General features: G+C 66.0%; 213 protein-coding genes, 7 tRNA genes, 1 other RNA gene and 1 pseudogene (2 of these 222 only partly in view). 140 read left to right on the top strand and 82 right to left on the bottom strand.

Features of this window, described 5'->3' with window-relative positions; translation table 11 throughout:
* Both ACFWCF_RS11055 and ACFWCF_RS11050 read right to left on the bottom strand, forming a co-directional pair.
* Positions 1–319 carry the 5' end (the start) of an alpha/beta hydrolase gene (locus ACFWCF_RS11055; protein WP_378560853.1) on the bottom strand. Its footprint begins 491 nt before the window's first position, so only the first 319 of its 810 coding nucleotides appear in the window; it begins with the start codon at positions 317–319; the stop codon falls past the left edge of the window.
* Between the two features lie 292 nt (positions 320–611).
* Positions 612–1,496: an alpha/beta fold hydrolase gene (locus ACFWCF_RS11050; RefSeq protein ID WP_378560850.1), complete on the bottom strand. Its 885-nt coding sequence runs from the start codon at positions 1,494–1,496 to the stop codon at positions 612–614.
* A gap of 92 nt (positions 1,497–1,588) precedes the next feature.
* Here ACFWCF_RS11050 and ACFWCF_RS11045 point away from each other — a divergent pair, with 92 nt between their 5' ends.
* Positions 1,589–2,068 carry a MarR family winged helix-turn-helix transcriptional regulator gene (locus tag ACFWCF_RS11045; protein ID WP_378560847.1) on the top strand — a complete coding sequence of 160 codons (480 nt, stop codon included), beginning with the start codon at positions 1,589–1,591 and terminating at the stop codon, positions 2,066–2,068.
* Positions 2,069–2,077: 9 nt separating this feature from the next.
* Here the strand turns inward: ACFWCF_RS11045 and ACFWCF_RS11040 are convergent, their stop codons facing one another.
* On the bottom strand, positions 2,078–2,437 hold the full coding sequence (locus tag ACFWCF_RS11040) for a VOC family protein (protein WP_378560844.1): 360 nt from the start codon (positions 2,435–2,437) through the stop codon (positions 2,078–2,080).
* 154 nt (positions 2,438–2,591) lie between these two features.
* Between ACFWCF_RS11040 and ACFWCF_RS11035 the strand changes: the two genes are divergently transcribed.
* Positions 2,592–2,732, top strand: coding sequence for a hypothetical protein (locus tag ACFWCF_RS11035; RefSeq protein ID WP_378493086.1), 141 nt, complete (start codon positions 2,592–2,594; stop codon positions 2,730–2,732).
* Positions 2,733–2,853: 121 nt separating this feature from the next.
* Positions 2,854–3,165, top strand: coding sequence for a WhiB family transcriptional regulator (locus tag ACFWCF_RS11030; protein ID WP_378493092.1), 312 nt, complete (start codon positions 2,854–2,856; stop codon positions 3,163–3,165).
* 51 nt (positions 3,166–3,216) lie between these two features.
* On the opposite strand, the gene ACFWCF_RS11025 is transcribed toward ACFWCF_RS11030, so the two are convergent.
* The 3 genes from ACFWCF_RS11025 to ACFWCF_RS11015 all read right to left on the bottom strand — a co-directional run bounded on the left by ACFWCF_RS11025 (position 3,217) and on the right by ACFWCF_RS11015 (position 6,986).
* Positions 3,217–4,542, bottom strand: coding sequence for an ABC1 kinase family protein (locus ACFWCF_RS11025; RefSeq protein ID WP_378560841.1), 1,326 nt, complete (start codon positions 4,540–4,542; stop codon positions 3,217–3,219).
* 40 nt (positions 4,543–4,582) lie between these two features.
* On the bottom strand, positions 4,583–5,464 hold the full coding sequence (locus ACFWCF_RS11020; protein ID WP_378560838.1) for a TOMM precursor leader peptide-binding protein: 882 nt from the start codon (positions 5,462–5,464) through the stop codon (positions 4,583–4,585).
* A 94-nt stretch (positions 5,465–5,558) separates the two neighbouring features.
* Entirely contained in the window at positions 5,559–6,986 is a 1,428-nt protein-coding gene (locus tag ACFWCF_RS11015; RefSeq protein ID WP_378560835.1) for a zinc-dependent metalloprotease, read from the bottom strand.
* Positions 6,987–7,073: 87 nt separating this feature from the next.
* Between ACFWCF_RS11015 and ACFWCF_RS11010 the strand changes: the two genes are divergently transcribed.
* Positions 7,074–8,099, top strand: a complete 1,026-nt coding sequence (locus ACFWCF_RS11010; RefSeq protein ID WP_378560832.1) for a PDZ domain-containing protein — start codon at positions 7,074–7,076, stop codon at positions 8,097–8,099.
* 74 nt (positions 8,100–8,173) lie between these two features.
* Here the strand turns inward: ACFWCF_RS11010 and ACFWCF_RS11005 are convergent, their stop codons facing one another.
* A complete protein-coding gene (locus ACFWCF_RS11005; RefSeq protein ID WP_378493082.1) occupies positions 8,174–8,773 on the bottom strand; it encodes a PPA1309 family protein in 600 nt (199 codons plus the stop codon).
* A 164-nt stretch (positions 8,774–8,937) separates the two neighbouring features.
* On the opposite strand from ACFWCF_RS11005, the gene ACFWCF_RS11000 reads away from it, so the two are divergent.
* Complete coding sequence (locus ACFWCF_RS11000) at positions 8,938–11,949, top strand: UPF0182 family protein (RefSeq protein WP_378560829.1); 3,012 nt, start codon at positions 8,938–8,940, stop codon at positions 11,947–11,949.
* Positions 11,950–12,024: 75 nt separating this feature from the next.
* Here the strand turns inward: ACFWCF_RS11000 and ACFWCF_RS10995 are convergent, their stop codons facing one another.
* On the bottom strand, positions 12,025–12,543 hold the full coding sequence (locus ACFWCF_RS10995) for a transglycosylase family protein (protein ID WP_378560826.1): 519 nt from the start codon (positions 12,541–12,543) through the stop codon (positions 12,025–12,027).
* 421 nt (positions 12,544–12,964) lie between these two features.
* On the opposite strand from ACFWCF_RS10995, the gene ACFWCF_RS10990 reads away from it, so the two are divergent.
* A tRNA-Met gene (locus ACFWCF_RS10990) sits at positions 12,965–13,041 on the top strand.
* Between the two features lie 143 nt (positions 13,042–13,184).
* Here the strand turns inward: ACFWCF_RS10990 and ACFWCF_RS10985 are convergent.
* The 3 genes from ACFWCF_RS10985 to ACFWCF_RS10975 form a co-directional block, all read right to left on the bottom strand.
* Entirely contained in the window at positions 13,185–14,396 is a 1,212-nt protein-coding gene (locus ACFWCF_RS10985) for an acyl-CoA dehydrogenase family protein (RefSeq protein WP_378493038.1), read from the bottom strand.
* Between the two features lie 29 nt (positions 14,397–14,425).
* Positions 14,426–15,817 (bottom strand): acyl-CoA dehydrogenase family protein, encoded by a 1,392-nt coding sequence (locus ACFWCF_RS10980; RefSeq protein WP_378560823.1) that lies wholly within the window; start codon positions 15,815–15,817, stop codon positions 14,426–14,428.
* A 148-nt stretch (positions 15,818–15,965) separates the two neighbouring features.
* Entirely contained in the window at positions 15,966–16,754 is a 789-nt protein-coding gene (locus ACFWCF_RS10975) for an inositol monophosphatase family protein (protein ID WP_378560820.1), read from the bottom strand.
* A gap of 39 nt (positions 16,755–16,793) precedes the next feature.
* Between ACFWCF_RS10975 and prfB the strand changes: the two genes are divergently transcribed.
* From prfB to ssrA, 8 genes are all read left to right on the top strand, one after another.
* Positions 16,794–17,912: a peptide chain release factor 2 gene (gene prfB / locus ACFWCF_RS10970; protein ID WP_378560817.1), complete on the top strand. Its 1,119-nt coding sequence runs from the start codon at positions 16,794–16,796 to the stop codon at positions 17,910–17,912.
* A gap of 72 nt (positions 17,913–17,984) precedes the next feature.
* A complete protein-coding gene (locus ACFWCF_RS10965) occupies positions 17,985–18,851 on the top strand; it encodes a mechanosensitive ion channel family protein (protein WP_378560814.1) in 867 nt (288 codons plus the stop codon).
* The gene (locus tag ACFWCF_RS10960) at positions 18,848–19,312 is read left to right on the top strand and encodes a hypothetical protein (RefSeq protein ID WP_378560811.1); all 465 of its coding nucleotides are present in this window, start codon (positions 18,848–18,850) and stop codon (positions 19,310–19,312) included. The genes ACFWCF_RS10965 and ACFWCF_RS10960 overlap by 4 nt, the downstream gene beginning before the upstream one ends.
* Positions 19,313–19,343: 31 nt before the next feature.
* Entirely contained in the window at positions 19,344–20,033 is a 690-nt protein-coding gene (ftsE, locus tag ACFWCF_RS10955; protein WP_378493032.1) for a cell division ATP-binding protein FtsE, read from the top strand.
* A 57-nt stretch (positions 20,034–20,090) separates the two neighbouring features.
* Positions 20,091–20,996 carry a permease-like cell division protein FtsX gene (ftsX, locus tag ACFWCF_RS10950; RefSeq protein ID WP_378493031.1) on the top strand — a complete coding sequence of 302 codons (906 nt, stop codon included), beginning with the start codon at positions 20,091–20,093 and terminating at the stop codon, positions 20,994–20,996.
* A gap of 70 nt (positions 20,997–21,066) precedes the next feature.
* Entirely contained in the window at positions 21,067–21,540 is a 474-nt protein-coding gene (smpB, locus tag ACFWCF_RS10945; protein WP_378493030.1) for an SsrA-binding protein SmpB, read from the top strand.
* Positions 21,537–22,391: an EamA family transporter gene (locus ACFWCF_RS10940; protein WP_378560887.1), complete on the top strand. Its 855-nt coding sequence runs from the start codon at positions 21,537–21,539 to the stop codon at positions 22,389–22,391. The genes smpB and ACFWCF_RS10940 overlap by 4 nt, the downstream gene beginning before the upstream one ends.
* Positions 22,392–22,510: 119 nt before the next feature.
* Positions 22,511–22,881, top strand: a transfer-messenger RNA (tmRNA) gene (gene ssrA / locus ACFWCF_RS10935).
* Positions 22,882–23,009: 128 nt separating this feature from the next.
* On the opposite strand, the gene ACFWCF_RS10930 is transcribed toward ssrA, so the two are convergent.
* Positions 23,010–23,717 carry an excalibur calcium-binding domain-containing protein gene (locus ACFWCF_RS10930; RefSeq protein ID WP_378493029.1) on the bottom strand — a complete coding sequence of 236 codons (708 nt, stop codon included), beginning with the start codon at positions 23,715–23,717 and terminating at the stop codon, positions 23,010–23,012.
* Between the two features lie 238 nt (positions 23,718–23,955).
* Here ACFWCF_RS10930 and pgm point away from each other — a divergent pair, with 238 nt between their 5' ends.
* From pgm to ACFWCF_RS10890, 8 genes are all read left to right on the top strand, one after another.
* Positions 23,956–25,584: a phosphoglucomutase (alpha-D-glucose-1,6-bisphosphate-dependent) gene (gene pgm, locus ACFWCF_RS10925; protein ID WP_378560809.1), complete on the top strand. Its 1,629-nt coding sequence runs from the start codon at positions 23,956–23,958 to the stop codon at positions 25,582–25,584.
* A gap of 62 nt (positions 25,585–25,646) precedes the next feature.
* Positions 25,647–26,882 carry an MFS transporter gene (locus ACFWCF_RS10920; RefSeq protein WP_378493027.1) on the top strand — a complete coding sequence of 412 codons (1,236 nt, stop codon included), beginning with the start codon at positions 25,647–25,649 and terminating at the stop codon, positions 26,880–26,882.
* Between the two features lie 24 nt (positions 26,883–26,906).
* A complete protein-coding gene (locus ACFWCF_RS10915) occupies positions 26,907–27,437 on the top strand; it encodes a MauE/DoxX family redox-associated membrane protein (RefSeq protein ID WP_378560807.1) in 531 nt (176 codons plus the stop codon).
* Complete coding sequence (locus ACFWCF_RS10910) at positions 27,434–28,183, top strand: DsbA family protein (RefSeq protein WP_378560805.1); 750 nt, start codon at positions 27,434–27,436, stop codon at positions 28,181–28,183. Before ACFWCF_RS10915 ends, ACFWCF_RS10910 begins: the two co-directional genes overlap by 4 nt.
* Before the next feature lie 129 nt (positions 28,184–28,312).
* Positions 28,313–28,385 (top strand) — tRNA-Ala (locus tag ACFWCF_RS10905).
* Positions 28,386–28,531: 146 nt separating this feature from the next.
* The gene (locus tag ACFWCF_RS10900) at positions 28,532–29,485 is read left to right on the top strand and encodes a LysR family transcriptional regulator (protein ID WP_378560803.1); all 954 of its coding nucleotides are present in this window, start codon (positions 28,532–28,534) and stop codon (positions 29,483–29,485) included.
* Between the two features lie 232 nt (positions 29,486–29,717).
* On the top strand, positions 29,718–30,689 hold the full coding sequence (locus ACFWCF_RS10895; RefSeq protein WP_378560800.1) for a putative oxygenase MesX: 972 nt from the start codon (positions 29,718–29,720) through the stop codon (positions 30,687–30,689).
* A gap of 26 nt (positions 30,690–30,715) precedes the next feature.
* On the top strand, positions 30,716–31,741 hold the full coding sequence (locus ACFWCF_RS10890; RefSeq protein ID WP_378560797.1) for a methionine synthase: 1,026 nt from the start codon (positions 30,716–30,718) through the stop codon (positions 31,739–31,741).
* A 574-nt stretch (positions 31,742–32,315) separates the two neighbouring features.
* Here ACFWCF_RS10890 and ACFWCF_RS10885 read toward each other — a convergent pair.
* A pseudogene (locus ACFWCF_RS10885) lies at positions 32,316–32,654 on the bottom strand (SDR family NAD(P)-dependent oxidoreductase); the annotation flags it as partial.
* A 105-nt stretch (positions 32,655–32,759) separates the two neighbouring features.
* Between ACFWCF_RS10885 and ACFWCF_RS10880 the strand changes: the two are divergent.
* Positions 32,760–33,767, top strand: coding sequence for an AraC family transcriptional regulator (locus ACFWCF_RS10880; protein ID WP_378560794.1), 1,008 nt, complete (start codon positions 32,760–32,762; stop codon positions 33,765–33,767).
* Here the strand turns inward: ACFWCF_RS10880 and ACFWCF_RS10875 are convergent.
* Positions 33,762–34,637, bottom strand: a complete 876-nt coding sequence (locus ACFWCF_RS10875; protein WP_378560791.1) for a LysR family transcriptional regulator — start codon at positions 34,635–34,637, stop codon at positions 33,762–33,764. The genes ACFWCF_RS10880 and ACFWCF_RS10875 overlap by 6 nt on opposite strands.
* 70 nt (positions 34,638–34,707) lie before the next feature.
* On the opposite strand from ACFWCF_RS10875, the gene ACFWCF_RS10870 reads away from it, so the two are divergent.
* Positions 34,708–35,073 (top strand): YybH family protein, encoded by a 366-nt coding sequence (locus tag ACFWCF_RS10870; protein WP_378560788.1) that lies wholly within the window; start codon positions 34,708–34,710, stop codon positions 35,071–35,073.
* Here the strand turns inward: ACFWCF_RS10870 and ACFWCF_RS10865 are convergent.
* Positions 35,052–36,581, bottom strand: a complete 1,530-nt coding sequence (locus ACFWCF_RS10865) for an AMP-dependent synthetase/ligase (RefSeq protein ID WP_378560785.1) — start codon at positions 36,579–36,581, stop codon at positions 35,052–35,054. The two genes, ACFWCF_RS10870 and ACFWCF_RS10865, sit on opposite strands and share 22 nt — an antisense overlap.
* A gap of 62 nt (positions 36,582–36,643) precedes the next feature.
* Here ACFWCF_RS10865 and ACFWCF_RS10860 point away from each other — a divergent pair, with 62 nt between their 5' ends.
* Positions 36,644–37,921 carry a LuxR C-terminal-related transcriptional regulator gene (locus ACFWCF_RS10860; RefSeq protein ID WP_378560782.1) on the top strand — a complete coding sequence of 426 codons (1,278 nt, stop codon included), beginning with the start codon at positions 36,644–36,646 and terminating at the stop codon, positions 37,919–37,921.
* 17 nt (positions 37,922–37,938) lie between these two features.
* Here the strand turns inward: ACFWCF_RS10860 and ACFWCF_RS10855 are convergent, their stop codons facing one another.
* A complete protein-coding gene (locus tag ACFWCF_RS10855; protein ID WP_378560779.1) occupies positions 37,939–39,720 on the bottom strand; it encodes a cutinase family protein in 1,782 nt (593 codons plus the stop codon).
* A 259-nt stretch (positions 39,721–39,979) separates the two neighbouring features.
* On the opposite strand from ACFWCF_RS10855, the gene ACFWCF_RS10850 reads away from it, so the two are divergent.
* The 3 genes from ACFWCF_RS10850 to ACFWCF_RS10840 all read left to right on the top strand — a co-directional run bounded on the left by ACFWCF_RS10850 (position 39,980) and on the right by ACFWCF_RS10840 (position 42,857).
* Positions 39,980–41,065, top strand: a complete 1,086-nt coding sequence (locus ACFWCF_RS10850; protein WP_378560776.1) for an S-(hydroxymethyl)mycothiol dehydrogenase — start codon at positions 39,980–39,982, stop codon at positions 41,063–41,065.
* Positions 41,062–41,700, top strand: coding sequence for an MBL fold metallo-hydrolase (locus tag ACFWCF_RS10845; RefSeq protein WP_378560773.1), 639 nt, complete (start codon positions 41,062–41,064; stop codon positions 41,698–41,700). Before ACFWCF_RS10850 ends, ACFWCF_RS10845 begins: the two co-directional genes overlap by 4 nt.
* A gap of 134 nt (positions 41,701–41,834) precedes the next feature.
* A complete protein-coding gene (locus tag ACFWCF_RS10840; RefSeq protein ID WP_378490948.1) occupies positions 41,835–42,857 on the top strand; it encodes a CobW family GTP-binding protein in 1,023 nt (340 codons plus the stop codon).
* Positions 42,858–42,909: 52 nt separating this feature from the next.
* Here ACFWCF_RS10840 and ACFWCF_RS10835 read toward each other — a convergent pair whose 3' ends face one another.
* The 4 genes from ACFWCF_RS10835 to glp all read right to left on the bottom strand — a co-directional run bounded on the left by ACFWCF_RS10835 (position 42,910) and on the right by glp (position 47,237).
* Positions 42,910–44,349: a DEAD/DEAH box helicase gene (locus tag ACFWCF_RS10835; protein ID WP_378490949.1), complete on the bottom strand. Its 1,440-nt coding sequence runs from the start codon at positions 44,347–44,349 to the stop codon at positions 42,910–42,912.
* 284 nt (positions 44,350–44,633) lie between these two features.
* Entirely contained in the window at positions 44,634–45,050 is a 417-nt protein-coding gene (locus ACFWCF_RS10830) for a molybdenum cofactor biosynthesis protein MoaE (RefSeq protein WP_378560770.1), read from the bottom strand.
* The gene (moaCB, locus tag ACFWCF_RS10825; protein WP_378560767.1) at positions 45,043–46,047 is read right to left on the bottom strand and encodes a bifunctional molybdenum cofactor biosynthesis protein MoaC/MoaB; all 1,005 of its coding nucleotides are present in this window, start codon (positions 46,045–46,047) and stop codon (positions 45,043–45,045) included. The genes ACFWCF_RS10830 and moaCB overlap by 8 nt, the downstream gene beginning before the upstream one ends.
* Positions 46,044–47,237 (bottom strand): gephyrin-like molybdotransferase Glp, encoded by a 1,194-nt coding sequence (gene glp, locus ACFWCF_RS10820; protein ID WP_378560764.1) that lies wholly within the window; start codon positions 47,235–47,237, stop codon positions 46,044–46,046. The genes moaCB and glp overlap by 4 nt, the downstream gene beginning before the upstream one ends.
* Positions 47,238–47,325: 88 nt before the next feature.
* On the opposite strand from glp, the gene moaA reads away from it, so the two are divergent.
* Both moaA and ACFWCF_RS10810 read left to right on the top strand, forming a co-directional pair.
* Positions 47,326–48,384 (top strand): GTP 3',8-cyclase MoaA, encoded by a 1,059-nt coding sequence (gene moaA, locus ACFWCF_RS10815; RefSeq protein ID WP_378560761.1) that lies wholly within the window; start codon positions 47,326–47,328, stop codon positions 48,382–48,384.
* A gap of 4 nt (positions 48,385–48,388) precedes the next feature.
* Positions 48,389–48,652, top strand: coding sequence for a MoaD/ThiS family protein (locus ACFWCF_RS10810; RefSeq protein ID WP_378560758.1), 264 nt, complete (start codon positions 48,389–48,391; stop codon positions 48,650–48,652).
* 3 nt (positions 48,653–48,655) lie between these two features.
* On the opposite strand, the gene nadE is transcribed toward ACFWCF_RS10810, so the two are convergent.
* Positions 48,656–49,495, bottom strand: a complete 840-nt coding sequence (gene nadE / locus ACFWCF_RS10805) for an ammonia-dependent NAD(+) synthetase (RefSeq protein WP_378560755.1) — start codon at positions 49,493–49,495, stop codon at positions 48,656–48,658.
* A 114-nt stretch (positions 49,496–49,609) separates the two neighbouring features.
* On the opposite strand from nadE, the gene ACFWCF_RS10800 reads away from it, so the two are divergent.
* Positions 49,610–50,164 (top strand): nucleosidase, encoded by a 555-nt coding sequence (locus ACFWCF_RS10800; protein WP_378560752.1) that lies wholly within the window; start codon positions 49,610–49,612, stop codon positions 50,162–50,164.
* 45 nt (positions 50,165–50,209) lie between these two features.
* Here ACFWCF_RS10800 and ACFWCF_RS10795 read toward each other — a convergent pair whose 3' ends face one another.
* Together ACFWCF_RS10795 and ACFWCF_RS10790 are read right to left on the bottom strand one after the other, a co-directional pair.
* The gene (locus tag ACFWCF_RS10795) at positions 50,210–51,004 is read right to left on the bottom strand and encodes an META domain-containing protein (protein WP_378560749.1); all 795 of its coding nucleotides are present in this window, start codon (positions 51,002–51,004) and stop codon (positions 50,210–50,212) included.
* A 9-nt stretch (positions 51,005–51,013) separates the two neighbouring features.
* Positions 51,014–51,637, bottom strand: coding sequence for a TetR/AcrR family transcriptional regulator (locus ACFWCF_RS10790; RefSeq protein WP_378490958.1), 624 nt, complete (start codon positions 51,635–51,637; stop codon positions 51,014–51,016).
* Between the two features lie 107 nt (positions 51,638–51,744).
* Between ACFWCF_RS10790 and ACFWCF_RS10785 the strand changes: the two genes are divergently transcribed.
* On the top strand, positions 51,745–52,308 hold the full coding sequence (locus ACFWCF_RS10785) for an NAD(P)H-dependent oxidoreductase (RefSeq protein WP_378560746.1): 564 nt from the start codon (positions 51,745–51,747) through the stop codon (positions 52,306–52,308).
* A 99-nt stretch (positions 52,309–52,407) separates the two neighbouring features.
* Here the strand turns inward: ACFWCF_RS10785 and fepB are convergent, their stop codons facing one another.
* Both fepB and ACFWCF_RS10775 read right to left on the bottom strand, forming a co-directional pair.
* Positions 52,408–53,094: a Fe2+-enterobactin ABC transporter substrate-binding protein gene (gene fepB / locus ACFWCF_RS10780; RefSeq protein ID WP_378560743.1), complete on the bottom strand. Its 687-nt coding sequence runs from the start codon at positions 53,092–53,094 to the stop codon at positions 52,408–52,410.
* A gap of 6 nt (positions 53,095–53,100) precedes the next feature.
* On the bottom strand, positions 53,101–53,442 hold the full coding sequence (locus ACFWCF_RS10775; RefSeq protein ID WP_378560740.1) for a hypothetical protein: 342 nt from the start codon (positions 53,440–53,442) through the stop codon (positions 53,101–53,103).
* Positions 53,443–53,624: 182 nt separating this feature from the next.
* Between ACFWCF_RS10775 and ACFWCF_RS10770 the strand changes: the two genes are divergently transcribed.
* From ACFWCF_RS10770 to nrdF, 7 genes are all read left to right on the top strand, one after another.
* On the top strand, positions 53,625–54,203 hold the full coding sequence (locus ACFWCF_RS10770) for a 2Fe-2S iron-sulfur cluster-binding protein (RefSeq protein WP_378560737.1): 579 nt from the start codon (positions 53,625–53,627) through the stop codon (positions 54,201–54,203).
* Positions 54,200–55,201: an FAD binding domain-containing protein gene (locus ACFWCF_RS10765; RefSeq protein ID WP_378560734.1), complete on the top strand. Its 1,002-nt coding sequence runs from the start codon at positions 54,200–54,202 to the stop codon at positions 55,199–55,201. Before ACFWCF_RS10770 ends, ACFWCF_RS10765 begins: the two co-directional genes overlap by 4 nt.
* Entirely contained in the window at positions 55,198–57,288 is a 2,091-nt protein-coding gene (locus tag ACFWCF_RS10760) for a xanthine dehydrogenase family protein molybdopterin-binding subunit (RefSeq protein WP_378560732.1), read from the top strand. Before ACFWCF_RS10765 ends, ACFWCF_RS10760 begins: the two co-directional genes overlap by 4 nt.
* 327 nt (positions 57,289–57,615) lie before the next feature.
* Positions 57,616–57,846, top strand: coding sequence for a redoxin NrdH (locus ACFWCF_RS10755; RefSeq protein WP_378490964.1), 231 nt, complete (start codon positions 57,616–57,618; stop codon positions 57,844–57,846).
* Positions 57,847–57,926: 80 nt separating this feature from the next.
* Positions 57,927–58,379, top strand: a complete 453-nt coding sequence (gene nrdI, locus ACFWCF_RS10750) for a class Ib ribonucleoside-diphosphate reductase assembly flavoprotein NrdI (protein ID WP_378560729.1) — start codon at positions 57,927–57,929, stop codon at positions 58,377–58,379.
* 169 nt (positions 58,380–58,548) lie between these two features.
* Positions 58,549–60,630 (top strand): class 1b ribonucleoside-diphosphate reductase subunit alpha, encoded by a 2,082-nt coding sequence (gene nrdE / locus ACFWCF_RS10745; protein ID WP_378560883.1) that lies wholly within the window; start codon positions 58,549–58,551, stop codon positions 60,628–60,630.
* A gap of 54 nt (positions 60,631–60,684) precedes the next feature.
* Positions 60,685–61,686, top strand: a complete 1,002-nt coding sequence (gene nrdF / locus ACFWCF_RS10740; protein WP_378560726.1) for a class 1b ribonucleoside-diphosphate reductase subunit beta — start codon at positions 60,685–60,687, stop codon at positions 61,684–61,686.
* A 90-nt stretch (positions 61,687–61,776) separates the two neighbouring features.
* Here the strand turns inward: nrdF and ACFWCF_RS10735 are convergent, their stop codons facing one another.
* From ACFWCF_RS10735 to ACFWCF_RS10725, 3 genes are read right to left on the bottom strand one after another with little or no spacing between them, the layout of a single operon-like run.
* Positions 61,777–62,253 (bottom strand): NUDIX domain-containing protein, encoded by a 477-nt coding sequence (locus ACFWCF_RS10735; protein WP_378560723.1) that lies wholly within the window; start codon positions 62,251–62,253, stop codon positions 61,777–61,779.
* A gap of 20 nt (positions 62,254–62,273) precedes the next feature.
* On the bottom strand, positions 62,274–63,353 hold the full coding sequence (locus ACFWCF_RS10730; RefSeq protein ID WP_378560720.1) for an HtaA domain-containing protein: 1,080 nt from the start codon (positions 63,351–63,353) through the stop codon (positions 62,274–62,276).
* A 1-nt stretch (position 63,354) separates the two neighbouring features.
* Complete coding sequence (locus ACFWCF_RS10725; protein WP_378560717.1) at positions 63,355–64,413, bottom strand: iron-siderophore ABC transporter substrate-binding protein; 1,059 nt, start codon at positions 64,411–64,413, stop codon at positions 63,355–63,357.
* Positions 64,414–64,736: 323 nt separating this feature from the next.
* Here ACFWCF_RS10725 and ctaD point away from each other — a divergent pair, with 323 nt between their 5' ends.
* From ctaD to ACFWCF_RS10710, 3 genes are all read left to right on the top strand, one after another.
* A complete protein-coding gene (ctaD, locus tag ACFWCF_RS10720; protein ID WP_378490970.1) occupies positions 64,737–66,506 on the top strand; it encodes a cytochrome c oxidase subunit I in 1,770 nt (589 codons plus the stop codon).
* A gap of 127 nt (positions 66,507–66,633) precedes the next feature.
* A complete protein-coding gene (gene serB, locus ACFWCF_RS10715) occupies positions 66,634–67,923 on the top strand; it encodes a phosphoserine phosphatase SerB (protein WP_378560714.1) in 1,290 nt (429 codons plus the stop codon).
* Complete coding sequence (locus ACFWCF_RS10710) at positions 67,916–68,680, top strand: peptidyl-tRNA hydrolase (protein WP_378560711.1); 765 nt, start codon at positions 67,916–67,918, stop codon at positions 68,678–68,680. Before serB ends, ACFWCF_RS10710 begins: the two co-directional genes overlap by 8 nt.
* A gap of 25 nt (positions 68,681–68,705) precedes the next feature.
* Here the strand turns inward: ACFWCF_RS10710 and glgX are convergent, their stop codons facing one another.
* Positions 68,706–70,865: a glycogen debranching protein GlgX gene (gene glgX / locus ACFWCF_RS10705; protein ID WP_378560708.1), complete on the bottom strand. Its 2,160-nt coding sequence runs from the start codon at positions 70,863–70,865 to the stop codon at positions 68,706–68,708.
* 42 nt (positions 70,866–70,907) lie between these two features.
* Between glgX and ACFWCF_RS10700 the strand changes: the two genes are divergently transcribed.
* From ACFWCF_RS10700 to ACFWCF_RS10680, 5 genes are all read left to right on the top strand, one after another.
* Entirely contained in the window at positions 70,908–71,741 is an 834-nt protein-coding gene (locus ACFWCF_RS10700; RefSeq protein ID WP_378490974.1) for an ABC transporter ATP-binding protein, read from the top strand.
* 43 nt (positions 71,742–71,784) lie between these two features.
* Positions 71,785–72,621 carry an NUDIX hydrolase gene (locus ACFWCF_RS10695; RefSeq protein WP_378560705.1) on the top strand — a complete coding sequence of 279 codons (837 nt, stop codon included), beginning with the start codon at positions 71,785–71,787 and terminating at the stop codon, positions 72,619–72,621.
* 66 nt (positions 72,622–72,687) lie between these two features.
* Positions 72,688–73,467: an enoyl-CoA hydratase-related protein gene (locus tag ACFWCF_RS10690; protein ID WP_378490976.1), complete on the top strand. Its 780-nt coding sequence runs from the start codon at positions 72,688–72,690 to the stop codon at positions 73,465–73,467.
* Positions 73,468–73,519: 52 nt separating this feature from the next.
* Positions 73,520–74,497 (top strand): class I SAM-dependent methyltransferase, encoded by a 978-nt coding sequence (locus ACFWCF_RS10685; RefSeq protein WP_378490977.1) that lies wholly within the window; start codon positions 73,520–73,522, stop codon positions 74,495–74,497.
* A complete protein-coding gene (locus ACFWCF_RS10680; protein WP_378560702.1) occupies positions 74,498–75,655 on the top strand; it encodes a class I SAM-dependent methyltransferase in 1,158 nt (385 codons plus the stop codon). It abuts the gene before it with no gap.
* A 9-nt stretch (positions 75,656–75,664) separates the two neighbouring features.
* On the opposite strand, the gene ACFWCF_RS10675 is transcribed toward ACFWCF_RS10680, so the two are convergent.
* Positions 75,665–76,981, bottom strand: a complete 1,317-nt coding sequence (locus ACFWCF_RS10675; RefSeq protein ID WP_378560699.1) for a PQQ-binding-like beta-propeller repeat protein — start codon at positions 76,979–76,981, stop codon at positions 75,665–75,667.
* Positions 76,982–77,098: 117 nt separating this feature from the next.
* On the opposite strand from ACFWCF_RS10675, the gene ACFWCF_RS10670 reads away from it, so the two are divergent.
* Genes ACFWCF_RS10670 through ACFWCF_RS10660 form a run of 3 tightly spaced genes read left to right on the top strand, consistent with a single transcriptional unit; the run spans position 77,099 to position 79,983 of the window.
* Positions 77,099–77,863 (top strand): acyltransferase, encoded by a 765-nt coding sequence (locus ACFWCF_RS10670; protein WP_378490980.1) that lies wholly within the window; start codon positions 77,099–77,101, stop codon positions 77,861–77,863.
* 23 nt (positions 77,864–77,886) lie between these two features.
* Entirely contained in the window at positions 77,887–79,392 is a 1,506-nt protein-coding gene (locus tag ACFWCF_RS10665) for an amidase (protein WP_378560696.1), read from the top strand.
* A 36-nt stretch (positions 79,393–79,428) separates the two neighbouring features.
* Positions 79,429–79,983 (top strand): GNAT family N-acetyltransferase, encoded by a 555-nt coding sequence (locus ACFWCF_RS10660; protein WP_378560693.1) that lies wholly within the window; start codon positions 79,429–79,431, stop codon positions 79,981–79,983.
* 1 nt (position 79,984) lies between these two features.
* On the opposite strand, the gene ACFWCF_RS10655 is transcribed toward ACFWCF_RS10660, so the two are convergent.
* From ACFWCF_RS10655 to ACFWCF_RS10645, 3 genes are read right to left on the bottom strand one after another with little or no spacing between them, the layout of a single operon-like run.
* Positions 79,985–81,232 carry a glycosyltransferase family 4 protein gene (locus ACFWCF_RS10655; RefSeq protein ID WP_378560879.1) on the bottom strand — a complete coding sequence of 416 codons (1,248 nt, stop codon included), beginning with the start codon at positions 81,230–81,232 and terminating at the stop codon, positions 79,985–79,987.
* A gap of 20 nt (positions 81,233–81,252) precedes the next feature.
* Positions 81,253–82,776, bottom strand: a complete 1,524-nt coding sequence (locus ACFWCF_RS10650; protein ID WP_378491014.1) for a 1,4-alpha-glucan branching protein domain-containing protein — start codon at positions 82,774–82,776, stop codon at positions 81,253–81,255.
* 26 nt (positions 82,777–82,802) lie between these two features.
* Complete coding sequence (locus tag ACFWCF_RS10645) at positions 82,803–83,636, bottom strand: class I SAM-dependent methyltransferase (protein WP_378560876.1); 834 nt, start codon at positions 83,634–83,636, stop codon at positions 82,803–82,805.
* A 175-nt stretch (positions 83,637–83,811) separates the two neighbouring features.
* On the opposite strand from ACFWCF_RS10645, the gene ACFWCF_RS10640 reads away from it, so the two are divergent.
* The 8 genes from ACFWCF_RS10640 (at position 83,812) to ligA (ending at position 93,030) form a co-directional block, all read left to right on the top strand.
* A complete protein-coding gene (locus ACFWCF_RS10640; RefSeq protein WP_378560690.1) occupies positions 83,812–84,597 on the top strand; it encodes an electron transfer flavoprotein subunit beta/FixA family protein in 786 nt (261 codons plus the stop codon).
* A 48-nt stretch (positions 84,598–84,645) separates the two neighbouring features.
* Positions 84,646–85,602, top strand: coding sequence for an electron transfer flavoprotein subunit alpha/FixB family protein (locus ACFWCF_RS10635; protein ID WP_378490984.1), 957 nt, complete (start codon positions 84,646–84,648; stop codon positions 85,600–85,602).
* A 132-nt stretch (positions 85,603–85,734) separates the two neighbouring features.
* Positions 85,735–86,598, top strand: coding sequence for a GNAT family N-acetyltransferase (locus ACFWCF_RS10630; protein ID WP_378560687.1), 864 nt, complete (start codon positions 85,735–85,737; stop codon positions 86,596–86,598).
* Entirely contained in the window at positions 86,595–87,473 is an 879-nt protein-coding gene (locus ACFWCF_RS10625; RefSeq protein ID WP_378560684.1) for a lysophospholipid acyltransferase family protein, read from the top strand. The genes ACFWCF_RS10630 and ACFWCF_RS10625 overlap by 4 nt, the downstream gene beginning before the upstream one ends.
* A 42-nt stretch (positions 87,474–87,515) precedes the next feature.
* The gene (locus ACFWCF_RS10620; RefSeq protein ID WP_378560681.1) at positions 87,516–88,751 is read left to right on the top strand and encodes a cysteine desulfurase family protein; all 1,236 of its coding nucleotides are present in this window, start codon (positions 87,516–87,518) and stop codon (positions 88,749–88,751) included.
* Complete coding sequence (mnmA, locus tag ACFWCF_RS10615; RefSeq protein ID WP_378560678.1) at positions 88,748–89,866, top strand: tRNA 2-thiouridine(34) synthase MnmA; 1,119 nt, start codon at positions 88,748–88,750, stop codon at positions 89,864–89,866. Before ACFWCF_RS10620 ends, mnmA begins: the two co-directional genes overlap by 4 nt.
* Before the next feature lie 47 nt (positions 89,867–89,913).
* Entirely contained in the window at positions 89,914–90,891 is a 978-nt protein-coding gene (locus ACFWCF_RS10610; protein WP_378560873.1) for a methionine synthase, read from the top strand.
* Between the two features lie 36 nt (positions 90,892–90,927).
* Positions 90,928–93,030 carry an NAD-dependent DNA ligase LigA gene (gene ligA / locus ACFWCF_RS10605; protein ID WP_378560675.1) on the top strand — a complete coding sequence of 701 codons (2,103 nt, stop codon included), beginning with the start codon at positions 90,928–90,930 and terminating at the stop codon, positions 93,028–93,030.
* 20 nt (positions 93,031–93,050) lie between these two features.
* Here ligA and ACFWCF_RS10600 read toward each other — a convergent pair whose 3' ends face one another.
* Positions 93,051–93,692: a hypothetical protein gene (locus ACFWCF_RS10600; RefSeq protein WP_378560672.1), complete on the bottom strand. Its 642-nt coding sequence runs from the start codon at positions 93,690–93,692 to the stop codon at positions 93,051–93,053.
* Between the two features lie 187 nt (positions 93,693–93,879).
* Here ACFWCF_RS10600 and ACFWCF_RS10595 point away from each other — a divergent pair, with 187 nt between their 5' ends.
* The 5 genes from ACFWCF_RS10595 to ACFWCF_RS10575 all read left to right on the top strand — a co-directional run bounded on the left by ACFWCF_RS10595 (position 93,880) and on the right by ACFWCF_RS10575 (position 101,614).
* Positions 93,880–95,160 (top strand): amidohydrolase family protein, encoded by a 1,281-nt coding sequence (locus ACFWCF_RS10595; RefSeq protein ID WP_378490991.1) that lies wholly within the window; start codon positions 93,880–93,882, stop codon positions 95,158–95,160.
* A gap of 94 nt (positions 95,161–95,254) precedes the next feature.
* On the top strand, positions 95,255–96,073 hold the full coding sequence (locus tag ACFWCF_RS10590) for an ATP-binding cassette domain-containing protein (RefSeq protein ID WP_378560669.1): 819 nt from the start codon (positions 95,255–95,257) through the stop codon (positions 96,071–96,073).
* 3 nt (positions 96,074–96,076) lie between these two features.
* On the top strand, positions 96,077–98,062 hold the full coding sequence (locus ACFWCF_RS10585) for a YhgE/Pip family protein (RefSeq protein WP_378560666.1): 1,986 nt from the start codon (positions 96,077–96,079) through the stop codon (positions 98,060–98,062).
* Between the two features lie 88 nt (positions 98,063–98,150).
* A complete protein-coding gene (locus ACFWCF_RS10580; RefSeq protein ID WP_378560664.1) occupies positions 98,151–99,533 on the top strand; it encodes a glutamate decarboxylase in 1,383 nt (460 codons plus the stop codon).
* A 272-nt stretch (positions 99,534–99,805) separates the two neighbouring features.
* Positions 99,806–101,614: a LuxR C-terminal-related transcriptional regulator gene (locus ACFWCF_RS10575; protein WP_378560661.1), complete on the top strand. Its 1,809-nt coding sequence runs from the start codon at positions 99,806–99,808 to the stop codon at positions 101,612–101,614.
* 50 nt (positions 101,615–101,664) lie between these two features.
* Here the strand turns inward: ACFWCF_RS10575 and ACFWCF_RS10570 are convergent, their stop codons facing one another.
* On the bottom strand, positions 101,665–102,315 hold the full coding sequence (locus ACFWCF_RS10570; protein ID WP_378560658.1) for an amino acid-binding protein: 651 nt from the start codon (positions 102,313–102,315) through the stop codon (positions 101,665–101,667).
* Positions 102,316–102,662: 347 nt separating this feature from the next.
* Here ACFWCF_RS10570 and gatC point away from each other — a divergent pair, with 347 nt between their 5' ends.
* Positions 102,663–102,962, top strand: coding sequence for an Asp-tRNA(Asn)/Glu-tRNA(Gln) amidotransferase subunit GatC (gatC, locus tag ACFWCF_RS10565; RefSeq protein WP_054805483.1), 300 nt, complete (start codon positions 102,663–102,665; stop codon positions 102,960–102,962).
* Positions 102,959–104,434 carry an Asp-tRNA(Asn)/Glu-tRNA(Gln) amidotransferase subunit GatA gene (gene gatA / locus ACFWCF_RS10560; RefSeq protein WP_378490997.1) on the top strand — a complete coding sequence of 492 codons (1,476 nt, stop codon included), beginning with the start codon at positions 102,959–102,961 and terminating at the stop codon, positions 104,432–104,434. The genes gatC and gatA overlap by 4 nt, the downstream gene beginning before the upstream one ends.
* A 37-nt stretch (positions 104,435–104,471) precedes the next feature.
* On the opposite strand, the gene ACFWCF_RS10555 is transcribed toward gatA, so the two are convergent.
* Positions 104,472–105,752, bottom strand: a complete 1,281-nt coding sequence (locus ACFWCF_RS10555) for an alpha/beta-hydrolase family protein (protein WP_378560655.1) — start codon at positions 105,750–105,752, stop codon at positions 104,472–104,474.
* A 116-nt stretch (positions 105,753–105,868) separates the two neighbouring features.
* Entirely contained in the window at positions 105,869–106,483 is a 615-nt protein-coding gene (locus tag ACFWCF_RS10550) for a hypothetical protein (protein WP_378560652.1), read from the bottom strand.
* Positions 106,484–106,634: 151 nt separating this feature from the next.
* Here ACFWCF_RS10550 and ACFWCF_RS10545 point away from each other — a divergent pair, with 151 nt between their 5' ends.
* From ACFWCF_RS10545 to ACFWCF_RS10515, 7 genes are all read left to right on the top strand, one after another.
* Complete coding sequence (locus ACFWCF_RS10545; RefSeq protein WP_378560649.1) at positions 106,635–107,822, top strand: histidine kinase; 1,188 nt, start codon at positions 106,635–106,637, stop codon at positions 107,820–107,822.
* Positions 107,823–108,009: 187 nt separating this feature from the next.
* Positions 108,010–109,155, top strand: coding sequence for a glutamate--cysteine ligase (locus ACFWCF_RS10540; protein ID WP_378560646.1), 1,146 nt, complete (start codon positions 108,010–108,012; stop codon positions 109,153–109,155).
* Between the two features lie 80 nt (positions 109,156–109,235).
* Positions 109,236–111,620, top strand: coding sequence for an amidohydrolase (locus ACFWCF_RS10535; RefSeq protein WP_378560643.1), 2,385 nt, complete (start codon positions 109,236–109,238; stop codon positions 111,618–111,620).
* A gap of 45 nt (positions 111,621–111,665) precedes the next feature.
* The gene (locus tag ACFWCF_RS10530) at positions 111,666–112,361 is read left to right on the top strand and encodes a response regulator (protein WP_378560640.1); all 696 of its coding nucleotides are present in this window, start codon (positions 111,666–111,668) and stop codon (positions 112,359–112,361) included.
* A gap of 159 nt (positions 112,362–112,520) precedes the next feature.
* The gene (locus tag ACFWCF_RS10525) at positions 112,521–113,552 is read left to right on the top strand and encodes a 6-phosphofructokinase (RefSeq protein ID WP_378560638.1); all 1,032 of its coding nucleotides are present in this window, start codon (positions 112,521–112,523) and stop codon (positions 113,550–113,552) included.
* Positions 113,553–113,611: 59 nt separating this feature from the next.
* Positions 113,612–115,123, top strand: coding sequence for an Asp-tRNA(Asn)/Glu-tRNA(Gln) amidotransferase subunit GatB (gene gatB, locus ACFWCF_RS10520; RefSeq protein WP_378560635.1), 1,512 nt, complete (start codon positions 113,612–113,614; stop codon positions 115,121–115,123).
* Between the two features lie 25 nt (positions 115,124–115,148).
* On the top strand, positions 115,149–116,378 hold the full coding sequence (locus ACFWCF_RS10515) for a cation:proton antiporter (protein WP_378560632.1): 1,230 nt from the start codon (positions 115,149–115,151) through the stop codon (positions 116,376–116,378).
* Positions 116,379–116,429: 51 nt separating this feature from the next.
* Here ACFWCF_RS10515 and ACFWCF_RS10510 read toward each other — a convergent pair whose 3' ends face one another.
* From ACFWCF_RS10510 to ACFWCF_RS10500, 3 genes are all read right to left on the bottom strand, one after another.
* The gene (locus tag ACFWCF_RS10510) at positions 116,430–116,759 is read right to left on the bottom strand and encodes a type II toxin-antitoxin system PemK/MazF family toxin (protein ID WP_378560629.1); all 330 of its coding nucleotides are present in this window, start codon (positions 116,757–116,759) and stop codon (positions 116,430–116,432) included.
* Positions 116,756–116,980, bottom strand: coding sequence for an antitoxin MazE family protein (locus ACFWCF_RS10505; protein ID WP_378560626.1), 225 nt, complete (start codon positions 116,978–116,980; stop codon positions 116,756–116,758). Before ACFWCF_RS10505 ends, ACFWCF_RS10510 begins: the two co-directional genes overlap by 4 nt.
* A 140-nt stretch (positions 116,981–117,120) precedes the next feature.
* Positions 117,121–118,266, bottom strand: a complete 1,146-nt coding sequence (locus tag ACFWCF_RS10500; RefSeq protein ID WP_378560623.1) for a PQQ-dependent sugar dehydrogenase — start codon at positions 118,264–118,266, stop codon at positions 117,121–117,123.
* Positions 118,267–118,343: 77 nt separating this feature from the next.
* On the opposite strand from ACFWCF_RS10500, the gene ACFWCF_RS10495 reads away from it, so the two are divergent.
* Positions 118,344–119,108 carry a DoxX family protein gene (locus ACFWCF_RS10495; protein ID WP_378560620.1) on the top strand — a complete coding sequence of 255 codons (765 nt, stop codon included), beginning with the start codon at positions 118,344–118,346 and terminating at the stop codon, positions 119,106–119,108.
* A gap of 68 nt (positions 119,109–119,176) precedes the next feature.
* Here the strand turns inward: ACFWCF_RS10495 and ilvD are convergent, their stop codons facing one another.
* Together ilvD and ACFWCF_RS10485 are read right to left on the bottom strand one after the other, a co-directional pair.
* Positions 119,177–121,018 carry a dihydroxy-acid dehydratase gene (gene ilvD, locus ACFWCF_RS10490; protein WP_378560617.1) on the bottom strand — a complete coding sequence of 614 codons (1,842 nt, stop codon included), beginning with the start codon at positions 121,016–121,018 and terminating at the stop codon, positions 119,177–119,179.
* 122 nt (positions 121,019–121,140) lie between these two features.
* A complete protein-coding gene (locus ACFWCF_RS10485; RefSeq protein WP_378489733.1) occupies positions 121,141–121,647 on the bottom strand; it encodes a PH domain-containing protein in 507 nt (168 codons plus the stop codon).
* Between the two features lie 264 nt (positions 121,648–121,911).
* Between ACFWCF_RS10485 and ACFWCF_RS10480 the strand changes: the two genes are divergently transcribed.
* From ACFWCF_RS10480 to ACFWCF_RS10450, 7 genes are all read left to right on the top strand, one after another.
* Positions 121,912–123,849 carry an acetolactate synthase large subunit gene (locus ACFWCF_RS10480; protein ID WP_378560614.1) on the top strand — a complete coding sequence of 646 codons (1,938 nt, stop codon included), beginning with the start codon at positions 121,912–121,914 and terminating at the stop codon, positions 123,847–123,849.
* Positions 123,846–124,349: an acetolactate synthase small subunit gene (gene ilvN, locus ACFWCF_RS10475; RefSeq protein ID WP_378489735.1), complete on the top strand. Its 504-nt coding sequence runs from the start codon at positions 123,846–123,848 to the stop codon at positions 124,347–124,349. The genes ACFWCF_RS10480 and ilvN overlap by 4 nt, the downstream gene beginning before the upstream one ends.
* A gap of 50 nt (positions 124,350–124,399) precedes the next feature.
* The gene (gene ilvC, locus ACFWCF_RS10470; protein WP_378489862.1) at positions 124,400–125,401 is read left to right on the top strand and encodes a ketol-acid reductoisomerase; all 1,002 of its coding nucleotides are present in this window, start codon (positions 124,400–124,402) and stop codon (positions 125,399–125,401) included.
* Between the two features lie 105 nt (positions 125,402–125,506).
* Positions 125,507–127,270 carry a SulP family inorganic anion transporter gene (locus ACFWCF_RS10465; protein WP_378560610.1) on the top strand — a complete coding sequence of 588 codons (1,764 nt, stop codon included), beginning with the start codon at positions 125,507–125,509 and terminating at the stop codon, positions 127,268–127,270.
* Positions 127,271–127,357: 87 nt separating this feature from the next.
* Entirely contained in the window at positions 127,358–128,311 is a 954-nt protein-coding gene (locus ACFWCF_RS10460) for a hypothetical protein (RefSeq protein ID WP_378560607.1), read from the top strand.
* A 146-nt stretch (positions 128,312–128,457) separates the two neighbouring features.
* Entirely contained in the window at positions 128,458–130,050 is a 1,593-nt protein-coding gene (gene serA, locus ACFWCF_RS10455) for a phosphoglycerate dehydrogenase (protein WP_378560604.1), read from the top strand.
* 78 nt (positions 130,051–130,128) lie between these two features.
* Positions 130,129–131,139, top strand: coding sequence for a 3-isopropylmalate dehydrogenase (locus ACFWCF_RS10450; protein WP_378560601.1), 1,011 nt, complete (start codon positions 130,129–130,131; stop codon positions 131,137–131,139).
* 50 nt (positions 131,140–131,189) lie between these two features.
* On the opposite strand, the gene ACFWCF_RS10445 is transcribed toward ACFWCF_RS10450, so the two are convergent.
* Entirely contained in the window at positions 131,190–132,365 is a 1,176-nt protein-coding gene (locus ACFWCF_RS10445) for an MFS transporter (protein WP_378560598.1), read from the bottom strand.
* A gap of 112 nt (positions 132,366–132,477) precedes the next feature.
* Between ACFWCF_RS10445 and ACFWCF_RS10440 the strand changes: the two genes are divergently transcribed.
* The 5 genes from ACFWCF_RS10440 to ACFWCF_RS10420 all read left to right on the top strand — a co-directional run bounded on the left by ACFWCF_RS10440 (position 132,478) and on the right by ACFWCF_RS10420 (position 135,426).
* Positions 132,478–133,254, top strand: coding sequence for a fumarylacetoacetate hydrolase family protein (locus ACFWCF_RS10440; protein WP_378489741.1), 777 nt, complete (start codon positions 132,478–132,480; stop codon positions 133,252–133,254).
* Positions 133,255–133,338: 84 nt separating this feature from the next.
* Positions 133,339–134,811 (top strand): glutamate--tRNA ligase, encoded by a 1,473-nt coding sequence (gltX, locus tag ACFWCF_RS10435; RefSeq protein ID WP_378560595.1) that lies wholly within the window; start codon positions 133,339–133,341, stop codon positions 134,809–134,811.
* A 219-nt stretch (positions 134,812–135,030) separates the two neighbouring features.
* Positions 135,031–135,102: transfer RNA gene (locus ACFWCF_RS10430), tRNA-Gln, on the top strand.
* Positions 135,103–135,187: 85 nt separating this feature from the next.
* A tRNA-Glu gene (locus ACFWCF_RS10425) sits at positions 135,188–135,263 on the top strand.
* A gap of 90 nt (positions 135,264–135,353) precedes the next feature.
* Positions 135,354–135,426, top strand: a tRNA-Glu gene (locus tag ACFWCF_RS10420).
* A 51-nt stretch (positions 135,427–135,477) separates the two neighbouring features.
* On the opposite strand, the gene ACFWCF_RS10415 is transcribed toward ACFWCF_RS10420, so the two are convergent.
* The 4 genes from ACFWCF_RS10415 to ACFWCF_RS10400 all read right to left on the bottom strand — a co-directional run bounded on the left by ACFWCF_RS10415 (position 135,478) and on the right by ACFWCF_RS10400 (position 137,824).
* On the bottom strand, positions 135,478–135,645 hold the full coding sequence (locus ACFWCF_RS10415; protein ID WP_378489743.1) for a DUF5302 domain-containing protein: 168 nt from the start codon (positions 135,643–135,645) through the stop codon (positions 135,478–135,480).
* Positions 135,646–135,712: 67 nt separating this feature from the next.
* Complete coding sequence (locus ACFWCF_RS10410) at positions 135,713–136,225, bottom strand: pyridoxamine 5'-phosphate oxidase family protein (protein WP_378560592.1); 513 nt, start codon at positions 136,223–136,225, stop codon at positions 135,713–135,715.
* A gap of 30 nt (positions 136,226–136,255) precedes the next feature.
* Positions 136,256–137,071, bottom strand: coding sequence for an SDR family oxidoreductase (locus ACFWCF_RS10405; RefSeq protein WP_378560589.1), 816 nt, complete (start codon positions 137,069–137,071; stop codon positions 136,256–136,258).
* Positions 137,072–137,122: 51 nt separating this feature from the next.
* Positions 137,123–137,824 (bottom strand): IclR family transcriptional regulator, encoded by a 702-nt coding sequence (locus tag ACFWCF_RS10400; RefSeq protein ID WP_378560586.1) that lies wholly within the window; start codon positions 137,822–137,824, stop codon positions 137,123–137,125.
* Between the two features lie 129 nt (positions 137,825–137,953).
* On the opposite strand from ACFWCF_RS10400, the gene leuC reads away from it, so the two are divergent.
* The 3 genes from leuC to ACFWCF_RS10385 all read left to right on the top strand — a co-directional run bounded on the left by leuC (position 137,954) and on the right by ACFWCF_RS10385 (position 140,923).
* The gene (gene leuC, locus ACFWCF_RS10395; RefSeq protein WP_378560583.1) at positions 137,954–139,372 is read left to right on the top strand and encodes a 3-isopropylmalate dehydratase large subunit; all 1,419 of its coding nucleotides are present in this window, start codon (positions 137,954–137,956) and stop codon (positions 139,370–139,372) included.
* A gap of 24 nt (positions 139,373–139,396) precedes the next feature.
* Complete coding sequence (gene leuD / locus ACFWCF_RS10390) at positions 139,397–139,993, top strand: 3-isopropylmalate dehydratase small subunit (protein WP_378489748.1); 597 nt, start codon at positions 139,397–139,399, stop codon at positions 139,991–139,993.
* Between the two features lie 168 nt (positions 139,994–140,161).
* On the top strand, positions 140,162–140,923 hold the full coding sequence (locus ACFWCF_RS10385; protein ID WP_378560580.1) for an HU family DNA-binding protein: 762 nt from the start codon (positions 140,162–140,164) through the stop codon (positions 140,921–140,923).
* Between the two features lie 184 nt (positions 140,924–141,107).
* Here ACFWCF_RS10385 and ACFWCF_RS10380 read toward each other — a convergent pair whose 3' ends face one another.
* Genes ACFWCF_RS10380 through cofC form a run of 3 tightly spaced genes read right to left on the bottom strand, consistent with a single transcriptional unit; the run spans position 141,108 to position 145,036 of the window.
* Entirely contained in the window at positions 141,108–142,121 is a 1,014-nt protein-coding gene (locus ACFWCF_RS10380) for an NUDIX domain-containing protein (protein ID WP_378560577.1), read from the bottom strand.
* An 11-nt stretch (positions 142,122–142,132) separates the two neighbouring features.
* On the bottom strand, positions 142,133–144,325 hold the full coding sequence (locus ACFWCF_RS10375) for an RNA degradosome polyphosphate kinase (protein WP_378560574.1): 2,193 nt from the start codon (positions 144,323–144,325) through the stop codon (positions 142,133–142,135).
* Between the two features lie 36 nt (positions 144,326–144,361).
* On the bottom strand, positions 144,362–145,036 hold the full coding sequence (gene cofC / locus ACFWCF_RS10370; RefSeq protein WP_378560571.1) for a 2-phospho-L-lactate guanylyltransferase: 675 nt from the start codon (positions 145,034–145,036) through the stop codon (positions 144,362–144,364).
* Positions 145,037–145,201: 165 nt separating this feature from the next.
* Between cofC and ACFWCF_RS10365 the strand changes: the two genes are divergently transcribed.
* The 14 genes from ACFWCF_RS10365 (at position 145,202) to holA (ending at position 159,889) form a co-directional block, all read left to right on the top strand.
* Positions 145,202–146,200 (top strand): NAD(P)H-dependent glycerol-3-phosphate dehydrogenase, encoded by a 999-nt coding sequence (locus tag ACFWCF_RS10365; protein ID WP_378560568.1) that lies wholly within the window; start codon positions 145,202–145,204, stop codon positions 146,198–146,200.
* A 5-nt stretch (positions 146,201–146,205) separates the two neighbouring features.
* Positions 146,206–147,330, top strand: coding sequence for a cystathionine gamma-lyase (locus ACFWCF_RS10360; RefSeq protein ID WP_378560565.1), 1,125 nt, complete (start codon positions 146,206–146,208; stop codon positions 147,328–147,330).
* A 53-nt stretch (positions 147,331–147,383) separates the two neighbouring features.
* Positions 147,384–148,490, top strand: a complete 1,107-nt coding sequence (locus tag ACFWCF_RS10355; RefSeq protein ID WP_378560562.1) for a D-alanine--D-alanine ligase family protein — start codon at positions 147,384–147,386, stop codon at positions 148,488–148,490.
* 58 nt (positions 148,491–148,548) lie between these two features.
* Positions 148,549–149,844, top strand: coding sequence for a glutamate-5-semialdehyde dehydrogenase (locus ACFWCF_RS10350; RefSeq protein ID WP_378560559.1), 1,296 nt, complete (start codon positions 148,549–148,551; stop codon positions 149,842–149,844).
* Between the two features lie 35 nt (positions 149,845–149,879).
* Positions 149,880–150,776, top strand: coding sequence for an AAA family ATPase (locus ACFWCF_RS10345; RefSeq protein ID WP_378560556.1), 897 nt, complete (start codon positions 149,880–149,882; stop codon positions 150,774–150,776).
* Between the two features lies 1 nt (position 150,777).
* A complete protein-coding gene (locus tag ACFWCF_RS10340; RefSeq protein ID WP_378560553.1) occupies positions 150,778–152,226 on the top strand; it encodes a VWA domain-containing protein in 1,449 nt (482 codons plus the stop codon).
* Between the two features lie 19 nt (positions 152,227–152,245).
* Positions 152,246–152,926 (top strand): nicotinate-nucleotide adenylyltransferase, encoded by a 681-nt coding sequence (gene nadD, locus ACFWCF_RS10335; RefSeq protein WP_378560550.1) that lies wholly within the window; start codon positions 152,246–152,248, stop codon positions 152,924–152,926.
* On the top strand, positions 152,923–153,321 hold the full coding sequence (gene rsfS / locus ACFWCF_RS10330) for a ribosome silencing factor (RefSeq protein ID WP_378560547.1): 399 nt from the start codon (positions 152,923–152,925) through the stop codon (positions 153,319–153,321). Before nadD ends, rsfS begins: the two co-directional genes overlap by 4 nt.
* Before the next feature lie 71 nt (positions 153,322–153,392).
* Positions 153,393–153,971, top strand: coding sequence for a histidine phosphatase family protein (locus ACFWCF_RS10325; protein ID WP_378489863.1), 579 nt, complete (start codon positions 153,393–153,395; stop codon positions 153,969–153,971).
* On the top strand, positions 153,958–154,725 hold the full coding sequence (octT, locus tag ACFWCF_RS10320; protein WP_378560544.1) for a diglucosylglycerate octanoyltransferase: 768 nt from the start codon (positions 153,958–153,960) through the stop codon (positions 154,723–154,725). The genes ACFWCF_RS10325 and octT overlap by 14 nt, the downstream gene beginning before the upstream one ends.
* Before the next feature lie 5 nt (positions 154,726–154,730).
* The gene (locus ACFWCF_RS10315; protein WP_378560541.1) at positions 154,731–155,549 is read left to right on the top strand and encodes a DegV family protein; all 819 of its coding nucleotides are present in this window, start codon (positions 154,731–154,733) and stop codon (positions 155,547–155,549) included.
* A gap of 97 nt (positions 155,550–155,646) precedes the next feature.
* Positions 155,647–156,522, top strand: coding sequence for a helix-hairpin-helix domain-containing protein (locus ACFWCF_RS10310; RefSeq protein ID WP_378560538.1), 876 nt, complete (start codon positions 155,647–155,649; stop codon positions 156,520–156,522).
* Positions 156,519–158,921 carry a DNA internalization-related competence protein ComEC/Rec2 gene (locus ACFWCF_RS10305; RefSeq protein WP_378560535.1) on the top strand — a complete coding sequence of 801 codons (2,403 nt, stop codon included), beginning with the start codon at positions 156,519–156,521 and terminating at the stop codon, positions 158,919–158,921. Before ACFWCF_RS10310 ends, ACFWCF_RS10305 begins: the two co-directional genes overlap by 4 nt.
* Entirely contained in the window at positions 158,918–159,889 is a 972-nt protein-coding gene (gene holA / locus ACFWCF_RS10300; RefSeq protein WP_378560532.1) for a DNA polymerase III subunit delta, read from the top strand. The genes ACFWCF_RS10305 and holA overlap by 4 nt, the downstream gene beginning before the upstream one ends.
* A gap of 153 nt (positions 159,890–160,042) precedes the next feature.
* On the opposite strand, the gene rpsT is transcribed toward holA, so the two are convergent.
* A complete protein-coding gene (gene rpsT / locus ACFWCF_RS10295) occupies positions 160,043–160,303 on the bottom strand; it encodes a 30S ribosomal protein S20 (protein ID WP_378560529.1) in 261 nt (86 codons plus the stop codon).
* Positions 160,304–160,519: 216 nt separating this feature from the next.
* Here rpsT and ACFWCF_RS10290 point away from each other — a divergent pair, with 216 nt between their 5' ends.
* Positions 160,520–161,329 carry an aquaporin gene (locus ACFWCF_RS10290; protein ID WP_378489767.1) on the top strand — a complete coding sequence of 270 codons (810 nt, stop codon included), beginning with the start codon at positions 160,520–160,522 and terminating at the stop codon, positions 161,327–161,329.
* Between the two features lie 24 nt (positions 161,330–161,353).
* Here ACFWCF_RS10290 and ACFWCF_RS10285 read toward each other — a convergent pair whose 3' ends face one another.
* Complete coding sequence (locus ACFWCF_RS10285; RefSeq protein WP_378560525.1) at positions 161,354–161,920, bottom strand: type II toxin-antitoxin system PemK/MazF family toxin; 567 nt, start codon at positions 161,918–161,920, stop codon at positions 161,354–161,356.
* A gap of 117 nt (positions 161,921–162,037) precedes the next feature.
* On the opposite strand from ACFWCF_RS10285, the gene lepA reads away from it, so the two are divergent.
* Complete coding sequence (lepA, locus tag ACFWCF_RS10280; RefSeq protein ID WP_378489864.1) at positions 162,038–163,879, top strand: translation elongation factor 4; 1,842 nt, start codon at positions 162,038–162,040, stop codon at positions 163,877–163,879.
* Positions 163,880–163,901: 22 nt separating this feature from the next.
* The gene (locus ACFWCF_RS10275) at positions 163,902–164,834 is read left to right on the top strand and encodes an NAD(P)H-dependent flavin oxidoreductase (RefSeq protein ID WP_378560522.1); all 933 of its coding nucleotides are present in this window, start codon (positions 163,902–163,904) and stop codon (positions 164,832–164,834) included.
* A 39-nt stretch (positions 164,835–164,873) separates the two neighbouring features.
* On the opposite strand, the gene ACFWCF_RS10270 is transcribed toward ACFWCF_RS10275, so the two are convergent.
* A complete protein-coding gene (locus ACFWCF_RS10270) occupies positions 164,874–166,811 on the bottom strand; it encodes a glycoside hydrolase family 15 protein (protein WP_378560519.1) in 1,938 nt (645 codons plus the stop codon).
* A gap of 67 nt (positions 166,812–166,878) precedes the next feature.
* Here ACFWCF_RS10270 and ACFWCF_RS10265 point away from each other — a divergent pair, with 67 nt between their 5' ends.
* The 6 genes from ACFWCF_RS10265 (at position 166,879) to ACFWCF_RS10240 (ending at position 171,289) form a co-directional block, all read left to right on the top strand.
* Positions 166,879–167,112 (top strand): hypothetical protein, encoded by a 234-nt coding sequence (locus tag ACFWCF_RS10265; protein WP_378560516.1) that lies wholly within the window; start codon positions 166,879–166,881, stop codon positions 167,110–167,112.
* A gap of 136 nt (positions 167,113–167,248) precedes the next feature.
* Entirely contained in the window at positions 167,249–167,344 is a 96-nt protein-coding gene (locus ACFWCF_RS10260; RefSeq protein ID WP_378489772.1) for an Ms4533A family Cys-rich leader peptide, read from the top strand.
* A 230-nt stretch (positions 167,345–167,574) separates the two neighbouring features.
* Positions 167,575–168,609 (top strand): sulfate ABC transporter substrate-binding protein, encoded by a 1,035-nt coding sequence (locus ACFWCF_RS10255; protein WP_378560513.1) that lies wholly within the window; start codon positions 167,575–167,577, stop codon positions 168,607–168,609.
* A gap of 21 nt (positions 168,610–168,630) precedes the next feature.
* Positions 168,631–169,482 carry a sulfate ABC transporter permease subunit CysT gene (cysT, locus tag ACFWCF_RS10250; protein ID WP_378560510.1) on the top strand — a complete coding sequence of 284 codons (852 nt, stop codon included), beginning with the start codon at positions 168,631–168,633 and terminating at the stop codon, positions 169,480–169,482.
* Positions 169,479–170,288 carry a sulfate ABC transporter permease subunit CysW gene (gene cysW, locus ACFWCF_RS10245; protein ID WP_378560507.1) on the top strand — a complete coding sequence of 270 codons (810 nt, stop codon included), beginning with the start codon at positions 169,479–169,481 and terminating at the stop codon, positions 170,286–170,288. Before cysT ends, cysW begins: the two co-directional genes overlap by 4 nt.
* Complete coding sequence (locus ACFWCF_RS10240) at positions 170,285–171,289, top strand: sulfate/molybdate ABC transporter ATP-binding protein (protein WP_378560504.1); 1,005 nt, start codon at positions 170,285–170,287, stop codon at positions 171,287–171,289. Before cysW ends, ACFWCF_RS10240 begins: the two co-directional genes overlap by 4 nt.
* A 9-nt stretch (positions 171,290–171,298) precedes the next feature.
* On the opposite strand, the gene ACFWCF_RS10235 is transcribed toward ACFWCF_RS10240, so the two are convergent.
* From ACFWCF_RS10235 to ACFWCF_RS10205, 7 genes are all read right to left on the bottom strand, one after another.
* The gene (locus ACFWCF_RS10235; protein ID WP_378560501.1) at positions 171,299–172,150 is read right to left on the bottom strand and encodes a universal stress protein; all 852 of its coding nucleotides are present in this window, start codon (positions 172,148–172,150) and stop codon (positions 171,299–171,301) included.
* 99 nt (positions 172,151–172,249) lie between these two features.
* Positions 172,250–173,140, bottom strand: a complete 891-nt coding sequence (gene ppk2 / locus ACFWCF_RS10230) for a polyphosphate kinase 2 (protein WP_378560498.1) — start codon at positions 173,138–173,140, stop codon at positions 172,250–172,252.
* Between the two features lie 126 nt (positions 173,141–173,266).
* Positions 173,267–174,013: a sirohydrochlorin chelatase gene (locus tag ACFWCF_RS10225; protein ID WP_378560495.1), complete on the bottom strand. Its 747-nt coding sequence runs from the start codon at positions 174,011–174,013 to the stop codon at positions 173,267–173,269.
* Complete coding sequence (locus tag ACFWCF_RS10220) at positions 174,010–175,323, bottom strand: sulfate adenylyltransferase subunit 1 (protein ID WP_378489780.1); 1,314 nt, start codon at positions 175,321–175,323, stop codon at positions 174,010–174,012. Before ACFWCF_RS10220 ends, ACFWCF_RS10225 begins: the two co-directional genes overlap by 4 nt.
* 2 nt (positions 175,324–175,325) lie before the next feature.
* The gene (cysD, locus tag ACFWCF_RS10215) at positions 175,326–176,270 is read right to left on the bottom strand and encodes a sulfate adenylyltransferase subunit CysD (protein WP_378560492.1); all 945 of its coding nucleotides are present in this window, start codon (positions 176,268–176,270) and stop codon (positions 175,326–175,328) included.
* Positions 176,267–176,974 (bottom strand): phosphoadenylyl-sulfate reductase, encoded by a 708-nt coding sequence (locus ACFWCF_RS10210; protein ID WP_378560489.1) that lies wholly within the window; start codon positions 176,972–176,974, stop codon positions 176,267–176,269. The genes cysD and ACFWCF_RS10210 overlap by 4 nt, the downstream gene beginning before the upstream one ends.
* On the bottom strand, positions 176,971–178,692 hold the full coding sequence (locus ACFWCF_RS10205) for a nitrite/sulfite reductase (protein ID WP_378489783.1): 1,722 nt from the start codon (positions 178,690–178,692) through the stop codon (positions 176,971–176,973). Before ACFWCF_RS10205 ends, ACFWCF_RS10210 begins: the two co-directional genes overlap by 4 nt.
* Positions 178,693–178,996: 304 nt before the next feature.
* Between ACFWCF_RS10205 and hemW the strand changes: the two genes are divergently transcribed.
* Entirely contained in the window at positions 178,997–180,316 is a 1,320-nt protein-coding gene (hemW, locus tag ACFWCF_RS10200; RefSeq protein ID WP_378560868.1) for a radical SAM family heme chaperone HemW, read from the top strand.
* A 3-nt stretch (positions 180,317–180,319) separates the two neighbouring features.
* On the opposite strand, the gene ACFWCF_RS10195 is transcribed toward hemW, so the two are convergent.
* Positions 180,320–180,697, bottom strand: coding sequence for a type II toxin-antitoxin system VapB family antitoxin (locus ACFWCF_RS10195; RefSeq protein ID WP_378489785.1), 378 nt, complete (start codon positions 180,695–180,697; stop codon positions 180,320–180,322).
* Between the two features lie 145 nt (positions 180,698–180,842).
* On the opposite strand from ACFWCF_RS10195, the gene hrcA reads away from it, so the two are divergent.
* The 4 genes from hrcA to ACFWCF_RS10175 are packed head-to-tail and all read left to right on the top strand — an operon-like array spanning position 180,843 to position 184,638.
* Positions 180,843–181,886 (top strand): heat-inducible transcriptional repressor HrcA, encoded by a 1,044-nt coding sequence (hrcA, locus tag ACFWCF_RS10190; protein ID WP_378489786.1) that lies wholly within the window; start codon positions 180,843–180,845, stop codon positions 181,884–181,886.
* Positions 181,887–181,944: 58 nt separating this feature from the next.
* Positions 181,945–183,090 carry a molecular chaperone DnaJ gene (gene dnaJ, locus ACFWCF_RS10185; RefSeq protein ID WP_378560486.1) on the top strand — a complete coding sequence of 382 codons (1,146 nt, stop codon included), beginning with the start codon at positions 181,945–181,947 and terminating at the stop codon, positions 183,088–183,090.
* A gap of 9 nt (positions 183,091–183,099) precedes the next feature.
* On the top strand, positions 183,100–183,858 hold the full coding sequence (locus tag ACFWCF_RS10180) for a 16S rRNA (uracil(1498)-N(3))-methyltransferase (RefSeq protein ID WP_378560483.1): 759 nt from the start codon (positions 183,100–183,102) through the stop codon (positions 183,856–183,858).
* Between the two features lie 15 nt (positions 183,859–183,873).
* A complete protein-coding gene (locus ACFWCF_RS10175) occupies positions 183,874–184,638 on the top strand; it encodes an alpha/beta hydrolase family protein (protein ID WP_378560480.1) in 765 nt (254 codons plus the stop codon).
* Here ACFWCF_RS10175 and ACFWCF_RS10170 read toward each other — a convergent pair.
* Positions 184,635–186,239, bottom strand: a complete 1,605-nt coding sequence (locus tag ACFWCF_RS10170) for an MFS transporter (RefSeq protein ID WP_378560477.1) — start codon at positions 186,237–186,239, stop codon at positions 184,635–184,637. The genes ACFWCF_RS10175 and ACFWCF_RS10170 overlap by 4 nt on opposite strands.
* A gap of 145 nt (positions 186,240–186,384) precedes the next feature.
* Between ACFWCF_RS10170 and ACFWCF_RS10165 the strand changes: the two genes are divergently transcribed.
* The 6 genes from ACFWCF_RS10165 (at position 186,385) to ACFWCF_RS10140 (ending at position 191,713) form a co-directional block, all read left to right on the top strand.
* The gene (locus ACFWCF_RS10165; RefSeq protein ID WP_378489791.1) at positions 186,385–186,993 is read left to right on the top strand and encodes a TetR/AcrR family transcriptional regulator; all 609 of its coding nucleotides are present in this window, start codon (positions 186,385–186,387) and stop codon (positions 186,991–186,993) included.
* A gap of 138 nt (positions 186,994–187,131) precedes the next feature.
* Positions 187,132–188,196 (top strand): PhoH family protein, encoded by a 1,065-nt coding sequence (locus ACFWCF_RS10160; protein ID WP_378489792.1) that lies wholly within the window; start codon positions 187,132–187,134, stop codon positions 188,194–188,196.
* 49 nt (positions 188,197–188,245) lie between these two features.
* Entirely contained in the window at positions 188,246–188,788 is a 543-nt protein-coding gene (gene ybeY / locus ACFWCF_RS10155) for an rRNA maturation RNase YbeY (RefSeq protein WP_378489793.1), read from the top strand.
* A 154-nt stretch (positions 188,789–188,942) separates the two neighbouring features.
* Positions 188,943–190,265, top strand: a complete 1,323-nt coding sequence (locus ACFWCF_RS10150) for a hemolysin family protein (protein ID WP_378560473.1) — start codon at positions 188,943–188,945, stop codon at positions 190,263–190,265.
* A 28-nt stretch (positions 190,266–190,293) separates the two neighbouring features.
* Complete coding sequence (gene era / locus ACFWCF_RS10145) at positions 190,294–191,226, top strand: GTPase Era (protein ID WP_378560470.1); 933 nt, start codon at positions 190,294–190,296, stop codon at positions 191,224–191,226.
* A 103-nt stretch (positions 191,227–191,329) separates the two neighbouring features.
* On the top strand, positions 191,330–191,713 hold the full coding sequence (locus ACFWCF_RS10140) for a hypothetical protein (RefSeq protein ID WP_378560467.1): 384 nt from the start codon (positions 191,330–191,332) through the stop codon (positions 191,711–191,713).
* A 45-nt stretch (positions 191,714–191,758) separates the two neighbouring features.
* Here ACFWCF_RS10140 and ACFWCF_RS10135 read toward each other — a convergent pair whose 3' ends face one another.
* Positions 191,759–192,319, bottom strand: coding sequence for a TetR/AcrR family transcriptional regulator (locus ACFWCF_RS10135; RefSeq protein WP_378560464.1), 561 nt, complete (start codon positions 192,317–192,319; stop codon positions 191,759–191,761).
* A gap of 2 nt (positions 192,320–192,321) precedes the next feature.
* On the bottom strand, positions 192,322–193,740 hold the full coding sequence (locus ACFWCF_RS10130; RefSeq protein ID WP_378560461.1) for an amidase: 1,419 nt from the start codon (positions 193,738–193,740) through the stop codon (positions 192,322–192,324).
* 126 nt (positions 193,741–193,866) lie between these two features.
* Between ACFWCF_RS10130 and recO the strand changes: the two genes are divergently transcribed.
* The 5 genes from recO to ACFWCF_RS10105 all read left to right on the top strand — a co-directional run bounded on the left by recO (position 193,867) and on the right by ACFWCF_RS10105 (position 197,316).
* Complete coding sequence (recO, locus tag ACFWCF_RS10125; RefSeq protein ID WP_378560458.1) at positions 193,867–194,682, top strand: DNA repair protein RecO; 816 nt, start codon at positions 193,867–193,869, stop codon at positions 194,680–194,682.
* On the top strand, positions 194,639–195,445 hold the full coding sequence (locus ACFWCF_RS10120; RefSeq protein WP_378560455.1) for an isoprenyl transferase: 807 nt from the start codon (positions 194,639–194,641) through the stop codon (positions 195,443–195,445). Before recO ends, ACFWCF_RS10120 begins: the two co-directional genes overlap by 44 nt.
* The gene (locus ACFWCF_RS10115) at positions 195,442–195,861 is read left to right on the top strand and encodes a hypothetical protein (RefSeq protein WP_378489801.1); all 420 of its coding nucleotides are present in this window, start codon (positions 195,442–195,444) and stop codon (positions 195,859–195,861) included. Before ACFWCF_RS10120 ends, ACFWCF_RS10115 begins: the two co-directional genes overlap by 4 nt.
* A gap of 112 nt (positions 195,862–195,973) precedes the next feature.
* Positions 195,974–196,588 carry a transposase domain-containing protein gene (locus ACFWCF_RS10110; RefSeq protein ID WP_378560452.1) on the top strand — a complete coding sequence of 205 codons (615 nt, stop codon included), beginning with the start codon at positions 195,974–195,976 and terminating at the stop codon, positions 196,586–196,588.
* Positions 196,504–197,316 (top strand): transposase, encoded by an 813-nt coding sequence (locus ACFWCF_RS10105; protein WP_378560865.1) that lies wholly within the window; start codon positions 196,504–196,506, stop codon positions 197,314–197,316. The genes ACFWCF_RS10110 and ACFWCF_RS10105 overlap by 85 nt, the downstream gene beginning before the upstream one ends.
* A gap of 63 nt (positions 197,317–197,379) precedes the next feature.
* On the opposite strand, the gene ACFWCF_RS10100 is transcribed toward ACFWCF_RS10105, so the two are convergent.
* Positions 197,380–197,796, bottom strand: coding sequence for a Fur family transcriptional regulator (locus tag ACFWCF_RS10100; protein ID WP_378489865.1), 417 nt, complete (start codon positions 197,794–197,796; stop codon positions 197,380–197,382).
* A gap of 8 nt (positions 197,797–197,804) precedes the next feature.
* Positions 197,805–198,260: an ArsR/SmtB family transcription factor gene (locus ACFWCF_RS10095; RefSeq protein ID WP_378560449.1), complete on the bottom strand. Its 456-nt coding sequence runs from the start codon at positions 198,258–198,260 to the stop codon at positions 197,805–197,807.
* A 116-nt stretch (positions 198,261–198,376) separates the two neighbouring features.
* Between ACFWCF_RS10095 and ACFWCF_RS10090 the strand changes: the two genes are divergently transcribed.
* Positions 198,377–199,768 (top strand): glycine--tRNA ligase, encoded by a 1,392-nt coding sequence (locus ACFWCF_RS10090; RefSeq protein ID WP_378560446.1) that lies wholly within the window; start codon positions 198,377–198,379, stop codon positions 199,766–199,768.
* 94 nt (positions 199,769–199,862) lie between these two features.
* Here the strand turns inward: ACFWCF_RS10090 and ACFWCF_RS10085 are convergent, their stop codons facing one another.
* Together ACFWCF_RS10085 and ACFWCF_RS10080 are read right to left on the bottom strand one after the other, a co-directional pair.
* Positions 199,863–201,203, bottom strand: a complete 1,341-nt coding sequence (locus ACFWCF_RS10085) for a cytochrome P450 (RefSeq protein WP_378560444.1) — start codon at positions 201,201–201,203, stop codon at positions 199,863–199,865.
* Positions 201,204–201,366: 163 nt separating this feature from the next.
* Positions 201,367–203,373: a TPM domain-containing protein gene (locus ACFWCF_RS10080; protein WP_378560441.1), complete on the bottom strand. Its 2,007-nt coding sequence runs from the start codon at positions 203,371–203,373 to the stop codon at positions 201,367–201,369.
* Between the two features lie 88 nt (positions 203,374–203,461).
* Between ACFWCF_RS10080 and ACFWCF_RS10075 the strand changes: the two genes are divergently transcribed.
* Genes ACFWCF_RS10075 through dnaG form a run of 3 tightly spaced genes read left to right on the top strand, consistent with a single transcriptional unit; the run spans position 203,462 to position 207,424 of the window.
* Positions 203,462–204,154: a YdcF family protein gene (locus ACFWCF_RS10075; RefSeq protein ID WP_378560438.1), complete on the top strand. Its 693-nt coding sequence runs from the start codon at positions 203,462–203,464 to the stop codon at positions 204,152–204,154.
* 30 nt (positions 204,155–204,184) lie between these two features.
* Positions 204,185–205,456 (top strand): deoxyguanosinetriphosphate triphosphohydrolase, encoded by a 1,272-nt coding sequence (locus tag ACFWCF_RS10070; protein ID WP_378560434.1) that lies wholly within the window; start codon positions 204,185–204,187, stop codon positions 205,454–205,456.
* 48 nt (positions 205,457–205,504) lie between these two features.
* Positions 205,505–207,424, top strand: coding sequence for a DNA primase (gene dnaG, locus ACFWCF_RS10065; RefSeq protein WP_378560431.1), 1,920 nt, complete (start codon positions 205,505–205,507; stop codon positions 207,422–207,424).
* A gap of 2 nt (positions 207,425–207,426) precedes the next feature.
* On the opposite strand, the gene ACFWCF_RS10060 is transcribed toward dnaG, so the two are convergent.
* Positions 207,427–207,672 carry a hypothetical protein gene (locus tag ACFWCF_RS10060; protein WP_054807162.1) on the bottom strand — a complete coding sequence of 82 codons (246 nt, stop codon included), beginning with the start codon at positions 207,670–207,672 and terminating at the stop codon, positions 207,427–207,429.
* A 148-nt stretch (positions 207,673–207,820) separates the two neighbouring features.
* On the opposite strand from ACFWCF_RS10060, the gene ACFWCF_RS10055 reads away from it, so the two are divergent.
* Positions 207,821–207,893: transfer RNA gene (locus ACFWCF_RS10055), tRNA-Asn, on the top strand.
* A 266-nt stretch (positions 207,894–208,159) separates the two neighbouring features.
* A tRNA-Ile gene (locus tag ACFWCF_RS10050) sits at positions 208,160–208,233 on the top strand.
* A gap of 9 nt (positions 208,234–208,242) precedes the next feature.
* Here the strand turns inward: ACFWCF_RS10050 and ACFWCF_RS10045 are convergent.
* From ACFWCF_RS10045 to ACFWCF_RS10025, 5 genes are all read right to left on the bottom strand, one after another.
* Entirely contained in the window at positions 208,243–209,253 is a 1,011-nt protein-coding gene (locus ACFWCF_RS10045; protein ID WP_378560428.1) for a phytoene/squalene synthase family protein, read from the bottom strand.
* Positions 209,246–210,859: a phytoene desaturase family protein gene (crtI, locus tag ACFWCF_RS10040; RefSeq protein ID WP_378560425.1), complete on the bottom strand. Its 1,614-nt coding sequence runs from the start codon at positions 210,857–210,859 to the stop codon at positions 209,246–209,248. The genes ACFWCF_RS10045 and crtI overlap by 8 nt, the downstream gene beginning before the upstream one ends.
* Before the next feature lie 76 nt (positions 210,860–210,935).
* A complete protein-coding gene (locus ACFWCF_RS10035) occupies positions 210,936–212,150 on the bottom strand; it encodes a glycosyltransferase (protein WP_378560422.1) in 1,215 nt (404 codons plus the stop codon).
* Positions 212,147–212,965 carry a carotenoid biosynthesis protein gene (locus tag ACFWCF_RS10030; protein ID WP_378560419.1) on the bottom strand — a complete coding sequence of 273 codons (819 nt, stop codon included), beginning with the start codon at positions 212,963–212,965 and terminating at the stop codon, positions 212,147–212,149. The genes ACFWCF_RS10035 and ACFWCF_RS10030 overlap by 4 nt, the downstream gene beginning before the upstream one ends.
* A gap of 73 nt (positions 212,966–213,038) precedes the next feature.
* Entirely contained in the window at positions 213,039–213,218 is a 180-nt protein-coding gene (locus ACFWCF_RS10025) for a hypothetical protein (protein ID WP_378560416.1), read from the bottom strand.
* A 224-nt stretch (positions 213,219–213,442) separates the two neighbouring features.
* Between ACFWCF_RS10025 and ACFWCF_RS10020 the strand changes: the two genes are divergently transcribed.
* The gene (locus tag ACFWCF_RS10020) at positions 213,443–214,414 is read left to right on the top strand and encodes an endonuclease/exonuclease/phosphatase family protein (protein WP_378560862.1); all 972 of its coding nucleotides are present in this window, start codon (positions 213,443–213,445) and stop codon (positions 214,412–214,414) included.
* A 135-nt stretch (positions 214,415–214,549) separates the two neighbouring features.
* On the opposite strand, the gene ACFWCF_RS10015 is transcribed toward ACFWCF_RS10020, so the two are convergent.
* Genes ACFWCF_RS10015 through ACFWCF_RS10000 form a run of 4 tightly spaced genes read right to left on the bottom strand, consistent with a single transcriptional unit; the run spans position 214,550 to position 219,008 of the window.
* Positions 214,550–215,320: an SDR family NAD(P)-dependent oxidoreductase gene (locus ACFWCF_RS10015; RefSeq protein WP_378489813.1), complete on the bottom strand. Its 771-nt coding sequence runs from the start codon at positions 215,318–215,320 to the stop codon at positions 214,550–214,552.
* A 52-nt stretch (positions 215,321–215,372) separates the two neighbouring features.
* Positions 215,373–216,167, bottom strand: coding sequence for an SDR family NAD(P)-dependent oxidoreductase (locus ACFWCF_RS10010; RefSeq protein ID WP_378560413.1), 795 nt, complete (start codon positions 216,165–216,167; stop codon positions 215,373–215,375).
* 7 nt (positions 216,168–216,174) lie between these two features.
* Positions 216,175–217,002 (bottom strand): SDR family NAD(P)-dependent oxidoreductase, encoded by an 828-nt coding sequence (locus ACFWCF_RS10005; protein ID WP_378560410.1) that lies wholly within the window; start codon positions 217,000–217,002, stop codon positions 216,175–216,177.
* A gap of 35 nt (positions 217,003–217,037) precedes the next feature.
* Positions 217,038–219,008, bottom strand: a complete 1,971-nt coding sequence (locus ACFWCF_RS10000; RefSeq protein ID WP_378560407.1) for a flavin-containing monooxygenase — start codon at positions 219,006–219,008, stop codon at positions 217,038–217,040.
* A gap of 101 nt (positions 219,009–219,109) precedes the next feature.
* Here ACFWCF_RS10000 and ACFWCF_RS09995 point away from each other — a divergent pair, with 101 nt between their 5' ends.
* The 3 genes from ACFWCF_RS09995 to ACFWCF_RS09985 all read left to right on the top strand — a co-directional run bounded on the left by ACFWCF_RS09995 (position 219,110) and on the right by ACFWCF_RS09985 (position 221,857).
* Entirely contained in the window at positions 219,110–220,006 is an 897-nt protein-coding gene (locus ACFWCF_RS09995) for an IclR family transcriptional regulator (protein ID WP_378560404.1), read from the top strand.
* Between the two features lie 23 nt (positions 220,007–220,029).
* Positions 220,030–220,839 (top strand): alpha/beta hydrolase fold domain-containing protein, encoded by an 810-nt coding sequence (locus tag ACFWCF_RS09990; RefSeq protein ID WP_378560401.1) that lies wholly within the window; start codon positions 220,030–220,032, stop codon positions 220,837–220,839.
* A gap of 79 nt (positions 220,840–220,918) precedes the next feature.
* On the top strand, positions 220,919–221,857 hold the full coding sequence (locus ACFWCF_RS09985) for a cyclase family protein (RefSeq protein WP_378489819.1): 939 nt from the start codon (positions 220,919–220,921) through the stop codon (positions 221,855–221,857).
* Positions 221,858–221,890: 33 nt separating this feature from the next.
* Here ACFWCF_RS09985 and ACFWCF_RS09980 read toward each other — a convergent pair whose 3' ends face one another.
* The 3 genes from ACFWCF_RS09980 to ACFWCF_RS09970 form a co-directional block, all read right to left on the bottom strand.
* Positions 221,891–222,919 carry an alpha/beta hydrolase gene (locus tag ACFWCF_RS09980; RefSeq protein ID WP_378489820.1) on the bottom strand — a complete coding sequence of 343 codons (1,029 nt, stop codon included), beginning with the start codon at positions 222,917–222,919 and terminating at the stop codon, positions 221,891–221,893.
* Between the two features lie 171 nt (positions 222,920–223,090).
* A complete protein-coding gene (locus tag ACFWCF_RS09975) occupies positions 223,091–224,239 on the bottom strand; it encodes a thiolase family protein (protein ID WP_378489821.1) in 1,149 nt (382 codons plus the stop codon).
* Positions 224,240–224,272: 33 nt separating this feature from the next.
* Positions 224,273–224,692: a Zn-ribbon domain-containing OB-fold protein gene (locus ACFWCF_RS09970; RefSeq protein ID WP_378489822.1), complete on the bottom strand. Its 420-nt coding sequence runs from the start codon at positions 224,690–224,692 to the stop codon at positions 224,273–224,275.
* Positions 224,693–225,107: 415 nt separating this feature from the next.
* Between ACFWCF_RS09970 and ACFWCF_RS09965 the strand changes: the two genes are divergently transcribed.
* From ACFWCF_RS09965 to ACFWCF_RS09955, 3 genes are all read left to right on the top strand, one after another.
* A complete protein-coding gene (locus ACFWCF_RS09965) occupies positions 225,108–226,235 on the top strand; it encodes an NDMA-dependent alcohol dehydrogenase (protein ID WP_378489823.1) in 1,128 nt (375 codons plus the stop codon).
* 57 nt (positions 226,236–226,292) lie between these two features.
* Positions 226,293–227,123 carry a serine hydrolase domain-containing protein gene (locus ACFWCF_RS09960; RefSeq protein WP_378489824.1) on the top strand — a complete coding sequence of 277 codons (831 nt, stop codon included), beginning with the start codon at positions 226,293–226,295 and terminating at the stop codon, positions 227,121–227,123.
* 103 nt (positions 227,124–227,226) lie between these two features.
* A complete protein-coding gene (locus ACFWCF_RS09955; RefSeq protein ID WP_378489825.1) occupies positions 227,227–227,733 on the top strand; it encodes a DUF3145 domain-containing protein in 507 nt (168 codons plus the stop codon).
* A 19-nt stretch (positions 227,734–227,752) separates the two neighbouring features.
* Here the strand turns inward: ACFWCF_RS09955 and ACFWCF_RS09950 are convergent, their stop codons facing one another.
* A protein-coding gene (locus ACFWCF_RS09950) for an acyl-CoA carboxylase subunit beta (RefSeq protein WP_378560398.1) crosses the window boundary here: on the bottom strand, positions 227,753–227,977 show its 3' portion. Its footprint extends 1,209 nt past the window's final position; only the last 225 of its 1,434 coding nucleotides appear in the window; its start codon lies off the right edge, out of view — the gene reads right to left on this strand; the stop codon is at positions 227,753–227,755.

The raw sequence follows: 227,977 nt of genomic DNA, 5'->3' as shown, positions 1-227,977 counted from the left end.
ACAACCCCGCGACGGCGTTGAGTCCGGTCCCGCCGAACTCACGGTCGATGACACCCGGCAGTTCCCGGGTCAGATAGGTCTCCCACATGTTCACGCCCAGGATCGGGTCGGCGGCCCCCCAATCCGTGTAGAAGCTGAGGCGTCCGCCGACCGGCAGTACGACCGTCACATTCTTGTCGGCGAAGAATTCGGGTGCCTGTGAATTGTTCATCCAGCCGACGCCGTCCTCGCCGCCGAGTGCACCGTTGAGGAGATAGAGCGTGGGCAGCGAGCCGCCGTGTGCGGGGCGGAGAACGTCGTTGGAGATCACTCGATCCATCGCGGGCGAATAGACATCGACGACGGTATGGGTGGGGGAGAGTATCCGTGTCTCCACCACATGCGGTGCCCGGTTCGAAACCGCACTACTCTCCGACGGTTGAGGCTCCGCCGCGGCCGGCGTGCTTGCTCCGATCCCGAGGGCCACGGCCGCAGCCGAAATCGACAACACACGCAACATTGAGCCCACACACAACTTCTGCACCACCAGATAGTTGCACGCCATAAGGCGGAGGGGGTTGCGGGGCGATGTTGGGTCGGTTGCGATCCGGTCTCGGCCTGGAAACCCTCACTCACCTCTGTGGGTGGAGAGCGCGGACCAGTTCCGTGTCGAGTGCGGCCGCGGGTGTCATCGGCATCGTGTGGTGTGTGGCTTCGTCGAGGGTCACCACCCGGATCTGTCGGTGTGTCTTCGCGATGTCGGCGGCAACGCGGCGACTGTCGTGGGCCTTGCTGTCGGCCGCGAGGATGACGGTCGTGTCGGGTTTCATGGAACGAAGGTGGGCCGGCTCAGGACGAGGTGGAACGACGGTCTTCGTCGCCGGGAAGTATGCGGCGCCCTGCGCCGACAAGTCCAGCCAGTGCTCGTCGATCGCGTGGCCGTTCGTCTCCCACGCGATGAAGCTGCGTTGACGCTTCGCGCTCGGGCGGAGCAATATCGGCAGCGCGCGGGCCAGATACCGAGGGTGCATCCCGGCGAAGCACGAAGTGGGGTCGAGCAGGATCAGCTTCTCGACGCGATCGGGTGCGCGCAGCGCATAGGCGAGGGCGATCATCGCCCCGTACGAATGGCCGATCAGTCCGAAGGATTCGGCGCCCATTCCGTCGACGACGGTGGTGAGCCACGAGAGCAACGTGCTCGTGGACTTGATCGGTGTGCCGTCGGCGACGCTCCGGCCGGCGTCTCCTATCAGGTCGATCGCGTGCACCCGATGCCTCGTCGCGAGAGCCGCGACGTTGCGGAACCACACCGTGGACGTCGCTCCGCCGCCAGGCAGTAGCACGACGGGTGGCGCGCCGTCAGGACCGCAGGAGTTCACACGGGTCGTCCCGTACTCCGAATCCAGATCCGTGCTGGTGATGTCGGCCGGCCACTTCTCGAGCACTCGATCGTAGGCGCGGTAGAACGCGGCGCCCTCGGCGGTGGTGGCGAAGTCGGTGATCGATACAGCGGGCATCCGAACCTCCTGAATAGCTCTATGCATCGAGATACTTGTTAGGTCGAGATAGTAGAGTGCCGTGCCAATGCTGTCGAGGCCGGGAGAACATCATGGCTGCAGAATCCACACCCGCCGGGAATTCGCTCGGCACAGTGCATCAGCTGCGTGCCCTCGTGGTCGAGCTGCACCTGCTCGGAGCAGAATTCGCCCGGGTGAACGGCATGCATGCCACCGACGTCCGAGCATTGATCTGCTTGCTCGATGCTGATCGCGCCACCCGCCCTGCGACACCGACCTGGTTGCGTGAGCAGCTCCATCTCGAATCGGCGTCCGTGACAGCGCTGATCGACCGAATGGAGAAAGCGGGGCACGTGCGTCGGCGACGCGACGACCGTGACCGTCGACGAGTTCTGCTCGAGGTCACAGCGGCGGCGAAGGAGCGAGGGTGGGCGTTCTTCGGCCCATTGCTTGCGAGCGCGACCACCGCGCTCGACACCTACAGCGCGGAAGAACTGATCACGATCGACAAATTCCTGGCGGACATGCGCGGCGGAGTCGACTCTGTTCGTGCAGGTGAAGCGACCGGATAGTAGGGCGTGTCAGCCTTTGCACAGGCAGAAATGGTGTCCTGCCGGATCGCGGAACACCCGGAAGGACGTCGCCGGCGAGAGGCCGTCGATGCGGGTGGCACCGAGGTCGAGTGCCACTCGCTCGGCATCATCGAGGTCGGGGACGTGGAAGTCGAGGTGGGCGAAGACGCCTTCTCCCGGCCACATGCGAGGAACGAAGTCCGGTGCGCGCTGGAATGCCATCGCAGTGGCATCGTCCCGGGCGAGTTCCACCCACTCGTCCCGGTCATCCGAGATACGCCAGCCGAGCAGTTCGCCGTAGAAGCCGGCGAGGGCCCGTGGATCGGGGCAATCGAGTACCGGAAGGAATCTCGTCGTCGCGAGTGCCATGCGTCCACCGTAACCGCGATCGGGCGCGGGAAGGCATAGATCGCGACAAAACCGCAGGTAGAAAATAACTTGTGCCATCCGCGGAGGCATCACTACTCTGGATGACGATGTCACGGGAGAGCCCGTGCACGAATCACGGTAGGAGGTAGCACCGATGCTCGGCTTCACAGCGCTCGCGCTCATCGCTGCCCCCGCCGCCGGGGCAGCCGACGTGGCTGCTCCGCGCGCCCGTCGTGAGCGTGCAGCAGCCGTCTCGTCCGTGGTCAGGACTCTGCCCGAGGTTCGCCTCCGGTAGACGCATCCGATTCCAGGCCACGGACCCCGCCCAGCGGACCGTGGCCTTTCTGATTTTCGGCTCGGTTCGCACCGCATTCCATCCGAACCACCGAAAAGGAGTTCTCGTGCCGAGCGACACTCTGTCGACCGCCCCGCACGATTCCGACGGAGATACCGGTGTGCGTGCCGGAATCCTGCCGTGCCACAACTACGACCCGGACCTGTGGTTCGCGGAGACACCCGACGGTCTCGAACGCGCCAAGGAACTGTGTTCCGCATGTCCAGTGCGCTCTCGCTGCCTGGCAGCAGCCCTCGACCGCGAAGAGCCCTGGGGCGTGTGGGGCGGCGAAATCCTCGACCGCGGAGCGATCGTCGCACGCAAGCGCCCCCGCGGGCGGCCACGCAAGAATCCCGTGGTCACCGATCCCGACAAGGAATTGGTATGTGCATGAGCCGCTCCGGCGGCCGTGGGGGGACATGCTCCCCACGGCCGCGCGGGGCGGTCACTCGTCGACGAACGCGGGCAGCCACTCGGTGAGGATCCGCATGTACGGCGCATACGCGTCGAGCTGGGCGCAGATCCCCACCGAACCCAGCAGGACCCGGAAGACGCTCAGATATTCGGGCGGGAGATTCAACGTCCGGGCGGTCCGGAACTGAGGACTGGAGAAGTCGGTGGCAACACCGGCCACCTGCTGTAGCCATGAGCGAGTGAAATGGAACGACTCGGTCCGGATCGGGTCGGTGAACGGGCGGAGGTAATCGGCGATCTCCCGGTCCGTCACCGTCCGGCCGGGCAGCACGAACTTGTTGTCGTACAACAGCTGTGTCAGCTCGTCGAACCGTTCGTCGAGTGCCAGTCGGACCATCCGGCCCAGCACCGGTGGAAAGCCGTCCGGCATCGCTGCCGTGGCGCCGAAATCGATGACGCCGAGACGTCCGTCGTCGAGCAGCATGAAATTGCCCGGGTGCGGATCGCTGTGCAGCAAGCCCACTCGTGCCGGCGAGGAGAAATGGAACTCGGCGAGCAGGGCACCCGCGCGGTTACGTTGCTCACGTGTGCCGCCGGTGATGATCGATGACAAGGGCGTAGCGGAAAGCCATTCGGTCACAGTGACTTTGGGGGCGCTCGCGACGACGCGGGGCACTACGAACTGTGGGTCGTGCTCGAAGACCTTCGCGAACGCACGCTGATTGTCGGCCTCGGTGCGATAGTCGAGTTCTTCCTCGGTGCGATCCGAGAGTTCATCGAGGATTGCCCGGACATCGGTGCCCGGCATCACGGTCGAGAACAGGCTCGCGAACCTCGACAGCGTCTTCAGATCTGCGCGCAGTGCCTCGTCGGCGCCCGGATATTGAACCTTGACCGCAACGTCGCGGCCATCGGACCACACTGCTCGATGCACCTGGCCGATACTGGCCGACGCGGTCGGTACGTCGTCGAACGATGCGAAACGCTCGCGCCACTTGGTGCCGAGCTGTTGGTCGAGCATATGGTGCACGGCCTTGGCAGGCAGTGGCGGGGCCTCCGCCTGGAGCTTGGTCAGTGCTTCTCGATACGGCTCGGCGAACTCCTCGGGAACCGCAGCCTCCATCACGCTGAGCGCTTGTCCGAGCTTCATTGCGCCGCCCTTGAGCTCGCCCAGCACGGTGAACAGCTGCTCGGCAGCCTTCGCAGCCATCTCGGCGTCGATCTCGTTGCGATCGCCTCCGGCAAGACGCCTGCCGAAGCCCACTGCGGCGCGTCCCGCGATGCCCAACGGAATGGTCGCGAGTTTGGCCGTGCGGGAAGAACTTCTGCGAGGGATGTCTGCCACGCACACCATCATGCCTGACCGCACCTACATGATGGCCGCCCCGGGGTCCGGGTCACCCGGTGCACTCGCAGTCCGGATGGCGAAACCAGCGGCGCCTCGAAAGTCGGTATGACGACAGATCCACTTCCACGGTGTGATCGGCCACAGCGGGCGACGTGGCTCCGGCAAGAATTGCGTCGAGCTCTCCCAAGGCGAGGGCAGCAGTGGCGAGAACCACCGCGCGTTCGGCGTGCCCCGGCCTGTCCCACAGCTGGGCGGCGAGTACGGGCCACGACGGATCGAGGTCGGTGCGGGTCAGATCCGCACACCGCAGACAGCTCGTGCTGCCGGGGACGACGAACGGACCCACGATTCCGCGCCCGTCCCTCGTACGGACCGTCAGATGCGGTACGCGGTGACGCATGAGGTCGCGCACCACGAGTGGATCGGGCACCTGGACGTCCGCCAGGACCACGCACGCGAGGTCTTCGCGGAGCCGTTCGTCGCCGGTGTACCGACTCGCCCGAAACCATTTGGTGTCCCGCAACGACAGCTGCGTGCACAGTGCATCGGCGAGCGGGCCGTCACCGTAGATCCGGATCCGCTGCGCGGGCTCGGGGGCTACACGTGTACGGGGTGGTGCCGAGCCCCGGACGATCCCGGTTGCCACGAGGTCGTCGAGGAGCAATCGAACCCCGGCCGCATCCGCGCCGCGCTCGACGGCGGTGGCGACCAGTTCGTCATCGGAATGCGTACCGTCCAGCAACTGCAGCACGGTACGCACATCGAATTCGTCGAGACCTTCGGGAGGAACGATGATGCGCCCGGTCTCGGGTCCCCACCCGAGCTGCACGCGACCATCGGAACGTCTCAACACGAGCAGCGAGGGATCGAACGAGAGGCCGGGGTGCGTCTCAGTATCGACCGAAGCTTCGGTGCGCAGGGAACTGGTCATACCGGGAAGCTTCTCAGCCGCGTTGCTTCGTCCGGGGTTGTCCGGCCCGGGTTATCCACAGGGCTGAATCCCTGTGACCAGCGTAAAGACGGTCTCAGTGCGATTCGTCGGGATTCTCGTCGTCCGAGTTCTTCTCGCGTTCGTTCTCTTCGCGTTCCATCATCGCCTTCAGCTGCGCGATGGGGTCGTCGAACGAGTCGGTTTCGTCCCCGATGACTCGGTCGACGAATGCGGTGGGGTTGTCGAGATCGGACGAATCCGGGAGCAGGTCGGGGTGTGCCCAGACCTTGTCGCGCGCGTCCGCGCCCGCATCGGTGGTGAGGCGACGCCACAGCGTCGCGGCCTCCCGCAGTTTCCGGGGCCGGAGTTCGAGGCCCACCAGCGACGCGAAGGTCTGCTCTGCGGGACCGCCCGTGGCGCGTCGACGGCGGAGCGTCTCGCTCAGCGCCGACACACCGGGGAGACGATCGCTGAGAGCGTCCGACACCACGATCTCGACCCAGCCCTCGATCAGTGCCAGCATCGTCTCGAGCCGTTCGAGCGCGGCCTTCTGTTCCGGTGTGGTCTGAGGTTCGAACGCGCCCTGGCCGAGGAGCTCCTGAATCTTCGCGGGGTCGGTCAGCGACGCCGGATCGATGCCCTGCGCGAGATCTTCGATGGCCGAGAAGTCCATCTTGATTCCGCGGGCGTACTCCTCGACCGCGCCGAGCAGCCGCTGACGCAGCCACGGCACATGGCTGTAGAGCCGCTGGTGGGCGGATTCGCGTGCCGCCAGGAACACCAGCACTTCCTGCGCCGGCTGCTCGAGTCCCTCACCGAACGATTCGATGGCCGCGGGCATCAACCCCGCGGTACCTTCCGGTCCGAGTGGGATCCCGATGTCGGTCGAGGTGAGTACTTCCTTCGAGAGCTGGCCGAGTGCCTGACCGAGCTGCGAACCGAACGCGAGGCCGCCCATCTGGGAGAACATGCCCATCATCGGCCCGACCATGGTTCGGGCTTCCTCGGGAAGTCCCTGCACCATCATGCCGTTGACCTGCTCGGCGATCGGGTCGGCGAGACGCTTCCAGGTGTCGAGCGTGTTGTCGAGCCAGTCGACGGGTGTCCATGCCACGGCCTTGGTGGCGCCCGCAGGCAGTGTCGTCGCAGCGTCGAGCCACAACTCGGCCAGGCGTGCCGCGTCGCGCACGGCATCGGTGGTGCCCGTGGATACCGGGGTGACCGACCCGATCTGCTGACGCGCCAGCTTGGTGGCGACATCGTAGTTGACCGGGCCGGACCCACCTGTTCCCATCGCGCTGCCCATTCCGCTGAGCATCTGACCGAATTGGCTCAGCATCTGGCCGAACTGGGACGGGTCGAAGCCCTGCGCGCCGAACGGGTTGTCGCCGCCGCTGCCGGGCAGTCCGAAACCGAACGGGCTACCGCCCTCCGAGCCGCTTGCACCGCTGTCGGACCCCCCGTCCTTCTTGCGATCGGGATCGTCGTCGGGGTTCGAGAATCCGAAGGGGGTGTCGCTCATACCGTCAACGGTACAAGGGGACGGAGCTTGAAACGGTCGGTGTGGTCACGCTGAACGCGAACATCGCCCGCCCGCTACCCTGGCCGGGTGAATCGACGCCTCGTGATGCCCCTTGCCGTCCTGCTCCCGGTAGTGGTCCTCGCGGTGCTGGCATTCAATGTGCGCGTGCCCTACGTCGCACTCGGTCCGGGGCCGACCTTCAATACTCTCGGCGACGTCGATGGAACACCGGTCATCGAACTCGAGGGCACCGAACCCGACCCCACGACCGGTGAACTGGTGATGACCACGGTCGGTGTCACCGACAATCTGACCCTGGCCCAGACGTTCCTGGCCTGGTTCAGCGGACGCTACGGTCTGGCGCCGCGTGAGCAGGTGTATCCGCCGACCCGCAGTAAGGACGAGGTCAAGGCGGCAGATCACGCGCAGTTCGCGCAGTCCGAGCGCAGTGCCGAACTTGCAGCACTCCACTATCTGGACATGCCCGTCACCCTCCGTGTCGCACAGGTGGCCGACGACGCCCCGGCGACGGATCTGCTGCAGCAAGGCGACCGGATCCTCGCCGTGGGCGGTAATACGGTCAGCACCGCCGGTCAGGTCCAGCGCGCGGTCGGCGACACCGAGCCGGGCAGCGACCTCGAGATCACGGTCGAACGTGACGGCTCCGAGGAAGTCGTTCCCGTCACTGTCGGGGAGCGCCCGGGCGACCCGGACAAGGGTTTCCTCGGTATCGGCACCGAAGAGACTCCAGAGGTGCCGTTCACCGTCTCGTTCAACCTGGCCGATGTCGGTGGCCCGTCGGCGGGCCTGATGTTCAGCCTCGCTGTCGTGGACAAGCTGAGCCCGGGTGCACTCAACGGCGGTGCGCATGTCGCGGGCACCGGCACGATCGACTCCGACGGCGTCGTTGGCCCGATCGGCGGCATCACCCACAAGCTGACTGCGGCCGAGGAGGGCGGCGCCGAGTTCTTCCTGGTTCCGGCCGACAACTGCGCCGAGGCGTTGTCGGGAGCCCCCGACGGGGTCCGGTTGATCGAGGTGGAGACCCTCGAAGGCGCGATCGACGCACTCGCGTCGGTCACCTCGGGCGGCGACGCCCCGACCTGCGATTGAACCGACCTGCGGTTGAATCGACCGCGATTCAACCGATCGGTGACCGACCGAGCGCGATGGGACGGAGGCCCGGCTCAGTCGTCGTTCTCGGCCTCGAGCGTCGCGTACAGCGCCTCGACGACCTGGGGCGCGAGATCATCGGCGACGCGCAGTTCGGCGCCCGCGAAGGGATCGTCGTCGGTGGGGCGAAGTTCGAGCAGGCTCATCGACGGGCCGTCGCGCAGCACCGCGGTGATCAGGCGAGCCTCCCGACGGTCGGGATGAGCATGCGCAGCGCCGAGCGCCGCGTCGTCGGCTGCGTGCCGGTCGGCGAGCCGGGGGACGAGGGCCTCGTCCAGGTCGGTTTCCGCGCTCGGGGGAAGCACCACGATCTCCTGCACGAGCGCACACCCGGATACCGACTCCGGCCAGCTGGTGGTCGCGAGGAACTCGTCCAGTGCAGGACTGCCACCTTCGACGTCGTCGGGCAGCAGATGCTGGACGATCGGCGTGTACTCGTGGCCGTCGTCGAGTTGGTCGCTGAGGGTCGGTTCCGCTGCCGCGAGCAGCGCGGTGGGGACCAGCGCGAACATCACCGGAGGCCGGTCCCAGCCCTCCGCATCGACGAAGTCGATGATCTCGTGGACGGCATGCGAGAGCGCATCGGGAGAAGGAACAGGAAGGTGATCGTTCACATGCCTATCCTGACATCCGAGAGAACTGAATGTGTCCACCGGAGCGGTGGGTGCACCCTCGGCACACGGTTTCCGTAGAGTAGGGCGAAACGGTCACCGGGTTGTGACACGAGGTGGAGACGGCGCGGATCCCCGCGTCGCCGTACGAGTTGGGAGCGTGGCACGTGGGCATGAGGCCCCCGACCGGAGTACCGAGCCTGTCGAAACGAAGCAAGGCTCTGCTGATACTTGCCCTGGTGGTGGCCGTGTTGCTGCTCCTCGGCCCGAGAATTCTGGATACCTATACCAACTGGCTGTGGTTCGGCTCTGTCGACTTCCGCGCCGTCTACGTCAAAGTTCTCCTGACACGAGTCGCGTTGTTCCTCGTCGTCGGCATCCTGGTGGCGGCGGTGCTGTGGCTTGCCCTGTTCCTCGCCTACCGATCGCGCCCGGTATTCGTGCCCACTGCCGGGCCCGGCGACCCGATCGCGCGATACCGGACGACGGTCATGACGCGGATGCGCGCCTTCGGTCTCGGCATTCCGATCGGCATCGGTGTGTTGTCCGGCCTGATCGCCCAGTCGAGCTGGGTGACGGTCCAGATGTTCTTCAATGGGGGATCGTTCGGCACCACCGACCCGCAGTTCGGGTTGGATGTCGGGTTCTATGCCTTCGACCTGCCGTTCTTCCGGTTCGTCCTCAATTGGTTGTTCGTGGCGATCATCCTGGCATTCTTCGCAAGCCTGGTCACGCACTACGTCTTCGGTGGAATCCGGCTCGCAGGTCGCGGCGGCAGCGGTGGCAGCATTTCCAAGGCCGCGCGTATCCAGCTGGCCGTGCTCGCGGGGTTGTTCGTCGCCTTCAAGGCCGTGGCCTACTGGCTCGACCGCTACGAACTGCTGTGGAGCGGCCGGAAAGAGCCCACGTTCAGCGGTGCCGGCTTCACCGACATCAATGCGGTGCTGCCCGGCAAGTTGATCCTCATGGCGATCGCGATCATCTGTGCGATCGCGTTCTTCGCGGCGATCGTGTTCCGCGATCTGCGGATTCCTGCACTTGCCACAGCGCTGCTGGTGCTCTCGTCGATTCTCGTGGGCGCGATCTACCCGCTCATGGTCGAGCAGTTCTCGGTCCGACCGAACGCAGCCGTCAAGGAACGCGAGTACATCGAGCGGAACATCGCGGCCACGCGCGAGGCCTACGGCATCACCGACGACAAGGTCACGTACGAGGACTATCCGGGTGTGGGCACGGTTTCGCCCGAGGAGGTCCCGGCCGACCTCACGACGATCGCGAACACCCGCCTTCTCGATCCGAACGTGCTGCCTCGTACCTTCACACAGCAGACTCAGCTCAAGAACTTCTACGGATATCCCGAGTCTCTGGATATCGACCGCTACGAGGTCGACGGCCGCGTCGAGGACTACATCGTCGCAGCTCGTGAGTTGTCTCCCACGAGTCTCACCGGGAACCAGACCGACTGGATCAACCGCCACACCGTGTACACCCACGGCAACGGACTCGTCGCGGCTCCCGCAAACCGGGTGAACGCTGCCGCGAGCACCTCGGCCGAAGAAGCCGCGAACAGCAACAGCGGCTACCCGGTCTACATGATCAGCGACCTCGCGTCGCAGGCGGCAGGCAACCAGGTCATCCCCGTCGAGCAGCCGCGCATCTACTTCGGCGAGGTGATCGCCGAGGCCAACCCCGATTACGCGATCGTCGGTGGAGGGGACGGGGCTGCCCCCCGGGAGTACGACACCGATACCGAGACCTACACCTACACGGGTGAGGGCGGCGTCGACATCGGCAACTGGATCAACAGGTTCGCATTCGCTGCGACGTATGCCGAGCGCAACATTCTCTTCTCCAGCGCAATCGGTGGCGACTCGAAGATCCTGTACAACCGCGACCCGCGCGACCGTGTCACCAAGGTGGCTCCGTGGCTCACCGCCGACGGCGATGCCTACCCGGCAGCCGTGGACGGCCGCATCGTGTGGATCGTCGACGCGTACACCACGCTCGACAACTATCCCTACGCGCAGCGCAGCTCACTCGAAGGTCTCCTCGAGGACAGCGTCGACCAGAACACCGGGCGTCTGCTTCCTCGCAAGGAAGTCTCGTACATCCGTAACTCGGTGAAGGCCACTGTCGACGCGTACGACGGCTCGGTCACGCTCTACCAGGTCGACGAGCAGGATCCCGTTCTCAACGCATGGATGGGTGTCTTCCCCGACGCCGTGACGTCGGAGGATCAGATCTCCGACGAACTCCGCTCGCACTTCCGCTACCCCGAGGATCTGTTCAAGGTTCAGCGGGAAATGCTCGCGAAGTACCACGTCGACGAGCCGCTCGAGTTCTTCACCAACAACGCGTTCTGGTCGGTGCCGGCGGACCCGACGGTGGACACCACCGCCAATCAGCCGCCGTACTACCTGTTGATGGGCGACGAGGAGACTGCCGACCCCAGATTCAGGTTGACCTCCGCGATGGTGGGTTACAACCGGCAGTTCCTGTCCGCTTACATCTCGGTGGAGGCAGACCCGGAGAACTACGGGCAGTTCACGATTCTGCAATTACCGACCGATACCCAGACCTTCGGCCCGGAGCAGACGCAGAACGCGATGATCTCCGACACCCGTGTCGCATCGGAACGGACGCTGCTCGAGAGATCCAACAGGATCCAGTACGGCAACCTGTTGACATTGCCGATCGCCGAGGGCGGCATTCTGTACGTCCAGCCGATGTACACCGAACGTAACCCGACGGCGGGGAGTACATCCACGTTCCCGCAGCTCTCGCGCGTACTGGTCAGCTACCGCGAGCCGGGCTCGGGCGGTGGAGTGCGGATCGGTTACGCACCGACCCTGGCGGCAGCGCTGGACCAGGTGTTCGGTCAGGGTGTGGGCGATGCCGCGACGGCTCCGGGCGGTTCGGCTGTGTCGAGCGCGGAGGTCGAGGACGATACCCGCTCCGAGACGGCCGAAGGTGCGGTGCCCGACGACGGACAGCAGCCGGAGCCCGGAGCACCCTCTGCGACAGTTCCACCCGCGAGCCGTGAGTCGGCGGTCGCCGAACTCGATTCAGCGCTCGACGAGCTGGCCAATGCACAGAGCAGTGGCGACTTCGATGCGTACGGCAATGCGCTCGCGAGAGTGCAGCGTGCAGTCGAGAGTTACCAGTCGAGTGGCGGCTGACGGCCACTGACGAGAGAAAAGGACCCGCCGACGGCGGGTCCTTTTCGTTGTTCGGTACTCGTTGTCGAGTCCGGATCAGAGTCCGGCGACGCTGACGAGCTGCGAGAACTGCGCATCGAAACCATGCTGCGCGGCGAGATCGGCCGCAGCGTCGATGGCCTGCTGGACCTCGGCCGGGAGTGCGGCCACCTCGGCGATCGGTGCATCGGGTACGGCCGGGGCGGCAGGTGCCTCGGGTGCGGGTGCTGCCGGTGCGCTCTCGGTGGTCAGGTACTGGCCGCAGGTGGGCCACGCGCCGGGGCCCTGGGTCTGCAGCGTGTTCTCGGCGACCCGGATCTGCTCCGCCTTCGACGCGTGGGCGGCGTTCCCTGCACCGCCGTTGGCCTCCCAGGTGCTCTGCGAGAACTGCAGGCCACCGTAGTAGCCGTTGCCGGTGTTGATCGCCCAGTTGCCACCGCTTTCGCACTGCGCAACGCCGTCCCAGTTGTGGGAAGCAGCGGACGCGGTGCCGGCGGCGAGGCCGAGCGGAATGGCGGCGAGCGCGCCGGTCACGACGACGGTACGAAGGGCGCGCTTGGTGAACGGTGTGGTCATGCTGTGGGTCCTCTCGCGCTCGCGGCAACGGCACTCCCTCGCCACGTTTGGCCTGGCGGGTTGTGCAGTGCTTCTGCCCCTCCGAAGATCTTCGTAGGCACCGGTTCCCGCGGGGCAGACTCAGCGGCGGCGGTCCGGTGGTGGTTCGGTTGATTCGAACCGGAACCGACCGTACAAGGGGATCGAGGGAGGCGTCATCCGGCAGATTTCCCCGATTCATATCCAAAATGTGAGATGAGCCAGCGCGTTTCTGCAGGTCATAAGAGAAAATCACGCTCTCGTCACAAAGATGTTATTCATCCGTTATGTGTCGGGGATCATGGGTGAATGGTGACTCGGGTCACCCAATCGAGCGTCAAAACCTCGCTGACTCAGGCGATTTGCCTTTCGTTCCCCCGTACGTGTAACTTTGTTCTTGCAACGCGGGGTGGAGCAGCTCGGTAGCTCGCTGGGCTCATAACCCAGAGGTCGCAGGTTCAAATCCTGTCCCCGCTACCAACGCGAAGGCCGGTCTTCCGAATTCGGAAGACCGGCCTTCGCTTTTTGTCGTTCAACCCTCCTGCTCATCCCACGTCGAAGCCCTCGCCACATATGAGTGTGGCGAGGGCTTTCCTGCCCCGGGTAGGGCCCGAATTGCTCTGCTACTTGAGTTCGGAGGACGACTTGCCGAGCACGCGACGTGCCACGATCAGCTGCTGGATCTGCTGCGTACCTTCGAAAATGTCGAGGATCTTGCTGTCGCGCGCCCACTTCTCGAGCAGCGGTCGCTCCGAATAGCCGTAGGTGCCCGCGAGCTCGACGGCCTTGAGCGAGACCGCGGTGCCGGTGCGGCCGGCCTTCGCCTTGGAGATCGAGGCCTCGAGCGAATTGGGCTTCTTGTTGTCGGCCATCCACGTCGCCCGCAGCGCGAGCAGGTAGGCGGCCTCCCAATCTGCTTCGAGAGCAAGGAATTCGGCGGCGGCTGCGTGCTGGTTGTTCGCCGGAACGTCGTAGCTGACCTCGACGCCTGCCTCGGACAGGATGCTGCGCAGTTCTTCGAGCGCGGCACGGCCGAGGCCGATCGCCATGCCCGCAACGATCGGGCGGGTGTTGTCGAAGGTCTGCATGACCCCGGCGAACCCCTGCTCGACGTTGACCTCGGGTGATCCGAGGATGTTGTCCTTGGGGATGCGGCAGTCCTGCAGCAGCAGCACCGCAGTGTCGGACGCCTTGATGCCGAGCTTGTGCTCGAGCCGGGCGACGCTCAGTCCGGGAGCGTCGCGTGGCACGACGAACGACTTGATCGCGGCACGGCCCTTCGACTTGTCGACCGATGCCCAGACGACGACATGCGAAGAACGCTCACCGGAGGTGACGAAGATCTTCTCGCCGTTGAGGACCCACTCGTCGCCGTCGAGGACGGCGGTGGTGGTCACGGCGGCGGAATCGGATCCGAAGCTGGGCTCGGTGATGGCCATCGAGGCCCACACCTTGCCGAAGCGTTCGAGCTGTTCATCGGTCGCGACCGCGGCGATGGCGGAGTTGCCGAGGCCCTGATACGGGATGGACAGCGTCAATCCGACGTCGCCCCAGCATGTTTCGATGACATTGAGGAGGCCGGCCATGTTTCCGCCGTTGGCATTGCTGCCGCTCGACTCCTTGGCTTTACCCTCGCGGCCGAGCGTTGCGCCTGCGGCGCCCTGGCCGGAATCGTTGAGCGCCTCGACCATTGCCGCCATCGTGTCCAGCTCGACCGGGTACTCGTGTTCCGCGAGGTCGTACCTGCGGGAGACGGGCCGGAAGATCTGAGCGGCGACCTGGTGGGCCTGATTCGCAGAAGCCTTGAGCTTCTTGGGAAGTTCGAGATTGATCATCACAGGTTCCTTGTGTGTGTCCGGGCCGCTCAGACGAGGACAACGCCCTCGGCGACGCCGATGGCGCGCAGGTCGCGGTACCAACGCTCGACGGGATGTTCCTTGGTGAAGCCGTGGCCACCGAGCAGCTGGACGCCGTCGAGGCCGATCTGCATCCCCTTGTCCGTCGCAAGCTTGCGGGCGAGCGCGGCTTCGCGGGCGAACGAGAGGCCCTGCTCGGCCCGCGCGGCACCGCGGAGGGTGACGAGGCGGAGCCCATCGAGCTCGATCTTGATGTTCGCCACCATGAATGCGACCGCCTGGCGGTGGCTGATCGGCTCACCGAATGCCTCGCGGTCGTTCACGTACGGCACGACGTAGTCGAGGACGGCCTGGCCGGTGCCGACGGCGAGCGACGCCCAGCCGAGGCGCGACAACCGCACCGCGTCGGCGTACTGCTCCGCGCGAATGTCCGGGTTCTCGTCGCCGAGGAGGGCCGACTGCGGTACTGCGACATCCTCGAGAAGGAGGCGGCCGAGGCCGGCGGCACGCAGACCCATGCTGGGGTCGGCTTCCACGACGACGCCCTTGCTCTTCGCTTCGACGATGAAGAACGACGGTTTGCCGTCGAGTTCCGCTGCCACGATGAACAGTTCGGCGCTACCGGCCGCTGGGACGAGGGCCTTGACCCCGTTGAGTCGGTACCCACTCGGGGACCGCACCGCCTTCGTGCGGAGCGCGAACGGATCGAACAGGGCGCGGGGTTCAGCGATGACGACGGAGGCCTGCGGCACGTCCTCGCCGGCGAACGCGGGCAGGTAGGTCTTCTGCTGTTCGTCGGTGCCCCACTCGGTCAGCGCCACCGCGACGCCGCTCGGCGCGAGGATCGGCAGCGCGAGGCCCATGTCGCCGTGTGCGAGGGCCTCGGCAACGAGACTGTTGGTGACGACCCCGCGTTCGGCTGCGGCACCGTCGAATGCTTCGGGGACGTTGACGAGCGTGATGCCGAGTTCCGCGGCGCGTGCAAGCAGATCGGCGGGTGCTGCTGCGGCAGCGTCGGCGTCGTGTGCGGCCGGACGGAGGATCTCGGCGGCGAACTCGCGCACCGTCTCCGCGATCATCTGCTGATCGTCGGTGGGGGTGAGGTCGAAATAGTCGGCGTTCTTCGTCGTAGCGAGACGCTCGGGGCCGTTTCCGCCGGACACCTTCTTGAACGTGCGGGTCGCAGCACCGAGGGTCTTGAAGCCGGTCTTGGTGGACTCGTACGTCACCCGGTCGATCGCCTGCCGGAAGTTGTAACGGTCGGCAAGTTCCGAGCCGGTGATTCGCGAGAGGACGCGCATCGCTGCTCCCATCGCGTCCCGCTTGATCGGGTTGAGGCCGACGGCGGACGTGTCGCGTGGGGTGTTCCGGGACACACTGTCTTGCTTGCTCATGATCACCAGAAGTTTCTTGTATCGGAGCGGACGAGAGCCGACCTTACTCTGGAGTAAGGTCGGCGTCTACTCTCTAGTAAGATCCGGGCGGGTCGGCATGGCGATACTGCCCGCGCAGCACGTGAATTGCGGCACGGGCGGTGGGGAATGGGCGTCAGGAATTCAGCCGCGAGAGCACTTCGTCCTGGAGCGGGCCGTTCGTCGCGACAGCGCTACCGCCATGCGGTCCCGCAGTGCCGTCGAGATTCGTGAACGCACCACCGGCCTCGCGGACGAGCACGTCGAGCGCTGCCAGATCCCACAGTGACACCTCGGGCTCGAGCGCGATCTCGAGTGCGCCCTCCGCAAGGAGGCAGTAGGAGAAGAAGTCGCCGTACGCGCGCACGCGCCACACATCGTCCGTCAGGTCGACGAACCGATCGCGGATATTGCGGTCATTCCATCCCGACAGGCTCGAGAAGCTCAGCGACGCAGACCCCAGCGAACGCACATCGGACACCGTGATGAGGCGTGGGTCGCCACCGTCGTGCGACGTCCACGCGCCGAAGCCTGCGCAGGCCCACCACCGGCGGCTCAGCGCCGGCGCGCTGACCACGCCCACGACCGGCACCCCGTCGACGAGAAGCGAGATCAGGCTCGCCCACACGGGCACACCCCGCACGAAGTTCTTGGTGCCGTCGATGGGATCGACCACCCACTGCCGGCCTTCGAAGACCGGTTCGCCCCCGAATTCCTCGCCCAGAATCGCGTCGCCGGGTCGTTCAGCGGCAAGTGTGCCCCGGATCAGACGCTCCACCGCGAGATCGGCATCGGACACCGGTGTCAGGTCGGGTTTGTCGTCGACCCTCAGATCCAGCGCTCCGAAACGGTCGCGGGTGAGTGCGTCGGCGGCGTCGGCAAGACGCAGTGCGAGGTCGAGATCGGCGGTGTAGTCGGTGGCCATGCGTCAGACGCTAGCCGCTAGCCGGTAGCCTAGAGAATCGTGCATCCCGATGTTTCCGCAGACCTGGCCGAGCTCGCGACGACCCTCCGGACGGTGGAGTCGGTTCTCGATGTGGAGGAACTGCGCCGCCGTATCGACGAGCTCGAACATCAGGCGGCGGATCCAGACCTGTGGAACGACCAGGAACACGCCCAGCAGGTCACGAGCCAGCTCTCGCATGCCCAGAGTGAGCTGCGCCGCGTCGAGGAATTGCGGCAGCGCCTAGAGGATCTGCCCGTGCTCTACGAGCTCGCCGAAGGCGAAGAGGGCGATGCCATGGCATCCGCGCTGGCCGACGCCGATTCCGAGCGTGAGACCTTGCGCGTCGATATCGAGGCCATGGAAGTGCGCACGCTGCTGTCGGGCGAGTACGACCAGCGCGACGCGCTCGTCAACATTCGCGCCGGTGCCGGTGGTATCGACGCCGCGGACTGGGCCGAGATGCTCATGCGTATGTACATCCGCTGGGCAGACAAGCACGGCTACGGCGTCGAGGTCTACGACACCTCCTACGCCGAGGAGGCCGGTATCAAGTCGGCGACCTTCGCGATCAAGGCGCCGTACACGTACGGCACGTTGTCGGTCGAGATGGGCACCCACCGGCTCGTCCGCATCAGCCCCTTCGACAACCAGGGCCGACGTCAGACCTCGTTCGCCGAGGTCGAGGTCCTGCCGGTGGTCGAGACCACCGACCACATCGACATCGACGAGAACGACGTCCGCGTCGATGTCTACCGGTCGTCCGGGCCGGGCGGACAGTCGGTCAACACCACCGACTCGGCGGTGCGCCTCACCCACGTCCCCACAGGCATCGTCGTCACCTGCCAGAACGAGAAGTCGCAGCTGCAGAACAAGGTGTCCGCGATGCGCGTCCTCCAGGCGAAGCTTCTCGAGCGCAAGCGTCAGGAAGAGCGCGCCGAGATGGATGCGCTCAAGGGCGACGGCGGCAGCTCCTGGGGCAACCAGATGCGCTCCTACGTGCTGCACCCGTACCAGATGGTCAAGGACCTGCGCACCGAGTTCGAGGTCAACAACCCGTCCGGCGTCCTCGACGGCGACATCGACGGCTTCCTCGAAGCCGGCATCCGCTGGCGCATGGGTGAAGATCAGAACCAGTAGTTTTGCGCTTCGCGGAGATGTTGTGATCGACGTCGTTCTTCTCAGGGAGGAAGAGCACTGTTTCCCTCGGGCATGATGTGGGACTGGCTGTCGTCGAGCGGTCTGCTGATCGCGCTGACAGTGTTGGGCGCGGTGCTGATCGCGCGGTTCGTGGCGTGGGTCGGCGGCCGGATCACCCGCAAGATCGACGACCGCTACACCCGATCCGACGATCTCGTGCGATCGGAAGCGACGAAGCATCGGCACTCTGTGGCACAGGTCGTGACATGGATCGCGATCTCGTTCGTGTACATCATCGCCACGCTCAAGGTCTTCGACTATCTCGCGCTGCCCATCGGCAGTCTCGTGGCGCCCGCGACGGTGGTGGGCGCCGCCGTGGGTTTCGGGGCCCAGCGCGTCGTGCAGGACATCCTCGCCGGCTTCTTCATCATCACCGAACGTCAGTACGGTTTCGGCGACACGGTGCAGATTTCGGTCACAGGATCATCCGAGGACGCTGTCGGCACCGTCGAGGACGTGACGCTGCGCGTCACCCGGGTACGCAGCGCCGCGGGTGAGGTGATCACCGTGCCCAACGGGCAGATCAACAAGGCCATCAACCTGTCGAAGGACTGGGCACGCGCCGTTGTCGACGTGCCGGTCCCGGTCAGTGCCGACATCTCCGCGGTCAACGAGATCCTGCGGGAGGTCGGGGTTGCCGCCTACAAGGAGGAGCGCGTGCGAGAGTTGCTTCTCGACGAGCCGAGCGTCATGGGTGTCGAGAGCCTCGAAGTCGATCAGGTCAGTGTGCGCATCGTCGCGCGGACCCTGCCGGGCAAACAGTTCCAGGTCGGCCGGCTGCTGCGCGCCCGCATCGCCGGGGCGCTCCGCGCGCAGGGCATCACCGTGACGCCGCAACTGGATACCGCCAGTGTCGTCGAACGATCGGAGACGTCGTGACCGACGAGCGGCAACGCCGCCCTGTCCGCATTCCGTCACGGTTGTTCGGCGGACGGGTTCGTACCGCGACCCTCGCAATGTGTCTTCTGTGGGCCGGGCTGTGGGTGTTGTACCTGACCCTCAACCAGCCGGTCGATCAGGCAGACCAGGTCGACGTACCGCAGCAGGCCGTCATCATCTCCGAGACGCCCTACGTGCCGTTCACACCACCCGCGCAGACGACCGAGCAGTGGTATCCGACCACCACGACCGAGATGCCATCGACAGAATCGCCCACCGTCACGACGACACCGGGCGAGACACCTGAGGCACCGGGCGACACGCCCGCTCCGGCGACCCGTACGCAGCCACCCACCGCGACCACGACCGACGCGAATCCCTTCCGATTGCCGCTGATCCCGGGACTCCCGGGATTCGACGGCGAATCGGGCACCGAACCGACCGGTGAACCGGGACAGTAGGTCACTTTCGGATAACGGCTAGCATGGCGTCGTGATCCGCCTGGAAAATGTGTCCAAGTCCTACAAGACGTCGACCCGGCCCGCCCTGGACGGTGTGTCCGTCGATGTGGGCAAAGGCGAGTTCGTCTTCCTCATCGGACCGTCGGGTTCCGGCAAATCGACGTTCATGCGGCTCCTGTTGCGGGAGGAGGCACCCACCAGCGGTGAGATCCACGTCGCAGATTTTCACGTCAACAAGCTGTCGGCGCGACGCGTGCCGAAACTGCGCCAGAACCTAGGCTGCGTCTTCCAGGACTTCCGGCTGCTGCAACGCAAGACCGTGGCCGAGAACATCTCCTTCGCGCTCGAGGTCATCGGTAAGCCCCGCTCCGTGATCGAACGGACGGTTCCCGAGGTTCTCGAACTCGTCGGATTGTCCGGCAAGGCAGGACGCCTACCCACCGAATTGTCGGGTGGCGAGCAGCAGCGTGTCGCGATCGCGCGGGCGTTCGTGAACCGGCCGCTGGTGCTGCTGGCGGACGAGCCCACCGGCAACCTCGACCCCGAGACCAGCCAGGACATCATGCTGCTTCTCGAACGCATCAACCGCACCGGCACCACCGTGCTCATGGCCACCCACGATCACCACATCGTCGACGCGATGCGACGTCGGGTCGTCGAGCTCGATCTGGGCCGCGTGGTCCGCGACGAAGCCCGCGGTGTGTACGGCGTGGGTCGGTAACCCAGTCGACCGTTCCGAGACCCGTCCATCCGGCAAACCGAAGGACCTACACACCCCATGCGCGCCAGCTTCCTGTTCAGCGAGGTCACCACCGGCCTGCGCCGCAACCTCACCATGACCGTCGCGATGATCCTCACCACCGCGATCTCGCTTGCCCTGTTCGGTGCGGGCCTGCTGGTCGTCCAGATGGCAGGCAAGACGCAGAAGATCTTCCTCGACCGTGTGGAGATACAGGTGTTCCTCACCGAGGACATCTCGTCGCTCGACCCGGAATGTGAGCAGGACATCTGCAGCACCCTGCGCACAGACCTGGAGAACACCGACGATGTGGTGTCGGTCCAGTACCTCAGCCGCGACGACGCCGTGGCCGACGCGACCGACCGCGTCTTCGCCGATCAGCCGGAACTGGCCGCGTTGGTCAGCCCCGAGAGCTTCCCCGCGTCGTTCAAGGTGAAGATGTCGGATCCGTCGAGTTTCGAGATCATCCAGACCGATTTTGCAGAGCGGCCCGGTGTGGACAGCGTCCTCAACCAGCAGGATCTCGTCGAGCGTCTGTTCGGCGTTCTCGGCGGTATCCGCAACGCCGCGTTCGCGATCGCGACCATCCAGGCCATCGCAGCGATCCTGCTGATCGCCAACACCGTGCAGATCGCTGCGTTCACCCGCCGCACCGAGGTCGGCATCATGCGTCTCGTCGGCGCAACCCGCTGGTACACCCAGCTGCCGTTCCTCGTCGAAGCCGTCGTTGCCGCGATCATCGGTGCTGCGCTCGCGATCGGCGGGCTGTTCGCCGCCAAGTCGCTGTTCATCGACGACATGCTCTCCGAGGTCTACGGCGCGAACATCGTGGCGAGAATCACCGACAGCGACATCCTGCTCGTGTCGCCGTTCCTCGTCCTCGTCGGCGTGGGTATGGCTGCGATCACCGCGTACGCGACGTTGCGCATGTACGTGCGTGAATAACGAGTTGTGCGGGTTCCTATGCTGGACTGTGTTCTTCTTCGACCGATCGTGAAACCTGAAAGGCCTGCACGTGAAGGAAAAGGGCCGGAAGGTCATCGCCACGAACCGTAAGGCGCGGCACAACTACGCCATCATCGACACGTACGAGGCGGGTATCGCGCTCGTCGGCACCGAGGTGAAGGCTCTACGGGAAGGTAAGGCGTCACTCGTCGACGCGTTCGCGACGGTCGACGACGGCGAGGTGTGGCTGCGCGGATTGCACATCCCGGAGTACGGGCACGGCACCTGGACCAACCATGCGCCGCGCCGGACCCGCAAGTTGCTGATGCACCGACGCGAGATCGACGCGCTCGTCGGCAAGACCCGTGAGGGAAACCAGACGTTGGTCCCGCTGTCGATGTACTTCTCCGACGGCAAGGTCAAGGTCGAGTTGGCGCTCGCGCGGGGTAAACAGGACTACGACAAGCGACAGGACCTCGCTCGCCGTACTGCAGAACGCGAGGTGACCCGCGAGCTCGGCAGGCGCGTGAAGGGAATGCGCTGACCGCGGTCCTCTTGGCTCTCGTGGCCGCAGTCGGCTACGGGATCAGCGACTTTCTCGGTGGTGTCGCCTCGCGGCGTGCCACGGCGCTGGCGTTCGTCGTGGCGTCGTATCCGCTGTCGCTGGTGATGGCTCTGGCGATCGCACCCTTCGCGGGCGGCGACGTCACAGCGAAATCCCTCGTCTGGGGTGCCGCTTCCGGCCTGTTCGGGGGCTTCGCGGTCTGGTGGTTCTACCGCGCCCTCGCGTCCGGCCCGATGTCTGTGGTGTCCCCGGTGACCGCGCTGCTGGTGGCAGGCATCCCGGCGCTCGCGGGCCTCGCCGCGGGGGAGCGGCCGGGGCCGCTCGCGGTCGTCGGAATCGTCGTCGCCCTCGTCGCGGTCGTGTTCGTCAGCCGTGAGTCGCAGGAGACCGTCGGTGGTGACGATCATCCGATCTTCACTCTTCGTGTCGCGGGGCTCACCGTGGCAGGTGGTGTCGCGTTCGCCCTCACGTTCATCTCGCTCGACCAGGTGCCCGACGGCACCGGTCTCTGGCCGCTGGTGATCCAGCGTCTGGCAGCGAGTGCGGTCGTGTGGGGTGCGGCGGTGGCGATGCGGCAGTTCTCGGGTCCGCCGCGGATGCTGTATCCGCATGTCGTGGCCGTTGCGCTGCTCGATGTCGTGGCCAATGCCGCCATGCTCTTCGCATTCCAGGGTGGGATGCTCTCGCTGGTCAGCGTTGTCGGTGCGCTCTATCCCGCGGCCACGGTGTTGCTGGCGCTGGTTGTGCTGGGGGAGCGGCTCGGTCGCGGCCAGTACGCCGGCATGGCGCTTGCGCTCACTGCCGTCGTGATGATCACCCTTGCGACCTGAGTTACTCCCGACAAGGCAGCGCTGTGATCGGCGTCATCGGCGCGGCGCCGAAAATGGGAATGACATCGGATGCGCGTGACGTTAGTATGGGTAGTCCTGCGAACGTCGCAGGCGCGTACGGGGCTGAACGGTTTCGACTACGTACGTTGAGTCAAGGGAAGCGTGTCGGTGCAGGCAAGAGACCACCGTAAGCGTCGCTGCAACCAATTAAGCGCCGATTCCAATCAGCGCGACTACGCTCTCGCTGCCTAAGTAGCGAAGCGTGTCTGTCAGTCCGATCTCGCCCTCGGGTCGGGTACTGGCATCAGCTAGAGGGCTTTACCTACCGGCTCGGTCGCGGAGTCGGATGGGACATCAAACAGTGACTGGGATCGTCATCACGGCTTGTTCGCGAGACCGGGAGATCCAAGCAGAGACATAGCGGACTGCACACGGAGAAGCCTTGGCAAGGCGGCGGAGGACCCGGGTTCGATTCCCGGCAGCTCCACCGAAACCCCGGGTGGGAGACCAGTTCAGGTCTCCCACCCGGGGTATTTTCATGGGTTCGCGAGCCCACCGGGCGCCGAGGTGCCGGACCGCCGATGCTCACGCGATCGGCAGTTGCGCTTGTCGACCGCGTCACTCGCAGCCGACACCATCGCCGTCGCGATCGAGATGAGTGCCGTAACCCGGTTGGCCGATCCGTACCGGAGCGGCTCCCGCATTCCGTGCCGCAGTGCAGTTCTTGTAGTACACGCTGGAGGGAGTGTCGGCCACCGGTGGTGGCGTGTACGCGGGCGGCGCTGTGTAGGCGGGCGGCGCTGTGTAGGCGGGTTCGGGTGGCGGCGTGTATGCGGGTGTCGGCTCGGTTGTCGCGGGAGCCGTGTAGGTCGGGTCCGGGGCCACATACGGCGTCGCGGTGGTCGTTGTCCGCGGTGCTGCCGGTGCGAGCGCCGGAACCGTCGTGGTCGAGTCGGGCACGAGCGATGTGGTGGTTGTGGTGGTGCGGGAGGTGGTGGTCGTGCGAGGGGTGGTCGTGGTGGGCGCTACTTCGGACGTCGTTGCCACGGCGGTGGTTGCGGGGGCCTGTTCGTCGGGGGTTCCGCCGGTCAGGGCTGCGACACCGAAGACTCCGACGGCAGCGGCCCCTGCGATCCACGGCCACCGACGACGCTTGGTTGCGGACGAGGTCTCCGGGTCGCCGGGGCGAGTGACGGCGCCGAACATCGTGGTCGGGTCGTTGCTACCGACGGGACGGGTGTGGTCGGTCCACTGCTGCCCGTCCCAGTATCGTTCGATATTCGGGTCGAAATAGGGGTCGGGATGCCAGCCGGCGGGTGGGTTCACAGTTGTTTCCGATCTCGAAGTTCACTTGGCGAGCTTGTCGTCACCCCCAAACGAACCGTTACAACTGTGGCCAGCGGTTACATGCACGTTCACGGACGGATTCGTCGTGCGACTACCTTCACCGCGGTGCATACGGCGAGCCCGCCTACGCGTTCCGACGCGGGCGGCCCAGGATGCCGCGCGTACGCACCCTGCCGCGGGCAAGATGGTCACCACACGCGTTCGACGAGGAGGACCCATGGCGCACGAACGAGCGGGACTGCAGGCAGCACCCGAGGACCTGGTGGATCTGGCGCACCTGGTGACCGCCTACTACACGATCCGACCCGACCCCGAGGACCCATTTCAGCAGGTCGCGTTCGGAACCTCCGGGCACCGCGGATCCAGTCTCGACGGCGCTTTCAACGAGCAGCACATCCTCGCCACCACCCAGGCCATCGTCGAATATCGCGCATCGCAGGGCACGACCGGTCCGCTGTTTCTCGGCCGCGACACACACGCGCTGTCCGAGCCCGCGTGGACGACCGCGCTCGAGGTGCTGATCGCCAACGACGTCTCAGTGGTGATCGATTCCCGCGATCGATACACACCGACCCCTGCGGTCAGCCATGCGATCCTGCGCCACAATTCCGGCGCCGGTGCGGCGGCGGACGGCATCGTCGTGACCCCGTCGCACAACCCGCCCCGCGACGGAGGGTTCAAATACAACCCGCCGCACGGCGGACCCGCTGACACCGACGCCACCTCCGTCATCGCCGCCCGCGCCAATGAACTCCTCGCCGTGGGCCTCGCGGCAGTCAAGCGTGTTCCGGCAGCGGACGCACTGGCCGCGGCCGGTCGCTACGACTTCCTCGGCACCTACGTCGACGACCTACCGAACATCGTGGACCTCGAAGCGATTCGGGCCGCAGGCCTGCGGATCGGGGCCGATCCGCTCGGCGGCGCCTCCGTCGATTATTGGGGCGAGATCGCCGACCGGCACCGTCTCGACCTCACTGTCGTCAACCCGCTCGTCGACGCCACCTGGCGATTCATGACACTCGACACCGACGGCAAGATCCGGATGGACTGCTCGTCGCCGAACGCAATGGCCTCGCTCATCGGTGCTCGCGACAAGTACGACCTCGCGACCGGAAACGACGCGGACTCGGACCGTCACGGCATTGTCACGCCCGACGGCGGTCTGCTCAACCCCAACCACTACCTCGCGGTGGCCATCGACTACCTCTTCCAGAACAGGCCGGGCTGGTCCGAGAGCAGCAAGGTCGGCAAGACACTCGTGAGTTCGTCGATGATCGATCGGGTCGCAGCGGGGCTGGGACGCGACCTGCTCGAGGTACCGGTGGGGTTCAAGTGGTTCGTGCCGGGCCTGCTCGACGGCAGTCTCGGATTCGGGGGCGAGGAGAGCGCGGGGGCTTCGTTCCTGCGTCATGACGGGTCGGTGTGGTCCACCGACAAGGACGGCATCGTGCTCGCGTTACTGGCCGCCGAGATCACCGCGGTGACCGGTGCGACACCCTCTCAGCGGTACGCCGAACTCGCCGGCCGATACGGAAATCCGGCCTACGCGCGAGTCGATGCGCCTGCGACACGAGAGCAGAAGGCGATCCTGGCGAAACTGTCGCCCGAGCAGGTGAGCGCAACCGACCTCGCCGGGGAGAAGATCACCGCGACACTCACTGCCGCACCCGGCAACGGCGCAGCGATCGGTGGCCTGAAGGTGACGACCGAGAACGCGTGGTTCGCGGCGCGGCCCTCCGGCACCGAAGATGTGTACAAGATCTATGCCGAGTCGTTCAACGGCCCCGAGCACCTCGCGCAGGTGCAGGCCGCGGCGCGTGAACTGGTGTCGTCGGTCTTGGGCTGAGGAAGCTGCGCCAGCCGGGCTCGAACCGGGCCTGGTCGTGCGCGTCGCTAACATTGCCCCATATGCGTACACGTGACGTGGCTCTGCCACGGGAAATCTGGGTGCTCGTTGCGGCGAGTTTCGTCATCGCCCTCGGCTTCGGTCTCGTCGCTCCCGCATTGCCGCAGTTCGCGCGGAGCTTCGATGTGGGTATCACCGCTGCCACAGTCGTCATCTCCGCGTTCGCCTTCATGCGCCTCGCGTTTGCTCCCGCCAGCGGAATGCTCGTCCAGAAATTGGGCGAGCGGCCCATCTACATCACCGGTGTTCTCATCGTCGCCCTGTCGACGGGGGCGTGTGCCTTCGCACAGACCTACTGGCAGCTCCTGGTCTTCCGAGGGCTCGGCGGCATCGGCTCGACGATGTTCACCGTGGCTGCGCTGGGGCTGCTCGTGCGCATCGCGCCGCCCGACGCGCGCGGCCGCGTGTCCGCGCTGTATGCCACGAGTTTCCTGCTAGGCAACATCGGTGGACCGCTCCTCGGTGGCGCTCTCGTCGGACTCGGGTTGCGGGTCCCGTTCCTCATCTACGCCGTTGCGCTCCTCGTCGCCGCGGCCGTGGTCGGTATCAGCCTGCGCAAGTCGCACTTGGCGCAACCGGCATCGGGCGACGGTACCCCAGCGATGCGGCTACGCACCGCGCTCGGATCGTCGACCTACCGTGCGGCGCTCGCCTCCAACTTCGCCAACGGCTGGGCGGTGTTCGGCGTCCGCGTCGCGATGGTCCCGCTGTTCGTCGTCGAAGCACTGAATCAGAGCGAAGGGATTGCCGGCGTCGCTCTCACCGCATTCGCAGTGGGCAACGCATTGGTGCTCGTCAAGTCAGGAGCGTGGTCCGACAGATACGGGCGTCGCCCGTTCGTACTCGGCGGACTCGTCGTCTGCGGAGTCAGCACGATCGCGTTGGGGTTGTCCGACAACCTGTCAGTGTTCCTGATCACGTCGTTCATCGCAGGCGTCGGGTCCGGGCTGATCAACCCCTCCCAGCAGGCCGCGATCGCCGATGTGGTCGGAAGCAAGGCCCGCGGTGGTCCGGTGCTCGCCACGTTCCAGATGACCGCAGATATCGGAGCCGTCATCGGCCCGATCGTCGCGGGCATGATCGCAGAACGCTGGTCCTATTCGGTGGCATTCGCTGTGACCGGGGCGATCATGCTTGCGGCGGTGATTCCGTGGGCCTTGGCACGGGCTCCGCGTCAGGGCGTGCCGGTCACCGAACCGGTCCCCGAGAAACCGGTGACCGGGGGCACGGACCGCTGACCGGTTCGTCTGTACTGTCTACCCGTGTGGATTCGCATCGTCTCCGCAGCGGCGCGGCTCGGTCTCGCTGCGGTCTGGCTGATCTCCGGGTGGATCAAATTCGCCGATCCGACGCAGACCGTCGTCGCGGTCCGCGCCTATCAACTCCTGCCCGCCGACATGGTGAGACCCGTCGCTGCGGCGCTCCCGATGGTCGAACTCGTCCTCGGTCTGTTGTTGCTGGCCGGCCTCGCCGTGCGACCCGCGGCGGTGGCGTCCGGGGTGGCGTTGGTCGTGCTCATCGGCGCGATCGTGTCGGCCTGGACTCGAGGGTTGTCCATCGACTGCGGCTGCTTCGGGGGTGGTGGCGTAGCGGAAGGGATCGACGGTGGTGACTATGCCCGTGAGATCGCCCGCGACGTCGGGTTCCTCGCGCTCTCGGTGTGGTTGACGGTGTTCCCGCGCACACCCCTTGCGCTCGGTCCGCGTTCCCGGGCCGCTCTCAGGACGAACTCAGACCCCGGTGGCAGAGTGAAGCCGGACAATTCACCGATCAACGAAGGACAGCATTCGTGAATGCCAAGAAGGTCAAGCCGGTCAAATACACGCCGGAGCCGACGTCGAACAAGTCCACCTACATCCTCGGTGGTGTCGCGGTCGTCATCATCGCGGTGCTCGTCATCGGCGGAGTGCTGTGGCAGTCGGATAGCTCCGGTCCCCGTAACGACGGGTACGGCAGTGTGAGCAACGCTGCCGTGGAGGTGAACCTCGACGATGACGGCACGATTCTGCTCGGTCTGCCGGACGCTGCCACGACCATCGACGTCTTCGAAGATCCGATGTGCCCCTACTGCGCCGAACTCGAGCACAAGCACGGCCAGGAACTCGCACAGGCCATCGACGAGGGCACAATCGCGGTTCGCTACCACATCCTGGCGTTCCTCGACCGATTGTCGAGCAGCGGTGACTACTCGACGCGAGCCGTCGCGGCGAACCAGTGTGTCGCTGACACCGGCGACGCGAGTGCGTTCTCTGCCTTCCATGCTGCAGTCTTCTCACCTGACAACCAGCCGGCAGAGGGTGGCGACGGTGATCACAGCAACGAGCAGCTCGCGCAGATGGCCCGGGACGCCGGAGCATCCGACGCCGCGGTGTCGTGCATCGCCGACGGGGCTCGCGTCGAGCAGGCTGCGGAGTCCGCGGAGGCGGGTCGGCAGCTGCTCGCCACGACGGGTGCAGCAGGCACTCCGGCTGTCATCCAGAACGGAACCGTCATCGATGCGCTCGGCAACGACAACTGGGTGTCCGAGCTCGCGGGCTGACCGGCCGGGCGGTGACGGGCGCTGCCGCTCGTCACCGCCCTGACCAGTCGATTTGTTGGCTCAGAGATCGATGGTGTAGTTTTTCTTTCAGCGCGAGGGGTTCCCCCGGACGCAGAGAGAATGAAATATGGGGCTATGGCGCAGCTGGTAGCGCACCACACTGGCAGTGTGGGGGTCAGGGGTTCGAGTCCCCTTAGCTCCACAATCACGAAACCCGCTCCGACTGAGTCGGAGCGGGTTTGTCATCGTCCGGGGCCGTCTCGAGCCGGTCGTCGCCGACGCGCCCATGGAAGGCGCACCGGTCATCCGCAGCGTCGGCGAGGTATGCAGGTGCGATAGGTTTTTGCTATGGCACGGGACATCGCGGGAACGGTGCGGGGAATCACCCTTCAGCAGTTGCGGTACTTCGTGGAGGTGGCCGCCGAAGGATCCATCAGTGCGGCGGCGGACCTGCTTTATATCGCTCAACCGACCATGTCGGCCGCGCTGAAGGACCTCGAAAGTCGCGTGGGACGTACGCTCTTCGTTCGCTCGACCCGTGGGGTGCGGCTCACAGAAGACGGGGCGGAATTTCTCGGCTACGCGCGCCAGGTGGTCGAGCAATCGGAACTCCTGGAACAGCGGTATCTTGGCCGCGGGCCCTCGCGCCGGCTCCTGGCCGTATCAACTCAGCACTACTCATTCGTCGTCGACGCCTTCGCCCGCATGGTGAAGGCGTCTGAGGCTGCGGAGTACGCGTTCAGTCTTCGAGAGACCCGCACGTGGGACATCATCGAGGATGTTCGCACGCTGCGAAGTGAGCTAGGTGTGCTCTATCGCAACGGGTTCAACGCAAACGTGATCAACAAGCTGATTCGCGAAGCAGGGCTGGTCTTCACGCCGCTGTTTCTGGCGTCGCCGCATATCTTCATCGCCCGCACGAACCCTCTTGCAGGGCGAAAGAGTGTGACGCTGAGTGATCTTGACGATTTGCCCCGCCTCACGTTCGACCAGGGCGTGAACAACTCCTTCTACCTCGCTGAAGAGATCCTCTCCACCCGTTCATCGAAGCAAGACATTCGGGTGAGCGATCGAGCGACCATCTTCAACCTCATGATTGGTCTGGGTGGGTACACCATCTCCACCGGTATCGTCTCGGACGATCTCGATCCGTCTATCGTCGCTGTTCCTCTCGACGTGGACGATCGCATCGAGATCGGTTGGATCGGTCATGCCTCGGTGTCTCTGACCGGCCAGGCTCAGCGATTCGTGGCGGAGATGCGCGACGTCGTTTCGGGGTTCGGAGTTGATCTGCTGGCATAGGGATGGGCTATATCCAGCTATCGCAAAAAGTAATTAGGCTATGCCGTCGGGTCTACTTACACTGACTTCCACGCCACTTCGGACAGTCGGCTCCCGGGTGTTCTCGGCCCGAAAGATCGGCCCTGGATGATCGGGAGATTCGGTTGAAGTGCTGCGAAAACTCAGGCAGTGAACTCGTGCGGTGACGCGCTCGTCGCTGCATTCACCGCAAGTATTGGGGCAACTGATCAGCATGACGACCGAGTGTGTTTTCAGTATTGGCACGACGCGCTTCAATGAGGACTACACCCCGTCGACCAACTCGCGCGGCACGACAAACTTCGCGAATCTCGCACGCGGCGAGCATCGTCGGCAGAATCTGTGCAACGCGGTGACGATGATGAACACCCGTGTCAACGAGTTGGTGCACTGGGACAATCCGCGTGGTGACCGCTACGCACTCGAACTCGACATCGTTTCGGTGGACCTGCATCTCGCGTCGACCGGGGATGACGCTGCGTTTCCGGTGATCGAAGTGCTCGACGTCGACATCGTCGATACCACCACGGGCGCCCGCACGGAGGGCATCGTCGGAAACAACTTCTCCTCGTACATTCGCGACTACGATTTCAGCGTTCGGCTCCCGGGGCACCAAGCGACGGGAATCCCCAGCGACTTCGGTTATCTGCACGGACAGGTCTTTCAGCGTTTTGTTGAATCGGACGAGTATCGCGAACGGTTCTCGCAGCCTCCAGTCATCTGCATCAGCGTTTCGACGTCCAGGACGTACCGTCGGCTCACGAATTGCCACCCGATCCTTGGGGCGGAGTATGTGGCAGATGAGAAGTCGCTCACCGATCAGTACTTCGGGAAGATGGGGCTCAGGGCTCGCTACTTCATGCCTCAGGGGTCCGTCGCTCCATTGGCCTTCTACCACCGTGGTGACTTGCTCAACGACTATTCGTTGCTCGCACTCGCGGGAACGATCGCGACGATGGAGACGTTTCAGAAGATTTATCGTCCCGAGATCTACAACGCGAACACTGCGGCGTCGGAGGTGTACCAGCCGAGTCTCGACAACGGCAACTATTCACTTCCGCAGGTGAGCTACGACCGTGTTGAGCGCACTCGGCTCGCGACCACACAGGGAAAGTTCACCGAGGTGAATCTCATGAAACCGTATGGCGCTGTTCTTGAACGGTGGGCTACCAAGCAATCCGCCTGACCGTCCGAGACCGAAAGGTACCAAAGATGAACACGCTCCTGCCCACCTCGATCGTCGGTAGCCTGCCCAAGCCCTCGTGGCTTTCGGAGCCGGAGAAGCTCTGGTCGCCGTGGAAGTTGCGAGACGACGAACTGCGCGAAGGGAAACTCGACGCCCAGACGCTCGCAGCACATGAGCAGCGTCATGCCGGGCTCGACATCATCAGCGATGGTGAACAGACGCGTCAGCATTTCGTGACCACGTTCATCGAGCACCTCAGTGGCGTTGACTTCGACCGGCGCGAGACCGTGCGAATTCGTGAACGCTACGACGCGAGCGTCCCGACGGTTGTCGGCGCGGTGAGTCGCGAAAAGTCAGTGTTCGTAGCGGATGCGACACGTCTTCGAGCAGCGACCGACCAGCCCATCAAATGGGCCTTGCCTGGTCCTATGACAATGATCGACACGCTTTACGACGACCACTACAAGAGTCGCGAAATGCTCGCATGGGAGTTCGCAACTATCCTGAACCAAGAAGCAAAGGACTTGGAAGCCGCCGGCGTCGACATCATCCAGATCGATGAGCCCGCGTTCAACGTGTTCTTCGACGAACTGAAAGACTGGGGCGTAGCGGCGCTCGAGCGTGTGACCGAAGGGCTGAGTTGCGAAACTGCCGTTCACATCTGTTACGGCTACGGCATCGAAGCCAACACCGCCTGGAAGGCAACGCTCGGGGCCGAGTGGCGCCAGTACGAAGAGTCGTTTCCACTGCTGCGACAGTCATCGATCGACATCGTGTCGCTGGAGAGTCACAATTCGCGAGTACCTGTTGACCTGATCGAACTGCTTCGGGGCAAGAAGGTCATGCTGGGAGCGATCGACGTGGCGAGCGACACCATTGAGACGCCCGAAGAGGTCGCCGCAACCCTTCGTCGCGCACTCCCGTTTGTTGACGCAGACAAGCTCCACCCGAGTACCAATTGCGGTATGGCGCCACTGGGCCGACGCGTCGCACGAGACAAGATGGTCGCGCTCGCCGCTGGGGCTGAACTCCTGCGACGTGAATTGTCCTAGCGACTCCGCCGACTAGCGTCCCGACGCTCTGATCGACCGTCAGCCCGACCATCCGCGCACTGTCGTTCCACAACGCGCGCGCCACGTCGTCCCTGCGTGCGAGCGTCGACGGATCCGGGAAGATCAATCGTCCGCTGCGCAGCGCCGCGTAACAGCGGCCGGGTGGAAGAATCGTCCTGCCGGAGACGAGAGATGCCAGGGCTGTTCCCGCAGCGACGTGCGTGTTCATCGTGCGGTCGAACCGCCGCAGCGGAGCGCCGAGGACCGTCCCGAATATCGACCATGCGATACGTCGCGGACGAGGCAGGCTTCGAGCCAACCCGGTGCCGAAGACCTGCCCGGGGTCATATGCCAGCGCCGTGATGTGCCGGGCACGGATGTCGGGATGTACGCGCAGCGCTCGGACGGTCAGTACGTTGCACAGCTTCGACGCGGTGTAGGCATGCTGTCCGGCCCGCTTCGGTGCCGGGTGTCGCTCGGGGTCGCGGTCAGGGTGCGCGAGCAGGTCGGCGTCGGCGTGCCGCGGCGCCTCCAACCCGGTGCGGAGGGCAGGGTCGTGTGTTCCACTCGTGGTGATCACGATGCGGGATCCCTCTGCCAATGAAGGCAGCAACAGGCGCACCAGCAGATAGTGCGCGAGATGGTTGACGGCGAAGGTCGTCTCGAACCCGTCGTGGGTACGTTCGGCATCGTTGGGGAGAATCAACCCGGCGTTGAGTACCAGTGCGTCGAGGGGCGTGTCGCCGAGACGTTCCCGGACCGTCTCAGCGAACGCGCGGACCGAGTCGAGGCACGCCAGATCCACCGGAATGAAATTCGTCGACACCGTGCGCGCACCGACGAGCATATCTGCGCCCTTCTCACGGGCCAGCCGTGCGGCGATCTCTCCGAATCCTGAACTGCTGCCGGTCATCACGATGGTCGTCATGACGGTACCTCCGGTTCGGTCGGTTGCGGTGATGTGTCCAGTCAACCTCGCCTGCCGAGGGTGATCCATCTCTGCGACTCTCGTACGTATGTGTGCGCGTCCACCGAGTCGACGGACCAGCCGTTCTACGATGGCCACATCGACCTTCTGACCGATCTTCTCGATGGGGTCCGAGCCCGCCGTGCGGTGCTCTACCGGGCCGGGATGGCCCGTGGCTGGTCGATCCGCATCGCGGACGGCGCACCGCTGATGCTCGTCGCGGTGATCGAAGGTCACATGTGGGTGCTCATCGACGACGCCGAGCCAGTTCGAGTCGGGCCGGGCGACGTCGCGATCGTCAGCCTTCGGTCGCCGTACACGGTGGCCGATGAGCCGGGAATCGCGCCGCAACTCGTCGCGCTGCCCGGCGATCGCTACACGACACCCGGCGGGGTCGACGTCACCGAAAAGCTGCAGACCGGTCGGCGAACTGCCTCGGCGACACCGGGCGCGGACACGACGATCGTCGTGTACGGCACCTACCAAGTTGCAGGGGACGTCGACGACAGATTGCTCGCGGCTCTGCCGGACGTGCTGGTGGTGCCCGCCGGTGAGGTTCCGGACTGGGTGGTATGTCGACTCGCGGACGAGGTCGTTCGGGACGCGCCGGGCCAGCAGCTCGTGCTCGACCGGTTGCTCGACCTGACGCTCATCGTCGCGTTGCGAGCCTGGTTCGCGCGGCCTGGCGCCCCGGTCCCCGGGTGGTACCGCGCGCAGACAGATCCGGCCGTCGGACAGGCGTTGACGCTGATCCACGAGCATCCTGGCCACCTGTGGAATGTCACGGACCTCGCTGCCGAAGCGGGGGTGTCACGCGCGTGGTTCGCTCGGCGCTTCACCGAACTGCTCGGCGAATCCCCGATTCGGTATCTGACCGGGCGTCGCATGGCCATCGCCGCAGATCGGCTTCGTGGCACCGACTCCACGATCGCCGGCATCGCCCGCGAGGTCGGCTACGCAGACGCGTTCTCCTTCAGTGCGGCCTTCACGCGGACCGTGGGCATCCGGCCCTCGGACTACAGGAACGCGTACCGCACGGGTCATAGCGTGGAGTCATGAGCCGAAGGCGTGCCGCAGATGGGTGAGCAGTACTCCCAGCGCGGGACTTGCCGGGACCGACCAGATCAGCGACAACGTCGCAGGGACGTCGACGTCGTCGATGACAGCGATCGAGAGCCCTGTTCGAGGTGCCACCATCGATTCGCTCAGGATCGCAACGCCGAGACCCCGTGCGGCGAGATCGACGACCGCATCGGGTGCACTCGCCTGCATCGCCATGGCCGGTTCGATACCGCGAGCACGGCATGCAATGTCGAGGACCGATCGGATACCGGTACCGATGGGCAGGCACACCAGCGGGTGGGACGTGGCCTCGGCGAGCCCGATGCCCGGCCGCCGCGCCAGCGGATGCTCGTCGGGTACTACCGCGACGAGCCGGTCCTGGATCAGGAGGATCGACTCGAGGTCGTCGGGAGGGCCGTACGCCGTGCCGACGAGCGCAACATCCATCTCGCGTGACCGCACCCGCTCGACGAGGCGATCGGACGAGTCCTCCAGCAGTGTGACCGCGACGCCGGGATGGGCGCGGTGGAACAGCGACAACGCGTCGAACAGGGGTGTCACCGTGCACGCGGTGACCATGCCGACCGCCAGCTCGCCGCGGATCACCGCCGAGACCTCGTCGACGGCGATCCGCACCGAGTTCGCGGAATCCAGTGTTGCCCTGGCATGTTCGAGGGCGACCTTGCCCGCGGTGGTGAGGGTGGCGAGGCGCGCAGAACGTTCGAACAGTGCGGCGCCCAGTTCACGTTCGAGTTGCCGGATCTGGGCGCTCACGCCGGACTGACTGATGTGTACCCGGTCGGCGGCGCGGGTGAAATTGCGTTCCTCGGCGACCGCGACGAAGTACTCGAGCTGCCTCAGTTCCATAACCAACAATTCTAGATCTGATAAGAACAATCTGTTGGACTTCTCGATCGGAGTGCCCAAAGCTGGAGAGATGACACACGAGATGCACCACGAGAAGGCCTACCGCCCAGAGGACCTCACCAGGTTCTTCGTCGAACGGTCCAATGCGGGCGACGCGGACGGCGTGGCAGCACTCTACGAAGAGAACGCAGTGATGGCATATCCGCCGGGGCAGACGACCGTCGGACGGGCTGCGATCCGGGACTTGTGGGCTGCGGTCCTCGCGAACCGGCCACGATTCGAACCGGAAGAGTCGCTTCCGACGCTGGTCAGCGACGATATTGCGCTCACGAGCACGCCTCCCGGCGACGGTGCCGGGGCGCGAGCCCAGGTGGTGCGTCGACAGCCGGACGGCAGCTGGCTACGCCTGCTCGATCAACCGGAATTCCGGAACTGACCGCGCTCGTACAGCCCGGAGACGACCGCGGCGTACCGTGCGAGCACCCGATCGCGGATCGGCCTCCCTGCCTCGTCCCGGTCGTGCGTATCCAACGGCGTGCGGATCACCGCGAACCGCCGGAGCTGCTCCCAGTGGTTCAAGGTCGAATTCAAGTGGCCGAGGGCGGCATCGACGACCGGGTCGGGGAGCGCAGTGAACACGAGCCCTACACAGTACGGGCGCAATTCGCCGTCGACGACGAGTTCGGCACCCGGCCGTAGTGTGCGAAATCGTTCGGATATCGCACCCGGGCACACGTACTTTCCGGTGCTGGTCTTGAACACTTCCTTTTTGCGTCCGGTGACCGTGACGAACCCGTCCGCATCGACGCGTGCAAGATCGCCGGTGTGAAACCAGCCTTCGGCGTCGAGTGCCGCGGCCGTCTCCGCCGGGTCGTTGTCGTACCCGGTCATGACACCGGGGCTTCGAATGAGCAGTTCTCCGGCTTCACTGATGCCGATCCGTGTTCCGGGTAAAGGAACACCGACGGTACCCAACCGCCGGGTGTCTGGAAGGTTCGCGCATGAAGGTCCGGCGGTCTCGGTGATCCCGTAACACTCGAGGACGGGAACGCCTCGGCGGTCGAAGCGGTCGATCACCTCGCTGCTCAACCGCGCTGAACCCGAGATGACGAATCGCAGTCGACCTCCGAGATCCTCCTCGTCGAGGGCGCAGACCTTGCTGAGCACGTGTGGAACCGATCCGAGAAACGTCGGCCGGGTGGCCCGCAGATTGTCCGCGACCCGGTCTGCGCGACCATCCACTGCGGTGGGGAAACCGACATGTATACCCAACAGCAGCAATGCGCGACCGAACACATGCGCGAGGGGGAGCCACAGTAGCTGGCGATCGGTAGGGGAGACGATGCCGGTCTGCGCCACCGCGGCCGCGCCGTAGCTCGCGGCGCGATGAGTCAGACGCGCGGCCTTCGTCCGACCGTCGTCGCACGATGTATAGATCAGCCACGCCGGATCGTCCGCGGACAGTGCATCGATCCGGCGTGACACCGCTTCCGGGTCGGACGACAGCAGGACTCTGCCTTCCGTCGCGAGGTCGTCGAGCCGATCGAGTCGTTGAACGGGACTGCTGAGAACCGGCCGGTCGGCGAACGTGAGCACAGCCCCGGCTCGGTGGATCTGTGTGCGGACCTCGTCGTCCCGCGTCGCCGGATAGATCGGGACCGTGACGGCGCCGGCGCACGTGATGGCGAGATCGGCCAGGATGGCGTGGTAGCTCGTGGCAGCGCACATCGCGACCCGTGCGCCGGGAACGACACCGCGGGCGATCAATCCTGCTGCCAGAGGTACGACCGCGGCGTACACACCGGACCACGTGACACGACGCCAGCCGCCACCAGCCGGGTACGCGTACGCCTCCCCGGAGGGAGAGCGACGCACCCGGTCGAGGAACAGGTGTGGGACGGTGCCGGGCCCGCGGTCGGTGTTCGCCGCGACGCCGGTGCCCATACCGAACACCTCCTACTGCGACCGGGGCTGAATCGGATGATACCGGCCGATATCGTGAGTCCGTGAGTACTGCGCCGCCTCGTCCCGACATTCTGATCACCGACCTGAGGGACGTGCTGGTAGGCCCGCTCACCGAGATGGGTCAGCGCTTCTCGGTGCTGATCGATGCTTTCGTTCCGCACAGCGCACTCGTCGTGTTCACGCGGGAATGCACCGGACGGCCACGCAAGGTGGCGGGCGATCCCACGATCGTCGATCGGGTCACCATTGCGGAGCTCGACCGTATCCGCACCGACCTGACGGCAGGAGAGATCCGAAGGGGCCCGGCTCGGGTTGCGGGACGAGATCGGGACGTGTGCGTGATGCTGGACCGCACCGACACCCTTCTCGTGGTGGTACCGCGAGGGGCACGGGCATCCGCTGCGTCCCTCGAGCTGGTGCGGTCGCTGTTCACGGTTGTCGCGACCGGCATTCAGCTGCAGGTGCACAGCGCGAGCCCCGCATACCTTGCGGAATCGAGGGCAGCATCCGCGGAGCGGGCGCGTACCGTCGCCGAGCTCACGGAAGCACACGCCGTCACACTCGAAACGATCCTGGCGACCCTGCGTTCGAAGGACCTCGACGACAGCCGTGCCCGCACCACCGCACGCGACACCGCGACGAGTGCGCTGATCGCCCTGCGCTCGGCCGTCGACGCGCACCGAGAGCTGGCGGAGGAGGCGGTGACGACGGCGTTCGCCCGGATGCACGGTGAATTGCGGTCGCTCGTTCGTCATCGCGGCCTCGAGTTGGAGATGGTGGCCCCGTCCGTCCACGGACGCGCACTGCCGGGCGAGGTCGCGCATGCCGCCCGCGCGCTGGCCCGCGGAGCGGTCCTCGCCATGTCGGCGCAGAGTGAGGTCACGCGCATCCGGGTGGCGTGGCGCTGCGACGGGGCGCAACTCGGTGTCGATATTCGAGACGACGGCCGCGGTGAGATAGACGCGGTCGAACTCGAACGTCAGCTACGCGACCGGGTCGAAACCATGGGAGGCACCATCGAATCCGAGTCGACGGACGGATGGGGGTGCCGCGTGAGCGCGACACTGCCCCTGGATCTGCCGATCCCGGCAACCGGCGGGGCCGCGGCCGATGCGCTGGCCGGGCTCGGTGCTCGCGAGATCGAGGTACTCGAGCACCTCGTCGCGGGGCGACGCAATCGGGTGATTGCAGAACGCCTGGGAGTCAGTGAATCCACCGTCAAGTTCCACGTTGCGAGCCTCATGAGAAAACTCGACGTCAGTACCCGCGGCGAGGCAGCGGCACTCGGTGCTGAGGCCGGTGTCAAAGCCGCGGGCTGACGTCGAGTTCTCGGTTCTCAGGAGACCGGCTGCGCCTGCGGGGTCGTCGTAGTGGTGGTGGTCGGCGAGGTGATGCCCGGCTGTTCGCCGGTGGTGGGCTCGCCGGTCGGGGTCCCGGTCGTCGACTCTGCGGCCGGTGTCCCCGGTGTCCCCGGTGTCACTGCACCTTCGGTGCCGGCGACAGGTCCCGGAGCTGCCGGGACGATCGGTGCCTGCGTGGCCGCCGGAGCGGTGAGGGCCGGATCGACGACCGGTGCGGGAGCGCCCGGTGCGAGCTCCGAGGGTGCCGGTGCGATGCCCGCCTCGATGGGCGCCTGTGCGTCCGTTCCCGCCGGGGTCTCCGACGTCGGCGTGGTCTCGGATGTCTCCGTGGTCGCAGATGTCTCTGCGCTCTCGGCGGCCTCCGCAGCGGCCATCATGCGCACGGCCTTCGCTTCGGCGTCCTTGGAGACAGGCTTGCCCTGCTTGGCCTGTTCGGCAAGGTGGTTGAGCCAGGCGGCCGCATATTCGACGGTGGTCGTGCCCTTGCCGTCGACGTCGTCGTCCCAGTAGTCGAAGTGGTGACCGTAGTGATCCCGGGTTTCCTCGTTGTAGCCGAAGGTCTGGTCGTACGGGTCGCTCAGAATCACCGCGAGGGTGTTCTGGTTGCTCGTGACGAATCCGACGACTTCCTTGAGCAGCTTCTCCGGGAGATACGCGAGGTTGGCCAGGCGGTCCGCGGGGATAGGCTCGGTACCGTCGGCTGCGACGGGAGTGACTGTGACGGCAGCCGGGTCGTAGGCGGGGTCGGACACCTTGATCAGGACGTCGAGGAAGGTCTCGTCCGAGCGCATCCAGTTCTCGTTGGCGTCGATGTCGGCGAGCGCCAGCAGCGCGACGCGACCGACGACCTGGGCGAGGTCCGCGCCGGTGGCGGGCGTCAGTCCCTCACGTTCGAATGCATCACCGTTGACCTGACGGCCGACGTTGACGAGAAGCTCGATCAGCGCGATGTTCTCCGGTGTCGAGCATGCGAAGTCGCCTTCGGAGCAGAAGGAGGCAACCTTGCCGTTGAGATGGCCGAAACCACCACCGGTTCCGGGGAGCACTCCGCCGCCGGGGGCTGCTCCCGCTTCGGGATCGTACGGACGGTCGAAGCCGTCAGGGGTGCCGTTCTCGGCGCCCGGGAAGAATCCTCCGCCTGCATCGCGGCCGGCATCGGAGAGGATCACGACACCACTGACCGAATCGGGATCGAGGATGGCCCAGGAGCCGTCTTCGCCTTTCTCCTGGCTACCGATCTGCATCGCTGCGCGCCTTGCGACGTCGGCGCCTTCGCTGAAGCCCACGATGGCGAACTGGGTGTCGGGGCACGAGGCCTGAATCGCCTGCATGACCTTGATGGTATTGGCGGCACCGGTGTTCACGGCGTCGTCATAGCTCGCAAGGTCGGCGGGATACTCGACATAGATCGCCGCATATCCGTTGTCTTTCTCATGGTCTTTCAGCGGTGCGTTGATCACCGGGTTCACCCAGTGGCTGTTGTACGCACCCTGCTGCGCGGCAGGAAGCTTGTTTCCGTTGGCGTCGACGAGCATCTTCGTCTGGTCGCGGGGGGTGTCTCCGCGACCACCGATGCCGATGCTGACCATGTCGTGGCAGTCGGCTGTCGATGCCATACCCGCGAGGGCGGGGTCTGCGACGGTGGGTACGTCAGGTTGAGGCCACGCGATCGCGACTGCCGCCGCAACTCCGAGAGCAGTGGGCGCAAGCACACCGGCAAGAATTCTGCGGCGTGAGGACGACTTTCCAAATGCCATGGGCTTTTCCAATCCGTTCTCACCTGTCGAACATCCCTGTGTCGACGCAGGCGGGTCACCACACACGTCGCATAAACAGACCTGTGCGTTACACGTGTATGGCACGGACAACTGGAAACGCAGCCGGGGCGCCTGGCCGTTCGGATGGGTGCATCCCCTCGTTCGACCAGGTACACCGACGGTGTGCGGGCGATAGGGTCGGTACCACCGGCCGCGCTTGGTACCTCACGAGCCGGCCACGTCACGAAGGAGAGACCACATGTCGCAGACAGTCCGCGGAGTCGTCGCACGCACAAAGGGTGCTCCGGTCGAGGTCGTGCCCATCGTCATTCCGGATCCGGGACGGGGCGAGGTCGTCGTCGCGATCGCGGCGTGCGGCGTGTGCCACACCGATCTGCACTACCGCGAGGGCGGTATCAACGACGAGTTCCCGTTCCTGCTCGGCCACGAAGCGGCCGGGGTCGTCGAGTCCGTCGGTGACGGCGTCGATTCGGTGGAGGTGGGCGACTTCGTCGTCCTGAATTGGCGTGCCGTGTGCGGCCAGTGTCGCGCGTGCAAACGCGGACAGCCGCAGTACTGCTTCTCGACGTTCAATGCGACCCAGAAGATGACCCTCGAGGACGGCACGGAGCTGTCGCCCGCACTGGGTATCGGCGCGTTCGCCGACAAGACGCTGGTCCACGCAGGGCAGTGCACCAAGGTCGACCCGACAGCCGATCCCGCGGTCGTGGGGCTGCTCGGCTGCGGCGTGATGGCCGGTCTGGGCGCCGCCGTCAACACCGGCGGAGTCACCCGCGGGCAGTCCGTCGCCGTCATCGGCTGCGGAGGTGTCGGCGACGCCGCCATCATGGGCGCGCGGCTCGCAGGTGCAGGCACGATCATCGCCGTCGACCGCGAAGACAAGAAGCTCGCGTGGGCCACCGACCTCGGTGCCACCCACGTGATCAACGCGACGAGCGTCGACCCGGTAGAGCGCATCCGGGAGATCACCGGCGGATTCGGCGCCGATGTCGTCATCGACGCCGTCGGTCGTCCCGAGACCTACAAGCAGGCGTTCTACGCTCGCGACCTCGCGGGCACCGTAGTTCTCGTCGGTGTTCCCACCCCCGACATGACCCTCGAACTGCCGCTCATCGACTTCTTCTCACACGGCGGCTCCCTCAAGAGCTCCTGGTACGGCGACTGCCTGCCCGAACGCGACTTCCCGACCTACGTCGACCTGTACCAGCAGGGACGTCTTCCGCTCGAGAAGTTCGTCACCGAACGCATCGGCATCGACGACCTCGAGAAGGCATTCGAGACGATGCACCGCGGTGAAGTTCTGCGTTCGGTGGTGGTGTTGTGAGCGCCACGAGCCCCATCAGGATCGACCGGGTCGTCACCTCGGGCGTGTTCGCGCTCGACGGTGGCGAGTGGGAGGTCGACAACAACATCTGGCTGGTCGGCAACGACGACGAGGTGGTGGTGATCGACGCGGCGCACACCGCGCAGCCGATCATCGACGCCGTCGGCAACCGCAGGGTCTTGGCGATCGTGTGCACGCATGCGCACAACGACCACATCACGGTGGCACCGGAATTGTCCGAGAAATTCGACGCGCCGATCTTGCTCAACCCGGCCGACAACATGCTGTGGGAAGCCACCCATCCGGGGGTCGCGCACGGCACGCTCGAGGACGGGCAGCGAATCTCGGTTGCGGGCACCGACATCCAGGCGATCTCGACGCCGGGTCATTCGCCGGGGTCGACCTGCCTGTACGTGCCGGAGGCGGGAGAACTGTTCACCGGCGACACCCTGTTCTCGGGTGGACCGGGCGCGACCGGACGTTCGTTCTCGGATTTCCCGACGATCATCGGGTCCATCCGCGACAAGCTGTTCAGCTTGCCCGCGGAGACGACGGTGCACACCGGACACGGCGACGGCACCACCATCGGTACCGAATCACCTCACCTCGAGGAGTGGATCAAGCGAGGCAACTGACATCAGCGGTGCGCGGTTCCGGTAGTACTCGAGACCGGAACCGCGCACCGGTGTCGAGGGTGAGTGCCTCGGCCGAGGTAAGCACGTCCTAGCATGGGTTGCCCGGGCGAACGACGGTCGACGAAGGAGAGCGCGTGGCGAAACGGAAGATTCCGGTCGTCGTTGTTGCAGGCTTCCTCGGGTCGGGAAAGACCACGCTACTGAACCATCTGTTGCGCAACACCCGTGGCGCTCGGATCGGAGTGATAGTCAACGACTTCGGTTCCGTCAACATCGACTCCATGATGGTCGCGGGTCAGGTCGACTCGATGGTGTCGCTCAGCAACGGATGCCTGTGCTGCGTGGTCGACGTCAGCGACATGGACGCGATGCTCGACAAGCTTGCGCACCCACGATCCGACCTCGACGTCATCGTCGTCGAAGCGAGTGGGCTGGCAGAACCGCGCAACATGATCCGGCTCGTCGTGAGCTCCGAGAACGAACACATCACCTACGGGGGACTGGTGCTCGTCGTCGACGCATACGAGTTCGACGCCACCCGGGAGCGGCATCCCGAACTCGACCAGCACGTTGCGATGGCCGACCTGATTCTGCTCAACAAGACCGATCGCGTCGACACCGACACACACGACGACCTGCTCGGTCGCCTGTGCGGACTCAATGCCCGCGCGGCGGTGGTCTCGACCGATCACGGACGGGTAGACCCCGGCCTACTGTTCGACTTCTCCGAGCGTGCCGAGCCGCGGCCCGGCCAACAGCTCACCCTCGACGATCTGCTGCGTGAACACGACGAGCACGACCATCGGCACCTGCACGACGGATACGACTCGATCACGTTCGAAAGCGACGCACCACTGCATCCGCGCGCACTCGTCGATCTGCTCGAGAATCAGCCCGCGGGAGTTTTCCGGATCAAAGGCTATGTGACGGTCACCGCGGGACTGCGCTCGACGACCTATCTGCTGCAGACGGTCGGCGACCACATCCGATTCGAAACACCCGGTCGCGGCGACGACGTTCCGGGCACAACCCAGCTCGTCGTCATCGGTGCTGATCTGGAATCCGACTCGGTGCGCGAGCAGCTGAGTCGGTGCGTGGCCGGTGAACCGGTGTCGGCGGACGCAATGTACGCCGTCCACCGGTTCACGCCACGCTGAAAATCCTCCTACGGAGGGCTGCTGTGCTTAACGAGCAGCTGCGCTGCTGTGCCTAACGAGCAGCTGCGCTGCTGCGCGGCGCCCGACGCTGGGCGCCACCTGTGGCGCCCTGACCGGCCGCGGTGCGGCGGCCACCCGTGCCGCCCTGACGAGCGGCGGAACCGCTGCGCGCACCCGATCCCTGCCGAGCCGAACCGCCCTGGCGTGCGCCGCCATCGCTGCGCGCACCGGAGCCCTGTCGGGACCCGCCACTGCGACGTGCGCCACCGCTACGCGCCGGCCTGTTCGAACCCGACGCCGCAGCCTGGGCCGGAGCCGGCGGTACGTGCGCTGCGATCTCACCGACGAGCGCGAGGACGTGCTCGGAGTTGGCGGTGGACTTCACCGGTGTGACGTTGATCGACGCCTTACGCATGATCATCGCGAGGTCCTTGCGCTGATCCGGGAGTACGAGGGTCACCACGTCGCCGGCGCTGCCCGCGCGTGCGGTACGGCCGGACCGGTGCAGGTAAGCCTTGTGCTCGGCCGGCGGATCCACGTGTACGACCAGCTGTACGTCGTCGACGTGCACACCACGTGCCGCGACATCCGTTGCGACCAGTACGCGTGCCTCGCCCGACGAGAACGCCGCCAGATTGCGGTCGCGTGCGTTCTGCGAAAGGTTGCCGTGCAGATCCACCGCGGGAATACCCGAGTCGGTGAGTTGCTTGGCGAGCTTGCGCGCCTGATGCTTGGTGCGCATGAACAGGATTCGGCGACCCGTACCCGAAGCGAGAGTGCGGATGAGGTCCTTCTTTGCGTCGACACCGGCGACATCGAACACGTGGTGGGTCATCGCGGCAACGGGGGAGTTGGCCTCGTCGACCGAGTGGAGGATCGGGTTGTGCAGGAACTTCTTGACGAGCTTGTCGACACCGTTGTCCAGGGTCGCGGAGAACAGCAGACGCTGTCCGCCCTTGGCGGTGGCGTTGAGGATGCGGGTGACACCGGGGAGGAAGCCGAGGTCGGCCATGTGGTCGGCCTCGTCCAGCACGGTGAGTTCGACGGAATCGAGGCTGACGAAGCCCTGACGCATCAGGTCCTCGAGGCGGCCCGGGCATGCGATGACGATGTCGACTCCGCGTCGCAGTGCCTCGACCTGACGGTTCTGGGACACGCCACCGAAGATGGTGGTGACCCGCAGACCCGCAGTGTGAGCGAGGGGCTCGACGACCGCGGCGATCTGGGTGGCGAGTTCACGGGTCGGCGCGAGCACGAGACCGCGGGGACGTCCTGCAGCGCGCGTCGAACCTCCGGAGAGGCGAGCGGTGAGGGGAATCGAGAACGCGAGGGTCTTACCGCTACCGGTCTTGCCGCGGCCGAGCACGTCACGACCGGCGAGGGAATCGGGAAGGGTATCCGCCTGGATGGGGAACGGGCTGGTGATGCCCGAGTCGCTCAATGCGGCGACGAGAGGACGGGGAACCCCGAGATCGGAAAAGGATGTAGTCATAGAACAGCGCTGCCTTTCACTGCGGCGTGTGTGCACGCATACGGAAGTGATCCCGAGATGGTGCGGTGTGATCGCCGCGAGGAAAGCCGATGCTTGTTCTTGCTTGCGGGCCGGGCACGATCCCGGGCCGCCGGTATCCCACGACGGTGAGTGTCTTCGTGACACCCGAACCGGATCAGCCTACCTCACCCATCGCCGAACTGCGCTCCCGCTACCGAGCGAATGTATCGTTCATTCGATCTATCGAGACGAACGATACATTCGCTCGGGTGGGGGTGGGGTGGTCAGCAGGCGCCGACCCACTCGGAGATCCCGTCGGCGAATTGCTGCCGTTTCCAAATGGGCACTTCATGTTTGATGCGTTCGACGAGTTCGGCACATGTGGCGAAAGCCTCCGCGCGGTGCGGTGCGGCAACTGCGGCGACGATCGCGAGATCACCGATCGTGAGTTCGCCCACCCGATGGATCGCGGCAACCGGAAGACCGGAGTCCGCGGCCACCCCCTCGCAGACCCGCCGCAGGAAGGCCTCGGCGTCCGGATGCGACTTGTACTCGAGTGCCGTCACCGCCTGGCCACCGTCGTGGTTGCGCACCGCACCGGTGAACACCACCACGGCGCCGTGCTCGGGGCCTGCCACTGCGGCGTCCACCGCGGCGGGATCCAACGGCTCCGACGAAATTCTTGCCAACAGGTCACTCATGGGCTCCGCCTCCGGACACTTGCGCCAACAGATGATCGAGGATCGGGTCGAGCGCAGCGAGCCCGTCCTTGACGCCTCTCGGTGATCCGGGGAGGTTCACCACGACGGTGGTCCCGGCCAGGCCGGCGACACCGCGGGAGAGCACCGCGTGCGGAGTGACATCGAGCCCGTGCCTGCGAATCGAATCGGCGACGCCGGGCAACTCGCGGTCGAGGACCGCAAGGGTGGCTTCGGGCGTGCCGTCGGTCGGAGACGCGCCGGTGCCGCCGGTGGTGATGACCAGTGCGGGGCTACCGGTGAGGGCGTCGGCCAGGCCCGAAGAGATTCGCGCGTCGGCGTAGATCAGCGGCCCCCGTACCGAGAACCCGCGCTCGGTGAGCCACCGCTCGATGGTCGGACCGGTCTTGTCGTCGCGGGTGCCCGCGGCGACACCGGTGGAGGAGACCACGACGACAGCGGAACGTGCGGCGGGCGGTTCCGGTATCGATGTGGGTTCCGGTATCGACGTGTCGGCCTGCTCGGGCGCATCCGCACGGAACCACCGCCCGCGCTTGCCGCCTTCCTTCGACACCAGGCGCACTCCGTTGAGTACCGCTGCGGGATCGACGGCCTTGACCATGTCGTGCAGGGTGAGTCCCGCGACGGCCACGGCGGTGAGCGCCTCCATCTCGACCCCGGTGGGGCCGGTGGTCTTCGCAACGGCCTCGATCGTGATCGTCGTGTCGGTGAAACCGAACGTCACCTTCACCGTCGACAGGGCCAGCTGGTGGCAGAGGGGGATGAGCTCCCACGTGCGCTTGGCAGCACCGATGCCCGCGATGCGGGCAGTGGCCAGCACGTCGGCCTTCGGCATGTCGTCGGCGCGGACGAGCGCGATCACCTCGGCGGTGGTCGCCAGCTCACCTGCGGCGACGGCAATCCGATGGGTATCGCTCTTCGTCGAGACGTCGACCATGCGCGCGCGGCCCTGATCGTCGAGGTGGCTCAATTCGCTCACAGTGGAAGCACTTTCACGAGATCTCCGGATTCGAGGGTGGTGATGTCGGGGTCGATGTCGAGGAGCGCATCGGCCGTGGCCAGGCCCGCGACGAGATGAGAGCCGTGTCCGGCGAGGGGTACCACGCGGTCACCGTCGAGACGGGCCCGCAGGAACTGACGTCGGCCGGGGATCGACTCGAGCCCGGCCGTCAGCGGTCGTGTACCGGAGGCGATCGTCGGCAGGCCCGCGATGTCGCGCAGCAGCGGACGGGCGAACACCTCGAACGAGACGAGTGCGCTCACCGGATTGCCCGGGAACGTCAGGATCGGCACGCCGTCGACGACCGCGGTTCCCTGCGGTCCGCCCGGTTGCATCGCCACCGACACGAAGGTGCCGCCGCGGGGTTCGAGGGAATCCTTGACGACCTCGAAATCGCCCTTGGAGACTCCGCCGGACGTGAAGACGACGTCGGCAACCGCCACCGCGTGGGCGATCATGTCCGCGAACTCCTCGGGATCGTCCTCGCAGTGCGCGATGGAGGAGACCTCGGCGCCGTTCGCCGCGGCGCTCGCCGCAAGAGCAGGGCCGTTCGAGTTGTAGATCTTTCCGGGCCCCAGTTCGTGGCCGGGGGTGACGAGCTCACTTCCGGTGGAGATCACCGCGACACGGGGACGGCTCCGAACCAGGACGTCGGTCAGGCCCACTGCGGCCAGGACCGAGATGTGCCGGGCCGCCACGAAGGTGCCCGCAGGGAGCAGGAGCTCACCGGCGCGCACATCGCTGCCCGCTTCGCGCACATACGTGCCGGGTGTGGTCGTGCGATGCACGGTGACAGTGCCTGAAGCCTCGTCCATCTCGGTGTCCTCGACCGGAACGACAGCGTCGGCACCGTCGGGAATCGGGGCGCCCGTCATGATCTTGAGAGCGGTACCCGCGGTCAGGGTCGAGACGGCATCGCCGGCGGCGATGACGGCCTTCACCGGCAGAGTCGCCGGCACGGTGGTCACCGACGCGGCATCGACGGCGTAGCCATCCATCTGAGAGTTACGAAACGGAGGGAGAGAGATCGGTGCGTGCACCGGCTCTGCAAGCGTCCGGTCCAGCGCGCGTGCGAGCGGGACCTGCACCGGAGGTATCGACCGTAGCGGCTCGAGAAGCTTCGCTACGTGCTGTGCATGTTCCTCCACCGACCGTCTTCCGCCTGCCATGGCGCCTACCGTACCGGTGCCGGTGGAGGCTATACGTGTCGCCGGGCACGATCGATAGGCATACTGGCGATATGAGGCCGGTGATCATGTGACAGCAGTGGATGTGGGAATGCCGTCCGTGCGGGTAGAAACGGACGACGTATCGGACCGTCCCGAGACGCCCGACCTGCTCGACCGGTTCGGTCGCGTCGCGCGGGACCTGCGCGTCTCCATCACCGAGAAATGCTCACTGCGCTGCACCTACTGCATGCCAGAAGAAGGCCTGCCCGCCATCCCCCGCGAGCAACTGCTCACCACCGCCGAAATCGTCCGACTCGTCGGCGTGGCCACCGATCTCCTCGGCGTCCGCGAGGTGCGCTTCACCGGTGGCGAACCCCTGATGCGCCGTGACCTCGAAGACATCATCGCCGGCTGCCGCCGAGCCGCACCCGATGTGCCGCTGGCCTTGACCAGCAACGCCGTCGGACTCGCCCACCGCGCACAGGGCCTGCGCGACGCAGGCCTGTCGCGGATCAACATCTCCCTCGACACCGTCGACCGCGACCATTTCGCACGGTTGACCCGCCGCGACCGCCTCGACTCTGTCCTCGCTGGTATCCGCGCCGCCAAGACCGTGGGCTTGACCCGGGTCAAGGTCAACGCGGTGCTCATGCCGGAAACCCTCGACGGGGCCACTGATCTGCTGCAGTGGTGCCTCGACGAAGGCGTCGAACTGAGGTTCATCGAAGAGATGCCCCTCGACGCCGACGGTGAGTGGGCCCGCGCGAACATGGTCACCGCACAGCGTCTGCTCGAGGTGCTCGGTGCCCGGTTCACGCTCACCGAAGCACCGCGGGAGGATCCGTCGGCGCCGGCGGAGCGGTGGTCCGTCGACGGTGGTCCGGCGACCGTGGGGATCATCGCGTCGGTGACCCGTTCGTTCTGTTCGGACTGCGACCGCACCCGCCTGACCGCGGAGGGCACCGTTCGGTCGTGCCTGTTCAGCGATCGGGAGACCGATCTGCGGGCGGCGGTGCGCGGTGGTGCGACCGATGAGGAGCTTGCCGCGTTGTGGCGCGGTGCGATGTGGAACAAGTGGGCCGGACACGGCATCGATGCGGCGGATTTCGTGCCGCCGGAACGCAGTATGGGAGCTATCGGTGGTTGATCAGATGACCGGGATCGAGGTGCGGTATTTCGCGGCAGCAGTCGACGCCGCGGGACGTGAGAAGGAGACCGTCGACCTCGCGGTCGGCTCCGACCTGGCCGCGTTGCGCGCGGCCTTGATCGAGCGACACGGCGCCGACATGGAACGGGTCCTGTCGGTTGCCGCGTATCTCGTCGAACCGGGTTCGGGCGGTGGCGAGCTCACCCGCGATCTGACCTACCCCGCGGGGGCGAAGGTGGACGTGTTGCCACCTTTCGCCGGCGGGTAGCGCTCAGCGCCACCAGGTGTCGAATGGAGTGACCGGCACGGTCCTCTTGTGCCTCGTGGTCAGAAAAACGCGCTCGACCTTCTCTGCAACCTCCGGTGTGACGGTCTTCCCCTCGAGATAGTCGTCGATCTCGGAGTAGGTCATGCCGAGTGCGACTTCGTCGGGCAGGGCGGGCCGGTCGTCTTCGAGATCCGCCGTCGGGACCTTCTTCCAGGTGCTCTCCGGTGCCCCGAGCTCACGGAGGAGCGCCGCGCCCTGCCGCTTCGTCAGGCCGGTGAGCGGGGTGATGTCGACACCGCCGTCCCCGAATTTGGTGAAGAAGCCGGTGACGGCCTCCGCCGCGTGGTCGGTGCCGACCACCAGGTGACCGAGCTGGCCGGCGATGGCGTACTGCAGAACCATCCGTTCGCGGGCTTTGATGTTGCCGCGCACGAAATCGCGGAGCGTGGCGTCGCCGCCGAGGAGTTCGCCGATGCCCTGGGCGGCTTCGGCGGCGGTTGCGTCGGCACCGGGCTTGACGTTGACGCGGAACTCGCGGTCGGGCGCGATGAAGTCGAGCGCGATCCGCGCATCGTGTTCGTCGGCCTGCTCACCGTAGGGGAGGCGGACGGCGACGAACTCGGCCTCGTACCCGTCGACGCGCAGCGCCTCCACCGCGAGCTGCACGAGGCGGCCCGCCAGGGTGCTGTCCTGGCCCCCGCTGATTCCGAGCACGAAGCCCTTTGCGGGTGTACTGCGCAGGTAGTCGGTGAGAAACCGGACGCGCGTGTCGATTTCGGCGCGCGGATCGATAGTGGGCCGGACTCCGAGTTCATCGATGATGCGATCGCGAAGATTTTCCATGCGGGAACTCTACCGGGCACGTCGCGGGTATGCGGCGTGCCGCGATACGGTGCGGGAGGCGGGTCGTGCACTGCACCGGGTGGTGTGACGGTGACCCAACCGGATCGAGAAAGGATGCATGTGAACGGGATTCTCGTCGTATCCGCAACGAAGGCCGAAGCGGCGCATGTGCCCGATCGGTACGACGTCCTCATCACCGGCATCGGGAAGGTCACGGCCGCGGTGGCGGTCACTGCGGCGCTCGCACGTCACCCGGAGGACGCGCGGCCGCTCGTCGTCAACATCGGTACCGCGGGTGCATTGCACGATCATCACGGTGGGTTGTACGTGCCGTCGACGGTGATCAATCACGACATCAGCAGCAACGTGCTGCGCAGCTTGGGGCATCCGGTGCAGGACACGCTCGCGATCGGTGACGGCGACGGCACCGTTCTCGCGACCGGCGACACGTTCGTCTCCGAGGCCGAGGTCCGTGACGCGTTGGCCGCGCGCGCCGACCTCGTCGACATGGAAGGCTTCGCGATCGCCCACGCCGCCGCCTACATGGGGGCGGGGATCCGGCTGGTCAAGTATGTGAGCGACCACGCCGATGACACCGCGATGGACTGGCCGAAGCAGATCGACGCTGCGGCACGAGCACTCGCTCAGTGGCTCGAGGAGCGGTACTGACGGGTGGCGGTACTGACGGGCTCCACTGCCTGACGTGCCAGGTGGCTAACGTGCCGTGTAGCCCAGACCGTCGACCCCGTTCGACGCCGTGAGCGTCATCTCCGTCCCGTCGACGACATAGGTGGTCTCACCTGAGAGGACCGCGAGGACGTGGTTCTCGATCTCGGTGAGTTCGGGGTCGGTGCACGCGGCGCGGGTGGTCGCCAGCGGACCGAACGTCAGGGTGCCGTCGCCCACCTCGGCGGTTCCGGTGAAACGGTTGCATCCGGTGCTGCCCGAGACCTGCCCGCCCTCGGCGACCGTCAGGGTCGGAGCGGCGTTCTCGAGCGCGACCGACGACATGACCGCGTCGGCGGTGCGCACGGTTGTGACGGCCCATTCGGTTCCGGTGATCGGCCGATCGGGGTCGACGACCTTCTTGTCGGTCAGAAAGACTGTGGTCTCACCGCCGGTGAGCGTGAGATCGTCGCCGTCGAGGCTCCACTCGGGAGACCCGGAGAAGAGGGAACTCAACCATCCGTCGACGGCGTCGAGAGGGGGCGGGCACGCCATCATCGTGCTGGCGAGATTCGGCGCGCTCAGGGTGCCGTCGGTGAGGTCGACCGACCCGACGAAGCGGTTGCAGCCCGCGGTTGCGGCGATGTGTCCGGGCTCCGGGAACTCCATGATGAGGGGCCCGCCGCCGGGAATCGCCTGACCGATCACCTCCGTCGACACGAACGTGCGGCCGGTGAGATCGTCTGCCGATCCGGAGTCGGATACCTCGGAAGCATCGGTGCTGCATGCAGAGACGGCAACCGCTACGGAGAACAGGGCCAGGACGCCGAGGATACGAGTCATCCGCTCACGTTACGTGGAGTAACCCGTATTCGGGGCGCTGTGGCCGGTGACGACACGATGGGCGAGGTCGGCCCAGTTGTCGGCGAGTTGTTTCAGTGGATAGCCGAGCTCGTGCCACTGGTACAGGATCAGGCCGGGGTCGAGCGATGCCAGCAGTGAGTGGGCGAGCAGTCGGGAGTGGTTGCCCATCCCGGTCGCGCGCAGCAGTATCTCGAGATGGATGAGCGAGACCTGCCGGGGAGCGTTGCCGTGGCGAGTCTCGGCGGAGCTCTCCGCTGCGCGGAGCAGTTCGCCCTGGACTTCGACGAGTTCGATGCGTGCCCGGCCGAATGCGATCAACCGCGCGATCGGCTCGGCGTCGGGCCCGAGCGGGGGAGGGCCGTACATGCAGGCATGCTGGAACGCGGACTCGCTGTGATCGAGGAGAGCGGCCATGAGCCCCGCGCGTGAGCCGAACCGGCGGAACACCGTGCCCTTACCGACGCCGGCGCGGGCTGCGACGGCGTCCATGGTCACTGCGTCGGGTCCGCGCTCGGCGACGAGGAGCGCCGCGGCGTCGAGGAGCCGTTGCCGGTTGCGCGCGGCATCACCTCGTTCCACGCTCTCGCCGACGATAGGGATGGGAGTGTTCACAAGGTCACACTTTAACGGACGGGCAATTGAAGTGGACTGCGGTCCGTTTATGCTCGTGTAGTTGCTTCGACCCGGACTTCCCGTCCCCAGACCTCAAGGATTCGAACATGGCCCAGACCCGAGTTCTCGCCCTCGTCGGCAGCCTGCGCTCCGCCGCCATCACTCGTCAGCTCGCGGAGACCGCAGTGGAGGTGTCGCCCAGCGAAGTGGAGGTCATCGTGTACGAGGGGCTCGCAGACATCCCGTTTTACAACGAAGATCTCGACAGCGAGACCGTTCCGGCCGCCGCTGCGGCACTGCGGGACGCAGCCGCAGACTCCGACGCGTTCCTGCTCGTCACGCCGGAGTACAACGGCACCATCTCCGCTGTCCTCAAGAACGCCATCGACTGGCTCTCCCGCCCGTACGGCGTGGGCGCGATGACGGGCAAGCCGGTTGCCGTCGTCAGCCAGTCGCCGAGCCGGAACGCAGGCAAGTGGGCTCTCGAAGACACGGCCAAGGCCGCCGGTATCGCCGGCGGCAAGGTCATCGAGGGTGGTTCGCTCACCGTCGGAGAGACCTTCGGCAAGTTCGGCGAGGCCCACGCCAAGGATCACGCCGAGACCGCAGCGCAGATCTCTGCTGTCGTGACCGCTCTCGCCGATGCGAAGGCAGCTCTCGCCAGCGCCTGATCGCGACTGCCACGTGCGAACGGGGCCGGAAACCGCCGAGGTTTCCGGCCCCGTCGCGTGCGCGATGTCGGAGACGTTCACGCACGGATATGTGCGGGATCAGCCGAGCGCGTCGAGGATGCGATCGACGACGTTGTTCGCGCTGTAGAAGTCGAGGCGGAAGCTGTCGTAGCCCAGCGCGTAGGCCGAGTCGTCCTGGACGGACTTCGTGTTTGCCAGTGTCGGGTCGGCCTTCAATCGGTCGGCGTCCTCCGGCACGGCGTTGATGATGAAAGTGGTTCCCCCGGTGAGCGCCAGCGACAGGTTCTCGGTTGCCACGGCGATGATGTCCGAGCGTCCGGCAGCGGCCGCTCCTGCATTCTCGGGAACGGCCGCGACCGTGAAGCCCAGCCGGGTGGCGAGGCGCCCCTGAGCGGACTCGTCGGTGAAGATCCGGGAATCCTCGGGCGAATTGTAGGTGAGGATGCTCATTGTGTTGTCCTCCGCGAGAACAGGGGAAATCGCGTTCTTCGCATCGTCGACCTTGTTGTCGAATTCCTCGAGCAGTTCGGTCGCCCGTTCCTCTGCACCGACCGCCTCGGCCATCTGTGTGGTCAGGTCCTGCCACGACTTGTCCGAGTAGTCGTAGACGAGGGTCGGTGCGATCTGGGAGAGGAGTTCGACCTGATCGAGCGTGGAATCGGCACCACTGGACGAGACGACGATGAGATCCGGCGTCGCGGCGGTGATCGCCTCGAGATTCGGCTCGCCCTGGTAGAGGACTTCGACATCACGCTCGGCTGCCACGTCGGCCTACTGTGTGAACAGGCCGCCCTCGTCGGTCACGGTGCTCGGCGGCTGCGCCGCGGTGCCGTACAGCGGCGCATCGAGGGCGAGCAGGGTGCCGGTGAGAGTCACACTCGTCGACACGATCCGTTCGGGCTGAGAGTCGAGGGTCACCGGGCCGTCGGCCGTCTCCACGGTGCGCGGCCATTCCCCGCTCGAGGCGTCGGATTCGGAGGCAGTCGTCGGCGCGTCGTCACTCGACCCGGTGTCGGACGAGCACGCGGTCATGGTGACTCCGAGGGCCAGGGCGCCGACGGCTGCCATCAGGCGCGCGCCCCGGGGGCGACGACGAAGCAATGTAGTGGACAAGATCTTCCTCCTGCATAGTGCTGCCGAAACGGCATCATCGAGCGATCCTACGTTTAGGGAAGCATGCCCTAAGTTCGAGGGTGGATGTCGTGGCTCGGCTTCGGCGATTCCGCCGGAGGACGATTGGATCGACCCGCCAACGGGAATGCCCAGGGCACAGCCCACCGTTCGGAGGTCCACCCATGGCAACGGAAAACGCGTCGACCTCTGTCGTGAACGAATACGAGCGCGACATAGTGCTCCACGTCGATGGTGCTCGACGCCGGGTCACGGTCGATGTACGCACCACTGTTCTCGACGCCCTACGCGACCGCCTCGACATCACTGTCCCGAAGAAAGGATGTGATCACGGCCAGTGCGGGTCGTGCACCGTATTGCTCGATGGCCGTCGTGTCGTGACATGTCTCGCGCTTGCAGTCTCGTACGACGGGGCGCATATCGTCACCGCCGACGGACTGTCGTCGGACGGCGAGTTGCATCCACTCCAGCAGCAGTTCATCGATGAAGATGCGTTCCAGTGCGGATACTGCACACCGGGGCAGATCTGTTCCGCGGTGGGCATGCTCGACGAGGTTGCGCAGGGAGACCCCAGCTACGTCACCGACGATCTCGATTCGGCCGTTGCTCTCGACGGTGACGAGATCCGCGAACGCATGAGCGGCAATCTGTGCCGCTGCGCCGCATACCCGAACATCGTGGCGGCGATCTCCGCCGTCGCAAACGGCGGCAGCTCTGCTCCGACCGGAGGGGTCGGCCGATGAAACCGTTGCGATACGAGAGGGCGCCGGATCCGGCAACTGCGGTCGCGCTCGTCCACGACAATCCCGACGCGGCATTTCTTGCCGGCGGCACCAATCTCGTCGACAATCTGAAGCTCGGTGTCGAGACACCGGGCCTGCTGGTCGACATCTCGCACTTGCCGCTCGACGACATCGTCGACGCCGCGGACGGCGGTGTCAGGATCGGCGCCAACGTGCGCAACAGTGACCTTGCCGCACACCCGGTTGTGCGCCGGCGCTATCCGATGCTGTCCCGTGCGTTGCTGTCGGGCGCATCCGCGCAACTGCGGAATTCGGCAACCACCGGCGGGAACCTCTTGCAGCGCACCCGTTGTGTGTACTTCCGCGACGTATCGACCCCGTGCAACAAGCGGGAGCCCGGCAGTGGGTGCTCAGCGCTCGAGGGCTATACCAGGTATCACGCACTGTTCGGTGCGTCCGAGGGATGCGTCGCGACCCACCCCTCCGATATGGCGGTCGCCATGCTCGCTCTCGACGCAGAAGCGGTGGTTCTCGGTCCGGAAGGCGAACGAACAGTCCCGCTCGAGGAGTTGTACCGTTTGCCCGGGGACGCTCCCGAACTCGACACCACTCTCGCGCGCGACGACCTGGTCGTCGGTGTACACATTCCTGCTCCGCAGGGGAGTATCTCGACCTATCGCAAGGTTCGAGATCGCGCCGCGTTCGCGTTCGCCCTGGTGTCGGTGGCGGCGGAACTGACTGTGACCGACGGTGCGATCAGCGGTTGCCGACTCGCATTCGGCGGGGTCGCCCACCGGCCGTGGCGTGCGCACCGGGCGGAGGAGGCGCTGCTCGGGCAACCTCCGAGCGAGTCTGTGTTCGCCGCGGCAGCGGACGCCGAACTTGCCGCCGCACAACCGCTCGACGGCAACGCATTCAAGGTGGCGCTGTTGCGGCGCACCGTCGTCGCGGTCCTGCGGGATCTCGCCGAACGCATTCCTCGAGAGGAGTCCGTATGAGTCGCCACGAAAGCCGCGTGATCGGTACGTCCACCGCACGGGTGGACGGGTCGAGAAAGGTGACCGGTACCGCGCCGTATGCGTATGAGCATCGCGCCGCGGATCCCGCGTATCTCGTTCCCGCGACCGCAACGATCGCACGCGGCCGGGTTCGGAACATCGACACGGCAGCGGCGCTGGCCGTCCCCGGTGTGCTCGAGGTACTCACCCCCTTCGATGCTCCGCGTCTGACAGCGGAAGCGGAGGGAGAGTATGTGGTCCTCCAGAGCCCGGATGTCGCGTATCGAGGGCAGATGGTCGCCGCGGTGATCGCGGAGACGCCCGAGGTGGCCCGGCAGGCGTGCGATCTGCTGACCATCGACTACGACTCGAAGCCGCACGACGTCGGTTTCCGGCACGATCACCCCGCGATGTATGCACCGGAGAAGGCGAATGGCGGCTACCCGGCCGACAGCGAGCGTGGCGCGGTCGACGCCGCCATCAGCGCTGCTGATGTGCTCGTGGACGAGTGGTATTCGACTCCCGAGGAGCACAACAACCCACTCGAGCCGCACACCGTGGTGGCACTGTGGGAACACGACGAGTTGACGCTCTACGACTCGACTCAACATCCGCACGGCGTGGTCGAGGCGCTCGCGCCGGTCCTCGGGCTCGACCCCTCGAAGATCCGCGTGATCTGCCCGTACATCGGTGGGGGCTTCGGATCCAAGGGTGCGCCTCACGCGCACGACGTCCTCGCCGCCATGGCTGCCCGGGCGATACCGGGACGCGCGGTGAAATTTGCGGTCTCGCGTCAGGACATGTTCGGTTACGTCGGCTATCGCGCGCCGACGGCGTCGCACGTACGCATCGCCGCCGACCGCGACGGGACCATCACGGGCCTGATCCACGAGGCGTACACGCAGTCGTCGCACGTCTCGGAGTTCGTCGAGCAGGCCGCGGTGTCGTCCCGGAACCTGTATCGGGTACCGAACCTGAGGTCTACCCACCGAGCGGTGGCCTTGGACGTGCCGGCGCCGTTCTGGATGCGCGCGCCCGGAGAAGCTCCCGGTATGTATGCCGGAGAAGTTGCGATGGACGAACTCGCGGAGGCGTGCGGAGTCGATCCGATCGAGTTGCGGATTCGCAACGAACCCGACGTGGACCCGGAGTCGGGGAAGCCGTGGTCGTCCCGGAATCTGGTCGAATGCCTCCGTGAGGGTGCACGACGGTTCGGCTGGGATGCGCACGATCGCACGCCGGGGCTCCGACGTCACGGTCGGTGGCTGATCGGGACCGGCGTCGCGGCCGCCACATATCCGCACATGGTGAACCCCGGTTCGGAAGCGACGATCCGGCACGACGGAGCCGGCCGGTTCACTGTGCAGATCGGTGCCGCAGACCTCGGGACAGGTGCATGGACTGCACTGCCCCTCATCGCCGCGGATGCTCTCGGGTGCGGCGTCGACGACGTGCGCGTCGAGATCGGTGACAGCGCGCTGCCCAACGCGACGGTCGCCGGCGGTTCGTCGGGTACCTCGTCGTGGGGTACCGCGATCGTCGCTGCGGCGGAGGAATTCCGGAAGCGATTCGGCGATGGCCCCGAGGCAGGCGCCGAAGTGTCTGCGGCTGCCGGGGAGAATCGAGAGCTCGAGCATTTCCGCGCGCAGTCGTACGGCGCACATTTCGCGGAGGTCCGGGTCGATTCCGATACCGGTGAGATCAGGGTGCCCAGAATGCTGGGAATCTTTTCCGTGGGGCGGGTGATCAATCCACGCACCGCCCGTTCGCAGTTCATCGGGGGGATGTGCTTCGGGATCTCCATGGCGCTGTTCGAGGAGAGCATTCGAGACGGCCGCTTCGGGCATGTCGTGAATCACGATCTGGCGGAATACCACGTGCCCACGCACGCGGACATCGGCCATGTCGATGCCGGGTGGCTCGACGAGGAGGATCTGCGGGCCACGCCCACGGGATCGCGGGGTGTAGGTGAAATCGGCATCGTCGGCAGCGCGGCGGCCGTCGTCAACGCGCTGTGGCATGCGACGGGGGTGCGGGTGAGGGATCTGCCGGCGCGGCTGGAGGACGTGTCCGGCGCGCTGCCCTGACTGCGATGGTGACGCGACCCACCGGACTTGTCGGTGGGTCGCGTCACACTGTGTGGAACCGCGCCCGGAACGCGGCCCCCGACACGCCGCAGAAGAGCCCGATCTGCAGCGCGAAAGTGAGGCGACCTGGGAATATCAAGAATGTAAGTCACAACATCCTGGGTTCTATGTATCCGTCGGGCACAAGGTGTAGTGTCTAGACCGTTGGAAGCCCATACGGCAGGGATCTCTCGGGGAAGTGAGATCGGGTCGGGTTCGATGGGCATTCGAGCATCGCGCAGCAGTCAGTCGTCCGGCCTCACGGGCCGTGTTGAAGAGGGGAACCCCATGAACATCACCGTCTACACCAAGCCTGCCTGCGTCCAGTGCAACGCCACCTATCGGGCCCTCGACAAGGCCGGAATCGAGTACTCGATCGTCGACATCTCCGAGGATCCCGAAGCCCGCGACTACGTCATGGCTCTGGGCTACCTCCAGGCGCCCGTCGTCGTGGCAGGCGAGGATCACTGGTCGGGTTTCCGTCCCGATCGCATCAAGGCTCTCGCGGTCGCAGCCTGATCCCACTCGGATCGCTGTAGCAGTACGGCATCGTACGACGGGCCGGCCTTCGTAATCGACCGAAAAGTTGGTGAATACCGATGACCTCGCAGGGGTCTACCCGGGGGACGTCTCTGGTGTACTTCTCGAGCGCATCCGAGAACACCCACAGGTTCGTGCAGAAACTCGGGATTCCGGCCGTCCGGATCCCGCTGCACGACCGTGAGGGCGCGTTCGAGGTCCGAGATCCGTACGTGCTGATCCTGCCCACCTATGGAGGCGGGACCACCGTCACCGGCCGCGACACGAATTTCGTGCCCAAGCAGGTGATCCGCTTCTTGAACAACGAGCACAACCGTAGCCTGATCCGCGGTGTGATCGCAGCGGGGAACACCAACTTCGGTGAATCGTTCTGTTTCGCGGGCGACATTGTTTCACGAAAGTGCAAGGTGCCGTATCTGTATCGGTTCGAACTGATGGGCACGGCCGACGACGTCGAGCGTGTCCGGGATGGTCTCGCGCAATTCTGGGGGCAGAGCCTCCAGACGGCATAACGCACAGGCGGGTCTCGACCCGCAGTTCTCCAGGACCGCGCGCCCGCCGGCAGCGCGGCTGATTTCATACCTTCCGATATGTAGGGGCAGCACTGTGACCATTACCGATCCCGCTCGGACCACGAGCGCAGCGGCAGACGAGTCGCTCGACTACCACGCACTCAACGCGATGTTGAACCTGTACGGCCCGAACGGCGAGATCCAGTTCGACAAGGACGTGGCCGCCGCGCGCCAGTACTTCCTGCAGCATGTCAATCAGAACACCGTGTTCTTCCACAACATCGACGAGAAGCTCGACTACCTCGTCGAAGAGAAGTACTACGAGCCGGAGGTTCTGGACAAGTACTCTCGCGAGTTCGTCAAATCGCTGTTCCAGCAGGCATATTCGAAGAAGTTCCGATTCCCGACGTTCCTCGGTGCGTTCAAGTACTACACCTCGTACACCCTCAAGACGTTCGACGGCAAGCGCTACCTCGAACGATTCGAGGACCGCGTCTGCATGGTCGCGCTGACCCTGGCCGACGGCGACGAGATCCTTGCCCGGCACCTCGTCGACGAGATCATCTCCGGTCGATTCCAGCCCGCGACCCCCACGTTTCTCAACTCCGGCAAGAAGCAGCGCGGCGAGCCCGTGTCGTGCTTCCTGCTGCGCATCGAGGACAACATGGAGTCGATCGGTCGCTCGATCAACTCGGCACTGCAGCTGTCGAAGCGCGGTGGTGGAGTTGCACTGCTGCTCACCAATATTCGTGAGCACGGTGCCCCGATCAAGAAGATCGAGAACCAGTCCTCGGGCGTCATCCCGATCATGAAGCTGCTCGAGGATTCGTTCTCGTACGCCAATCAGCTCGGCGCACGTCAGGGTGCCGGTGCGGTGTATCTGCACGCCCATCACCCCGACATCTACCGCTTCCTCGACACCAAGCGTGAGAACGCCGACGAGAAGATCCGCATCAAGACGCTTTCCCTCGGCGTCGTGATCCCCGATATCACCTTCGAGTTGGCGAAGAAGAACGAGGACATGTACCTCTTCTCTCCGTACGACGTCGAGCGTGTCTACGGGAAGCCGTTCGCCGATATCGACGTGACCGAGAAGTACTACGAGATGGTCGACGACAAGCGCATCCACAAGTCGAAGATCAAGGCCCGCGAGTTCTTCCAGACGGTCGCAGAACTGCAGTTCGAATCCGGCTACCCGTATGTGATGTTCGAGGACACCGTCAACCGGGCGAATCCCATCGCGGGCAAGATCACCCACTCGAACCTGTGCTCCGAGATCCTTCAGGTCTCCACGCCGTCGGAGTTCAACGACGACCTGTCCTACAGCCATGTGGGCAAGGACATCTCGTGCAACCTGGGCTCGCTCAACATCGCGAAGGCCATGGATTCGCCGGACTTCGCCCAGACCATCGAGGTCGCGATCCGCGGCCTGACCGCGGTCTCCGATCAGACGAGCATCGCGTCGGTGCCATCGATCGAGAAGGGCAACAACGAGTCTCACGCCATCGGCCTCGGGCAGATGAACCTGCACGGGTACCTGGCCCGCGAGCACATCTACTACGGCTCGGCCGAAGGCATCGACTTCACGAACATCTACTTCTATACGGTGCTGTTCCACGCGCTGCGCGCGTCGAACCGGATCGCCATCGAGCGCGGCACCCACTTCAAGGGGTTCCCGGAGTCGAAGTACGCGTCGGGTGAGTTCTTCGACAAGTACACCGAGCAGGCGTGGGAGCCGGAAACGGACCGTGTGCGCGCCTTGTTCTCCGACGCCGGCGTTGCCATCCCCACTCAGAGCGATTGGCGCGACCTGAAGGACTCGGTGCGCGAGCACGGCATTTACAACCAGAACTTGCAGGCCGTCCCGCCGACCGGGTCGATCTCGTACATCAACAACTCCACCAGTTCCATCCACCCGGTGGCGTCGAAGGTCGAGATCCGCAAGGAAGGCAAGATCGGCCGTGTCTACTACCCCGCGCCGTACCTGACCAACGACAACCTGGACTACTACCAGGACGCGTACGAGATCGGGTACGAGAAGATCATCGACACTTACGCGGCGGCCACGCAGCACGTCGATCAAGGACTGTCGCTGACGTTGTTCTTCAAGGACACCGTCAGTACTCGCGATGTCAACAAGGCGCAGATCTACGCGTGGCGCAAGGGAATCAAGACGCTGTACTACATCCGGCTGCGGCAGATGGCCCTCGAAGGCACCGAGGTGGAGAATTGCGTCTCCTGCATGCTCTGACCCACCACGTCCCCGGCAGCTCTCGTCCCACGAAGACATTCAGGTAGGTAACCGATGACCTCTGTATCGCACTCGCCCGCAGACGGGGCGCGGATCAAACTGATCGACCGCGTGTCGGCGATCAACTGGAACCGCGTCCCCGACGACAAGGACGCCGAGGTGTGGGATCGCCTCACCGGTAACTTCTGGCTGCCCGAGAAGGTGCCGGTCTCCAACGACATCCCGTCGTGGGGCACGCTCACCGAATACGAGCAGCAGCTCACCATGCGGGTGTTCACCGGTCTGACCCTGCTCGACACGATCCAGGGCACCGTCGGTGCCGTCTCGCTGATCCCCGACGCGGTCACGCCGCACGAGGAAGCGGTGCTGACGAACATTGCGTTCATGGAGTCGGTGCACGCCAAGAGCTACTCGCAGATCTTCTCGACTCTCTGCTCCACCCGGCAGATCGACGATGCGTTCCGGTGGTCGGAGGAGAACGAGAACCTGCAGCGCAAGGCGCAGATCATTCTGGACTACTACCAGGGCGACGATCCGCTCAAGCGCAAGGCCGCCTCGACGCTGCTCGAGTCGTTCCTGTTCTACTCGGGCTTCTACCTGCCGATGTACTGGTCGTCGCGGGCGAAGCTCACCAACACCGCCGACGTCATCCGCTTGATCATCCGCGACGAGGCCGTGCACGGCTACTACATCGGCTACAAATACCAGAAGGGCCTCGAGAAGGTTTCCCAGGCAAAGCGGGACGAACTCAAGGAATGGGTTTTCGACCTACTGCTCGAGTTGTACGACAACGAGGCCCATTACACCTCGGATCTGTACGACGAAGCGGGGCTGACCGAGGACGTCAAGAAGTTCCTCCGCTACAACGCCAACAAAGCGCTGATGAACCTCGGCTACGAGGCGTTGTTCCCGAAGGACGAAACCGACGTCAATCCGGCGATCCTGTCGGCACTGTCACCCAACGCCGACGAGAACCACGACTTCTTCTCGGGATCGGGAAGCTCGTACGTGATCGGCAAGGCTGTCGTCACCGAAGACGACGACTGGGATTTCTGATTCCCGTGTAGAAGCTCCACATACGGACATGCACCCCCTTCCTGGAAGCGCGGGGTGCATGTCCGTATCGGTTGCAGTCGTCCCGACCGGTCAGGGGTAGCGGAACCACGCTTCCGTGCGGGCCGCGAGCGCCTTATCCAGCCGCAGGGCCGACGTGGCAGTGAGAGGGATCGGTAGGTCGTCGGGTGCGAACCACGCCACCTCGAGATTTTCGTCGTCGGCGACCCGGGCCGCACCCCCGGTCGCGCGCATCACGAAGGACACGTCCAGGTACTGCGCGACATCACCGTTGGGATAGGTGATCGGTTGGGTGACATCGACGCTCGTGAGCCGCAGCACCTCGGCGTCGACGCCGGTCTCCTCGGCCACCTCGCGTACCGCGGCGACCGCCGGTTCCTCACCTGGCTCGAGAATGCCCGACACCACCGCCCACTTGCCGCTGTCGGCGCGGCGGGTGAGCAGGACCCGACCGTCGTCGTCGAGGACGATCGCGCTCACCCCCGACAACCACAGCGGGTCGTGTCCGACGTGAGCGCGGAGTTTGGAGACGAAATCCGGTATGGGCATGAGTCCATCCCTACCCGAGGTCAGTACCGGAACGACACCGGATCGGCGGTCTGCCCCGAATAGGGCAGCAGGATCGTCGGTTGCAGTGGGACGGAGAACCGGGCAGGCACGTCGCTCCACTCGGTGCGTCCACCGTCGGCGGGGGTGTCGAGTCGGGCGAGCGTGATACGGCGCATCGAGTCGGTGCCCACCTGGTCACCGGTCGAGAACTCCGCGGTGAGATAGGTGCCGTCGGCGGTGAACTCGACCCACGGGTTCGCGAGTGCGATCTCGAGCAGATGGAAGCGCGTGAACGACACGACCGTGCCGTGGTATTCGATGCGACCGAGGCCGGTGTCCGGATCGATCCGTGCGTCGGAGAGCTCGAAGGTCATCGTCCCGTCGTCGCGGACCGAGGCGCCGTCGCTGCCGACGACCGAGCCCTGCGCGGTTCCCGTGACCAGGTCGCTGTATCCGGGCGCGAAGCCCCACACGAGGTCCTGAGGTGGTGCCACCGGGGCGTTCCGGCCGGGGGAGGGGTCGAAGTTCACCGGCACCGACAGTTCCTGCTCGGCGTTGACCGCATCGGCCGCCCCGAATGTGTAGATGCCGTACCGGGCGTCGTCGGGAACGGTCTCCGGTGCGTCGATGGTGACTGCTGCAGTGAAGGAGCCGTCGTCGGCAAGCGGAACCCACTGCTGCCGCACCGTGCGCCGCAGGTCGAACGGCCGATCCGGAACCTGGTTCAGTGCACGTTCCGACAACACCCACGCATTGGTGGAACGCACCGTGGCGCGACTCTCGGTGGGCGCACCCTCGGACGGTCGCCAATGCTCGGAGAAACCGCCGAACGAGACGAACGTGCCGTGCGGAACACCGGGCGGCACCGGCAGCGGCAGTCCGCCGGTGCGGTTGGCCTCGGGGTCGAACCCGGTACCGCGAACGACCACCGTGTCACCCTCGTGGACGGGAGTGTCGCCGAGCGGGGTCACACCGTCGGCGGCGAACACCTCGATGTTCGCGTGCTCCACGGGCTGGGCAGTTGCCGGCGCGACGGCCAGGGTACCCAACGTGAGTGCGCCCGCAAGAGCGATCCCGACCCGCCGGGTAGCTGCAGTCATGTCAGTTCGAATAGCCATTGAGTGAGTGCCTCAGATCTGTCAGTGCTGCGTGGGCCGCGACCGGGCCGGGTGTGGACCACACCTCGTCCGAGACCGAGAACAACCGGTTGTCGGTGACGGCGCCGAGGTCGAGCCACTCGTCCCGTTTCATGTACTCGGTACCCCGATCGAGGCCGCTCTGTCCCGCGAACCGGACGAAGATCACATCTCCGTCGGCGGCGGCAGGATCCTCGATGTCGAGCGGCCGGTACGAACGGCCGTCCTCGACTCCGAACCTCTGCGGGGCAGGACGTTCGGCCCCGACGTCGGCGAGGACTTGACCGGCGAACGAGGCGGTACCGTCGATCGTGGGTCCGTCACCGGTGAACCGTACGAGTGACGCCTGTGTCTGGGACGAGGAGAGCTCGCGTCCGAGTTCACTCGCCGCGACGGAGTACTCCTCGAGCACCCGGCGCGCCGCCTCGGACCGACCCAGGGACTCACCGACACGTTCGAACTGCTGCCGCCAGAACACCTGGTCGTCCCCGACCACCACGGTCGGCGCGACGGACGACAACGACTCGTAGAGGTCGGCGTCCGCCGACGCGCCGACGATGAGGTCCGGTCGGCCCTGCTCGACCGCAGCGAGGTCGGGGGAACCGGGGGGTCCGATCGCGGGGATCTCCGTGACACCGGTGCCGAGGTATTCGGGGCGTTCGTCCGGGGCGATGCCGACGCCGACGACACGTTCCCACAGTCCCAGTGCGCACACGGCGTCGAGCGAGGCGATGTCGAGGACGACGATCCGCTGCGGATCGTTCGGGACCTCGGACACGCCGGCCGTATGGATGACACCGTGCGTGCCGCCGGCGGGCAGACCGGGGTCGGTGGCACTCGGCAGGGCGCACGCCGTTGTCGTGTCGCGTTCGATGCCGACCACCGCTGCTCCGGCGATGCGGGTGGTGGTGCGCACGATCTCGGAGGCAGGGTCGTCGGTAGGCGCAGAGCAGCCGGCGAGAGTGAGGGCGGCCGTGGCGGCAGCGAGAGCGGCAATGCGGACACGGTGCGCGGGCAATTCCACCACTTCCTGTAGAGGGGACGAATCATGCTATCGCCTGTGCAGATCGGCTCCGGCGATCCTGCCACAGCGGGCCGAGTGGAAACGGGGCCGCTGCGCGGTGGATCCGGTGCGCAGTGATGTGTGTCACTCGTGGTTCGGTGACGTGCGGAGGGGGTGATGCGCTCATGCGCGGATTGCCGGTTCGGCGGTAGTGTGACGCCCGAGTACGACAGCGAGTAGGACCCGGTTAACGAGTGGTGGGCGCACGGTCTACGATTCGATGAGCGCAAGCCAGAGAGACCGTTCGCCTCCAGCCCGAGTCGAGCGCGCATTCAGGAGGATTAGTGACTGCCGTAGCGCCCCAGCCAGTCCCAGAGATAGCTGCAGCAAGGCCATACCCGCCGCGGCAGGGACCCAAGGGTTCGTTCATCTACAAGATGATCACGACCACAGATCCGAAGGATCTGGGGATCATGTACTTGATCACCTCGGTCTCGTTCTTCCTCATCGGTGGCCTGATGGCCCTGCTGATGCGCACCGAACTCGCAGTCCCGGGCCTGCAGTTCCTGTCGAACGAGCAGTTCAACCAGCTGTTCACCATGCACGGCACCATCATGCTGCTGATGTACGCGACCCCGGTCGTGTTCGCATTCGCGAACTACATCCTGCCGCTGCAGATCGGCGCACCCGACGTGGCGTTCCCGCGACTGAACGCGTTCAGCTACTGGCTGTACCTGTTCGGCGCGACGATCGTGATGCTCGGTTTCGTCACCCCCGGCGGTGCTGCCGACTTCGGCTGGACGGCATACACGCCGCTCACCAGTGAGCTGCACTCCCCGGGCGTCGGCGCAGACTTCTGGATCCTGGGCCTCGGCGTCATGGGTCTGGGCACCATCCTCGGTGGCGTCAACTTCATCACCACCGTCGTCTGCCTGCGTGCCCCCGGCATGACGATGTTCCGGATGCCGATCTTCACCTGGAACATCCTGATCACCAGCATCCTGATCCTGCTGGTCTTCCCGCTGCTGACCGCCGCGTTCTTCGGTCTGTTCGTCGATCGCCACCTCGGTGGACACATCTACGACCCGGCCACCGGTGGTGTGCTCTTGTGGCAGCACTTGTTCTGGTTCTTCGGCCACCCTGAGGTCTACGTCATCGCATTGCCGTTCTTCGGCATCGTGTCGGAGATCTTCCCGGTCTTCAGCCGTAAGCCGATTTTCGGCTACACCGGCCTCGTCTACGCGACGATCGCCATCGCGGCCCTGTCGATTGCGGTGTGGGCGCACCACATGTACGCCACCGGCGCTGTGCTGCTTCCGTACTTCTCGTTCATGACGTTCCTGATCGCGGTGCCGACGGGCGTGAAGTTCTTCAACTGGATCGGCACCATGTGGCGAGGCCAGATCACGTTCGAGACGCCGATGCTGTTCTCGGTCGGCTTCCTGATCACCTTCCTCTTCGGCGGTCTGTCCGGCGTCATCCTCGCGAGCCCGCCGCTGGACTTCCACCTTCACGACACCTACTTCGTCGTCGCGCACTTCCACTACGTCGTGTTCGGCACCGTCGTGTTCGCCACTTACGCCGGCATCTACTTCTGGTTCCCGAAGATGACGGGCCGGATGATGGACGAGCGTCTCGGCAAATGGCACTTCTGGCTGACGTTCGTCGGCTTCCACCTGACGTTCTTGGTGCAGCACTGGCTCGGTAACGAGGGCATGCCGCGTCGCTACGCGGACTACCTTCCGACCGACGGGTTCACCTACCTGAACATCGTGTCGACGATCGGTGCCTTCATCCTCGGCGCCTCGACACTGCCGTTCATGTGGAACGTCTTCAAGAGCTACCGCTACGGTCAGGTCGTCACGGTGGACGATCCGTGGGGTTACGGCAACTCGCTCGAGTGGGCCACCACGTGCCCGCCGCCGCGTCACAACTTCACGGAGCTGCCGCGAATCCGGTCGGAGCGGCCCGCATTCGAGCTGCACTACCCGCACATGGTGGAGCGGATGCGCGCCGAGGCGCATGTCGGACCGGGCAGCCACAAGCACAACGTGAACGTGCTCGAGGGTGCAGACCGTACTCCCGGCGACCACCCGCGCGCCGGTGAAGGCTAGACGCCCGCGCCACTGAAGCACTGACGAAGGCCCCACTCGTGACCACGGGTGGGGCCTTCGTCGGTCGGGTTCCGAACCCGGTTCCCGGCGCGACCCCCGCACGTCAGGGGCACGCGCGACTGCAACAATGGATACGCACGTGCCTCGACCGTGCACGATTCGACTGACGAAGATCGGAGACGTAGTGGCGTCTGAGACCACGGTGCTTGTGACGGTGACCGGCCCGGATCACCCCGGTGTGACCTCGGTGCTGTTCGCCGCGTTGAGCCGCCACGACGTCGACCTGCTCGACGTCGAACAGGTCGTCATCAAGAACAGGCTCACCCTCGGCGTCGTGGTGGTGTGCCCCGGCGACCCGGAAGCCATGCAGGACGAAGTCGAGGCCGCGATGGCAACCATCGGCATGTACGCCGACGTCGAGGTCGGTGCCCGCCCCGAGAACGGCCGCGCGGTCTCCACCCACGCAGTCGTTGTGCTCGGCAGCCCCGTCAGCGCCCGCGCCATGCGCTCCGTCGGCCGCACCCTCGCGTCGCTCGGTGCCAACATCGACTCGATCCGCGGCATCGCCGACTACCCCCTCACCGGACTCGAGTTGATGGTCACCGCCACCGACCAGAGCACCGAGGCCGACGCGGCACTACGCAAGGCCCTCGCTGAACTTGCGTCGGGACTCGACATCGACATCGCCGTGGAACGCGGTGGCCTCGCGCGCCGCTCGAAGCGCCTGATCGTGTTCGACGTCGACTCGACCCTCGTTCAGGGCGAGGTCATCGAGATGCTCGCCGCACATGCCGGTGTCGAAGACAAGGTCCGCGCCGTCACTGAAGCAGCGATGCGCGGGGAACTCGATTTCACCGAATCGCTCGAGCAGCGGGTGGCGACCCTCGAAGGTTTGCCCGCCAGCGTGATCGACGAGGTCGCCGACCAGATCGAACTGACACCGGGCGCCCGCACCACGATCCGGACGTTGCGTCGTCTCGGATTCCGCTGCGGCGTCGTCTCGGGCGGATTCCGTCAGGTCATCGAGGGTCTTGCGCACGATCTCGAACTCGACTTCGTGCGCGCCAACACCCTCGAGATCATCGACGGCAAGCTCACCGGCAAGGTCATCGGAGATGTCGTGGACCGCGCCGCGAAGGCACGCGCTCTCCGCGAATTCGCCGACGACGCAGGCGTGCCCATCGAGCAGACGGTGGCGGTGGGCGACGGAGCCAACGACATCGACATGCTCAGCGCAGCCGGCCTCGGCATCGCTTTCAACGCGAAGCCCGCATTGCGCGAGGTCGCCGACACCGCGCTGTCGTATCCCTACCTCGATGCCGTGCTGTTCGTACTCGGTGTGACGCGCGAGGAAATCGAAGCCGCCGACCGCGGAGACGGAACACTCCGGCGTGTGCCGCTCGAGCACGGTGCCTGAGTCGCATCCGGTCTTCGCCGATCCGGGATTCGAATCCCGGCACGGCGTGCTCGCCCGTGGATACGGACACCGCGAAGACCCGGAGGATCCGTCCGCGGTGCTCGCGATGCCCCTCGTCCTGCACATCCCCAAGGGTGAGCCTCCCGCCCGCAGTGCGTTGCTCGAGGCGGCAGCCGTCGCGACGGTGGCACTGTGCCTGGACCCCCGGGTCGGCAAGGGGGAGGACGGCCAACCCGGAGTGTGGCGGGACGCGTTCCTCTCGTGGAACGACGCCCGGATCCGCAAGGTGAGCCGTCGTGCCCGCGGGGCACACTGGCGTGCCGCGCAGGACATCGACGGCGTGACGGTCGACCGTGGTGGCGCGCAGGCCCGTGCGTTCGTCCCGGGCCCTGTCGGCGGACTCGATCCGCGTATCGCGCGGCTGCAGATCGGCGGCACGGACCTTCCGGACGACGACCCGCGCGAGATTCCGGACGGTGTGCCGGTCCTGTGGGTGAATGCGGCACTCGGGATGACCGTCGGAAAGGCCGCCGCGCAGGTCGGCCACGCCTCGATGCTGCTGGCGGGCGCGCTCGACGCCGACTCGGCGCGGGCGTGGGCGGCGACAGGTTTTCGGTGTGCGGTCCGGGACGCAGGCCGGGACCGGTGGAGCGGACTCCTCGCGCGAGTCGGAGACGGCACCGCAGTTCCGGTGCGCGACGCCGGATTCACCGAGGTCGAGCCCGGCTCGGTGACCGTGATCGCAACAGCGTCCTGACACCGTGGTCTCGCAACCGCGGTTCTCAGTTCGCGGTCCGGAAAACCAACACGGTCGGGCCGGTCAGCGAGAACGACGAGCCCACGCGGTAGACCGCGGAATCGACCGGCCGACCGCCCCGAGCGGAAGAATCGAACACGCACCGGATGTCGCCGTGATACCACTCGGGGCTCGCCAATGTCACAGCCGTCGCGTCACCGGCGTGCAGGACGAACAGTCCACTGCTGTCGAGTAACGGAATTCCCGCCTGCGTCACCGTGCCCAGTTCCGATCCGTCCAGCCACGCCTGCAGTGTGTGGCGGTCGTCGTCGTGCCAGTCCGCATCCTGCAGTTCGATGCCGTCGCTTCCGAACCACACCAGATCGGGATAGCCGACGGTGCGGGCCCTGCCTTCGAAGAATCGGCGTTGCCGGAGTACCGGTACCCTCCGCCGCAGTTCCAAGAGGGAACGGACGAACTCGATGTGCTGCTGGTCGGCATGCTCCCAGTCGAGGGGCCACGCCTCGGACACCGGCGTCCCGGCGGGAACGCAATACGCGTTGTTGTTGCCGCCCTGGGAATGTCCGAACTCGTCGCCGGCGAGCAGCATCGGAGTGCCGGTCGAGAGCAATAGCGTGGCAAGCAGGGCGCGGACGTGGCGGGCGCGCGCAGCGATGATGGCGGGGTCGTCGGTCGCCCCCTCGACGCCATGGTTCACCGACTCGTTGTGGTCGGACCCGTCCCGGCCCTCCTCACCGTTCGCCTCGTTGTGTTTGTGTGAGAACGAGACGGCGTCGACGACGGTGAACCCATCGTGCGCGGTGACGTAGTTGATGGACATCCACGGTTGGCGTTCGTGGCGCCGATACAGGTCCTCCGACCCGGTCAGGCGCGACGCGATCTCACGCACCCCGGAGTTGCGCGCCCAGAAGCGTCGCGTGGCGTCACGGTAGCGGTCGTTCCATTCCGACCACTGCACGCCGAACCTGCCGAGTTGGTAGCCCTGTGCCGTCGCGTCCCACGGTTCGGCGATGAGTTTGCAGTCGGTGAGCACAGGGTCGGTGGTGATGGCGGTGAACAGCGCGGCGCGCGCATCGAAGGCGCCGCCGCCGGGGCGACCGAGGGCGCTGGCGAGGTCGAACCGGAACCCGTCGACACCCATCTGTGTCGTCCAGTAACGCAAGCTGTCGCACACCATCCGTACCGCGATCGGTGAGGTGCTGTCGACGGTGTTGCCGCACCCGGTCAGGTCGATGTCGTGGCCGTTGTCGTCCAGAAGGTAGTAACCGGGAGCGTCGAGCCCTCGCCACGACAGGCTCGGTCCCGCGACCGACCACTCACACGTGTGGTTGAACACGACGTCGAGGATCACCTCGATCCCCGCGTCGTGGAGTGCCGCGACCATCGTGCGGAACTCTGCGATCTCGTTGCCGGGTGTCGCGGCATAGCCGGGGTGCGGCGCGAAGAACGACGCGGTCGAGTACCCCCAGTGGTTGCGCATTCCCCGCGATAGCACCGGAGGTTCGGTCACGAACGCATGTACCGGAAGGAGTTCCACCGCGGTGACACCGAGGTGCACGAGGTGGCCGACCACCGCCGGGTGGGCCAGTCCGAGATAGGTACCCCGAAGCACAGTCGGCACGCCGGGGTGTGCGGCCGTGAACGAACCGACATGCAGTTCGTAGATGACGGTGTTCTCCCAGGGCGTGCGCGGTTTCCGATGCTGTGCCGCGTCGAACGGGAGTCCGGGAGTGACGACGGACAGAGGCGTGTACCCGAGCGAATCCACCGTGGATATGGAACCGAAGGGATCATCGTCGTACGCGAGGAGCCGGACGGCGTCGGCAGGGTCGTTGTGAAGATCGGTTCCCGTCACCTGACGTCCCCATGGATCGAGCAGGATCTTGTGCGGATTGGTGCGCAGACCGTCGCGGGGACGCCACGGGCCGTGCGCGCGATATCCGTATCGCCGACCGGGACCGATCTCGGGGACGGTGCCGTGCCAGATACCGAATGTGCGGTCGGGCAGGTCGACGCGGTGTTCATGACCGTCCTCGTCGATCAGGCACACCTGCAGGCGATCGCACTGCGGAGCGTGGACAGCGAACCGGGTACCGGACGAAGTAGGCGTGGCACCGAGAGGGAACGGCGACCGATCGGGCTCGGCCGCGTGGTCGGTGGTGTGTACACGAGTGGATGACGACACGAAAGAGATCCTGCCGTGTCCCGAGTCCGGGCGTGAGCGAAGATGGACGGCGTGGCACAACCTGATCCCGATCTGCTCATCGAATTCGAAGACGTTGTGGTGCGGCGAGGCGGAAATGTCCTCGTCGGGCCCGTGACCTGGAAGGTGGAACTCGACGAGCGTTGGGTGGTGCTCGGTCCGAACGGCGCGGGTAAGACATCGTTGCTGCGTGTCGCGGCTGCCGAGGACTTCCCGACGTCCGGCACCGCGCATGTGCTGGCCGAGACTTTCGGCCGCACAGACCTGTCCGAGCTACGACCTCGCATCGGACTGTCATCGTCCGCGCTCGCCAACCGCGTCCCCCGAGACGAGAAGGTCGTCGATCTGGTGATCTCCGCCGGGTACGGCGTGCTCGGCCGGTGGCGGGAGCAATACGACGCCGTCGACAACGCCCGCGCGGTGGAGATGCTCGAAGGTCTCGGCGCCGAGCACCTGGCCGAGCGCACCTACGGAACGCTCTCCGAAGGGGAGCGCAAGCGGGTGCTGATCGCCCGCGCCCTCATGACCGACCCCGAGTTGCTGCTCCTCGACGAACCGGCCGCGGGCCTGGACCTCGGTGGGCGTGAAGAGCTGGTGGCACGACTCGCGACACTCGCCGCCGACCCTGATGCTCCGGCGACGGTCCTGATCACCCACCACGTCGAAGAGATCCCGCCGGGATTCACCCACGCGATGCTCCTCAAAGAGGGCGGGGTCGTCGCGCAGGGACTGATCGAGGATGTGATCACGGCGGAGAACCTCAGCGCGGCATTCAGTCAGTCGATCACTCTGGACAAGGTCGACGACCGCTTCTTCGCCCGCCGCACGAGTGAGCCGGGGCGGCACCGCCGCGGGTGAGACCCGGACGGTTCGGGCCGGCCTGGTCAACTACGCTCGGAGCATGGTTGACGAACGCTCGGCAAGTGCCTTCGATCCCGCGTCCGTGCCGGTCAAGGATGCCTCCACTGTCATGCTCGTCCGGGACTCGGTGCGGGGGATCGAAGTCTTCCTCCTCCGACGTGTCGTGGGGATGGACTTCGCGGGTGGCATGACCGTGTTCCCGGGCGGCGGGGTCGACCGCAGCGACAGCGAAGCATCGCTGCGGTGGACCGGGCGGGACGTCGAGTGGTGGGCGAAGCGCTTCGATGTCACGCCGGCGCGGGCGCAGGCACTTGTGCTGGCCGCGGTGCGCGAGACATTCGAAGAGTGCGGTGTCCTGCTCGCGGGCCGAGACCCCGATTCGGTGCTCGCCGACACCGCACCGCACGCGCAGGCGCGTCGGCAACTCGAGGGCCGTGAGCTGTCGTTCAGCGATTTCCTCACCCGTGAAGGACTCGTTCTGCGCGCTGACCTGTTGCGCCCGTGGGCGCGGTGGATCACTCCGCTCGGGGAGCGGCGACGCTACGACACGCACTTCTTCGTGGCTGCCGCCCCGGAAGGGCAGAACGCGGACGGCGCGACCAGCGAGGCCGAACAGGTGCTCTGGCAGACCCCGGCGGAAGCCCTCGCGCACTGGAAGTCCGGTCGGTCGGTGCTGCTTCCTCCCACGTGGGCTCAGCTCACCGATCTGTCGAAATACGCGACGGTCGCCGAGATCCTGGCGGGCGAACCGGAGATCCCCACCATCGCGCCCATCATGAGCAGGACCGACACCGGGATCCATATCGCGTTCGACGGCGACGAGGGCTACTACGAGGGCGGCGGCCCGCACCCCTGGGCGAATCGCGACGACATCTGACCCGGCTCGCCGAGACTGCCTCGGCCTTGTCGAGACGGCGCACCCGGGGACCTCTAGGCTGAGGCCATGGCTGAATTCGTGACACTCGAGGTTTCCGACGGCATCGGCACGATCCGGCTGGACCGTCCTCCGATGAATGCCCTCAACCGGCAGGTCCAGGAGGAGATCCGGGACGCCGCGCGTGAAGCCACCGTGCGCGACGACGTCAAGGCTGTGATCGTGTACGGCGGTGAGAAGGTCTTCGCCGCCGGCGCCGACATCAAGGAGATGGCCGACCTGAACTTCGTGCAGATGAGCAAGATCGTCGATGACCTGCAGTCTGCCCTCGGTTCGGTTGCCGATATCCCGAAGCCGACGGTCGCAGCGCTCACCGGGTATGCACTCGGTGGTGGCCTCGAGCTTGCACTCGGCGCCGATCGCCGTATCGCAGGCGACAACGTCAAGGTCGGTACCCCCGAAGTGCTGCTCGGAATCATCCCTGGCGGCGGCGGAACCCAGCGTCTGGCACGTCTCGTCGGGCCTTCGAAGGCCAAGGACATCGTCTTCACCGGTCGCTTCGTCGGCGCCGACGAAGCCCTTGCGATCGGGCTCGTCGACGAGGTGGTCGCCCCCGACGCCGTGTACGACGCCGCACGCACGTGGGCCTCGCAGTTCGCCACGGGCGCGAGCCGTGCGCTCGCAGCAGCGAAGGCCGCGATCGACCAGGGACTCGATACCGATCTCGACACCGGCCTGAAGATCGAGCAACATGTGTTCGCCGGGTTGTTCGCCACCGAGGACCGTACGATCGGCATGCAGTCGTTCATCGAGAACGGGCCGGGCAAGGCCGAATTCCTGGGAAAATAGTCGTCGGGACGGGACACTTGTCGAGTGCTTACTGCCGGGTAGGATCTGCGTCATGACTGCAAGCAGGACCGACGGGACCGACCCCGCGCCGAACCCGCACGCCACCGCCGAACAGGTTGCGGCTGCTCTCGAGGACTCCAAGCTCGCCCAGGTGCTCTACCACGACTGGGAAGCCGAGACCTACGACGAGAAGTGGTCGATCTCCTACGACGAACGCTGTATCGACTACGCGCGCGGTCGCTTCGACCTCGCCGCCGGTGAGCAGCAGCTGCCGTACGAGCGCGCCCTCGAACTCGGGTGTGGCACGGGATTTTTCCTGCTGAACCTGATGCAGGGTGGGGTCGCGTCGAGTGGGTCGGTCACCGATCTGTCGCCCGGCATGGTCAAGGTTGCACTGCGCAACGCGGAGCACCTCGGCCTCGATGTCGACGGCCGGGTGGCCGACGCCGAAACCATCCCGTACGAGGACGACACCTTCGACCTCGTCGTCGGGCACGCGGTGCTGCACCACATTCCCGACGTCGAGCAGTCGCTGCGGGAGGTGCTGCGCGTGCTCAAGCCGGGCGGGCGTTTCGTCTTCGCGGGTGAGCCGAGCACCGTCGGCAACTTCTACGCGCGCTGGCTCGGTCGCGCCACGTGGGAGGCGACCACCACCGTCACCAAGCTGCCGTTCCTGAGCGACTGGCGTCGCCCGCAGACCGAACTCGACGAGTCCTCACGCGCTGCGGCGCTCGAAGCGGTCGTCGACCTGCACACCTTCGATCCCGCAGACCTCGAGAAGCTCGCCGCGTCGGCGGGCGCAGTCGAGGTCAAGGCGTCGAGCGAAGAGTTCGCCGCTGCGTTGCTCGGGTGGCCGGTCCGTACGTTCGAGGCCGCGGTGCCCGAGGAGAAGCTGGGCTGGAACTGGGCGAGGTTCGCGTTCGGTGGCTGGAAGACGCTGAGCTGGGTCGACGAGAACGTGCTCAAGCACGTCGTGCCGCGCAGCTTCTTCTACAACGTGATGATCACCGGCGTGAAGCCCGGCAAGTAGTTGGGCTACGAGTTCACGCTCGCCGACGTGGGGTATCTTGCGTCGGATCCGGGCGTCGCGGCCTTGTCCGCTGTCGACGGCCGCGAACTGTCGACGCGTACGCACCTCTCCGATATCGGTTGGGCGCGTACGCGTTTCGGTGACCGTGCGGCATCGCTCGTCGAGACTGTGCGGGCGCGTCGCAAGGCCGCAGCCAAGCTCGAGGGCGCCGGAGGATGGTTGCTGACCGACGACGCGGTGCAGCAGGCGACTCCCTCCCCCGTCGCCGCTCATCGGGCGCACCGGCTCGCGGGTCGGCAGGTCCACGACGTGACCTGTTCGGTGGGCGCCGAACTGGCCGCATTGGTCGGTGTGGCCACCACCGTGGTGGGAAGCGACCTCGACGAGGTGCGCCTCGCGATGGCGGTCCACAACGTTCCCGCCGCCCACGTGGTGCGAGCCGACGCATTGCGGCCGGTGACACGCGGAACCACCGTGATCGCCGATCCGGCGCGACGCTCCGGCGGCCGGCGCACTCACGATCCGGCCGCACTGCAGCCGCCGCTGCCCGACCTCCTCGCCGTCTACTCCGGCCGCGATCTGGCTGTGAAGTGCGCTCCGGGCCTCGACTTCGACAAGCTCGGCTGGGACGGCGAGGTCGAGATCGTCTCGCTCGACTCGGGTGTACGGGAGGCCTGTCTCTATTCACCCGGCCTGAGCGAACCAGGGATCCGCCGTCGCGCCACAGTCCTGAGGTCGGGTGGGACGGCCGTCGAGGTCACCGACGCGATGGACGACGACATCCCGGAGCAGGCGCCGGGGGAGTGGATCATCGACCCGGACGGCGCGATCGTACGCGCGGGCCTTGTCCGGCACTATGCGGCCGCACACGGACTGTGGCAACTCGACCCGCGCATCGCCTATCTCACCGGCGACGCACTTCCCGACGGCGTGCGCGGCTTCCGGATCCTCGAACAGCTGAAGTACTCGGAGAAGAATCTGCGGCAGATTCTGACCCGCCTCGAGTGCGGTTCGGCGGAGATCCTCGTGCGCGGGGTCGACGTCGACCCCGCGCAGCTACGTCCCCGATTGAAGCTGCGCGGCAACCGCGCGCTGAGCGTGGTGCTCACCCGCGTCGGCCGCACACCTGTGGCGTTCGTGTGTGAAGCGAGCCGCTGACAGGCGTGCTCAGTCCTCGGGTCCGTCCAGCACGTGGATCTCTCCCCGGACGGTGGTGGCGATCAGCTGGCCGTCGGGCCCGACCGCCGTTCCCACCGAGAATCCGGTCGTCTCGGGAAGTGTCTCTTCGTCGAGGGTCCGTCCGTCGGCTACATCGAACACCAGCGCTGTGAGGCCGCTGTCGTCCTGGACAACCGTGTAGCCGCGACCGTTCGCCGTCAGCGCCGGGACACCGGCCTGCCGGACATCATCGCGCTCCCATGCGGACTCGACGCCGTCGCCCGTGTCGCGCAGTGCGAACAGCGCGCCCGATGGGCCACCGGCCGACACGACGAGCAGCCCGTCCTCGGTGACGGCAGGGCCGGTCGCGGGGGTGTATCCGAGGTCGTGACTCCAGCGGGGCCGTCCGGTCTCGGCGTCGACGGCCCACAACGCGCCCTCGCCGTCGTGGATGTACACGGTCGTGGCGTCGGACGAGAGCACGGGACTTGTGGTCGCGCCGCCCGGAAGATCGACGTTCGACCACTCCTCGGTGACCACGGGGTTGTCGCCGCCCGGGTACCGCAAGGCGACCAGTGCCGCGCGGTCGGCGCCGGAACGCCACACCGTCGTGAAGATCCGGCCGGTGTCCTGGTCGATGGCGGGGGTGGTGGCGACGGGGCAGTCGGGGGAGCCGCCGAAACAACCGACCAGTCCGTGGTCGGGGTCCAGGCGGGGGATGTCGGTGCCGTCGGCGATCGTGGGGATCGGAACCAGATCGAACAGGGGCGCACGGAGCATCCCGGTCTGCGGATCGACGATGTTGACCTGGCCGAAATGTGTGACCACGACGAGGCTTCCGTCGCCGGCGAACTGTGCCGTGCGGGGAGTGCCGCTCACCGGGATCCGCCAGCGGCGCTGACCGTGCTCGTTGAACGAGAACAGACCACCGGCCTCGCCGACGTAGACGTTGGCGACGTTGTCGGCCACCGGGCTGATGTCCGCAACCCCGGGACCGAGACGAGTGCACCAGCGCTTGCGCCCGTTGTCCATCTGGTACGAGAAGATGTTGCAGCCGGCGTCCGTGGCCGAGGTGATGGTGATCTGGCCGTTCGGTGCCACCGTTGGCGGTGACCCGACAGCGCTGCCGGTCGCCCGCGTCCACGACGACGTGACATCGTCGAGACCCTCGCTGACGGTCGTGTTGCTGTTGCGCGCATCCGAATGGCGTCCGGGCCATGCGCCCGCCGAGTACGGTCCATCGGTATCGCCGCTACCGCCACCGCACCCGCTCAACGCAAGTGCTGCCGTTGCCGTCAGCACCGCAGCCCGCCGGGCACCCCGCATCGCTCAACTCCTTCACGACTTTCGGATTCGAGTCGCCAGCGTATCGGGCCGGGTGTTTCACGCTCCGGGCGAGGCAGACCGTAGGCTGTGTGTTCTGACACCGTAGGCTTGCGTGCCATGACGAGCATGTGGGGTGCACCGTTGAGCACCAGGTGGCGTGGTTCGCGGCGTCGCGATCCGGACCAGGCCCGATTTCTGACACCGTCCTCGCTGCGGTGGGTGATGTCGAACAAGGCGTACACCCCGTGGTACCTCGTACGGTACTACCGGCTGGCGAAGTTCAAGCTTGCGAATCCACACGTCGTGCTGCGCGGGATGGTGTTCCTGGGCAAGAATGTGGAGATCCACGCGACACCGGAACTGGCGCGACTCGAGATCGGTAAATGGGTCCACATCGGCGACGGCAACGCCATCCGGTGCCACGAAGGATCCCTGCGCATCGGCGACAAGGTCGTATTCGGCAAGGACAATGTGGTGAACACCTACCTCGATATCGAGATCGGCGCGTCGACTCTGGTCGCCGACTGGTGTTACATCTGCGACTTCGACCATCGCACCGAGGACATCACCTACCCGATCAAGGACCAGGGCATCGTGAAGAGCCCCGTCCGGATCGGCCCCGACACCTGGATCGCGGCGAAGGTCTCTGTGCTGCGCGGTACCCGGGTCGGTCGAGGGTGCGTGCTCGGTGCCCACGCTGTCGTCAAGGGCGATGTCCCCGACTACGGCATCGCCGTCGGGTCCCCTGCCCGGGTCGTGAAGAATCGCAAGGACGCCTGGGAGGCAGGCGCGGCCGACCGCGCGGCCTATGTCGCGGCACTCGAGGACATCGCACGCAAGAAGGCGGGCGACCCGCCCGTCGACGCGAACACTGCACCCTGACGGGCCTCTGGAAGGACACGACGGTGGAGTATGCCGAGTATCGCCGCTACGACGCGGTGGGGCTCGCGGGACTCGTGGCCCGGGGCGAAGTATCGCCGGTCGAGTTGCTCGACACGGCGCTCGCGCGCCTGGACGCCGTCGACCCGATCTTGAACACGGTCGTGCAGCGACTCGACGATCGGGCCCGGGTACGCGCGGACGGCCCGCTGACGGGGCCGTTCGCGGGCGTGCCCTTCCTGGTCAAGGACCTCCTGCAGGATGTGATCGGAACGCCCACCGGGAGCGGCTCCCGAGCCCTCGCCGATCTTCCGGTTGCGCAGAACGCTGTGGTGGTGGACCGCTGGGTCGACGCAGGTCTCGTCATCTTCGGCAAGACCAACACGCCCGAGTTCGGTGCGAAGGGTATCACCGAGCCGGAATCGGGTGGCATAACCCGTAATCCGTGGAATCGTGCGCTCACCCCCGGCGGTTCTTCGGGTGGTTCCGCGGCGGCCGTGGCCGCCGGTGTCGTTCCGGTGGCGGGTGCGAACGACGGAGGTGGCTCCATCCGTATCCCGGCGGCATGCTGCGGTCTGGTCGGTCTCAAACCCGGTCGAGGTGTGGTGCCCACGGGGCCGGTCGGTGGGGAGCCGTTGCATGGCGCGGTCTCCAACGGTGTGATCAGCCGGACGGTACGCGACTCGGCCGCGATGCTCGACGTGATGGCGGGTCCGTACCCGGCGGCACCGTATTCGGTAGATCGTGTCTCGAGTTCCTATGCCGCGGAGGCAAATACGCCACCGCGTCGACTGCGGATCGGCTACGCAACCGCCTCTCCGATCGGTACCGGCGTCGACCCCGAAGCCGTCGCGGCGGTCGAGCGTGCGGTGGTCTTGCTCGACGAGCTCGGCCACCGGGTCGAACCGGCCGACACCGGAATCGACGAGCGTCGTCTCGCTGCCGACTTTCTGACGATGTGGTTCGCATCGCTTGCCCTCGAAGTCGACGATACTCGCCGGCGTACCGGGTGTGGATCGGACGGCTTCGAGTTCGACACCCGGATCATGGCCGCGCTCGGCCGGTCGGTATCGGCCCCGGACTACCTTGCTGCACATGCTCGATGGGCCGACTACGTCCGCGACCTGTCCGCGTTCCACGAGCGCTACGATTTGTTGCTCACCCCTACGCTGGCGTATCCGCCGGCGCGGGTCGGTGAGCTGACCACACCCACGTGGATGCGGACACTCGGATCGGTACTCATGACGGCGCGGTTGGGGCGACTCGCGCGCTGGGGCGGGTTGATCGACAAGGTGATCGACGACAACCTCGGCCGCACCCCCTACACGCAACTCGCGAATATCACGGGACGCCCGGCGATCTCGGTTCCCCTGCACTGGACCGCTGAGGGGGTGCCGCTGGGAGTGCAGTTCGTTGCACCGCTCGGCGGTGAGGCGCTGCTGCTCTCGCTCGCCGGTGAACTCGAACAGGCCAGGCCGTGGTTCGACAAGCAGCCGCCGTTGTTGCCTGCGCCGGATGTGTCGTCGAAGTAGGCCCGGACGACGAGCAGGGGTGTGATGACAGGGACGATGAGCGATGCGGTGCGCATCACCGAATTGGCCGCCGGTGACGGGCCCGAAGTGTGCGCTGCGGTCGCCGACATCGTGAACTCCGTCTACGCCGTCGCGGAGGACGGCATGTGGGTGAGCGGAACGATGCGCACGAGTGTCTCCGAGATCGACGGGATGATCCGCGCCGGTGAGATCGTCGCGGCATGGCTCGGCGACACACTCGTCGGGTGTATCCGGGTGGTCCGACTCGACGAGCACACGGCGGAGTTCGGGATGCTCGCCACCCCGCCTCGCTTCCGCGGTCTCGGCATCGGCCGCAGACTGGTGCGTTTCGCCGAGCAGCGGTGTGCAGCGGCGGGCTGCGGCGTGATGCAACTCGAGGTCATCCGCCCCCGCGACGTCGAGTTGCCGCCGAAGCAGTTCCTCGCGCAGTGGTACGCCGCGGTCGGCTATCGGCCGGTTGGCACCGCCCCCATAGATGCGGCGCACCCGGAGCTCGTGGAGATGCTCGCCGTGCCGTGCGAGGTCGACAGGTACCGCAAGGATCTGTGCATCGACGAGGACGTCCGGTAGTTCAGCCGCGGTCCGGCAGGGGACGCTGCGGGATCGCCGGCCGGGCCATCGGGTGCCGGACCCGGCGTTTCGCAGCGGCATAGACCTGGACGGTCTCCTCGGCGACCACGCCCCAGTCGAAGTCGTCGGTGAGTCGTTCGCGGGCCGCACGCGCCCGATCCTGGGCTGCGGCAGGATCGTCGAGGGTCTCGCGTACCGCAGACACCAGCCCTGCGACATCGCCTGGCTGGAACGACAGTCCTGTCGCTCCGTCGACCACGGCTTCACCGAGACCACCCGCGGTCGATGTGACGAGCGGGATTCCCGCTGCCGCCGCTTCGAGGGCGATGATCCCGAACGGTTCGTAGCGGCTCGGCAGGACGATGGCGTCGGCGCCGTGCAGCCATCCGAGCAGTTCGGTGTGGTCGAGGTTGCCCACGAAGGTCACCGATCTTGCGACCCTGTGCAGGCGGGCCTGTTCGCGAAGCCACTCGAACTGGGTACCCTCACCCGCGACGACGAGCGTGGTGCCCGGATGCGAGCGCCGGATCTTCGGCAACGCCGCGATCGCGTCCTGCACACCCTTCTCGTACTCGAGTCGGCCGACGTACAGCAGTTGTGCGGACACGGCCCGGGGTTGCCGTTCTCGGTACGACCAGGTGGTGATGTCGATGCCGTTGCGGATGACCGAGATCTTGGGCAGCGTGGGGCCGTACAGCTCGGTGACTTCGTCGCGCATGGATGCCGAACACGTGATGAGCGCATCCGATTCGTTCGCCAGCCACCACTCGACCGAGTGCACCTGCCGGTTGATGCGACCCGACAGCCATCCGCTGTGGCGGCCCGCTTCGGTGGCGTGGAGAGTGGAAACAAGTGGGACATCGAAGAATTCGGCGAGTGCGATCGCCGGATGCGCAACGAGCCAATCATGTGCGTGCACGACGTCGGGGTACCAGCCGTCGCCGATTCCGCCGCGGCTGAGCCCGACGCCGGCGCGAACCATCGCATGTCCCATCGCGAGGGTCCAGGCGAGCATATCCGTGCCGAACTCGAAGTGCGGCACGTCTTCGGCGACCGCGACGACGAGAACACCCTCGGTGATGTGGGTGCTGGTCGGGTGGGTCGATGCGTCGGTACCGGTGGGGCGCCGCGACAGCACCACCACCTCGTGCCCAGCGGCGGAGAGCTCGGTGGCCAGATGATGGACGTGCCTGCCGAGCCCACCCACCACGACCGGGGGGTACTCCCAGGACACCAGAAGGATCTTCAGACGCGGGGCAATCGTCGATGTCACAGGGGGCCTCCGTGTCGTCCGGGAAGACGCCGTGCGTCGAGCCCGGGAAACAGATTGTCGGCTCGGTTCCACGCGTCGGCGAGTTGTGTCGCTGCTGCGTCTCGGCCGGCGGCGACCGCGGCAGCGATCTCGCGTGTCGCGTGGGCGTGCTTGTGGGCGCGGTCGCGTGCATAGCCCGCCGCGGTGTCCTTGCTGACCATGAATGCCCAGTCGCTCGAGACGGTCATCAGTGCTTCGCGCAGAATCTGGTCGTGCACCCGGTTGCGCAGGATCGGTGCACTCGATCCGAGTGCCTCGCGGGACTTGTCGATGGTGTCGAGTGCGGTGGCGACGACCTCGTCGTCGAGCTGGACGAGATCGGCGACCTGATCGCCGGCCCACACGCGCCAGTCCTTGCCCGAACCCCACGACGAGTCCTCGAGCTCCACCGGTCCGCCGACGAATCCGCGGTCGCGTGCGTCCGAGAGCGTGCCGACCTCGATTCCCGCCTCGGGTAGCGCCCGCAGCAGGCGTTCGAGGAAGATCGGCCCCTCGTACCACCAGTGCCCGAACAGTTCGGTGTCGAACGCGGCGACGACGAGAGCGTCGCGCCCGATGCGGGTCGATTCGCTACGTAGGCGCCCGCGTACGGTGTCGACGAAATCGGCGACGTGCCGATCGAGCGCCGCCGACGCGAGGTCGGGGTCGTACGGGGCCTTGTCCTCCGATGCGACGGTGCGTCCGGTGACCCGCGCGGGCTTGAGCCCCGTGTCGTGGCAATAGGTGTGGAAGTCGCGGTATGCGGAATGACCCGGGTATCCGGACTTCGGGGACCACACTCGGTACGAGACCTTCAGGTCGCGGCCGAAACACACCACGTCCGACTCGTGGACGGTGCGCCCGAGTGCGGTGTCGCCGTGCAGGGCCGGGCCGTCGACCATGAAATGCTCGACACCCGCCGCGGCGTAACCTTTCTCCATGCCCGGGGTGAATCCGCATTCGGGTCCCCAGATTCCACGCGGAGTGTGATGCCATCGCTGGTGAGCGTCCGCGAGTCCTTCGGACAGCGAGAACGCGCGCAGTCGGGGATCGAGCAACGGTTGGAACGGATGCGCGAGCGGTCCGCCGAGCAGTTCGATGGTGTCGGCATCGATGAGGGTGCGGATGACGGGCGATCCGCCGTGCCGCCACTGGGTTTCGAAGGTTTCGAGTGCCCGGTCGGCGGCCCGATGCTCACGGGCACCGAGTGCGCGATAGGACGGTTCTGTCATTCCGGCGGCCTCGTGTGCACGCAGCTTCCAGTTGCCGAGCCAGTGGTGCATACCGGTGAGGCTGTGAGGATCGTCGAGCTGCGCGGCGAGCACGGGCGTGATGCCGAGGGTCAGCAGCCGCGTGCGCCCCTCGTCGGCGAGGCGGTTCAGGACGTCGACGACGGGCAGGTAGGTCGCGGCCCAGGACTGATACAACCATTCTTCGCCGACCGGCCACCTCCCGTGGTTCGCGAGCCACGGGAGGTGGGAGTGCAGGACCAGTGCGAACATCCCCGGTTCGCGTGTCGATTCGGAGGTCACGGCGCGGGATCTTTCACCGCGATCGCGACCAGGTCGAGGCTGTCGTCGATGTTCTCGGGGAAGAGAGCGAAGTCGTCGGAGGTGATGGCCGCGACGTCGGAAGTCAGCGCATCGGGCCACGGTTCGCCCGCGAGGGCACGCTCGATCTGTGCGTCGATGAACGAACCGCCGTACTTGGCGTCGAGTGCACGCAGCGTGGAGCCGTGGTGGACGCCGGTGACGAGCTCGACCCGGAATCCCGCATCGACGAGGAGTTCGGTGAGTTCGGAAGCGTTCAGTTCGCGGGTGTGGAACGGGTTGAGCGGGGTGTCGCGTCCGGGGGAGAAGGTGATGCGATTGGGGGTGCTGATGAGCAGTTCGCCCCCGGGGGCAAGGACGCGGTGGCACTCCCGGAGGAATTGTGCTTGGTCCCAGAGATGTTCGATGACTTGGAAATTCACCACCGTGTCGACGGACGCGTCATCCAAGGGAAGTTCTGCGAGATTGCCCTGGCGGATGTCGACTCGCGGGTATCGGGCGCGGATGTGGGCGACCGCGCTCTCGTCGTAGTCGAGTCCGATGACTCGCGTGGCGACGTTGGCGATCATGTCGGCTCCGTAGCCCTCGCCCGCGCCTGCCTCGAGGACGGTGCGGTCGGTGCATCGATGCAGCAGGTCGCGGTAGACCACCTCGTGGCGGCGGAACCAGTAGTTCTCCTCGGCGATGCCGGGGACGGTCCGTTCGCCGGTCAGTGGCAGCTGTTGCGCGCCGTCGGCGCGGACGGTGGAGTCGCTCACCGCCCCGAGAGTAGACCCACTGCCTGTGGCGTCGGCCTCGGTGGTCCAGATCACAGCCATCTCGCTCCTCGTCTGCGGTTATGGTGAACCGGGAAATTCGCTAAGTTACCACTGGGTAACTTAGCGTTTGGTAATCTATCGCACACGCCGTGCGACAGGCACGAGTAGTCGGTTCAGGCATCGCCGCTCCGATCCGAAGCAGCTACACACAGGAGGTCGACGTAGACCCATGACGAACATCGTCGTTTTGATCAAGCAGGTCCCCGACACGTGGTCCGAGCGCAAGCTCACCGACGGCGACTTCACCCTCGACCGTGAAGCAGCCGATGCCGTGCTCGACGAGATCAACGAGCGGGCCGTCGAAGAAGCCCTGCTCGTCAAGGAGCGCGACGGCGGCGAGGTGACTGTCCTCACGGCAGGTCCCGACCGCGCTACCGATGCGATCCGCAAGGCGCTGTCGATGGGTGCAGACAAGGCCATCCACCTCAACGATCCCGCTCTCCACGGATCGGACGCCATCCAGACCTCGTACGCGCTTGCTGCCGCGCTCGGTCAGATCGAGGGCGTCGAGCTGGTCATCGCAGGTAACGAGGCCACCGACGGCCGCGTAGGCGCCGTGCCGGCGATCATTGCCGAGTACCTGGGCCTGCCCCATCTGACCCACCTGCGCAAGCTGACCATCGCCGACGGCAAGGCTTCCGGCGAGCGTGAGACCGACGAGGGCCTTTTCGGCATCGAGGCGCCACTGCCTGCCATCATCTCGGTCACCGAGAAGATCAACGAGCCGCGCTTCCCGTCCTTCAAGGGCATCATGGCCGCGAAGAAGAAGGAAGTACAGACCCTCACGCTTGCCGACATCGGTCTCGACCCCGAGATCTTCGGTGTCGCCAACGCCGCCAGCACCGTGACCGGTGTCACACCGAAGCCCCCGCGTACCGCGGGTGAGCGCGTCGCGGACGAGGGCGAGGGCGGCAATCAGATCGCCACCTACCTGGTCGGCCACAAGATCATCTGATCGCGCCCCACGGCACACAGCAGACATATCTAGGGAGAGAAGCAAGCAATGGCAGAAGTACTTGTGCTCGTCGAGCACGCCGAGGGTGCACTGAAGAAGGTCAGCGTCGAGCTCATCACCGCTGCACGCGCACTCGGTGAGCCGTCCGCCGTCGTCGCAGGCCCCGCCGGTACCGCAGACAAGCTGCAGGACGCGCTCGCCGCGGCCGGTGCCGCCAAGGTCTACGCAGCGGAGTCCGACGTCATCGACGGCTACCTGGTGACCCCGAAGGTCGACGTCCTCGCCGCCCTCGTCGAGTCCACCAGCCCCGCAGCGGTTCTCACCGCAGCATCGGTCGAGGGCAAGGAGGTGTCGGGCCGTCTCGCCGCGCGTATCGGTTCGGGCCTGCTCGTCGATGTCGTCGACGTCAAGAGCGACGGCTCGGCCGTCCACTCGATCTTCGGTGGCGCGTTCACCGTCGACGCCAAGGCCAACGGTGAGGTTCCGGTCGTCTCGGTTCGCCCGGGTGCCATCGAGGCCGCACCGCAGGCCGGTGCCGCGGAACGCGTCGACGTCGAGGTTCCGGCGCAGGAAGAGAACGCCGTCAAGGTCACCTCGCGTGAGCCCGTCGCCGGTGGCGACCGCCCGGAGCTCACCGAGGCGTCGATCGTCGTTTCCGGTGGCCGCGGTGTCGGCAGCGCCGACAAGTTCTCGGTCGTCGAGGAGCTCGCAGACTCGCTCGGTGCAGCAGTCGGCGCATCCCGCGCCGCCGTGGACTCCGGCTACTACCCGGGCCAGTTCCAGGTCGGTCAGACGGGCAAGACCGTCTCGCCGCAGCTGTACGTCGCGCTCGGCATCTCCGGTGCCATCCAGCACCGCGCAGGCATGCAGACCTCGAAGACCATCATCGCGGTCAACAAGGACGAAGAGGCCCCGATCTTCGAGATCGCGGACTACGGCGTCGTGGGCGACCTGTTCAACGTCGCACCGCAGCTCACCGAGGCAGTCAAGAAGCACAAGGGCTGATCGGCCCTTCGCGTACTCCGCGCGGCCCCATTCCGGACTTCCGGGGTGGGGCCGCGCGGTTGTTCCACCCTGTTCACGAACGAGACACCGCATCGCTGCCGTGGTGCCGCACCGCCGCGCTACACCTGCAGCATGACCACATCAGCGGTGCTGTCACACACACGAGAATTCACGGTTCCGGTGCTGTCCGGCCCGCGATACTCCCTGAGCATCTCCACCGAGGCACACCACAGGGAAGCAGCGCAGCGGCTGCGCCGCCGGGTGTTCGCCACCGAGCCCGGCTTCACACTCCCCGCGGACGGAAGCGACCTCGACGCCGACCCGTTCGACGAATTCTGCGACCATCTGCTCGCACACGAGATCGGTACCGGCGAACTCGTCGGCTGCTACCGGATGTTGTCGCCGAGCGCGGCGCTCGCGGCCGGTGGCTATTACACGGACACCGAGTTCGACCTCTCGGCACTCGACCCCCACGGTCTGCGTGCTGTGGAGATGGGTCGCGCGTGCGTCGATTCGGCGCACCGCTCCGGCTCCGTCCTGACCCTCATGTGGGCCGGAATCTTGCGCTACCTGGAACTGACCGGCCACGATCGGGTCATCGGCTGTGTATCGGTGCCGATGCGGATGCAGCCCGGCGATACTGCGGGAGTCGACGTCCGCGGCGTCCGCGACATGGTGCTCGCGCGCCACGGTATCGAGCAGGAACGGCAGGTCCGCCCGCTGAACCCGGTGGTGGTCGACGGCAGATGCCTCGACGAAATCGCGCGGCCCGCGCGGCTCGTCGTTCCGCCTCTCATGCGCGGATACCTGCGGCTCGGTGCTCGGATCTGTGGTGAACCTGCCCACGACCCCGAATTCGGGGTCGCGGACTTCGTCGCGATGCTGAGCCTGCACGACGCGAACACGCGCTACCTGGAGCGCCTGCGCGGCGCTGCCGAGAGTAGCGAAGCGGTGAGCGGCGAGACGGCTCCGAGCGGAACCGCGGTTCCGGCATGACCACGCGCTCGCACGCATGGATGCCCGCGAGCCCGTGTGGCGACGGCTGCCTCCCCTCGACGTCGCCCCGGGTCGCGTGGCCGACGGTCGCCATGCGCGTCCTCACCGTCGTGGCCATCCTCGCCTGCGCGCCGATCCTCGTCGCGGCCCGGCGCGTTCCCGTCCCGGCGCGGGAGGCCCTGCTGCGCGCGGGTGCCCGGGGTCTGCTCCGGTGCGTGGGGATGAGGATCGCCGTCACCGACCTACGCGACCGTCGCGGATACGACGGAGGGCTCCTCGTTGTGGCTCCCCACGTGTCATGGATCGATGTGCTGGTGATCATGGCCGTGGCCCCTGCGGGATTCGTGGCGCGCGCCGATCTGCTCGACCGGGGCACGCTCGGATCGCTGGCGCGGCGGATGCGAGTGATCCCGATCGAACGTGAACGCCTGCGTGCTCTGCCCGGAGTGGTCGATACCGTCCGGACACGGTTGAAGGAAGGCGAGCGCGTCGCAGTCTTTCCCGAAGGGACGACCTGGTGTGGCCGTGCCTACGGTGGCTTCCGCTCAGCACTGTTCGAGGCAGCGATAGATGCGGAATGCCCGGTGCAGCCCATCGGGTTCGCCTACCTCGATCACACCGGTGTTCGGACTACCGGTCCGGCATTCGTCGGTGAGGAAGCGATCGGGGCGTCGATAGCCAGGCTCGTGCGTTCGCGAGGGTTGGTCGCGTCGGTGACTCTCGCCCCGCTCGAGTGGCCGGGTACCGATCGTCGCGACCTCGCTGCACGGTGTGAGCGGGCGGCGAGGTCGACCGAAGGAGTAGCCGTCCGGCATGTGGGTCCGGCGGCGGCGCCGACCCGGCTTCCGGAGGTGAGCGCACCGTCACCCGGGTGACCCCGACGCTCACCCCAGCGGACCCGCTATCCTGGATCGGTCATGACCTTGCCCGCCGCCGGTCCGTCCGGCATTTCGAAGACCGTCTACCTCGACCACGCCGCGACCACGCCCATGTTGCCTGCGGCGATCGAGGCGATGACGCAGGTGTTCGCGACCGTCGGTAATGCGTCTTCACTGCACGGTTCCGGTCGTGCCGCCAGGCGCCGAATCGAGGAGGCCCGCGAGTCGATCGCGGCCGATCTCGGTGCACGGCCCTCCGAGGTGATCTTCGTCTCGGGCGGCACTGAGGGCGACAACCTCGCCGTCAAGGGAATCTTCTGGGGGAGACGCGCGCAGGATCCACGTCGTCGCCGCATCATCGCGAGCGCAGTGGAACACCACGCTGTGCTCGATGCCGTCGAATGGCTCGTCGAGCACGAGGACGCAGACGTGACGTGGCTGCCCGTCGACGAAACCGGGTGTGTCGATCCGCGCGCGTTGCGCGAGGAGCTCGCGGCACACGCAGACGAGGTTGCGCTCGTGACCGTCATGTGGGCGAACAACGAGGTCGGCACCGTGATGCCGATCGTCGAGCTCGCTGCTGTGGCCGCAGAGTTCGACGTCCCCTTCCACAGCGACGCGGTCCAGGCAGTGGCACACCTGCCCGTCGATTTCACGGCGAGCGGCCTGTCTGCCCTCACTTCGGCCGCACACAAGTTCGGCGGGCCCCAGGGCGTGGGTGCCCTGCTGCTGGGCAGGCAAGTGCCGTGCGTTCCGCTCGCCCACGGCGGCGGTCACGAACGCGATGTGCGGTCCGGAACCCAGGACGCCGCGTCGATCGTGGGTATGGCGGCGGCTCTCCGCCAGGCGACCACCGAACTGCGGGCACGAGCCGCGGAACTCGAGACCTTGCGCGATACCTTGATCTCCGGTGTCGAACGTGTCGTGCCCGATGCGGTGCTCAACGGGCCGCGCGGCGCGAACCGGTTGCCGGGCAATGCACATTTCACTTTCCCCGGGTGCGAAGGCGATTCATTGCTGATGCTGCTGGACGCCGCCGGGATCGAATGCTCGACTGGTTCGGCGTGCACCGCGGGAGTGGCACGAGCAAGTCATGTGCTGGTGGCAATGGGATGCGATCCCGCTGCCTCGCGGGGGTCCCTGCGATTCTCGTTGGGGCACACTACGACCCGAGAAGATATCGAAGCTCTGCTCGCGGCGTTGCCGCAGGTGGTGGAGCGAGCACGCGCCGCCGGAATGGCGAGCGTCGGCGGACGAGGAGGTGACCGGGGATGAGGATTCTTGCGGCGATGAGCGGCGGTGTGGACTCGGCGGTTGCCGCGGCCCGTGCCGTCGAAGCCGGCCACGAGGTGGTCGGTGTGCATCTGGCGTTGTCGACGGCGCCGGGTACGTTACGCACAGGATCGCGCGGATGTTGTTCCAAGGAAGACGCCGGCGATGCGCGCCGTGCTGCCGATGTGCTCGGGATTCCTTTCTATGTATGGGATTTCGCTGATCGATTCAAGGAAGACGTGATCGACGACTTCGTTGCGTCCTACGCCGCCGGGCAGACCCCCAATCCGTGCCTGCGGTGCAACGAGAAGATCAAGTTCTCGGCGCTGGCGGATCGCGCCGTCGCCCTCGGATTCGACGCCGTCGCGACCGGCCATTACGCGCAGCTCGACGCCGGGGTCCTGCGTCGCGCGGTCGACGCGGACAAGGATCAGTCCTATGTTCTGGCAGTGCTGACCGCGGAACAACTTTCGCGTGCGATGTTCCCTGTGGGCGACACCCCGAAGGATCGGATTCGTGAAGAGGCCGCCGAGCGTGGCCTGGCAGTGGCGAACAAACCGGACAGCCACGACATCTGTTTCATTCCGTCGGGCGATACCCGAGCATTCCTCGGAGCTCGGATCGGTGTCCGGCCGGGCGCTGTCGTCGACGCCGACTCGGGTGAGGTTCTTGCCGAACATGAAGGCGTGCACGGCTTCACGATCGGGCAGCGCAAGGGCCTCGGGATCGCAGGACCGGGCGCCGACGGACGTCCTCGTTACGTCACGGAAATCGAACCCGAGACCGGCACCGTGAAGGTGGGTAGCGCCGAACGACTGCAGGTGTCGTCGATCAGAGCCGAACGTGCTGTGTGGACGTCGGGTTCTGCTCCGGTCGGACCGATCGAATGCGTCGTGCAGGTCCGCGCACACGGGGGGCTCGCCGAGGCGGTCGCCGAAGCGGTCGGCAGCGGTGACGGCGTCCCGAACCTCGAGGGAGGCATCGAGATATCTCTTCGCGAACCCCTCACCGGTGTTGCCGCAGGTCAGGCAGCGGTCCTCTATCGCCCCGATCCTGCAGGCGACATCGTTCTGGGTAGCGGCACGATCGCCGCAACCGCCACGACGGGAGAACAGTGACGTCAGAGCCGTCCGGTGTGAACCCCTGGGCGGGTCTGGCCACCGGAATGGGATCATGGCCGGGCGTCGATACCCGCGAGGCCGCCGCTGTGATCGTCGGAGAACTTCCGGCGCTGCCGCACCTGGTGGAGCTCCCCGCACGAGGGCTCGGAGCCGACATGATCGGGCGGGCGAGTGCGCTGCTCGTCGACATGAATCTCGACGCCACGACCACCGGCTACCGTCTGCGCGCCGGACGTGGTGCGGTGGCACGTGTCGCAGAAGACCTACTGAAGCAGGACCTCGACGCATTCGAGGAGGCATGGGAACTCGCCGGAGCCGGGCCCGATCGCACCGTCAAGGTTCAGTCGATCGGACCGTGGACGCTCGCTGCGCATGCCGAGTTGGCGACGGGGAGACGCGCGCTCGTCGACCGGGGTGCCGTGCGCGACCTGTCGGAGTCGCTCGCGGAAGGTGTCTCTCGGCACGCGGCCGAACTTCGGCGGCGCCTCGGCGTCTCGACGGTAGTCCAACTCGACGAGCCTGCACTTCCTGCCGTACTCGCCGGGTCGTTGCAAGGGCGCACCATGCTCGAAAGCGTGCCTGCCGTACCGGAGCCCGAGGCTCTGCATGTCCTCGACGTGACTCTCACCGGTCTCGGATTGTCGACCGCGGTGCACTGCTGCTCGGGTGGTCTGCCCGCAGGGCTGCTGCGTCGCAGTGCGGCCGACGCCGTCTCGTTCGACCTCGGCCGGCTGAACCGGGCGAATCTCGACGCGGTGGGCGAACTTCTCGATTCGGGCACGACCCTGCTTCTGGGCCTGATCCCGACGACCGCGCCGGAGAAGCCTCCGACCTGGCGGGAGCTGGCAGAGCCGGCCGTGGCGTTGATCGACCGGCTCGGATTCGCACGCACCGTCCTGCGTTCGGTGTCGGTCACCCCCGCGTGCGGGCTGGCGGACGCCGACCCCACCTGGGCACGGACCGCGCTCCGATTGGCGAACGACATTTCCGCAGCATTCGCTGAAGACCCCGAATCACTCTGACGGGTTCGTCGGTCCCCTCGACTAGGCTTGCAAGCTGTGAGTGAACCGACGGACGTGGCCCACACAGCTCCATCAGAAGTGCGCGAGCGTTGGCAGCAGCTCGCGGAGGAAGTGCGCGGACATCAGTTCCGCTACTACGTACGCGACGCTCCGATCATCTCCGACGGCGAGTTCGATCAGCTGCTCGGGCAACTCGATGCGCTCGAAGAACAGTATTCGGACCTTCGTACCCCTGATTCGCCCACCCAGCTCGTCGGCGGCGGCTTCGCCACCGATTTCACTGCTGTGGACCACCTCCAGCGCATGCTCAGCCTCGACAACGTCTTCGACGAGGACGAACTTCGTGCCTGGCTCTCCCGCGTCGAATCCGAGGTCGGATCGGATCTGCACTACCTGTGCGAGGTCAAGATCGACGGCGTCGCGCTGAATCTCGTCTACGAGAACGGACGGCTCGTGCGTGCGGCGACGCGCGGCGACGGACGTACCGGTGAGCTGGTCACGCTCAACGCCAGGACCATCAATTCTATTCCGGAAAAGCTCACTGCCACTGACGAATACCCGATTCCGGACGTCCTCGAGGTTCGCGGTGAAGTGTTCTTCAGACTCGAAGATTTCCAGGCACTCAACGCGAGTCTCGTTGCCGAAGGCAAACCTCCGTTCGCCAATCCTCGGAACTCGGCCGCGGGGTCGCTGCGTCAGAAGAATCCCGCGGTGACGGCGAAACGCCGCCTCGGAATGATCTGCCACGGTCTCGGCCGGATCGAAGGTTTCCGACCCGAATCGCAATCCGATGCCTACGATGCGCTCGCGGCCTGGGGGCTACCCGTATCGCGGCACACCCTCCGAGTCACCGGCGCCGACGCGGTGATCGAACGGGTGAAGTACTGGGGCGAGCATCGCCACGACGTCGAACACGAGATCGACGGGCTCGTCGTGAAGATCGACGAGATGGCCCTGCACCGCCGCTTCGGGTCCACCTCGCGCGCCCCGCGCTGGGCGATCGCCTACAAGTATCCGCCCGAGGAAGTCACCACCAAGCTGATCGACATCCGGGTCAGCGTAGGGCGCACGGGCCGCGTGACGCCGTTCGCCTACATGGAACCTGTTGCTGTCGCCGGTTCCACCGTGTCGCTCGCGACCCTGCACAACGGGTCCGAAGTGGAGCGCAAGGGTGTTCTCATCGGCGACACCGTTGTGCTGCGTAAGGCGGGCGATGTGATACCCGAGGTACTCGGGCCGGTGGTCGATCTGCGCGACGGCAGCGAACGCGCCTTCGTGATGCCCACCGAGTGCCCCGAATGCGCGACCCCGCTCGCACCGGCGAAGGAGGGCGACGTCGACCTGCGTTGCCCGAACCAGCAGTACTGCCCCGCACAGTTGCGTGAGCGGGTGTTCCACGTTGCGGGGCGCGGCGCTTTCGATATCGAAGCTCTCGGCTACGAGGCGGCAACGGCTCTGCTCGAATCCGAGGCGATCGGCGACGAAGGCGATCTGTTCTCGCTCACCGCCGACGATCTGATGCGCACGTCGATCTTCAAGACCGCGAAAGGCGTGTTGTCCAAGAACGGTGAGCGCCTGCTGCAGAACCTCGACAGGGCGAAGGACAAACCGCTCTGGCGGGTTCTCGTGGCCCTGTCGATCCGGCACGTGGGTCCTACTGCGGCCCGGGCGCTGGCCACCGAATTCGGCAGTCTCGAGCGGATCCGGACCGCGTCCCTCGACGAACTCGCCGCCGTCGAAGGTGTCGGTGGCACCATCGCCGCTGCTGTCGTGGAATGGTTCACCGTCGGCTGGCATGTGGCGATCGTCGACAAATGGGCTGCCGCCGGTGTCCGGATGGAGGATGAACGCGACGAATCCATCGCGCGCACCCTCGAGGGGATGTCGATCGTGGTGACCGGCACGCTCGCCGGGCTCTCCCGCGACGAGGCGAAGGAAGCGATCCTCGCGCGAGGAGGGAAGGCGGCGGGCTCGGTGTCGAAGAAGACGGCCTTCGTCGTGGTCGGCGACAATCCGGGGTCCAAGGCGGACAAAGCATCGGATCTGGGCATCCCGATTCTCGAGGAGGATGCATTCCGCGTCCTTCTCGAACAGGGACCCGACGCGGTTCTCGGTTCACCCGACGAATCCGAGTCCTGAAGCCGAGCATCGACGAAGGTTCACGAGGCCACTGAGCGTGCCGGCTCGGGTGCGTTCTGCTTGCCGAGGAAGACGGCAGAGGCGAGAAGAAAGCACAGAGCACCGACGAACGTTCCGATGTTGGCGAGATTCGGGTCGAGTGTGTTGCCGGTGTCGAGGACGAACGACCCGACGGCGGACACGCCGAAGGCGATGGACCCGAGCGTATTGAGCCACACGCTCTGCCAGTCCTTGGAACGCGGCGCCCAGTACGCCTTCGCTCGCCACAGAAGCAGCACTGCGAGCGCACTGGAGACGAGGAAGCACAGCGACCCCTCGAGATTCGGGTTCCACACCAGGTGCATTTCTCCCTTGACGGTGTGCGCGTGCAGGGCTGCTCCGGTGCTCACGTTGAACAAGAGCGTGCCGAGGAACTGGATCAGCGCCGACAGCCATTCGGCACGAATGCCGACGCCCTGTTTGTCCGAAACCGTCGCTGCGCCGCTCAGCATCAACTGTATGAACGCTGCGCCCGTGAAGAACCACGATCCGACGAAGAACGAAGTATTGGCGCCGGCGGTTCCCAAGGCACTGGAAATACCCGGCGCTGATCCGAGCGCGAAGAGGAAAGCCCCCACGACGAATCCCCAGGACTGAATACGCAAGGTCGGGCGGATCAACATGGCGGCAGTGTAGAACACCCCGCAGCACGACACGCGAAGTATGAGTATGGCGAATGGCGCCGAAAGTCCCTGTTCGAGAGGGAAACTCCGTGGGCAATGCGGCAAGGGTGAAGTGGGAGGGTGAATTCTGCCTGCGGGCGATTGGATCGGGAGCGCGCCGGGAACCATCCCGATTAACGTCCCGCTCATGGCCGCAACCCCGGATTCCAGTAAGCGTTTGTTGTTTCGCAATGTTCGCGTGTTCGACGGGCAGTCCGGTGATCTGCTCGGCGGAGACGTCTTGATCGATGGCGACAGAATCGCGGCGGTATCGGAGTCGCCGATCGGCGACGAGCCCGGCCGCGAGACGGTCGTCGTCGACGGAGCCGATCGAGTACTGATGCCCGGGATGAGCGATGCTCATGTCCACCTGGTGGGCAATGCCAACTCGTACATCGACATGGTGATGGGCTCCGAATCCCATATCGCGTTGAACGGTCTGGCCGAGGCGAAGAACATGTTGCATCGAGGCTTCACAGCCGTGCGTGACATGGCCGGCGACACCGCCAGTATCAAGTCGGTGATCGACCGGGGCCTGTTCGAGGGGCCGCGGATCTACCCTTCCCAGGCCGCGCTCTCCCAGACCAGCGGGCACGGTGACTTCGGATTCGTCTACCAGTGTCCGACCGTGTTCGGTGGTGACCAGAGCCGTGCCGAACAGATCGGGTTCATGCGGGTCGCGGACGGGGAGGATCAAGTTCTTGCGGGTGTACGAGAGCAGCTGAAGAAGGGCGCCTCGCAGATCAAATTGATGGTCGGCGGCGGAGCGGCGTCGATGTACGACCCGCTGTACACCGTGCAGTTCATCGACAAGGAACTGCGGGCGGCGGTGAACGCGGCGACCGATTACGGTACCTACGTTGCGACGCACGTCTACAACGTCACAGGGATCCGGCGGGCGATCGCGGCCGGTGTGCGGTCTATCGAACACGGTCATCTCGCCGACGAGGAGACCATCGCGCTCATCGCGGAGAAGGAAGTGTGGCTGTCGATGCAGCCCTTCGCGCTCGGCGACCACCACTATCCCGACCCGGATCGCGCGGAGAAGGACCGAGAGATCTGCACGGGCGTGGACCACGTCTACGAGTGGGCGAAGAAGCACGGTGTCAAGACCGCATGGGGCACCGACCTGCTGCTCGAGCCCCAGATCGCACCGCGGCAGAGTGAGATGGCCGCTCGCCTCGGCGATCACTACACCAATCTCGAGTCGTTGACGATGCTCACGTCGGGTAACGCCGAGCTCTTCAGGCTCGCAGGTGAGCGGGATCCGTACCGCCAAGCAGAGTTCGGGGTGATCCGACAAGGTGCCTGGGCCGATGTCCTCCTCGTCGACGGCAATCCTCTCGAGGACCTGAACCTGCTGGCAGACCCCGCCAAGAATCTGTCGGTGATCGTCAAGAACGGTCAGGTTGTGAAGAACCAACTCTGAACGCATCGTTCCGGCAGTGACCTCGTACGCGATGTCACTGCCGAGATGTACCCGGATGTCGTTGGTGAAATGACGCGGAAGTGTGGGGTGTGGAGTGGCCGAAACGAATCTCGACGAATACGACTCCGAAGAATACGAATACTACTACCGGCAATACGACTCCCCGGGTGATGACAGCCCCGAAGCTTCCGATTCGGACGGCTCGGCATGGGGGCAGATTCCGGGAAGCCTGGTCTCCGCGCGAGCGATCGAACTTCACGGCCCGTGGGGTCATGTGTTCGGTCCGCTCGACCTGGATATCGACGAGGGTGGCGTGACGGTGGTGTCGGGGCAGGCCGGCGCCGCACGTACGGCGCTGCTCATGGCGTTGTGCGGGAGAATGCGGCTGACGCGGGGGTCGCTCACCATCCTCGGTTTCGAGAACAAGCCGGCCAAGGTTCTCGCCCGGTCTGCGATCGCCTGCATGAACGAGCTCGACGATGTACAGCCGTCGGTCACTGTGCGCGACATCGTGACCGAGCAGAAGCGCTGGGATTCGCCATGGTACAAATTCGTTCCGCGCGTCGACGCGGCTGGTGTCGCCGACACGTGCGCGGAGGTCTTCGGCGATGTGCCGCTGCCATCGCTCAACGCCTTCGTCGACGATCTGCCCGAGATCCAGCAACTACTGCTGCGGATCGCGGTCGCAAACACTCGCCGACCTCCACTGCTGGTGGTGGGTCGGATCGATAAGATCGCCGACGATATGGAGCGTGCCATCCTGCTGGAAAGACTTGTTGCACTGGGGGAACGGCAATCGGTGATCACTGCCGATGTGAACCCACTGGAGCCTGGCACCGGAGTGCGCGCCGTGGTGGACATGCGCGGGCTTCTCGGCCCCGGCGACATCGGCGTCATGACTCAGGGGAGGTGACCCGTGCTGGCAGGAATCTCCCTCGGTAGCGATTCGAAACGCTACTTCCGCGGCACCATGCCGCGCATTGCGATCGCCACGATCATCCTCATGCCGCTCCTGTACGGCGCGATGTACCTGTGGGCGTTCTGGAACCCGTTCGGTGCGGTCGACAAGATCCCCGCGGCGATCGTCAACAACGACACAGGTCGGTCGTCGACGGGAGAGCAGATCGATGCGGGTGATCAGGTCGTCAAGTCACTCATCGCCTCCGGTCAGCTGGATCTGGCCGAGGTGTCCGAGGCAGAGGCGGTCGAGGGGCTGGCGAGCGGGAAGTACTACTACACGGTCACCATTCCCGAGAACTTCACCGAAGCGGTGGAGTCGCCCAACGGTGACAACCCCGAGAAGGCGAATCTGACCTTCACCTTCAACGACGCGAACAACTACCTCGCCACGATCATCGGCCAGGATGCGTCGGAGCAGGTGATTTCACAGGTCAACTCCACAATCGGTGCACAGGGCGTCGGTCAGGTGCTCACAGGGCTGGAGACGGCAGGCTCGGGACTGAAGCAGGCTGCCGACGGCGCCGGAACTCTTGCCGCCGGCATCGACACCGCGAAGGGTGGGGCCGACCAGCTCGATTCGGGGGCCACCGAGCTGGCGGACAACATGGTCACGGCGCGTGATGGGTCTGCTCAGCTCGCAGCAGGCGCGAGCCGGCTCGCGACTGCGATCGACGGTGTGACAGGTCCGCTCCTGGGTGCCCTCGACAGTGGTGCTCTGTCGAACGTCGGTAACCAGGCATCCCAGCTCAGGGAATCGATCGTTGCTCTCGAGAACCGGATTCCGCAGCCGGCGCAGGCCGCCGCCGGTCCTGCGGTTCAGCAGATCATCGACATCCTGGGGCAGAGCTCGGATCCGATCGTGCAACAGGCCATCACAGCATTGACTCCGCTGACTGCGCAGCAGGTGATGTCCGATACCGACGCGTTGCGTGCCGAGATCGTGCGGTTGCAAGGGGATGCGCGCGACCTCGAATATCAGCTGAACGACCCGAACAGTCCACTGCAGAGCGGTCTGGCGCTTCTCCAGAGTGGAGGACTGGCATCCGACGTGCGCGAGTTGCAGAGTGGCGTGAACGAGTTGAATTCGGGCGCAGGCACGCTGTACTCGGGTTTGATCCAACTCACCGACGGCAGTTTCCAGCTGTCCGACGGCGCCGGCCAACTTGCGTCCGGCATGGTGGAACTGCAATCCGGTTCGAAGGAGCTGGCGGATGCGCTTTCGCAGGGGGCGCAACAGGTTCCCAGCTGGACCGATCAACAGCGCACCGCGACAGCGGACACGCTATCGACGCCGGTGGCGCTGCAGCAGAACACCACCAACGAGGCATCCACATTCGGTACCGGATTTGCCCCGTTCTTTCTCTCGTTGGCCCTGTTCGTCGGCGGTATCATCACGTGGATGCTGCTCACTCCGCTGCAGTCCAGGCCGACGGTCGGCGGCGTCGGACTGTATCGGACGGTCCTGGCATCGTACTGGCCGGCTTTGCTCGTCGGCGTTCTCCAGGTGATCGTCATGTACACGGTCGTGCACTTCGGCGTCGGCCTCGATGTCAAGCATGTGGCCGGAACGATCCTGTTCCTGATGCTCGTGTCGGCGACGTATCTCGCGATGATCCAGGCATTCAACGCAGTGTTCGGGGTAGCGGTCGGGCGCGTCGTCACACTGGCATTCCTGATGCTGCAGTTGGTGTCGGCCGGCGGCATCTACCCGGTGCCCACGACTGCGAAACCGTTCCAGTACATCCATCCGTTCGATCCGATGACATATACCGTCAACGGCCTCCGCCAGCTCACCGTGGCCGACCAGATCGATTCGCGTTTGTGGATCGCGGTCGCGGTCCTCATGGGAATTCTGCTCGCGTCGTTGACCGCCAGTGCCCTCTCGGTCCGCAGAAATCGCCGATACACGATGGAGAGGCTCTACCCGCCGATCGAAGTCTGATCGGGCCTAACCGATTCAGTCGAATTCCAGTTCACAGTCGTCACCGGATCGGACGAGCGTTCGATTCACCGAAGTATCGGAGGAACAGATGTCAGACCAGATTGCCGCTCCTACAGAGACACTGGCGCCCGCATATACCGGTCGGCTCGGAACCGATCCGATTCCCGCCCTGCGGCTACCCAAATCGGAAACCGAACCCGAAGCGGCATACCGGTTCATCCATGACGAATTGATGCTCGACGGCAGTTCGCGTCTGAACCTGGCGACATTCGTCACCACCTGGATGGATCCGCAGGCAGACCGTCTCATGGCGGAAACCTTCGACAAGAACATGATCGACAAGGACGAGTATCCGGCCACGGCCGAGATCGAGACCCGTTGCGTCAACATGGTGGCAGCCCTCTTCCATGCCGAGGATCTGTCCCCGACGGATCCGACCTCTGCGACCGGAGTATCGACCGTGGGCTCGTCCGAGGCCGTGATGCTGGCGGGTCTCGCGCTCAAGTGGCGGTGGCGGCAGGCTCGCGACGCCGCGGGGAAGGACTCCACCAAACCCAATCTGATCATGGGTAGCAATGTGCAGGTGGTCTGGGAGAAGTTCTGCCGCTACTTCGACGTCGAGCCCAAGTACCTGCCCATGGAACCGGGTCGCTACGTGATCACTCCGGAACAGGTCCGCGATGCCGTGGACGAGAACACCATCGGTGTGGTGGCGATTCTCGGGACGACGTTCACCGGAGAACTCGAACCGGTCGCCGAGATCTCCCGCACTCTGGACGAGATCGCTGCCGGCGGGGGACCGGATGTCCCGGTGCACGTCGACGCGGCGAGTGGAGGGTTCGTCGTGCCCTTCCTGCACCCGGAGCTGGAATGGGACTTCCGGATTCCGCGCGTGGTATCCATCAACGTCAGTGGTCACAAATACGGCATGACCTACCCGGGTATCGGCTTCGTGGTCTGGCGTTCGAAGGAGCATCTGCCGGAAGACCTGGTGTTCCGAGTCAACTATCTCGGCGGCGACATGCCGACATTCACACTCAATTTCTCCCGTTCCGGAAATCAGGTGGTAGGCCAGTACTACAACTTCATCCGGCTTGGAGTCGCCGGCTACACCCAGATCATGGAGTCCCTGCGCGACACCGCGCTGATGTTGTCGCAAGAAATTTCCGGGATCGACAACATGGAGATCATCACGGACGGATCAGCGATCCCCGTTCTCTCGTTCCAGGTAGTGGGTGACCCGGGATTCACGGTCTTCGACATTTCTCACGAGCTTCGTGCCCGGGGTTTCCAGGTCCCGGCATACACGATGCCTGCCGACGCCGAAGAAATCGCAGTTCTGCGGGTGGTCCTTCGCGAGGGATTCAGCCGCGACCTTGCGTACAGGCTTGCCACGGCCATCAAAGATGTGGTCGAACACTTGCGTGAGGGTGTAGGCACGGGACACACCGCACGAGGATTCGCGCACTGACCGGGCGCCGGATCGCCGACCCGGATTTTCTGTAGCTCTGCGGCATTCCCCGAGCGCTGCTAACGTCAGCATAAGTGAGTTTATAAGTCTTTCCGGGGAATGAATCCGTGGCGATGTCGGGCGCCTTGTTGCGGAGAGGACTGCGATCGGTGCCGAGAACGCTGCCATTGTTTCGTAACCGCTTGTTTTCGATGTTGTCGAGTCCGGCATGTGCGGTTGTCGTGCACGGCGAGCGGTTCTCGGGAAAAACCACTCTGGTCCGGACCTGGCTCATGACCGACCCGGTTCCGGACCACCTCCCGGTATTCGTCGCATCGTCGCCGGCCGGTGTCACGAGCGACGAGTACTGGGGTTGCGTGCTGTCTTGCCTGTACGCCTACAAGGGTCTTCCGCCTCCGGACGGCGACCGCGACAATTTGGAAATATTGGTGGCGGAACTTGCATCGACCACGGGTCCGGTCGTTCTCGTGCTGGACGACATCGATGTGGTCGACAAGGCGGAGGAATATGTCGGCAGACTCCTCGAGTGCGGCGGGTCGACACGGATCATCGTGACCACCCGGATCGCAGGCGGATGGCGGGACTTCGTCGATGCGTGTCCGGACCGGGTGATGGTGACTCCCGACGTCCTTGCGTTCACCGAGGAGGAGGTGAGGACCTTCCTGCGAGTTTCCGGGGTTCCGCAGGGGCACCGGGTGTCTCGCTGGATCATGCGACGGACCAACGGGCAGCCGACGCTGGTTTCGGACGTATGCCGGGCGCTGACACTGGGTGGTGTGCACGCGTCGAGTGACCCCATCGGTTTCGTGGACACCGTGGAATCCATGGGGATGATGGAGCCCGCAGCTGCTGCCGCGATCACGAACATGATGCGTCTGCGCAGCGGAGGGAATTTCGCCGAGGCCGCCCAGGTGTGCGACGTGCTCGCCTCGGAGACCGTATCGATACCCGCCGGTGCGGACGACACCGGGATGCACACCCGCGCCTTCTGCTACTTGCAGATGGGAACCAGTCTTCTGCTCGACGCCCGACTGGATGATGCGGCAGACATGCTCGGACGAGCGCGGATCGCGGGGGCAGGCACCGTCGTCGGACGCGCCGCGGCAGACAGTTTGGCACTCACCCACGCGGTGCGTGGCACGATGATCGATCCCCATCTCTGGGCCGACGTGGAGCAGCAGCAACATCTCCCGGTATCGGAGATTCCGGGAATACCGGCGAAGACGGCCGGCCTCGTCACGTCCGTGATCGTTGCGTTGAATCGACTAGACCCCGACGATGCGTTGGATAAGCTCATCGAGCTCGGTGAAGTACACGAAGCCGAGGAGCTGTGGGCTTTCGTGCTGTATGCGCACGGGGAGTATGCGCTTCTTGCGGGTCTGCACGCCGATGGTCTCCGTCACGTGGAATCCGAAATGCGATCGTTCGCTCGGTTGTCGAGCGGCATAGCCGGACATCTTCTGGATGCCGTCCGTGCTGATCTCAATCTGGCGCTCGGCCGGACCGACGAGGCCGTCCGGTTGGTGGGCGGGTCCAGTGAGCCACTCACCGCCGCCGTGCGTGCGCGGATCTGTTTGCTCACGGGAGACTTCGGCGGAGCCGAAATGATCGTCCATCGATACGGAGCGGACCCGCGTTGTCCACCTCGGGTATCGATGGAGTTGTTCGTCATCGGCACGGCGGCCGCGTGCTCCCAGGGACGGCGAAGCGACGCTCGGCGCCACCTCTCCCGTGCGGCCACATTGTCCCGACAGACCGGGATGCTGCGGCCGTTCACCAGTCTGTTTCCTTCGATGACGCGCGAAGTCGCTGAGCTCGGTGTCGAATTGCCGGTCGACCTCGTCCGGATTGCATCCGAGTTCGCCACGTTCCGACCGTCCCACCGGATGGTGCGACTGACGCCGCGCGAGCGGGAGGTGCTCGAGGCGCTGCTGTCCGGCAGCAGTGTCGGAATGATCGCCAAGGCCCAGTTCGTCAGCCTCAATACTGTGAAAACACAGTTGCGTTCGCTGTACCGCAAGTTGGGTGTGCACTCGAGAAGCGATGCCATCGAGGCCGCACAGCAGGTGGTTCTCGTCTGAGATCCTCCGGCCCGATCCCGTTTCGGGCCGGGTCGGAGGGACTCGAGAGGTCAGCCGAGAACCGTGCCGATGATTCCTGCGAGATATCCCATCCGGGCGACCTCCGACGGCCGGAACTCGGGGCCGCCGGGTCTGCCCAACATCAGGACTCGATCAGGTTTGCCCAAGGGCGCCGCCGCGAGCATCGTGTCCATGTCCCGCCACAGGCGGGGTACCCAGTCTGCTTCGTGATCGAGCAGCATCGGCTTTTCGAGCGGCATCCACGGAGTGTCCGCCGGCCGTGTTTCCGGAGCTCCGGGGCTGCCGGCGATTCGATAGGCGCCCTGCGGACCGATCCCGATGACGGTTGCCCAGCTCACGCGAAGGACCCGGGGAGCTCCGTCCACGAGGACCTGTAGGCGGTCGTCGCGCGCTGCCGAAACCTGATCGATGAGTTCGAGTTCCCGATGGGTATCGAGAATGCCCGCGTAGGGACGGATCGAGTCGACCATGACGCCGTCGAGAGCTTCGGCAGCCGTGATCAGGGTGTCGGGGAGTTTTCCCGGTTCGACGTCGACCACGAGATCGTCGATGGCGAAGCCGGCTCCTCGATCGACGACATCGAGCGACAGGATGTCCGCGCCGACCGAGCCCAGAGCCAACGCGAGCGCGCCGAGGCTACCGGGACGGTCGGGAAGCCGGACACGCAGCAGGTACGACACGTGCGTCCTTTCCCACATTCGTTGCCGACGCGTGAACACCCGTCGACCCAGGGGTGCAGCAGCATCGCCTACAGTGGCGAGCACGTACCCCCGGCATCGTCCATCCTTTCACTCCCGAAGGGGTCGTTGCGACGCCCCGAGCGCGAATCGTGATGCAGCGGTGGAAAATGCCCGGTCGCCGGTAGCAGATTCACACGAACGCAACAGCGGTGTCGCACACATGCAACGCCTCGAGCCGCCACAGCCGGTGGCCGAACCGAGTACACAGCCGTTGCAGCGGGGCATTACCCTGGACAGGACGTTCTATCGCCAGATGATCCATCACCACTGGAAAGGGGCCACCTACGGTGCCTGCCATTTCCCGTGACGAGGTTGCGCACCTCGCCCGGTTGTCCCGCCTCGCGCTGACCGATGCGGAACTCGACGAGTTCTCAGGCCAGCTCGATTCCATCCTCAGCCACGTCAAGGCGGTGTCCGAGGTGGCCGCGGACGACGTGGCACCCATGGCGAATCCGAACGCCGTCACGAACGTCACCCGCCCTGACGTCGTGCTGCCCGGGCTCACGCCCGACGAAGCGCTTTCCGGTGCGCCCGCCGTCGAAGAAGGACGCTTCGCCGTTCCACAGATCCTCGGGGAGGGCGAATGAGCACCGATCTCACCAAGCTCGACGCTGCGACGCTCGCGTCCCGCATCCACGCCGGCGAGGTCTCCTCGGTGGAGGTCACGAAGGCGCACCTCGACCGGATCGCCGAGGTCGACGGTGAATACAACGCGTTCCTGCACGTCGGAGCCGAGCAGGCGCTCGCCGCTGCGGCCGACGTCGATCGTGCGGTAGCCGCGGGCGAGCAGCCGGTGTCGCCGCTCGCAGGCGTTCCGATCGCGCTCAAGGACGTCTTCACCACCACCGACATGCCCACCACGTGTGGATCGAAGATCCTCGAGAACTGGGTCTCGCCGTACGACGCGACGCTCACCACCAAGCTCCGCCAGGCCGGTATTCCGATCCTCGGCAAGACCAACATGGACGAATTCGCGATGGGATCGTCCACCGAGAACTCCGCCTACGGACCGACCCGCAACCCGTGGGATACCACTCGCATCCCCGGTGGATCGGGAGGCGGTTCCGCTGCGGCTCTCGCGTCGTACCAAGCGCCGCTCGCGATCGGCACCGACACCGGTGGTTCGATCCGTCAGCCTGCGGCCGTGACCGCGACTGTCGGCACGAAACCCACCTACGGCACGGTGTCCCGGTTCGGTCTCGTCGCGTGCGCATCGTCGCTCGATCAGGGCGGCCCGTGTGGACGCACCGTGCTCGACACCGCGCTGCTGCACGAGGTGATCGCCGGACACGATCCCCGCGACAGCACCTCCGTCAAGGCTGCGGTCCGTCCCGTGGTCGAAGCCGCACGGCAGGGAGCGGCAGGCGATCTGAAGGGTGTGAAGGTCGGCGTCGTCAAGGAATTGCACTCCGACAGCTACCAGACCGGCGTGATCTCGTCGTTCGACGCGGCCGTGGAGATCCTTACGAAGCTCGGTGCCGAGGTCGTCGAGGTCTCGTGCCCGAACTTCGAGTATGCGCTCGCCTCCTACTACCTGATCCTGCCGTCGGAGGTGTCGTCCAACCTCGCTCGCTTCGACGCGATGCGGTACGGCATGCGCGTCGACGACGGTTCGATGAGCGCCGAGCAGGTCATGGCGGCGACCCGGGCCGCCGGGTTCGGCAAGGAAGTCAAGCGCCGCATCATGATCGGCACTTACGCCCTGTCGTCCGGCTACTACGACGCTTACTACGGTCAGGCGCTCAAGGTACGTTCGCTCATCGCGCAGGACTTCGACAAGGCCTACGAGCAGGTCGACGTCCTGGTCTCGCCGACGAGCCCGTTCACACCGTGGAAGCTCGGCGAGAAGGTCGACGATCCGCTCGCGATGTACCTGTCCGACCTGTGCACGCTTCCCACCAACCTGGCGGGGCACTGCGCGATGTCGGTGCCGTCGGGTCTGTCTGCGGACGACGGTCTCCCTGTCGGCCTGCAGATCATGGCTCCCGCACTGGCCGATGAACGGCTCTACCGCGTCGGCGCTGCATTCGAAGCTGCGCGCGGACCGATCGTCGCCTGAGAGCGAAAAGCCGACCGGCGGTGTCGTGGGCGAACGCCTACGACACCGCCGGTTCGCATTTCGCCTGTTCGGGGCCGTACCGATGTCCGTGCCCCGCAGCGGAGTCGAGCGAGGTGAACAGGTCGACGGTGGTCTGCAGGAACCCGGCAACCGGCAGCCACGTCGGTACCGGCGCATCCTGCGTCGCACGAGACAGATCCGGCGGCGACCACAACAGCGACGGCTGCCACCACACCACGGGATCCGAGGTGTTCGCCAGCACCGCGGCCCCGTCGGTGCGCACCGCTCCGGCAGGCGGTCCCGCCCACAGCGCGTCGCACGGACCCGGGTCGATATCGTCGAATGCGGCGCTGCCACCGACCGCTCCGAGGCTCTGCCCGTACACGTGCAGGTCGGGTCGCCGGCCGGGCGGCAGCGTGGCGATGTGCTCGCGCACCGCCGAGACGAGGGCCCGAGCAGACCGGGTGGCTGCGTCCCGGTCGAAGACGAACGTGATCCAACTCGGTGTGTCCGAATATTGCTGTGCCGCAATCGCTACGTCATCGCCCCACCGGCTCTCGAACCCCTGCACCGCGTTCGCGTCGACCCACCCCGACCCGGTGGGAACCGCGATCACGAGGTGATTCCGCTCGAAACCCCCGGTGCGCTCGAGTTCGCGGACCGCGAGTTTCGCGCGCGATCGATCATCCGGGGCTGCAGCGAGCCCGATGTAGACCCGCACGGGCGATCCCGACGACTCGATCGACACGAATCGCCGACCGTGCATGCCGAGGCTGTTCCAGTTCACCAGAGAAATGGGGGAGCCGGACACCCTGGGATCGAGTGTGGCCACCGGAGCAGACGCCGATGCCGCACCCGGTGACGGGGAGGCGATCGAGGTTACTCCCCACGCGAGAAGAATCACCGTCGCTGCCAGCGCCGCGATCGAGCGCACACGACCGGCCGCCCGGATCAGAGCGCGGATTCCCATGGCGCAGCCAACGAGAACGGTTGCCGTCACGGTGGTTCCGGCAAGTACCTCGAGCCAGTGCCGAAGTCCGATCGTAGGCACTTCCATCGCGATGCGAAGTGTGTTCTGCCAGTGGTGCGCCCACGTCGCGCTCACCGCGATCGTCGCCGTCGCGACGGCGACGACGAGCCGGCGTGTCTCCGCGTCGCGCGCACCCTGCTGTGCCCGAATCCTATTCGGCGCAACGAGTCGACCCAGGGCCATCAGTGCCAGCGCGACTGCGACCAGGAGTCCTGAGAGGATCCCTTGGGTCAGGGAGGTGCGGGGCAGCAGTGACGGTGTGAGTGAGAGGACAGCCGCGATCGTCACGGCTGCAGTCGAGCTGAGTCGGGGCCCGAAGACTCTGTGGGGGAGCAGAATACGGGAGTGTCGGAAAACGGACTCCGGGGTGCCCGTCGCCGGCGCGGGGTCGATCAGGTCGATCGTCATCGGTGTGCTCTCCTCAGGAAAGTGCCGCCCGCGACGACGGCGCCCGCCGCAGCCAGATAGGGCATCGGCGATTCGGATTCGGGAAGGCGGTAACCCTGACGCCACGAATTGATCTGCACCGCCGCGGAGGCGATTCCCGCCATCACGTCGCACCGGGGCTCCACCCACGCCTCGGTCGTGCAGGCAGCAGTGAAGTTGCGCTGCAGTTGCGCGTCGAGTTCGCGCCTGGCCTGCGGCCCGAGTTCACCGCCGGTGTCCCGTGCGTACCGGAGCAGGTCGTATCCGAGATCGTGAATACGGCACGCGGGTTCGAACTGCGGAGGGAGCGAGATCGGCGATGAGCAGTCGCCGTCAGGGTCGGTGAGTGCTTCACCGGATGCGAAGCCCGGTTCGAGCATCGGGTGGTAGCCCATCACTGTGACGAAGTCGTCCGGAAACGCAGCGAGCGCCCCCGCGGTATCGTCGGCGACCAGTGCGGTGATCGTTGTTGCGGCCGCCGAATTCTCCGTCGTTGCGGTGCTCGCGGGAGACGCGGCGCCGATGCAGAGGGCGGCGCCTGCACCGAGAAGCACGGCGGCCGCCACACGGCGGGTCGCGGGTCTGTTGATCATGGATTCGACGCTATGAACTGCAGGTGCACCGCCGGATCACGCGACGGAGTGGTTCCGCGGACGCGGCCTCGTACCGGGGTGCTGCCGCGATCTCACTCTCAGGTATGAGGACAGTCGAGAACCGGACTCCTAGCGTGGAGGTGTGAAAACGATGATGCGCACCGGAGCGGTCTCCGCAGTGAAGACCTCTGCGAAACTGGGGCGCGGCCGGTGGCCGGCCGTTATCGCCGCGCTGGTGATGCTGATCCTGTACGCGGTGGCCTGGCCGACGCTGCAACTCACGCACGACGTGCCGGCTCCGCTGATGCCGCTGGTCGCCGGTTTCGCGGTGTTCCCGTTCGTTCTCGTGCTCAGTCGCCCGGCATTGGGCTGGGCCGTCACCGCGCTCGCTGCACTGGTGATCCCACTGGTCTTCGATCGGATCGGGTACTACACCTATCCCTGGCAGGTCGTGCACATCCTCGTGATCCTCTCGCTCGTCCTCGCGGTGGCCGTTCTCGAAGAGATCCGCGTCGTACTGGTCGTGTGGATCGCGACGGTGCTGCTGTTCTTCCTGTACATGCCGGGGGACGACGGGTGGGGCTGGACAGTGGGCCTCACAGCGCTCATCGTGTTCGGTCTACTCGTGCGCTGGCTGGTGATCTCGCGGCGGCAACTGGCCAAGGAAGAGGAGGTCAGCGAACTCGAGCGTGCCCGGCGCGCGGTGCTCGAAGAGAAGGCGCGCATCGCTCGGGACCTGCACGACATCGTCGCCCACCACATGTCGATGGTCGTTGTGCAGGCGCAGAGTGCCCCCTACCGGCTGACGGATGTCTCCGACGACGTGCGCGCCGAATTCGACTCCCTCGGCGCGACGGCCCGCGACGCCCTCAACGAGGTGCGCAGCCTGCTGGGTGTGCTGCGCAGCGACGGATACACCCCCGAGAACGAACCACAACCCGGTATCGAGCGGATCGGTGAGTTGATTGCGGCCTCGCAGCGTGCGGGTGTGCGAGTGACTGCGAACATCACCGGTGATCCGGTGGGCGTCAGCGACGGCGTCGGTCTGGCGGTCTACCGGATCCTGCAGGAATCGCTCACGAACAGCGCCCGGCACGCGCCCGGTGCGGCGGTCGACGTCCGCATCGAATTCGGACTCGGCACAATCGAGATGGACGTGAACAACGGCCGGGGAACGGAGAGTGCGCCCGCGATCGTGCCGTCGGATAGGGGCGGCGGGAGCGGCATCAGGGGAATGGGAGAGCGCGCGACAGCGGTCGGTGGCCGGCTCGTCGCACATCCGCGGCCCGACGGCGGATTCGAAGTACATGCGGTTCTGCCGACGGTCGTCGCCGTATGACCTGTCCGCCGTCCTACCTGAACCGCGGTTGACCTCGACCACTGTCGTTCCCGCTACGAGACGATGGCTCCGACACCCACGCGTGCGACACGAGGTGTAGGACACCTCCGAGTTGGGTACCTGCACCAGGTGCGACGTCGTCGGGTTTCGCGGCGGCGCGGGCCAGGCGCAGGGAGTGGGAGGCGAGATGTCCACCACGGACGAGCTGTGCACGGTGGGAGTCGAAGAGGAGTTCCTGCTCGTCGACGCCGAGACAGGGGCACCGACCGTCAACAGTGCCGTCGTGGTCGCGGAAGCTGCGAAGCACGGCCTGGAGCTGCAGTACGAGCTCGACCGCTGCCAGGTCGAAACGGCCTCGGCGGTCTGTTCGGACAGCGAACAGCTCCGCGTCGATCTTGCTACCACCCGATCGATCGCTGCCGACGCTGCACGCCGGCACGGATCACGGTTGCTCGCCGTCGGAGTCCCGGTCCTCGGATGGCGGGAACTGCCGGTCACTGCAAAACCTCGCTACCTGCGGATGGAGCGCGAATTCGGGCTCATCGCACGCGAGCAGGGCATATGTGGATGCCATGTCCATGTGGGTGTGCCCGATCGGGAGACTGCGATCCAGGTGAGCAACCACCTGCGTCCATGGCTACCCACACTGCTTGCGTTGTCGGCCAACTCGCCGATCCATCGCGATATCGACACCGGATATGCGAGCTGGCGAACACTGCTCTGGGCCCGGTGGCCCAGTGCCGGACCGCCGCCCTATTTCGAATCGGTCCAGCACTTCGACCGAACGGTCGAGGCCATGCAGGAGACCGGAAGCATGCTGGACGACGGCATGGTCTATTGGGACGTACGTCCCTCGGCGACGTTCCCCACAGTGGAGGTGCGCGTCTGCGACGTCCCTGCCACCGTGGCCGAATCGGTGCTGCTCGCGAGCCTCATACGGGCCCTTGTTCTCACCGCGCTGCGCGATCTCGACCGCGGACACACAGCGTTCCCGGTGTCACCCGAACTACTGCGCGCGGCGTACTGGCGGGGCGCACATGACGGTCTCGACGGAGACGGGATCGCGTTACCGAGGTCTGAGCGTCAGCCCATCGCGCACCGGCTCGAATCATTGGTGGAGCATGTCTGCCCGGCGCTCGAGGACCTCGGATCCCGACTACTCGTCACCGAGGGGATCCGTTCGGTGATGTGTTCCGGGAACGGGGCGATGCGTCAGCGCCGCGTCCTCGCTGCCGGGGGTGACGTACAGGATGTGGTCGCCGAACTCACCGCCTCGACCGTGTCCGGATGTGCCGCCGTGAAAGAACCGGGCGACCCATGCTCGACGGGATAGTCGACACGACTCGGCGCGGCACGTACTGAACGCGAACTGATCTCGCCCCCGCCTGCCCATCTGCGGTCTACGCTCAAAGGGTGCCAGGTCACAGCCCTCGGAAGGTGGGGGTCGAGGAGGAGTTCCACCTCGTCGACCTGAAAACCCGACGCCTGGCCCCTCGCGCGCCGGAACTGTTGCTGCGGTTACCGGACGAGGTCCACGTCGGCGAGTTGCAGCGGTGCGTGGTCGAGGTGAACAGCGGTGTATATACCGACCTTGCCGAACTGCGGTCGGACCTGGATCGGCATCGGAAACTGCTCGCTGCTGCAGGCAGTGCCCTCGGGGTAGGGGTGGTGGCCGCGGGCGCAGTACCCCTTGCTCTGCCCACCGAGGTGGAGGTGGCCGGCCCGCCGCGCTCTCAGCGCATGCTCGCCGATTACCAACAGCTCGCACGAGAACAGTCGACCTGCGGTACACAGGTGCACGTCGACCTCGAGAATCGGGACGACGCCGTCCGGGTCGCGACACGTATCGCGCCGTACCTACCGGTCCTGCTGGCCCTGAGCGCCAGTTCGCCGTTCAGCGCCGACGGTGCGGACAGCGGCTACGCAAGCGTCAGGTCGTTGTTGTGGCGACGCCGGCCCAGCAGCGGTCCGGCAGCCCCTGCTTCCTCGTCGGCCGAGTACGACTCGATGGTCGACGATCTGGTATCGAGTGGCGTGATCGGCGATCCCGGGATGGCGTATTTCGACGTGCGCCCGGCAGTGAAGTTGCCGACCCTGGAATTGCGCGTGTGCGACAGCTGCCCACAACTCGACACAGTGCTTCTCGTCGCGGCACTCTTCCGGGCCCTCGTCGAACGAGAGATGACCGGTCTGTATGCCGGTACGGAGGGAGTCGAGATCGCGCAGACACTCACCCGTGCTGCGCTCTGGAGGGCCGCTCGGTCGGGGCTCGAAGCGGATCTGGTCGACGTGACGGTCCCCGAACCCCGCCCGGCCGCAGACATCGTCGATCACCTCGTGCGCTCACTGCGCCCCCAGCTCGAGGAGGCAGGTGACTGGGCGCTCGTATCGGAACTCGCCGCAGACGCGCTCGCGCGCGGCACCTCGGCGGCGCGGCAGCGCCGTGCACTGGACCGACGAGGACGCTTACCCGATGTGGTCGATCTGCTGCTTGCCGAGACCGTCGGCCACGAAACGACTCTGCCGGAAACCGAGAAGATGATTCGGACGGGTGGCCGGCGCGTCACCGGGCCGCAGCATCGAATTCGCCACGGACGGCCACCACATCCGATCGGCCCGACCTCGATCGACGAGCAGCTACTGATCGCCTGGCGCCGGGATTTCCACGCGAACCCGGAACTGTCCTTCGAAGAACACCGCACCACCGACGTGGTGCGTCGACATCTGCTCGGCCTCGGGCTGGCACCCGTCGTACTGGCAGGTGGCACCGGCCTGTGGTGCGATGTCGGGCCGCCGACGGACGATGCGGTGGCGTTGCGCGCCGACCTCGACGCGCTTCCGGTCTCCGAGGCCACCGGCCTGCCCTACGCGTCCACCATCCCCGGGGTTTCCCACGCCTGCGGCCACGATGCGCACACCACGATGCTCATGGGCGCGGCGACGGTACTCGCGGCGACGCCGCCCCCGCACCGGGTGCGGCTGATCTTCCAACCCGGGGAGGAAACCAGCCCGGGCGGTTCGCTCAACGCCATCGAGTCCGGAGCACTCGAAGGGGTGTCGAGGATCTTCGCTCTGCACTGCGATCCGCAGCTCGAGGTGGGCTCACTCGCTACGCGCACCGGACCGATCACGTCCTCCAACGCGTCCGTGACCGTGCGTCTGTGGTCGGCGGGCGGCCACACCGCGCGGCCGCACCTGACCGGTGATCTCATTCACGCGACCGCGGTGCTGGTCACTGGGTTGGCCTCGGTGCTGGACCGCCGCATCGATGCCCGTACCGCGACAGTCTTGACCTGGGGCAAAGTGGACGCGGGGAAGGTCGGCAACTCCGTTCCTGAGGCCGGTGAACTGGTGGGCACTCTGCGTAGTGCATCCCGTGAGACGTGGGCGACCCTCGAACCGATCGTGGAGCGCACGATCGGTGAACTGCTCGCCCCGTACGACGTACGGTATGAACTCGCCTACCAGCAGGGCGTTCCGCCCGTCGTCAATGATCGGGACTGCTCGGCAGAGTTGCGGGAGGCCATTGCGTCGGCCGTCGGGCCCGAGAATCTCGCCGAGGCCCAGCAATCCAGCGGTGGCGAGGACTTCGCGTGGTACCTCGAACACGTACCGGGGGCGCTGGGCCGGCTCGGCGTGTGGGACGGCACGAACGACCCACATGAGTTGCACCAACCGGATTTCGATCTGGACGAGCGCGCACTTCTGCACGGCGTTCGCACTTTCCTTGCGCTCGCCCGCGGGAACAGGCAGATGCGAGAGCTGGGCGTTCCACGTCCCACCTCTCACTCGCACTGAAACCTCGACAAGATCAACTCGCGGCCGTGGTACTAGGCTGTGACCGTGCCCGAGTCGACCACTCTCACCACAGCATCCGCACCCACCACGGTGTTCATCGCCGACGACCAGGCCATGGTGCGGCAGGGCTTCGGCGCACTCCTCGCGGCGCAGCACGACATCAGTGTCGTCGGCGATGCGCCCGACGGGCGCATCGCGGTCGCGGAGGTCGCGCGCCTGCGTCCCGACGTCGTGTTGATGGACGTGCGGATGCCCGAGATGAACGGTCTCGACGCGGCACGTCAGATCCTCGCCGACACCCGCGAGCCGAAGACCCGCGTGCTCATGCTCACGACGTTCGACCTCGACGAATACGTCTACGACGCGTTGGGCATGGGTGCGAGCGGGTTCATGCTCAAGGACGCACCGGCCGACGAGCTCGTCCGCGCCGTCCGTGTGGTGGCCGAGGGGCAGGCACTGCTCGCACCGACGGTCACTCGCAGATTGATCGCCGACGTCACCAGTCGCCGCTCACCTTCCCGCGGTCGCAACCGTGCCCTCGACGTCCTGACCCCGCGCGAACTCGAGGTGCTCGAACTCATCGCCCACGGCCTGTCCAACCAGGAGATCGCCGCAAAACTCTTCGTCGCCGAGCAGACCGTGAAAACTCATGTCGGGAAGGTTCTGGGGAAGCTGCATCTCCGCGACCGGGCACAGGCCGTGGTCCTCGCGTACGAATCCGGCGTCGTCACCCCCGGCTGAGACCATCCGCGCGGTCGTCAGCTTCCCACATCACCAACTGCAGTCGCGGGAAGCTGGGCAGCGCGCGGTTGGTGTCGCGCTCGATCGGCATGCCGTCTGCGCCTGATGCGGGCAGGATGGCGATACGGCACGAAGGCACACTCCAGCGGAAGGTTGCGGATGACGCGGATCGGCATTCTCACCAGCGGCGGCGACTGCCCCGGCCTCAACGCGGTGATCCGGGGCGCGGTCCTCAAAGGCACCGAGGTGCATGCACAGGAGTTCGTCGGATTCCTGGACGGCTGGCGAGGACTCGTCGACGGTGACGTGATTCCCTTGGACCGCAGCCGGGTTCGGGGGCTCGCCCAGCAGGGCGGCACCATTTTGGGTACGAGCCGTTTCGGTCCGTACCAGGGGCCGCGCGGGGGAGCACAGAACATCCAGGCCACACTCGACGAGCTCGGGATCGACGCGGTCGTCGCCATCGGCGGGGAAGGCACCGCATCCGCGTCGAAGCGGCTGTTCGAGGAAGGCATCAGGATCGTCGGCGTCCCCAAAACCATCGACAACGATCTCAGCCGGACCGACTACACATTCGGCTTCGACACCGCCGTCGAGATCGCCACCGTCGCAATCGACCGCCTCCGCACCACCGGCAACTCACACAAGCGCTGCATGGTCCTCGAGGTGATGGGCAGGCACGCCGGATGGATCGCCCTGCACTCGGGGACTGCCGGCGGCGCGCACGCCATCCTCATCCCCGAGCAACCGGAGAGCTTCGAACAGATCTGTGCATGGGTCACCAGTGTGCGCGACCGGGGACGCGCACCGATGGTCGTCGTTGCCGAAGGTTTCACCCTGCCCGAGATGACGGAAGCGCACTCGACGAAGGGCCTCGACGGATTCGACCGGCCCCGCCTCGGTGGTATCGCCGAGGTACTCGCGCCGCTCATCGAAGAACACACCGGGATCGAGACACGCGCGACCGTGCTCGGGCACATCCAGCGCGGCGGTGTCCCGACCGGGTTCGATCGCGTTCTCGCGACCCGCCTCGGCATGGCGGTCACCGACCTCGTGGCCGACCAAGAGTGGGGGCACATGGTTGCGTTGCACGGAACCGACATCGCGCGCGTCGGATTCGACGAGGCGCTCGCCGACCCCAAGTACGTGCCGGACGAGCGCTACCAGGAGATGCGCGTCATCTTCGGCTGATTCGGCGCCGACCGACGGTGGGGGTCGCACGGTGGCGGTCGCCGTCTAAAATCGTGAGCATGACTGCCTCCGTGTCTGCTGACCTGCTCGCCTACGACGACGTGCTCGCGAAGTTCGAGCCTGTGATGGGCATGGAGGTGCACGTCGAGCTGCACACCGCCACCAAGATGTTCTGCCCGTGCCCCACGGAATTCGGCGCCGAACCGAACACTCAGGTGTGCCCCGTGTGCCTGGGCATGCCCGGTGCCCTGCCGGTGGTCAACCAGCAGGCGGTCGAATCCGCGATCCGCATCGGTCTGGCGCTGAATTGCTCGATCACCCCGTGGGGCCGGTTCGCGCGGAAGAACTACTTCTACCCGGATCAGCCGAAGAACTACCAGATCTCGCAGTACGACGAGCCGATTGCGACCGAGGGCTACCTCGACGTCGTGCTCGACGACGGCACCACCTGGCGCGTCGAGATCGAGCGCGCCCACATGGAGGAAGACACCGGAAAGTCGCTGCACGTCGGCGGCGCGACCGGCCGGATCCACGGTGCCAGCCACTCGCTGCTCGACTACAACCGCGCCGGGGTCCCGCTGGTGGAGATCGTCACCAAGACGATCTCCGGCGCAGGGGAGCGTGCTCCCGAGGTGGCCCGCGCGTATGTCACGGCCTTGCGCGATCTGCTGAAGGCACTCGATGTGTCCGACGTCCGGATGGATCAGGGCTCGATGCGCTGCGACGCGAACATCTCCCTCATGCCGATCGGCGCGAAGGAACTCGGCACCCGCACCGAGACCAAGAACGTCAACTCCCTCAAGTCGGTCGAGGTCGCGGTGCGCTACGAGATGCGCAGGCAGGCGGCTGTTCTCGTCGGTGGCGGTGAAGTGATCCAGGAGACCCGCCACTTCCAGGAAGCGGACGGCAGCACCTCGCCCGGTCGCCGCAAGGAGACCGCGGAGGACTACCGCTACTTCCCCGAACCCGATCTCGAGCCCGTCGCCCCCGATGCCGCGTGGATCGAGGACTTGCGCGCGACGCTGCCCGAACTGCCGTGGCTGCGCCGCGCCCGCATCCAGGCCGACTGGGGGGTGTCCGACGAAGAGATGCGCGACCTCGTCAACGCCGGTGCTCTCGATCTGGTGATCGCGACGGTCGATGCAGGTGCTCCGGCGTCGGAGGCACGCTCGTGGTGGGTCGCCTATCTCTCGCAGAAGGCCAACACTCGCGGCGTCGAACTCATCGAACTGCCCATCACGCCGGAGCAGCTCGCGCAGGTCATCGCACTCGTCGCCGAGGGCAAGCTGACGAACAAGCTCGCTCGCAAGGTCGTCGACTACGTGCTCGAAGGCGAGGGCGAGCCCGCCCAGATCCTCGAAGCACACCCCGAGCTCGTCGTCGTGCGCGACGACAGCAAGCTGCAGGCCGCCGTCGACGAGGCGCTCGCCGCGAACCCCGATATCGCCGACAAGATCCGCTCCGGCAAGGTTGCGGCCGCAGGCAAGATCGTCGGCGACGTCATGAAGGCGACTCGCGGCCAGGCCGATCCCGCTCGCGTCAAGGAACTCGTGATCGCCGCATGCAGCTGATCTTGCGTCGCTAATGTAGCGATTCATGGACGCAGCCGTCGCCACCTCGCTCTTCTGGATCACCGTGGCGGCGGTCCTCGCGCCGCTCATCGCCGGTTCGCTACCGCGCAGGCTCGTACCGGAGGTCGTGCTGCTGCTCGTCGCCGGTGTCGTGATCGGGCCGTACGCGCTCGGGATCGCCTCGGTCGACACCGAGATCGACATGCTGCGGGAACTCGGGTTGGGACTGCTGTTCCTGCTCGCGGGCTACGAGATAGACCCGAAGGAACTCACCGGCCGGGGTGGGCGCCGCGCGCTGGTCACCTGGGTCGTGTGTTTCGGACTCGCTGTCGGCGCGGTGGCTGTGCTGTCGGCGCTGGACGTAGTGCATGCCGGGGTCGCCGTGGCGATTGCGCTCACGTCGACGGCGATCGGCACCCTGCTGCCGATCCTCGCCGACCGCGGCCTTGTCACGACTCGGCTCGGCCGGTCGGTGCTCAACCACGGCGCTGTCGGCGAACTCCTGCCGGTGATCGCGATGGCAGTCCTGTTGGGAACCCGTGGCGCTGCCGGATCCTTGATCGTCCTGGGGCTGTTCGCGGTCGTCGCAGTGCTCGTCGCGCTGCTCCCTCGGTGGTTCATGCGAGAAGGATCACAGTTCCTGCAATTCGTCCGCAGCACGTCCGACACCACTGCGCAGACTCCGATCCGGTTGGTGATGCTCCTACTTGTCGGACTCATCGCCGTGGCGGCCGTGTTCGATCTGGATGTGATCCTCGGGGCGTTCGCTGCCGGGTTCATCCTGCGACGGGCAGTGCCGAAGGGTGACGAACAACTCGAATCGAAACTGGACGGGCTCGCGTACGGGTTCATGATCCCGATCTTCTTCGTCACGTCGGGAATGGCGATCGATGTGCACGCCGTGGCGGAGGCACCCGGGGTGTTGGCCGCGTTCCTCGCCCTGTTGGTTGTCGTGCGCGGAGTGCCGGTCTTCGTTGCAGCCCGGTTCGACCGCGACGCGGAAGGGGCCCGGTTCGGTACGTCCGAGCAGGTGCAGATTGCGTTGTACTCCACGACAGGTCTGCCGCTGATCGTCGCGGTCACGGGTGTCGCCGTGTCGGCGGGGCACATGTCCAACGCCAGCGCGTCGATCCTGGTCGCAGCCGGAGCGATCACCGTGCTGATCATGCCGACGCTCGCCGGTCTGCTGCCGCGTCCAAGTCTTCAGCCATTGGCCGATCCAGCGGATCCGAACCGTATCGGTCCCGACCGGTAGATCGTGGCTGCACGGCGACGATGGGTTCATGTCGGAACGGACGGTGTCCGATCAGTCTGCGAGGCCCAGGAACACGATCAGCGCGCGGTCGAGCCGGACCAGGTCGTCGTCGGAGAGGCGGCCGAGACGATCACGTAGAGCATGGCGAGGCATCGTTGTCAGCTTGTCGACCATGAGGTGACTCGGTTGGTCGAGGCCGGAAGTGGGTGTCGCGTCGATGGCCACGCGCAGCAGTGGCGCATCGACGAGATGGGTCGTCATCGGGCAGATCGTGACGGATGCGGTGGCGTCGAACCGATCATCCTGAACGATGACGACGGGTCGAGGTTTTCCACTGTAGGTGCCGCGTGCGGCGGCAGTGTAGACATCGCCGCGTCTCACTCGGCGGACTCCGGCTCGTCATCCCAGTCTGCGGAGATGGCGTCGACGAACGCTTGGTCGTCGATTTCGTGTTCGCCGGTTGCCACGGCGGCCGATTGCCTGTGCGCCTCAGCGACGAACTCTTCGGCCCGTACGTCGGGCACCCAGATCTGCACCGGCCGCAGGCCCTGGGCTCGCAATCGTCGACGGTGTTCGGCCACCCGATCGCGTGTACTCGCCATGGCACGATGTTACATGTAACACGGCAGGTTCAGGCGTCGGAACGAGAGCTTCCTCCCGTCGCAAGGGTTTCCTCAGGTTGTCCGGTAGTTGTCTACCTGCGGAAAGCCGCAGAACTGGAGGAAACTGTTCGAGCTCGGGATCAGTCGAATCCTCCACCACCGGCAGGGAACTGAATTCGGATGACTCGGTCGTCGTTGGGGCCGGGCTCGTCGCTCGACTTGTTCACCGTCGAAACCCACAGCAGGCCTTCGGGTCCGGCGGACGCACCACGAAGCATGCCGTAGCGATCCTCGAGCGTCACCGTCGGCGCTGCCGTCACCGCGCCGGTTCCGGGATCGATCGACAGCACCGCGACCGCCTTGCCACCGGTGAGCGACACCGCGAGACCGTCGGGAGCAGCCGCGCAGCCTGCCACCCCGGGCTTCTCCGGCCATGTCCACGCGGGCCCTGCCGCTACCGTGCCGTCCATGCTCACCCGCTGCAACCGGTCTTCGAGCACCGTGCGGTCGGTGACCCACAGGCCGCCGTTCGGATCAAGACACACGTCTCCCGCTTCACCGAGACCGGAGAGCGTCACGGTCGGTGCCGCCGTTGCACCGGGCGCGGGCAGTGGAAGCGAGAGGAGCTTGCCTCCCAGAGACGACGGATTGTCCGCAGCGGCCGGGTCGCCGGCGTTACCGGTGAGAACAGCGAGTTCGGTCGGTGAGGTGAACTCGAGCGCACCCGCATTCCCGGTGGCGCCGCGTGGGATCCCGGTCAGAACGTCCTTGGGGACATCGCCGGCGGCGATCCGCACCACCCGGTTGTCGGAGGGGGTGGTGATGTATGCGTAGAGGAGGCGGTCCTCGTTGTAGGTGGGGGACAGGACGACGTCGTGCAGTCCGCCGTCGCCCGAGCCGTCGACCGGAACCGTCGCGACCTCGACGGGTTCTTCACCGACCGCAACCCGCAGGATGCGCCCCGTCCGGCGCTCGGTCACGAGCGCGGAGTTGCCGTCGGGAAGCGCGATCAGGCCGCCGGTGGTGTCGAGACACGTCGCGATCACCGCGGGATCGGGGTCGACGCACGGGCCCGGGGGGACGGGTGGGGTGCTCGGCGTGGTGGTCGTGCTCGGCGATTCTTCCGGCCCGACGCCGCCGGCGTCGAACGACGGTGCGGGTGTGAACGGTGTGGTGGCCGCATCGTCGAATCGTGCGCAGGACGGAACGAGAAGCACCCCGATCGCCAGGGCCGCCGCGCTCGTACGCATCCTCCACGAAACCGTCGACCGCGCGCCCCTCGTCATGCAGCAGACGTTACCGGGACGACGCGCGGCGGCGCGTATGCCGGGTACGGGGAGGTACGGAGACCTACTCTGGAAGGGTGACCGAGAAGGAGACCGGCCGCGGGCCGGACACGGGGTCGAGTCCCTACGACGAACCGACGCTGTCGATGCGCCGGGATCGACCTTCGATGCTCGAATCCGACGACGACCTAGGCTTCGACAATTCCGCCCTGGATGGTTCCGGCTCTGTGTACGACGGTGGGGCGTATGACGGTGCGACCTACGCGGCACCCACTGAGCAGATCCACCGACCCGATCGATCGGGTACGGCCGTGGAGCCCGCAGCGGTCGTCAAGGCCCGCCGCGGAACTCTCGACCTGGGGCTTCTGGTGCTCCGGCTCGCGGTCGGCGGAATTCTGATCGCCCACGGACTGCAGAAGTTGGTGGGACTGTGGGGTGGCCCGGGGCTGGACGGGTTCGAGGAACTGCTTCGCGAGGCGGGCTACCAGCAACCGGGCATCCTGGCGATCGTCGGTGCAGTCGGTGAGCTCGCTGCCGGAGCATTTCTCGTGCTCGGTCTCCTCACACCGCTCGCCGCGGCCGCGATCGTGGCGATCATGATCAATGCGGTGCTGTTCAAACACGAGCTCGCCCCCGGTGTTCAGTTCTTCGCAGCCGAGCAGACGGGCTTCGAATTCGAAGCACTCCTCGTCGCCGCCGCGGTAGCGCTCACGCTCACCGGACCGGGACGGATCGCTGTGGACGGCCCGCGCAAGTGGGCGACACGGCCGTTCGTCGGGTCGTTCGTGGCACTGCTGATCGGTGTCGCAGCGGGTGTGTGCCTGTGGATCTTCGGTCGCTGAGACCTGCCGGACGAGAACAGGCCGCCGTGATCGGATGATCGCGGCGGCCCGTTCTCTCGCGGAACGGTTTACGGCACCTTCCGGACCGCACCCTTGTCGGCCGACGTGGCCAGCGCTGCGTAGGCGCGCAATGCCTTGGAGACCGTGCGCTCACGGTTGAGGGGCTGCCACGGACGCTCGGAGGCCTCCATCTTCGCGCGACGCTCGGCGAGAACGTCGTCGTCGACGAGCACTTCGAGTGCGCGGGTGGCGACGTCGATGCGGATCCGGTCGCCGTTCTCGATCAGGCCGATGACACCCCCCGAGGCTGCCTCGGGGGAGACGTGGCCGATGGACAGACCCGACGTGCCACCCGAGAAGCGTCCGTCGGTGATCAGTGCGCACACCTTGCCGAGACCGACGCCCTTGAGGAACGACGTGGGATGCAGCATCTCCTGCATACCCGGGCCTCCGGCCGGCCCCTCGTATCGCACGACGACGACGTCGCCGGGCTTGACCTTCTTACCGAGGATGACCGAGACGGCCTCCTCCTGGGATTCGACGACGAGCGCGGGGCCTTCGAAGTGGAAGAGGTCCTCATCGATGCCCGCGGTCTTGAGGATTGCGCCGTCCGGAGCGATGTTGCCGCGCAGCACGACGAGTCCGCCTTCGACGGTGTAGGCGTGCTCGACGTCGCGAATGCAGCCGCCCGCAGCGTCGGTGTCGAGCGACGACCACCGGTTGTCCGTCGAGAACGGTTCGGTGGTGCGCACTCCGCCGGGAGCGGCATGGAAGAGTTCGAGTGCCTGGTCCGTGGTCTTGCCGGAGCGGATGTCCCAGTCGTCGAGCCACTGGTCGAAGCTCTCGGTGTGGACGGTGTGCACGTCGGTTTCGAGCAGGCCACCGCGACGGAGTTCACCGAGGATCGCGGGGATGCCGCCGGCCCGGTGCACATCCTCCATGTGGTAATCGGAGTTCGGCGAGACCTTCGACAGGCACGGCACCTTGCGGCTGATCGCGTCGATCGTCGTGAGATCGAAGTCGACCTCACCTTCCTGCGCGGCGGCCAGGACGTGCAGCACCGTGTTGGTCGAACCGCCCATGGCGACGTCGAGTGCCATCGCGTTGCGGAACGCTGCCGGGGTGGCGACGTTGCGGGGCAGGACCGACTCGTCCTCGTCGCGGTAGTAGCGAAGAGCCGCCTCGACGACGGTGGTGCCCGCTCGCTCGAACAGGGCGCGGCGCGCCTCGTGGGTCGCCAGTGTCGATCCGTTGCCCGGCATCGCGAGCCCGAGTGCTTCCGTGAGGCAGTTCATCGAGTTCGCGGTGAACATGCCCGAGCACGAACCGCACGTCGGGCACGCGCTGCGCTCGACCTCGTCGAGACCGGCGTCGTCGACTTCTTCGCTCGCGGACGCGGAGATCGCGGTGATCAGGTCGGTGGGTGCCTGTGCCACACCGTTGACGACCACGGCCTTGCCTGCCTCCATCGGGCCACCGGAGACGAACACCGTCGGGATGTTCAGGCGCATGGCCGCATTGAGCATTCCGGGTGTGATCTTGTCGCAGTTGGAGATGCACACGAGTGCGTCGGCGGTGTGCGCGTTGGCCATGTATTCGACGGAGTCGGCGATGATCTCGCGGCTGGGCAACGAGTACAACATTCCGCCGTGGCCCATGGCGATGCCGTCGTCGACGGCGATCGTGTGGAATTCACGCGCGACGCCGCCGGCGGCCCGTACCGCTTCGGCGACGATGTCGCCGACGTCCTTGAGGTGTACGTGCCCGGGGACGAACTGGGTGTACGAGTTCGCGATGGCGACGATCGGCTTGCCGAAATCGGAATCGGTCAGGCCGGTGGCGCGCCACAGAGAGCGCGCGCCGGCTGCATTACGTCCGACGGTGGTGGTGCGTGACCTCAACGGGGGCATGGGCTGACTTCCTTGACGGGGCTGGTGGTGCGGCGCGGTGACCTGACGCGCCCGACTGCCGGGCTCTGGCGGTACAGGGCGCGGTGGTACAGGGGCGCCGCAGGATCGAATCTACCCGCGTGCTACTTCGTGTCGGGATCCGACTCGGTGTCGGCAGGTGTATCGGATATCACGTCGGCGTCGTTCGATTCCTTGTCCGCTTCGGCCAGTTGCGCTTCGCGAGCGGCCGCGTACGGGTCGGTGATCCGGCCGCCGCTGGCTTCGGCCAGTTGCGGTAGGCGCCCGAAGGTGACGACGGGAAGCGCAACCTCGGTGTCGTCCGTGAGGGTCGCGCGCGCCCAGCCGCGCTTGGGGAATCGGATGCCCTTCAGTGAATCCCAGCCGACCGTCGTCGTGGTGAACGTCGCGCGAGCGACGATGCCGTCGGGGCCGACGACGGTGCGTACCCGCAGTACCCAGGCGACGACCAGCAGTGGGATCACCAACATCCACGAGAATGCGGCGGGCCATGCCATCGCGGGGGAAAGCACCGCGAGGAACAGAAGCCCGCATGCGAGGAAGGAGAGCCGCGAGATCTGGATGATCTGCGTCGTCGGTTCGGGAGTGTGGGAGGATGGGGCCGGTGGCACGGGCTGCTGTGGAGATGACACCTCACCATCTTCTCACCGCAGCCATGGCATCTCACATTCTGGGACAGTGACCGTACCAAGTTGACTGTTCGTACTCCACGCGCCTACCGTCGAGCGCGTGAATCAGAATGGGTTGCTCGTAATCGGCCGGCGCGTCGTCGCCTGAGCCGCTTATAGCAACTCGCCCACGACGCGCCACCCTCGTACAGCACAATGCTGACGAGGGTTTTTTGTTGCCCGGAGTCAGAATCAGAGGAATTCGTAGTGAGCGCACCAACCGCACGACCTCAACCCTCGCCGCGGAAGCCGGGGTCTGCCACCCCGACTACCGCAGCTGCCGCGACGCAGCCCGCCGGCCGACGCTCGGTAGCCCCTGAACGGGTCACCGGAGCCCAGGCGGTAGTCCGGGCTCTCGAAGAGCTCGAGGTCGACACGGTCTTCGGTATTCCCGGCGGTGCGATCCTTCCCGTGTACGACCCGCTGTTCGATTCGAAGGGCGTGCGCCACGTGCTCGTCCGTCACGAGCAGGGTGCCGGCCACGCCGCGACCGGATACGCCCAGGCCACCGGCAAGGTCGGTGTGTGCATGGCCACGTCCGGCCCGGGCGCGACCAACCTGGTCACCCCGCTCGCCGACGCCCAGATGGATTCGGTCCCGATCGTGGCGATCACCGGCCAGGTCGGACGCCCGCTCATCGGAACGGACGCCTTCCAGGAAGCCGATATCTCGGGCATCACCATGCCCATCACCAAGCACAACTTCCTCGTCACCGACGGCGCCGACATCGCGCGCATCCTCGCCGAGGCGTTCTACCTGGCGTCCTCGGGCCGCCCGGGCGCCGTCCTCGTCGACATCCCCAAGGACATCCTGCAGGCACAGACCACGTTCAGCTGGCCGCCGGAGATGCACCTGCCCGGGTACCGTCCGGTCACCAAGCCGCACGGCAAGCAGGTCCGTGAAGCCGCGCGACTCATCGCCGACGCCAAGAACCCCGTCCTGTACGTCGGCGGCGGTGTGATCAAGGCCGACGCGTCCGCCGAGCTGCTCGAACTCGCCGAACTGACCCGCATCCCCGTGGTCACCACGCTCATGGCGCGCGGCGCGTTCCCCGACAGCCACGAACTGCACTGCGGAATGCCCGGTATGCACGGCAACGTCGCTGCTGTGGGAGCGCTGCAGAAGAGCGACCTGCTCATCACCCTCGGTGCCCGGTTCGACGACCGCGTCACCGGCCAGCTCGACACCTTCGCACCCGACGCGAAGGTCATCCACGCCGACATCGATCCGGCGGAGATCGGCAAGAACCGGCACGCCGACGTGCCGATCGTCGGCGACTGCAAGGAGGTCATCGTCGACCTGCTCGAAGCAGTTCGCGCCGACCTCGCGACGGGCACCACGCTCGACTACACCAAGTGGTGGGTCTACCTCGACGATCTTCGCAGCACATACCCGCTGTCCTACGACCGGCACACCGACGGCACCCTGTCGCCGCAGTACGTGATCCAGGCCGTGGGCAAGCTCGCCGGACCCGACGCGATCTACTGCGCCGGCGTCGGCCAGCACCAGATGTGGGCCGCACAGTTCGTCGACTACGAGAAGCCGCGTACGTGGCTGAACTCCGGTGGTCTCGGCACGATGGGCTACGCCGTGCCTGCCGCGATGGGCGCCAAGATGGGTAGGCCCGAGGCCGAGGTCTGGGCGATCGACGGCGACGGCTGCTTCCAGATGACCAACCAGGAACTCGCGACCTGCGCGGTCGAAGGTGTGCCGATCAAGGTCGCGTTGATCAACAACGGCAATCTCGGCATGGTGCGCCAGTGGCAGACACTGTTCTACGAACAGCGGTACTCGAACACCGATCTGTCCACGCACAGCCTGCGTATCCCCGATTTCGTGAAGCTGGCCGAGGCTCTCGGCTGCGTCGGCATCCGCGTCGAGCGCGAGGAAGACGTCGAGGACGCGATCCGTCAGGCGCAGGCCATCAATGACCGGCCCGTCGTCATCGACTTCATCGTCGGCAAGGACGCCCAGGTGTGGCCCATGGTCGCGGCGGGCACAGGCAACGACGAGATCATGGCGGCCCGCGACATCCGTCCGTTGTTCGACGAGGATGCCGCCGACGACCCCACCGTGGTCCACGAGACCATCGAGCGTGACCATGCGCGCAGCGAGCAGGCTGCGGCCGAGGAGGAAAACAAGTGAGCACGAGCCACACCCTCAGCGTCCTCGTCGAGGACAAGCCGGGCGTGCTGGCCCGAGTCGCATCGTTGTTCTCGCGGCGTGGCTTCAACATCGAATCGCTCGCTGTCGGTGGCACCGAGGTTCCGGAGATCTCCAGGATGACGATCGTCGTGACGGTCGACGAGTTCCCGCTCGAGCAGGTCACCAAGCAGCTCAACAAGCTCGTCAACGTCATCAAGATCGTCGAGCAGGAGGACGAGGCCTCCGTTGCCCGCGAACTTCTGCTGATCAAGGTGCGGGCCGATGCCAGTGTGCGCTCACAGGTCATCGAGACAGTGAACCTGTTCCGCGCCAAGGTGATCGACGTGTCTCCCGAATCGTTGACCATCGAGGCCACCGGCACCCGGTCGAAGCTCGACGCGCTGCTGCGCATGCTCGAACCGCATGGTATCCGCGAGATCGTGCAGTCCGGAGTCGTGGCGGTCGGACGCGGTCCGAAGTCCATCACGGCTACCCGTTAGCCTGAACACACCCATATTTCCTGAAAGAGGTAACCACTGTGGCAGTCGAGATGTTCTACGACGACGACGCCGACCTGTCGATCATCCAGGGCCGTAAGGTCGCGGTCATCGGATACGGCAGCCAGGGACACGCGCACTCGCTGAGCCTGCGCGACTCCGGCGTCGAGGTTCGCATCGGCCTGAAGGACGGCTCCAAGTCGCGGGCCAAGGCCGAAGAAGCGGGCCTGACCGTCGGCACCCCGGCCGAGGTGTCGGAGTGGGCCGACGTCATCATGGTGCTCGCTCCCGACACCGCTCAGGCGTCGATCTTCACCAACGACATCGAGCCCAACCTGAAGGACGGCGACGCGCTGTTCTTCGGACACGGCCTGAACATCCACTTCGACCTGATCAAGGCTCCGGAGAATGTCACCGTCGGCATGGTCGCGCCGAAGGGCCCCGGCCACCTCGTGCGTCGCCAGTTCGTCGACGGCAAGGGCGTCCCGGCTCTGATCGCCATCGATCAGGACCCGAAGGGTGAAGGCCAGGCGCTTGCGCTGTCCTACGCCAAGGGCATCGGCGGCACCCGCGCCGGCGTCATCAAGACCACCTTCAAGGAAGAGACCGAGACCGACCTCTTCGGCGAGCAGGCTGTGCTCTGCGGTGGTACCGAGGAGCTCGTCAAGATCGGCTTCGAGGTCATGGTCGAGGCGGGCTACGCCCCCGAGATGGCCTACTTCGAGGTTCTCCACGAGCTGAAGCTCATCGTCGACCTCATGTACGAGGGTGGCATCGCCCGCATGAACTACTCGGTGTCCGACACCGCGGAGTTCGGTGGCTACCTCTCCGGCCCGCGCGTGATCGACGCCGACACCAAGGAGCGCATGAAGGCGATCCTGGCGGACATCCAGTCCGGCGAGTTCACCCGTCGCCTCGTTGCCAACGTCGAGAACGGCAACACCGAGCTCGAAGGCCTGCGCAAGGCCAACGCCGAGCACCCGATCGAGGTCACCGGCAAGAAGCTGCGCGACCTGATGAGCTGGGTCGATCGCCCGATCACCGAAACCGCATAGTCGGTTCGGACTTCTTCCGGAGGCCCGGTACACCTCACGGTGCACCGGGCCTCCGGCGTTTGTGGACCACTCTCCTCCCGGCCTGCCGGGAGCGATACTGAGTGAATGTCGCTCTGGACCGGGCTCGGTCGACTCCCGGGGATCGCTACCGCACGCACGTACCAGCGCGGTTGGTTGCGGAGCGACATCGGCGCCGGACTCGCCCTCAGTGCGCTGCTCGTGCCGGCAGGAATGGGGTACGCCCAGGCGGCGGGCCTGCCGCCGTACACCGGTCTGTACGCGACGATCGTGCCGATGCTCGTGTACGCGTTGGTGGGCCCCTCCCGGATCCTCGTGCTCGGACCGGATTCCGCGCTCGCCCCGCTCATCGCGGCAGCGGTGATCCCGCTCGCCGCAGAAGGTGACCCGCAGCGTGCGATCGCCCTCGCGGGGGTGCTGTCCGTACTGGTCGGCGTGATCCTCATGCTAGGGGGGATCCTGCGTCTCGGGTTCATCACCGAACTGCTCTCCAACCCGATTCGCCTCGGCTTCCTCAATGCGATCGCGGTCATCGTCATCGTGGGTCAGCTGCCGTTGCTGGTGGGGACCGAGGACGACGAATCCGGTGTGCTCGCCGAGATCGCGGATGTCGTCGACGACGTGTTCGAAGACGGCGTGCACCTGTCCGCGTTCCTGATGGGTGCCGGGTCCATTGCTGTCATCGTCGCCGCTCGGAGATTCGTTCCCGTTATCCCGGGTGTCCTGATCGCGGTCGTCGGCGCGGTCGCGGCGACGGCAGTGTTCTCCCTGACGGACGAGATGGCGATGGTCGGTGAACTACCTCAGGGTTTTCCGGCGCCCGCGCTGGGCGGTGTCGGGTGGGGAGATGTCGTCGAACTATTCGGCGCTGCAGTCGCGATCGCTGTGATCGCGTTCGCCGACACCGCGGTCCTGTCCCGCGCCTTCGCGATGCGGCACGGCGAGCACGTCGACGGCAGTTCGGAGATGCGCGCGCTGGGTGTGGTGAATGTCGCGGCAGGGGTCACGGGTGGATTTCCGGTGTGCGGTAGCGGCAGTCGCACCCCCGTCGTCGAAGAGTCAGGGGGTCGTACGCAACTCGTGGGCGTGGTTGGCGCCCTGACTGTGCTGCTGTTCCTGTTGGTTGTGCCGGGGCTGACCGCCTACCTCCCGCAAGCGGCGCTCGGTGCTGTCGTGATCGTTGCGGCGAGTTCTCTGATCGACCTGAGTGCACTGCGGCATCTGTGGAAGGTGAGCAAGGTCGAATTCGGGCTTTCCGTCGCTGCATTCGCCGGTGTCGCATTTGCCGGAGTGCTGCAAGGCGTACTTGTCGCCGTCGGGCTGTCTTTGATCGCGGTGGTCGTGCGCGCGTGGCAGCCGCACCGCACCGAACTCGTCGAATTGCCCGACGTCGCCGGCTACCACGACGTGGAGCGGCATCCCGAGGGGCATCGGGTCGATGGATTGGTGCTGGTGCGGTTCGACGCACCGTTGTTCTTCGCGAACGGAGCGATCCTCACCCGGTACATCCGAAAACTTGTGCGCGACGCCGAAAAGCCGGTGGAGTGGGTTGTTCTCGCCGCGGAACCGATCACCGATCTCGATACCACTGCGGTGGAGGACATCGAGGAACTCGACGAATATCTGAAGCGCAAGGGTATCCGGCTCGGTTTCGCGGCCATGAAGGGGCCCGTCAAGGATCGGTTGAATCGAATGTCCACCGAGGGCCGCTTCGAAGCGGAACGATTTCATCCGACCGTTCGCACCGCGGTCATCGCGTTCCGGCACCGCAACCACGACGTCGACCGCCGCGACGTGGATGCGCCGCCGCGCGATGTGGTCGACGGAACCGCGTTCTCGGGGGAGGAGTGAACAACACGGTGTGAAGTGTCCGAATTGTGACCGGTGGGGTTGGTGTGGCAGCACGCTCCTGTGGGGTACGCCCCCTACGGTATCGCCATGGGATGGAATCCGAGGGTAGCGGCAGTAGCGGCGATTCTGGCGACAGTGTGTATGGGTGGCGCAACGGTCACCGCCCACGCGCAACCCACGGTCCCAGGTATCGCGCTTCCCGGTGTCGAGGTCCCCGCGATCGGCGATCTGCTTCCTCCTGCACGATCGGAATTGTTCGGAGGAGGACGAAACCTGTTTCCCGACAGGAGATTCGTTGCGTTGTACGGCCATCCCAGTGGGCCCGCGCTCGGTGCCTTCGGTGAGCAGGACACCGCTGGCGCGATCGCAAGGGTGCGCGACCTCGCGGCACAGTACCAACCGTTCTCTGCGGAACCGGTGCTGCCCGCATTCGAGATCATCGCGAGCATCGCATCCGCCGATTCCGGTACCGACGGGCGTTTTTCGCGTGTCACATCGCCGGAGCAGTTGCGGCCCGTGATCGATGAGGCCGAGGCCGCAGGTGTATACGTCGTCCTGGATCTGCAACCCGGTCACACTCATTTTCTCGAGCAGGCCCGGATCTACGAGGAATTCCTCGCGCGACCGAATGTCGGTCTCGCACTGGACCCGGAATGGCGACTGGCGCCGGGGCAGCAGCACATGGTGCAGATCGGTTCCGTCGATTCGGCCGAAATCAACGAAGTGGTGGCATACCTGGCCGACCTCGTGCAGCGGCACGATCTGCCACAGAAGATGCTCGTTCTCCATCAGTTCCGCAGTTCGATGATCACCGGTCGTGAGTTCGTCGACGCCGGTCGACCGGAGGTCTCGGTGGTCCTTCACGCGGACGGGCACGGCACCCCGGCGCAGAAATTCGACACGTGGGGCGCACTGCAGAGTGGCCTGCCACCGCAGATTCACATGGCATGGAAGAACTTCTACGACGAGGATCTGCCCACCTTCACGCCGGAACAGACCATGGCCATCGAGCCGAAACCGGTGTTCGTGTCATTCCAGTGAGTACCGGTGGGTAGCTGCTGCATCCCCGTAGGCCCGCGAAGACCGCCGGGGCACTAAACTATGTGCGGTCGCGGCTTGAACACGCCTACCGTCAGGTGCCCGCGCCGTCGACTACTCGCCACATACACGACACAGGGAGTTTGCACGTGAGCCAGAATGGCCGTCCAGTAGTCCTGATCGCCGACAAGCTTGCGCAATCGACCGTCGATGCTCTCGGCGACGGAGTCGAGGTGCGCTGGGTGGACGGCCCGGACCGCCCGGCGCTGTTGGCCGCGGTGCCCGACGCGGACGCATTGCTGGTGCGGTCGGCCACGACCGTCGATGCCGAGGTCCTCGCCGCCGCTCCGAAGCTGAAGATCGTCGGCCGCGCAGGTGTGGGTCTCGACAACGTCGACATCGCTGCCGCCACCGAGCGCGGTGTGATGGTCGTGAACGCTCCCACCTCGAACATCCACTCTGCCGCCGAGCACGCCGTCGCGCTACTGATGTCGGCCGCCCGCCAGGTGCCCGCCGCCGACCGCACGCTGCGCGAGCGCACCTGGAAGCGCTCGAGCTTCAATGGCACCGAGATCCTCGGCAAGACGGTCGGTGTCGTCGGCCTCGGCCGGATCGGTCAGCTCTTCGCCCAGCGCCTCGCCGCATTCGAGACCCATGTCATCGCCTACGACCCCTACCTGCCCGCTGCCCGCGCCGCGCAGCTGGGCATCGAACTGGTCGACATCGACGAGCTCGTCTCGCGCGCCGACTTCATCTCGGTGCACCTGCCGAAGACGAAGGAAACCGCAGGCCTGATCAACGCCGAGCGTCTGGCAACGGCCAAGGACGGTGTCATCATCGTCAATGCTGCCCGTGGCGGTCTCATCGACGAGGACGCGCTGTACGACGCGCTCACCTCAGGCAAGGTCCGCGCCGCCGGACTCGACGTGTTCAACACCGAGCCCTGCACCGATTCGAAGCTGTTCGACCTCGACAACGTGGTCGTCACCCCGCACCTGGGCGCCTCGACCGCCGAAGCGCAGGATCGCGCCGGCACCGATGTCGCCAAGAGCGTCCTCCTGGCTCTCGCCGGCGAATTCGTCCCCGACGCCGTCAACGTCTCCGGTGGCCCGGTCGGCGAGGAGGTCGCGCCGTGGCTCGAACTCGTCCGCAAGCTCGGCCTGCTCGCAGGCACCCTCTCGCCCGAGGCCGTGCAGAACGTGCAGGTCGTGGCGAGCGGTGAGCTGTCCGTCGAGAATGTCGAGATCCTCGGTCTTGCTGCGCTCCGCGGCCTGTTCTCGGCCAGCAGTGACGAGCCGGTCACCTTCGTCAACGCCCCGCAGCTCGCCGAGCAGCGCGGCGTGAGCATCGAGGTCGAGAGCATCAGCGAGGCGCAGACCCACCGCAGCGCCGTCGAGGTGCGCGCTGTGGCGGCCGACGGTGGCATCACCACCGTTGCGGGCGCTCTGACCGGCCTGCAGCAGGTCGAGAAGATCGTCAACATCAACGGACGCAGCTTCGACCTGCGTGCCGAAGGACACAACTTCATCGTGCACTACCAGGATCGTCCCGGCGTCCTCGGCACGCTGGGCACCGTCCTCGGCAACGCGGGCATCGACATCCAGGCCGCAGCGCTCAGCCAGGACGCCGAAGGCCCCGGCGCGACGGTGATCCTGCGCGTCGAGCGCGTCGTCGCCGACGCGGAGGTCGCGCAGATCGTCGACCAGCTCGAGGCACGTGTCGAGCAGGTCGACCTGTCCTGATCATCGCTTTGCACCGTTCGGTGGCCGCGACCGTCTGCACGGTCGCGGCCACTGTCGCACAGGAAGAGAGCACAGAAAATGAAACTTGCGGTCATCCCCGGTGACGGCATCGGTGTCGAGGTCACGGCCGAGGCGCTGAAAGTCCTGAACAAGCTGGTTGCGGATCTCGAGACCACGGAATACGACCTCGGCGCGCGCCGATACAACGAGACCGGTGAGCTGCTCCCCGAAGCCGACCTCGCCGCGATCCGCGAGCACGACGCGATCCTGCTCGGCGCGATCGGCGACCCGTCGGTCACTCCCGGGATCCTCGAACGTGGTCTCCTGCTGAACATGCGCTTCGCGCTCGATCACCACGTCAACCTGCGTCCCTCGCAGCTGTACCCGGGGTCGAAGTCTCCGCTTGCTGCGAACCCCGACATCGACTTCGTCGTGGTGCGCGAGGGCACCGAGGGCCCGTACACGGGCAACGGCGGTGCAATCCGCGTCGGTACACCGCACGAGATCGCAACCGAGGTATCGGTCAACACCTGGTTCGGTGCAGAGCGTGTCGTGCGCTACGCGTTCGAGCTCGCGCAGACCCGCCGCAAGCACCTCACGCTGATCCACAAGACCAACGTGCTGTCCAATGCCGGCGCGATCTGGACCCGAGCCGTCGAGACCGTCGGCAAGGATTTCCCTGAGGTCGAGACGGCGTACTGCCACATCGATGCGGCGACCATCTACATGGTCGACAACCCGTCCCGGTTCGACGTCATCGTCACCGACAACCTGTTCGGCGACATCATCACCGACCTCGCAGGCGCAGTCACCGGAGGTATCGGCCTGGCCGCCAGCGGCAACATCGATGCCTCGGGAACGAATCCGTCGATGTTCGAACCGGTTCACGGTTCCGCACCGGACATTGCAGGCAAGGGTATCGCCGACCCGACGGCCGCGATCCTGTCCACCGCGCTGCTGCTGCGCCACCTGGGCCGCGACGAGGACGCAGCGCGCGTCGAGGCTGCCGTCGAGGCGGATCTCGCCTCGCGCGGTGATTCGCCGATCGTGACCACCGAGATCGGCGACCGTATCACCGCCGCACTCTGATCACCGGTGCGCGGTTCCGGTAGCACGCACTACCGGAACCGCGCACGACGTCAGTCCTGTCCGGGCACCACCGGTACCGCTGCCGCAGGGGCGATCGCGGAGAGCGCGAACGCTGCGGGAAAGCCGACCGCGGCGATGAGAGCACCGAACACTGGGCCCACAGCGGCGGCGAAGACGAACTGGCCGGTGTTCTGGACGCCGAGCGCCCGCCCACCCCAGTACGGTCCGGCGATCTCGGCGACGGCGGTGAACGCAAGGCCGTTGGGACTCGACGAGGCGACCGACGCGACGAGCAGCACGGCAACGGCGACGGGGGAGTCCGTGAGCGAGGTCGCCGCGAGCGCCACCATCGACGCCGCAGTGATCATCGACACGATCCGCAGCGGACCCAACCTGCTCCCGACGCGATCCGACCACGCTCCCACGGCGACCCGGCCGAGCGCGCCGAGGACTTGTGCCGCGGTGATCACAAGTCCGGCACCGGTCTCGTCCCAGCCGCGGTCGACGATCAACCACACCAATGCGTATGTCCACACGACGTATTGAGGAATCACCAACAGGATCGATGCGACGTGGATGCGGGTCAGCGCAGAGCCGGCCCGGTACGGATTCGCCAACGCTCCGGTGCGCGCGGCCTCGGCCCTGTCAGGACGTGGCGGGTCGACGATCCCGACCGCGCACGCAACAGCGGCGACGCCGCACACGATCGCCGGAAACGCCAGGGCCCAAGCGATTCCGTGGTCACGCGCCAGCTGCGGCATGACCAGCGCGGAGGCTGCAACCCCGAGTGGCACCGACATCTGGCGAATGCCCATCGCGAGCCCGCGCTGATGCACCGGAAACCAGCCGACGACCACGCGTCCGCTGGCGGCGTTGGCACTCACCGCGCCGGCGCCGCCGCACGCGAGCAGCACCGCGAGGGCGGCCGGTGACGTGGTGAAGGTCGCGCCTGTGACCGCGGCGGCGGTGATCGCCATGCCGGCGGACAGGGCGAGGCGTTCGCCGAAGCGATCGGCAACGGCGCCCCATGCGACGAGGGTGAACATTCCGCCGAACAGCGGTGCAGCGGCGAGGGTTCCCGCTTGCGTCAGGGTGAATCCGGCCTCGTTGTGCCAGGTCGGGATGAGGAATGCGGCACCGTTGACCACTGTTGCCTGCGCGGTCTGGGCGAAGACACCCAGCGCGAGGATCAGCCATCGTCGGTTCCCGATGGTGAGCGTATCCATGCAATCTCACTATCTGAGAATGTGATCCCGTAGTTTGAAACTTGGGGGGAACTCTATACCGAGAGGGCCTGCGCGTCGATCGGGGAGAGTCGGCGCCCGATAGACTCGCCGCATGCGCCTTGGTCGAATCGCAAGTCCGGACGGTGTCGCTTTCGTCAGCATCGAAGGGGAGGGGGACTCCGTGATCGCCAAGGAGATCGCCGAGCACCCGTTCGGCACTCCCACCTTCACCGGCCGGAGCTGGCCACTCGCGGATGTGCGGCTGCTCGCACCGATCCTTGCGAGCAAGGTGATCGCGGTCGGGCGCAACTACGCGGCCCACGCGGCGGAGTCGGGCAACGAGGTGCCCGACGAGCCTGTGATCTTCCTCAAGCCCAACACATCCATCATCGGTCCCGGCGTGCCCATCGTGATTCCGCGGAACTCCTCGGTGGTGCACCATGAAGCAGAGCTCGCGGTGGTCATCGGACGACCGTGCAAGGACGTCACCGCGGCGAAGGCACGCGAAGCGATCCTCGGGTACACGGTCGCCAACGATGTGTCCGCCCGCGACCATCAGGCGAAGGACGGTCAGTGGGCCCGCGCCAAGGGGCACGACACGTTCTGCCCTCTCGGCCCCTGGATCGAAACCGACCTCGACGCCTCCGACCTCGAGATCTCTGCGGAGGTCAACGGGCAATCTCGTCAGCGCAGCCGCACTTCGATGATGGTGCACGACATTCCGGCACTCGTGGAATGGGTCTCGGCGGTCATGACATTGCTGCCGGGCGACGTGATCCTCACGGGCACGCCGGAGGGCGTCGGTCCGATCGAAGCCGGCGACACCGTCTCGGTCACGGTCGAGAAGATCGGCACGCTCACCAACCCCGTGGTGACGAAGGGCGCCTGAGCTGTCGGTCCGCCGTTCCTGCGGTGTGGTCGGAGACTAACCTGAGAGGGTCTTGATATCCCGTCCCTCGACCCGAGTGAGCCGATGACCACCAGCGAAGTTCGCGTCCGTTTCTGTCCGTCCCCGACCGGTACCCCGCACGTCGGCCTCGTGCGTACCGCCCTGTTCAACTGGGCATTCGCACGACACCACGGCGGGGCGTTCGTCTTCCGTATCGAGGACACCGATGCGGCCCGGGACAGTGAGGAGTCGTACCAGGCGATACTCGACGCGTTGCGCTGGCTCGGGCTCGAATGGGATGAAGGGCCGGAGGTGGGCGGCCCGTACGAGCCATATCGTCAGTCGCAGCGACGGGATCTGCACCTCGACGTCGTCGCGAATCTCCTCGCGGCCGGTGAGGCGTACGAGTCGTTCTCCACCCCGGAAGAGGTCGAGGAGCGGCACAAAGCAGCCGGTCGCGACCCCAAGCTGGGATACGACAACTTCGACCGCGACCTCACCGCCGAGCAGCGGCAGGCCTACCTCGACGAAGGCCGCAAGCCGGTCGTGCGACTCCGGATGCCTGCCGACGATCTGCGCTGGAACGACCTCGTGCGCGGTGAGACGACATTCAAGGCGGGCACCGTGCCCGACTTCGCGCTCACCCGAGGCAACGGCATCCCGCTGTATACGCTCGTCAACCCCGTCGACGACGCCCTGATGAAGATCACCCATGTATTGCGCGGTGAGGATCTGCTCTCCTCGACGCCCCGTCAGCTCGCGTTGTATTCCGCACTGCAGCGCATCGGCGTGGCCGACTTCACTCCCGAGTTCGGGCACCTGCCGTTCGTGATGGGCCAGGGCAACAAGAAGTTGTCCAAGCGCGACCCGGAATCGAACCTCTTCCTCCATCGAGACCGCGGGTTCATTCCGGAAGGGCTGCTCAACTATCTCGCGCTCCTCGGCTGGGGGCTCGCCGACGACCGCGACGTGTTCTCACTCGACGAGATGGTCGCAGCATTCGATATCTCCAAGGTCAACTCGAACCCGGCCCGGTTCGACCAGAAGAAGGCCGACGCGATCAATGCCGAGCACATCCGGTTGCTCGAGCCCGCAGACTTCGCGGCGCGCCTGAAGGCCTTCCTCGTCGAACACCAGCACATCACCGCGGATGTGGACGATCAGCTCTTCGCTGTGGCAGCCGATCTCGTCCAGACCCGCATCGTCGTCCTCAGTGACGCATGGGGTCTGCTGAAGTTCCTGTTCGTCGACGAGGCGGACTTCGAACTCGACGAGGCGTCCGCGGCGAAGAACCTGAAGGAAGATGCCGCTGCGGTCCTCGACGCGACGATCGCGGCGGTCGAGGGCCTCGACGCGTGGACCACCCCGGAGCTCGAGGGGGCGCTCAAGGCGAAGCTGATCGACGAGTTGGGTCTCAAGCCACGGAAGGCGTTCGCGCCCGTTCGCGTCGCCGTGACGGGCTCGCATGTGAGCCCGCCGCTCTACGAGTCGATGGAACTGCTCGGTCGCGAGCGGTCACTCGCGCGCCTGCGGGACGCTCGCGCCACCATCGCCTGATTGGACCTGTCCTGATCGGGTCACGCTACGAGGAGGGCGCTCGCCATCACGGCGGGTGCCCCCCTCGCTTCCGCGCCGGGTGACCGGCCGGGTCGGAGCTGCACGAACTTATAGCGCTGACCAGGCGATTTGTAGTTCTGCACCCCCATGGTGTTAATCTTCTTCTCGGTTCGGAACGGAGGCCGAGCGCGAACAGCGCAGGCCGAAGTAACAGACCATTGGGGTATGGTGTAATTGGCAACACAGCTGATTCTGGTTCAGCCATTCTAGGTTCGAGTCCTGGTACCCCAGCTGCGGTGCGGTGGCTTGCTATCGCATCCCGGTCAGTTTAGGCTGGCTGAGCTTCCTTCGGGAGGTGCAAACAGAAGAAGATCCTGGCCCCGTCGTCTAGCGGCCTAGGACGCCGCCCTCTCACGGCGGTAGCGTGGGTTCGAATCCCATCGGGGCTACCATGGATCTCCTCCGACTTTCGGGTCGGAGGGATTCTTCTTCTGTAGGGTTCGATCTCCGGAAACGGGCCGATCGAGTCCGGACAAGTTCCTGGCCCCGTCGTCTAGCGGCCTAGGACGCCGCCCTCTCACGGCGGTAGCGTGGGTTCGAATCCCATCGGGGCTACATCGAAAGAAGACCCTCCGGAAATCCGGAGGGTCTTCTTCGTTCTCATGATCAGCCACTCTTGCGCCGGAATTGACGATGGTGGTCTGTGTTGGCGTGCGGCCCGTTGGCCTTCGACGTCGCGTCGAGATGCGCGGTTCCGCTGCCCTTGCTCTGCTTCTTGCGTTCGAGTGCCGCGAGGAACTCTTCTTTGATGCGTTCTTTTGCCGGGTCGGTCATGTTCGTACCTCCCTCCTGTTGGTGAATGTAGCGCGACGGGTGCCGGCCTGTCGCGTGAATTTCGACGTCAACGATCGGCGCGCGGTAGATGCGCGGCGGTCGTGCCACCGAGCGCGATGGCGGGTATGCCGAGCTTGCGATGGTCCCAGGACCGAACGCGTTGTGGCATCACGCGTACCGCCACCCTCTTGTGCATCATCTGTTCCACGGCGGGGCGCATCTCGTCCGTGTACGGGCCGGTGTAGCGCTCCCAGACGTCTCGGCAGACGTCGAACAGCACGTCATGATCTTCGACGATCTGGGCGCGACCTTCGAGCGAGACGCCGCGCAATTGATCGTAGGTGTCGCCGGCTTCGACAAGTGCGGTGATGCGATCGTCGCGACGGAGATTCACGACCTTCTGCGACTTCGCCTTCGTCTCGAACCAGATCTCGCCGCCGAGCACGGCGTACCACATGGCCACCAGATGCGGTGTACCCTGCGGTCCCAGCGAGGCGAGTGTGGCCACGCGGCTGTGGTGGAGGAAGTCGCTGACTTCTGGCTCGGTCATTGCGATTTCTGCTCGGCGGTTCGTTCCCATGGGCAGAACTGTGACACACCTCGCAACAGGTCACCAACGCGACCGTCGGAAGCCGCCCTCCGAATCGATGACCTGACCCACGACCCATCTGCCCTCGTCCGAGACGAGCCACGCGATCAGTCTCGCAGGGTCGTCGGGTTCGCCGAATCGTTTCTGAGGAAACGCCTCCAGCACTGCCCGGAGTGTCTCTTCGTCACAGTCGCGCGTGTCGGGGGACAGATATCCCGTGTTCACCGGACCCGGATTGACAGCATTGAGCAGAATCTTCCGGTCGAGCAATTCGTCGGCGACGGTCGGTAGTGCCCCGGCGAGAGCCGCTTTGGCCGTCGCGTAGGCGACTTCGCGACGCATCGGTCCGAGCTGCTGTCCGGATGTGAGCCACACGACGCGACCGCCCGTTCGCCCGTCGTGGCGACGTGCGAATGCGGCAGTGAGAAGTAGGACCGACCGTGCGTCCACCTGCCAGTGGACGTCCAACGTTGTGGTGTCGAGTTCGAGCAGTGCGCCGTCGCTGCCGCTGTGGGCGTGGTTGCACACCAGGATGTCCACGTGTCCGAACGCGTCGGTGGCCCTGTCGAGAAGCGGTTCGATGACGCCGGGATCGGAAAGATCGGCGGCGGTGTGGTGGATGCGGACGCCCGGTGCTGCGCTCGCCCGGATCTCGGACACCACCGCGTCGAGATCGTCTGCTCCCCACGGCTGGTCGAGATCGTGATCGCGGAAATGGGTGAGGAAGACGTGCGCGCCTGCCGCCACGAGCTTACGGGCGATCGCACAACCGATACCGCGGTGACGGCTCACGCCGGTCACGACAGCCACGCGGCCTTCGAGCCCAGGGGGATACATGGCGCTGATGGAACGGTATGGATGTGCAGAACGCAAACGAATTTCGGCGGACTACAAACGTTTGTGCAATGCCTCGGCGGCGGCGAGCAGGTCGGCGGCCCAGCGGGAGCCCGGTCGGCGGCCCATACGGTCGATGGGGCCGGAGACCGAGATCGCTGCCACCACCGCGCCATTGCCGTCGCGCACGGGCGCGGCCACGGAGGCGACGCCGGGTTCGCGTTCGGCTGCGCTCTGCGCCCAGCCGCGTCGGCGGACCTCGGAGAGCACGCGCTCCCCGAATGCGGCGTCAGGGAGGAGGGTGCGCTGAGTGGCCGTATCGGCCCACGCGAGCAGAACTTTGGCTCCGGATCCGGCGGTCATGGGCAGGCGTGCGCCGACGAGTACGCTGTCGCGCAGGCCGGTCGGAGGTTCGAGAGCGGCGATGCAGACGCGTTGGGTGCCGTCCCGGCGGTACAGCTGCACGCTCTCCCCGGTGATCTCGCGCAGCCGGGGGAGGACGAGAGAGGCTGCCTCGACGAGCGCATCGCCTGCGCCTGCGGACAGTTCGGCAAGGCCGGGGCCCGGCCGCCATTGGCCGTCGCCGTCGCGCATCAGCAGGCGGTGGACCTCGAGTCCGACTGCGAGGCGGTGTGCTGTCGCGCGCGGTAACCCGGTACGCGCACACAACTCGTTGAGGTTGCACGGTTGTTCGGCCACCGCATGGAGGACCGTCATCGCTTTGTCCAGCACCCCGATCCCGCTATGCTGTCTCATAGGTCGATACCTCCGTCTCGCATATTGGGAAGCATAGCGCATCCCGTTCGCGGCGGAAACGGCACCAGACGCGACTCGGACGGCCCCGAGATCCGGGTTCGCGTACGGCACGTACGACAGGTGGAGAGAATGGCTGGAAAGACTCTGGCAGAAAAGGTGTGGGACCAGCACGTGGTTGTGCGCGGTGAGGGAGAGGGAGCGGCGCGTGAGCCCGACCTGATCTACATCGACCTGCATCTCGTACACGAGGTCACCAGCCCGCAGGCGTTCGACGGTCTGCGGCTGGCAGGGCGAGGAGTGCGGCGTCTCGATCTCACGATAGCGACCGAGGACCACAACGTCCCGACGATCGATATCGACAAGCCTATCGCTGACCCGGTGTCGCGCACGCAGGTCGAGACGTTGCGCCGCAACTGTGAAGAATTCGGCGTGCGGTTGCATCCGATGGGAGACCTCGAGCAGGGCATCGTGCACGTGGTCGGGCCGCAACTCGGATTGACCCAGCCCGGCATGACGGTGGTGTGCGGCGACAGCCACACCGCCACTCACGGTGCGTTCGGCTCGATCGCGATGGGAATCGGCACCAGCGAAGTCGAGCACGTACTGGCGACCCAGACGTTGTCGCTGCGGCCGTTCAAGACGATGGCGATCAACGTCGACGGCGAACTGCCGCCAGGAGTCACGAGCAAGGATCTGATTCTCGCGATCATCGCGCAGATCGGGACCGGAGGCGGGCAAGGCTACGTGCTCGAGTACCGCGGCGAGGCTATTCGCGGGCTGTCCATGGAATCTCGGATGACCATCTGCAACATGTCGATCGAGGCCGGCGCACGAGCCGGGTTGATTGCACCCGACGAGATCACCTACGAGTTCCTCGAGGGGCGTCCGCATGCACCGCAGGGCGCCGACTGGGATGCCGCGGTGGCCGCGTGGGAGCAGCTGAAGACCGACGAGGACGCAGTTTTCGACGCCGAGGTGCACATCGATGCCAGTGTGCTGACGCCCTTCGTCACGTGGGGAACCAACCCGGGTCAGGGTCTTCCGCTGGGCGCGTCGGTGCCGGTGCCGGACGAGATCGCCGACGAGACGGAGCGTCACGCAGCCGAGAAGGCCGTGCGCTACATGGACCTCGAGCCCGGTATGCCCTTGCGAGAGATCAAGATCGACACCGTGTTCGTCGGGTCGTGCACCAACGGCCGCATCGAAGACATGCGTGCGGTCGCCGACATTCTGAAGGGCCGCAAGGTCGCTGAGGGCGTTCGGATGCTCGTCGTTCCCGGATCGATGCGTGTTCGTGCTCAGGCCGAGTCCGAAGGTCTCGGCGAGATCTTCGTTGCGGCAGGTGCAGAGTGGCGTCAGGCCGGCTGTTCGATGTGCCTGGGCATGAACCCCGATCAGCTTGCGCCGGGCGAGCGTTCCGCATCGACGTCGAATCGCAATTTCGAAGGCCGCCAGGGCAAAGGTGGGCGAACGCACCTCGTGTCCCCGCCTGTGGCCGCCGCCACTGCCGTTCGCGGCACGCTGTCCGCCCCGGCGGATCTGGACTAGAGCACGGGACGAGGAGAGAATTCGATGGAAGCCTTCACCACTCACAAGGGCATCGGCGTTCCGCTGCGCCGATCCAATGTCGATACCGATCAGATAATCCCCTCGGTGTACCTGAAGCGAGTTACCCGCACGGGATTCGAGGACGGACTGTTCGCCGGGTGGCGCACCGACCCGGCATTCGTCCTCAACACCCCGCCGTTCGATCGCGGCAGCGTCCTCGTTGCCGGCCCGGATTTCGGAACGGGGTCCTCTCGAGAGCATGCCGTCTGGGCTCTGTCCGATTACGGTTTCCGGGTAGTGATCTCGTCACGCTTCGCCGATATCTTCCGCGGCAACGCCGGAAAAGCCGGAATGCTCGCCGCTCAGGTAGGCCAGGACGACGTCGAATTGCTCTGGAAACTCATCGAACAGCAGCCGGGACTCGAACTCGAAGTGAGTTTGGAGAACCGAACTGTGACCGCCGGAACAACCGTGGTGCCGTTCACCATTGACGACTACACGCGGTGGCGTCTGATCGAGGGCCTCGACGACATCGGGCTGACATTGCGCCAGGTAGAAGCGGTTTCCGAGTACGAGAAGGCAAGGCCTTCTTGGAAACCACGCACCCTTCCGGCGCCCTGACAAAGGCCTCCGGGGGGCTATTCGGGCCCGAGCCGAAGCGCTTTTCGGCTCGGGCCCGCCCACGTATTTGCATGAGAATTGGCGTGGCACATAGACTCTTGACCGTTTGCGGGGCTACCGTGGACTCGAGTCGGTCTGACGGTGGACCGTGATATGCGGAGGAAATCAATGAACAAGGCAGAATTGATCGACGTTCTGACCGAGAAGCTCGGTTCGGACAGGCGCACCGCAACGGAGGCTGTCGAGCACATCGTCGACGCGATCGTTCGCGCCGTGCATGCCGGCAACAGTGTCACCATCACCGGATTCGGTGTGTTCGAGCAGCGTCGTCGCGCGGCTCGTGTTGCTCGAAACCCGCGAACTGGCGAGACCGTCAAGGTCAAGCCGACGTCGGTTCCGGCATTCCGCCCGGGTGCTCAGTTCAAGGCAGTCATCGCTGGAACGCAGAAGCTTCCCGCGAGTGGCCCGGCCGTCAAGCGCGGTGCCGCTGCAGCAGTGAAGAAGTCCGCTGCCGCGAAGAAGGCTGCGAAGAAGACTGCTGCGAAGAAGACCACCGCGGCCAAGAAGACCACCGCGGCCAAGAAGACCACCGCGGCAAAGACCACGGCGGCCAAGAAGACCACCGCGGCGAAGACCACGGCGGCCAAGAAGACCACGGCGGCAAAGAAGGCTCCGGCCAAGACCACCGCCACCGCGGCCAAGAAGACCACCGCGGCAAAGACCACGGCGGCCAAGAAGACCACGGCGGCAAAGAAGGCTCCGGCCAAGACCACCGCCACCGCGGCCAAGAAGACCACCGCGGCGAAGAAGGCTCCGGCCAAGACCACCGCCACCGCGGCCAAGAAGACCACCGCGGCAAAGAAGACCACGGCGGCCAAGAAGGCTCCGGCCAAGAAGACCACGGCTCGCAAGACCGCGGCCAAGAAGTAGGTCTGCTCGATATCTGATCGACCCGTGTACTACGGGCCGAGTACTTCGGCGGCTACCGGAATCTCCGGTAGCCGCCGAAAGTGTGTCTTATGTAGGCAAGGATCGGTTTCGCTGTGCTCGATCCTGGCAGTGCTCGAAACCCGACAGTGCTCGAAACCCGACAGTGCTCGAAGCCCGACAGTGCTCAGGTTTGATCGGCAGCCAAGGGACTGTCGATGTACTCGGCCGCCACCAGTCGCCCATCGTCGAACGACAGAACCCACGTGCTTGCCTTGCGAGTACGCCCCTCAGGCAGATCGAATCCCCACTGTTCCGACCACCACTGCAGTAGATCCGGAATCACACCGCCCTGGCTGCACAAGACCGGGACCTCCCCGTTCTCGATGATGTCCGCGATCCGTTTGTGGGCGAGCGCGGGGTCGGCTGTGTAGTCTTCTTCGGACAGCGAAGGTTCCAGCGCGATGTCGAGGTCGAGGAGATCGGCGAGCGGTTCGATTGTCTGGACGCACCGGGCGCGGTCCGGGGAAAAAAGGGCATCGGCACCGAAAGCAGACAGCTGGGGCACCAGCGCCGCGGCCTGGGCAACTCCCTTGTCATCGAGTGGGCGGTCCCGGTCCTCACCCTTGTAGGCCTTGCGACTACCGGCTTTCGCATGCCGCACCACGAGCACCGTCCGGGTATCAGCCGGCAACTCCATGAATCGGCGCAACACCGTGTGGTCCATCGAATACGACAACTCGCCGAAAGCAGCGTCGGGCGAAACCCATCGGAGGACATCCACTTCGTCGTTCGCGACGAATTCGCCGGACTCACACCGCGCCGCCCAGTAATCGACCAACTTGCGTTGGGAGGTGGCCTTTCCGGTCGCTTCGCTCGCCGCGGTGGCCTTTCCCGTCGCTTCGCTCGCCGCGGTGGCCTTTCCCGTCGCTTCGCTCGCCCCGGTACCCGGCACGGGATATACCACCCTCCCGAGGCCTCGCCCGAGCACCGCTCGGAAACCGGTCTCCTCCTCGGTCTCCCGGAGCGCCGCAACGATCGCCGTCTCCCCAGGATCGAGCTTGCCCTTCGGCAGGGTCCAATCGTCGTATCTCGGTCGGTGCACCAGGGCGATCTCGATGCCACTCCGACCAGGCCTCCACAGCACCGTTCCCGCCGCGAAAATGTCCTCGGGCGATGATGTACTCGACGTTTCGGTCACCTGTTCTCCATTCACGAGGTGCGCATCCGCATGAGCTCGACCTGATGATCCCGTGCGGCGGACCCCGGCGCAGGGCTCGCGGACCAGGCACCGTCGGATTCCAAGGTCCAGCATCGGGTTGCGGGATCCAGCGCGGAGTCGAAGATCTGGCCCAGCTGCAAGCAGAGTTGGGGATCCTTCACCTGAGCCATCACTTCGACGCGGCGGTCGAGATTGCGATGCATCATGTCGGCACTGCCGATCCAGAACTCGTTGCTACCGCGGAGATGGAGGAGTCGGGAATGTTCCAGGAAGCGTCCCAGAATCGATCGCACGGTGATGTTCTCGCTCAGTCCCGGAACACCCGGTTTGAGTGCACAGATACCGCGAACGACGATCTCTACGGAGACACCCGCACAGGACGCACGGTACAACGCGTCGATGACCTGTTCGTCGACGAGCGCGTTGGCCTTGAGGCGGATCCCGGTGGGCTTGCCCATCGCATGATGCTCGACCTCGCGTTCGATGCGCTCGATGATGCCCTTGCGTACTCCGTGGGGAGCGACGAGGAGATTGCGGTACTGCGCCTTTCGGGAGTAGCCCGTGAGAGTGTTGAACAGATCGGTCAGGTCGGCACCGATCTCGGGCGAACACGTGAGCAGCCCCACATCCTCGTACAGCCGAGCAGTTTTCGGATTGTAGTTGCCGGTGCCGATGTGGCAGTAACGCCGAATCGTGGAACCCTCACGGCGGACCACGAGTGAGGTCTTGCAGTGGGTCTTGAGGCCCACCAGTCCGTACACCACGTGCACGCCCGCCTGTTCGAGCTTGCGTGCCCACTGAATATTCGCCTGCTCGTCGAACCGCGCCTTGATCTCGACGAGTGCGACGACCTGTTTGCCGGCCTCTGCGGCGGCGATGAGCGCGTTGACGATGGGGGAGTCGCCGGAGGTGCGATACAGCGTCTGCTTGATCGCCAGCACCTGACTGTCGGCGGCGGCCTGCTCGATGAATCGCTGCACGCTCGTCGAGAACGACTCGTACGGGTGATGGACGAGCACGTCACCTTCGCGCAGCGTCGAGAACACGCTCTTCGGGGTTTCACGTTCGCCGAATGCAGGGTGCGTCGCGGGCACAAACGGGGCGTCTTTGAGATCCGGACGGTCCACGGCATGCACCTGCCAGAGACTGGACAGATCGAGCAGACCCGGCAGCTGCACCACATCGGACGGATCGACATCCAGCTCACGCAACAGTAATTCGAGCATGTGCTCGGTCATGTCGTCGGACACCTCGAGGCGTACCGGGGACCCGAAACGGCGACGCGCGAGTTCGCGTTCGAGGGCCTGAAGCAGATCTTCGTCGCGATCCTCCTCGACGTCGAAATCCGCGTTACGCGTGACCCGGAAGGCGTGGTGCTCGACGACTTCCATTCCGGGGAACAGGACGTCGAGGTGCGCCGCGATCAGTTCCTCGAGGGGAAGGAAGGCCGGGATCGCGGTGGAAGCGTCGACCTGGTCGACCCGGACATACCGGCCGACGTTGTCGGGAACCTTCACACGCGCGAAATGCTCTCCCGCGGAATTGAGGTCCTTCACGGTGACAGCGAGATTCAGGCTCAACCCGCTGATGTACGGGAACGGATGAGCGGGATCGACGGCGAGGGGCGTGAGGACGGGAAAGATCTGCTCGGCGAAATATCGGGTCAACCGTATCTTCTGGTGCTCGTCCAGATCGGACCAACGGATGATCGAGATACCTTCGGCGGCAAGGGCCGGGAGCACCGACTCCAGAAAGACCTGGGCCTGACGGCCGGCGAGTTCCTGTGTGCTCGAGGCGATGAGTGCGAGCTGTGCCCTCGGTGACAGGCCGTCGGCGGATCGTACCGACAGTCCTGTTTCCGCGCGGCGTTTGAGGCCTGCGACGCGCACCATGTAGAACTCGTCGAGATTGGATGCGAAGATCGCAAGGAACTTTGCTCGCTCGAGCAGAGGTATCGACTTGTCCTCTGCGAGGGCGAGCACACGCGCATTGAAATCGAGCCAGCTCAGTTCCCGGTTGAGATAACGGTCCGCGGGGAGCCCATCCGTGCTGAGTGCGCGATGCTCGGCCGCGGCGGGCGGTGCAGCGGGTGTGGCGGTGCCTCGCACAGGTCGGGTAACGGCGCGGGCCGGGACTGCATCTTCGGGTCCGACGTTCGAGTCGGTGGTATGGCCGTGGGTCACTACTTCATTGTTGCAGGAACATCGTGGCACCGTGACTCAGCGGCGGACACCAGGTGCTCGTTCCGGAAGCAGGAATCCGATCCGGTCGAGGACCCGACTCGTGGCGTCTCCGGTGCCGAGTCGGACGGCGGCCTCGAGGTCGTCGAGGGTGTCGACATCCAGGCGCAAGCCGTCCAAGGGGTCCGTCAGTGCCCGTGCTCCGGATCGGATGTGCCGTCGTGCGGATTCGATGCCGAACATCGGCTCGAGTGGACGATCCGGTCTGCACTGGAACAACGCCGACGTTCCGTCGCCGGTGTGATCAACGACGATCGCCGTGCCGAACGACCGCGCTTCGGTGAGTGCGGTCGTGAGTTCCGGCGAGCGCAGCGCCGGAAGGTCCGCCTGGAGGGCGACGAGATCGATTCCCGGCGATTGCGCGCGAATGCGTCTCGCGGCCAAGTCGAGCGCTGTATTGAGAGGGTCCGACTCGCCACGATGTGCCGGATCGGGCAGAACCTGGGCGCCGTGCGCGAACGCGACCTCGGTGGCGACCGGATCCGACGTCACGACGGTGGCAACCGTTTCGGGCACGCCCAGGACCGCGCTGACGGTGTCGATGAGCATCGCGATCACCAGGTCGGAGCGTGTGGACGGTTCGAGGGCGTGCGCGAGCCGCGTCTTCGCCAGGCCCAAGGCCTTGACGGGGACGAGCACGTGCACAGCGGTCATGCCCCGGATTCTGCCAGTTCCGCGGCCGGATGCATTCCGGAGTCCCGTCGCGCGGTGCGGGCACCCCGGCTTGGGCGATACTGGACGCACCCGTGGTGGAGACGCACGCGGCGGGGACTGTGATGCGACGTGACGACAGCACAACGAGACGATGAGGGGAACCGTGTGACCAAAGCGGCGATTCTGGGGGCGGGTTCATGGGGGACGGCGTTCGCGAAGGTTCTCGCCGAGGCGGGTACCGATGTGACCGTCTGGGCTCGCCGGGAGGAGGTGGCGCGATCCATCCACGACCGGCACGAGAATCCGGACTATCTTCCCGGTATCGAGTTGCCTCCGACCTTGTCGGCCACCGCCGATCACCGGGTGGCGCTCGACGGCGCCGATTTCGTCGTACTCGCGGTCCCGTCCCAGACGCTGCGGGTCAACCTCGCGCAGTGGCGGGACGACATCGCGTCCGACGTGACGCTGCTCAGTCTCGCGAAGGGGATCGAGAGCGGCACCCTGATGCGGATGAGTCAGGTGGTCGGTCAGGTCACCGGAGCAGACAGGAATCGGATCGCGGTGCTGTCCGGACCGAACCTCGCACGCGAGATCGCCGTGGGTCAACCCGCTGCCACCGTGATTGCGTGCCCCGAGTCGACCCGCGCCATGCAGATCCAGAAGGCATGCGCCACAGGATATTTCCGTCCGTATACGAATACGGATGTGATCGGGTGTGAGATCGGCGGCGCGTGCAAGAACGTCATCGCGCTTGCCTGCGGCATGGCGGTCGGTGTGGGTCTCGGGGAGAACACGGTTGCGAGCATCATCACCCGAGGTCTGGCCGAGATCATCCGTCTCGGAACCGCACTGGGGGCCAAGCCGGCGACCTTGGCCGGCCTGGCTGGGGTCGGAGACCTTGTCGCCACATGCGCGTCGCCGCTCTCGCGCAACCGGACCTTCGGTGAGCGCCTCGGTCGGGGCGGGACACTCGAGAGCGCACAGGAAGCCACGCACGGTCAGGTTGCCGAAGGTGTCAAATCCTGCACCTCGGTGCGGGAACTCGCCGCCAATTACGACGTCGAGATGCCCCTCGCGGACGCGGTGCATCGCGTGTGCCACGAGGGGATGTCGGTTCAGGATGCGATCGGTCTGCTTCTCGGTCGCCGTGTGAAGCCCGAGTGATCCCGATGCCCGGTGATTCGACTCGTTGCGTGAAAGCTGTTGCTGTAGAGGGTGTTCCAGGTGAACCTCTGCAGCCGGGTCCGGTATTCGCGGCACCGTATCGTCTCGGTGAGGACGAACTCGCCGACGTGGACACCTACGCGCGGGCGTCGAATCCCGGGTGGCGTGACCTGGAACGGGCACTCGCGGCCCTCGAGGGTGCGTCCGCGGCCCGTGTCGTCGGCTCCGGAATGTCCGCGATCACCGTCGCGCTCCGGGCGCTCGCGCGCCCCGGCGGGGTGGTCGTGGTCCCGTCGGACGGGTACTACCAAGTGCGCATGTATGCGCGCGACTGCCTCGCGCCGTTCGGTGTGAACGTGCACGAACTGTCGGTGCGCGAGTTCGGCGACGGCACCCTCGGCGCCGTGCTTGCGGACGCGCCCGCGGGGGCGGTGGTCCTCGTCGAGACTCCGTCGAATCCGGGACTCGACACCGTGGATCTCGCGGCGACCGCGGCGACGTGTCGTGCGGCCGGTGCGCTCCTGCTCGTCGACAACACCACGGCCACCCCACTCGGTCAGCAACCACTCGACCTCGGGGCCGACGTCGTGGTGGCCAGTGGCACCAAATCGCTCAGCGGACACAGTGATCTACTGTTCGGGTACATCGCCGTGCGCGAGGACACATTTCTCCCGCCGCTCGATCGTGAGCGGCTGCTGTCGGGGACCGTGCTGGGCCCGTTCGAGACCTGGCTCGCCCATCGCAGCCTGGGGACGGCGGGTCTGCGCTTCGAGCGGCAGTGCGCGAATGCACTGGCGATCGCGCGGATGCTGGCAGAACATCCTGCGGCCGCATACGTGCGTTATCCGGGTCTGCCGACCGACCCCGCGTACCCGGTCGCGTCCGCGCAGATGCGCAGGTTCGGCCCCCTCGTCACCTTCCGGCTCGACGGCGCCGACGACGTCCATCGCTTCGTGCGGTCGTCGGAGCTGATCGTCTCCGCAACCAGCTTCGGAGGAATCCACACCACGGCAGACCGGCGCGCCCGCTGGGGCGACGCGGTCGCTCCGGGGTTCGTGCGCCTGTCGTGCGGTATCGAGGACACCGAGGACCTTCTCGCCGATCTTGATGTGGCGCTGCGAGCCTCGTGAACGACGGGAAACCGGCTGGGGCGAAGACCGCCCTTACCGGTACGGTGTGTCCCGTGAGTAACCCCCGCATCCGGGTGGCTGTCGTGTTCGGCGGCCGCAGCAACGAACATTCCGTCTCCTGCGTATCGGCAGGAAGCGTCCTACGCAATCTGGATCCCGACCTCTACGAAGCCGTCCCGATCGGGATCACCGTCGACGGATCCTGGGTACTCGCACACACCGACCCCGAACAGCTCGTCATGGCCGGGCGTGAACTGCCGGTGGTCGACTCGACCGGGTCCTCGTTGGTGCTCACCGCCGATCCGACCCGCAGCGGCGACCTCGTCGCCCTCGGCGAGGGTGAATTCGGCGAGGTCCTCTCCTCGGTCGACGTCGTGTTCCCCGTGCTGCACGGCGCCAACGGCGAGGACGGCACGATCCAGGGGCTGCTCGAACTCGCTGGAATCCCGTACGTGGGCCCGGGGGTGCTCGCCAGCGCCGCCGGCATGGACAAGGAGTTCACCAAGAAGCTGCTCGCCGCCGAGGGTCTTCCGGTCGGATTCCAGGTGATACTCCGACCCGGCACCGCGACGCTCACCGGCGAGCAGAAAGACCGTCTGGGTCTGCCCGTGTTCGTCAAGCCCGCACGCGGCGGATCGTCGATCGGTATCAGCCGTGTCACCGATTGGCCGGCATTCGATGCCGCGGTGGCAAAGGCGCGCAGGCATGACCCGAAGGTCATCGTCGAATCGGCTGTCGTCGGCCGCGAGGTCGAATGCGGTGTTCTCGAGTTCCCGGACGGGGACGTCCGCGCCAGTGTCGTCGCCGAGATCCGGATGCCCGATGCCTCGGGCAATCACGAAGCGTTCTACGACTTCGACACCAAGTACCTCGACGACGTGTGCGAATTCGATGTCCCGGCCAAGCTCGACGACGACGTGTCCGACGAGATCCGCGACCTGGCGGTGCGCGCATTCCGTGCGCTCGACTGCCAGGGGCTCTCGCGTGTGGACTTTTTCGTCACCGAGAACGGACCGGTGATCAACGAGATCAACACGATGCCCGGGTTCACCTCGATCTCGATGTATCCGCGGATGTGGGAGGCTGCAGGCATCGACAACCGTGAGCTCGTGTCCACCCTGATCCGCACGGCTCTTGCGCGGGGCACCGGGCTGCGCTGAGCTCGCCGCGCACCGAGCTGCCTGTCGGCTCGGTCACCATCGCGACTACGCTGTGGCCATGACTGCCGTGACCCCTGACTCCACCGCATCCGATTCCGCGGAAGCCCAGGCGATCGACACTCGCGAGGCGGTGCGCGCTGCCGCCCGCGGCGCCCGTGTCGCCTCCCGGCGTCTCGCCCTCCTCACGACCGCGCAGAAGGATGCCGCATTGCACGCGGCCGCCGATGCGATTCTCGCCGCGTCGGACGCGGTGCTCGCGGCCAACACCGCCGATATCGACGCCGCGCGTGCGGGCGGCACGGAGGAATCGCTCCTCGACCGGCTGCGTCTGACCGAGGCCCGCATCGAGGGCATCGCATCAGGCCTGCGTCAGGTCGCCGGACTGCCCGACCCGGTCGGTGAAGTCGTGCGCGGAAGCGCTCTGCCGAACGGACTCGAACTCCGCCAGCTCCGCGTGCCACTCGGCGTGGTCGGCATGGTCTACGAGGCACGCCCGAACGTCACCGTCGACGCGTTCGGACTCGCCCTCAAGTCCGGAAATGCAGCTTTGCTGCGCGGCTCGTCGTCCGCGGTCCACTCGAACACGGCGCTCGTCGAGGCGCTGCGAGGTTCGCTCACCGCTCAGGGACTGCCCGAAGATGCCGTGCAATTGTTGCCGAGCGCCGATCGGTCGTCGGTGACGCACTTGATCCAGGCACGAGGACTCGTCGACGTGGTGATTCCGCGCGGCGGCGCCGGCCTGATCTCAGCCGTGGTCCGCGACGCAACGGTCCCCACCATCGAAACCGGCGTGGGCAACTGCCACGTCTACATCCACTCCGCCGCCGATCTGGTGATGGCGGAGAAGATCGTCGTCAACGCCAAGACCCGCCGCCCCAGCGTGTGCAACACCGCCGAGACGATCCTCGTCGACAAGGCCATCGCCGACACCGCCGTCCCGAAGTTGCTGCAGGTCCTGCAGTCGCACAGTGTCACGGTCCACGGCGACCTGCCCGGACTCGTCCCCGCAACGGAGAACGACTGGGCCGAGGAGTATCTCACCCTCGATGTGGCGCTCGCGGTTGTCGACGGTCTCGATGCCGCGGTGGATCACATCGACCGGTACGGCACCGGCCACACCGAGGCCATCGTCACCGCCGACCTCGCCGCGGCTCGTGAGTTCACCGCGCGGGTCGATGCGGCGGCAGTCATGGTCAATGCCTCCACCGCATTCACCGATGGTGAGCAGTTCGGGTTCGGTGCGGAGATCGGAATCTCCACCCAGAAGCTGCACGCCCGTGGCCCGATGGGCCTGCCCGAACTGACCTCCACCAAGTGGGTGGTGTGGGGCGACGGCCACACGCGCCCCGCCTGACGCCCCGCCTGATCAGCACGACGAAAGGACACAGCGTGGATCGTGCGCTGCCGACCACTCCGCCGATCTTCGCGGACGTCCAGGATGTGATCGACCGGCTCGCCGAGACGGGATACCTCGCCGACAAGGCGACCGCCACGTCGGTGTTCCTCGCCGACCGGCTCGACAAGCCGCTCCTCATCGAAGGCCCCGCCGGTGTCGGCAAGACCGAGCTGGCGCGCGCAGTCGCACAGACCTCCGGTGCCGAACTGGTCCGGCTGCAGTGCTACGAGGGCGTCGACGAATCCCGCGCGCTCTACGAGTGGAACCACGCGAAGCAGATCCTGCGCATCCAGTCGGCCGGAGCGAACGCCGCGGCAGGCGAATCGTGGGATTCGACCAAGGAGGACGTGTTCTCCGAAGAGTTCCTGCTGTCGCGTCCGCTGCTCACCGCCATCCGGCGCGACGACCCGACCGTTCTGCTGATCGACGAGGTCGACAAGGCCGACGTCGAGATCGAGGGGCTGCTCCTCGAGGTGCTCAGTGACTTCGCGGTGACAGTTCCCGAACTCGGCACCATCCGGGCCTCCCGCAAGCCGTTTGTGGTCCTGACCTCGAACGCGACCCGTGAATTGTCCGAGGCTCTCAAGCGCCGGTGCCTGTTCCTTCACCTGGATTTCCCGGACGCCGACCTCGAACGACGCATTCTCGCAAGCCGGGTCCCCGAGCTGTCCGAAGCGGTTGCCGAACAACTCGTCCGTACCGTCCACGTGCTGCGCGGTATGCAGCTCAAGAAGGTGCCCTCGGTCGCCGAGACCATCGATTGGGGCCGGACGCTCCTAGCGCTGGGTATGGACACCCTCGACGATGCGGCCGTACGCACCACCCTCGGTGTCGTCCTCAAGCATCGGTCCGATCAGGATCGTGCGGCAGCCGAGCTCCGGTTGAACTGACATGGCAGGGGCACCGACATCCGGTTCGGGCGGAACGCTGAAGGCGCCGCACGGAATTCCCGGTCATCTCGTCGGATTCGTCGAATCGCTGCGGCGGCGCGGCATCGCGGTGGGTCCGTCCGAAACCGTCGACGCGGGCCAGGTCATGACGGTGATCGACCTGCTCGACCGAGAGATGCTGCGCGAGGGTCTGGCGTGCACGTTGCTGCGCCGGTCCACCCACCGGCCGACCTTCGATGCGCTGTTCGATCTGTGGTTCCCGGCGGCGATCGGGCGACGCGGTGCAGACGGCGCCGAGTTCACATTGCCGCGCACGCCGTCCGGCGAAATCGATCTCGAGGCCGTGCGCGACCTGATCGCGGAGCTCCTCGCCGACGATTCTGCGGAGGCACTCGCCACGACCGAGATGCTCACCGCACAACTGGTCGAAGAGCTCGGGCAGTACAAGTCGTCGAACGGACCGTCCTTCTCGGCATACCAGACGCTGCGCGACGTCTCTCCGGAAACCTTGCTCACCCGGATTCTCGAGGGGCTCCTCGGCAATGCTTCGCGCGACGAGCGCGACTCCGGTGATTACGAGACCGAGGTCGCGAGGCAGACCGCGGCACGACGGATCGCTGATTTCCGGGCGATGATCGAACGCGAGACCCGCAGGCGCACCGCCGAACAACTCGGTCGCGAGCGGGTGGAGAAGTACGGGGTTCCGAAACTCGCGGAAGAGGTGGACTTCCTGCGTGCTTCCGACACGGAGCTCGTAGCGTTGCGTCGTCAGGTCATGCCGCTCGCGCGGCTCCTCGCAAGCCGGCTCGCGGCACGCCGGCGCCGGAGCCGAGCCGGTGCCATCGACCTGCGGCGGACGCTGCGTAAGTCGATGTCGACGGGTGGGGTGCCCATCGATCTCATCAACCGCAAGCCGCGCCCGGCCCGGCCGGAACTCGTCGTGCTGTGCGACGTCTCGGGTTCGGTCTCGGGGTTCTCTCACTTCACATTGCTGCTCGTGCACGCGCTTCGCGAGCAGTTCTCCCGCGTCCGGGTGTTCGCGTTCATCGACACCACCGACGAGGTGACCCATCACTTCACGGCAGGCATCGACCTCGGGACAGCGATGTCGCAGATGCTGCGCGAAGCGGAGCTGATCACGTACGACGGCCACTCCGACTACGGCAATGCCTTCGCCACCTTCAACGAGAAACACGCCCACAGCCTCACCAGCCGCAGTTCCCTGCTGATTCTCGGCGATGGGCGGAACAACTATCGCAACCCCAACCTCGACGCCCTCGGTCACATGGTCCAGGTGGCGCGGCACGCGCACTGGCTCAACCCCGAGCCGCGGGGGCAATGGGGCTCCGGAGATTCGGCGGCGCGAGTGTACGGCGAGGTCATCACTATGCACGAATGTCGCTCGGCGAAACAGTTGGCCGAGGTGGTGGCCGCTCTGCTGCCGGTCTGACCACGTAAGCTGGACAACCGTGCCTCAGCCATCCGACCGATACCCGGTGTCCCCGCGGCGCCTGGGCGTCATGGGCGGTACCTTCGACCCTATCCACAACGGGCACCTCGTGGCCGCCAGCGAGGTCGCCGACAGGTTCGGCCTCGACGAGGTGATCTTCGTACCGACCGGGCAGCCCTGGCAGAAAACCGGACGTCAGGTCAGCGCCGCGGAAGACCGGTACCTCATGACCGTGGTCGCGACAGCGTCCAATCCCCAGTTCACCGTCAGTCGCGTCGATATCGACCGCGGCACCGCGACCTACACCGTCGATACCCTCCGCGACCTGCGGAAGAAGTATCCGGAAGCGGAGCTGTACTTCATCACGGGCGCCGATGCGCTCGCATCGATCCTGTCGTGGCAGGACTGGCCGACGTTGTTCGATCTCGCACGTTTCGTCGGGGTGTCCCGCCCCGGCTACGACCTCAGCGTCGAGCACCTGGCACCGCACCTCGAAGGGCTTCCCCCCGAGGCGGTGAGCCTCGTCGAGATCCCGGCGCTGGCGATCTCCTCGACGGACTGCCGCACTCGAGTCCACAATCATCGTCCGGTCTGGTACCTCGTTCCGGACGGTGTGGTGCAGTACATCAGTAAGCGTCACCTCTACGTGGACGCACCATCATCGAACCTTTTGAACACCGAGAGAAAGAGCACCCAGTGAGCGCAACGGCAGAAGCCCTCGAGATGGCCCGCATCGCGGCCCTCGCCGCAGACGAGAAGCTCGCGACCGACGTCGTGGTGCTCGACGTGTCGGAGCAGCTGGTGATCACCGACTGCTTCGTTATCGCCTCGGCGCCCAACGAGCGCCAGGTCAACGCGATTGTCGACAACATCGAAGAGAAGCTGCGCGACGCCGGCCACAAGCCCGTCCGTCGGGAGGGCACTCGTGAGGGCCGATGGACCCTGCTCGACTACATCGACGTCGTCGTGCACGTCCAGCACGAGGAGGAGCGGAATTTCTACGCCCTCGAACGTCTGTGGAAGGACTGCCCGACGGTGCCGGTCGACGGCGTCGCCGGACCGCGTTCGGCCACGGACAATGCGGAGGGTGAGTGAGTGCGCCGGTGCGGGTGCGGCGGCTGATCCTGCTGCGCCACGGACAGACCGAGTACAACGCGACGAGCCGGATGCAGGGCCAGCTCGACACCGACCTGTCGGAACTCGGTCGTCGCCAAGCGCTGGCCGTGTCCCATACGGTCGCGGACTTCGATCCGATCGCGATCGTGTCGTCGGATCTGCGTCGTGCGTACGACACCGCGATGGCGATCGGGGACCGGGCGGGTCTGCCCGTCGAGATCGATCCGCGGCTGCGTGAGACCCACCTGGGGCAGTGGCAAGGCTTGACCCACACCGACGTCGATGTGAGCCGACCGGGTGCGCGGGCACAGTGGCGTGGCAACGCGACCTGGGCGCCGCCGGACGGCGAGAGCCGCGTCGACGTTGCAGCGCGTAGCAGGCCCGTCGTCGACGAGTTGCTCGCCAAGCACGAGCAGTGGAACGACCGGCCGATCGTGCTCGTCGCCCACGGAGGGCTGATCGCTGCATTGACCGCGTCGATGCTCGATCTCCCGGTCGATCGATGGCCGGTCCTCGGGGGGCTCGGGAACACCGGCTGGGTGCAGCTCAGCGGCTACGGTGATGTGCCGTCCTGGCGGCTGGATGTGTGGAACGCGTCGGCAACGGTGTCGCCCGATGACGTCCTCTGAAGCCGGAGTGGCCTCGCCGCGACCCACACTGCTGGTGATCGGCGACTCCCTCAGCTATTACGGACCGAAAGGCGGCCTGCCCGCGGATGATCCGCGGATCTGGCCGAACATCACGGCGGAGGCGCTCGGCTGGGATGTCGAGCTCATCGCCCGTATCGGCTGGACGACCCGCGACGCGTGGTGGGCGATGACGCAGGATCCTCGCGTGTGGGCAGCGATCCCACGCGCCGGTGCGGTCGTGCTCGCCGTCGGCGGGATGGACACGCTGCCGTCGCCGCTGCCAACGGCCCTGCGGGAAAGCATGCGGTATCTCCGACCTGCCTCGCTGCGACGGGTCGTGCGCACCGCGTACGGCTGGGCGCAGCCGCGGTTGTCGCCGCTCGGATGGCCGGTGGCCCTTCCTCCCGGTGTGAGCGTCGAATACCTCGAGACCATCCGGGACTCGCTCGCGTACATGCGACCAGACCTGCCGGTGATCGGGACCTTGCCCTCCGTGCACGACAGTGAGCAGTACAGGTCCGTGCACCGCGGGCGTCGCCCCGCTACCCGGGCGATCTCACAGTGGGCCGACGAAAAGTCCGTTCCCCTTGTCGATCTGGGTGAAGCTGTACGGGAGAACATCTTCTCGGACGACGCGAACCCCGACGGCATCCACTGGGGTTGGGAAGGCCACCGCAGGGTCGCGGACGCGATGATCACCGCGGTGCGGATGGCCCGTCCGGATGCGCAACCCGCCGCGGACGGCATACGGTAGGTGCCGTGTCAGTAGTGGTGGTCACCGATTCGTCGTGCTGTCTCGATCCGAGGATGGCGGAGCAATACGACATCCGGATCGTTCCCCTGCACGTGATCGCCGACGGACGAGACCTTCGCGAGGGCGTCGACGAGCTTCCCGAGGATCTGTCGGGGGTCACCACGTCCGGACCGTCGCCGGCCGAACTCGTCGAGGTCTACACCCGTGCCCTCGACGACAGCGACGGTGACGGCGTGGTCGCGGTGCACCTGTCCCGGTTGCTGTCGGGTACCTGGGATGCCGCGAAACACGCCGCCGACTCGTTGGGCGATCAGGTACGCCTGATCGATTCCCAGAACACTGCGATGGGCTTGGGATTCGCCGCACTCGAAGCGGCGCGAGCGGCCGAAACGGGGGCCGAACTCGACGACGTGTACTCGCGAGCCGTCGAGGTCGCGGCCTCCGGACGCACGCTGCTCGTCGTCGACCGACTCGACCATCTGCGCCGCGGCGGCCGAATCGGCACGGCCACCGCCCTGCTCGGCACGGCCCTCGCGATGAAACCGGTCCTCCATCTCGTCGACGGAAAACTGGTGCTGCGCGAGAAGACACGGACCATGACCAAAGCGATAACGAAGATCGTCGACGGCATCGTCGCCGAAGCCGGCCCGGCTCCGCTCCTCGCGGTACACCATCGTGGGGCGCCCGAGCGCGCACGCCTGCTCGCGGAGCAACTCGCCGAACGGATACCCGACGCGGCGGAACTCCTCACCTGCGAGATCGACGGAGTGCTCGGAGCCCATGTCGGTCCGGGTGCGCTCGGGGTCGTCGTCGCGCGCCGCTGAACGGACGGTTATCCACAGCCGCACGATCCATCCACAGATTTGCCGTCACGGCCGTTCCCGGGCGATTCCACGCCCGTGACGGGATTAGCGTCGCGGCATGGGCAGCGACGGGGACCTCGCGAGAACGAGGCTGGATGCGATCGCGCGGGCCGACGTGATCGGACGGGTCGAGCCGGCACCTTCCCGCAGCGGCTCTCGGGACAGTTCCGGGAGCGTCGGCGTCGGAAGGCTCGGGTACGCCGACGACACAGACGAATACGACCTGCCCGTGGGCCACTCCGGTCAGGGTGAGGTAGCCGGGCCGCAGAGCGTGCTCGAACGGATGCGCGCCGCGCGATGGGATACCGGCCGCGGCGGCAGTAGGGCACTCGCCGGGGTGGCCCTGGTAGCGGTACTCGTCGCAGTTGTCGTCGTGTGGCGGGATCGCCCCGTGCCCGAGGCCGTTCCGCCGCTGCCCACCGTCGAAGTGGTCGCGACGTCGTCCCATGCCCCGGTTCCGGAGCAGCCGGCGGAGGTAGTGGTCAGTGTGGTCGGGCTCGTCGCGAAGCCGGGGTTGGTGCACCTCCGGGAGGGCGCGCGAGTCGCGGATGCGCTCGACGCAGCGGGTGGGCCAGGTGAGGGCGCCGACCTACTCGGCCTCAACCTCGCTCGGCGGGTGGCCGACGGCGACCAGATCCTCGTGGGCATGGCACCGCCGCACCCGGTTCCCGAGGGCAGCGCGGTGTCCGCGACCGGAGGAGGCGATGCGGTTGATTCCGGTGGTGCGGCGGAAGTCGGTCGGAACCCGTTGAATCTCAACACGTCCGATGAATCTGCTCTGGATGCGTTGCCGGGAGTGGGGCCGGTGACCGCATCGGCGATCGTTGCGTGGCGGCGCGACAACGGACCGTTCACCGACGTCGCACAACTCTCGGAAGTGGACGGAATCGGCCCCGCCCGGCTGGCTCGTCTACGCGACTTGGTGACCGTGTGACCGCACCCGCCACCGTCGACGCCCGACTCCTACCGTGCACCGTCGCAGCCTGGGCAGTGACTCTGGTCGGTCTGTCTTCGGGTTGGCGGATCTCGGTGCTCGTGACCGCAGTTGCGGTGGTGGGGGTGCTGGTCGGCGGACTGAGGGTGAGGGGTCTGGGGAAGAATGTTGCAAGCCCGTATTCGCGAAGGCGCAGGGGGCGTTCGCGAACACGGGACGGCGTGATGCGGGCGGTGCTCGCGGTTCTCGTCGTCACTGCGGGATTCGGCGGCGCCGTCGCGATGCGGATGTGGTTCGTCGAGCATCATCCGCTCGCGACGGCACCGACGGGGACGTGGGTCACCGCGGTCGTGGAACCGACCGACGATCCACGGGCGGTAAGGAATTCGCCGTTCGGGGGTGAGCCACAGGTGCGCATCCCCGTCGCTGTGCGGCACGTGACGCTGGGCAGGGAATCGATGTCGGTCGGGGGTGCCGCGCTCGTGTTCGCTCCCTCCGACGGTTGGCGGAATCTGCTGCCGGGGCAACGGGTCACCCTACGAGGACAGGTGTCCGAGAACAGGTCCTCGGGAGGTATGGACCCCGGGACCTCGGTCGCGGTGATTCGGGCCGACGGACCGCCGCGTGCGATGGAGGCGCCCTCCGCCCTTGCAGAATGGGCCGGAGGCGTTCGCGACGATCTCGCCGAGGTGTCCGCACATGCGCTCGGCCCTTCTGAAGCCGGGTTGTTTCCCGGACTGATCGTCGGCGATACGAGTCGGCTCCCGGACGACGTACGCGAGGACTTCAGGGTGGCCGGCCTGACGCACCTGACGGCGGTGTCGGGCGCGAACGTGAGCATCCTTCTCGGCGCGGTCCTGCTTCTGGTCCGGTTCGTCGGGATAGGCCCGCGGACGGGGGCTTTCCTGGCAGGTGCGGCGTTGGTGCTGTTCGTGATCGTCGTCCGTCCGTCGCCGAGCGTGGTGCGCGCCGCCGCGATGGGCGCGGTCGCACTCCTTGCTCTCATTGTCGGGCGGCAGCGGCAGGCGTTGCCTGCGCTCTGTTCGGCGATCGGAATACTGATGCTGGTGTGGCCGGATCTTGCGGTGGATGTGGGATTCGCGTTGTCCGCAACGGCCACGGCCGGGCTCGTACTCGTCGCACCCGTGTGGGTTGCCCGGCTGCAGGCACATGGATGGCCACGCGCTGTGGCCGAGGTATGCGCGGTGTCGTGCGCGGCGTACATCGTGACCGCACCGATCCTCGCTGCAGCGACGGGAACCGTCAGCGTCGTTGCGGTGGCGGCGAACGTTCTGGTGACACCGGTGCTCGCGCCGCTGACCGTCCTCGGTTCGGTGGTGGCGCTGTGTGCACCGGTGGTTCCGGGGGTCGCCGAGTTCCTTGCACGCGGGGCGGCGCCGATGCTGTGGTGGCTGCTGACCGTCGCCGCCCGGGCGGCGTCGGTGCCCTCGGCGGAATTATCGCTGCTGGACGGAATCCCGGGAGCAGCGGTGATCGGTGGAACCGCACTCGTCGGCTGTGTCCTGCTGCGCTACAGGAGAATACGAGCCGTCGCCGGTATCGCGTTGGTGTCGACCCTCGTGGTGTGGATTCCCGTACGCCTGTTCGCACCCGGCTGGCCGTCGCCCGGTTGGGTGTTCGCGGCGTGCGATGTGGGGCAGGGCGACGCAGTGGTGCTCGCGACCGGCGACGGGAGCGCGGTGGTTGTCGACACAGGGCCGGAGGCCACGCCGGTCGATCGGTGTCTACGCCGGTTGCGCATCGATGCGGTTCCGGTGCTGATCGTCTCGCACCTGCACGCCGATCACATGGGCGGAGTGCGCGGAGTGCTGCAGGGTCGTCAGGTGGGGCAGGTCGTCGTCGGTCCCGGTGCGGTATCCCGTGATGCCGCCGGAACTCTCATCGACACGGCTGCCGAGTTCGGAGTGAACGTACGGGAGACGATGCTTCGGGAAGTACTGCACCTCGGGGCGGTGACGATCCGAATCCTCGGTCCTCCGGTGGGGCAGTCCGTCGACTCGGAGAACGACCTTTCCCTGGTGATGGTTGCCGAGACGACGGTGGGGCGCATCCTGCTCCCGGGCGACGCGGAGGCACCGGCTCTCGACGCGTTGATACGTACGGGGGCCGACGTGCGCGCCGACGTCCTCAAAGTTCCCCACCACGGCTCACGAACGACGTCGGAGGCATTCCTGGCTGCGGTACGACCCCGGGTCGCGGTGATCAGTGCGGGACGCGACAACTCGTTCGGGCATCCACATCCGGAGATCGTCGAGGTCTTGAACGACATGGGCTCCCGGGTACTCCGCACCGACCTGCACGGCGACGTCGCGGTGGTGCGGGCCGGTTCCGGGGCACTGGCCGTCGTGTCGGACTCACGTGGCACGATCGGTCCGTGAGCGACACACCTCTGCATCTCGTTCTCGGCAACGAAGAACTCCTCGTCGACCGCGCTGTCACACAGATCATCGCGGACGTGCGTGCCCGGAGCGGCGCCGGCAACAACCTGCCGGTGTCGCGGCTGCGCGCAGGCGATGCGGGCGTCCCCGAATTGGCCGAGCTCCTGAGCCCCTCGCTGTTCGCGGAGGAGCGGGTCGTGATCCTCGAATCCACCGCCGACGCGGGCAAGGATGCGGCGGCCCTGATTCTCGACGCGGCCGCAGCACCTCCCGACGGGGTCGCCCTGGTCATCCTGCACAGCGGGGGCGGACGCACGAAGGCGATGGTGGGGGCACTGCGGAAGTGTGGTGCCGAGGAGCACGACTGCCAGGCACCCGAGAAGGCGGGGGAGCGCGCGAAGTGGGTGCGCGCGTTCGTGCACGAGGAATTCCAGGTGGCAGGCGTGCGGGTGGCGGGCGATGTCGAACAGCTCGTGATCGACACGGTCGGATCCGACCTGCGCGAACTTGCGGCGGCGTGCAGTCAGCTCATGGCCGATACCGGCGGCAAGATCGACGCGAACGCGGTCCGGCGCTACTACTCGGGCAAGGCCGAGGTCACCGGATTCGACGTCGCAGAGAAGGCCGTGGCGGGAGATGTCGCGGGCGCGATGGAAGCACTGCGATGGGCGATGCACCGGGGGGTCCCGCACGTCCTGCTTGCCGATGCTCTCGCCGATTCCGTGCACACGATCGCAAAAGTGGGCTCCGCCGGGCGGGGCGACCCGTTCTCGATGGCGTCGGGTCTCGGGATGCCGCCGTGGAAGGTCAAGAAGGCCCAGGGGCAGGCGCGGCGCTGGGCACCGGAATCGATCGGGACCGCGCTCGGTGTGGTCGCGGCGCTCAACGCCGACGTCAAGGGCGCGGCGGCCGATGCCGACTACGCCGTGGAGTCTGCCGTACGTACCATCGCAGAACTGGTCGCCTGACGGTCCGTCACCGACCGAGCTTCGTCACCGACCGAGCTTTGTCACTCGACCGAGCGTCCGTCTGCTGTTGTCTGCACGAACGAAGGCCGCGCCCTCGAAAGGGTGCGGCCTTCGTTCAGCAGAGCTTGCGTCCTCTACCTCGGAGCTGAGGGCTCAGAGCTTGTTGACAAGCTTCGCGAGAGCGGACTTCTTGTTGGCAGCCTGGTTGGCGTGGATGACACCCTTGCTGACTGCCTTGTCGAGCTGACGGCTGGTGGAGACGAGGAGCTCGCCGGCCTTGTCCTTGTCGCCTGCGGCCGCAGCCTCGCGGAAGGAGCGGATCGCGGTACGCAGCGACGACTTCACCGACTGGTTCCGGAGCCGGCTGCGCTCGTTGGTGCGGATCCGCTTCACCTGGGACTTGATGTTGGCCACGCGTAATATCCTGTCGTCTTGCTGGTAGTTGATAGGAAAGCTCTGGGTGCACTAGGGCACGACGATCGACGATACCAGCGACGCCCGCCAATGCCCAAACCGATCCCGCGGTGATCCGCCACATTTCCGGCAGTCCATCCGCTACGGGTGCCGGCTGTCTCACATCTTTGGGCCGATTCGGCTACGCACCGCTCACGCCCGCGTGACACTGGTCATATGACGGCAGAACGTGAAACGGCCCTCGAAGAATTCGGCCCGGGGGACTTCTCGGATCTCAAGAAATGCGTGGCCGAAGCAATCGGAACCTTCGTACTCGTCTTCTCCGCGGTCGGAACCGCAGTGTTCGCCGGCGCGAAGGTCGGCAACCTCGGCGTTGCTCTCGCATTCGGTCTGACGCTGCTCTTCCTCGTCTACACGATAGGCCCGATCTCCGGCTGTCACGTCAACCCAGCCGTCACCTTGGGGCAGCTCATCGTCGGGCACGTCACGCCCGTCCGCGCCGTCGGATACTGGATCGCTCAGGTCGTGGGTGGCCTCGTCGCCGGTATCACGATCTTCGCGGTGGCGTCGTCGCTGCCGTCCTACGATCGGGCGGCCGACGGCCTGGGAGCGAACGGCTGGGGTGCGCACAGTCCGTCCGCGATCGAGGGGCCGCTCGGTGGAGTCCTGGAGAACGGCTACGGCATCGGCGCCACGATGATCATCGAGATCCTGCTCACCGGTCTGCTGGTCTTCGTCGTGCTCGCCAGCACCGACCAGATCTCCGATGTGCTCAACGCCGGTATCGCCATCGGCTTCGCGCTCGCGGTCATCCACCTGATCGCCATCCCGATCGACAACACCTCCGTCAACCCGGCCCGCAGCATCGCGGTGGCGTTCTATCAGGATGGTGCACTCGGTCAGTTGTGGTTGTTCATCGTGTTTCCCCTCATCGGGGGTGTCCTCGGCGCCCTCGTCTACACCTTGTTGTTCGGCCGAGATGTTGTTCGGTCGAGACAAGGGACTGCGCGTGTCGTAGACGGGTAGTTCGCCGGGTGTCCGGCCGAATTCCTACGCCCAGCCGAAATCCGAGCGGAGGCGTGACGCGACCTGATCGAAACGAGAACGGTCGAGGATCGCGCCCTCGCGGCGGATGCCGTCCTCCGGAACATCCAAAACGCGATCCAGCCGGATCCAGCTCGGGCGGTTCTGGCGATCCCACGGACCGGTACCGATTCCGACCCAGTCGGAGCGTCCGTCACGGTCACCGTTGGACGAGAGCATCAGACCGAGCAGCGTCGCTCCCTCACGCCCGACCACGAGTACGGGCCGGTCCTTGCCCTGGCTCGCATCCTCCTCGTACTCCACCCACGTCCACACGATCTCGCCCGGATCGGCGCGGCCGTCGAGTGCGGGGGAGTATTCGATCGTCCGCGCACGCTGGGCCGTAGGCGTCGTGTGAGAGGCGACGGGACGGCCCGGAACGGGTGCGGGCGCAGTCCGGCCGGACTGCTGGGTGAGCGCTCCCTTCGCGCGGTCGAGTGCTCCCGACTGCTGAAGCTGCCGGTACAGCCGCGGGCCGTGTTCGACCGCGAGGCGTCCGAGTTGCTTGCTCATCTTCATCCACTTGCCGGCCACGATCGGCAAGTGTAATCAGGCGTCGGCACAGCCGACGACCCCCCGATTGCGCGTCTTGGATATTCTTCAAGGTGACCGCGGCCCCAGGCCGCTGCCGGCCCGAGTCAGGAGCACGACATCAGCACGTTTGCCGACACCACGTTCACGGACCCCGCCAAGATCCGGAACTTCTGCATCATCGCGCACATCGACCACGGCAAGTCGACGTTGGCGGACCGCATGCTGCAGCTCACCGGGGTGGTCGAGGAACGGCTGATGCGCGCCCAGTACCTCGACCGGATGGACATCGAGCGTGAGCGCGGCATCACCATCAAAGCGCAGAACGTGCGGCTGCCGTGGCAGCTCGACGGTGAAGACTACGTCATGCACTTGATCGACACTCCCGGTCACGTCGACTTCACCTACGAGGTGTCCCGCGCGCTCGAAGCATGTGAAGGCGCCGTACTCCTGGTCGATGCCGCGCAGGGCATCGAAGCGCAGACTCTCGCGAATCTGTATCTCGCTCTCGACAAGGACCTGACGATCATCCCGGTCCTCAACAAGATCGACCTGCCCGCCGCCGACCCCGACCGGTACGCCGGGGAAATCGCCAACATCATCGGATGCGAGCCGTCCGACGTGCTGCGGGTCTCCGGCAAAACCGGCGAGGGCGTCCCCGCATTGATCGACGAAGTGATCCGGCAGATCCCGGCGCCGGTCGGCGACCCCGATGCGCCGGCGCGCGCGATGATCTTCGACTCGGTGTACGACACCTACCGCGGAGTCGTCACCTATGTCCGCGTCGTCGACGGCAGAGTCGTGCCGCGCGAGAAGATCAAGATGATGTCGACCGGCACCACGCACGAGCTGCTCGAAGTGGGCATCGTGTCGCCGGAAGCGAAGCCGACGACCGGACTCGGTGTCGGCGAGGTCGGCTACCTGATCACGGGTGTGAAGGACGTGCGCCAGTCGAAGGTCGGCGACACCGTGACGTTGGCGCGCAAAGGTGCTGAGAAGCCGCTCACCGGTTACCGTGAACCGCGACCGATGGTCTATTCGGGCCTGTACCCCGTGGACGGCTCCGACTATCCGGTTCTGCGCGATGCTCTCGACAAGCTCCAGCTCAACGACGCCGCGCTCACCTACGAACCCGAGACGTCGGTCGCGTTGGGCTTCGGATTCCGGTGTGGCTTCCTCGGTCTCCTGCACATGGAGATCACGCGCGAGCGGCTCGAACGTGAATTCGGGCTCGATCTGATTTCGACCGCACCCAACGTGGTGTACCGCGTGGTCCTCGAAGGCGGCGAGGACGTCGTCGTGACCAACCCGTCCGTCTGGCCCGAGGGTAAGGCCCGCGAGATCTACGAACCCATCGTCAAGTGCACGATCATCGCGCCGAGCGAGTTCATCGGTTCGATCATGGAGCTGTGCCAGGGGCGGCGCGGAGAACTCGGGGGAATGGACTACCTGTCCGAGACCCGCGTCGAACTGCGCTACACGTTGCCGATGGCCGAGATCATCTTCGACTTCTTCGATTCGCTCAAGTCGCGCACGCGTGGTTACGCCAGCATGGATTACGAGGAGGCCGGCGAGCAGGAAGCCGCGCTCGTCAAGGTCGACATCCTCCTGCAGGGTGAGGCGGTCGACGCGTTCAGTGCGATCGTGCACAAGGACGCCGCTGCTGCGTACGGCAACAGGATGACAACCAAGCTCAAGGAACTCATCCCGCGCCAGCAGTTCGAGGTTCCGGTGCAGGCCGCGATCGGCTCGAAAATTATTGCGCGCGAGAATATCCGCGCCATCCGCAAGGACGTGCTCGCCAAATGCTACGGCGGCGATATCAGTCGTAAGCGGAAGCTGATCGAGAAACAGAAGGAAGGCAAGAAGCGCATGAAGACGATCGGCCGCGTCGACGTTCCTCAGGAAGCGTTCGTGGCGGCCCTGTCGTCCGAGGCGGCATCGGACAAGCCCAAGAAGTAGTCCGCTCGGCGGAAGGAATCCTGTGCTCGAGACCTGGTTGACCCGTGAACTCGGAGTCACGATCCCGTTGGTGGGAGCGCCGATGGGAGGTCGGGCAGGCGGTTCCCTCGCTGGGGAGGTCACCAAGGCCGGGGGTCTGGGGCTGATCGGTGCGGCCCGCTACAACAGCGCCGAATGGCTCGAGGAACAAGCGCACACCGCACGCGAGATCGGTGGTGGGCTTCTCGGATTCGGGCTCATGACGTGGTCGTTGCACGACGACGACTCGCTGCTCGATGCCGTACTGGAACATCGCCCACAGGTGGTGACGCTCTCGTTCGGTGACCCCGCTCCGTATGTGCAGCGAGTCCACGACGCGGGTGCCGTCGTGATCTCCCAGATCAACACTCACGAGGATCTGCGGATCGTCGAGGCCGCCGGAGTCGATGCGGTGGTGGCGCAGGGGCACGAGGCGGGCGGTCACACCGGTCGGATCGGGACTCTCCCACTGCTCCAGGAAGTGCTCGAATCCACCGAACTTCCGGTACTCGCCGCGGGCGGTATCGCGTCGGGCCGCGGGCTCGCCGCGGTACTCGCAGCCGGGGGAGTCGGTGCGCTGGTGGGTACGGCGCTCCTGGCCAGCCCCGAAACGGTGGGACCGTCATACGCGCGAGACCGGCTGATCGCCGCTGGAAGCGCCGACACGGTCTACACCGACGTCTTCGACAAAGCGCGTCACCAGCCGTGGCCCGCGCGGTGGGGTGGCCGCGCTCTGGTCAATTCCTTCACCGAGAAGTGGCATGGTCGTGGAGCCGACGAGCAGACTCTGGCCGGCGAGTACACCGGCGACGATCCCGACATCGGGGTCGTGTACGCAGGTGAGGCCGCGGGCCTCGTCCGAGCGCAGCGACCGGCCGGCGACGTCATCCGTGATATCGGCGCGCAGGCCGAGGAGTTGCTCGGCCGCTTCCGCTGACCTCTTGTCTTCGGACCCCGCTCGGGATGAGGTCTGGGCTCAGTGCCGCACATGTGCCGGCCTGAATTCCCCTGACTCGGTGCTTTGTTCGGCGCGGATCACATGGACGACCGCATTGATCTGAGCAAGATGGGTGAATGCCTGGGGGAAGTTGCCCAGGTGCCGCCCGGTCACCGGATCGATCTCCTCGGCGTACAGCTTCAGTGGGCTCGCGAAATCGAGCAGACGACGGCACAGAGTGGAAGCCCGTTGCACCTCACCGATCTCGACGAGTGCGGACACCAGCCAGAACGAGCAGATCGTGAACGTGCCCTCCTCTCCGGCGAGCCCGTCGTCGGTGTCCTCCACCCGGTAGCGCAGCACGAGGCCGTGTTCGGTCAGCTCATCCGCGATCGCGAGAACCGTTGCGCGTACCCGGGGATCATCGGGTGGGAGGAACCGGAGCAGTGGGATCAGCAGATTCGACGCGTCGAGTGCCGGATGGCCGTAGCGCTGCGTGAAGACGCCACGTTCGTCGACGCCGTGTTCGAGGATGTCCGCTTTGATCTCGTCGGCGACTGCCGACCAGCGCTCGGCGTGGTCGGGCTGGCCGTGCATTCGGGCCAGCTTCGCCCCTCGATCGAGGGCGACCCAGCACATCACTTTCGACGACGTGAAATGCTGCGGCTTCCCGCGCACTTCCCACATCCCGCGATCGGGTTCCCGCCAGTGCGCAATCGCCTGCTCCACCTGGCTGCTCAGGAGAGGCCACAGGGACTCGGGTATCTGCTCGCGAGACCTCACATGCAGATACACCGAATCGAGCAGGGCGCCCCACACGTCGTGCTGCCGTTGCCGGTACGCGTCGTTGCCGATACGGACAGGCTTGGCATCGGCGTATCCGGACAGATGGTCGAGCGTCGATTCCGTCAGCACACGTTGACCGTCGACCCCGTACATGACCTGCAGCGGATGATCGTTGCCGTCTGCGCCCTGTGAGACATCGAGGATGAACGAGAAGAAGTCGTCGGCCTCGCGGTCGAAACCCAGGGTGTACAGACCCCACAGCGCGAAGGTGGAATCGCGGACCCACGCGTATCGATAGTCCCAATTGCGTTCGCCTCCCGGTGTTTCCGGAAGTGATGTCGTGGCGGCGGCGAGGAGCGCGCCGGTGGGGGAGTAGGTCAGCCCCTTGAGGGTCAGGGCGCTGCGCTCAAGATATGTGCGCCACGGGTGATCCGGGAACCTGCCGGTGGTGATCCACTCGCGCCAGTAGTCCTGGGTCGTGAGCATCTTCGCGGCGGCCTCCTCGAACGTGTGCGGCGGCGACGGCTCGCCCCATGACAGCGCGACGAACACCGAATCGCCCTTGTTCATCCGGGTGCGGGCGCGGGCTTCGCGCCCTTCGATGCCCAATCGCATGTTGGAGGTCAGGCGTAACCGGGGGTGCTCGTCCGGTGCGCCCGCGCACACGGCCGTCGCCTCTTCGTACACCTTGCCGGTGTACTCCCACTCTGTGCCACCGCGGTGGTAGTCGAACGCGGGCTCGCAACTCATGTTCAACTCGACCGTGCCGTTCACGCACCGCACTGTGCGGAGCAGGATGTGCTCGGCTTCCCAGTCCGAGGGTGTGCGCCGTTGTGTGGCGGACCGTTGGTGGAGGTCGTACCAGGGGCCCATCACCAGGGCGTCGCGCACGACGATCCACCCGGTGTCGGTCTGCCACGTCGTCTCCAGCACGATTCCGCCCGGAAGGTATCGGCGGGCAGCGGGCACCGTCCGGTCGTGCGGTCCGATGCGGAAGTGGCCGGCGCTGCGATCGAGCAGAGCGCCGAACACACTCGGTGAGTCCGGTTGCGGCACGCACAGCCATTCGACGGATCCGTCACGCGCGACCAGGCACGATGTCTGGCAGTCCGACAGGAATCCGTAGTCGTCGATCGGTGGGAACGGCGTGCGGTTCGGCACGGCCGACAGCAGTTGCGGAGTGGAGGCCATCTGTCCATGATCGGTCCCGAGCGGGTGTGACGCGGGGCAAATGAGCTGACGCATTACAGTGGACGGGATGGAACAGGTCGCATCGTGGTGGGACGGGTTCGAACTCTGGCTCACGGGCCTGTCGTTCGTCCCCCAGGCCGCATTGGTGCTGATCGTGATAGTGCCGCTGTGTGGTGCAGTGGCATGGTTGCTCGACCGCGTCATTGCCGCGGCGTTTGCCGCGGTGGGACGGGGCGAGCCCGAACCGTCCCCACGGAACGGGAAACCTGGACCATCAGCACCGGACATGGAGGACTGCTGACATGCCACGCTCGCGCGTGACCCTGGCGCTCATCGCGCTGCTCGTTCTCGTCATCGTCGCATGGTTGCTCACTCTGTAGAGTTCCCGCGCCCACTCTCTGCTGGACCTTCGTTCGAGCTCTGCTAAAGTCTCCCGCGTGTCTGCAACCGTATTGCCCAGCGCGCGCCATGAATTGGCGCTGATTGCTGTCGGCATGCCGTCTGTTGCCGACATCGACTGTTGTTGTCGCTGATCTACCCGCACCGATGTCAGCGGTTCTGCCGCGCCGGTAACCGGGTTCTGCGATCCCGTGGTTTTCCTGCAGTCGTTTCTCCAGTGAGCTTCTGCAGGCGGCGTTGTGCCCGCCTGTTCTGTGGGCCGGCGCCCGTCACTGCGCCCTCGCGATGACATCGATCCCGATTTTCGAAAACCCCAGATCTGTCCGCTCTGTTCCGTCAGGAACAGCCTGCAGGAGGCCCCTCGATGAAGATTCGTTCCACTTTTTTCGGCGCGGCAGCGCTCGCCGTCGCGACGGCCACTGCCCTCACCGCGTGCTCGGGTGGTGGTGCCAGCGATACCGTCGGAGGTGATGCGGGGGCCGACGGTTCCGGCGGTACCGTCAACCTCTACGCGTACGCGGTGCCGAAGGTCGGGTTCGACCTGTTGATCCCGGCATTCCAGGAGACCGACGCCGGTGAAGACGTGGTGTTCCAGCAGTCCTATGGCGCCTCGGGCGACCAGTCTCGCAAGGTGCGCGACGGTGCCGAAGCCGATTTCGTGAACTTCTCCGTCGAACCCGACATCACGCGACTCGTCGAGGGGGGTCTTGTCGACGAGGATTGGAACGCAGGCGCGGACAAGGGCCTGCCGTTCGGTTCGGTGGTGACGATCGTCGTGCGTGAGGGCAATCCCAAGAACATCCAGACCTGGGACGACCTTCTGCGTGAGGACGTCGAGGTAGTCACACCGAACCCGTTCAGCTCGGGATCCGCGAAGTGGAACCTGCTCGCCCCCTACGCGGCGAAGAGCAATGGTGGTCAGGACAGTCAGGCCGGTCTCGACTACGTGACGGCCCTCGTCCAGGACCACGTGAAAGTGCAGCCCAAGTCCGGTCGCGAGGCCACCGAGACGTTTCTCCAGGGCACGGGTGACGCGCTGCTCAGCTACGAGAACGAGGCACTGTTCATCGAGCGCAACGGCGACCCCGTCGAGCATGTGACGCCGCCGATCACCTTCAAGATCGAGAACCCCGCTGCGGTGCTCAGTGGTTCGGCGAACGCGGAGAAGGCCCAGGCGTTCCTCGACTTCCTCTACACCGAGGAAGCCCAGCGTCTGTGGGGTGAAGCCGGGTTCCGCCCCGTGGATCCTGCAGTGGCCGAGGAATTCGTCGCGGACTTCCCGGAACCCGAAACGTTGTGGACTATCGACGACCTCGGGGGATGGGACGCCGTCAATGACGAACTCTTTGCCGACGGCACCGGCGCCATCGCCGTGATCTACGACAACGCAACGAAATAGAGCCGGAAGCAGAGCCCGACCGTGAGTACCTCAGTAGAAGTGCCCGCCCCGAAGAGGCGTGGCCGACGCACCGCGAAAGTCACCGGTGCCGTAGGCCCGCTCGGGATCGGCGTTGCCACCCTGTGGCTGAGCATCATCGTCCTGCTGCCGCTCGCGGCCCTGGCCACCGAAGCCTTCTCGGAAGGCTTCGGTGGCTTCTGGGACGCAGTCACCGCACCGAATGCGCTTGCGACCCTCCGTATCACGGTTACCGTCTCGGTCGTGGTCGCGTTGATCAACGCAGTGATGGGAACATTGATCGCGTGGGTACTCGTACGGGACGAGTTTCCGGGCAAGCGAATCGTCAACGCGCTGATCGACCTGCCGTTCGCGTTGCCCACGATTGTGGCGAGCATCGTGCTGCTCGCGTTGTACGGACCGCAGAGCCCCGTCGGTATCCAGCTCAATGCGACACAGCCCGGTCTGGTCGTCGCGCTCGCGTTCGTCACCCTGCCGTTCGTGGTGCGATCGGTTCAACCCGTTCTCATCGAGGCGGACAGGGAGGTCGAGGAGGCCGCGGCATCACTCGGTGCCGACAACATCACGACCTTCCGGACCGTGGTGCTTCCGACCCTGGCGCCCGCGATCCTCGGGGGAGTCGGGCTCGCGTTCGCCCGCGCTATCGGGGAGTACGGCTCGATCGTGCTGATCGGCGGGAACATTCCCGGACAAACCCAGGTGGCGTCGCAGTACATCCAGCAGCAGATCGAAATCGACCGGCCGGTCAACGCCGCGGCGGTCTCGGTGGCGTTGCTGCTCATCGCATTCGTGGCACTGTTCGTGCTGCGGCTCGTCGCGCACCGCGGCCGTGTCCGTGAGGAGAACGACGCGTGAAACTTTCTCCGCTCTCGCGCATCTCGCTGCGCGTAATCGCGCTCGGATACCTGATCGCGCTGCTGCTCGTGCCGATCGGCTTCATCCTCTACCGCACCTTCGAGAACGGTGTGATGGCATTCGTCGACTCGATCACGACGCCCGCCGCGATCTCCGCGCTCAACCTGTCGTTGCTCATCGTCGCAATCGTCGTCCCCGTCAATGTCGTGTTCGGCATCGTGGTTGCGCTGGCGCTGGTGCGCGGACGCTTTCCTGGTCGCGGACTACTGCAGTCCGTCGTGGATCTGCCCTTCGCGGTGTCGCCGATCGTGGTCGGTGTCGCGCTGATCATGCTGTGGGGCGCCAATGGCTGGTTCGGCGGACTCGAATCTCTCGGATTCAAGGTGATCTTCGGGTTACCGGGCATGGTCATCGCAACGATCTTCGTGACACTGCCGTTCGTGGTGCGCGAGGTCGAACCCGTCCTCTACGAGATCGGCGAAGAACAGGAGCAGGCCGCCGCGACACTGGGCGCCGGCACCTGGCAGACATTCCGGCGGATCACCCTTCCGGCGATTCGCTGGGGCCTGACGTACGGCATCGTCCTCACCGTCGCCCGCGCCCTCGGTGAATTCGGTGCGGTCATCATGGTCTCGTCCGGCTTCCCCGGGGTATCGCAGACCCTCACGCTGCTTGTCCACGCCCGCTACATCGACGACCACAACACCTTCGGCGCGTACAGCGCAGCAACCCTGCTCATGGCCATCGCAGTGGTGGTCCTGCTGCTGATGACATTGCTCGACCGCAAGAGGAGCACCACAGCATGATCACCGTTTCCGGGGCGTTCAAGAACTACGGAGACTTCTCCGCGCTCGACGATGTCTCACTCGACATTCCGCCCGGCTCGTTGACCGCGCTGCTCGGACCGTCCGGCTCGGGAAAGTCGACGCTGCTGCGCTCGATCGCCGGGCTCGAATCCCTCGACGCAGGCACGGTCCACATCGCAGGAAACGACGTCACGGACGTGTCACCGCAGAAACGCGGAATCGGCTTCGTTTTCCAGCATTACGCCGCCTTCAAACACATGACGGTTCGCGAGAACGTGGCGTTCGGCCCGAAGATCCGCAAGCTCCCGAAGCGGCAGATCGCGGCGAAGGTCGACGAACTTCTCGAGGTCGTCGGACTCGACGGATTCCAGCACCGGTACCCTGCGCAGCTGTCGGGCGGGCAGCGGCAGCGCATGGCACTCGCGCGCGCCCTGGCAGTGGACCCCCAGGTGCTCCTGCTCGACGAGCCGTTCGGTGCGCTCGATGCGAAGGTACGCGCCGACCTGCGGACCTGGCTGCGTCGACTGCACGACGAAGTCCACGTGACCACCGTGCTGGTCACCCACGACCAGGAAGAAGCACTGGACGTTGCCGACCGCATCGCCGTGATGAACCGCGGCCGGATCGAACAGGTCGGCACACCGGAGGACCTCTACGACCGCCCGCAGAACGACTTCGTGATGTCCTTCCTCGGGAACGTCTCGAAGTTCAGCGGCAGGCTCGTGCGTCCGCACGACATCAGACTCGGTCACGAACCCGGTCTCGAGATCGCGCAGGCGTCGGGTACGCAGGACCTCGGTGTCGCCCGCGCCACCGTCGAGCGCGTCGTGCACCTCGGATTCGAGGTGCGGGTCGAGCTGAAGAACGCCGCCACCGGTGAGCCGTTCATCGCGCAGGTCACGCGCGGCGATGCGCGTGCGCTGGGACTGAAGGCGGGCGACACTGTCTACGCGCAGGTCACCGCGGGGCCCGGTGCGTCCGTGGTGGTGAGCGCAGAATAGGGAGACGGCTCAACTGCGGCAGATGAGCACCGGACACATCGCGTGGTGGATCAGATTCTGACTCGTCGATCCGAGGAGCGCCGACGCAATCGTGCTGCGGCCGTGACTGCCCACAACCACGAGCTGAGCATGAGCGGAGTGTTCGAGAAGCGTGACGTCGGGTTTTCCTCGCTCGACACGGTACGAGACCTCCACGTCGGGATAGTGTTCGCGGTGGCCGGCGAGGCTCTCCGAGAGTTCTGCTGCCTGATGTTCCTCGTATGCCTCCCAGTCGGTGAATCGTGACCCTTCGCCGTAGGTGAGGGTGGACTGCTCGGACCAGGTATGCACTGCGGTCAGTGGTGCGCCGGCCTTGTCTGCGATCTCGAAAGCGTGGTCGATGGCCTTCGCGCTCAATCTGCTGCCGTCGACCCCCACGACTACGGGTGTGCCATCGAGTTCGGACGGGCCTGGGTCGCCGCGCCACGTCACGACCGGACAATGGGCGTGGTTGACGGTGTGCACGACATCGGATCGCGCGAACATGGACTGCAGCTCGCTCGTCGTCGTATGACCGAGCACGACCATGCGTGTGGTGTCCGACAGCTCCACGAGGGTCTGTGCGGGCTTTCCTACCTCGATCTTGCGTTCGACGACGACGTCGGGTCGTGCCGCGCGCACCACGGCCTCTGCCGCGTCGAGGGCCTGCTCTCCGTGCGCGGCAGCGCCATTGCCCGACGGTCGTTCCGGGACGACGTGCGTCAGATACAGGGGTTCCCCGAAGCGATGGGCGATCGACGCGGCCCAGCGCGCTGCACCGAGCGCGCTGTCGGAGCCGTCGATCCCCGCCACGATTCCCCGTCCGGTCGATGCTCTGCCCATGGTGATCTCTCCTCACTCTGCCACCAGTGTGGTACAGACCACATCTGCTCGCCAGGGTTCGACGAACTCGGCCGGTGAACGGGCACCCGGGCGGCGCATTCAGTCGCCGACCGCGTCCCTACCGCGGCGCACGATCTTCGGGTCGGCTCCGAACACCACCTGATCGTCCTTGTTCTCGTAGTCGAACTGGTCGAGGAAGAAGCGCATGGCGTTGATGCGGGCGCGTTTCTTGTCGTTGGATTTGATGGTGGTCCACGGCGCATGGTCGGTGTCGGTGCGCCGGAACATCTCTTCCTTCGCGGCGGTGTACAACTCCCACTTGTCGAGGGATTCGAGATCCATGTCGGACAGCTTCCACCGTCGAACGGGATCGAGTTGACGGATGGCGAAGCGGGTGCGCTGCTCGTTCTGGGTGACGGAGAACCAGAACTTGGTCAGCGAGATCCCGGCGTCGATGATCAACTGCTCGAAGAGTGGAACGTGGTCCAGGAACCGTTCGTATTCGTGGTCGGTGCAGAACCCCATGACGCGCTCCACGCCCGCACGGTTGTACCAGGAGCGGTCGAACATCACGAGTTCACCCGCGGTGGGGAAGTGCTTGATGTATCGCTGCATGTACCACTGTCCGGACTCGCGGTCGGACGGCTTGTTCAGTGCGACCACTCGGGCGTGCCGCACGTTGATGTACTCCTGGAAACGCTTGATCGTGCCGCCCTTGCCTGCGGCGTCGCGGCCTTCGAAGACGATGATGTGCTTCGAATCGTTGTCCTTCGCCCACGCCTGGAACTTGAGCAGTTCGATCTGCAGGAGGTACTTCTCGACCTCGTATGTCGCGCGATCCATCCGCTCGTCGTACGGGTAGTTCTCGCGCCAGGTGTCGACGGCGCGGCCGCGGGTGTCGATGAGGTCGGGATCCTCACCGTGATCGTCGCGCACCGAATATCCTTCGGTGCGAAGACGGTCGATGTAGCGCCGTAGTTCGTTCTGCACGCGTTCTCCTCGCGGATCCGGATTCGCACGACCGGGGTTCACCCCACGGGCGGGGTGGCTACCTTTGTAGTCGTAGAAAGTGAATACCACGCAAACCGTCGCAGCGGTGGATGCGCGTGATGTGCATCAGGCCGTGACGAGAGCCGGGGATGCAGCCACGGTGTCGAGGTAACGCGCGGCGATCACCTCGCCGACGGCCTCGTGATCGGTGAGAGTCGCGGCGATATGCACACGGTGCAGAGGTTCGGCTGCGGCACACGCACGGTCCCACAGCAACCCGGGCGCCAGCATCCAAGGCGCGAGCACGAACGTGCGCGCACCCGAACGGGAGAGTTCGGTCAGTGCCGCTTCGACCGACGGCCCGGTGGCCGTCGCGAAACACGTACGGCCCAGCGTCCACGCGGTTCCGGCGAGTATGCGGGGTGTGACCATCGCACTCGACGAATTCGCACCGAGCCGGCGCGAGCCGACCGCACACAGTGCAACCCCGACCGTGGGATCGTCCGCCGACACACCCGTGGCGACGATGTGGTCGCGTGCCGCCGCCACCAGCAGCTCATCGTCTCCGAGAATGTCGGAGCACACGACTTCGAGGTGTGGAGTGCGGATTCTGGACTCCGCCAGCAGCGCGGGGAGATCGATACGCGCGTGGAACGCGCTGCCGAGCAGCAACGGGACCACCACCGCGCATCGATGCCCTTCGGCGGCGACCGTATCGAGGACCTGCGGCACCGATGGGCTGTTCAGATCGAGAAACGCGAGCCGGACGTCGAATTCGGGATGCCGACGGCGGACCGCTGTGAGCGCGGCAGCCACGGCCCGCGCCGACCGCGGGTCGCGGCTGCCGTGCGCGACAGCAATCAGGGGGATCATGCGAGGACGGGGTCCCCGGTTTCGACCCCACCGAGTTCGATGTCGGAGAGCCCGTTGCCGACCAGACCTGCCGCCAGGGTGTTTCCGCCGGCCGGATCGATGAGAAGGAAGCTTCCGGTGCGACGGTTGACCTTGTAGTCGTCGGCCGCGATCGGCTCGGCGACACGCACGGAGATCCGCGCGATCTCGTTGAGCTCCAACGACTCCGGGCTCGGAACCGACGTCAGGTTCTGCTCGTCGAAACGCTCCTCGAGCGTGCCGACGATCGCCTGTGTGGTGCGGGTGCCGTGCTTGAGCAGCAGGCGGGCGCCGGGACGCAGCGGCTTCTCCGCCAGCCAGCACACGGTCGCCTCGAACTCGCCGATCGGCTCCGGTGCGCCCGGTGCGGCGATGACGTCGCCGCGTGACACATCGATGTCGTCGGCCAGGATCAAGGTCACCGAGCGGCCTGCGTGGGCAACGTCGAGTTCGCCGTCGGCGGTGTCGATGCGCTCGACCGTCGTACGGATACCGGACGGCAGGATCACGACCTCGTCTCCGGGGCGGACCGAGCCGGCACCGATCTGGCCGGCGTAGCCGCGGTAGTCGGGATGCTCGGCGGTGCGGGGCCGGATCACGTACTGGACCGCGAAGCGCAGACCGACGTCGTGTCGCCCGTGCACATCGGCATCCACCGGAACAGACTCGAGGTGCTCGATGAGGGTCGGGCCGTCGTAGAACGGGGTGTTCTCCGAGCGCGTCGCGACGTTGTCACCGTGCAGCGCGGAGACAGGGATCTCCTGCACGTCCTCGGGCGCCCAGCCGAGCGAGCGGGTGAGCGAGGTGAACTCGTCCCGGATGTCGGCGAACACCTGCGCCGGATTCTCGACGAGATCGATCTTGTTGACGGCGAGCACCAGCTTGGGCACACCGAGCAGCGCGAGGACCGCGGCATGCTTGCGGGTTTGCTCGATGACACCTTTCCGCGCGTCGACGAGCAGCACGACGAGTTGTGCTGTGGAGGCACCCGACACCGTGTTGCGGGTGTACTGCACGTGACCGGGGGTGTCGGCGAGCACGAAGCTGCGCTGCGGCGTGGCGAAGTACCGGTAGGCGACGTCGATGGTGATGCCCTGCTCACGCTCGGCGCGCAGGCCGTCGACGAGCAGCGACAGGTCGGGGGTATCGAGGCCGCGGTCGACCGATGCGCGGGTGACGGCATCGATCTGGTCGGCCAGAACGGATTTCGTGTCGTACAGCAGCCGGCCCACCAGGGTGGACTTGCCGTCGTCGACGCTCCCGGCGGTAGCCAGGCGAAGGAGGTCGCTCATGATCAGAAGTAGCCCTCTCGCTTGCGGTCTTCCATGGCCGCTTCGGAAACTCGGTCGTCGCCACGGGTTGCGCCGCGTTCGGTCAGACGGGATGCCGCCACCTCGGCCAGGATGGCCTCGTTGTCGGCCGCGTCGGAGAGCACCGCGCCGGTGGTGGAGCCGTCGCCGACGGTGCGGTACCGCACCGACAGGGTCTGCAGTTCTTCGCTGTCCTTCGGGCCACCCCACACGCCGGGGGTCATCCACATGCCGTCACGCTGGTAGACGGGACGCTCGTGCGCGTAGTAGATGCTCGCGAGCTCCACGTTCTCGCGCGCGATGTAGCGCCAGATGTCGAGCTCGGTGAAGTTACTCAGAGGGAAGACGCGTACCTGCTCACCCGGGGCGTGCTTGCCGTTGTACAGGTTCCACAGCTCGGGACGCTGCCGCTTGGGATCCCACTGGCCGAATGCGTTGCGCAGCGAGAAGATCCGCTCCTTGGCGCGTGCGCGTTCCTCGTCGCGGCGCGCGCCGCCGAAGACAGCGTCGAACCGGTTCTCGGAGATGGCGTCGAGCAGTGGCACGGTCTGCAGCGGGTTGCGGATGCCGTCGGGCCGCTCGGTGAGGCGGCCGTCGGCGATGTATTCCTCGACGCTCGCGACGTGCAGCCGCAGGTTGTACTTCTCGACGACGTAGTCGCGGAATACGAGCACCTCGGGAAGGTTGTGGCCGGTGTCCACATGTAGCAGCGCGAAGGGAAGTGGTGCAGGCCAGAACGCCTTGATCGCGAGGTGGAGGAGGACGGTCGAGTCCTTGCCGCCCGAGAACAGGATCACGGGCCGTTCGAACTCGCCCGCGACCTCACGGAAGATATGGATCGCTTCCGACTCGAGGGCGTCGAGAGTGTCGAACTTGTTGCCGTCCAGCTTTGCTCGCTGTTCGGAAGTTGTCGTATCGATGAGTGTCATGAGGAGTGCAACCCGCATTCGGTCTTGGCTTGGCCGGCCCAGCGTCCGCTGCGCGGGTCGGCCCCGGGAAGTGGCTTGTTCGTGCACGGGGCGCACCCGATGGACGGGTACCCCTCGTCGACGAGGGGATTGACGAGAATTCCGTGTTCGTCGATGTAGTTCTGCATGTCCTCATCGGTCCATGCCGCGATCGGGTTGATCTTGACGAGCCCGAACGCCTCGTCGAACGAGATCAGCGGTGCGTTCGCCCGAGTGGGCGACTCGACCCTCCGGATTCCGGTCACCCACGCGCGGTATCCGCTGAGGGTGTCCTTCAGCGGCACCACCTTCCGCAGGCGGCAGCACTCGCTCGGGTCGCGGGCGAACAGGTCCTTGCCCAGCAGGGCGTCCTGCTCGGCGACGGTCTGCTTCGCGGCTGCATTGATCACGTTGACGCCGTACACCTGTTCCACGGCGTCGCGGGTGCCGAGAGTTTCGGCGAAGTGGTAGCCCGTTTCGAGGAACAGGACATCGACGCCGGGGTGGAACTGCGCGGCGAGGTGCACGAGCACCCCGTCCTGCATGTTCGACGCCACGATGTACGAGTCGCCGAACGTTTCCTCGGTCCATCGCAGCAATTCCTGAGCCGACGCGCCCTCGAGATTTGCCGCCCCCTGCGCGGCGAGTTCACGAAGGTCGTCGGAGGTGTGTGTGGATGTGGTCATCGGAGGTCCGCCTCGTCTGCGCGTACGGTCCACTCGGCGAAGCGTTCGCCGGCGTTCCGGTTCTTGATGAAGTTGCGCACCACGCGCTCGATGTAGTCGGTCGCTTCGTGCGCGAGGATGCGGTGCTGACGCAGCTTGCGTCCGAATCCGATGTCGAATCCGAGGCTGCCGCCGAGGTGCACCTGGAATCCCTCGATCTGCTTTCCGTCGCCGTCGTCGACGAGCATGCCCTTGAACCCGATGTCGGCGATCTGGATGCGCGCGCACGAGTTGGGGCAGCCGTTGAAGTTGAGCGTGATCGGTACGTCGAGTTCGGAATTGAGTTCGGCCAGACGGGTTTCGAGCTCCGGAACGAGATTCTGTGAACGACTGCGCGTCTCGGTGAACGACAACTTGCAGTACTCGAGGCCGGTGCAAGCGATCAAGTTGCGGCGCCACCGCGACGGCCGCGAGCTGAGGCCGACCGCTTCGAGGTCGGCGTCGAGACCGGCCATCTTGTCGTCCGGCACGTTGACGACGACCAGCTTCTGGTACGGGGTCAGGCGCACCGAATCGGTTCCGGCCTTGTCCATGGAATCCGCGAGGACGTCGAGGATGGTGCCGGACACCCGGCCGGACACCGCGGAGAACCCGATGGCGTTGAGGCCGTCGGTCTGCTTGGTGACACCGACGTGGTCGATGGGATGGCGCGGCTGTTCAGGAGCGGGCCCGTCGATGAGCGGGCGCAACAGATACTCCGTCTCGAGTACTTCACGGAACTTCTCGATGCCCCAGTCCTTGATCAGGAACTTCAGGCGCGCCTTCGAGCGCAGTCGGCGGTAGCCGTAGTCGCGGAAGATCGCGACGACGCCTTCCCACACGTCCGCCACCTCGTCGAGCGGAATCCACGCTCCGGTGCGCTCCGCGAGCATCGGGTTGGTCGACAGACCGCCGCCGACCCACAGATCGAATCCGGGGCCGTGCTCGGGGTGGTTCACACCGACGAAGGAGACATCGTTGATCTCGTGCACCACGTCGGGCTGGCCGGAGATCGCGGTCTTGAACTTACGGGGAAGGTTCGAGTACTCGGGATTGCCGATGTAGCGGCGCTTGATCTCCTCGAGCGCCGGGGTGGCGTCGATGACCTCGTTGGGGGACAGACCCGCGAGAGGAGAGCCGAGCATGCCTCGGGGGCAGTCGCCGCACGCCTCGGTGGTTTCCAGGCCGACCGCTTCGAGTCGACGCCAGATCTCCGGTACGTTCTCGATCTCGATCCAATGAAACTGGATGTTCTGGCGATCGGTGATGTCTGCGGTGTCGCGAGCGAAGTCCTTCGAGACGCTCGCGATCGCACGCACCTGTGCGGTGTTCAACTGACCGCCGTCGGTGCGGACCCGCATCATGAAGTACGGGGCTTCGAGGATGTCGGCGTTGTCGTCGCCGGTCCAGGTGCCGTCGTAGCCTTCGGCACGCTGCGTGTAGAGGCCCATCCAGCGGAAGCGGCTGCGGAGATCGGCCTTGTCGATGTTGTCGAAGCCGACGTGCTGGTAGGTGTCGATGATCCGCTGGCGGACGTTGAGCGGATTGTCGTCCTTCTTGGTCTGCTCGTTCCCGTTGAGCGGCTCGCGGTAACCCAACGCCCACTGGCCCTCTGCACGGCGCTTGGTGGGCTTCGCCGAGCGACGGCGAGCGGGGGGTGTCGAGTCGGCGGGGGGAGCGACGTCGGTGGTCGACGACATGCGGTTCTCCTGAAGTGAAGGACCGGATCGAGTACGCGAGGGGGCTGGCCTCATGCGAACACGCCTCGATCCGGCGGGATCTGAGAATTGCCGGATTGGTGCCGTACTAGCGACAGGCGGCGCAGGGCAGACAGATAGACGCACAGACACGCTTGAGGTCCACGTGGCGTCGAGCCACGAGTCGCACTCCGAGTCCGGTCATGGCGACCATTGTGCCATGTCACGGGGTTGCCGCCGAATCCGGAGGCTATTTCCACCAAAAATCGGGGAAATGTCGAGGTCGGCGCGCTGCGCCGTGTCGAGGATGGGCGCGCAGCGCGGTGTCAGGGTGGCGCGCAGCGCCGACGGGGGGCGAGCTGTGTCTGGAACACTGGAGCTCGTGAGTGACACGAGAACCGGCAGCGAGCTCGGTGCGGGACACGGGTTCGAACTGCCGGCAAGCGCACTCGACGGAGTGGGCAGCAGACCCTTCGGGGTGTACGTGCACGTGCCGTTCTGTGCGACGCGCTGCGGCTACTGCGACTTCAACACCTACACGGCGGGTGAACTGGGATCCGCGGCGTCGCCCGAGTCGTGGCTCGAGGGGCTCCGCCGCGAACTCGACGCCGGGGCCCAGCTGCTCGGTCGTGACGGCGGTGGGACGCCGGCGGCCGAGACCGTGTTCGTCGGCGGCGGCACACCCTCGCTGCTCGGCGCCGACGGGCTGGCCGACGTGCTGGATGCGGTCCGCACGTCGTTCGGGCTTGCACCCGACGCCGAAGTGACCACCGAATCGAACCCCGAATCGACCTCACCGGAATTTTTCGCACGGATCCGCGATGCCGGCTACACCCGCATCTCCCTGGGCATGCAGTCGACGGCATCCCACGTGCTCGCGGTGCTCGACCGCACCCACACTCCGGGACGCCCGGTCGCCGCTGCCCGCGAGGCGCGGGAGGCCGGATTCGGGCACGTGAACCTCGACCTGATCTACGGAACGCCAGGTGAGACCGACGCCGATCTCGATGCGTCGCTCGATGCCGTGCTGGAAGCGGGCGTCGATCACGTGTCCGCCTACGCGCTGATCGTCGAGGACGGGACCGCGCTGGCGCGGCGGGTGCGCCGCGGGGAACTCCCGGCGCCGGACGACGACGTGCTCGCATCCCGGTACGAGCGCATCGACCGGCGACTGACCGCGGCCGGACTCACATGGTACGAGGTGTCCAATTGGGCTCGAGCCGACGATCTTTCGGCCAGATGTGGCCACAACCTCGGCTACTGGGACGGCGGCGACTGGTGGGGTGCGGGACCCGGTGCGCACAGTCACGTCGGCGGGGTGCGCTGGTGGAACCTCAAGCATCCCGCGCGCTATGCGGGTGTCCTCGCCGACGGGCAACTGCCGGTCGCGGGGAGTGAGGAGCTCACGGCCGACGACATCCACACCGAATCGGTGATGCTCACCGTGCGACTACGGACCGGTCTGCCGTTGAGCGAACTGGACGCCGGTGAACTCGCCGCCGCCGGGACGGTGGTCGACGACGGGCTGGCCGCCGTGTCGGGTGATCGTCTGATCCTCACGGACCGCGGCCGGTTGCTCGCCGACGGCGTGGTGCGGACGATCCTGCTCGGATCCGACCGGGAATGAGCGCTAGAGGAACCGGGGCTCGCCCAGGATTTCAGGGCCTGCCGGATCGGTCTCCTCGGGCGATGTGACGCTCGAGAGCGGTGCGAGTGCGTCGTAATCGAAGACGCGGGCATGGAGCACCGGGCGGTTCCGCAGTGCGGACTGCACGGCCCGGTGGAGGCCGTCCTCGAGATACAGGACCCCTTTCCACTGCACAGCGTGGGGAAACAGGTCGCCGTAGAACGTCGAGTCCTCCGACAGCAGTCGATCGAGTTCGAGAACCTTCGTGGTCGTGACGATCTCGTCGAGGCGGATCTGACGCGGAGGGATTCTCGACCAATCGCGCAGCGACAGCCCGTGATCGGGATACGGCTTACCGTCCCGGACACCCTTGAAGATCATGCGCCCACAGTACGCACGGGGTGGCGGATGGATCTGTTCGGCTCCGGGACGATTAGACTGGGCGGGTACGGCACACAGTGCACCCGTGCCCCGCGCGCGAGGTGCACTTGTTCGGGCATGCACGTGGTGGAACGGAGGTGGGCAGATGTCGAGCACCGAGGAACGGAGATTCCAGGTTCTGCGGGCGATCGTGGCGGACTACGTGTCCACCAAGGAACCGATCGGATCGAAGACGCTCGTCGATCGTCACAACCTGGGTGTATCGAGCGCCACGGTCCGCAACGACATGGCGGTCCTCGAGGCAGAGGGATACATCTCTCAGACGCACACCAGTTCGGGACGGGTACCCACCGACAAGGGCTACCGGCAGTTCGTCGACCGGATCGCCGAGGTCAAGCCGCTGTCGGCGGCCGAGCGTCGCGCGATCCTGCAGTTCCTCGAGTCCGGTGTCGACCTCGACGATGTGCTGCGTCGCGGGGTCCGCTTGCTCGCACAACTGACCCGTCAGGTCGCGGTGGTGCAGTACCCGACCCTGTCGTCGTCGTCCGTACGACACCTCGAAATCGTCGCCCTGACACCGGCGCGGTTGCTGCTCGTGCTCATCACCGATTCCGGGCGCGTCGACCAACGGATCGTCGAACTCGGCGACGTCGTGGGCGACGACGATCTCGTGCGGCTGCGCGATCTGCTCGGCAACGCCCTGAGCGGCAAACGCCTCGCTGCTGCGTCGATCGCTGTGTCCGAACTCGCCGAGGACGCACCGGAAGACCTGCGTGACGCCGTGATCCGCTGCGCGACCGTACTGGTGGAGTCCCTCGTCGAGCACCCCGAGGATCGACTCGTACTCGGTGGCACCGTCAACCTGACCCGCAACGCCGCCGACTTCGAAGGCCTGCCGGGCATGCCGGGTTCGTTGCGCACCGTCCTCGAGGCCCTCGAGGAACAGGTGGTGGTCCTCAAACTGCTCGCCGCCAGCCAGGACACAGGCCGGGTCACCGTCCGTATCGGTGAGGAGACCCAGGTCGCCGAGATGCGCAGCACCTCCGTGGTGTCCACCGGGTACGGTGCGGCAGGCGCGGTGTTCGGCGGGCTCGGTGTGCTCGGCCCCACCCGGATGGATTACCCGGGAACCATCGCATCGGTCGCGACCGTTGCGAGATATATCGGTGAGGTGCTCGGCGAGCGCTGAGCTTGCCCAATGCTGTGTAGATCATTCTGTGTAGATGAAGTAAGGACGAGAACCAAACGTGGACTACTACGGGACGCTCGGTGTGTCCAAGGATGCGACCGACCAGGAGATCAAGCGGGCGTATCGCAAGCTGGCGCGTGAGCATCACCCCGACGTCAACCCGGACGGGTCGGCACAGAAGCGTTTCCAAGAGATCTCTGCTGCATACGAGGTGCTCTCCGACCCGGAGAAGCGCCGCATCGTCGATCTCGGCGGTGACCCGCTCGCGTCGGGCGGTGGTGCAGGCGCCGGCGGCTTCGGTGGTGCGGGCTTCGGTGGTCTCGGAGACGTGTTCGAAGCGTTCTTCGGCGGTGGGGGTGGCGGCTCCCGCGGTCCTCGAGGACGCGTCCAACCGGGTGCCGACTCGCTGCTGCGCACCCGCCTGACGCTGGACGAATGCGCTCGGGGTGTGACCAAGAGCGTGACAGTCGACACTGCGATCCTGTGCGACTCCTGCACCGGTTCCGGCACCCACGGCGATTCCAAGCCGGTCCGGTGTGAAACGTGCGGCGGCGCCGGTGAAGTCCAGTCGGTCCAGCGTTCGTTCCTCGGCCAGGTCATGACCTCGCGTCCGTGCCCCACCTGCCGCGGAGTCGGCGAGACCATCCCCGACCCCTGCCGCAAGTGCGGTGGCGACGGCCGGGTGCGGGCGCGCCGTGAAATCACAGTGAAGATCCCCGCCGGCGTGGGCAACGGAATGCGGATCCGTCTCGCGGCGCAGGGTGAGGTGGGCCCGGGTGGAGGGCCGGCCGGTGACCTCTACGTCGAGGTCGTCGAGCAGCAGCACGACGTGTTCGTGCGTGACGGTGACGACCTGCACTGCACCATCCGGGTGCCGATGGTCGACGCAGCGCTCGGAACCACCGTGAGCCTCGACACGATCCTCGACGGCGCGATCGACATCACCGTCGATGCCGGTACGCAACCCGGTTCGGTATCGGTGATCCGCGGCCACGGAATGCCGAAACTGCGTTCGGGTGCGCGCGGCGACCTCCACGCGCATCTCGAAGTGGTGGTGCCGACCAAGCTCGATCACAAGCAGACCAAGCTGCTCGACGAGTACCGCATCATGAACGAGCGCGACCGCGTGGAAGTCGTGTCGAAGTCGTCGCAGCATTCGTCGGGCCTGTTCTCGCGTCTGCGCGACGCGTTCAACGTCCGCTAGGCGACCACGGTGGCCGCGACGCTGTTCTATCTCGACCCGCTGCCCGAGACGGGAGCTATCGCCGTTCTCGACGGCAAGGAGGGCCGACACGCGGCAACGGTGCGCCGGATCTCTGTCGGGGAACGACTCGTGCTCTCCGACGGCAGGGGCGGCGTCGCCGATGTCGAGGTGACGGCAGTGGCCAAGGACCGGCTCGAGGCCGTCGTCCTCGGCCGCGGCACGATCGCACCGCCGCGACCGTCGGTGACCGTCGTCCAGGCCCTCCCGAAGTCCGAACGGTCGGAGCTCGCCGTCGAGCTCGCCACGGAGGCGGGCGCCGACGGATTCGTGCCGTGGCAGTCGTCACGGTGTGTCGCGCGATGGGACTCCAAAGCGGACAAGGGGACGGCCAAGTGGCAGGCGGCGGCAATGGCCGCGGCTAAGCAATCTCGGCGCGCGTATGTGCCGGAGGTGGCCTCGCTGCACCGCACCGCCGACGTCGTGGCGCGGGTACGTGAGAGCGTCGAGGGCGGAGGTGTCGCCGCGGTGCTGCACGAGTCGGCCACCGTTCCGTTCTCGTCCCTGGCTCTTGCCGCGGCCCCCGAACTCGTCCTCGTCGTCGGTCCGGAAGGCGGACTCGACGACGCCGAAGTCGAAGCGCTCGTGGGTGCCGGAGCGAGCGCGGTATCGCTCGGACCGACGGTGCTGCGCACGTCGTCGGCTGCAGCGGTGGCGCTCGGTGCGGTGGGCGTGCTCACCGACCGCTGGAATCAACAGCCTTTGCACTGATCGATAATGATGCGTATGCCACGCATCCGCATCGACTACGGTTCCGAGCCGGCCCAGTTCGGGTACCTGTACACACCGACCGAGGTCGACGGCCCGCTACCGGTGGTGATGCTGATCCACGGCGGCTACTGGAGCGCAGACTTCCACCTCAACCTGGCGACGACGCTGGCGGCCGAGCTCGCCCGGCGCGGGGTGGCTGCGTGGAACGTCGAGTACCGGAGAGTCGGGGCAGGCGGCGCGTGGCCGGAGACGAGCGCCGACATCGAATCCGCACTCGTCGCGACCTCGACCTTGCTGCTCGAATCTTCGCCGGTTCCGCTGGACGTCGCCGACGTCCGGATCGTCGGGCATTCTGCGGGTGCTCAACTTGCGCTGTGGGTGGCGGGCAGACGCGACTGCCCGGTGCGGCCGAGTCGCGTGATCTCCCAGGCAGGTGCCCTCGACCTCGTGTCCAGGGCCGCTCGCGGCGGCGGTCCACTCGAGGCATTGTTCGGAGTGTCCTATTCGGACGATCCGCAGCTGTATCACGATGCGTCGCCGCTGCACCGGGTCCCGACCGGGGTGCCGACAGTGTGTATCCACGGCAGCGGGGACGTGCAGGTACCCGCGGCCGCCAGTCGTGCATATGTCGACGCCGCAGGTGCCGCCGGCGACCGGGTCGTGCTGTGGGAGGTGCCGGGGGAGGGACACAATGCGTTCCTCGACCGCACCACCCGCAGCTGGGAACTGACGTTGCAGGCGGTGCTGGGCGACGACCCGTGGACGGATGGGGCGGACTAGTGCGCGGGCTCGAGCATGTCACGGTCCTTCGACGGAAGAATTGCTGCCACCAGTAGAGTTCCGATCGCCAGAGAAATGCCGCCGACCAGGCTGGCTTGCCCGATCGCATCGGCGAACGCGGCACCGGCGGCTTCTCGCAACGGTTCCGCGTGGGACGCGGCGAGGGGATTCGCGGCGAGTTCCTCTGCGACGATCGAGGCACCACCTACGGAGTCGCCGGCTGCAGCGATGGCCAGCTCGGCCTGTTCGGCCATCGATCCTGTCAGGTTCGTGAAGGGAAGATCCGACAGGAAGCCTGCGATTTCCCGGTGATAGGTGGTGGCGAGAACCGAGCCGAGCACCGCGATTCCGAGCGAACCGCCGAATTCGACGGCGGTGTCGTTGAGGCCGCCTGCGGCGCCGAGTTCGTTTTCCGGGAAACCGGCCATGATCAGGTCGGTGGCGGGTGGAGTCGACAGGCCGATGCCGATGCCGAGGAGCAGCAGGCAGACGAGATAGATCTCGAATCCCGAAGCGGAGTGGGACTGCGTGAGTACGAGCACCCCGACCGTGGCCGCGGCCATCCCGGCGGTCACAGTCGCGCGAGTCCCGAATCGGGGTGCGAGACGAGCGCTGCCGGCTGCGCCCGCGGACACCGCCACGGCCAGCGGGAGCAGGCGGAGACCGGTTTCGAGCGGCCCGTAGCCGAGCACGAACTGGAATTGCTGTGCGACGAAGTAGATGACTCCGAAGGTCGCGAAGAACAAGAGCAGCACCGAGATGCACGCGGCCCCGACGGTCCGATCCACAACTCGTGCGAGGTCGAGCAGCGGGTGCGGGTGCCGCAGTTCCCAGGCGACGAACGCCACCGCTGCTGTCGCCGCAGTTGCCAGAACCGCGAGAGTAGCTGGGCTCCAGCCGAAGTGGAATCCGTCGATGATCGCGTACACGAGACCGCCGACGGTGACGATCGACAGCAGCCCGCCGATCCAGTCGGTGCGGTCGACATGGTCTGCGCGGGAGGCCGGGACGAGCGCGAGGGAGGCGATCGCCGCTGCCGCGGCGATGGGCACGTTGATCAGGAATGTCGAGCCCCAGGAATGCGATTCGAGCAACCACCCGGCAAGTAGTGGCCCGAGAGCGATCGCGAGGCCGGAGGTCGCGGCCCATGCGGCGATCGCGCGGGCGCGTTCGTGTGCCGGAAACATCGCGACCAGGAGCGAGAGGGTGGCCGGCATGATCACGGCCGCGCCGACGCCCATCACGATGCGTGCGGCGATCACCTCGATGGCGCTGTCGGCGAGGCTCCCGTATACCGCTCCCGCGGCGAACACCGCGAGACCGGCGAGGAGCGCGCGTCGTCGGCCGAACCGGTCGCCGAGGACCCCGCACAGCAGCATGAGCGCTGCATACGGAACCGTGTAGCCGTCGATGATCCACTGCATATCGGTGCTCGTCAGCTGCAGGTCACGCAGCATGCTCGGCGCTGCCACGATCAGCGCGGTATTCGCCATCACCACGATGAGAAGGCTCAGGCACAGCGTTGCGAGAGCGGCCCATCGACGTGGGTAGGGGCTGTCGGAGCGGACTGATGCCCGGATCTCCGGGGTGGTGTCGGTCATGAGCTCTCCTCCATGCGGGCCCGGCTCCGGGCCTGGATTGCACAGTCGTGTGCAATCTAGCTAATTGCACAGTCGTGTGCAACTAGACTGGAAGGTGCATCACACGTACGGCGAAACGAGGATGAGCAGCGTGGAGGAGTCGGTCATGCGACCGCGGAAACGCACGAACGTGAACCGTTCACGGATCCTCGACGCGGCGATGCGCTGCTTCGCATCGGACCCGGACTCGAGTATGGACGACGTGGCGAAGGCCGCCGGTGTGGTGCGACGCACCGTGTACGCGCATTTCCCCAACCGGGACGCGCTCGTCGAGGGACTTGCCGACGAGGCAGGAGCGGCGCTCGCCGCGTCCGTCGAGCCCCCCGAACCCGAGGACGCCGCCGTGGCGCTCGCGGCGGGGGTTCTGCGCCTCAGTCCGGTCGGCGACCGATATCGGGTACTTCTGTCGTTCGCGCGCAAGGAAGTCGGTGAGGACCGCATCAGTGAGCTCATTGCGCCGGTCCGCACGCACACCTACGGTGTCGTCGACCGGGGTCGCGCGGCAGGCGTGTTCTCTGCCTATCTTCCGACCTCCGTGCTCGTCGCGATGATGGAGGGCCTGACCATGGCCACGCTCGAACACGCCAACCGCGGGGGCGTCGACGATGCCGGCGGCGCCATGGCGCTCGGTGTACTGGTCCTCGCGGGTGTCGCTCCCGACCGCGCCGAGGAGGTCGTGGCGTCTGCACGGCGGTGGCTGCAGACCACGGCGTGAATCCGGGTCACGACGCGGAGCCGAACACGGTCTGCCGCACAATGCTGTGAATGTGTGCACCGTACGGCGCTAGACTGGGCTACGGACACGACGCCCGTCGTGTCCGTATCTGAACCGAAAGCAGGCCGTTCCGTCCACGTGAGTGAACCAGACCGCACCCGCGACCCCGACGACGTAGACCGGATCCCGGTCCGATCGAGCCTGGATCTCCCGCCGGAGGCTGCAGCACCCCTGGTGGGGGCAGCCGACGAGAATCTCATCGCACTCGAGACGGCCCTCGCAGCCGACATCCACGTGCGCGGCAATACCGTCACCCTGAGCGGGAGCCCCGCAGACGTTGCCCTCGCCGAACGCGTGATCGGTGAACTGGTCACGCTGGTGCGCCGCGGGCAGCAACTGGGCCCCGATGCCGTGCGCCGGACGGTGGGGATGCTCACGAACGGGCTGTCGGATTCGCCGGCGGAGGTGCTCAGCCTCGACATCCTGTCCCGGCGCGGGAAGACCATCCGGCCGAAGACCCTCAATCAGAAACGGTATGTCGACGCAATCGACGCCAACACGATCGTGTTCGGTATCGGCCCGGCCGGAACCGGCAAGACCTACCTGGCGATGGCGAAGGCCGTGCAGGCTCTGCAGACCAAGCAGGTCACCCGCATCATCCTCACCCGTCCCGCGGTCGAGGCAGGCGAACGTCTCGGTTTCCTGCCCGGAACCCTGCACGAGAAGATCGACCCGTACCTGCGGCCTCTCCACGACGCCCTGCACGACATGATGGATCCCGAAGCGATCCCGAAGCTCATGCAGGCCGGGGTGATCGAGGTCGCGCCGCTGGCGTACATGCGTGGTAGAAGTTTGAATGATGCATTCATCATCCTCGACGAAGCGCAGAACACCACCGCCGAGCAGATGAAGATGTTCCTCACCCGTCTCGGCTTCGGATCGAAGATCGTGGTGACCGGCGACATCACCCAGATCGACCTGCCCGGTGGCGCAAAATCGGGTCTTGCCGCAGCCGCTGAGATCCTCGACGACATCGACGACATCGAGTTCGCGCGGCTCGACAGCAGCGACGTGGTCCGTCACCGACTCGTCTCCGACATCGTCGACGCCTACGGGCGTTTCGAAGCCGAGAGAAGTGGCGATGCGGTCATCGGAAACCGAGCCCAGCGACGAGCCGCGCAACACCGGATCCCACGCCGGTGATCATGCAGCACAACCCGAATCCGTCAGAAGTGCAGAAGGAACGACAGTCATGAGCATCGAAATCTCGAACGAATCCGGGATGGAGGTCGTCGAGGAAGACCTGCTCGACGTCGCCCGTTTCGTCATCGCCCGAATGGACGTGCACCCCGCAGCGGAATTGTCGATGGTGCTCGTGGATTCGAACACCATGGCAGATCTGCATGTGCGTTGGATGGATCTACCCGGCCCGACCGACGTGATGTCGTTTCCGATGGACGAACTCGAGCCGGGCGGTCGCCCGGACGCACCGGAACCGGGCCCGTCCATGCTCGGCGACATCGTGCTGTGCCCGTCGTTCGCTGCAGATCAGGCAGAGAAGGCCGGCCATTCGCTCGACAACGAACTTGCTCTTCTCACGGTGCACGGCATGCTGCATCTGCTCGGCTACGACCACGCCGAACCCGAAGAAGAGAAGGAAATGTTCGGCCTGCAGAACCAGTTGCTCGCCGAGTGGTACGAGGAGTTGCGGCTCGCCGAGCGTGATGCCCGGCTGGCTGCGCGCGATCAGCAGCTGCTCGGAAAGGCCGGATTCGTCGACAATCCGGAGCTGTGACGGTGTCGCCGGATGACGCAGCGACGGTGTCGCCGGATGGCACAGCGACGGTGTCGCCCGATGGCACAGCGACGGTGTCGCCCGATGGCACAGCGACGGTGTCGCCCGATGGCACAGCCGCGGATGCTGCAGGGCGCGCAGGAGTGAGTGCCGCGTGAGTATCGTGATCTTCTCCTACGTTCTCGCTTTTCTCCTCGTGATATTCGGCGGACTGTTCGCCGCAATCGATTCGGCGCTGAACACGGTGTCGGCGGCTCGTGTGGAAGAGCTCGCGAAGGACGGCCGTGCAGGCGCCCGCAGACTTCTTACGCTCCTCGAAGATCGTCCCCGCTATATCAATCTCGCGGTACTGCTGCGCATCCTGTGTGAGCTGACCGCGACAGTGGTGCTCGCGGGAGAATTGCTCGATCACCTCAGTCGTAGCTGGGCGCTCGTCATCAGCGCCACGGTGATGGTGGTGATCGACTATGTCGTCATCGGTGTGGGGCCGCGCACGCTCGGCCGCCAGCACGCCTACTCGATCGCACTCACCGCCACCGTGCCCCTGCGTGTGCTCGGTGTGATCCTGGGTCCGATCAGCCGGATCCTCATCCTCGTGGGTAACGCCGTCACCCCTGGCCGAGGTTTCCGCAACGGCCCGTTCGCCAACGAGATCGAACTGCGCGAACTCGTCGACCTGGCGCAGGAGAGTGGGGTGGTGGCCGACGACGAGCGACGGATGATCCAGTCGGTCTTCGACTTCGGCGACACCACTGCGCGCGAGATCATGGTGCCGCGACCTGAGATGGTCTGGATCGAGAACACCAAGACCGCTGGTCAGGCGACATCCCTGGCAGTGCGGAGCGGGCACTCACGCATCCCGGTGATCGGCGAGAACGTCGACGACATCTGCGGTGTCGTCTATCTGAAGGATCTGGTGCAGCAGACCTATGACGCAAGCGACGGCGGGCACAGCGTCTCGGTCGCCGACGTGATGCGTCCGCCGGTGTTCGTGCCCGATTCCAAGCGTCTCGACGAATTGCTCTCCGACATGCAGCGCGACCGCAATCACATGGCTGTGCTCGTCGACGAATACGGCGGCATCGCAGGCCTGGTCACGATCGAGGACGTCATCGAGGAGATCGTGGGTGAGATCGCCGACGAGTACGACGTCGGTGAGATCCCCGACATCGATGATCTCGGCGACGACACCTACCGTGTCTCCGCGCGCTTGCCGGTCGAGGACCTCGGTGAACTGTTCGGCATCGAAATCGACGACGACGAGGTCGACACCGTCGGCGGTCTCCTCGGCTACGAACTCGGTCGTGTTCCGCTGCCGGGTTCTCAGGTACACACCCACGGTCTCGTTCTGCGCGGCGAGGGCGGACCCGATGTCCGCGGTCGCGTCCGAGTGAACACCGTGTTCGTCCGGCGCGTTTCGGAATCCGAAGACTCACCCACCTCTCGAAAGGAGGACGGCGCGTGCTCTGCATCGTGAACGAGGACGTAGCAGCGTCGAACATCAGATGGCAGAACACAAAGTGAACGAGTCCGATTTCCGTTCCGGATTCATCTGCTTCGTCGGGCGGCCCAATACCGGCAAGTCGACGTTGACGAATGCACTGGTCGGCAGCAAGATCGCGATCACCTCGTCGCGTCCGCAGACCACCCGCCACACGATCCGCGGGATCGTCCACCGCGAGCACACGCAGTTGATCCTCGTCGACACACCGGGGCTGCACCGGCCCCGCACCCTGCTCGGACAGCGTCTCAACGACCTCGTGCGCGACACGTACTCGGAGGTCGACGCCATCGGAATGTGCTTTCCCGCAGACGAGAAGATCGGTCCTGGCGACCGGTGGATCCTCGAACAGGTTCGCACCGTTGCGCCGCGCACACCGCTGATCGCGATCGTGACGAAGATCGACAAGGTGGGCAAGCAACAGGTCGCGGCGCAGCTGCTCGCGGTGTCGAAGCTGTTCGGCGGCGAGACCGACGTGGTTCCCGTGTCCGCGACATCGGGGGAGCAGGTCGAGGTTCTCGTCGACGTGATCGCGTCGCACATGGAGCCGGGACCGGCGTTCTACCCCGACGGTGAGCTCACCGATGAGCCCGAGGAAACCCTCATGGCCGAACTCATCCGTGAAGCGGCGCTCGAAGGCCTCGGAGACGAGCTTCCGCACTCGCTCGCCGTGGTGATCGAGGAAGTGCGCGAGCGAGAGGGACGTACCGAGAAGCAGGGCGAGATGCTCGATGTGCATGCTCTGCTCTATGTGGAGCGTCCGAGCCAGAAGGGGATCGTCATCGGCAAGGGTGGCGCACGGTTGCGTCAGGTCGGGACGGCGGCGCGTGCCCAGATCGAGAAGCTGCTCGGTGTGAAGATCTTCCTCGAGCTGCATGTCAAGGTCGCGAAGGATTGGCAGCGGGACCCGAAGCAATTGGGACGCCTCGGATTCTGACCTTCCGCTGTCGCGTGTGCCGATGTTGTCGATGGAACGCGTAGGTGTCGGAATTGTCCGATGAGACTAGGGTCTCCGCATCGTTGTCGATGCGGAGGTTCGAATGCGCATGTTTGTCCCGGTCGCGGTCGCCGCGGCGTCGCTGCTTCTTGTCGCAGGGTGCGGCTCGGGTGGCGATGTCGCCGCGGTGCCGATCACGTTCACTGCGGGCGAAGAGATTCCCGTTGATCTGTCGATGAGGCCCAGCAACGTCGGCGGACGTAGTACGCCGTTCTACTCCGGGTACCGCCCGCAGGTGTCGTTCGCGTCTGCGGATGCGATCACCTGCACGGTCAAAGGGCCTGCCCATGGTGAGCCGTTCGAACCGGGCACGAGGTCGATCGTGCCGTTCGTGTGCACCGTCGAGGTGACCGTGGGATCGGAGGATGTGAAAGTCGGTGTTCTGGAGGGCGGTAGGGAAGTGGGGACCGGTACGGTGCGATTGTGAGGGTGCCGGTGCGGCTCTGAGAGCTGAGCCCTGGGTCCCGGTGCGTCAAGGTTGTGCCGCCGCTGCCCGCAGTAGGAGGAGTGTGGCAGCGGCCAAGTCCGTGTCGGACCCGGTCGACAGGCGGCGCAGTTGCAGTCCTGCGATCGTCGCGACGAGGACCGGTCCGAGCGTCTCCGCATTCGGGACGCCGAGGGCACGGAGGATTGCCACGGTGAGGGCGTCGTACGCAGACCAGCAGTCGTCTGCGGTCGCACGCAGATCCGGGTCCCGGCCCGCCTGGATCCACAGCTCGTATGGTGCGATCCTCTCGGCGGTGAACGCGAGGTCCGTCGCCACCCGCTCGGTGATCACCGCGGCTTCCGTGAACGAAAGTGTCTGCGATCGATATGTTTCCGCGATCGCACGCAGTCGTTCGGTTTCCTCCTCGACGAAGGTGGTGAGCGCGGCCCCGAGGAGGTCGGACTGGCTGGGGAAGTGGTAGGTGATCGACCCCAGTGACACCTCGGCACGAGAAGCGATCCGCCGATTGGTGATTCCTGCAATCCCGTGGGTGCCGACGAGATGCAGTGTCGCGTCGATGATGCGGTGCCGAGCATCCGTGGCCACGACTACCACCACCCCGCCGGGCTCTGTTCGTGCCAGCGCAGTACCGATTCGAGTTGAGCGGCGAGCGACACGAGCATCGGCTCGGAGTTGTCAGGTCCGAGAAGCTGTGCACCGATGGGCAATCCGTCGTCGGTGAACCCTGCGGGAATATTCACGCCGGGCCATCCGAGCACATTCCACGGCCATGCGTACGGGCACGCAGCGGTGATCACCTTGTCGGTCGCCCACCCGCCGAGACCGTCGATCGCGTCGACCGTCGGTGGTGGTGTTGCCGTGGTGGGAGTCAGCACGACGTCGACTCGATCGAAGATCCGGCCGACCCGACCCCTGAGCCGGGGCTCGGCAGCCAGGGCAGCACGGAGCGGAAGCCCGTGCAGGAGTTTGCCGGTGTGCGCATTGGCGCGGGTGCGGCGATCTACGAGCGACGGGTCGGCCAGTGCGTTCACCCAGTCGTGGATCCCGGCCATCGATCGCGGGAGGAAGTTCAGTCCGAACGTGATTCCGTAGTCGGGGTCGGCGAGTATCACCTCGTGTCCGAGATCGCGGAGTGTGGTCGCGAGTGCGGTGATGCGGGTGCGTACCCGTGGGTCGAGCCGTGTAGGTGTTGCCGTGAACGGAAGCTTCAGGGACAGTGCAATTCTCAGGCGGCCGGGGTCGCGTCCCACTGCGTCGGAGACCGTCGGCGAGTCGCGGCGATGGAGGTCGCCGGGGTGATTACCGGTCACCGTGTCGAGCAGGAGTGCCGCATCGGCGACGGTGCGGGCGAGGGGGCCGTGGGTGGTCAGCCCGTAGAACGACTCGGGATGCGGCCACATCGAGATCCGGCCGCGTTGCGGCTTGATGCCCACCAGGTTCGTCCATGCGCACGGGATCCGAACCGAACCGGCGCCGTCGGAGCCGAGCGCTGCGGGGACCAGTCCCGCGGCAACTGCGGCAGCGCTCCCGCCGGACGAACCGCCCGGCGTGTGGTCGCGCGACCAGGGATTTCGCGTGTGTCCGTAGGTCGGGTTGCCGGTCAGGGGCCACTGACCGACCTCGGAGGAGTGGGTCTTGCCGACTATCACGGCGCCTGCGTTGCGGAGTTGTCGGACCACCTCGGCGTCGTGTTGCCGAACCGGGAAGTCTCCCGCGCAGCCGAAGGCTGTGTTCTCACCGGAGATGTCGGTGTCGTCCTTGACCGCGATCGGGACGCCCAGTAGAGGAGCGTGCTCGCCCGCAGCGCGGCGACGATCGGCCTCTGCCGCCTCGGTCGGTGCCGCTTCGCGCCGCACGACGCGGAAAGCGTTGAGCGTGGTTCGGCTCGCGTCGATGCGGTCGAGTGCGGCGCGGACGAGTGCCACCGAGGTGGTGGTCCCTGCTTCGAGTGCTGCAGCCATGTCGGTCAGTCCGGCGGACCGGGCGGGTAAGTCCTGCGTCGTCATGCATCCCCCAACGTTGTTCGTTCGAACGAACAGTAACGCGTTCCAATATCGGGTGTCGAGGAATTCCCGGGACTCCCGCCGCCCGCACAACAGGTGCTGTCGTGCCGACGTGACACACTCGGAGGCGTGAGGTTGTACAGGGACAATGCCGTGGTGCTGCGTCAGCACAAGCTGGGCGAGGCCGACCGCATCGTCACCCTGCTCACCCGTCGGCACGGGCTCGTCAGAGCCGTCGCGAAGGGCGTGCGCCGCACCCGCTCGAAGTTCGGTGCGCGACTGGAACCCTTCGCCCACATCGACGTGCAACTGCACCCCGGACGCAACCTCGATATCGTCACCCAGGTCCAGACCCTCGACGCATTCGCGATCGGCATCGTCGACGACTACGGGCGCTACACCACCGCCTGCGCGATCCTCGAGACGGCCGAACGGCTCGCGGGCGAGGAGCGCGCGCCCGTGCCCCGGCTCCACGCCCTGACCGTCGGCGCCCTGCGTGCGGTGTGCGATCGGACGCGGCCCCCGGAGTTGGTATTCGACGCCTTTCTGCTGCGCGCCATGCTCTACGCCGGGTGGGCACCCGCGATCACACAGTGCGCCCGCTGCGACCGGCCGGGACCGCACACGGCATTCCATGTCGGGGCGGGCGGCGCGGTCTGTGTGGAATGCCGGCCGCCCGGCGCGGCGACACCTGCGCAGGGAGTGCTGGAACTGATGGACGCGCTCAACCGAGGGCGCTGGGAGGTCAGTGAAGCGGCGCCGACCTCGGTGCGCAGCCAGGCCAGCGGCCTGATCGCCGCGCATCTGCAATGGCATCTCGAGCGTCAGCTGCGGTCGCTGCCGCTCATCGAACGCAGTAGTCCGCACGGGGCAGAAAACCAGGAAACCGGCGTCAGGCAGGATGGGGAGCGTGATTCGACGACGCGAACCGCACCGACCGGCTGACCGCACGATCCGCCCACCCGACCCTCATCCGTCGGGTGTGCGCGCCCCGATCATCCAGCCCGAGCTGATCCCGCAGCACGTCGCGCTGGTCATGGACGGCAACGGTCGTTGGGCGCAGGAGCGCGGACTACCTCGCACTGCCGGTCACGAACGTGGCGAAGCCGTCCTGATGGATGCGGTGTGCGGCAGCATCGAGGTGGGCGTCAAGTGGCTGTCCGCCTACGCGTTCTCCACCGAGAACTGGAAGCGGAGCCCCGACGAGGTGCGATTCCTCATGGGCTTCAACCGCGACGTGATCCGCCGGCGCCGCGATGAGATGCACGAGATGGGTGTGCGTGTCAGGTGGGCGGGACGCCGCCCACGTCTGTGGCGCAGTGTCATCAAGGAACTCGAGATCGCCGAGGATCTCACCAAGGACAACGACGTGATGACACTTGTCATGTGCGTCAACTACGGTGGCCGGGCCGAGATCGCCGATGCCACCCGTGAGATAGCACGTCGCGTCGCGGCCGGAGAGATCGATCCCGAGAAGGTCAGCGAAGCCACGATTGCCCGTTATCTCGACGAGCCGGATATGCCCGACGTCGACCTGTTTCTCCGGCCGTCGGGAGAGCAGCGGTTCTCGAACTTCCTGCTATGGCAGTCCGCCTATGCAGAAATGGTGTTCCAGGACAAGAACTTTCCCGACTTCGACCGACGCGACCTCTGGGCGGCCTGCGTCGAATACGCCTCCCGCGACCGTCGGTTCGGGGGTGTGAAATGACGGCATTCCGGGAGCGGATCGCTGGGCTGCTCACTCCGTTCGTCGACATGCGGACCTCCGCGACCAATGGCGACGACGCCCTGGGCTTCGACTACGGTGCCGTCCCGTTCGCGGTGCAGGTGGTCACCCTCACCGAGGGCCTCGACGTCGTGTCGCTCACCGGGATTCTCGGCTGGGATCTCCCGCTCGGCGACGACGTGCGTGCGCGGGTGGCGACGGCCGCCGACACCGTGCAGTTCGGGTCGGTGCATCTGATCGAACGCGACGCAGAGGCGGATGTGGTCCTGCGCTACTCGTTCCCCGTCACGGGCCTCGAAGACACCGCGCTGACGACGATGCTGCTGCTGGTTCTCGACGGAGCCGCGAGCGCTCGGGATGTGGTCGGCGCCTCGGCAGGCTCCGGCGAGACGGCATAACCGCAATGCCGCGCAGTTAAGGATTCCGTGGGGTGTGTCAACCCTCCACAACAAGCAACGAAGTTCCTGCTAGAACAGTGTCGACCAAGATCACCGCACGGCAGGAACCCCGTTGGACACCCAGTCTGTCATCCCACCCGCCCGCACCGTAGCAGCGGGCCGATTCGCTCCCGGCCACCTCGGCGAACTGACCCAACTCGTCCCCTTCGAGATGGTCGACGAGGCACTGACCGCGACCGGAACGGTGCAGGCCCGCATCCGAGAACTGCCCTCGCGGGTGGTGGTGTACCTACTGCTCGCCGCGGCCCTGTTCGAGGACCTCGGATACCGGCAGGTCTGGGCGCGGCTGACCTCGGGCCTGACCGGACTGCCCGTCGCCAACCCCGGATCCTCGGCACTCGCGCAGGCCCGACGCCGGATCGGACCGGCACCGCTACGCGCATTGTTCGAACTGCTCGCCGGCCCACCGGCCGCGCCGCTACGCTGGCACGGCCTGCTGGTATGCGCGATCGACGGAACCACGATGTCGGTACCCGATAGTGCCGCGAACCTGACCCGCTACCGCCGTCAAACCGGTTCGCACGGCGGCTCGGGATACCCCTGCTGCGCCTGTTGGCGGTCGTCGCCTGCGGTACTCGCACCGTGCTCGGCGCGGTGTTCGGACCCACCGACATCGGCGAAACCCGCTACACACCAAGATTGTTCGGATGTCTGCGCCCGGGCATGATGCTGTTGGCCGATCGTAATTTCGCTGCGGCCGACCTGATCGCCGGGGTCGCCGGTACCGGCGCCGATCTACTGTTCCGCTGCAAGGACTCCCGTCGGCTGCCGCCGGTGGCCGCCCTGCCCGACGGGTCGTGGCTGACCGTGCTCGGAGCGCATCGTCTGCGGGTGATCGACGCGCAGATCCTCGTGCACACCGACGGGTCCACCCGCACCGGCCGGTACCGGCTGATCACCACACTGACCGATCATCGGCAGTTCCCCGCCCTCGACCTGGTCGCTCTGTATCACCAGCGCTGGGAGATCGAAACCGTCTATCTGGAGATGAAATCGACGACGCTCGGGGGTCGGGTGCTGCGTGCCCGCACCCCGGCCGGGATCGAGCAGGAACTCTACGCACTGCTGACCACCTATCAGGTGCTGCGGCTGGCGATGGCCGACGCGACAGCGCACGATGCGGCGACCACCGCCGACCGGGCCAGTTTCACCGTCGCGTTGTACGCCGCTCGTGATCAACTCGTCCATGCTGCCGGGGTGATCGCCGGGGCCACCGTCGATCCGATCGGGCGGATCGGTCGTGCCGTGCTGGCCGATCTGCTTCCACCGCGCTGTGCTCGTGTCAGCCCGCGTGTGGTCAAACGCGCCATCTCGAAACACCGAGCGAAAGGCGATGTCGACCGCACCAACTATCAGGCCGTCATCACCATCGACATCCTCGATCCACCGGATTGACAACTGTCTCTCGGCGCTAACTGCGCGGCATTGGGCATAACCGGCCAGGTTCGATACGTCCCCTCAGTCCTCGGCGAGCGCGCAGTCGGTGCATGTGCCGAAGATCTCGATGGTGTGACTGACGTCGACGAATCCGTTCGCGTCGGCCATCTCGTGCGCCCAGCGCTCGACCTCCGGTCCGTCCACCTCGACGGTGAATCCACAGCGACGACACACGAGGTGGTGATGATGCCCCGACGAGCACCGTCGGAACATCGACTCTCCGGAATCGGTGCGGAGCACATCGACGCTGCCCACCTCGGCGAGGGACTGCAGCGTGCGGTACACGGTGGTCAGGCCGATCCCGTCGCCGCGCTTGCGTAGTTCGTCATGGAGGTCCTGTGCCGTCCGGAACTCTTCTGTGTCGTCGAGCAGTGCGATGATCGCGCTGCGTTGCTTGGTGGAGCGAACCCCCACGAGGGGTTTGCGGGCGGAGGTCAAGGTGGACGTCAACCTTCCTTGTCGGGGGTTGCCCTGCTAGGGGCGTGAGGTGCTTCTCGGGCATGGGCGACAGCGTCGACGACGATGTGGGCGAGATGATCATCCGCGAGTCGGTACAGGACCTCGCGTCCGGACCGGTCTCCGCGAACGACACCGGCGGTCTTCAGGACACGCAGATGCTGACTGATCAGCGGTTGAGTGACGCCGAGTGCGCCCACGAGCTCGTGCACGCACCGCGCGGATTCTCGCAGCTGGAGCACGATCGCGATCCTGATCGGCGCGGACAGCGCACGCAGGAGCTCGCCCGCGGTGACGAGAGTGTCGTGCGGGATCGGCTGCCGGATCTCGGCGGAGTCGTGCGATTCGGGAGCGCGAGCGTCCACCGTGCAGTCGTGATGACCGGTGTCGAGACTCAAGGGGGCTCCTTCGGAGGTGAACCGCACGTTATTGCAAACCGATCTCATTTTGATATGCGCAGATGTGCATGTCAACCGCCGCATGTTCGGAGTCCGACCATGGAGCGATAGTCTTGGAGATCGACGCATGCTGCGAACCCGCATCCGAGATGGAGAGAATCCGAGTGGCACCCAAATCCAAGATCGATACCGTCGCCAACCTCGCCAAGCGCCGCGGGCTGGTCTACCCCTGCGGTGAGATCTACGGCGGCACCAAGTCGGCCTGGGACTACGGGCCGCTCGGTGTGGAACTCAAGGACAACATCAAGAAGCAGTGGTGGCGCAACATGGTCACCAGCCGCGACGACGTCGTGGGCCTCGACTCGTCGGTGATCCTGCCCCGCCAGGTGTGGGTCGCATCCGGTCACGTCGGCGTGTTCAACGACCCGCTCGTCGAATGCCTGAGCTGCCACAAACGCCACCGTCAGGATCACTTGCAGGAGGGCTACGCCGAGAAGCACAAGCTCGACGATCCCGATGCCGTGGCGATGACCGAGATCGCGTGCCCCGACTGCGGCACCAAGGGCCAGTGGACCGAGCCCCGCGACTTCAACATGATGCTCAAGACCTACCTCGGTCCGATCGAGAGCGAAGAGGGCATGCATTACCTGCGCCCCGAGACCGCGCAGGGCATTTTCGTGAACTTCGCCAACGTGCTCACCACGTCGCGCAAGAAGCCGCCGTTCGGCATCGGCCAGATCGGCAAGAGCTTCCGCAACGAGATCACGCCGGGTAACTTCATCTTCCGCACCCGCGAGTTCGAGCAGATGGAGATGGAGTTCTTCGTCAAGCCGGGTGAGGACGAACAGTGGCACCAGTACTGGATCGATTACCGCATGGACTGGTACACCGGACTGGGCATCAACAAAGACAATCTGCGCCTGTACGAGCACGCACAGGAGAAGCTGTCCCACTACTCGAAGCGCACCGTCGACATCGAGTACCGCTTCCACTTCCAGGGCAGCGAATGGGGTGAGCTCGAGGGCGTCGCCAACCGCACCGACTTCGACCTGACGACCCACGCGAAGCATTCGGGCGCCGATCTGAGCTTCTTCGACCAGACCACCAACGAGCGCTACACGCCGTACGTGATCGAACCGGCAGCCGGCCTCACCCGTTCGCTGATGGCGTTCCTCGTCGACGCGTACACCGAGGACGAGGCGCCCAACGCCAAGGGCGGTGTCGACAAGCGCACCGTGCTGCGTCTCGACCGTCGGCTCGCGCCGGTCAAGGCTGCGGTGCTGCCGCTCTCGCGTAACGCGGATCTCAGCCCGAAGGCCAAGGATCTCGCCGCTCAGCTCCGCCAGAACTGGAACATCGAGTTCGACGACGCGGGCGCGATCGGCCGTCGCTACCGTCGCCAGGACGAGATCGGCACGCCGTTCTGCATCACCGTCGACTTCGACACGCTCGAGGACCAGGCGGTCACCGTCCGCGAGCGCGACACGATGGCGCAGGAGCGCGTGAGTCTGGATCAGGTCGAGGGTTACCTCGCGCAGCGTCTGATCGGGTGCTGATCGCAGGCACCCTCACCCACGCCTGATGATCACAGGCGCAACGGCAGAAGGCAGGCACACCGCGTCGACGCGAGGTGCCTGCCTTTTCGCGCGGCTACTGTGATCTTCTGGTCTGCGCCGTGATGGGCTCGGCGAGCCCCTGCTCGTCGCACTCCTTCTGGAGTCGGGCCAGCGTCTCGTCGAGACCGGGGCCGAGCCGGGGGCCGGGGGTGAAGGTCGCGGGAAGATTCCGCATCCCCTGGATGATGCCGATCGTCTCGTAGTGCACTGCTTCGGCGGGGTCGCAGTAGAAGTCCGGCATGCGGTCGAGGACTGCGATGAGCATCCGCTTGAACACTGTCCGTGCGACATTGGACCCGATGCATCGGTGGATTCCGAGTCCGAAACTGAAGTGACGGTTTCCTTTCCGCTCGATATCGACGCTGTGGGGGTTGTCGAACAGTGACGGATCGCGATTGGCCATCGCCCACGAGAGCCACAATCGTTCACCTTCTCGGAACTGGGCTCCGGCGTAGTCGCAGTCTGCGGAGAAGGTCCGGCCGTCCCCCGGGGCAGGTGTGAAGAACCGTAGGAACTCCTCGGTCGCAGAGTCGAGCAGGGTGTCGCGCTCGAGGCTGATCAGTTCGCGTTGGTCCGGATTCTGGGACAGCCATTCGAGCGAGTGCGCGGTCAGCGCGGTCGTCGTGTCGAATCCGCCTCCGATCAGCAGCGACAGCATGCCGAGAACTTCCCCGTCGGGTGGGTTCTCTCCGTCGATGTCGGCGTGGACCACCGCGTTGACGAGACCGGGGCGCGGGTGCCTGCGGATCTCCGCGACAGCGGCGTACAGATCAGCGCCCATTGCGCGCTGCAGTTCGCCGATGCGGGCCCGGTCGGGGGAGTCGGGCGGTGTGTACACCGACGCATGTACCGGTTCGTTGTAGATCTCCCATTTGGCGAGCGGGATGCCGAGCATGCCGAGAGTGAGTACTGCAGGCACGATATTGGCGAGGTCGTCGACGAAGTCGATCCGGCCGGTGGTGATCTTCTCGTCGAGGCACGCGCGCACCACCTCGTCGATGACGGGAATCCATCGTGTGACGGCAGCCGGTGAGAGGTACGGGTTGAGGGCCTGGCGATAGTAGCGATGCTCGGGTGGGTCCATCTCGAGCATGCCGCCCCGGACGCCGTTGGCAAGCTCGCCGGTCGGGATGGTGATGCCGCGGTATCCGCGCCGGACACCCTGGACGTCGTTGTCGTTGGAGATGTCGCCCGACCTCGCAAGATGGAAGACCTCGTCGGCTCCGGCCGCGACCCAGTGCCCGCCGTGGGCGTCGGTCCACGCGATGGGGCAGCCTTCGTGCATGTCGCGGGTGATGGACTCGAACTGCTCCCGGTACTCGGGTGCGTGTCGATCGAAGTGGATGTGGTTCTTGCCGGAATCGGTCTGGGTCACGACCAGGAGCTCCTCATCTGAAAATGTGGTGCGCGTCACCGAGTGGGGCGGTTGACGGCAAGCTACCAGTGTTCTGCTGAGCAAGAAAGCAATTCGATGACTATGAGAGTGATCTTCTCGCTGCGGGGTGCTCAGCATTCAGAGTGGGATCGTCCCGAACATGCTAGAAGCGGCCCCCGCTCGACCCTCCGAAGCCGCCCCCACCGCCGCCCCCGAAGCCGCCACCCCCGAAACCGCCTCCGAAGCCACCGCCACCACGGCCACTGTTGAGGACGCTGTTGATGAGGATGCCGCCGAGGATGGCGCCGGTCATATTGCCGCCCGACGAGCCGCCATGCGGCGGACGCTGCTGACGGTCCCATTTCTGCACGTCGTCCTGGGCGGAACGCAACGCCTTCGCAGCCAGGCCCGCGGCGGCCTGCGCGTGCTGCATCGCGGACGCCGGATCCGATTGCGCGAGCTGCTGCGCTGCCTGCAGATGACGTTCGGCCTCCGACAACCGGGTGCGGGCCTGCGCTCCGACGACACCGCGCCTCGTACCGATGAAATCGGCTGCGGCCGTGACCTGTGCCTGCGCCGCCGCCAGATCCTGCTGAAGACGTCGGCGGGCCTGCTCCTCGGCTTCCTGGGCTTCACGGGTCTGCGCACGCAACGCATCGAGTCGCGCATCCGTTTCCACCACCCGCGTGAAACTGCCCAGCGGGTCGTTGTGCTGCTCGGCCCGTGCATGATCGAGCGCGTCCTGCGCTGCCTTCCGCGCTTCGTCGAGTTCCGGACCGCCTGCCGCTGCGAGCTGCGCGGCGTCCGCGATGCCCTGCGCCGCATCTTCCATCGCTTCGGGAAGGGTCGCGATAGCTCGTCGGATGTCCTCGGCCGCGTGATCGAGGGCGTCGAGCAGCATCGCCCCGTGCCCCAGGGCTCCTTCTGCTTCACGGATGGCCCGCACCGCGTCGCCCTGCTCGCCGGCGGGTCGTGCGACCGCGGTCCGTCCCTCGTCGACTGCCTTCTCCGCGAAGGCGATCTCTTCCTCCGCGAGCGTGACGTTCTCGACGACGGGAGCGAGAGCACCCGCGGGGAACTCGCTGCGCAGCTGAGCGAGGATCGTCTCGGATCGGGGGAGTCGTGCTCGCAGCCCGATTGCACGCTGAGTGAGCGCATCGAGGCGTTCGGGGGCGTCGAGGAGCAGGTTGCGCATGTTGTCGAATGCCTCGACCTGCGCGTCGAGGTCGTCATTCGCCTTACCGCACGAGGAGATCAACTGCACGAGCATGTCGCGCTGCTGCTGCGGGGTCTCCGGGATGTCGTCGTCGAGTCGCTGCCGGATTTCGAACGCGGACGTGAGTGCGGTGCGGGCCTGGTCGTAGGCGCGGTCGAACGGTTGCACGGCGGACCGGCCGAACTCTCCGCGTGCCAGTTCGAGTGCCTCGGCGCTCGAGCGCACGGCATTGTCGGTCTCCACGAGCACTTCCTGTGCGTACAGCTCGAGGCCTTCGAGCGGTAGCGAACGCAGGCTGTCGACGTCGTTCGGATCGATCTGGGCAGCCTGCGCAGCACCGGCCTTCGCGCGGTTGCTCTTCGACCGGCGCGAGTACAGGTACACCCCGCCGGCGCCTGCGGCGATGACACCGCCGCCGACCAGCAGCGTCGTCGCGGGCGCGCTCGACGGCGTGAGTGCGTTGCCGAGGCCTTCGGCAGCGCCGACCGCGGCTCCCGCCCAGTCGGTAGGTTCACGCAACTCCGGTGTGATGTCGTTCGCCACGATCCGGTCGCGTTCCGACGCGCTGACTTCGGAGCCGTCCGGAGTCCACAGTGCGAAGTCGCGATCGTCGGTCGCGACAGCAAGCAGGGCCGTGTCCGAGCCGAATCCACTGGCCTGAGCAGTCGTCTGCACCCAGGTGTCGCGGTCGTATCCGTCGAACGTCGACACATACGTCACCCAGAGCTGGAGTTGGTGCTCGTCGTACAACGCATCGGCCGTTGCCTGGATCCGCGAAGTGTCGTCACCGCTCAGCACACCCGCTGTGTCGGTGATCGGTTGCGGTAGCCGCGACGGCGGCTCGGCGAAGGCGATCGCGGGAGCCATCAACCAGGCTGCGACCGCGAGCAGGACGGGGACGAAGGTGAGTACGGCTGTCGAGGGATGTCGGTCCGCGGCCGATAGGTGAGCCATGGGACGAATCTAACGGTTCGGTGCGTGCCGGTGGCGCCGTGGCGTGTGTCCGCACGGGTGTCCGGCCGCGCACTGGCAGAATCGGGGAGTGAGTACCGCATCCCGCCGCCCCGGCATGGCCACGAGTGCCGACGAAGACCGACGCAGTTTCGGGTCCGGTCTCGCCCGGTGGTGCCGTCGTCTGATCGCCGGACTGCTCCTCGCTGCGGTCCTGGTGGTGGGCGGTACGGCAGTGCGGGTGTGGCAGGTCGCGCGCATCGACGATTGGACGCCCGCCGACGCCATCGTCGTGCTCGGCGCCGCGCAGTACTCGGGAACCCCGTCTCCGGTGTTCGAAGCGCGCCTCGAACAGGCCCGCAAGCTCTACGAGAACGGTGTGTCCGACACCATCGTCACCGTCGGCGGCAAGCAGGAAGGCGACCTGTTCACCGAGGCGGCCTCCGGTAAGAACTACCTCGTCGAGACCGGCGTGCCCGCGGACGCCATTGTCGCAGTCGAGGAGGGGGCCGACACCCTCCTGAGCATCAAAGCCGTCAGCGAGGAGATGAGTGCGATGGGCCTGTCGTCGGCGGTGCTGGTAAGCGATCCGTGGCACGGTCTGCGTACCCGGACGATGGCACGCGACGCGCGGCTCGACGCGTGGACAGCGCCCACCAGACAGGGTCCGGCGGTGTTCACACGCGAATCGCAGTTCCACGGCATCGCCCGGGAAACCGGGGCGCTGATCTGGTACCAGATCACGCACTACTCGGCAGACTTCGAATACACGGCAGACCAGTGACATAGGGTCGCAGCGACGAAGGGCGGTGGTATGCCGGGATACAGCGAACACGATCTCGCGCGACGTGTGGAGGAAGCGCCGAAGCGATCGGGACTCGCCGGTGCGGAATCGGCTGCGTCCGATCGCACCGCATTCGCGAGGGACCGCGCCCGCGTCCAGCACTGTGCGGCGCTGCGCCGGCTCGCGGACAAGACACAGGTGGTGGGTCCGCGCGACGGCGACACCCCCCGCACCCGGCTGACCCACTCGATGGAAGTGGGTCAGATCGGTCGCAGCATCGCCGAGGGGCTCGGGGCAGACCCCGACGTCGTCGATCTGGCAGGCCTTGCCCACGACATCGGTCACCCTCCCTACGGGCACAACGGCGAACGCGCGCTCGACGAGGTCGCTGAGCCGTGCGGAGGCTTCGAGGGCAATGCCCAGAACCTGCGGATCCTGACCGCACTCGAACCGAAGATCCTCCACGCGGACGGCACCAGCGCGGGATTGAACCTCACCCGCACCTCGTTGGACGCGACGCTCAAGTACCCGTGGATCCGTCCCACTCCGGGTGCGAAGTTCGGCGCGTACGACGACGACGCCGACGAACTGGCATGGATCCGAGACGGTGCACCCGAGCGCCGTCGCTGTCTCGAAGCGCAGATCATGGACTGGTCCGACGACGTCGCCTATTCGGTGCACGACGTCGAGGACGGCGTGATCGACGGCCGCATCGATCTGCGGATCCTCGGCGACACCGATTCGGTTGCAGGCCTCATCGCGCTGGGCCTGAAGGAGTTCTCCGGCCTCGATCCGGCCGAACTGGAGGAGGCGGCGCAGCGCCTGTCCACCTTGCCGGTCGTGGTCGGGGTGGGAACCTACGACGGCACACTCGCCGGCGCGGTCGCCCTCAAGCGGCTCACCAGTGAACTCGTCGGCCGGTATGCGACGGCCGCTATCAGCGGCACCCGCGAGGTCACCGGCAATGCGCCCATCACCCGCTACGACACCGACCTGGTGATCCCGCAGATCGTGGCGTCCGAGGTTGCGTTGCTCAAGACCATGGCGCTGCAGTTCGTGATGTCCGACAGCGCTCATCGATCGAGACAGGTCGGCCAGCGCGAACGCATCCATCGGGTCGCCGAATGGTTGCTGCGCACGGCACCGGTCGGACTCGACCCGATCTTCGTCGCCGAGTGGGAGGCCGCGCCCGACGACGCAGCCAAGGTGCGGGTGATCGTCGATCAGATTGCGTCCTTCACCGAATCGCGACTCGAACGGGTCGACCGCGACAGCCTCGCCGCGCAGGCCAGCTGGGGCTAGCAACCACCGCCGCCGATCTGGCCGAGAACACGGCCTAGACTCGTCGGCGTGGCCGGCAGAATTTCAGACAGAGACATCGCGGCCATTCGCGACCGCGTTCGGATCGAAGACATCGTGGGCGACTATGTCGCCCTCAAACGCGGCGGCGCCGACTCGATGAAGGGGCTGTGCCCCTTCCATGACGAGAAGTCGCCGTCGTTCCACGTCCGCCCCAACCACGGGCATTACCACTGCTTCGGCTGTGGTGAGGGCGGCGACGTCTACTCGTTCATCCAGAAGATCGAACACGTCAGCTTCGTGGAGGCCGTCGAACAGCTCGCCGAACGTGTCGGCTACACCCTCAGTTACGAGGGCGGCGGACCGTCCGTGCAGCGCGACCGCGGGACCCGCGCCCGTCTGGTTGCCGCGAACGCCGCCGCGCAGCAGTTCTACGCCGAACAACTCCGCGCCCCCGACGCACAGGCCGCGCGCGACTACCTCACCGAGCGCAACTTCGACCAGACCGCCGCAGAGATGTTCGGGTGCGGCTATGCACCCGCGGGCTGGGACCATCTCACCAAGCATCTTCTCGGCCGCGGATTCGAGTTCGCGGAACTCGAATCCGCGGGATTGTCGAGGCAGGGGCGTCGCGGCCCGATCGACCGGTTTCATCGGCGCTTGCTGTGGCCCATCCGTAACCTCGCGGGCGATGTCATCGGGTTCGGCGCCCGCAGGCTGTACGACGACGACCAAATCACCGCCAAATACATGAACACACCGGAAACGGTGCTGTACAAGAAGTCTCAGGTCCTTTTCGGTCTCGACCTCGCGAAGCGGGAGATCGCCAAGTCGCATCAGGCGGTGATCGTCGAGGGCTACACCGACGTCATGGCCATGCACCTCGCCGGAGTGAAAACCGCCGTCGCCTCGTGTGGTACCGCATTCGGCGACGAGCACCTCGCGATGCTGCGTCGTCTGCTCATGGACGACAGCTACTTCCGCGGCGAGGTCATCTACACCTTCGACGGAGACGCAGCCGGACAGGCCGCGGCGATGAAGGCGTTCGAGGGCGACCAGAAGACCGCAGCGAAGACGTACGTCGCGATCGCCCCGGAGGGGATGGATCCGTGCGAGCTGCGGCAGGCGTCGGGCGACACCGCCGTCCGCGAACTCGTGGCGCGACGCACCCCGATGTTCGAGTTCGTCGTCAAATCGATCCTGCTGGAACACGACCTCGACACCGCTGAAGGTCGCGTCGAGGCGCTACGCCGATGTGTGCCGGTCGTCGCGCAGATCAAGGACCGGTCTCTGCGCGACAACTACGCGGTGCAGCTCGCGCACTGGGTGGGGTGGGACGACATCCCCATGGTCCGCCGCCGGGTCCAGGACGAAGCACGTCGAGGAGGCGGGCGGGGATCGACGCCCAAGCCTCGGCCCGCTGCCGTCGACAAGGGGTCGTCATCGCAGGAGCCGGCGATGCGACGCCCACGGCCGGGAGATCCTACGCTGTGGCCGCAACGTGACGGGCTCAAGGCGGCGCTGCAGTATCCGGGTATGGCGGGAACGGTGTTCGATTCGTTGCCGGGCGAGACGTTCACCGACCCGGCCTACTCGGCCGTGCGTGAGGCCATTGCTCGCGTCGGTGGTGTCGGGTCGGGGATGGGCGGCGCCGAATGGGTAGATGCCGTCGGGCGCGCAGCGACCGACCCGGTCGTGCGCTCGTTGGTGATGGAACTCGCAGTCGAGCCGATTCCCGCCGAAGAAGACCGTATGCCCCGCTACATCGGGGGAGTGCTGGCGCGCCTGCAGGAAGTGTGGGTGGGTGAGCAGGTGGCGGAGCTGAAATCGAAGCTGCAACGCATCTCGCCTGCCACGGAGTCCGACGAATTCCACGCGCTGCTGGGCGACCTCGTCGCGCTGGAGCAGTATCGGCGCAGCTTGCTCGACCAGGCCATCGGCGATGCGGGCGGCGACGGCCTGGCCGGCTGACGCTATTTCTTGAGCTGATCCCGCGGGATCATGATCGTCGTCGTCTCGTCGATCGGCTTCATCGGTTCGAGCTTCGGCTGTGGGTTCAGAGAATCCGAGAGTTTCTGACGTCCCACCTCGATGGCCTTCTTGGTGACCGGGCTGGCGGCCACCGCCTTGGCGGTCTTGCTGATCTGTTCGTATCGGGCTCGACCTGCCCGGGTGCCGAGTACGTACCCCGCGGCAACCCCGACCAACAATCCCATCAATGTGTCGTCCTTCCACCATGTGTGCGCGTCCTCCCCATCCTGCCCGATGACGCTCCGCATGCCCACATGCAGGCGATTTGGTTCTGAGGCGGGAGGGGCGCTATGGTTTTTCACGCACCGAGGGAAACCCCGGAGCACCGCAGATCAATCCCCTGTAGCTCAATTGGCAGAGCATTCGACTGTTAATCGAAGGGTTGCTGGTTCGAGTCCAGCCGGGGGAGCGCGCAGAATCCTCCCACCCCGTGCGGGGTGGGAGGATTCTTTCGTTTCACCGGCCGTCGCGGTGTGACGTACTCGATAGAGTCGCCTTTCGAAACTTTCCTCCGCTAACCCGGGTTTCCTCGCGTCGACGACCTGAGGAAACCCGGGTTAGCGGAGGAAGGCTCTCATTGGTCCACCCGGTGCGGCGGAACGCGCTCGCCGCCGGGTAGCATGCGTACGCGCTGTCCGATACGGAAAGCGCTCTGCAGCGCTGTGTCGCTGTGGAGGGGCGGTAGCTCAGTCGGTTAGAGCCGTGGACTCATAATCCATTGGTCGCGGGTTCGAGCCCCGCCCGCCCCACCCCCTCCGTCAGGATCTCAACCGCGTCCGCAAGGCGATCCATCCGGCTTCGGCGAGTCGAGGCGCCGCCACCGCCACGCGACGCGGGCGGGATACATGTGCGCGCTCGTGGAGCACGCGGTATCCGCTCTCCTCCACCTTTCTCAGGATGTCGCGGTACAGGACGAATGCGGTGCGCATCCCGGGACGAACACCGGGGTCCAACATGTCGATCCCGGGCTCGGCCGTCCGGTACACCGCTCGGGTGTGGGCGATCAGGTGGGCGAGTGCCCGCTCGAGCCTCGGGTCGCTACGGCCGGTCGCCCGGCAGTGGCGCAGCAGATCTTCGTCGACGCCGAAGGCGTTCAGCTCGTCGGTCGGCAGATAGATGCGATCGCGGTCGAGGTCCTCGCCCATGTCCCGGATGAAGTTCGTCAGCTGGAAGGCTTCGCCCAGCGCGACCGCAGGTGCGGCTGCGACGGCAGGATCGGCTTCCGTACCCAGGATGGGGAGCATCTGCAGGCCGATGACGGCAGCAGATCCGTACATGTACTCCGACAGCTCGTCGAGCGTGCGGTACCGCGAGCGGAACATCTCGGTTCCGGGTATATCCATCCTCATCGAGTGCAGGAAGGCGTAGTAGTAGTCGTGTGCGATGCCGTAGCGCGCTGTAGTGTCCACCAGTGCCCGGAGAACCAGATCGGACCTGCTGTCGCCCAAGGGTTTTCCGTCGAAGGCAGCCCTGATGTGGCGTTCGAAGGCGTCGAGTTTCGCGATCGCGATGTGGTCCGCCTGCGTCGGTGGAGCACTCGATACGTCGACCGGGGTGTCGTCGAGGTCCGAGTCGGCTGCTCCCGCATCGACATCCACGATGTCGTCGACCATCCGCGCGAAACCGTAGAGTGCGTGCACTGCGGCCCGCTTCTCGGCAGGAAGCAGCCGGGTGGCGAGGAAGTACGTCTTCCCATGCTGTTCGTTCAGCTCTCGGCACACGCGGTATGCGGTGTGCAGCCGGGGGTCGATTCCGTCGAGTTCACGCATGATCGACACCGGCCTCGGAGAACGCGAACGATGTGTCCTTGCCCGACCCGGTAACGCGCTCCGCGGCGAGTCTTCCAGAGATGAGGACGGTGGGAACGCCGACGCCGGGGGTGGTGCCGGAGCCGGCGAGGACCACATTGTCGACACCGCGAACGAGATTCTTGCGGCGGAACGGACCTGTCTGACGGAACACGTGCGCCGAGGAGAACGGGCTGCCCGCGAGCATCCCCTTGTCCGACCAGGTCTGCGGTGAATCGAGTCGATCGACGACCATCGAGGACGACAGGCCGTCGTAACCGCGCTGTTCCAGAACCGCTTGGATCTCACGCATGTAGGGGACAGCCAGGCTGTTCCAGTCCAAGGGCGCGCTCGAAAGGTTCGGGCACGGTGCGAGGATGGAGACCGGCTCGCTCCGGTCTTCGCCACGATCGACGCACAGCGAAGGATCGGTGACTGCCGGCCGTGTGATCAGTAGCGACGGATCCTCCATCAACTGCCCGCGGCCCCGGCGTGCCGTGATGCGCGCAAAGGTCTCCGACCACTGCTCCCCGAAGTCGATGGTGTGGTGTGCTTGCGACGGCCACGACTGCGTCACCCGGGTCGGAACCGTGCCGTGAAAGACGACGGCCGACGGGGAGACCACGGCGTAGCCACGTTTCCGACCCGCGGACGTCACCGCAGCACGGTCGAGTAGTCGGTCGACCACCGGCAGGTCGGTGGTGAGCACCAGTGCATCGCACGCAAATCGTCGACCGTCCGCGGTGCGGACACCTGTCGCGCGTCGGTTCGCGATGTCGATGTCGGATACTTCGGTGCCGGTGTGCACGATTCCTCCGTGGCGTCTGAATGCGTCGGCCATCGCGTCGGCGATGCGCGACATGCCACCCAGAGGGAAGTAGACGCCGAGGGACGTGTCCATGTGTGCAATCGCGCCGTAGACGCCCAGTGCGGTCGACGGAGACGTCCCTGCATACAGTGCCTGGAACGTGAAGATCCGTCGGAGGCGTCGGTCGTCGACGAACGATCCTACCCGCGAGCCGAGGCGCCCGAAGCCACCCAGACGAGCCAACGTCGCCGTATCGCGCAACGCCGCTGGGGACGACACGAGATCGAGCGGTGAATCGAAGTTCGAATCGATGTAGCGATCGAACTCCGCGTCGAAGATCGATGCGAGCCATCCTCTGAGTTTCCGGTAGCCGACGGCTTCGTCCGGGCCGCAGACCCTCTCGACTTCGGCGGCCATGGTGTCGGGGTCCTGGTACACGTTCAGAGAGGTGTCGTCGGCGTAGCGCGCGTGGTAGCTGGGCGAGAGTTTCGCCAAGGTCAGCGCGGGCGTGGTCGATCCGAACGATTCGCCGACAGCGGCGAGGGCGTCGGCAATCAAATCGGGCATGGTCAGGACGCTTGCGCCGTTGTCGATGTCGTAGAGCGGACGGCCGGTGTTGTCGAGTACCCGATAGGTCCCGACTCGGCCTCCGATCGTGGCCTCGCGTTCGAGGAGGGTAACGGTCTTTCCTGCGCCGGTGAGATGAAGTGCAGCCGCAAGACCGGCCAGTCCTGCCCCGACCACGACGACCGAGTCGACGTTCCCGGGCACCGTCTTCATGCTCGACCGCCCATCGTGAGTACCGTCCTGTGTCGGAACTGGTCTTCGGCAAGGTCGAAGGGCGACATCTCGACTCTCATTTCTCGTCTCCCGGCTCGTGCAGTGATCGACTCTTCCACGACAGTTGGTTCCGTGCGCGACGCCGGTGCGAGTCGAGAACCAAGGTCGCGAAGAGGGCGGTGGATACCGGGTGGGCCCCGGCGTACACGGTCTGCCGAACGATGCCGGGTCCGCCGCCCGCTTCGGACCGTGCGGACGAGGTACGGGCAACGACAGCGGCGAGGTAGCCGACAGCTCCCAGCCGACGTGTGCTGCCCGATCCCAGAAGAGCAGCAGCAGGAGGCAGGAGGTACGCGATCATTGCTGCGCCGAGCACGGCTGCTGAACCTGCCTTCCCGCCGAACGAAGACCACAGCCATCGCGTGTACCCCGCCCGGAGTTCGGTCCAACCGCGGTACATCCGGCAGCTGACGAAACCCGCGCCCGACACCAGGACGGTTCGACGGCCCCTGCGGCGAAGTGCGCGGGCGATATCGAGATCCTCGGTAGGACTCGACGCGACCGATTCGTGCCCACCGATCTGCCGGTATGCGGCGGTGTCGAACATCAGAAATTGACCGCAGGCCACCGCCAGCGAAGCCCGCAAGGACCGATTCGACAGGGGAACAAAGAGGCTCGACATCCACGAGAAGCTCAGCATCGGCTGGATCAACCGCTCGGAGACGCCGAGCGCGTGTTGTTCGGGCCAGGGACACACCAGCGCCGCGTGATGCTCACGTAATGCGGTGACGGCCGCCGCAATAGCATCGGAGGACAGCCTGACGTCGGCGTCGACAAAGGCTATTACCTCGGCCCGCGGAGTCGCCGTGAGCGCAACGTCGGCAAGGGTTCGGCAGGCTGCCGACTTTCCGGTCCACCCTGGACTCGGCTCGGCATCGGTCGAGACGACGGTGACGCGTGGATCGCCGTCGGCGGCGCGCACAGCAGCCGCTCGGGTCTCATCGCTGGAATCGTCGTCCAGGACGAACACCCGAAGCTCGCCCGCATAGGTCTGTGCCCGCAGATCGGCGATGAGTCGCGGCACGGTCTGCTCCTCGTTGCGAGCCGGTATGCACACCACGACGGACTCGTATGTCGAAGCATTGTCAGGTCGTCGTAGACGGGGCATGAACAGCGTGTTCGCGATCGATGTGACCGCAGACAGACCGGCGAGCACAGCGCCGGCCGCAGTCAGTCGGTGCACGGCGCGCGCCGCCGGGTGTCGCCGCGTGGACGGAGTCGACTCGCTCATGTCTGCACCGGTACCTTCCGGCGCTCTCGGAACCACGTCGCTACCAGAGGAATCCCGACCACACCCATGACACAGAATCCGTAGATCGCCGAGTATCGCAGTTCGTCGCCTTCGAGGAAAACCGCGTGAGCCAGGGCCGACCCGAGCCACGTCCACAGAAAGAGAGCAAACGGCGCAGCATCGGAGATGCGCAGATCAGCCGTCGACGACATATCGACACGCCGCCCCACATATTCCATGATGGCCGCCATCAACAATGCGGTGAGTATCCACCCGAGATAGTTCGTGTACGGGATCGAGGGTATGCCGGGAAGGCCCGGATTTCCCGAGGTCCATGTCCATTGGCCGTCGGTGACCATCTGGGTATCCAGATACAGATCCCAGCCGACCATTCCGATGGCCGCGAGCGCGATCCGGTAGACGGCGTGCCGATCCGGTGGGACGCGACTGCGTTCGATAAGATACGACACGGCACACCACACCGGATAGAACCCGGCTGTCCACGCCAGGGGAACGATCGCCGGGACCCCCAGAATGTCGGGTCCCAGCCGGTCTGTGGCATAAAAGTAGCTTCCGAACGGGACACTGGTTGCTGTACCGAGGAGTTCGATTGCGATGCCCAGTCCCGCGGTGGCCCCCAGAAGCACCAGTGCCCATACGGCCCCTCGCCTGAGCACGGCGTGGACGAGTACAGCAGCGGCGAGCAGGACGACCACGGCGATCGTGACCATGTCACGAGTGGTTCCGGTCGTGAGGGGGTACGCGATCTGGGTCAGCACCGCGCACACGACCAGGGCCCAGACAAGGCGGATCATCGGGCCTCGCTTCCGAAGGAATGCTGTCGAGCCGGCCGTACCGCTGGGACTTGGGGCAGACTCGGCAAGTTGATCATTGCAGCCGCCGATCGTCTGCTGCCCCGGTATCTGGGGATGCTTCCTCGGTCATGTCGTGCGAGTCGGACCGTTCGACGCGTGCGGTCGCTTCCATGAACAACTGAAGGAACCCGATGCCCGCGGCGTGGCCGCCCGGATCGTCGTCGTGAGGGAATTCATCGGGAGAAGGTGTCATGGTGAAGACTCCTGCTGTGCGCGCATGAAGACCGCTCCTTGGGGTTCCGCCGGGCCGACATGGTTCGGCTCGGAGACGGCCGTGCACCGTCTGGGAGCGATTCGGTGCCGGGACACCCCCGGATGGGTGGCACCTCGAGAATATTTCACCGGTCGTGATCAGTGCATGCACGAACAAGCCCTGCGCGGGTACGTCCTCTCACGCGTGGTTGTCTTGACAGCGTGATGGCGAAGTGGATGCGGGTCGGTGCGGGGATCTTCGCGTGGCTCGCTACGGTGACCGGTGCTGCTGGGGCAGCGTTGCACTACAGCACCTCGTCGGCGCGGCTTCCGGTCCTTGCGGCATCGGCGGCGTCGTACATGATGATCGCTTCGGTGGTCGGTGCGGTGGTCTTCGCGCTACTGCGGTACCGCGTTGCTACTGCGGTCGCGGTGCTGGTCGTCGTCGCTGCGGTGTGGATTCAGGCTCCCCGGTATGTCGGTGAGTCGGGAGGAGACGGGGGAGACGCGCTCACGGTGATGCAGGCGAACATTCTCTTCGGAGAGGCAGACCCGATCACGGTGGTAGCCGAAGTGGAAGCGCGCCGCGTCGATCTGCTGACCGTGAGTGAGCTGACAGCCGAAGCGGTCGACGCATTTGCACGCGAAGGTCTCGATCGGATCTTGCCGTATCACTTCGTCGTGCCGGAGCCCGGCGCGGGAGGGACCGGGATCTGGAGTCGTTTCCCGCTGTCCGACGAAGTCGAGTACGACGGATTCGTCATGAACCAGGTGTCGGCGACGGCAGACGTACCTGGGGCCGGGCCTGTCGCGGTCTATGCGTTCCATCCGGTGCCCCCGGTCTACAACACGGAAGTGTGGGCCGACGAATTGTCGCGTCTGCAAGAGATCCTCGAATCCGCGCCATCGGGGCCGGTGATCGTCGGCGCCGATTTCAACGCGACCTACGATCACGCGCAGTATCGCGCGATGCTGACCGGGCGCCTCCGAGACACCGCAGAGCAGGTCGGCGCGGGACTTCTGTTCACCTATCCGGCCGAGGCACGGCTTCCTCCAGTGGTCGGCATCGATCACATCCTCGTCGCAGGTGGCCGTGCAACGTCGGTGGAGACGGTGACCCTCCCGGGATCGGATCACCGGGCGGTGGTCGCGCAGATCCGGCTCGACCACCGCCCGGCGCACTCGGGTACTCCGTGATCCACGTACCGTCGAGGAGGGATGGGCCCCATGGCCTCCGCCTCGGACAGGTTGAGCCAGTCGGCTTCCGACGCCAGGTCGGCGCCACCGTTGGCCGAGTGTGACGGGTGATCCCTGCTGTCGGAGATGTGCGGCTCACATCGGATCCCGGTGCGGGCCGGCGAGCTGGCCACCGTCCACGACGAGGGATGTGCCCGTGCAGTACGAACTCTCGTCCGACGCGAAGAACAGAACGGCATTCGCGATATCCTCCGGCGTGCCGAATCGGGTGATCGGCTGCTTCTGGATCGCCGACTCGAGCCGCGCCTTCACCGCACCGGTGTGCTTGGCGGTCATCGGTGTCCGGATGAATCCGGGGTGGACCGAGTTGATGCGCACATTGTGGGGACCGCCTTCGAAGGCCACCGTCCTGGTCAGGCCCGTGACCGCGAACTTCGATGCTGCGTACGAGGTCATCCCTTCGACGCCGACGAGCCCGTCGATCGAGGAGATGTTGACGATGGAACCGCCACCGTTGGCGCCCATGATGGGTAGCGCGGCGCGGGTGCCCATCCACACCGACGAGAGATTGAGGTCGAGGATTGCTCGATGTCCCTCGTAGACCTCGTCGACGATCCTGCCGACACCGCGTCCACCGCCGGCGTTGTTGACCAGCACATCGAGCGGTGCGAAATGCTCGCTGGTCGTCGCCATCAGACGTTCCCAGTCGCTCTGGTCGGTGACGTCGGCGTGGACGAACAGTGCTGCGGAGCCCACTTCGTCGGCGACGCTCTTCCCGCGCTGGTCGTCGACATCGGCGATGACGACACGCGCCCCCTCGTCGGCGAACCGCCGTACCGATGCCTCGCCGATTCCGCTGGCACCTCCCGTTACCACGGCAACCTTGCCTTCGAGCCTTCCGCTCATGTCGAAATCCTCCTCGAGTGGGGTCCTACGGATGTACAGATCTGCGCGTTACTCATGCCATGAACGACCCGCCGTTGATCCGCACGACCTGACCGGTGACGAACGCTCCTGCCCCCGAGGCGAGTTGAAGTGCCGCCAGTGCGATGTCGCGGGTGGTGCCGACGACCCCGAGCGGTGAGGCAGAGGCCATCTTCTCCACATACGCTGCACGCCTGTCCTCGTCGACGGTGCCGTCGGTGTCGGTCCAATGCTGGTTGGTCATCCCCGTTTCGACCCAGCCCGGTGCGAGGGCATTGACGCGGATGCCGGACGGTGCGAGTTCCAGTGCAAACGTGCGCGTGGCCTGTACGACGGCCCCTTTGGACATCGCGTAGGTGATCCGTCCGGGGCTGGAGCGGTCGATGATGCTCGACGTGAGGTTGATGATGCTTCCACCGGATCTCATGACCCGGCCCGCGGCCTGGCACGCGTAAAAGGTGCCGCCGACGTTGATCCGGAGCACCCGCTCGAGCTCATCGGGAGTCACGTCGAGGGCGTTCCGCATGATCATGACCCCCGCGGCGTTGACGAGGATGTCGAGCTGTCCGTACTCCGCGACGACGTCGTCCACCACGCGCGACACGGCCACGGGATCGGATACGTCCAGTGTGCTCGTCGCGATCGGGGTTTCCTGTTCTCCACCCTGTGCGCGCGTCTCTGCGAGACCTGCGTCGTTCACATCGGTGGCCACGACGTGCGCGCCCGCCGCGGCGAGCACGAGCGCCGTCTCACGGCCGATGCCGTTGCCGCCGCCGGTGACGAGTGCGACTTTGCCGGTGACGAGGAATGCGTCGGTGATCGAGGTCATCGAGTCCTCAATCCTGCGACGCGGTGGAGAAGGCGGCGTTCCGCCCGATGTGCTCTTCCTTCATGCCCCAGGGGCTCATAGCGAGCGCTCCTCCGTCGACGACCAGGGTCTGGCCCGTGATCTTCGCGGAGAGGCGCGACGCGAGGAACAGCACTGCGTCTGCGATGTCGCGGCCGCGCGGTGGTGCGAGGGCGTTGACGACGTCCTCGCCGAAGGGGACCTCCGGGAGATCCCAGTTGCCGCCGCCGACATTGCCGGGAGCCACCGCGTTGACCCGAACTCCGTCCTTGCCGTACTCGTCGGCGAAGGTCTTCACGAGAGACATGACGCCGGCCTTCGCGGCACCGTATGCAGCATGGAATCGCGACGAACCGATTCCGTCCACCGAGGTCAGCGCCATGAGCGAGCCGCCCTGCTCGTTGGCCGCCAGGTAGGGGACGGCTGCCTTGAAGACGTAGAAGACCTGCGTGAGATTGACGAGAAGCTGTGCGTTCCACTCCTCGTCGGAGAACTCGGCGGCCTTGCTCCACATGGCCTGCCCGACGATGTCGACGCAGACATCGAGACCCCCCATGCGGGCTGCGGCCTCGTCGACCGCGCGACGGGCCTGGTCGGACTCGAGCACGTCGGCAACGATCGCGAACGCCGTGCCGCCCTCGCCGGTGATCTCACGGACGATCTGATCGGCCCGCTCGGCGTTCTTGTCGACGCATGCAACGGTGGCGCCGGCGCGTGCCAGTTGCAGCGCGGAGCCGCGTCCGTGTCCGGCGCGTGACGGCACGAATCCTGCGCCGATGACGATCGCGCGGGCGCCGTCGAGTCCTAGATCGATCATGTGTGGCCAGCTCTCTTTTCAGTAGAAGGTCGAAGTCAGGACGCGGTGACGAACGAGGCGCGTCCGTCGGACGTGCGGGCGTGAGAACCGGTCCGGGTGAGAATGAAATCGTCGCGCTCGAAGTTCAGGAAGCGTGTTCCGAGATCGAGTCCCGGCAGAGGAGTGCTCGTGCTCAGTCGACCGTGCTCGTTGACGTAGTAGTTCTTTTCCGGGTTCGCGGCGGGGTCGAGCCAGATCATCTTGCGCGCCGTCTCATCGACCGCGTTGTTGTATTCCCAGAACGCTGCCTCCGTGACCTCGGCGCAGTCGTCCCCGCCCTCGATGACGGCAACCATCACCCGGGCGATGTAGCCGACCCAGGATTCCATCCAGGCGGGAAGCCCGCCGACCCCGATTCCACCACCCGTTGCCGGTTGCGCGTTCGGACCGTAGAGCACGAACAGATTCGGGAACTGCGGAACGGCGAGGCCCTGGAAGGCGCGCGGGCCTCCCTCCATGTTCCAGCGATCCTCGATGTGCACGCCGTCGCGGCCGCGGAAGTCGATGGGCCAGAGCCACTTCGTCACCTCGAAACCGACTGCGGTGAGGACGATGTCGACATGTCGCTCGGTACCGTCGGCGGTGACGATGGCGGTGTCGGTGAACCTCGTGATCCCGTCCGTCACCAGCTCCACGTTGTCGCGGGTGAGCGATCGGTACCACTTGTTGTCGACCACCGGACGTCGCGCGGCAGGGGTGTAGTCGGGAACGAGTCGCTCGACGAGGTCGGCTCGGTTGTCGACCTGACTGCGGATGTACTGGGTCAGGTTCTCCCGGAGCTTGTCGTTGCTCTCACTGAAGTAACCTCCGGCAGCACGCCATTCGGGATCGGGCGTGATGGTGCCGCGGGGGTCGGCGGGTTTGAGCGCGGTGGTACGAGCCCAGTTCCAATAGTGTGGAATGTTGTCGAGCACCCATCGCATTTCCTCGGTCACCGGTTCGCCGTAGCCTTCGCGCGGTGCGATCCATTGGGGGGTCCGCTGGAACACGTAGACCTGGTCGGCGTCCTCGGCGATCCGGGAGAGCAGCTGGACACCGGTGGAGCCGTTGCCGATGATCGCCGCGGTCTTGCCCTTCACGGTGTGCTGCTCGGTCCATCCCGTCGTGTGGAGCACTTCGCCGGTGAAGCCGTCGATGCCTTCTGTGTCCAGCTTCTTCGGCGTGGAGAAGAGCCCGGTCGCGGTGACGGTGAAGTTGCAGGTCACCGTCTCCGTTTCGCCGGACGCGTCCGTCACGCGTATCGACCACAGGGACGAGTGCTCATCGAACTCGGCCGCCTGTACCTCGTGCTCGAACCGGATGTGGTCGTACACGCCGTACTTCTTCGCGACGGTCTCGATGTAGTGACGCACCTCGGGTTGGCGCGCGTACTGCTCGGACCAGGGGTAGTTCTTCATGAAGCTGTATTCGTACGTGGTGCTTGCGGTATCGACGCGCGCGTCCGGGTAGGTGTTGATGGCCCAGGTTCCCCCGACGTCCGGACGTCGTTCGTAGATCACGTACGGGATCCCGAGTTGCTCGAGTTGCACACCCATCGCGACGCCGCACAGTCCGGCGCCGGTGATGACGACGCGGAAGTCGTCCGCGCGCAGGGGACGCTCACCGGTCCAGTGTGAGAAGACCGGAAACTCCTCCAGTGCAGGCATTGTGCGGGCGACCACGAACTCGTCGTCGGTGAGTTCCTGGCCGAGTGCGATCTCCATCATGGTGCGGATCTCGTTCTCCTCCAGCTCACGGGGGACGTATGTGGAGGCCTGGCCGGCGAGAAACTCCTCGGCCTTTCGGAAGAGTTCCTCGCGTGATTCCTCGGCGATCGTCATCTCGAACGCGGCACCGCTACGAATCGGCACCAGTTCGAGTTTCATCGCCGCGAGGTCGGGGTCTCCGGTGGCGTGGAGCAAGGCCAGCCGCAGGGCGTGGAGGTTCGAACTGGCGAGAGCCTGTCGAACGAACAATTTTTGTTCCACTGAAGTCTCTTTTCAGTATTTCGAAAACTGTTCCAGTACTTGATGGATTACGCTAGCGTCAGCTCTTATCGGCGTCAACGATGTTCGGAAAAGGGATGTGAATGGCTCTCTCGGCGCGGCGCGCACTGCAGGTGCTGGATTTTCTGACCGCGAATCAGCGGGGCACGTTCACTCTGAGCGAGCTGTCCCGGGTGTTGGATGTGAGTCCCGGATCGATGTTCGCGGTGCTCAAGGTGATGGCCGACGAGGGTTACGTCTCTCGGCATCCGCGTCATAAGACGTACACGCTCGGCCCTGCCGCTGCGGCGGTCGGCCATGCGGCGGCCGACGCACATCCCGTCATCGAACTCGCTCGACTCGAGATGGTCGATCTGGCCGAATCCACGGGCTTCGAATGCTCGGGCACTGTCCAGGTCGGCAAGGATGTGCTCTGCATTGCGGTGGAAGGGAGGCCTACGGGTCGACCTGTCGAGCTTGCGCCGGGGCAGCGAATACCGCTGCAACCGCCGATCGGCCAGCCCTTCCTGGCGTGGATGCCGCCCGCCGAGGGGCGCGAGTGGATCACCGAACTACCCGAGGATCTGCAGGAACGCGTGGCCGACTATCTCCGCTCCCACGGTCCGGTGGTGCGGCAGCGGGGATACTCGATCGGTCTCGACGATCTGCGTCCTGACCGCCCGTCGGTGTCTCGGAAACTCGCGGAACACCCGAACGACGCCGACCTGCGAGAATCGCTGCTGCAGCAGTTCTTCGAAGGGCTGCCCGACTATGCCGTGCTGGAGTTCGAGCCGGATGCCGTGTACAACGTAGGAAATATTGCGGTTCCGGTATTCGATCCCGATGGGCGCGTTGCGTTCTGCCTCACGCTTCTTCATCTCGGTGAGATGACAGGCAGGGCGATCCCGGCTGCTGCGCAGCCTGTCATCGCTTCGGCTCAGCTGCTGACGCGGCAGGTCGGTGGCCGTGCGCCGAACCATGACTGGGCCGAGCCATTCTGACCGATGCCACAACGAGGACGGATATGACCGAAGTTTCTTCGAGCCACGAGCGTCTCGACGTCGAGATCGAGGCGCTCGATTCTGCGCCCGTGCCGATCCTGCGAGTGCGGCCGGCCGGTGCCCGCCCGGATGCGGCTCTGCTGCATTTCCACGGGGGCGGCTTCCGGAAGGGCTCACCGCAGATGTTCGCCGACAGCGTTGCCCGGATCGCGGCGGCGTGCGAAATCCAGGTGTTCGCGGTGGGCTACCGACTGTCCGGCGAGTGCGCGTTCCCCGGAGCCATGGATGACGCGGTCACGGCGTATCGGTGGGTCGCGGGCATGATCCCCGGCGAGCGCCTCGGGCTGTGGGGAGATTCTGCAGGCGGTGGACTGGCGGCTGCGCTGTTGCTGCGCCTTCGGCAACTCGAGATCCCGGGCCCCGCCGGCGCGTTTCTCTTCTCGCCGTGGGCAGATCTGCGGAACATCGCCGGAAGCTACCGCGAGAACAGGCGCACCGATGAGCGATTCTCGCTCGAGCAGGCGACAGAAGCGGCGGGCGCATACCTGTCGGGTCATCCTGCGGAGGATCCGATGGTATCTCCCGTGCTCGGCGACTGGACAGGGCAACCCCGACTTGTCGTGCAGTGCAGTGATTCCGAGGTGTTGCGGGACGACGCACTGTTGTTGACGCGAACGGCGGAGGACGCCGGGGTCGATGTGCGCGTGAAGGTGCACGAAGGCGTACCGCACATCTGGAACCTGTCCTATCCGGCGACGCCTGCGTCGGGGTCGGCGATTTCGTACATGGCCGAGCAACTCGAGGAGTTGTTCGGACCGAATTCGCGACGCTGAAGGCTTGCCTGCAGCCGCTGGGAGAATTATGTTCTCCTGGTGCTGGATCTGCATTCTGGCGAAGAGTGAGGGAGTCGGGTTGGCGACGATCGACATGGACGGGGTTCGCGAAGTCGGGCGCGAACTGAGCAACTGGGGTCGCTGGGGTGACGGCGACCAGCGCGGCACGCTCAACCTCCTCACGCCGGCGAAGGTCCAGGAAGCTGCCGCGACCGTCCGGCGCGGGGCGTCGTTCTCGCTGTCGATGCCCGCCGACGAGCACGGACCGCACGACATCCGGACCAGCGGGCGCTTCAACCCGATCCATACGATGACTCGATATCGCGGTGACATGCCGAAAGGTCAAGTGCTCGAGGTGTGTTCGTCGGAAGACATGCTGATCCTCGGGACCCATTCGACGACACACTTCGATGCACTCGCGCACGTCTGGTACGACGATCTGCTCTACAACGGATTCCATCACGACACCGCTGTCACCGCGTGGGGTGCTGAACGCTGCTCGATCCAGAACCTGGTGGCGGGGGTCGTGTCTCGCGGCGTGCTGTTCGACGTGCCGCGGCACTTCGGCGTCGACTACCTTTCGCCCGGCACGCAGATTACACCGGAGATACTCGACGCTGTACTGGGAGAAACCGGAATCACCGTGTCCGAAGGCGACATCATGCTGTTGCGCACGGGAACCTATCCCCATCATCGACGCGGCGCCGACGTCGCACTCAGTGGGTCCCCGGGGCTCACGTGGGAGTGCGCCCGATGGATCCGCGACCACGGTCTTGCGGCAGTGTGCGCAGACAACCTCGCGGTCGAGGCGCTCGGCGCGAATCCCGGCGGGCCGATGATTCCGTTCCACATGCTCGCACTCCGCGACATGGGCCTGCTCCTCGGTGAGATGTTCGACTTCGAGGAACTCGCCGAGGACTGTGCCGCGGACGGCGTGTACGAGTGCATGTTCGTAGCGTGCCCGCTCAACATCCCGGGCGGTGTCGGATCTCCGCTCAATCCGATCGCGGTCAAGTAGCGAGAGGATCCACAGTGCTCGCGGTTCCGATGACTATCGGATTTCGACACCCATCGATGCGGCGAGAGTCGGCCACGAGTTGCGCAGGTCGTCTTCCCAGTAGCCCCAGGAATGGGTGCCGGAAGATCCGAGATCTGCGGTCACCGGGATGCCCAGCTCGTCGAGTCGGTTCACCAGCTGTGAGGTGCAGATCTGGGTTGCTGCCTCGATGGCTCCACCGACCACGATCTGAGTGTTGAACGACTCGCCTGCAGCGCGCTCCTGTCCGGGAACGTCGTATACGCCGGGCAGGCCGTTGCGGCTCGCGAGATAGAGCTCCTTGCCGCGCAGGCCCTCAGCGTTGAGATAGACGTCGTGTTCGGCCCAACGGGGATCGCCGGCCGGCCCCCACATGTTGTCGGCGTTTCCCTTACCTCGACGTTCCACCACCAGCTTCACGTACTGCCGCCCGATGGTGTCGCTGGTGCGCACACATCCGCTGAAGGCCGCGACACCTGAATACAGATCGCCGCTCCGGATCGCCAGATCCAGGGCGGATCCGGCGCTCATCGACATCCCCAAAATGGACTGGACGCCGTTCGCTCCCAATTCGGCGTCGATCACCGGCGGCAATTCCCGGGTCAGGAACGTCTCCCACTTGTTGCGCCCGAGCACAGGATCGTCCTCGGCCCAGTCGGTGAAATAGCTGAAATTGCCGGTAGCCGGAATGACGACATTGACGTTCTTGTCGGAGTAGAACTCGGCGATGTTGCTGCTCTCGATCCAGCCGGTGCCCTCGATGACTCCGACGCCCGCCCCACCCAGGGCGTAGAGAACCGGTCGCGGTGCGCTGTCGTCGGCGGGTCGGAGTACATCCAGCGGGACGACGGTATCCATTGCGGGCGAATACACGTCGACCCTCCAACGCTGCTCGCTGATCGGAGTCACGCTATCGACGTACGCGGTGGAGGGTGCGGGAGTCGCGGCGGCGCTACCTGCACCGGCCAGCGACGCAGCAGCCGCGGCGACAGCGAGTGCGGCGATCGTGCGATGCACGCGGCGAGACAAGGAGGATCGATTCATGAGGGGGTCCTTCGACATCCGGGATGCTGCTGAGTCGTCCCCCCGGCATCGACCCTTGTGATGTCCGAATACTACCCGCACCGAATCGGTGTTCGTCATCGGGTGAGCGAGGAGTCACCCACGGTGTTCCGTGGGTGACTCCTCGTTGCCGATCGAAGCGGACGTCGGTGATCAGAGTGACAGGATCGACGCCGCCGCAGTGCCCGGTGCGCCGTAGACCTGTGCGAGGCCGACGCGCGGATTGCCGGGAACCTGACGTTCGCCGGCGGTGCCGCGGAGCTGGTGGACGAGCTCGTGCACCTGGCGGATACCCGACGCGCCAATGGGTTCACCGTTGGCGATGAGGCCGCCGTCTGTGTTCACGGGCAGCGAGCCGCCGATCTCGGTGGCGCCCTCGGCGATCAGCTTCTCCTGGTCGCCGTCGGCGCACAGGCCGGTCTCGGCCATGTGGATGACCTCGGCGCCTGCGTCGGTGTCCTGCAACTGTGCGACGTCGACGTCCTCGGGACCGATGCCCGCGGCCTCGTACGCGGCCTTCGCTGCATACACGGTGGGGGAGACGTCCTCTTCGGTCGCCGCCCATGTCGCGTGGACTTCGTAGGCGCCGTACGTGCGGGTGCGGATCGCCGTCGACCGCAGGTATACGGGCTTGTTCGACGAGAACTTCGCGGCGAGATCGCCACGGCACATGATGACCGCTGCCGCGCCCTCGTCCGGGGCACAGAACATCTTGGCGGTCAACGGGTAGTTCAGCATCGGTGACGAGAGGATCTCCTCGATGCTGAACTCGGTGCGGCGGAACGCCTTCGGGTTCTTGCCGCCGTTCCGGAAGTTCTTCGCCGCGACACGGGCCAACGTCTCGTGCGAGATGTCGTGGTCGATCACGTACCGGTTGGCCTTCATGCCGAAGAACTTGGTCGTGACGAACTGCCCGTTCTCGGCGTACCAGCCCGGGAGGCCGAGCATCGCCGGGTCTGCGGTGAAGGCGCCGCGGGGGTGCTTGTCGGTGCCGACGGCGATACCGATGTCGTATTTGCCGGAGCGGATACCGTCGGCGGTCTGCTCGATCGCGCTGGCAGATGTGGCACACGCGTTGAACACGTTGGTGAACGGAATGCCGGTCAGGCCCACCAAACGGGTGACGGCGTCGGTGTTGTCCACCTCGTAGCTGCCGCCGATGCCGAATTGGATGTCTTTCCACGCCACGCCCGAGTCTTCGAGTGCGAGCTGGATCGCGTCGGCGGCCATCTCGATGGCCGACTTGGCGCCGAATCTGCCGAACGGGTGAAGGCCCACACCGATGATGGCAACGTCGTTCATAGTTCTAGGACTCCTCGATCAGGTGTAGGTGGATCAGATCGGCGCGAATGCCCACGTGACGATGTCGGTTCCCTCGTCGTCCGTGTAGAAGGGCACGAAGGTGAGTTCGAGTTCCATGCCGGGCTTCAGCTTCTCCGGATCGTTCTCGGTGAGACGGGCCTCGACGCGAACCACATCGCCCAACTGGACGAGTCCGAAGGCGAACGGTTCGAAATTCTCGGCGGTCTCACTTCCCGCGTAGGGCTGCTTGGGAACGAATCCCTGCGTCGTCCATGCCACGAGGGTGCCGCGGCGGGGGAGCAGCAGTTCGGAGACGTCGGCCCCGCTGCAGCGGGGGCACCGGGACTGCTGTGGCCACGTGGTCGCCGAACAGTCGCCGCAGTGACTGCCGATCAGCTGCGGATCCTCCGCCGGCCATGTGGATACCTCGGGCGCGAGCGCCTTCGTCGTCATATGTCGTCCTCCATTGTCCGATGCCGTCGCGTCGCTTCCTGCCGCATACCGGCATGGTGTTCACGTTAGACGGAAATGCCATTCTCTACAATGAGAGTGTGCTGTTCGGATCGGCACCTGCCATGGACGCATGGTGATCCGAGTGGAAGACAAAGACTGAACCCGGGTGGTCGAGCGTGCGTGTCCCGAGTGTGGATTCGATCCGGAAGCGGCGGAATTGCACTCACGGACCGGCCGGCGAGGTGACGGTGCGAGGTTCACCGCCGGCGCTCTCGCCCTGTATTTCCCCCACGAGCACGTCCATCATCTGCGGGATGTGGAGTAGCAGAGAATTCTGGTAGAACCTGTTCCAATTTTCCTGATTTGTGGCTAGTGTCACCTGCACAAGCTGCAATGTGATGGAGGGCGTAGCCAGATGAAGACCAAGGGTGCACTGCTGTGGGGGCTCAACGAGGCGTGGTCGGTCGAGGAGATCGAACTCGGCGATCCGATCGCGGGGGAAGTGCAGATCCGCATGGAAGCCGCCGGTATGTGCCACTCGGACCACCACATCGTCACCGGCGCGACTCCGATGCCGTCCTATCCGGTGATGGGTGGTCACGAGGGATCGGGTGTCATCACCAAGGTCGGCGACGGTGTGGTCGGATTCGAGGTGGGCGACCACGTCGTCCTGTCGTTCATTCCGGCGTGTGGCCGGTGTCCGTCGTGCGCGTCCGGACAGTCGAACCTGTGTGACCTCGGCGCGGGACTGCTCAGCGGCCAGTCGATCTCGGACGGCAGCTACCGCATCCAGGCGCGCGGCGAGAACGTCATCCCGATGTGCCTGCTCGGCACCTTCTCTCCCTACATGACTGTCAATCAGAGCCAGGTCGTCAAGATCGGCAAGGACATCCCGTTCGAACTCGCGGCACTCGTGGGTTGCGGCGTACCCACGGGCTGGGGATCCGCGACCCATATCGCGGACGTGAAGGCGGGGGATTCGGTCGCGGTCATCGGTATCGGCGGCGTCGGAATGAGCGCCCTTCAGGGCGCGGTCGCTTCCGGCGCCCGCCACGTGTTCGCGATCGACCCGGTGCCGTGGAAGCGCGAGCAGGCCCTGAAGTTCGGCGCCACCCACACGTACGCCTCGATCGAAGAGGCGATCGTGCCGATCATGGAGATCACGTGGGGCAAGATGTGCCAGAAGACGATCATCACGGTCGGCGAAATGACCGGTGATCTGGTCGATCCGTCGCTCACCCTCACGGCGAAGGGCGGCAAGTGTGTCGTCACCGCGATGGGATTCATGGCCGACATGGACGTCAAGCTGAACTCGTTCCTCTTCGCCATGCTGCAGAAGGATCTCAAGGGGAACATCTTCGGCGGGTGCAATGCGCGCGTCGACATCCCGAACCTGCTGGACCTGTACCGGTCCGGTCAGCTCAACCTCGCCGACATGGTCACGCGCACGTACAACCTCGAGCAGCTCAACGACGGTTACAAGGACATGCTCGACGGCAAGAACATCCGCGGCGTCATCCGGTACACCGAAGCCGACTGGTGACGAGGCACGTCTGTGTGGGCGATCTCGCAGGCTGATCGGTTGCCCTAGTCTGTTCTGGTGCGCAGCCTCTCTCTGATCTCCGACTGGCCCGTCGATCACGCCGCCGGCGCGGTTCTCACCCGCGACGGCGGCGTTGTGGGATCCGTGGGCGATCTCGCCGAGGTGTATCCCCTCGCATCCGTGACCAAGCCTCTGGTCGCCTACGCGCTGCTCGTCGCAGTCGAAGAGGGCGCCGTCGAACTCGACCAGCCCGCGGGCCCGCCAGGGTCGACGGTGCGTCACCTGCTCGCGCATGCGTCAGGGCTGGCGTTCGGAGACCGGACCGTCCAGAGCGAACCGGAGCGCAAGCGCATCTACTCGAGCGCCGGATTCGAGGTGCTCGCGGAGCTGGTCGAGGCCGAGACCGGTATCGGCTTCGCCGAGTATCTTCACCAAGCAGTGTTCGAACCGCTCGGGATGCGGGCGTCGACTTTGTCGGGGTCCGCAGGCCACGGCGCGAGCTCGTCGACACAGGACCTGACCCGCTTCGCCGCGGAGCTGTTGGATCCCGTCCTGGTGTCGCGCGAAACCTTCGACGAGGCGACCCGGGTGCAGTTTCCCGGATTGAACGGAATCGTGCCCGGATACGGAATGTTCAAACCGAACGAGTGGGGTCTCGGTGTCGAACTGCGAGGGGAAAAGAATCCGCATTGGACCGGGACGGGGAATTCCCCTCGGACTTTCGGTCATTTCGGTCAATCCGGAACATTTATCTGGGTCGATCCCGAAATCGAAACCGCCTGCGTAGTCCTCACAAATCGGGCATTCGGTGACTGGGCGAAACCGCTGTGGTCGGAGTTCAACGACGCCGTTCTGGGTGAAATCACAAAAACCTCTGCCGTTCGCTAGCGAAACACGCGCAACACCGGCACACTATCGGATAGTCGCATCGCGTCGCCTTTGTTGAAGAGGTCGTTGGGGAAGACGTCCTCGTCAGATCGGAGATGAATGTATGCGCGCATCTAACCAGTTCGCGGATGCGACGACCGGGGTGGTCTACGTCCATTCGTCGCCGGCTGCGGTGTGTCCGCACATCGAGTGGGCGCTGGCGTCCACACTGGAGAGCCGCCCCGATCTGACGTGGACGGGGCAGCCCGCCGGCGCAGGTCTGCTGCGCACCGCAGTGGACTGGATCGGTCCGGTCGGTACCGCGGCGCGGTTGGTCGAAGCGCTGCGGGTCTGGCCCATGCTCAGGTTCGAGATCACCGAGAACCCGAGCGAAGGCGTCGACGGTGAGCGGTACAGCTATGTTCCTCATTTGGGACTGTGGCGCGGTAACACCAGCGCGAACGGCGATGTCGTGATCGGCGAGATGCGCCTGCGCGCGATGCTCGCCTCGGCCGATGTCGAGGGCGAAATGCACCGTTCACTCGGAACGGCATGGGACGACGAACTCGAGCCCTACCGAAGCGGAGACGACGGTGCGCAGGTGACCTGGCTTCGCCGCGACGTCGGGTGACCGAGGTTCGTCAGCGGAACTACAGCGGAATGTTCTTGTGCCGACCGCGGCGCGCCGGTGCTGCTGCCAAGGCTGCCGCAAGCGTGCTGCGAGTCTTCGACGGCTCGATCATCTCGTCGACCACGCCGATCGTCATGGCCCGGCCGACACCGCCTGCGAGAGCTTCGTGTTCGGCCGCCAGGCGATCGTGGAACGCTTCGCGTTCGTCGTCCGGTGCGGCGGCGAGCGCCTTCTTGTGCAGGAT

Source organism: Rhodococcus sp. NPDC060090, from assembly GCF_042729855.1.
Taxonomy (GTDB): Bacteria; Actinomycetota; Actinomycetes; order Mycobacteriales; family Mycobacteriaceae; genus Rhodococcus.
Note: the sequence above shows the minus strand (reverse complement) of the source record. Positions and strands in the feature narration are given on the sequence as shown.

Excerpts from the sequence above, each read along its gene's own strand:
- ACFWCF_RS11050 (WP_378560850.1), bottom strand. The coding sequence starts at position 1,496 with ATGCCCGCTGTATCGATCACCGACTTCGCCACCACCGCCGAGGGCGCC.
- ACFWCF_RS11045 (WP_378560847.1), top strand. The coding sequence starts at position 1,589 with ATGGCTGCAGAATCCACACCCGCCGGGAATTCGCTCGGCACAGTGCAT.
- ACFWCF_RS11040 (WP_378560844.1), bottom strand. The coding sequence starts at position 2,437 with ATGGCACTCGCGACGACGAGATTCCTTCCGGTACTCGATTGCCCCGAT.
- ACFWCF_RS11035 (WP_378493086.1), top strand. The coding sequence starts at position 2,592 with ATGCTCGGCTTCACAGCGCTCGCGCTCATCGCTGCCCCCGCCGCCGGG.
- ACFWCF_RS11025 (WP_378560841.1), bottom strand. The coding sequence starts at position 4,542 with ATGATGGTGTGCGTGGCAGACATCCCTCGCAGAAGTTCTTCCCGCACG.
- ACFWCF_RS11020 (WP_378560838.1), bottom strand. The coding sequence starts at position 5,464 with ATGACCAGTTCCCTGCGCACCGAAGCTTCGGTCGATACTGAGACGCAC.
- ACFWCF_RS11015 (WP_378560835.1), bottom strand. The coding sequence starts at position 6,986 with ATGAGCGACACCCCCTTCGGATTCTCGAACCCCGACGACGATCCCGAT.
- ACFWCF_RS10995 (WP_378560826.1), bottom strand. The coding sequence starts at position 12,543 with ATGACCACACCGTTCACCAAGCGCGCCCTTCGTACCGTCGTCGTGACC.
- ACFWCF_RS10985 (WP_378493038.1), bottom strand. The coding sequence starts at position 14,396 with ATGATCAATCTCGAACTTCCCAAGAAGCTCAAGGCTTCTGCGAATCAG.
- ACFWCF_RS10975 (WP_378560820.1), bottom strand. The coding sequence starts at position 16,754 with ATGGCCACCGACTACACCGCCGATCTCGACCTCGCACTGCGTCTTGCC.
- ACFWCF_RS10965 (WP_378560814.1), top strand. The coding sequence starts at position 17,985 with ATGATGTGGGACTGGCTGTCGTCGAGCGGTCTGCTGATCGCGCTGACA.
- ftsX (WP_378493031.1), top strand. The coding sequence starts at position 20,091 with ATGCGCGCCAGCTTCCTGTTCAGCGAGGTCACCACCGGCCTGCGCCGC.
- pgm (WP_378560809.1), top strand. The coding sequence starts at position 23,956 with ATGGCGCACGAACGAGCGGGACTGCAGGCAGCACCCGAGGACCTGGTG.
- ACFWCF_RS10920 (WP_378493027.1), top strand. The coding sequence starts at position 25,647 with ATGCGTACACGTGACGTGGCTCTGCCACGGGAAATCTGGGTGCTCGTT.
- ACFWCF_RS10900 (WP_378560803.1), top strand. The coding sequence starts at position 28,532 with ATGGCACGGGACATCGCGGGAACGGTGCGGGGAATCACCCTTCAGCAG.
- ACFWCF_RS10895 (WP_378560800.1), top strand. The coding sequence starts at position 29,718 with ATGACGACCGAGTGTGTTTTCAGTATTGGCACGACGCGCTTCAATGAG.
- ACFWCF_RS10890 (WP_378560797.1), top strand. The coding sequence starts at position 30,716 with ATGAACACGCTCCTGCCCACCTCGATCGTCGGTAGCCTGCCCAAGCCC.
- ACFWCF_RS10875 (WP_378560791.1), bottom strand. The coding sequence starts at position 34,637 with ATGGAACTGAGGCAGCTCGAGTACTTCGTCGCGGTCGCCGAGGAACGC.
- ACFWCF_RS10870 (WP_378560788.1), top strand. The coding sequence starts at position 34,708 with ATGACACACGAGATGCACCACGAGAAGGCCTACCGCCCAGAGGACCTC.
- ACFWCF_RS10865 (WP_378560785.1), bottom strand. The coding sequence starts at position 36,581 with ATGGGCACCGGCGTCGCGGCGAACACCGACCGCGGGCCCGGCACCGTC.
- ACFWCF_RS10855 (WP_378560779.1), bottom strand. The coding sequence starts at position 39,720 with ATGGCATTTGGAAAGTCGTCCTCACGCCGCAGAATTCTTGCCGGTGTG.
- ACFWCF_RS10850 (WP_378560776.1), top strand. The coding sequence starts at position 39,980 with ATGTCGCAGACAGTCCGCGGAGTCGTCGCACGCACAAAGGGTGCTCCG.
- ACFWCF_RS10835 (WP_378490949.1), bottom strand. The coding sequence starts at position 44,349 with ATGACTACATCCTTTTCCGATCTCGGGGTTCCCCGTCCTCTCGTCGCC.
- ACFWCF_RS10830 (WP_378560770.1), bottom strand. The coding sequence starts at position 45,050 with ATGAGTGACCTGTTGGCAAGAATTTCGTCGGAGCCGTTGGATCCCGCC.
- glp (WP_378560764.1), bottom strand. The coding sequence starts at position 47,237 with ATGGCAGGCGGAAGACGGTCGGTGGAGGAACATGCACAGCACGTAGCG.
- ACFWCF_RS10810 (WP_378560758.1), top strand. The coding sequence starts at position 48,389 with ATGACCGGGATCGAGGTGCGGTATTTCGCGGCAGCAGTCGACGCCGCG.
- nadE (WP_378560755.1), bottom strand. The coding sequence starts at position 49,495 with ATGGAAAATCTTCGCGATCGCATCATCGATGAACTCGGAGTCCGGCCC.
- ACFWCF_RS10800 (WP_378560752.1), top strand. The coding sequence starts at position 49,610 with ATGCATGTGAACGGGATTCTCGTCGTATCCGCAACGAAGGCCGAAGCG.
- ACFWCF_RS10795 (WP_378560749.1), bottom strand. The coding sequence starts at position 51,004 with ATGACTCGTATCCTCGGCGTCCTGGCCCTGTTCTCCGTAGCGGTTGCC.
- ACFWCF_RS10785 (WP_378560746.1), top strand. The coding sequence starts at position 51,745 with ATGGCCCAGACCCGAGTTCTCGCCCTCGTCGGCAGCCTGCGCTCCGCC.
- ACFWCF_RS10770 (WP_378560737.1), top strand. The coding sequence starts at position 53,625 with ATGGCAACGGAAAACGCGTCGACCTCTGTCGTGAACGAATACGAGCGC.
- ACFWCF_RS10765 (WP_378560734.1), top strand. The coding sequence starts at position 54,200 with ATGAAACCGTTGCGATACGAGAGGGCGCCGGATCCGGCAACTGCGGTC.
- ACFWCF_RS10760 (WP_378560732.1), top strand. The coding sequence starts at position 55,198 with ATGAGTCGCCACGAAAGCCGCGTGATCGGTACGTCCACCGCACGGGTG.
- ACFWCF_RS10755 (WP_378490964.1), top strand. The coding sequence starts at position 57,616 with ATGAACATCACCGTCTACACCAAGCCTGCCTGCGTCCAGTGCAACGCC.
- nrdI (WP_378560729.1), top strand. The coding sequence starts at position 57,927 with ATGACCTCGCAGGGGTCTACCCGGGGGACGTCTCTGGTGTACTTCTCG.
- nrdE (WP_378560883.1), top strand. The coding sequence starts at position 58,549 with ATGTTGAACCTGTACGGCCCGAACGGCGAGATCCAGTTCGACAAGGAC.
- nrdF (WP_378560726.1), top strand. The coding sequence starts at position 60,685 with ATGACCTCTGTATCGCACTCGCCCGCAGACGGGGCGCGGATCAAACTG.
- ACFWCF_RS10735 (WP_378560723.1), bottom strand. The coding sequence starts at position 62,253 with ATGCCCATACCGGATTTCGTCTCCAAACTCCGCGCTCACGTCGGACAC.
- ACFWCF_RS10730 (WP_378560720.1), bottom strand. The coding sequence starts at position 63,353 with ATGACTGCAGCTACCCGGCGGGTCGGGATCGCTCTTGCGGGCGCACTC.
- serB (WP_378560714.1), top strand. The coding sequence starts at position 66,634 with ATGGATACGCACGTGCCTCGACCGTGCACGATTCGACTGACGAAGATC.
- ACFWCF_RS10700 (WP_378490974.1), top strand. The coding sequence starts at position 70,908 with ATGGACGGCGTGGCACAACCTGATCCCGATCTGCTCATCGAATTCGAA.
- ACFWCF_RS10695 (WP_378560705.1), top strand. The coding sequence starts at position 71,785 with ATGGTTGACGAACGCTCGGCAAGTGCCTTCGATCCCGCGTCCGTGCCG.
- ACFWCF_RS10690 (WP_378490976.1), top strand. The coding sequence starts at position 72,688 with ATGGCTGAATTCGTGACACTCGAGGTTTCCGACGGCATCGGCACGATC.
- ACFWCF_RS10685 (WP_378490977.1), top strand. The coding sequence starts at position 73,520 with ATGACTGCAAGCAGGACCGACGGGACCGACCCCGCGCCGAACCCGCAC.
- ACFWCF_RS10675 (WP_378560699.1), bottom strand. The coding sequence starts at position 76,981 with ATGCGGGGTGCCCGGCGGGCTGCGGTGCTGACGGCAACGGCAGCACTT.
- ACFWCF_RS10670 (WP_378490980.1), top strand. The coding sequence starts at position 77,099 with ATGACGAGCATGTGGGGTGCACCGTTGAGCACCAGGTGGCGTGGTTCG.
- ACFWCF_RS10660 (WP_378560693.1), top strand. The coding sequence starts at position 79,429 with ATGAGCGATGCGGTGCGCATCACCGAATTGGCCGCCGGTGACGGGCCC.
- ACFWCF_RS10650 (WP_378491014.1), bottom strand. The coding sequence starts at position 82,776 with ATGTTCGCACTGGTCCTGCACTCCCACCTCCCGTGGCTCGCGAACCAC.
- ACFWCF_RS10640 (WP_378560690.1), top strand. The coding sequence starts at position 83,812 with ATGACGAACATCGTCGTTTTGATCAAGCAGGTCCCCGACACGTGGTCC.
- ACFWCF_RS10635 (WP_378490984.1), top strand. The coding sequence starts at position 84,646 with ATGGCAGAAGTACTTGTGCTCGTCGAGCACGCCGAGGGTGCACTGAAG.
- ACFWCF_RS10630 (WP_378560687.1), top strand. The coding sequence starts at position 85,735 with ATGACCACATCAGCGGTGCTGTCACACACACGAGAATTCACGGTTCCG.
- ACFWCF_RS10625 (WP_378560684.1), top strand. The coding sequence starts at position 86,595 with ATGACCACGCGCTCGCACGCATGGATGCCCGCGAGCCCGTGTGGCGAC.
- ACFWCF_RS10620 (WP_378560681.1), top strand. The coding sequence starts at position 87,516 with ATGACCTTGCCCGCCGCCGGTCCGTCCGGCATTTCGAAGACCGTCTAC.
- mnmA (WP_378560678.1), top strand. The coding sequence starts at position 88,748 with ATGAGGATTCTTGCGGCGATGAGCGGCGGTGTGGACTCGGCGGTTGCC.
- ACFWCF_RS10610 (WP_378560873.1), top strand. The coding sequence starts at position 89,914 with ATGGGATCATGGCCGGGCGTCGATACCCGCGAGGCCGCCGCTGTGATC.
- ACFWCF_RS10600 (WP_378560672.1), bottom strand. The coding sequence starts at position 93,692 with ATGTTGATCCGCCCGACCTTGCGTATTCAGTCCTGGGGATTCGTCGTG.
- ACFWCF_RS10595 (WP_378490991.1), top strand. The coding sequence starts at position 93,880 with ATGGCCGCAACCCCGGATTCCAGTAAGCGTTTGTTGTTTCGCAATGTT.
- ACFWCF_RS10580 (WP_378560664.1), top strand. The coding sequence starts at position 98,151 with ATGTCAGACCAGATTGCCGCTCCTACAGAGACACTGGCGCCCGCATAT.
- ACFWCF_RS10575 (WP_378560661.1), top strand. The coding sequence starts at position 99,806 with ATGACCGACCCGGTTCCGGACCACCTCCCGGTATTCGTCGCATCGTCG.
- gatA (WP_378490997.1), top strand. The coding sequence starts at position 102,959 with ATGAGCACCGATCTCACCAAGCTCGACGCTGCGACGCTCGCGTCCCGC.
- ACFWCF_RS10550 (WP_378560652.1), bottom strand. The coding sequence starts at position 106,483 with ATGATCAACAGACCCGCGACCCGCCGTGTGGCGGCCGCCGTGCTTCTC.
- ACFWCF_RS10545 (WP_378560649.1), top strand. The coding sequence starts at position 106,635 with ATGATGCGCACCGGAGCGGTCTCCGCAGTGAAGACCTCTGCGAAACTG.
- ACFWCF_RS10540 (WP_378560646.1), top strand. The coding sequence starts at position 108,010 with ATGTCCACCACGGACGAGCTGTGCACGGTGGGAGTCGAAGAGGAGTTC.
- ACFWCF_RS10525 (WP_378560638.1), top strand. The coding sequence starts at position 112,521 with ATGACGCGGATCGGCATTCTCACCAGCGGCGGCGACTGCCCCGGCCTC.
- gatB (WP_378560635.1), top strand. The coding sequence starts at position 113,612 with ATGACTGCCTCCGTGTCTGCTGACCTGCTCGCCTACGACGACGTGCTC.
- ACFWCF_RS10515 (WP_378560632.1), top strand. The coding sequence starts at position 115,149 with ATGGACGCAGCCGTCGCCACCTCGCTCTTCTGGATCACCGTGGCGGCG.
- ACFWCF_RS10505 (WP_378560626.1), bottom strand. The coding sequence starts at position 116,980 with ATGGCGAGTACACGCGATCGGGTGGCCGAACACCGTCGACGATTGCGA.
- ACFWCF_RS10500 (WP_378560623.1), bottom strand. The coding sequence starts at position 118,266 with ATGACGAGGGGCGCGCGGTCGACGGTTTCGTGGAGGATGCGTACGAGC.
- ilvD (WP_378560617.1), bottom strand. The coding sequence starts at position 121,018 with ATGCCCCCGTTGAGGTCACGCACCACCACCGTCGGACGTAATGCAGCC.
- ilvC (WP_378489862.1), top strand. The coding sequence starts at position 124,400 with ATGTTCTACGACGACGACGCCGACCTGTCGATCATCCAGGGCCGTAAG.
- ACFWCF_RS10465 (WP_378560610.1), top strand. The coding sequence starts at position 125,507 with ATGTCGCTCTGGACCGGGCTCGGTCGACTCCCGGGGATCGCTACCGCA.
- ACFWCF_RS10460 (WP_378560607.1), top strand. The coding sequence starts at position 127,358 with ATGGGATGGAATCCGAGGGTAGCGGCAGTAGCGGCGATTCTGGCGACA.
- ACFWCF_RS10450 (WP_378560601.1), top strand. The coding sequence starts at position 130,129 with ATGAAACTTGCGGTCATCCCCGGTGACGGCATCGGTGTCGAGGTCACG.
- ACFWCF_RS10445 (WP_378560598.1), bottom strand. The coding sequence starts at position 132,365 with ATGGATACGCTCACCATCGGGAACCGACGATGGCTGATCCTCGCGCTG.
- ACFWCF_RS10440 (WP_378489741.1), top strand. The coding sequence starts at position 132,478 with ATGCGCCTTGGTCGAATCGCAAGTCCGGACGGTGTCGCTTTCGTCAGC.
- gltX (WP_378560595.1), top strand. The coding sequence starts at position 133,339 with ATGACCACCAGCGAAGTTCGCGTCCGTTTCTGTCCGTCCCCGACCGGT.
- ACFWCF_RS10415 (WP_378489743.1), bottom strand. The coding sequence starts at position 135,645 with ATGACCGACCCGGCAAAAGAACGCATCAAAGAAGAGTTCCTCGCGGCA.
- ACFWCF_RS10410 (WP_378560592.1), bottom strand. The coding sequence starts at position 136,225 with ATGGGAACGAACCGCCGAGCAGAAATCGCAATGACCGAGCCAGAAGTC.
- ACFWCF_RS10405 (WP_378560589.1), bottom strand. The coding sequence starts at position 137,071 with ATGTATCCCCCTGGGCTCGAAGGCCGCGTGGCTGTCGTGACCGGCGTG.
- ACFWCF_RS10400 (WP_378560586.1), bottom strand. The coding sequence starts at position 137,824 with ATGAGACAGCATAGCGGGATCGGGGTGCTGGACAAAGCGATGACGGTC.
- leuC (WP_378560583.1), top strand. The coding sequence starts at position 137,954 with ATGGCTGGAAAGACTCTGGCAGAAAAGGTGTGGGACCAGCACGTGGTT.
- leuD (WP_378489748.1), top strand. The coding sequence starts at position 139,397 with ATGGAAGCCTTCACCACTCACAAGGGCATCGGCGTTCCGCTGCGCCGA.
- ACFWCF_RS10385 (WP_378560580.1), top strand. The coding sequence starts at position 140,162 with ATGAACAAGGCAGAATTGATCGACGTTCTGACCGAGAAGCTCGGTTCG.
- cofC (WP_378560571.1), bottom strand. The coding sequence starts at position 145,036 with ATGACCGCTGTGCACGTGCTCGTCCCCGTCAAGGCCTTGGGCCTGGCG.
- ACFWCF_RS10360 (WP_378560565.1), top strand. The coding sequence starts at position 146,206 with ATGCCCGGTGATTCGACTCGTTGCGTGAAAGCTGTTGCTGTAGAGGGT.
- ACFWCF_RS10350 (WP_378560559.1), top strand. The coding sequence starts at position 148,549 with ATGACTGCCGTGACCCCTGACTCCACCGCATCCGATTCCGCGGAAGCC.
- ACFWCF_RS10340 (WP_378560553.1), top strand. The coding sequence starts at position 150,778 with ATGGCAGGGGCACCGACATCCGGTTCGGGCGGAACGCTGAAGGCGCCG.
- ACFWCF_RS10325 (WP_378489863.1), top strand. The coding sequence starts at position 153,393 with ATGCAGGGCCAGCTCGACACCGACCTGTCGGAACTCGGTCGTCGCCAA.
- octT (WP_378560544.1), top strand. The coding sequence starts at position 153,958 with ATGACGTCCTCTGAAGCCGGAGTGGCCTCGCCGCGACCCACACTGCTG.
- ACFWCF_RS10310 (WP_378560538.1), top strand. The coding sequence starts at position 155,647 with ATGGGCAGCGACGGGGACCTCGCGAGAACGAGGCTGGATGCGATCGCG.
- ACFWCF_RS10290 (WP_378489767.1), top strand. The coding sequence starts at position 160,520 with ATGACGGCAGAACGTGAAACGGCCCTCGAAGAATTCGGCCCGGGGGAC.
- ACFWCF_RS10270 (WP_378560519.1), bottom strand. The coding sequence starts at position 166,811 with ATGGCCTCCACTCCGCAACTGCTGTCGGCCGTGCCGAACCGCACGCCG.
- ACFWCF_RS10265 (WP_378560516.1), top strand. The coding sequence starts at position 166,879 with ATGGAACAGGTCGCATCGTGGTGGGACGGGTTCGAACTCTGGCTCACG.
- ACFWCF_RS10255 (WP_378560513.1), top strand. The coding sequence starts at position 167,575 with ATGAAGATTCGTTCCACTTTTTTCGGCGCGGCAGCGCTCGCCGTCGCG.
- ACFWCF_RS10240 (WP_378560504.1), top strand. The coding sequence starts at position 170,285 with ATGATCACCGTTTCCGGGGCGTTCAAGAACTACGGAGACTTCTCCGCG.
- ACFWCF_RS10235 (WP_378560501.1), bottom strand. The coding sequence starts at position 172,150 with ATGGGCAGAGCATCGACCGGACGGGGAATCGTGGCGGGGATCGACGGC.
- ACFWCF_RS10225 (WP_378560495.1), bottom strand. The coding sequence starts at position 174,013 with ATGATCCCCCTGATTGCTGTCGCGCACGGCAGCCGCGACCCGCGGTCG.
- ACFWCF_RS10220 (WP_378489780.1), bottom strand. The coding sequence starts at position 175,323 with ATGAGCGACCTCCTTCGCCTGGCTACCGCCGGGAGCGTCGACGACGGC.
- cysD (WP_378560492.1), bottom strand. The coding sequence starts at position 176,270 with ATGACACTCATCGATACGACAACTTCCGAACAGCGAGCAAAGCTGGAC.
- ACFWCF_RS10210 (WP_378560489.1), bottom strand. The coding sequence starts at position 176,974 with ATGACCACATCCACACACACCTCCGACGACCTTCGTGAACTCGCCGCG.
- ACFWCF_RS10205 (WP_378489783.1), bottom strand. The coding sequence starts at position 178,692 with ATGTCGTCGACCACCGACGTCGCTCCCCCCGCCGACTCGACACCCCCC.
- hemW (WP_378560868.1), top strand. The coding sequence starts at position 178,997 with ATGGGCGCGCAGCGCGGTGTCAGGGTGGCGCGCAGCGCCGACGGGGGG.
- ACFWCF_RS10195 (WP_378489785.1), bottom strand. The coding sequence starts at position 180,697 with ATGATCTTCAAGGGTGTCCGGGACGGTAAGCCGTATCCCGATCACGGG.
- hrcA (WP_378489786.1), top strand. The coding sequence starts at position 180,843 with ATGTCGAGCACCGAGGAACGGAGATTCCAGGTTCTGCGGGCGATCGTG.
- ACFWCF_RS10175 (WP_378560480.1), top strand. The coding sequence starts at position 183,874 with ATGCCACGCATCCGCATCGACTACGGTTCCGAGCCGGCCCAGTTCGGG.
- ACFWCF_RS10170 (WP_378560477.1), bottom strand. The coding sequence starts at position 186,239 with ATGACCGACACCACCCCGGAGATCCGGGCATCAGTCCGCTCCGACAGC.
- ACFWCF_RS10165 (WP_378489791.1), top strand. The coding sequence starts at position 186,385 with ATGCGACCGCGGAAACGCACGAACGTGAACCGTTCACGGATCCTCGAC.
- ybeY (WP_378489793.1), top strand. The coding sequence starts at position 188,246 with ATGAGCATCGAAATCTCGAACGAATCCGGGATGGAGGTCGTCGAGGAA.
- era (WP_378560470.1), top strand. The coding sequence starts at position 190,294 with ATGGCAGAACACAAAGTGAACGAGTCCGATTTCCGTTCCGGATTCATC.
- ACFWCF_RS10140 (WP_378560467.1), top strand. The coding sequence starts at position 191,330 with ATGCGCATGTTTGTCCCGGTCGCGGTCGCCGCGGCGTCGCTGCTTCTT.
- ACFWCF_RS10130 (WP_378560461.1), bottom strand. The coding sequence starts at position 193,740 with ATGACGACGCAGGACTTACCCGCCCGGTCCGCCGGACTGACCGACATG.
- ACFWCF_RS10120 (WP_378560455.1), top strand. The coding sequence starts at position 194,639 with ATGGGGAGCGTGATTCGACGACGCGAACCGCACCGACCGGCTGACCGC.
- ACFWCF_RS10115 (WP_378489801.1), top strand. The coding sequence starts at position 195,442 with ATGACGGCATTCCGGGAGCGGATCGCTGGGCTGCTCACTCCGTTCGTC.
- ACFWCF_RS10095 (WP_378560449.1), bottom strand. The coding sequence starts at position 198,260 with ATGAGATCGGTTTGCAATAACGTGCGGTTCACCTCCGAAGGAGCCCCC.
- ACFWCF_RS10080 (WP_378560441.1), bottom strand. The coding sequence starts at position 203,373 with ATGGCTCACCTATCGGCCGCGGACCGACATCCCTCGACAGCCGTACTC.
- ACFWCF_RS10070 (WP_378560434.1), top strand. The coding sequence starts at position 204,185 with ATGCCGGGATACAGCGAACACGATCTCGCGCGACGTGTGGAGGAAGCG.
- ACFWCF_RS10045 (WP_378560428.1), bottom strand. The coding sequence starts at position 209,253 with ATGCGTGAACTCGACGGAATCGACCCCCGGCTGCACACCGCATACCGC.
- crtI (WP_378560425.1), bottom strand. The coding sequence starts at position 210,859 with ATGAAGACGGTGCCCGGGAACGTCGACTCGGTCGTCGTGGTCGGGGCA.
- ACFWCF_RS10035 (WP_378560422.1), bottom strand. The coding sequence starts at position 212,150 with ATGAGCGAGTCGACTCCGTCCACGCGGCGACACCCGGCGGCGCGCGCC.
- ACFWCF_RS10030 (WP_378560419.1), bottom strand. The coding sequence starts at position 212,965 with ATGATCCGCCTTGTCTGGGCCCTGGTCGTGTGCGCGGTGCTGACCCAG.
- ACFWCF_RS10025 (WP_378560416.1), bottom strand. The coding sequence starts at position 213,218 with ATGACACCTTCTCCCGATGAATTCCCTCACGACGACGATCCGGGCGGC.
- ACFWCF_RS10020 (WP_378560862.1), top strand. The coding sequence starts at position 213,443 with ATGGCGAAGTGGATGCGGGTCGGTGCGGGGATCTTCGCGTGGCTCGCT.
- ACFWCF_RS10015 (WP_378489813.1), bottom strand. The coding sequence starts at position 215,320 with ATGAGCGGAAGGCTCGAAGGCAAGGTTGCCGTGGTAACGGGAGGTGCC.
- ACFWCF_RS10010 (WP_378560413.1), bottom strand. The coding sequence starts at position 216,167 with ATGACCTCGATCACCGACGCATTCCTCGTCACCGGCAAAGTCGCACTC.
- ACFWCF_RS10005 (WP_378560410.1), bottom strand. The coding sequence starts at position 217,002 with ATGATCGATCTAGGACTCGACGGCGCCCGCGCGATCGTCATCGGCGCA.
- ACFWCF_RS09995 (WP_378560404.1), top strand. The coding sequence starts at position 219,110 with ATGGCTCTCTCGGCGCGGCGCGCACTGCAGGTGCTGGATTTTCTGACC.
- ACFWCF_RS09990 (WP_378560401.1), top strand. The coding sequence starts at position 220,030 with ATGACCGAAGTTTCTTCGAGCCACGAGCGTCTCGACGTCGAGATCGAG.
- ACFWCF_RS09980 (WP_378489820.1), bottom strand. The coding sequence starts at position 222,919 with ATGAATCGATCCTCCTTGTCTCGCCGCGTGCATCGCACGATCGCCGCA.
- ACFWCF_RS09975 (WP_378489821.1), bottom strand. The coding sequence starts at position 224,239 with ATGAACGACGTTGCCATCATCGGTGTGGGCCTTCACCCGTTCGGCAGA.
- ACFWCF_RS09970 (WP_378489822.1), bottom strand. The coding sequence starts at position 224,692 with ATGACGACGAAGGCGCTCGCGCCCGAGGTATCCACATGGCCGGCGGAG.
- ACFWCF_RS09965 (WP_378489823.1), top strand. The coding sequence starts at position 225,108 with ATGAAGACCAAGGGTGCACTGCTGTGGGGGCTCAACGAGGCGTGGTCG.
- ACFWCF_RS09955 (WP_378489825.1), top strand. The coding sequence starts at position 227,227 with ATGCGCGCATCTAACCAGTTCGCGGATGCGACGACCGGGGTGGTCTAC.